Origin of the sequence: Primorskyibacter marinus, from assembly GCF_003313245.1 — a bacterium.
Taxonomy (GTDB): Bacteria; Pseudomonadota; Alphaproteobacteria; order Rhodobacterales; family Rhodobacteraceae; genus Primorskyibacter; species Primorskyibacter marinus.
The window spans coordinates 1-169,278 of the sequence record NZ_QJSD01000006.1 but is presented as its reverse complement, the minus strand read 5'-3'; the positions used below and the strand labels follow the sequence as shown (position 1 = coordinate 169,278).

The following is a 169,278-nucleotide window of genomic DNA, read 5'->3' as shown; positions in this document are numbered from 1 at the left end:
AACCGGTATACCCTTCCGACACAAGCTGCTCATAAAGCCTCACGGCCGTTCGCCGCTCCCGGCGTGGTCGCTTCTGGTCCTGATCGAACAGGTCCTGAAGCCGAAGATCAAACCCGTTGCACAGTTTGTGCCGAACCGGCGGGGCCTGGCGCTGGTAGCTCGGCGGGCTCTCATCCTTCAGATACTTCTTGATCGTATTGCGCGATAATCCCGTCGCCCGAGCAACAGACCGGATACTGCGCCCTTCAACCAGCACCCACAGACGGATCTTCGATACACTTTCCATCAATAACACCTGCTCTTCCTCCGCACTTTCTGTGCGGATGCTAACGAAAACAGGTGGGTCAATTTTACTCGCTCATAACCCACCCAAGTGGGTCAATTTCGCACGCCGATTCACACGCTGCCGTAATGGTGATTTGAGAAAAATGGCCATGGCGGGGCGGAAATAGTGTAAACTCTGCTCACCCCGGCCGCATTGGCGGCATCCCATCAACCAATAGCAAAGCGAGTTTTCTTGACCGATGTGATCAAATCCAAAGCCGCCGTCGCTTGGGCCGTCAATCAACCACTCTCGATCGAAGAGATCGACGTGATGCCGCCGCAGAAAGGCGAAGTGCGCGTGCGTATCGTCGCCTCGGGCGTCTGTCACACGGATGCCTTCACCCTATCGGGCGACGACCCCGAGGGCCTGTTTCCCGTTGTGCTGGGCCATGAAGGCGGCGGCATCGTGGAATCCATCGGCGAAGGTGTGACCAGTGTTGCAGTGGGCGATCATGTGATCCCGCTTTACACGCCCGAATGTGGCGAGTGCAAATTCTGCAAGTCCGGCAAGACCAACCTCTGCCAGAAGATCCGCGAAACGCAAGGAAAGGGCCTGATGCCCGATGGCACCAGCCGGTTTTCCAAGGATGGCAAGCCGATCCTGCACTACATGGGCTGCTCGACCTTTTCGGAATATACCGTGTTGCCCGAAATCTCGCTGGCCAAGGTGAACCCCGAAGCGCCGCTGGAAGAGGTCTGCCTTCTGGGCTGCGGCGTCACCACCGGCATGGGCGCCGTGATGAATACCGCCAAGGTCGAGGAAGGTTCGACCGTTGCGATCTTCGGCATGGGCGGCATTGGCCTGTCCGCCGTGATCGGCGCGACGATGGCCAAGGCCAGCCGGATCATCGTGATCGACATCAACGAGAGCAAGTTCGATCTGGCCCGAAAGCTGGGCGCGACCGATTTCGTCAACCCCAAGGACCATGACAAGCCGATTCAGGACGTGATCGTCGAGCTGACCGATGGCGGCGTCGATTATTCGTTCGAATGTATCGGCAACGTCAATGTCATGCGCTCGGCGTTGGAATGCTGCCACAAGGGCTGGGGTGAATCCGTGGTCATCGGGGTTGCCGGTGCCGGTCAGGAAATCTCCACCCGCCCGTTCCAGCTGGTCACGGGCCGCGTCTGGCGCGGGTCTGCCTTTGGCGGCGTCAAGGGCCGGTCGGAACTGCCGGAATATGTCGAGCGCTACATGAACGGCGAGTTTGCCCTGAATGATTTCATCACCCACACCATGGGTCTGGATGACATCAACGAGGCGTTTGATCTGATGCATGAAGGCAAGAGCATCCGCTCGGTCATCCATTTCGACAAGTGAGCCAAGCTTACCCGACATCAATTTAGGGGCAGCCCCGTGAAATTGGGGCTACCCTTGCTCCCGCAACAAACCATCTGAGATTCCGGCCAAGGGGTGCGGTCATGTGCCTTCAACCCTGGTCCCGTTCCTCAACTACCCCTTAGAGATGCCACTGCACCTTACATGTAGGTGCGCCTCTCTACACTAAGCGGAGTGGAAATCATGAGCCATGCACCCTTTGAAAAGACCCATGCTGGCGCCAGCGCACCCGAAGCGCCAGTGACAAACCGGCCCGTCGGACAGTCCGGTGCAAAACCCCGTGTGGTCATCATCGGAGCCGGCTTTGGCGGGCTGGCCGCTGCCAAGTCGCTGGGAAAAACCGACGCCGAAGTGATTCTGATCGACCGCAGCAACCACCACTTGTTCCAGCCGCTGCTCTACCAGGTCGCGACCGCTGCGCTGTCCCCGGCCGATATCGCCTCGGCGACCCGCGCGATGTTCTCCAGAACCTCCAATGTCTCGGTTGTGATGGACGAGGTGACCGGGATCGACGCCGGGCAGCGCCAAGTCACCGCCCGCAAGAGTGGCGGCATCAGCTATGACTACCTGATTCTCGCCACCGGTGCCGAATACAGCTTTTTCGGAAATAACGCCTGGGCAGAGCATGCGCCGGTGCTGAAATCCATTGATGACGCGCTGAACATTCGTCGGGGGTTGCTGGCTGCATTCGAGAAGGCCGAATGCAGCGAGGATCCCCAGGAGATCCGTCGACTGCTAACTTTCGCGCTGGTTGGCGGCGGCCCGACCGGGATCGAGATGGCCGGCGCGATTGCCGAACTGGCGCGCACCGTCCTCTCGGGCAATTTCCGCCGGATCAATGAAGAGGACGTGCGCATCATTCTGGTAGAGGCGGGCCAAAACCTGCTCAGTGCGTGTCATGACACCCTGTCGCAGGCGGCGCTGAAAGCGCTGCGTGACCACGGTGTCGAGGTCATTTTAGGCAAAGCCGTCGCGCATATAGATGCCAACGGGCTGGCGGTTGGGGATGAAATTATTCCCAGCGCAAACGTGATCTGGTGCGCGGGGACTCAGGCGCGCCCCGCGGGTGAATGGCTCGGTGCCGAAACTGCCCGCAACAAGGCGGTCATCGTTGGTCCGGATTGCACGGTCCCCGACTACCCTGAAATTTTCGCCATCGGTGACGTGGCCAGCTACACGGACAAAGACGGGAACACCTTGCCAGGTCTCGCCCCGGTCGCCAAGCAGCAGGGCCGCTATGTTGCGAAGGTGATCGCGGCGCGGATAAAGGGGCGCGCCGCGCCGTCCGCCTTCCGCTATCAGAACTGGGGCACCATGGCGGTGATTGGCCGCGCCAAAGCGGTCGCCGATTTCGGCTGGCTCCGGCTGAGCGGCTTCCCGGCTTGGCTGGCATGGTCGCTGGTTCACCTGATGTTGCTGGTCGATTTCCGCAGCCGTGGCTCCGTCTATCTGAACTGGACCTGGGCCTGGTTCACGCGTGGGCGTGCCGCCCGCATCCTGACACGGCCAGAAACCCTGACCAGAAACAGCCCGCCCAATCAGGCCGCTACGCTCAACACATAACCGATCATCGCTGTAGGCGTGCGCCTACTGCTGCCCTACAACCCCAAACAGAAAGGCATGACATGTCACTTGAGAAAACAAGCGCAAACAAAAGTTTCGGGGGTTGGACCAAACACTACAGCCACCATTCCGACGTGCTGAACTGCGACATGCGCTTCGCGATCTTCATGCCGCCACAAACTGCGGACGGCCAGAAAGTTCCGGTGGTCTACTTCCTGTCCGGGCTGACCTGTACCGACGAAAACTTCATCCAGAAGGCGGGTGCACAGCGCATGGCCGCCGAACTGGGCATTGCCCTTGTCGCCCCCGACACCAGCCCGCGTGGCGACGATGTGGCCGACGACGAGGCCTATGATCTCGGCAAGGGCGCGGGTTTCTATGTCAACGCGACGCAGGCACCCTGGAACCGGCATTACCAGATGTATGACTATGTGATGAAGGAATTGCCGGAGCTGGTCGAGGCGACCTTCCCGGTGACGGATCAGCGGTCGATCTTCGGGCATTCCATGGGCGGGCACGGCGCGCTGGTGATGGCGCTGCGCCATCCCGAACGGTTCAAATCCGTCTCGGCCTTCAGCCCCATCGGCAACCCTGTCAATTGCCCCTGGGGAGAAAAGGCCTTCACCGCCTATCTGGGCGAGGATCGCAGCACCTGGGAAGCCTATGACGCGAGCATTCTGATGCGCAAAGCAACGGGCGCGGTTCCGGCGCTGGTGGATCAGGGCGATGCCGACAATTTCCTTGAAGAACAATTGAAGCCGGAAACCCTGGAAGCGGCGGCCACGGCCAGCGGCTATCCAATGGCGCTGAACCGGCGCGAAGGCTATGACCACAGCTACTATTTCATCGCCAGCTTCATCGACGACCATCTGCGGTTCCACGCAGAACATTTGGGCGTATAATCTGGCGATGCTCCGCTAACGCAACACCGGGCCACGACCCATCGCAAGTGAAAGGCCGAAAAATGGACCAGACCTTCCTGATCGGCCTTTCGCTTGCATCGGTCGTGTTCCTCAGTTTTGTCCATGTGGTGGCTGACCTGTTGCGCTGGAAGCGCCCTGTGCCGCGCAAATACTGGCTGTCGTTTGCTGATGGAATCTCCATCAGCTACGTGTTCCTTGGGCTTTTGCCCAAGATTATTGCGGGTACTTCCGCCTTGCCCGAAAACCTCGGCCCGACGGTAGAAATTCTCAAACAAAGCCCGTTTCTGCCGCTGCTGATTGGCCTCGTCGTATTCTACGGAATGGAGCGTCTGGTAGAGAAACCGGTCGGTGCGGTGGAGGCGCATGTGCTGGCACAGCCTACCGGGCTCAGGGTGTGGATTCACCTCGCGTCCTACGCATTTTACAAGGCCATCATCGGTTACCTAATCGTCCAGATGAACAATCCGGTTTCGATCGTCATATTCTCGATTTCAATGGCAATTCATTTTCTGGTCGTGGATTTCCGGATGATGGAACTTCACAGGGGCGTCTATCAGCGCATTGGCAGATGGATCTTGACCGCCGCCATTCTTGTCGGCTGGATCGTCGGTGCCACCACTGTGATCTCACCGGTCCTTGTGACGCTGCTGCTGTCGTTCCTCGCTGGGGGAATTGTCCTTGTCGTTCTCGAAGAAGAGTTTTCGCGCGACCATCCCTCGTCCTTCCCGGCCTTTGTGACCGCGGTTGCCCTCTATTTGGCAGTACAGGTTTCGATCTGAGCCATCTCAGGGACGTATTGTCGCGCGCATCTCGGATTCTTGGCGATTTTCGGCGGGACCGGGTGAGGGCTGGAATTCATCTGACCAAAACCGGCCTAAGCGGGTGGTGTCGGGGCAGGCGATTTCCTCGCCGAAACTCTTTGATCTGAAGCATGCGCTATGGAACCAGGAAGGGCGCGGTTCGGCTGGCTTTTGACTTTGCCACATTGGCCGGAGTGCCCTGTGCGACAATTGCGCCACCATCACTGCCGGCACCGGGGCCGATGTCGATGATCCAGTCGCTGTTCCGGGCAACTCGCATGTTGTGTTCCACCAGAATGACGGAATTTCCGGCCTCCACCAGCCCGTTGAGCTGCGCCATCAGCATCGTCACATCTGCGGCATGCAGCCCTGTCGTTGGCTCATCCAGTATATAAAGCGTGTCGCTGCGTGTGGCGCGTTGCAGCTCTGTGGCAAGCTTGATCCGCTGTGCCTCGCCGCCCGAAAGTTCGGTCGCGGGTTGACCAAGACGCAGATAGCCAAGGCCGACCTGTAGCAAGGCATCCAGCGCCCGCAGGATCGCCACGTCATCGGCGAAGAAATCATGTGCCTGCTCGACGGTCAGATCGAGCACGTCGGCGATGTTTTTGTCGCGGTAGGTGATCTCCAGCGTCTTGGCGTTATAGCGCTGCCCCTGACACACCGGGCAAGGCGCGTAGACGCTGGGCAGGAACAGCAATTCCACACTGACAAAACCGGCACCTTCGCAATTCGGGCACCTCCCCTTGGCCACGTTGAACGAAAACCGCCCGACATCGTAACGGCGCGCGCGGGCCTTGGGTGTGGCGGCGAACAACCGGCGCACATGGCCGAACAGGCCGGTATAGGTCGCAAGGTTGGACCGGGGTGTGCGGCCGATCGGCTTTTGATCGACCGTGACAAGGCGGCGAACGCCCGCCATCCCGTCGGCGATCCGCCCGCCGGTGGATGTCTCCAGTTCCTGTTCCAGCAGTTCGGCTTCATCGCTGGGCGTTTCGACGGATTTCTTCTGGCCCAGAGCGTCGCCGACAAGTTCGACCAGCGCCTGGGCCACAAGGCTGGATTTGCCCGAGCCGGACACCCCGGTGACCGTCGCCAGAACGCCCAAGGGAAAGGCGACGTCCAGACCGCGCAGATTGTTGCGGGTAACGCCGTCGAGTTTCAGCCAGCCTTTCGGCTCTCTCGCAGGGCGCACCGGGATTGCATCGGCCAAGAACAGGTAGCGCCCGGTATGCGAGGCTTTCACGTCGCGCAACCCTTCTATCGGACCGTTGTAGACCACCTCGCCGCCATGGGTTCCCGCATCCGGCCCGATATCCACGATCCAGTCGGCATGTCGTATGACACTGTCATCATGTTCAACCACGAAGAGCGAGTTGCCGGCACCCTTGAGCTCATCCAAGGCACCCAGCAGGGCAAGCGTGTCAGACGGGTGCAACCCCGCCGAGGGTTCGTCCAGAACATAGATCACGCCGAACAATTGCGAGCGGATCTGCGTCGCCAGCCGCAGGCGCTGCAACTCGCCCGGCGACAGGGTTGGCGTGCTGCGTTCCAGTGACAGGTAGCCAAGACCAAGGGTCGTGAGGGCTTCGACGCGGGCCAGAATATCACTGGCAATGCGCTGCGCGACGATGGTCTGTTCGGGATGCTGATCGCCCTCTGACGGTGCGGCAATGGCGGTTTGGCGCAGTCGGCCCGCAAGCTCGCTCAGCGTAAGTTGCGACAATGCGCCGATGTCCAGCCCGGCAAAGGTCACCGCAAGAGATTCACGCTTCAGCTTCTTTCCGTCGCAATCCGGGCACTCCGAAATCTGCATGAATTGCGACACGCGCTTCTTGGTGCGGTGGCTTTGCGTCGTGGCAAAGGAATGCAGGACGTAGCGCTCGGCGCTGGAGAACGTCCCCATGTAGCTGGGGGCCATGTCGCGCTGTTGCGCCACACGGGTCTGTGCAGGGGTGAGCCCGGCATAGACCGGTACGGTGGGCGTTTCATTCGTAAACAGGATCCAGTCGCGGGTTTCTTGCGGCAGATCCCGCCACGGGATGTCGATGTCATGGCCCAGCGACACGAGAATATCGCGCAGGTTCTGCCCACCCCAGGCCGGCGGCCAGGCCGCGACGGCGCGTTCGCGGATGGTCTTGCTGTCATCGGGCACGAGCAGCTCTTCCGTCACCTCGAACACCCGCCCGATCCCGTGACAGCGCGGACAGGCACCCTCGGGCGTATTGGGCGAAAATGCATCGGCATAAAGGATGGTTTGGCCGCGCGGATATTTCCCGGCCCGCGAATAGAGCATCCGCAACCCGTTGGAGATCGTCGTGACACTGCCGACCGACGACCGTGCCGAGGGCGCGCCGCGTTGCTGTTGCAGGGCGACGGCTGGCGGCAGACCGTCAATCGCATCCACGTCAGGCTCGCCCACCTGATCAATCAGCCGCCGCGCATAGGGTGAGACGGAATCCAGATAGCGGCGCTGCGATTCCGCAAACAGCGTTCCGAAGGCCAGCGAGGATTTTCCAGACCCCGAGATGCCCGTGAAGACGACAAGCGCGTTGCGTGGCAAATCGACGTCGATGTTCTTCAGATTGTGGACACGCGCGCCCCGTACCTGAATGCAGTGGTCAGGATCGCAGGGGATGGTTTTGGGTTTGTCCATGGCAATTGTTCCGGTCCTGTCTGGCTATGGCCGCAATACGGTCGAGCCGGTCGTCTTGCGGCCTTCCAGATCCTGATGCGCGCGGGCGGCATCCGCCAGTGCATATGTCTGGTTGACCTCGATCTTGACCGCGCCCGAGCCGACAACCTCGAAGAGATCGGCCACGTTTGCCTGCAATGCCTCGTCTGACTCCACATATGTGTTCAGCGACGGTCGGGTCAGATACAGCGATCCCTTTGCCGCCAGAATGCCGGTGTCGAACTTCGTGATCGGCCCGGAGGCAGAGCCGAAATTTATCAACATGCCAAACGGGCTAAGGCTGTCGAGCGATGCGTCAAGCGTCGCCTGACCAACACCATCGTAGACCACCGGCACACCCTTGCCATCGGTCAACTCATGCACCCGCTCCGCCACGTTTTCCTCTGTGTAATTGATCACCTCGTCACAGCCCGTGGATTTGGCCAGCGCGGCTTTTTCCGGCGAACTGGTGGTGCCGATCACACGCACCCCCAGATGTTTCGCCCATTGCACCGCAATCAGCCCAACACCACCGGCAACCGCGTGCCACAGAATGGTTTCGCCTGCCTTGACCTTGTAGGTCTCGCGCAGCAGATAGCGCGCCGTCATGCCCTTGAGCATCATCGCAGCCGCGGTCTCATCCGCGATGGAATCGGGCAGCTTGCTGACCCTGCTGGCAGGCATGTTGCGGGCCTGAGCGTAGGATCCCAGAGGCCCTGCACCATAGGCGACCCTATCACCTTCCTTCAGGTGTGTGACGCCATCGCCAACCGCTTCGACAACACCTGCTGCCTCAAACCCCAAGCCGCTGGGCATAGGCAACTTGTAAAGGCCCGAACGATGATAGGTATCAAGATAGTTGAGCCCGATAGCGGTGTGACGCAACCGCACCTCGCCGGGCCCCAGAGGATCCAGTTCGACGTCTTCATAATGCATGACGTCCGGGCCGCCTGGCTCGTGAATCCTGATCGCTTTCATTTCAGTTTCCCGCCGCATTATTCATTGTACCGGTGTATCGCGGTGAGCGTATCGACTTCGCAAATAAAGCCAAGGTGTCAATCGAAGCGATAGTCCCAGAAAAAAGCGGTATGTGACGAGGCAGAGTCACAGCCTTCCGGCTGCGATGTTCCCAGGCAGTTCTGCCGCCTTGGAGATAACGCTGGCTTGGTGGGGCTGAAGTTCCTGCCCCGGCCACACAGCGACCCGTGACAAAGACGGATCATCGCTTGACGTTTTGACGTCCGCAAACGCCTCCATGATGGCGAGTGCGCACCACGGGACATAAAGCGATGCATAGCCGCCTTCGTGGCTCGCCAGCAAACGCCCCTGACACAACTCTTGTGCCTCGGCTTTGATCAGCGTTGCCATGTCTCGATAGGTCTGGCTGTGACACATCATCCGCCCTAACGGATCCCGCGCATTGGCGTCCAGGCCGCTTGCCACCAGAATGGCTTCGGGACGGAAACGTCGCAGGGCCGGCACGACCACCTGCTGCATCGCCTCGAGATAGGCGCCGTGGCCGCTTCCGGGGGGTAGTGGCACGTTGATGTTGTACCCGCGGCCCGGACCCTCCCCTTGTTCGTCCAGCCCACCGGAATCTGGCGGGTAGTAGCCATCCTGATGCAGTGAGATGGTCAACACACTGGGGTCGTCGTAAAATGCGTCCTGAGTTCCATTGCCGTGATGCACATCCCAATCCACCACCGCAACACGGCTAACCTGCCCCTGGGCCTTGGCATGCAGAATGGCCACCACCAGATTGTTGAAGATACTATAGCCGCGTCCGAAATCTTTTGTCGCGTGGTGGCCGCACGGGCGCACAAGCGCATAGGCATTTTCCACCCGGCCATCCAGAACGGCGTCCAACGCCTCAAGACATGCGCCCGTTGCAAGCTTGGCGATGTCATAGCAGTTGGGTCCGAGATAAGCTCCCTCACCCGCGTCTCCGCCGCCCGCGTCGCTCAGAGCCTTGACCTTCGCCAGATATGCAGGCGTGTGATAGCGCAGTAGCTCTGCGTCCGTCGCCAGCCGAGGCACGATGGGCACCAGGGTGTCGACAAGTCCACTCGCCACAAGAAGTTCTCGAATCTGCTCCTTGCTGTCGCGCGTATCATAGACCGTCAACTGCTGGTACAATGGACTACGCTGGCGATATGTTCCTGCGTTGAACCAGGCGAAGCGCTCATCCCAGACCAATCCCGTTGTCATCGCAAGCCTCCGCTGTCATCTAACGTCCGCCTTTGCTGCTGGTTTGGGGCGCAGCTGAAAATCCGTCCGACAATATGCGATTGTTAGCCGCTGACCTGTTCATCGTTTCAACAAACATTCTAAATGTCATCGTCTTTGCACTCAAGGAAAGTCTGAGAAACCTCAGCATTGCAGCTTGATCTGACCGATTATGACCGACCGTTCGACAAGCCCGCTGATGCCAAAGCAATGGACGTTTGCCCCCGGTTCCGGACTATGGGTTCGTGCATTCGGACACGACCTGTGATGTAGTTTGTGTGGAAGGGCGCATTTTTCAGGGAACGCCTGAGAAACCTGCTACATTCGTTGTGATCTGGTAAACTTGGGCTACCCAACATGGAGCCCTTCCGAGGCCAAAGCAGCCCGCCTTTACCGGCCTTAGCGGTGCGTTAAAGAAGCAGACGCGGCGTGAACTGTTCCTTTCTGAAATGGATGCGGTGGTGCCTTGGTGTTGTCTTTTGGCGCTGATATTGGCGCACGATGCGAAGGTTGAGCCGAAAGGCGGAAGACATGCTGTATGACAGCGAGGCGATGCGCCGTTTTTTCCGTCATCGAACTGGGTGCCAACCGCATTCCCCTTCTCGGTGATGCTCTGCGCCACCTGCCAAGCAACTGATGAAACCATCATCCTCAACTTCCGTCACCTGCTGGAGCGCCATGGGCTGACCGAGGCGATCCTTGCCGCGGTGAACAAGCATCTGGCGGACAAGGGGGTCACTCTGCTGTCACCTGCCGAGATCTTCATCACATCAGGACGCGACGTCCGGAGTGCTCGGAGAGAACGGTTGCACCAAGCCGGCTCAGGTCAGCATTGAACGCAATTCATGATTGAGCGCAGCTTGTGCGGCATAGGGCGTGCTCTCTGCCGCGCCTTGCAAATGCATGTGTGTTGGAAAGCCAGCCAAATAGAGCAATTCAGCAGCTTCAACTGCCAATTTCATCTTCCGGCGGGAGACGCCGGTCAACTCGGCTCTATACGTTCTTCTTCTGCCTCACAAGAATGGCCGATGAATGGCAATTTCGTCCACTCAGCAGGGTTCCGGTCATAGAAAATGCTGCGCTCGCCATAATGGCAGCAATACGAAAACCGCAGCGCAGCATCAGAATGGCCGGTGGACGGCCGCCCTGGGCCGGTCAAGTCGATCAGCGTCGCCATGCAAGCTGAACGCCGCCGCAGCGTCGCATGACCGTTGTGGTGCCCGTCTTGACAGGCTTTGGCATCGCCGACAATGTCTGCAATTGAAGCTACCTGCGTCGACCGGACAGGGTTCTAATCGACAAAACAATGAAGCATGTAATAATTTCTATGAAAACCAGCTTTCCACGCCCGCGAGATAACGAACCTTTCGCTTGGGGTTTGTCTGGTTCCGAGCCGGTCGAAATTTGGGAGAGATTTTCCCCCGCTTACGAGACCCAATTGGAAAGGTTGATGATAACCCTGAGCGAACTTGGTTTCACCCCAACCATTGGTGGTTCTGGTTCCGAAGACGGCGAATATGTCAGGGCTCAATACAACGATAACGACCGTATCGTCTTTTTTCATCACCTTGAAGACCCCGCAGACGCAAGGTTCTTGTCCTCCCTTGATGAAGAGTCATTGCGCAGCTGGATCGTTAAGACCTGGATAGATGGTTAAGACGTGCCTTTATTGTAAGGCAAGTCCACGCAGGGCAACCGGTCCCCTGTATATTGTTCGTCTTGAAAGCAACCGTTCAGCACTCTTTTCACCGAAAGCGGACATGCTTCGATAAAGACGAAGGTCGGCTTTTCCACACACCTACGACCAAGCAGAGAGAATGCTGCGCGATGCACGAATGGCAGGTCTGGTGAAGCTGCAACGCAGCAATCGAGCGAGAGGCCAAAGTCCATTGTGGGACGACCGCGTTGGCGCTCCCCCATCAGGAAGGGCGGGGGCCTTCCGCTCGCTGCGGCGGCCATGAAGGTCCCGAATGCGATGCCTGCGGACCTTCGTAGTCGATCCTACCAATGGCGGCTGGATCGCGCTTTTCCAGCATGTCATGCGCTTTTCTTTTGCTTGGCTTTGCCCGCACAGTCAGGGAAGCGGACACAGCCAAGAAATGCTCCATAGCGGCCGCGCCGTTCGACAAGCCATCTGACCTGCCCCCATTGGTCCCTCACTCATAACGAGAGTTTGCAGGTTTGGTTTTGATAGTTGGGGGTTCCGGATTGGGCAAGCGCGGTGGGCGCGGAGCCCTCAAATTGCTCAAGCGCCAGCCGCGCTTGCTTTGGCGTCTGGTTTCCGAGTGATGAGTGTGGCCTGACGGTGTTGTAGTCGTAGCTCCAGAGGGCCTAAGGAAACGATATCGCCCAAGGATCAGGACGGACGGCTTCCCGCCTCCCTTCAGTGGCGGCAAGAGCAGAAACGGCGTCGTTCGAGGTTTTCTCCCCACTGTCGCGGCGCGTCCAGGCGATCTTGATCGAAGGTTCCAACGAAAGGATCACCCCATCAAGCCGTGGGATCAAATACCTAGTCGCTGACCTGTCGCCCGTCTGTACTCCGGAATGCCATCCGACAAGTCGGGTGTCGGCTTTGTTCAAAGATCACTGATGTTTTGTTCAAGACCGCAATCATTCGGTTCCCCTAGCATTTTGTTACCGGGATTTTGTTGCCTGGAAGGTTCGCCCTCTTGCAGCCAGTTCTCTGGGTAACGGTGGGTCGCGCATGAAACTAGGGAGGAAACACATGACTACGAAAGTTGATGCAATCGTCATCGGGGCCGGGGTATCCGGTCTCTATCAAATTCACCAACTCAAACAGCAGGGTCTGAATGTGCAGGGCCTTGAGGCCGGAACGGATGTTGGCGGAACCTGGTACTGGAACCGATATCCTGGCGCGCGGTTCGACTCTGAATCCTACATATACCAATATCTGTTCGACGAAGATCTCTACAAGGACTGGACATGGAGCGAGCGTTTCCCGGCGCAGCCCGAGATTGAGCGTTGGTTGCATTACATTACCGACCGGCTGGACCTGCGTAAGGACATCAAATTCTCCAGCCGCGTGACAAGGGCCGACTTCAACGAGGAAACCGGCCGTTGGGCGGTGAAAACCGATCGGGGTGACAGCTTTGATGCGCAATATGTGATCGGCTGCACGGGAATGCTTTCAGCGCCGCTGGCGGACCGTTTCCCCGGCCAAGCCAGTTTCAAAGGGACCATCGTACACACTGGCCTCTATCCGAAAGAGGGTATTGAGTTCGAAGGGAAAAAAGTCGGCGTGATCGGCGTTGGCGCGACGGGAATTCAAGTCATCCAGACAATCGCACCACTGGTGGACGAGTTGAAGGTGTTTGTCCGCAAACCGCAATATGTTCTGCCGATGAAAAATCCGAAATACGGTCCCAAAGAGGCAGCGTGGTACAAAGGTCGCTTCGATGAACTGAAAACCACGCTTCCGGACACGTTCACTGGTTTTGAATATGATTTTGGCGTGACATGGGCCGAACTGACGCCCGAAGAGCGCCGCGAGCGGTTGGAAGAAATTCATGCCGACGGATCGCTTAAACTGTGGCTCGCTTCCTTCGTCGAAATGTTCTTTGAGGAAGATGTCAACGAAGAGGTATCGCAGTTTGTTCGGGACAAAATGAGCGAACGACTGAAAGACCCCAAACTGATCGACATTCTAGTGCCGCAAAAGGGCAGTTATGGTTTCGGAACTCATCGTGTTCCGCTGGAAACCAACTACCTCGAAACCTATCTTTTGCCCCATGTCGAGGCGATCAGCGTTCGCGAAAATGCCATTGTCGAGATTGTTCCTGACGGCATCAAGCTCGCCGACGGCTCAGTGTACGAGGTGGACGTTATCATCATGGCGGTTGGCTTTGATGCCGGAACCGGAGGCATGTCGCGGATCAATTTCAACGGGCGCAAGGGGTATAATCTGCGCGATGAGTGGAACAAGGACACCCGCACATCGATGGGATTGCAGAAATACGGTTTCCCGAACCTGTTCATGACAGGCGTTCCACTGGCACCGTCAGCGGCACTGTGCAACATGACCACCTGTTTGCAACAACAGACCGAGTGGATCAGCGACTGCATCAAGCACATGCGCGAGAGCGGGAAATCGGTAATCGAACCGACTGCTGCTTTCGAGGATGCCTGGGTGCAGCACCACGACGACACGGTCAATGCCACGCTGTTCTCCAAAACGAACAGTTGGTACAATGGCGCGAACATCGACGGCAAACCTGGTCGCTTCATGTCCTACACCGGGGGGACTGGAACATACCGCCAGAAGTGCAGGGAAGTTGCTGCAAGCGGTTACGAGGGCTTCGAAATCGCGTGAATTGATGTCAGCTATGAAACTGGGGGCTGCGGCGTTTCACGTCGCGGTCTCTTTTATTGAAAGCTCTTTCGAAACTCGGCAGGTGGTGCCCCATGCGCACGACGGAAAAGCCGCGTCATGTGCGCCTGATCCGAGAATCCGCAATCGGCGGAAATTAACTTGATCGCCAGATCGCTTTTGGACAGCAGATGTCGGGCGCGTTCGAGCCGGCGTGAGATGACATAGGCATATGGCGGGGTGCCGAAAGACGACTTGAAGTGACGCGCGAACAGACAAGGTGTCATACCCAGCGCTTGGGCCATCGACGACAGGTCGAGTGTTTGCGACAGGTTGGTTTCAACAAATTCTGCGATGGTTCGCTTTTGCACGGGCGACAATTCTCCGGTGCTGCATTCGGCGGGGGCCTGTACCATGGCGTATCGGCGCAGCAGATGCACGATGAGGGCGCGGGTTAACGACTCGACATAAAGAGGGCCACCCAAGCCAGCCTCTCGGGCCTCTTGTGCAAGCGCCTTCATGACATTTGCAATAACGGGGTCGGTGGTCCGCAGCACGTCTTCCAGCGCGACATTCGAGACGACACTGTCGAACATTTCGCTGGCAACATCGATCATCAGCGCGCCAGAAATATAGATGTGGGTGACGTCGACAGGCTCATCCCACATCCAATGCGCGCTTTGTGCCCGCGTCAAAAATGAAGCTGCACCGGGGCTGAGCGTTTCCCTCGTCCAGCGCCCGTCAAATCGGCGTCGCATCGGTGTGACGCCCGCACGATATCCGACAAGCATGAAATCTTTCATGGCCGGAACGATCACATCCTGCCCCTCGTAGTGATAAGAGCGTAGCCCGACGTTTTTCCACCCAAGATCATCGCTGGCCAGCAAGGTCTTTCCCGGCACCCATTTCGGCAGGTCTTGCCATGAAATAAAGTCCGTCACCTGGATCCTCCCACACCAAAGCGGGTGCGGAAAACAAGGTGCCGCACCCGTGTTCATCTCGCAACGTGATCGGTAGATCAGGCTGCTTTTGCGGCGTCGAGCGACTGATAGACAGCGGTTTCAAAGTCGAGGTAGCCGACAAAGGATTGCGGATCACCAAAGGGCAGGATTTGCGTTGCCCAGTACCCTCCGACCCCGTTCTGCCGGTCGATCCAGAAGAAACTGTTCGCCAGCCCGGCCCACCCGATCGACCCAGCGGGACGGCCGGTCGGAGCCTGTTCGGAGTTGACCATGAAGGTATAGGCCCAGTCTTTTTTCTGGCCCGGAAAGAATTCTGCGTCGTTGGACAGACTGGGGATAACGCCGGGCAACATCGTTACCTTTTGCGGGGGCACAAGCGCACCTTTCACGGCCCATTCTACCGTTTCCGGTTTCAGGACACGCCCATTCGGACCCGCGCCGTCATTCAGCCACATGCGGATGAACTTCATGTACTCCGGCACCGTGCCGTAAAGCCCATGCCCTCCCATATCCACCTCCGGATTGTCGGGTAGCGCAAAGTCGTTCATTGGCGTCAGGCTGCCATCCTCTCCGCGCGCATGGATCGTTGCAGATCGGGCTTTCATATCATCGGTGCGGGTAAACGCGATGTCGGTCATGCCGAGTTGATCGAACACACGGTCGCGCATGACCTCGCCCAACCGTTTGCCGCGGATACCTTCGACCACCTGACCGACCCAGTCGATGTTGGATCCATATTGCCAGCGCTCACCCGGATCGAAAAGCAGCGGTGTTTCGATGGCCGCGCGGGTGCCCGAAACAACCGAGGGCTGACCGTGTTCTTCGGCCATCCGCTTATAGTTTTCGTCGAAAAAATCATAGCCGAAACCGCCGGTATGCAGCATTAGTTGACGGGTGGTCACATCAGATGTCGGGGCGCGCAGCTTTGGCTGGCCCGCATCGTCAAAGCCGTCAATGACCTGTAGTTTGCCGATAGCAGGTGCGTAGTCTTTTGCAGGCGCATCAAGGTCGAGCAAGCCTTCTTCTACGCATTGCAGTGCTGTGGTTCCGGTAATCGCCTTGGTTGTCGAAAAGATCGCAAAGACAGTGTCTTCGGTCATTGCCTTGCCGTCCAGAACCCGTTCGCCAGTTGCTCCGGAATAGATGTCGCTGTCGCGGTCAGTGACCATTGCAACCACGCCTGGAACACGTGGATTGCTGTTCACAACGCCGGACATTATCGCATCGCAGGTTGTTTTCAGGTCTGTCATGATTTCCTCCCTTATCAATCTGATTGAATAGATTACGGCGGCTGGGAGATACTGTCTGTTCGGTATCGGAAGGGGCTGTCCGGTTTCGGAAGTAAAGCGCAAGAGCAGGACGCTATGAGACAGGCGTTATTTTGGCGAAGGATCTCTCTTCAGGGTTTTGGAGGGCAATTCACCGAACCGCTTGCGATAGCTGTCCGCAAGCGCGCCCATGTTCACATACCCCCATGCGGCGGCAATCTGGGTTACTGTCCTATCCGATGTCGCCGCCTTCAGATCGGCGTGTAGCCCTTCGAGGCGGCGCGCAGACAGAAACTCGCGTGGCTTTATCCCGCGAAAACGGCGAAACCCTTCCGACAATGTCCGTGCAGACACGCCGACACGTCCGGCAACATCGCCAATTTTCGGTGCCTCCCGCGCTTCGGCGGTCATCATCTCTTCGGCCTGGCGCACATAATAGGGCGCTGCGGCGCGCGCATCTTTCTCAAGCCGAATGCCAGCGCCAGCGGCCCATAACTTCAACAGGTCGAGGCAGACCATTTCCTCAAGATGGCGGTCCACGGCTCTGTTTGTCTCAAGAGACAGGTCGTCATCAGCGCCCAAGGTGTAGGATATATAGTGCAATAGGGCCATCCAGCGCGAATTTGACCCACCGAATTTTACCCTTCGCGTCCAAAGCGCATTGTCCGGGACATATCCGAACCATTTTTCGGCGGTTTCCTCCATCACATGATGCGGTATCGTGAGATTGAATTGCATGTGGTCCGGATCGGCTTCCAACCAGTAATCCGTGCGCGAACAATCCACCACAAAGCTCTCGCCTGCGGTGGTTGATGCCGGTTCTTTTCCGCACTGATGGTTGAGCTTGCCGCGCAATGTATTCAGAACAAGGATATTCCCGGAATCGGGGTCGAACTTGTCCAGATGGACGCCTGTGCCATAGGAAAACCGTGATGCCGTGACCCGCCCTGCCTTGGCCGACAACATGGTGGAATCCGGGCGCGATTGCCGCTCTAAGGGACGCACTCGATATGGCATGTATGTGGTACGACAAAATTCCTGAATTTCGTCCCAGTCGGTTGATCGAGTAAGCCCTTCACGTTGGATCGGTTTCCCGTCCAGATCCAGAAGTAGGGCATTCTCAATCATGACCTCCGCCTCCCCCAATCCTTTCCTTGCCGGCAATCATAGGTCACAGCGCCGGCTTTTGGAAATATATTAAATGCGGTGCGGCGCATCCGGTGTCCCGGCGTCGATCATGATCCGCTTGACGATCTGCCAGATATGCACGCGGCTGAGCGGCCAGATCACCGCATTGGCCTGCTTGCGCAACTTCTGGGCTTCGCGGATGCCGCGCGTGGTGTTGAGAGTGTCCGGCTAGTCGGATGGCATCGGAACGCTCCTGTAGCTGATCTTCGAGTTCCCAGAAGTATTCTTGCGCTTTGCTGGCTGCGTATGGTGGGGTCTGTTTCGGCAGGAGGCAGAGCGACAGCTCTCATGAGCGTTTTAGATCTTCCTGACATGACATGGCTACCCCGCCAAGTGCGAGATATGCGCCGGGCGGCCGGGTGTGAGAACTGGAAATAATCGTGGGAACTGGTGGCCTCTGCCATTTTGCCGTTGGCCGAAGTTCAGGCCTTCGGCCAACGGCACTTTCAAAAGCCCGACCCTGTCTTGTGCAGACATCGGCACCCGCTGTGCGGCCATCTCACCGAAAACTGCGCTGCATCAGGCCTATGGCGGGAAGACCGAAACCCAGTCAGCCATACCGGGGCAGAAATATCACCTTATTTGCACCGCCTGTCATCACGCAGCCGCTCGGTTTGTTCATCAAAAAATGCAGCCGTAAACCAAGGTCCCCATGGCACAAAGAACTGTCCGTACTTTCCTCCTTGTCAGGCTTGTCGCTTTTGTCAGCTCCCGTAGACTTGACAGATCTTCGCTGCAACTGCGCCAATATCCGGTTCAACGAACGGCGTTTCTGGACGCTACCGGGTACGCAACGATTGAGGGATCAACCGGCCCGTCGTGCGGCTTCGGGGTCGGATGAGCCGCCTTGGGGAACCAGCGAGCGCACCAGGTCGGTCATCTCCAGTATTCCAACCTGTTTGCCGTTCTTCATCACACGGTAACGGTTGGTCGTATCGCCGCCCGACCTTTCGATCAACGATTCCAGATTATCATCGTGATCGACTTCGCCGCTGATTTCGCCCATCTCTTCGGTCGTTCTGCGCATGACTGAACGAACACGCAAAACGCGGGCGCGGTTGATGTCGCTGACAAAGTCTTCGATGTAGGGGTCGCATGGGTTCAGGAGGATATGTTGCGGCTCCCCCTGCTGGACGATGAACCCGTCTTTGAGGATCACCAGATGGTCGGCCAGCTTCAGGGATTCATCCAGATCGTGAGTGATGAACACCACGGTCTTTTGCAACTCGGCCTGCAATTCGATCAGCAGGTTTTGCATGTCGGTGCGGATCAGCGGGTCAAGTGCCGAGAACGCTTCGTCCATCAGCATGATGTCGGAATTGCTGGTCAATGCGCGGGCGATGCCCACACGCTGCTGCATCCCGCCCGAAAGCTGATGAGGATACTGATCGCCCTGACCCTCAAGCCCCACACGGGCCAGCCATTTGCGCGCTTCGTCCTCGTATCTTTTCTTGCTTTTGCCTTCGATTGAAGGGGCCAGGCCCGTGTTTTCCAGAACTGTGCGATGCGGAAACAGTGCGAATTTCTGGAACACCATCGACATCCGGTGTTGCCGTAGGTCGCGCAACTGCTTGTCGCTGTAGGAAAGAATGTCGTCGCCGTCCACCAGCACTTCGCCGGCGGTCGGGTCGATCAGACGATTCAGGTGCCGGATCAGGGTCGATTTCCCCGACCCCGACAACCCCATGATGACTGTTGTCTTGCCCGCAGGCATATCGACGTTGATGTTGTTCAGGCCCAGAACGTGGTTATGTTCCGCCAGCAAGTCGGTCTTGCCCATGCCGTTTTTCACATGTTCAAGCGCCATTTCCGGGTCATTTCCGAAGATTTTGTAAAGGTTCCGGATTTTGATTTTAATATCGTCTGACATGTCCGCTCCCTTATTTCGGCTGGCTGGAATTGATACGGGCAAGTGCTGCTTTGGTCACCCGGTCAAGAATGATTGCAAGCAGAACAATTCCCAGACCCGAAAGCAGGCCGACGCCCAGTTCCAGACTGCGGATGCCGCGCAGGACAAGCACGCCAAGGCCCGGTGCGGATACCAGCGATGCGATGACAACCATTGCAAGGCTCATCATGATGGTCTGGTTGACCCCGGCCATGATATTGGGCAAGGCCAGCGGAATTTGGACCCCGAACAGTTTTTGACGGCTGGTCATCCCAAAGGCGTCCGCGGCCTCGATTACGTCCTGGTCAACAAGGCGAATACCAAGGTCGGTCAGGCGCACCACGGGCACGATGGCGTAAAGAATGATCGCGATGCCGTATAGCTTTGGCTCCGTCACCGAAAAGAGGAAAATCAGCGGGATCAAATAGACAAAGGGCGGTAGGGTTTGCAGCATGTCGAGGATCGGGATCATGACCCGTTGCGTGCGGTCACTTCGCGACATTGCAATGCCTATCGGCACCCCAAATAACACACAAATGAAGGCACAGACGAAAATGATCGCCAGCGTCTGCATGGTGTAGTCATAATAGTCGATGAATGCGAGAAATCCAAAGCACAGAGCGACAAGCCCCACGAGTTTCAGCGACCGGCCAACCGCATAGGTGATCAGCATCAGCAGCGGGATCATGATCCACCACGGCACGGCCTGCATCACCCACAGCATTTCGTTCAGCGCCCAGCTAAGCGGTTGGGTCAACGGATCGACAACCACCTTGAGGCTGTCCTTGATATTCAGGAACCCGCTTTCCAAACCTGTGGTCAGGTCGCGCGATTGCGGAATCGCGTCGCAGGCGTCATGCAGATTGTCGAGCGACGGGAATGGCGTGTCCCATGCCGAAACCTCGACCGCGTCGCCAGTGGTTTGGCCGAGCAAGTCAGCCATCGACATCGGGCCGCTGCTGCCATTCTCGCCAGCGCCACTGCCATCGCACCAGTCCCGCAGGCCCAGCTTGTCGAATATGAAATCGTAAGTTGCCATCCGTCCCTCGTCCGGGGGCATTTCGCGGCCCCTCATGGTTCAGTTATCCAGCATTTGGAATGCAACGAACCGGCGCGTTATGTACCGGATCGTCGCAATTTGTGATCGTGCCTTATTCGCCCAAAAGCCTGGACAGACGCTGACGGGCATCATCGTTCAGCCAGTCAGCCCACCTGTCCTTGTTGTTTTGCAGAAAATACACGGCCGCCTCTTCGGTCGACGCGTTGTTTTCACCCTGCCAGGCCAGAAGCGCGCTCATCTCATCGGTCGAAAAGCTGATGTTGGAGATCAGTTTGGCCACTTCGGGTTCCCGTTCGGTAAAGCTGGTCGTGGCGACCGTATAGACAAGGCTGGGTGGATAGGCCGTTTTCTGTGGATTGCCGAAATCCGGGTCAAGATTGCTTTCGTGAAGCTCGGCGTTCGCCTCACCGATATCGACCATCGTCATGTCGAAACGGCCCATGATTGCCGTTGGTTCCCAGTAGTAACCGAACCACGGCTCTTTCGCCTCATAGGCGGCGGCAAGCGATGCGGCGAGAGTCTGGCCGGAACCGTGGTCGAAAATCTCTATTCCCGCGTCCTCGACGCCATAGGCCCGCGCGATGTTGTGGTTGATGATATTGCACACCCAGCCGCCATCGGGGCAGTTGTTGAAACGGTTGCCGACCAGTTCGGGGTTATCCAAGATCCCTTGAATCGTTTTCAACTCGGGATGTTCGTCGGCCAGATATGTCGGAATCCACCATGCCTCGATGCCGCCGGGGTCCAGAACCTGTGCCATGTCTTCGATCACGCCTTCGGCCTTCAGCTTATCATAAGCCTCGCCAGCCGAGTTTACCCAAAGTTCGGTAACGATGTCGGGTTCTTCGTTTTCCGCCAGCGAGGTCAGCGCCGGGATGGTATCCGAGGGCACGCGGGTCACGGTACAGCCGTAGCCCTGCTCCATCAAGAAGCTCGAAATTTCGGTGGTGATGATCGCCGAGGCGAATGTCATCTCGGTGATCGATACCTCGCCGCAATCGGCAAGCGCGGCGGCGGGAAAGGCGGCGCTGATAAGGGACGCAATAGCGGTTTTTTTCATGTTAGGTCTCTTTTTCTTGCTTTTATTGCCCTGAGAATCGGGCGGGACTACAATGGTCCCGCCCAATTTCGGATCACTTCAACAGTGCCGAAAGCTTCTCACGCGCGTCGTCATTGATCCACTCTTTCCAGATGTCGGCGTTATTGCTCAGGAAGTAGACGGCCGCCTCTTCGCTGCTGGCGTTGTTCTCGTCCATCCATGCCAGAAGGCCGCTCATCTGGTCGGTCTTGAACTGGACGTTGGACATCATCTCGGAAATCTCAGGGTGAGAGGCCTGAAAGTCCTTGGTCACGACGGTCAGGATCGGAGCGGTCGCAAATTCGGTCACGGCAGCATCCGGGGAATCCGCGTTCGCATTGGCTTTCTGCGCTGCCTCGTTCTCTTCACCCAAGCTGACCTTGGTCATGTCGAACTTGCCCAGCGGCGTGGTTGGACCCCAGTAGTAACCGAACCACGGCTTTTCGCTTTGAACTGCCGCCGCCATCGACGTGGCCAGCGTTTCGCCCGATCCGTGGTTGAACACCTCGATGCCCGAACCTTCCAGATCCATCGCGCGGATCAGGTTGTCGTTGACGATCCGGCAGCCCCAGCCATCAGGACAGTTGTTGAACATGCCGCCGACCAAATCAGGGTTCGCCATGACACCTTCGATGGTTTTCAGTTCGGGGTGCGCCTCGGCCAGATATGTCGGAATCCACCAGCCTTCGACGCCGCCGGGATCAAGAACGGACGTCAATTCGACGATCTTGCCGTCGGCCTTGATCTTCTTATAGGCGTCACCGGCCGAGTTCGGCCAAAGTTCCGGCACGATATCGGGTTCGTTGTTTTCCGACAGCGACGTGACGGCGGGCGTGGTGTCGGACGGTACGACGGTGACATCGCAGCCATAGCCTTGCTCCAGCAGGAAATTGGACACCGCAACCACGACACCGGCCGAGGCCCAGTTCATCTCGGCGATGGTGATTTCACCGCAATCCTCTTGTGCCATGGCCGCTCCGGGGGCGATGACGGCTGCAAGGGCAGCGCTAAGAATATAGCGTTTCATATTGGACACTCCTGTTTGTTTATTCAGTTTGGCAACCGCAAGGACGTCGCAGTTTGCCAGCAAAGCATCGTTATGGATGCCATCATCAGGTCTCCCTCTGCATGACGCAGGGGCCCCAACTCTTGTTGTTTGCCTGATAAGAAGATGGTCTGGTCCAACGCTTTTTGCTTCTACCAGAACCTACTACAACAGCGTAAATTTGCAACCCGACTGCCAATCCGCGCCAGTCGGGATGCTATCCGATGCTAGAACACATGCCCGTCCATGAAGCGGATTGAACACCAGATTCACCAATAGCTTCATCCAAGGCGTCGCTATAATTTGCAGTTACGAGCCGTGCATGTATTCCCATCAACGCCAAGGAAAGAGGTGCTTCCGGAAATCTGAACAGCCAGGATAAGTGGATTTTCCGCACAACAGTGGCATGATGCTGAGAGTGAGGAGAAGACCCTGATCGAGCGGGCACGGGGTGTTTGATGATGGCCTGAAAGCCAGGCCGGAACCGGAGATCGACGCTGCGCCAGCAATCGCTACAGCGTTCCATCCCGTTTCGCCGGAAAGATGTGTCGCAGCGCGCCATGCGGGCCGGATCGCGTTGGTGTCAGGTCCGCATGGCGCGACACCTGCGCCGTCAAGCAGGGGTCACAGCCGCCATACATCGCCCTGTCCGCGATCTTGGCCGAGGTTGCTGCGGGCGCAGACTTGCAACGCCGAGATACAGAAAGGTCAGCACGCACGGCGTCCTCAGCCGATGATAAGCTGCGGAAAGGCGGCGATCAGGAGCAGCACGGTCAACATCACCGCGACATAAGGCAGGGCACCTGCGAAAATCGACTCAAGGCGCACGTTGCGGTCACCGAGCGTTGAATGCACTGTAAAGATCGATATCCCGAATGGCGGCGTAAGCAGACCTACCTCGACGGCGATAACAGTGATGATGCCGAACTGGATCAGGTCGTACCCAAGGCTCTGCGCAATTGGGGCCGCGATGGGCACCACGATCAACAGGATCGAGCTGCTGTCGAGGATCATGCCCAAGAGCAGCACCAACACAACATAGACCAAAAGGAAACCCACCGGGCCAAAGCCGCTGTCGGTGACAAAGGTTCCGATGGCCGACGGAATTCCAGCCACGGCCAGCATCTGGCTGTAGAACCCCGCAGCAACCAGCAGCGCCAGAATGCCTACTGAGATCGTGCCGGTCTCGCTCAAAACGGCCCAGCAGCGCCGCAGGTCGAGGCTGCGGCGCAACACCGCAATTACAAGTGCGGCAAAGGCACCGACGCCGCCGGCCTCGGTAGGGGTGAAAAAGCCGCTATAGAGCCCGCCCAACACGAAGGTGACCAGCACGATGATGGGGGTGATCTTGCGCAGGATCTCTGGCAGCGTCATCTGCGGATAGCTCTCTCGGTCCGGCTGGCCCGGGGCGTCCTGCTTGGCAAAGACCAGCCCCGGCGCGAATTTCGCCGCAAACAGGATCCACAGAACGAAGCCGCCAGCCAGCAGCGCGCCCGGCACGAGGCCGGCAATGAACATCCGCCCGATGGATTGCTCGGCCAGTACGCCATAGATGATCAGCAGCAGGCTCGGCGGGATCAACATGCCCAGCACCGAGCTGCCGGCAACCGTCCCGGCGGAAAAGGATGGGGCATAGCCGTGGCGGGTCATCTCCGGCACCGCGACCTTGGTAAACACCGCCGCCGAGGCGATCGATACACCGGTGACGGCGGCAAAGACGGTATTCGCCGCAACCGTGGCGATGCCCAGCCCGCCCAGCAGACGCCGCAGCCCGGCCTCGGCCACATCGAAGGTGTCCTTGCCGACATTCGAGATGCTGACCAGGTGGCCCATCAGCACGAACAGAGGAATGGTGGCAAAGAGATAGCTGGCCACGCCATTATAGGTGGCGATCGACATCAGCCGCATCGACAGGTCGAAGTTGTCGCGCATGATCCAGACGCCGGCGAAGGCCACGGCCATGAGCGCGATGGCGATCCTCATCCCGAGCAGGACCAAGGCAAAGAGCACGCCTATGAGGATCAGTCCGATAGTGATATTGCTCATGGCAGCGGCCTCCGGGGCATGCGGAATTTTGCGGCGCAGTCCGCGGCCACGACGATGAAGGCAAGGCTTGTGGCGGCCCCGCCGATCACCACCAGCAGGTGAAAGGGCACGGTCGGCAGCGTCCAGACCCCGCGCACTCCGAAGAAGTCCGAACTGACCCAGGCGTCATGGGTGTCGGGCAGGGCGGCGATTGCCACCAGCGCGAAAATCCCCGCCCCGGCCAGCGCGAACAGGGTGTCCAGCAGATGCAGGGCGCGCGGCGACAGCCGCTCGATCCCGCGCAATAGGAAATCCGACCGGATCAGCGTGCCGTTCAGCGCCGCTGGCGGCAGCAGCAGAAAGACAATGGCCCCGACCGAGCGGGCCGAAATTTCGGCCACGCCGATGATCGGCGCGGCCAGAAGGTTGCGGCTGATCACGTCGGCGACGATCAGCATCATGATCCCAAAGATCCACAGGGCACCGACCGCCGCCATGGCGTTCAGGACCAAGGCCAGCCCGCGCCGCAGCGCAGGCAGGCCGGGGGCGGATGATGTGGCGCGTTGCATGGGGTCTCCCTCGTGACGCTCGTTCGGTTGTGGCAGCGGGCTCAGAGCCCGGCGGACCAATCCCGTGCCGGGGTGATGCCGCGGGTCTCGAGTTCGGCAAAATAGGCCTCGAGCACCGTGGCCGCCGGAGCGCCATTGGCATCAAGCCAAGGTTTGGTGACATTCGGCAGCGCGGCCGCCCAGCGTGCGCGCTCGGCGCTGGCCATCTCGGACACCTGTAGCCCGGCGGCTTTCATCTCGGTCATCGCTTCGGTCGCCCGCTTGGTGATATAGTCCCCATGGGCGCGCGAGGTGATCCGCCCGGCCTCTTTCAGGGCCGCCTGTACGGGCGCGGGGGCACGGTCGAAAAAGCGTTTGTTCACGGCGATTCCGCCGAAATACATCGACCCGAAGCCCACCCGCGACAGATGAGGTGCCACCTCATAGACCCGTGTTGGCTGAATGCCGGTGGCAAAGGACAGCGTTCCCTCGGACACACCGGTCTGAATATCGGTGTAATAGGTGGTCAGCGCGCCATCGACCGGCGAACACCCGGTGCCCGCCAGCCAGTTGGCCGAGGTGCCCGGCGCATTCAGGCGGCGGTTGGCGATGTCATCAACCGAGGTGATCGGGAAGGTGGCATAGACGTCGTAGCTGTCGGTCACCAGCGAGGACAGGTGCACCATGTTCTGATCGGTCCAGCCTGCGCGCAGTTCGGGCAGATCTTCGGTCAGCTTGTCGAAAATGTCGATGGTGACATTGTGGTCGGCATTGGCGAAGGGGGTGAAATAGGTCACGTTCTGGAGCGGCATGGCCGAGCCTTCCCAGACCGTGCCCACCATGCCGACATCGACAATGCCGTCGCGCACCGCGGCGCGCGTGTCCTTGAACTTGTAGAGCGTGCCGCCGTAATTCTCGTTCCAGCTCACAGAATAGTCGCCACCTGCATCCGCCAGTAGCTTGTCCAGCGCCGGTTGCAGGGCGTTCTGCATGGCGTAGACCCAGATATTGTTCGTCGGGTGGCTCGATCCGATCTGGATCGAGATGTTTTCAGCCGCGATGCTGCGCGTGTTCAGGAACGGCATGGCAAGCGCCGCCGATGTGGTGGTCAGAAAGGCTCTGCGTGTTGTGGTCATTGGTGTCCTCCTCCCAAGGATGTGTCTTGTTCTGCGCAGTGTCCCGCAGCGCATGCTGCCACCGCCCTGCGCGCGCGGTTCATACTGGTTCGGCGGTTTCCGGTACCGCCAGAATTTCGGACAGGTTGGCGAAAAATGCGTCGGTCAGCTTCTGCGCCGTGGATTTGATCAGCCGACTGCCGAGCGCGGCCAGCTTGCCGCCCACCGCGACATCCGCATCATACCGCAGGCGCACGCCCGTGCCTTCGGGTGTCAGCGTGACCTGTGCCGCCCCCTTGGCAAACCCGGCAATCCCGCCCGAGCCCTTGCCCGACAGCGTACAGGAGTGCCCCGGCACGATGTCGCTGAGCACCACGTCGCCCTTGAATCGGGCCGAGACCGGGCCGACCTTCAACTTCACCACGGCGGCGAATTCGGTATCACTGGTCTGATCGAGGCTTTCGCAGCCCGGAATGGCCGCGGCCAGCACCTCCCGATCGAAGAGCGCGGCCCAGACGGTCATCGGGTCGGCGTCGAGAAACTGCTCTCCTTCGAGCTTCATGGGGCGGTCCTTTCCTGTAGAGCTGCATCAAGCGCATCAAGTATGCGCAGCGGGGTCATCGGGGTCTGGGTGAGACAGGCACCGAAGGGGCGCAGGGCGTCGTTCACCGCGTTCATCGCGGCGGCCCCGGCGGCGGCAGTGCCGGCTTCGCCGACGCCCTTGGCACCCAGGATGGTGTCCTGCGTCGGCGTCTCTATATGGGCGATCTCGATATCCGGCATCTCCACCGCCATCGGGACGAGGTATTCGGCCAGCGAGCCATTGGTCAGCTGCCCGTCCGCGTCATATTGGCATTCCTCGAAAAGGGCAGGGCCGAGCCCCTGCACCACGCCGCCGCGGATCTGTTCGTCGACCAGCAGCGGGTTGATGATGCGGCCGCAATCCTCGACCACCCAGTGCTTCAAGAGCTTCACGAGTCCGGTTTCCGTATCCACCTCGACGAGGCTTCCCTGAATGCCGTTGGTGAAATCGAACGGATACCCCACGGGCGCGAAGTGGTGCGCCACGGTCAGGGAATGGTCGACCCCGTCGGGCAGCGTGTCGGGACGGTAGGTGGCGATCCGGCCGATTTCCTCCAGCGCGATGCGCGGAGCGCCGCTGGCGGCATCGACCACGGCGCCCCCGGCCAACCGCAAGGTTGCCGGGTCGGCCTGCACCAGAGCACCGGCCAGCGTCAGGATGCGGTCACGCAGTTGCCGTCCCGCACGCAGCGCGGTTTCGCCGCCGATACCGGCACCGCGGCAGGCCCAGTTGGCACCGCCGCTTGGCGTGGTCGCGGTATCGCCGGTGGTGACACTCACCCGCTCGGGGGCAACCCCAAGCTGGTCGGCCACGACCTGCGCGATGATCGTTTCAGTGCCCTGGCCCTGTTCGGTCACGGAGATCGCGCAATGGATGTCACCCGAGGGCAGCATCCGCACCACCGCCCCGTCTTGCGCCGAGATCCGCGCCCCGCCGATGCCGTAGAAGGTCGCGCCGGGGTTGGTGATCTCGACGAAAGAGGCGATGCCGAAGCCGCGATAGATGCCGCGGGTGCGCAAGGCGGCCTGCTCGGCGCGCAGGGCGTCGGGGTCCATCATCTCGCGTAGGCGGGCAAGACAAGCCTGATGCGACAGCTTCTCGAACTGGTAGCCGGTTGCCGAGACATGCGGATAAGCGTCGTCGGCGATGAGGTTGCGGGCGCGGATCTCAAACGGATCGCAGCCGGTGGCCTCTGCCGCGCGTTCGACCAGCGCCTCGGTCACGGCACAGGCGATGGGATGGCCCACCGCGCGGTACTGGCTGGTCTGCACCTTGTTCTGAAAGGCGACCGAGAGCTTCCCGCGATAGTCGGGCATCCGGTAGGGCGCGCCCATCAGGCGGATCACCTGATTGCCCTCGGCGGCACTGGTGCGCGGATAGGCCGAAACCGCGCCGATCCGGGTCAGGTCGTCGACCTCCATCGCAAGGATTGTGCCATCCGCCGCCACCGCCATCCGGCCGTGCACGTCATGGTCGCGCGCGTGGATGTCCGAAACAAAGCTTTCCAGCCGGTCCGCCACATAGCGCACCGGCCGCCCGAGGATCAGGCTGGCGGCGACGGTGCCCATCTCTTCGTTGTAGACATGCAGCTTCATCCCGAAGGAGCCGCCCACATCTGGCGCGATGACCCGGACCTTGCCTTCCGGCAGTCCGAAATGTCGGGCGTAGACATCCTGAAACTGATAGGGGGTCTGGGTGCCGTGATGCACTGTCAACGCCCCGCTGGCGGGATCGTAATCCGCCACCACCGCGCGCGGCTCGAGGGTCACCGCAGTATGTCGCCCGAAGGTGAACGCGGCCTCGACCACATGCGCCGCCTCCGTAAAGGCCCGGTCCACATCCGGCGTTTCGAGCAGCGTCTCGTAGCACAGGTTGCTGTCGGTGGCCTCATTGGCCCGCGGGGCACCGGGCTGTAGCACCGGGGCGCCGCCGGTCACCGGCTCCGTGTCCTCGATATCCACCAGCACCTGATCGGCGGCATCCTCGGCCTCGGCTCGGCTGCGCGCGAGGATCATCGCGACCGGATGGCCGGCCCAGAGCACCTCGTTCTCGGCGAGAATGTTCATCGGGGGGCTCTGCATTCCCGCGAAGTGATCCAATGTGCCGACCCAAGGCTGGCAGCGCGGGTTCAGATCCGCAGCGGTAAAGATGCGCAGGACCCCGGGGCAAAGCGACGCCGCCTCGGTATCGATGTCGAGGATCCGGCCCTTGGCCATCGGGCTGCGCACGAAGACCGCGTGCAGCATCCGCGGCAACGCAAGATCACTGACAAAGCGCCCGCGCCCGGCTAGATGGCGGCGGGCATTTTCGCGGCGCTGGGACTGGCCGATATGCAGGGTCATTCCGCCGCCTCCGTATTTGTTGGCGCGGTTTGAGCCGACTCTGTCGCCGCGGTCCGCGCTCGGCCGGTGGCGGCGATGGCATCGACAATCGCCTCGTAGCCGGTGCAGCGGCAGTAATTGCCCGAGAGCGCGTCGCGGATCTCGTCGCGCGAGGGTGCCGCGTTGCGCGCCAGCAGCGCCTGCGCGCTCATCAGCATGCCGCTGGTGCAATAGCCGCATTGCAGCGCGTTGCGGTCGTGGAAATTCTCCTGAAGGTCGGCGACCGCCCCGGTTTCGGTCAGCCCTTCGACGGTCTCGACCGTGCCGCCCTCGGCCTGTACTGCCAGCACGAGGCAGGCATGTACCGGCGCGCCGTCGAGCAGCACCAGACAGGCACCACAGGCACCCATCTCGCAGCCCAGATGGGTGCCTGTGAGGCCCAGATCATCGCGCAGGAAATCCGCAAGACTGCTGCGCGGTGTCACCGCCTCTTGCACCGGAGTGCCGTTGACTTTGGTATTCACGAGGACCTTCATGGCCGGGTCTCCATCTGGTTCAGAACCCGTCCCAGAAGGACGCGCGCAAGCTGCAAGCGACGGTGAGCGGGAAAGCCCGGATCATCCGGCGGATCGAGGTCTTCGGCCAGACTGGCCTGAGCGCGCGCAACGCTCTCGCGCGACAGCGGCGCGCCGATCAGCGCCGCCTGCGCTGCCTTGGCCCGCACCGGGGTGAACCCCACCGAGAAAAACGCGATCGAGGCATCGACAACCATGCCTTCCTCCAAATCGGCTTGGGCCGCGGCACCGACCATGGCGTAATCGCCCCGGCGCCGCGCAATCTCGTCAAAGGCAAAGACACGGCCGGCGGGCGGCAGGGGGACGTGTACCGCGGTCAGGATCTCGCCAGGGGCGAGGGCGGTCTCGTAGAGGTCGAGGAAGAACTCATCGGCGGGGACATGCCTGCTGCCATCGGGGCCGATGATCTCGATCTCAGCGCGCAGGGCCAGCACCGCCGCGGGAAACTCCGACGCCGGATCGGCCAGCGCCAGATTGCCGCCGAGGGTGCCACGGTTGCGGATCGCGGGATGCGCCACATGCGGAGCGGCCAGCGCGAGTAGCGGCGCATGGCGCGCGACAAGCGGGTTGTCCATCACCTCGGCGTGGCGGGTCATCGCGCCGATGCGCAGCGCGTCGTCCTGCACCGCGACACCGTAAAGATCGGCAATTCCAGAGATGTCGATCAGCCGGGACGGTGCCTGAAGGCGCAGCGCCATGGACGGCACCACACTGTGCCCTCCCGACAGGTAGACCGCATCGCCCTCCACTTCCGAATGGAGGTGCCAAGCCTCTTCCGGGCTGCGTGCACGCAGGTATTCGAACGCTGGTAGTTTCACTTCCCCTCCCTCTCCGGTCGAAAGTCCCCTGAACACAAATGACCGATTGGTCACTTATCTAAAGCATCGCGTCGAACGCAGGTCAAGAGAAAATGACCACTTGGTTACTTTTTTGAATTCCGTTATCATTCCATCAAAAAGAGGCCGCATGATGTCAGACCCAAAGACCGATACCGGGCGTCCGCGCCGCAAAAACATGCGCGCCGCAGAGCGCGAAAAACTGATCGTTGAGGAGGCTGTCCGGTTCTTCGCGGAATCGGGTTTTGAGGGCCAGACGCGCGAACTTGCCAAGCGGATGGGAGTCTCGCACGCGGTGATTTACCGCCACTTCGACAGCAAGGACGCGCTGATCGAGCGGGTCTACGATCACGTCTATCTGAAGCGTTGGAACCCGGAGTGGGAGCAACTGATTCTCGACCGCGATCGTCCGCTGCAAGAGCGGCTGACACAGTTCTACGTCGCTTATGCCGAACGGGTCTTCGACTATGACTGGGTCCGGCTATTCGTGTCCTCGGGGCTGAAGTCCTACGGATTAACCGAACGCTATCTCGACATCATCCGGACAAGGATCATCGAGCCCGCAGCACAGGAGCTACGCGAATCTCGTGGCGGGCCCGAAGCCCCGCCCCCATCAGATACCCCTCCTGCGGAAGAGGTCGAGCTCTTCTGGGGCCTGCACGGGGCGGTATTTTACATCGCCATCCGAAAATACGTCTACAACATTCCACTCGAGATCAACGTGGAGGCGACCGTGCGGGCCACCGTGGCGAATTTCTTCGAAGGCGTCCTTCACGGCACTCGTCAAACAAACAGGCAGGAGTTCTGACTTGAGGCAACGCGCGCAGTTGACGCCCTTTGGGCACACCGATCGGTCAACGGGAACTCTCCAAATTTCGCAGAAGGTCAGTGTCTGTGCAACGCAGCGTGAGACCGACTGACCTTCCGCATTCTATGGTTTGAGGTGCCTTTGGATTTGTAGCCGCTTTGCCTGCTAGGGCCTCGTTTCAGCGACTTGCGCCGTACTGAAGCACCGGATCCGTGCATCTGGAACATGTTCTTCGCCAGATCGCGCCCAACGGTGACAATCTTCGGCATGACCGTCCTTCTTTGTGCATCATTGTGCATCATTGCGGACCCGCCTTGCCAGCTTGAGGCCGTCACATCATCACGGCCATTTTGCTTCGGGACGTTGCCAAGACAATTCACGTTGAGCTTGTGTGGCATTTACAACATCTTACGGTGATCGAGCCGCATCACTATCAAGCCACGCCCTGGCCATGCAACGATGGAGCTCTGTTTATGGACCGTATCTTAGTTCCAGAATGTGGATCAAAATGTCTCCTACATTAAAGCAGCTTGAAATTCTAAAGGCGGTCGTAACCACAGGTTCGATCAGCCAAGCTGCACGCTTGGTGGGGCTTTCTCAACCGACTCTGTCACAGCAGATTGCCAAGATGGAAAAATCTCTGGACACTCAATTGTTCGTGCGCGGGCGAAGCTCGGTGTTTCATCTGACGGCGCCGGGGGAGTACTGGTATCAGTTTGCCGTCGATATTCTCGATCGACATGCCTCTGCCGAGATTTTTCATGAAACCCATTTTAAACAAGACCGCATTCAACTGCGTTTCAGTTCGCCCTACGCGCTTCGTCTTTGGTTCTTTAACAAAGTGGCGGAATTGGCGGTTTCGGACCCCAAAATAGGCGGCTTGGAATTTGTCGGCAGCCGAAACTCTTCCGATGTCTTGGACATGTTGTCCATGCATCAGATCAATTGCGGTGTCGTGAACGAAGCCTTTTTGACAGGTAGGAACTCCAATCTTCACGTCACAAGAGTTTTCAGCGATCGCACCGTCTGGCTGGTGCCCGAGGCAATCCCGCACGAGGTGATTCAAACCGTTATAAATACCTGTAAAGCCCCGGAAGAGCCGAATTATGTTGCCTTGAAACGCTATGTTGACTTGGGCACATTGGCCCCGTGGAGAGATCACACTCAGGGATGGTTTCGCAGCCACCTGCCGCTTGCGATGCCATTTTTTCGTTGTCCCGAAAATGTGGGTGCTGCGCGGCTTGTTGCGGAGGGTTTGGCCACGGCTCATGTGCCTTTGTCGTTGACTATACGTCTTCCTCAAGAGTTGCGCAGCCGCGTCCGTATGTATGAAATCGACGGTGCCCGGTTCAACGTTAGCTTTGTTGCCCCCAAACATTACCAATCCATCCCAGCATTTGTCGCGTTTCAAAAACGGCTGTGCGAGGACGTAAGAAGCGAGTTTGAAGGCGAGAGGCAGCTGGCCGACCTTAAGCGTGTCTCGATGACTGATCCTTGTGCAACGGCTGTTGGGCCTGCCATCGTGTCCGCTGCTGAGTAAACAGATGCAATTCCTGCTATTGCGTTTTCTTATGTAAGTTTAGGTTTCGCAGGTCTCCGAGATGTGATTGTTGATGGTGAGAGATTTTCTCAATGGAGGGAATATCGTGGCGATACTATGCCGATAGCGGCGATTTCGGTTGAGAGCCTCGCAAAACAACTTGGTGCCCGAAATGTTCTCAAAGGGATCAACCTCACCATTGAGGAAGGGCAGCGCGCCGCCCTGCTGGGGCCGAACGGTGCCGGCAAGACTACTCTTGTCAATATTTTGTGCGGGCTGACATCGCCAGATTCCGGCAAAGCCATCGTGGCGGGGCATGATGTTGTGCGCCAGACTATGGTGGCACGCGCGCAAATTGGCGTCGTTTTTCAGGATAGCAGTCTGGATACTCGGCTGAGCGTGGCAGAAAATCTGGAATTTCATGGGCTTGTCTATGGAATGACGCGCAAGGCCCGCAGGGCGCAGATCGAAGTGATGCTCAACCTTGTCGAGCTGACAGATTGGCGCAACACAGTCGTGCGCAGCTTGTCAGGCGGAATGAAGCGGCGTCTTGAGATTGCCCGCGCCCTCCTGCATAAGCCACGCATCCTTTTCCTGGATGAACCGACCACCGGGCTGGACACTCAAACACGGGATCGGATTTGGCTTTATTTGGATCGACTAAGCCGTGACACCGGCCTTACGGTACTGGTCACGACCCATTACACCGAAGAGGTCGAACATTTCGATCAGGTGTCCATCATCGATCACGGCCAAATCATCGCGAACGGTGCCCCGTTTGATCTCAAGGCAAAGCATGGCACGACCCGTCTTTTGGTGAAACCGCGCAGCAAAGAGGCAATGGACAAGATCACGGGCGTGTGGCCAAAGGCACAAGCCACCGATAACACCCTGTCTGTTCCCATTTCAAAGAACAGCGAGATTGATCAGTTTCTGAAAGCCTTTGGCCGCGATGTCAGCAGCCTGGAAGTCGAAAGCGCAACATTGGCCAGCGTTTTTTTGTCCTTGACGGGTCGCGAGCTGCGGGATCGTGTTGAGCGGGCAAGCGAGAAAGGGCGCGCATCGTGACCGCCTTGCTTAAATCGAGCGCGCCGCTAGTCGGGCTTGGTCGGGCTGTCGACGGTTGAAGCCATGTATCCTGGTAAATTGTCGGGTGGTATGAAGCAACCGTTGCCCTTGGCCGCCGAGGTGCCGATCATCCTGAGGGATGAGCCTCTTGCCAGCCAGGATGTACAATCGTGTGAATTGATGCAGGAAGAAATAGTACGGCTCACCCCAGCGCGCTGCCCAACTGTCCTGTGTGACAAGCACAGTGTTGATGAGGGGCAGACCCTTGGGGACCGGTTGGTTCTGATGTCTCCGCGCCCCGGCTGGTTTCACGAAGATGCTTTGTTGCCTTTTGCGCCTGATCAATCCATCACACAGCTTCAGGCGCACTCAGAATGTCACACATTGCGCAATCATATATGCGGCCAGCTGCGTGAGATTGTTCTGAACGATTCCAATTCCGACTTCTTCGGGCGCAGTGAGAATGGGGTGTTACAGCATTGATTTGGCTACGCGGAATGTATGGAATTTGGTTGCGCGAAGTTGTGCGTGCGTTGCGTGACCGCGGTCAGATCATCGGGGGGGTGTCGCGCCCCTTGATTTGGTTGTTGGTGCTGGGGATCGGATTGAACCCGTATTTTCGCGGCGAAGTCTATGGTGAGGTGCGGGTCGTTCTGCCGTATACCTATGTACAGTTTCTGTTTCCTGCGGTGATTGTCCTTAACATTATGTACACATCGATTCTGTTCGCGGTGTCTGTCATATGGGACCGGCAATTTGGGTTTTTGCGGGAAATTCTAGTGTCGCCCCTGCCGACCCCTTTGATCCTGTTGGCCAAGATTCTGGGTGGCAGCACAATTGCCACCGTGCATGGGTCGATCGTTTTGATCCTTGCGCGATTTGCGGATATTTCGCTGATGCCGGGGCAGATTGCGTTGGCCCTGCTGGCAATGTTCTGCCTTAGTTTCACTTTGACCGCATTTGGCGTGATCCTTGCCAACAGGGTGCGTAATTTCGAGGGGTTCGGTGTGTTCTCCAACACTCTGATCCTGCCGCTGTATTTCACCTCAAGCTCTGTTTTTCCGCTTGATCCAAGTCTTAGTCGAACACAATCAATCATAGTTTATCCTGAATGGTTGGTTGCGGCGATGCGCATCAATCCGATTACTTATGCGGTGGATTTCCTGCGTGGCATATTGATCGGTTTCAATCAGTTTCCTGCCCACATCGGACCAACACTTATCCTTTTGCTTGGGTTGGTCTTTTTTCAGGTGGCATTATTCGAATTTCGCCGTACCTGATGGCACCGCGTTTTCACAGCCCGTTCCGGTGGCGTCCTGTGGTGATAAACGTTGCGGTGGTGTCGCTATTGATGTTCGGGCTATCCTACGTTCCTGCGGATACATCCTTGTCAGAGATAAAAAGGCGCGGCACGTTGCGCGTGTGTATTCCGCCAAGCCGTCCCCCTTTGGTCACCGGCGATCCAACATATCCCGGATTTGATGTGGGGCTGATGCTGGAGTTGAGCGAAAGCATGGGGATCACATTGAAAACGCGGGTCGTTTCGGCGATGGGGGCCGATTTCAATCCGCGCAACTGGCGGCTGAGCCGAAGCCAGTGCGATGTGATCGCAGGCGGTATCGTGGATTCAGAGGAAACCCGTGGGTTTTTGCAGACGCTTCCCACAGATGTCCAAATGGGCTGGGGCGTTATCCGGCCGAATACCCTTGTGCCAGAGCCGAGAGAGAGCGTTGCTGTTCTGCCTGCTCCAGGGTTGGATCGTTTGGCGCTAAGCCAGATTTTGCGAGCCGAAAAGGCTGATGTCGTGCTGGTCCGTGACGAGGCAGCCTTGATAGCAGCACTTACAACGGGGCGCGTGCGGATCGGTTTGGCCGATAAGGGGATCGCAGATCGGTTGGCCCAAGATCGCACTGACCTGACCTCCGCGTGGTTCAAGGCTGAAGGCGTCGCGCGCCAGTCCTTTGCGCTTGGGTTCTGGAAGGGCGATGTCGAGTTGCGCCGCGCCTTCGCACATGCCCTTTCCGATATGGACGAGGACGGACGACTGGACGACCTCAGATCACAATATGGTCTGCCCGTCGCTGACTGAGTGCCGACTATCCGAAAAACCAATGTATCATATTCACATCACGGCATTGTCACCATGCGGAGCGTGATTCATGATAGGCCAACGACCTTCCGGCAACGGGAAGTCGGCATTTCCAGAACGCTCTCGTTCTGACGTTCTTCTGTCGAGGACATTGGTTGATGATACGGAGGACCAATTGAATACAACACGATCTTGTAAGCTGGTAGTCTGCGCTATGATTGCAGCAATCGTCCCCATAGTGGCCAATGCGGCAGGTTTCACCCAGGAACAGGCGGACAGGGGCAAAGCACTCTATGGGGCGCAATGCTCTCAATGCCACGGCACTGACCTAGAAGGTAAAGAAGCCCCAGCTCTGAGCGCGGAAACCATGCAAAACTTCAGCACGGCAGGAGGGCTGTTTGATATGATCTCGGTGTCAATGCCGCCCCAAGCCCCCGGAGAGCTGCCCGAGGATCAATACCTCGCAATCATGGCCTATATTCTTGCCCATAACGGCGCGCAGCCGGGTGAAGATGCGTTGGTTGTGGACTATGACGTCTTGGATTCCATCGACCTTGTCGCAGTGACATCTGTTGCGGCAACCACCAACGTTTCTGAAGCCACCAATGCGGATTCAACCGTTGCAGTGCCCCAAGCGTACACTTGGGGAAAGCCATTGCCGGGCAGCGATATGTTCGCAGGTTCTGCGGAGGGTGACGCGACGGGGAACGGTGTGCCGCAGGCGTATACTTGGGGCAGTGAACTGCCAAGCGTTGCGCAGTGATAGTTTTCGACATTGCCTGACGCGATGTGAAACAAACCAAACGACTCTGGGAAGGTATTTCATGCAATTCTATCTGAAACCGTCGATCCTTACGCTGAGCGCCGGATTGGCGTTGGCGAGCCCCGTTTTCGCGCAAGAGGATGAGCGCGTTTATTCGGCCGTCACCGACGAAATGATTATGAACCCGCCAGCCGGCGATTGGCTGATGTGGCGCGGCACGATTGATAACCACGGTTACAGCAATCTGGACACGATCAACAAAGATACTGTTGCCGATCTCGAGCTTGCCTGGGCTTGGCCGATGGCCGACGTTGGTTTGCAACAGACCACCGCGCTGGAACACGATGGCATCATGTTCATCAACACCAACAATTCGATCGTTCAGGCGCTAGACGCCAAAAGCGGCGATTTGTTGTGGGAATACCGCCACGCGCTGGCCGAAGTTCCCAAAAGCTGGGGCTACCTGAATTATCAGTCACGTCGACAGAAAAACTCTATCGCGCTGTATGAAGACAAGGTTTACCTGACCACTGTAGACGCCAAGATTGTTGCGCTGGAAGCGACCACTGGCAAAACTGTTTGGGAAACCCAAGCGTTCGATAACTCCAAAGGTTACAGCTACACTGTCGGCCCGCTGGTTGTGAACGGCAAGGTAATCTCGGCGATTTCGGGTTGCTCCATTGCGGGCACGGCGGGTGGTTGTTTCATCGCTGCGCATGACGCGGAAACCGGTGAAGAACTGTGGCGCTTCAACACGCTGGACGATCCGAACAATCCCGCCCAGGGCGAAAGCTGGGGGGATGTGCCGCCAGAAAACCGCTGGGGTGGCACGCCTTGGGCTGTTGGGTCCTATGATCCTGAAACGAATATGACCTTCTGGGGCGTGGGGATGCCGGCACCATATGCCGAACTGGTTCGTGGTTCGGGCGACGGTGACGTGCTTTATACCAACTCGACCTTGGCGCTGGATGCGGATACCGGCGAATTGAAGTGGTACTTCCAACACTTGCCACGCGACAACTGGGATCTCGATAGCCCGTTTGAGCGTGTGCTGGTCGACCAGGAAATCGACGGTAAAAAGCACAAGATGGTTGTGTCCGTTCCTGGTAAAAACGGTATCGCTTTTGCATTGGATCGGGACACAGGAAAATACCTGTGGTCGCTTGAAACCGTTTACCAGAATGTTGTGACCAAGATTGACGACGATGGCAAAGTTCACATCAACGAAGATCTCGTATCCTCAGCAGTGGGTGAGTCCCACCTGGCCTGCGTATCGGTTTCCGGTGGCAAGCTGTGGCAGGCAGGTGCCTACTCGCCGCGTACCGGCAGCTTTTATGTGCCTTTGACCGAAGCATGTAACACCACGACACCCATTCAGACCGAATTTACCGCTGGTAACTCCACTGGTTCATTGAAATTCGGTCCGCGGGTTCTGCCCGAAGGTATCGATCAGGCCGGTCTTGTGGATGCCATTTCGGTTAACCCAGAGCAAGGCAGCCATGCCTGGCAGCACCGTCAGCGGACAATTCCAACATCGTCAGTGATTGCGACGGCGGGCGGTCTGGTGTTCGGTGGCGACGCTGGGCGCTATATCAAAGCGTGGGATGATACCACAGGCGAGGTTCTTTGGAGCCAGCGCCTGAACGCGCCTATCGGCGGTTCGCCTTCCACATTCGAAGTGGACGGAGAACAGTATCTCGTTGTTCCGACAGGATATAGCGCAGCTGCATCAAGCGCGGCGTCGATGTTTCCAGAGGTGCCGCTACCAAGTGGTGCAGGCAACTCGATTTTCGTGTTCAAACTGCCAAAGTCGGACGGCTAATTTATCACCTCGACATGACTTACGACAGAGAAAGGTGCCGTTCTGGCTCCTTTCTCACGTTTGAACCGGAGGACTTAGATGATTTTCCGTTCTCTCTTGGCTTTGGTCTTTGCGTTGAATTGCCTGCCGGCGCGGGGGCAAGATGCGCCGCAGATGTATCTTGATAACACACGCAGGATCCAAGGTGACAAAATCCGGGTGTGCGTGGATGATGCCGCCGTTGGGGCACCATTTGATCGGGCGGTGGCCGAGGAAATCGGCAAGGCACTGTTTCTTGATGTGGTCTTCGATCAATCCCCTGGTGGGTTTCCAATCAATGGTGGTGGGTTTCTTGAAGAACTCCAAATCCGGATGAACAAGAACTGCGACCTGGTTATGGGGATGTCTCTTCAGACTGGAAACCTCTATCCCGACTGGGTCAGCCCGACCCGTGTTTATGCCACGGTGCCCTATGTATTGGCCGTGTTGGACCCCAGATATGAAAGTCTTGCGGATATTCCAAAAGAGCACTTTATCGGAACTTCATTGGGATCGTCCGGCGAATGGGCGTTCATCACCGCGATGGGGCAACGCCCAGAGGGGCAGCGGTGGAAGCGACTTCCTTATGCCGACAAATCGTTGATGCTTAGGCGCCTGCGCGACGGACAACTTTCAGGAATGTTGATGTGGCAGCCAATGTTGCAGCAGCTGTTGACAGAGGAACCCGGCGGCGGGGATGTCAAAGTTATCGCGCTTGATCCAATACAGGTGGCGACAGTGCGTGTCGGTGGGCTGGTTTCATCGCGCGACAGCTTTCTGCGCAATCAGATCGATTCAGCGATTGATGCCTTGATTCAGGACGAAACCATAGCGGCACTTATGGATGAATTCGGCTTTGCTGGCATGCCCGGAGGCTGAAAAATCGTCATCGGGTTAATGATAGCCCCGAAAGAAGGACCTGCTGCCAGACGGGGTCAAACACGGCTATCATGATGGCGATCAACACTAGGGCTGCAGGCCACTCCAAGGTTCGGAACCGGGGCACCCAGGCCTGCTTCATTGCCAGGACGATCTGTGCGCCGGGCAAACCTGGCCAGGGAAGCAGGCACAGGATTGCTGAACCAACAGAAATATCCTGTATTTGATTGAACAGAATATTCAAAAACTGGCCCAAGCTTGGGTTTAATTCTTTGTAGGCGAGTGGGCGCAACAGATCGATCAACGGGATGATGGCAACAAGGCATGCGCTGGCGATCAGCGGTGCCAACGCCTGCCGCACACGCCCCGATATGTTGCGCGTGCCGTGAGATGGCACCAGAACCCAACCAGCGCGAAACAAGATAGCCATTATCAGGCCCCAAGCCGCCAAAGAGCCGCCAGTATGCGATCTTTTGTCACCAATTTGGTTAACGATTCGAAGAACAGAAAGATAGACGCTGGAAAACAGCAGATAAGCCAGACCTCTTGTCACGATTTGCTGTAATGTAAGATCGTTAAGGAAAGACATAAAAGCGTCCGCGTTGATTGCCTGCTGCGTTTACATGCCCGTAATTTGAAACCAGAAGCAAGACACCTGCGAAACGTGTCTGATGTGCCTGAACCGGCATGTCTGATTGACCCATTCGGGTGGGTTATGAGCGCGTAAATTGACCCACCTGCTCTTTATGAAAAGCGTGTCGACGATCCGGCGGTGGGAATTGGTTGAGGGGTGCCGCATGCGGCCTGTTGCGCGGGCGACGGGATTATCGCGAAACACGATCAGGAAGTATCTGAAGGATGACGGCCCGCCGGGCTACCAGCGTCAGGTGCGGCCGGTTCGGAACAAACTGTGCAACGGGTTTGATGTGCGTATGCGTCCGGTCTGGCTGTTCTGACGGTTCACTGCTCGGTTCCTGCAAGCTCGCACAGGATCTGCCATTCTATTGGCGTAACGGGCTGCACGGACAGGCGCGAATTCTTGACCAGCACCATATCTGCCAGCCGTGGATCTTCCTTGATCTCGTCCAGAGTTACGGCGCGCGGCAGTGACTTCACCGCCTTGATGTCCACACATTCCCAGCGGTCATCGTCTGTGGTGCTGTCAGGATGGGCTTCGGCGATAACCTCGACAATGCCGACCAGCGCCCGCTCTTTCTGGCTGTGGTAGAAGAATCCGCGATCTCCTACGGCCATCTCGCGCATGAAGTTGCGCGCCTGATAATTCCGCACGCCGTCCCATTCCTCGCCCGTATCGCCCTTGGCCAGCTGGTCATCCCAGCCCCAGGTCGATGGCTCTGATTTGAACAGCCAGTACCTCATGCGATCACCCGGTTCCATTGGATCAGGTCGACGGACTCAAACAGTTCTGCGGCGGCATAGGGATCGCCGGCGGCCCAGGATTTCGCCGCGTCCATGTCAGGCACGTCCAGAATGACAAGTGAGCCTGTCATCTCGCCTGCATCGTCAAGCAGCGGCCCCGCCTGTGTCACGACGCCTGTCGCTTTGATGTAGTCAAGGTGCTTCTGGCGATTGTCGTTGCGGGTTTGCAGGGCACCGGGTTTGTCGCGGGCGATCAGGGCAACAAGCATGTCCTATTCCTCTTTAAGGGGCCGGGACAGCAGATCGTCCATGGCCTTGTGTAAATTCGTTCCGTCCAGCAGCCGAACCACGGTTTGCGTGATTGGCATGTCTATGCCGTGGGTATTTGCCTGTTCCAGCGTTGCACGCGCCGTCGCAGCCCCTTCGACAGTGACCCCTGTGTCAAAGCTTTCACCACGTCCCAGGGTCAGGCCCAGCCTGAAGTTCCGCGAAAGCTCTGACGTGCAGGTCAGGGCAAGATCGCCCAGTCCGGACAAGCCTGCAAGCGTTTCCGGGCGCGCGCCCATTTGATGTGCCATTCGCTGCATTTCGGCAAAGCCGCGTGTCAGCAAGGCAGCGCGCGCGCTGTCGCCCAGCCCGGCTCCGATTGCGGCACCGCAGGCAATCGCCATGACGTTCTTCAGTGCCCCGCCTAGCTCTGCTCCCAGCGTATCGGAGGTGTAATAGAGCCTGATATTGGGGGTCGACAGTTTGTGTTGCAGCGCCGTTCCCACCGGTTGATCGGCACAGGCGAGGGTCAGGGCCGTGGGCAGCCCTTTGGCAATGTCCTGCGCAAAACTGGGTCCGGTCAGTATGGCCGTCGGGTTTGGCGTCAGCGCAGAGATCAATTGTACCGGGCCAAGGCCTGTGCTCAGTTCAATGCCTTTACAGCAAGCGACGAGGGGCAGGTGGGTCGCAGCGTCCAACCCTTCCAGCACTTGCCGAAGCCGCTGCATTGGCACGGCCAGCAGAAGCACCTCGCAACGCAGTGCTTCTGCGATATCGGCGGTGGGGTGCAGTGTTTCCGGATAGGCGGCATCCGGCAAGTGACGCGCGTTGCGTCGCTGCCTGGCCTGCTCGGCCATGTCATCGGCAGACCGCCCCCACAGCCGCACGGTTGTCCCGCCCGATGCGATAGAGATCGCAAGCGCAGTCCCGAAGGCCCCCGCGCCAAGGATACCGACGGTCATGCCTTGGCCCCTTTGCGGCCACTGCCCACCAGCGGCGCGGCAAGCTTGTCCAGCGGCCAGCGCGGACGGGCGGCCAGCGTCATGTCATCCTCATGGCCCGCAAGTAACAGTTCCAGCCCGGCATAGGCAATCATGGCGGCATTGTCGGTACACAGGCGCAGCGGCGGGGCGGTAAACTGCACGTCGCGCTGGGCACAAAGCGCCTCTAACCCGCCTCGGATCGCCTGATTTGCCGCGACGCCGCCCGCAATGGCAAAGGCCGGAGCTTCTGGTGCTTCGGCCAGATACAGATCCAATGCGCGGCGCGCCTTTTCGGTCATCACGTCACAGATGGCTGCCTGAAACCCGGCACAAATGTCGGCACGATCTGCCTGCCTCAGCCCACCTTCGGCGGCAACAAGCTGATCCCTTTGGCGCAGCAATGCGGTTTTCAGACCCGAAAAAGACATGTCGCAGCCCGGTCGGTCCAGCAGGGGCCGGGGAAACGCAAACCGCTTGGGGTCGCCGTCGCGCGCTGATTTCTCAACCGAGGGCCCACCGGGTTGCGGCAACGCCAGAAGTCGGGCGGTTTTGTCAAACGCCTCGCCCGGCGCGTCGTCAATCGTGCCGCCCAAACGGGAAAAGCTATCCGGCCCGCGCACGATCAGAAACTGGCAATGCCCGCCGGAAACCAAAAGCATCAGATAGGGGTAGGCCAGCCCGTCTGTCAGCCGAGGTGTCAGCGCGTGGCCTGCAAGATGGTTCACGCCGACAAGCGGCCTGCCCAAGCCCGCCGACAGACCCTTGGCCAACATCACGCCCGACAAGACGCCGCCGATCAGCCCCGGTCCCGCGGTCACGGCGATGGCGTCAATCTCTGTCAGGGACACGTCCGCTTCGTTCAGCGCGTCGGTCACGCAGCCGTCCAGCTTGACCGCATGGGCGCGCGCGGCAATTTCCGGCACAACGCCGCCGAAATCACGATGCAGCGCGTCTTGCCCCACAACCACCGATGACAGGATCTGCGCGGGCTTGCCCGCCTCATGCCGCAGAACGGCCGCCGCCGTATCATCGCAGCTGCTTTCGATTCCAAGGATGGTCAGACGGTCTGTCATATGCCTAGCCGTTGCTTGCACGTCAAATGGCAGGTAACACTCTGGTCTGTTTCTCACAATCCCGGTGTTTGCATGTCCCGGTGCCAGCCTGTTCTTTTGATGACAAGACCCGAGCCGGATTCGCGCGCTTTTGCCGGCACTCTTCGGGGGTGCTTCGATCTGGTCATTTCGCCGCTATTCGATGTGCAGGTCGCTGAAAGCCTGCCGCCCATTGCCGCGGATTGCGGGGTGATCTTCACCTCTATCAACGGTGTGAGAGCATGGCAGGCGCTTGGCGGTCAGGTTCATCATCCTTGTTTCGCGGTCGGCGAGGCGACAGGCCGTGCGGCGCGGGCCATTGGCTTTGATCCCATCTGCGCGCAAGGCACGGCGGCAGACATGATCCCCATGATAATACGGGCGGCCCCGACTGTGCCGCTGGTTCATGCGCGAGGCAGACATGCGCGGGGGGGTGTCGCGGACGCGCTTGTTGCCGCCGGGATAGACACGCAAGCGGTGGTTCTTTACGATCAGAAGGCGATGTCTCTGAACAAGGATGCGATCTCGGTGCTATGTGGCAACCGAGCGGTGATCGCGCCGTTGTTTTCGCCAAGGACCGCGGCGCTGTTTCAGGCACAGGCCGTCATTACGACGCCCGTGGCCGTCGTCGCAATGAGCGATGCAGTCGCGGAATCCTTGGAACAGATCGCGGTCCAAAGGGTTGATATTGCGGCGCATCCAAGCGCGGATTCCATGCGCCGCACCGTGCAGAGACTGTTGGACGCAGACAGGTGGGTTGAGGGGAGGGAAGACGCACAGTAAGCTAAACTGTGCAAATCCCTTTTGGGAAACGTGAATCAAAAAGGTGGCAACACGTGGCAGACGATGAAAAATCGGGCGGGTCGGACAAGATCAAGAAATCTTCGGACGTCGACGAAATAAAGTATGCCGCCGTGGTGGAGGATGCCTCCACCGGGTCAGAGCCACCAGTTGATGACGATTTGGCTGAAGGGGCCTCGGCGGTAGAAGCCGTTCCCGGAGACGAGGCCGAAGATGCCGCCGAACTGACGGATGCCGAGGTGGTTGAGGGCGACGATGGCGTTGCTGCCGTGGAAGCCGTGCCTGACGCGGATGAAGACTTCGACGAGGCCGACCTGACCGATAATGACTTTGACCGGTCCGAAGGCGCGTTCGACGAAGACCCTCTGGAAGAGCCGGACGATACCTACGATCCCACACCGTTCGAAGACCCGGAGCCGCCGGAGGCCGAAGGCTTTTCCGCGGCATCGAACGAGTCTGGCCCATCGACGGACAGACCATACGCGGAAGCGTCGGCCGCGGCACCGCAGGTCACGCAGACCGTCGTGAAAAAGGCGGGCTTTCTGCCGCTGCTTTTGGGCGGTGTTGCCGCCGCAATCATCGGTTTCGCCGCCGCGCGGTATGTCGTTCCGGAAGGCTGGCCGTTTCCGGGCGTGCAGACGGGAGAAGATCCGTTTGTCGTTGATACGCTTGCGACGCTGGAAACCCATGGCGCGGCCATAGCAGATTTGGATGCCAGAACGACCGCGGTCGAGGAACGCGTAAGCGGAATTGACGTCGATGCCCTGTCAACACAAGCCAGCGATGCTGCGGCGACGGCCAATGGGGCCAATCAGCGTCTTGAAGGACTGGCCGGCAATGTGGAGGCTTTGGAGGGGCGCCTGACGGCATTGGAAAAACGCCCGGTCGAAGAAAGCGTCTCACCCGAAGCCATCCAGGCCTATGAGCGCGAGCTTGATGCAATGCGCGCCGCCATTCAGACGCAGCGCGAAGAGGTCGAAGCGATGTTGGCGGAGGCCACTGAAATGGAAGAGGCCGCCAGTGAAACCGCGCAGTTGACGCAGGCGCGCGCTGCCTTGGCGCAAATCTCCAGCGCGTTGACAGAGGGTACACCCTTTGCCGATGCCGCCGCGCAGTTGCAACAGGCAACGGGCAGCATTCCCGAAGCACTTTCTTCGGTGGCGGATGAAGGTGTCGCGACCCAAACCGAACTATCCGATCAGTTCCCCGGTGCGTCGCGCGCTGCGCTTTCAGCCGCGCGCGATGCAGGCGCTGCTGATGAGGGCGGTGGTCGGTTTAGCAATTTCTTGCGCGAACAATTGGGTGCGCGGTCGGTCGTGCCGAAGGAAGGCAACGACGCTGACGCGATCCTGTCACGCGCCGAGGCCGCGCAGCGTGACGGTGATCTTGACGCAGCGCTGACTGAAATAGAGTCTTTGCCAGCCCCCGCGCGCGAGGCGTTGTCGGTATGGACTGCGCGGGCGCAGGCGCGTCGTGATGCGGTGGCCGCCCTTGCGGCGGTTTCGCAGCAACTGAACACCCAGTAAGGAACCCGGAATGCTTTGGTCGCTTATCAAGATACTGATCTTCGTCGCCATTGTGGCGGCACTGACCCTCGGGGCGGGTTATCTTCTGGAAACCGACGGGGGTATTCAGATCACCGCCGGAGGCGAGGAATACACGCTTGGTCCGCTGCAATCGGTGATTGGCGCTCTGCTGCTGATCCTCGCCGTCTGGGTGTTTCTCAAACTGTTCTCTCTACTGATCGCCACGCTGCGTTTTCTCAACGGCGATGAAACCGCGATTTCGCGTTATTTTGACCGTAACCGGGAACGTAAAGGGTTTCAGGCGCTCAGCGAAGGCATGATGGCGCTGGCCTCGGGCGAGGGGCGGCTGGCAATGGCCAAGGCGTCCAAGGCGGAGCGTTATCTGCAAAAGCCCGAACTGACCGATCTTATCACGGCGCAGGCCGCCGAAATGAGCGGGGATCGTGTGAAGGCCGAACAGGTCTACAAGAAGCTGATACAGAACGATGCCACGCGCTTTGTCGGCGTGCGCGGGATCATGAAGCAAAAACTGGCGGCAGGCGAAACCGATGTTGCGCTGAAGCTGGCGGAGCGCGCATTCGCCATCAAGCCGCAGCACGAAGAAACCCAAGACGTTCTGTTGCAGCTTCAGGCGCAGAAAGAAGACTGGTCAGGTGCGCGTAAAACACTGAATGCAAAGCTAAAATCCGGCACGATGCCGCGCGATGTCCACAAACGACGTGATGCGGTTCTGGCGCTGTCCGAGGCCAAGGACGTATTGGAAGAAGGCAAGACGATTGATGCCCGCGTGGCCGCGATCGAGGCCAACCGCCTGTCGCCGGATCTTATCCCTGCCGCAGTTTTGGCGGCACAGGGCTATATCGAGCAGGGCAAGCCACGCTATGCGGTGCGAGTGCTCAAGAAAGCTTGGGAAGTGCGCCCACATCCAGAAATTGCCGGGGCGTTTGCTGCCATCGTGCCAAACGAAACACCCCAGGAGCGTCTGAAACGGTTTCAACAACTGGTTAAGCTGCAACCGGACCACCGCGAGACCAAACTGCTGATGGCGGAGTTGCACATCGCCGCCGAGGATTTTCCCGCGGCGCGCCGTGCCTTGGGCGATCTGCACGAAATCGACGCGGATGCGCGGGTGCTGACGATCATGGCGGCGATCGAGCGTGGCGAAGGTGCCAGCGATACCGTGGTCAAAGGCTGGTTGGCCAAGGCCGTCACGGCACCTCGTGGGCCGCAATGGGTTTGTGACAATTGTCATTCCATTCACACCAAATGGGCGCCGGTCTGTTCGAATTGTCAAAGCTTTGACACCCTGTCCTGGGCCGTCCCGAATGAATCGCAGATGGCGGCACCAACCGGCGCTGGCATGCTGCCATTGATCGTCGGTGCCCTGGACGACAAAACCGCGGAGTCGCCCGAAGCAGAGGTGATCGAAGATCCCGCGGAAGCCGAAGAAGCAGAGATTGTCGAACCGGAAAGTACCGCAAGCCAGCCTGGCCCGGAAACCGGCGCACCGCCGTCGGAAGTGCTGGAAGAAGCTCGGCGCTGATGCTTGCTTTTTCGTGCGGGGTGTCGTCGATCTGCCAGTCGAGAAAGCCCGCAAGGCCCCGGGTCAAGCCCGGGGCGCGCCGTAGTAGAGCATCGCGACATGCGTGGCTTCGGCGAAGAACAACCATCGCTCCAGCATCAGTCCGATTGCGGCGGTGATGACGGCGACGAGATACGGAAACAGCATTGGCAGACCAGCCATCATGCCCAGCAAAATCGATACCAGCGGAATAGCAATCAGACAGAGCAGCCCCAGCCATCGCAACCGCAGCGCATGGCGTCGGGCAACGTCATAGCCCATCTCGCGCATGACGTAATTGGGCCGTGTGTGCGGCGGGTCGATTTGGCGAATGCTCTTTGTACCCATCCCCAGCGCTTGCGCGGCGGTGTACGCCCCGTCATCAGAGTCGATATGCCGATAATAGACGAGCTTCAGCACCAGCACGACGCCTAGCGCCAACAGGGTTGCCGCGCCCTGCCAACGGTTTTGGCCGCCGAATATTGATGTCATTAGCCCCATCAGCAACCCGCCCGAAGCGGCACCAAGCGCCAGATAGACGACCGGCACCAGCGTCAGGTTCCATTCCTTGATGGTGCGCAAGGATGCGTAGATCATGCCGGTACACCAAACCGTCGCGACCGCGCCCATTGCGCAAAGCAAGGCCAGAAACGGCTCTGCCCCGGTGGTGATTTTCAGCAGCGACAGAAGGCCCAGTAGGCCGACGGGTAAATAGGTCGCCAGCGCTGTCACACCTTCGCGTGACAGCCACGAGGACCGCCATTGGGACAGCGCGCGCCATGCCCGCTCCGGGTGGCCAAGGTGGAAGGTCGAGGCCAGCAGTCCAAAGGTGATCAGTGCAACTGCCAGCGCGAAGGTGAAGAAGAAAGACCAATGCGTGTGCGGCATATCGCCGGTCATCAAAGCAATCGAGACCCAGAACAGCAGACCGTAGCCCGCGCCCGAGGAGGTGGTGAAAAGGATGACGGAATAGGCGGGATGCATGTGGCGCGTCCCTCAGCGGCTAAGCGCCCGGTCGGCCCAGGCAAAGAGTTTTTCGATGGGCGCACCGGTGGTCTTGGCGGGCGTCGTTGGCACCGCGGGCGCGTGATCGGATCCCTTGCGCGGTGGCAGGTATTTGTTGACCGGCTTGTAGCCGAATTCTTCCAGAAGGTTGAAACCGCCGCGCTCCTCAACCGATTGCGACACGGCGCTGGCCGGATCACCCAGATCACCGAACGCCCGCGCGCCGGTCGGGCAGGCGCGGACACAGGCGGGCTGCCGGTCTTCTTCCGGCAGGGTTTCATTGTAGATCCGGTCAACACACAGCGTGCATTTCTTCATCACGCCGTCATCCTGATCGTATTCGCGCGCGCCGTAGGGACAGGCCCAGGAACACAGTTTGCAGCCGATGCAAGTGTCCGGATTGACCAGCACGATCCCGTCTGAGGCGCGTTTGAAACTGGCCCCGGTCGGGCAGACGGTCACACAGGCCGCATCCTCGCAATGCAGACAGGAGCGCGGGAAATGCACGGTGCCTTTCCAGTGATCGTTGTCGATTTCATAGCTGTGCACACGGTTCAGCCAAGCGCCATCCGGCTCTGCTCCGTAAGGATCGAAATCCGACAAAGGTGCAGAATAGCCGCCGGTGTTCCATTCCTTGCAGGACGTCACGCAAGCGTGGCAGCCCACGCAGATATCCAGATCAATGACGAGGCCAAGCTTTTTGTCGGTCGTCTTCGGCAGGCAGGTCATGTCGTCTGTTTCCTGAATTGAACACCGTAGGCAAGTTTTTCGGACGAGGGCGGCTGGCTGTCATGGCCAAGAGGTTCAAACATTGGCTCCGTTGCGCCGGTGTTTTCGGCCTTTTCGATGGCAACGCGCAGATCGAACCATGCGGCCTGCCCTGTGATCGGGTCGGAATTGGAGTAGCGATAGCCACCGCCGCCTTTCGGCAGAAGTTCCGAAATCAGGTGGTTGAGAAGAAAGCCTTCGGTGTTCTCCGGTGCGTCATCATCCAGCCCCCATGCGCCTTTGCGCTTGCCAATGGCGTTCCAGGTCCAGACGGTGTGCGGGTTGACACCCTCCATCAGACGGATCTGGCATTTCACGCGGCCCAGATGCGAAGACAGCCAGACCCAATCGTCATCTTTCGCGCCGATAGAGGCCCCGACACTGGTGTGGATATACAGCCGGTTTGCAGCCGTGATCTGGCGCAGCCACGCATTCTGTGATCCCCAGGAATGGTACATATGCATGGGGCGTTGGGTGATCGCGTTCAGCGGATAGGCATCCGTGTCGATCAACGTGCCTTCCAGCGGTTCGTACCAGAAAGGCAGCGGATCAAAATAGCGGGTTATGCGGTCGCGCGCCCGCTCTGGTGGTTGGCGGTCGCCATGGCCCATCGCGGCAAGACGGAACTTCTGCAACGGTTCGGAATACAGTTGAAAGATCGTGGGCTCTGCGGACATACGGATTCCCTTGGCAATCCCCCAGTCCAGATAGCCCCGGTTGGCATGTTTGAAATAGGCGTGCTCGGGCGCAAGGTGATGGGCGTGGAACGCACCATTCTCGACGTATTTTTTCAGCTGATCGGGGTTGGGCACGCCGGTGCCGAAATCGGTCCCATCCTTGCCGCGCCAGCCGGCCAAAGGCCCGATACCGGGTTTGCGCTGGTGGTTGACGATGTAATCGGGGTAGCCGCCCGGAAATTTGGCGCTGCCATCCTCATTGGTAAAGGCGGGAAACTTCAGCCGGTGGGCGAGGTCGATCAGCACTTCCTGAAAGCCGCGCACGTCGCGGTCCGGCTTCACCACGGGGTGACGAATCGCATCTGCCACCATATCCGGCTCGGAAATAGGGCGGTCCAGCAGGCTGATGCAATCCCAGCGTTCCAGATAGGTGGTGTCTGGCAGGATCAGATCGGCAAAAGGCACGGTTTCGGAGTAATAGGCATCGGAATAGATGATTCTGGGGATCACATAGGCGCCGTTTTCGTCCTTCGCGGTTAACGCATCCAGCGTTCCCGGCACATTCATTGACGAATTCCACGCCATATTTGCCATATACATGAACAGCACGTCGATCCCGTAGGGGTCTTTCTTGGCGGCGTTGTTGATGACCATGTGCATCAAACCATGCGCTGACATAGGTGCGTCCCAGCTAAACCCTTTGTCCAGACGCGAGGGGTTGCCGTCCTCGTCCAGCAGCAGATGTTCCGGCCCGTGCGGAAAGCCCAGATGCGGCCCGCCAAGCGGCATTTCGGGCTTGATATCGCCCGCAGCCCCATGCGGAAGCAGGTTGGGCGGCGTCTGTTTGGGATAGGGTGGTTTATAGCGGAACCCACCGGGGCAATCGATGCTGCCAAGCAGGATTTGCAGGATATGGATCATCCGGCAGGTCTGAAACCCGTTGGAATGGGCCGAAATCCCCCGCATCGCGTGCATCGAGATGGGCCGCCCGATCATCGTCTCATGCTTGCGCCCGGCCCAATCCGTCCAAGGCTGATCCAGAACGATTTCTTCTTTGAAGGCCACATGCGCCAGTTCGGCGGCGATGCGACGGATCTCCTCAGCGTCCAGACCGGTGGGGGCTGCGACCGTTTCGGGCGCGTAATCGTCTGACAAGTAACGCTCTGCCATCAGCTCGAAAACGGGTCGGGCTGTTCGGCCATCTGGCAGGGTGCGGGTGCCGGTCAGTGCGGGCTGGATGTCGGCGGCCTTGCCGTTGCCATAGGTTTCCGTCGTCTTGTCCCAGACCATCGGATTGCCGTCGGCGTCTCGCGCAAACAGCCCGTCCTGATCCGTGCCCGGCGCGTCGATCACCAGCCAAGGCGCGTTGGTGTAGCGCACGAGGTAGTCCAGGTCGATCTGCTGGGTGCGGAACAGCTCGTGTATCAGCGCGCCGACAAACAGCCCGTCCGTGCCGGGGCGCAGCCCGACCCATTCATCCGCCACGGCGTTATAGCCGGTGCGCACCGGGTTCACCGACACGACCTTGGCACCGCGCGCTTTCAGCTTGCCGATGCCGATCTTGATCGGGTTGCTGGCATGATCCTCGGCCACGCCGAACAGCATGAAATACTTGGTCAGATCCCAGTCGGGATCGCCAAACTCCCAAAACGCGCCGCCAAAGGTATAAAGCCCACCCGCCGCCATATTGACCGAACAGAAACCGCCATGCGCGGCGAAATTGGGTGTGCCATATTGCATTGCCCAGAACCCGGTCAGGGATTGGCTTTGATCGCGCCCGGTGAAGAAGGCCATGCGCTTGGGGTCGGTCTTGCGCACGCTGCCCAACCAATCAGTGGCAATGTCCAGCGCCTCGTCCCAGCTGATTTCTTCAAACTGGCCGGACCCGCGCGGGCCGACCCGCTTCAGTGGCGCGCGCAACCGCGCGGGCGAGTAGTGCTGCATGATGCCCGCGCTGCCCTTGCCACACAGCACACCCTTGTTGACGGGATGATCGCGGTTGCCGTCGATATAGCGCACCTGCGGTGTGCCGTCGGGGCCGGCCCTGAGATATACGTTGATCCCGCAACGACAGGCGCACATGTAACAGGTCGTCTGTTCAATACGGTCACCCACAGGTTCGGAAAGCGGGATCTGGGGTTCGCGGGACATGTATATCTTTCGGCAGGACAGAAGTTGCACGATTCTTCTGCGAGCTTACACAAACTTTGCAAAGCCGAACAATGCTTTGCGATTTCAGTGGTCTGGCGTGGCACCGCCTATGGCAGCCGTCAGTTTGTGCGATGCGGTCAGCACTGCGACACTTAACCGTTCAATCTCTTCCGGCGTGACCCGTGTCGTGGGGCCAGAGACCGAAATGCCGGCGATTGCTTCGTCATGGATGTCGAACACCGGGGCCGCGATGCAGCGCATACCAAGATTGCGTTCCTCGCCGTCAATGGCGTAGCCGCGCGCCCGTGTGGTTGCGAGGTCCGCAATCAAGGCGGAACGCTCTGTCAGTGTATATTCGGTAAATTTCTCAAGCGGGCCGCGGTCCAGAAATCTGTTGATCCGATGATCGTCCATCTGGGACAGCAGGGCTTTGCCGATGCCGGATGCGTGCAGACGCGACAGCGTGCCGGGCGGAAAAAACGCGCGAATGCTTGCGTTCGTCTCTACCTGACTGACAAAAAGCACATTGCCGTTTTGTTCGATACCCAGATTGGCCGTTTCGCCAGTCGCCTCCATCAGTTGGCGCAGAAGGGGTCTGGCCCGATCAACAAGGCTGGTCCGCTTCAAGAAGCGCGCACCGATCAAAAAGGCGCGCGGTCCGATGTGCCAGACCTGATCGGCCTGATCAAACTCTACCAGCCCCCGGACCTCAAGCGTTACCAGAATGCGATAGACCGTCGCCGGAGACTGCTCGAGATCGCTTGCCAGGGCTGACAAGGTCTTGCCTTGTGCTTCGCTCAGAAACTCGAAGACTTCCATGGCCCTGTCCAGCGACTTGATGGTGTTTTGCGCCGTCTTGTCATTCCAATCACGCGGGCGTCCACGGGTCTTTCTGGATGGATGCACGTCATTCTTCTGTAATTTCATAAGATGAGTTCTTTTAAAATGAAAGATAATTTTATGATATGAAAAAAGTAACCATCTGACAAGGAATAATTATTTTAACTATTGTAGAAATGAAATGACTTTTCAAAAAAGTTTCGTCCTGCATGGGGGCGCGATATGTTGAATTCAGCCTCAGAAGGAGACGATCATGAGCTTCCAGAACCCAGTATTCATTCCCGGCCCTACAAACATGCCCGAAGCGGTTCGCCAGGCGTGCTATATGCCGACGATTGACCACCGGTCGCCAACGTTTGGCAAGATCCTGCATCCGTGTCTGGATGGTGTCCGGAAGGTCCTGAAATCCGACAGCGCCAAGATCTACATCTTTCCGTCGACCGGAACCGGCGGTTGGGAAACAGCGCTCAGCAACACGCTTAACAAGGGCGACAAGGTGCTGGCGGCGCGCAATGGTATGTTCAGCCACCGTTGGATCGACATGTGCCAACGCCATGATCTGGATGTGCATGTGGTCGAGACACCATGGGGCGCAGGTCTGCCCGCTGACAAGTACGAAGAGATCCTGAAGGCTGACAAATCGCACGAGATCAAGGTCGTTCTGGCCACGCATAACGAAACCGCCACGGGCGTGAAGTCCGATATTGCCGCCGTGCGCAAGGCACTGGACGCTGCGGGCCACCCTGCAATGCTGTTTGTCGATGGGGTCAGTTCAATCGCCTCCATGGATTTTCGGTTTGACGAATGGGGTGTCGATGTCGCCGTGACAGGCAGCCAAAAAGGCTTCATGCTGCCCGCTGGCCTGGCGATTGTCGGCTTCTCGGAAAAGGCCGTGCAAGCAAACAAATCCGCCACATTGCCGCGCACGTTCTTCGACATCAATGACATGCAGAAGGGGTATGACAATAACGCGTTCCCCTACACCCCGCCTGTCGGGTTGATGAACGGTCTGAAACTGTCGCTCGACATGCTGCTGGATGAAGGCATCGAAAACGTGTTCGCGCGCCATCACCGCATTGCCGAAGGTGTCCGCAAGGCCATCGGTGCGTGGGGGCTGGACCTGTGCGCGGCCTCGCCCGATGTGTATTCCGACACTGTTTCGGCCATCCGCACGCCCGAAGGGTTCAACGCCACGGACATCGTGACTGTCGCTGCAAACGACTACGGGATGGCGTTTGGTGTTGGTCTGGGCGAAGTTGCCGGCAAGGTTTTCCGCATCGGCCACCTGGGCAGCCTGACCGATGCGATGATGCTGTCGGGTCTTGGTGTCGCGGAAATGGTGATGGTTGATCTGGGGCTGGATGTGAAGCTTGGCTCGGGTGTTGCGGCCGCACAGGAATACTACCGCCGCGACCTGAAAAACGGCAGCAAGGCGGCGGCATAATGTCTGGTGAGATGTATATCCCCACCTATCAGGACATGCTTGATGCGCATGAGCGCATCAAGCCCTATATCCGCGAGACCCCGGTGCGGACCTCGGCCTATCTGAACGAGCTGACCGGGGCAGAGTTGTTCTTCAAATGCGAGAACTTTCAGGAACCGGGCGCTTTCAAGGTGCGCGGTGCCAGCAATGCGGTGTTCGGACTGGACGAGGAGCAGGCGAAAAAGGGTGTCGCCACGCATTCGTCGGGCAACCATGCCTCGTGCCTCAGCTACGCCGCGATGAAGCGGGGGATTCCCTGCAATGTCGTCATGCCGCGCACTGCGCCGCAGGCCAAGAAGGATACCGTGCGTCGCTATGGCGGCAACATCACGGAATGCGATCCCTCGACCTCTTCTCGGGAAGAGACGTTTGCCAAGGTGCAGGCGGAAACCGGCGGTGATTTCGTGCATCCCTATAATGACCCACGGGTGATCGCGGGGCAGGGCACCTGTGCGCGTGAGTTCATGGAACAGACCGGCGGTCTGGATATGGTTGTGGCACCGATCGGTGGTGGCGGCATGATTTCGGGCACCTGTCTGACCTTGTCACATCAGGCACCCGAGACGCAGATCATCGCCGCAGAGCCAGAACAGGCGGACGATGCCTATCGCAGCTTCAAGGCCGGGCACATCATCGCCGACGATGCGCCCAAGACCATCGCCGACGGGCTTCTGGTGCCGCTGAAAGACCTGACCTGGCATTTCGTGTCCAACCATGTGACCGATATTCTGACGGCATCCGAACAGGAAATCATCGACGCGATGAAGCTGACATGGAAGCATCTGCGCATCGTCATGGAGGCCAGTTCTTCCGTGCCGTTGGCCACGATCCTCAAGAACAAGGACCGGTTCGCTGGAAAGCGCGTCGGCATCATCATCACAGGCGGCAATGTCGATCTCGACAAGCTGCCGTGGCTTAAATGAACACGCTAAGGGAGCAGAGACAATGAACGCACCTGCCAAATTTGACGATTACGAAGTCGGTTTCGACATCCCCGCCGTCCCCGGTATGGATGAAAAGGATATTCAGACGCCTTGCCTGATCCTCGATCTGGACGCGCTGGAACACAACATCAAGAAGATGGGCGATTACGCCAAGGCACACGGCATGCGCCACCGCGCGCACGGCAAGATGCACAAATCCGTCGATGTGCTGAAGTTGCAGATGGAACTGGGCGGCGCGGTTGGTGTCTGCTGCCAGAAAGTGTCCGAGGCCGAGGTGTTCGCACGCGCCGGCATCAAGGAAATTCTGGTGTCCAACCAAGTGCGCGACCCGAAGAAGATCGACCGCTTGGCGCAATTGCCCAAAATCAGCGGCGGCGAAATCATCGTATGCGTCGATGATGTTGCCAACATCGCGGATCTGTCCGAAGCCGCGCAGAAGCACGGCACCGATCTTGGTGTCTTTATCGAGATCGATTGCGGCGCGGGTCGCTGCGGCGTGACAACAACCGAAGCCGTCGTCGAAATCGGCAAGGCGGTGCGCGATGCCAAGAACCTGACATTCCGCGGCATCCAGGCCTATCAGGGTGCGATGCAGCACATGGACAGCTTCGAGGATCGTCAGAAGAAACTCGACGTGGCCATTGCGCAGGTCAAGGACGCTGTCGAAGGCCTGAAGGCCGAGGGTATCGAGTGTGACCTGATTTCCGGCGGCGGCACTGGTTCTTACTATTTCGAGAGCAATTCGGGCGTCTATAACGAGCTTCAGTGCGGGTCATACGCGTTCATGGACGCGGATTACGGTCGTATTCTGGACAAGGACGGCAAGCGCATCGATGACGGCGAATGGAAGAATGCGTTCTTCATCCTGACAAGCGTGATGAGCCACGCCAAGGATGACAAGGCGATCGTGGATGCTGGGCTCAAGGCGCAGTCGATGGATAGCGGCCTGCCGTTCATCTACGGCCGTGACGATGTGGAATATGTCAAATGTTCGGACGAGCACGGTGTTGTTGCCGACCCCAAGGGCGTGCTCAAGGTCAATGACAAGCTGAAGCTTGTCCCCGGACATTGCGACCCGACCGCCAATGTGCACGACTGGTATGTCGGCGTGCGCAACGGCAAGGTCGAGACCGTCTGGCCCGTTTCCGCACGCGGCAAAGCCTACTGATCGCACCATCTCGGCCACGATTCTTGTGGCCGTATGCCACAAAAAACGTCTGCGTGCGCTGCACATGTCGGTGCGCGTGGACGCATGAACCCAGAAGGATGTGACACGATGCTGATCGTTCCCGAACGCGAAATTGCCAATCTGATGACCCGCTCTGCCGCATTTGATGCTGTAGAAAGTGTCTTTGCTGCCATGGCGTCAAAAAACGCCTATAACTTCCCAGTCATTCGCGAAGCGATTGGTCACGAAGACGCGCTTTATGGCTTCAAGGGCGGGTTCGACAAACAGGGGATGACGCTTGGCCTGAAAGCCGGGGGGTATTGGCCCAACAACCTTGAAAAGCACGGGGTGATCAACCACCAGTCCACAATTTTCCTGTTCGATCCGGACACCGGCATGGTCAAGGCGATGGTGGGTGGCAATCTGCTGACAGCGTTGCGCACGGCGGCGGCGTCGTCGGTATCCATCAAGCACTTGGCCCGCAAGGATGCCAAGGTGATGGGCATGGTCGGTGCCGGTCATCAAGCAACATTCCAATTGCGCGCAGCACTTGAGCAGCGTCCCTTCGAAAAGGTCATCGGCTGGAACTATCATCCTGAAATGCTGCCCAACATCGAAAAGGTCGCGAACGAAGCGGGTGTTCCCTTCGAGGCGGTCGAGCTTGACGGCATGGTCGAGGCCGACGTGGTGATTTCGATCACTTCGACATTCGAGCCGACCGTCATGGCCAAGCACATTTCGCCGGGCACGCATATTGCCTGCATGGGCACCGACACCAAGGGCAAGCAGGAAGTCGAGGTCGCGCTGCTTGGCAAGGCCACCGTCTTTACCGACGAGGTCGCGCAATCCGTCACCATCGGTGAGGCGCAACACGCGATCTATAACCACATGATCCGGCCGGAAAACATCGTTCAGATCGGCGAAGTCATCAACGGCACCCATGAAGGCCGGACATCGGATGACGAGATCACGCTGTTCGACGGCACAGGCGTCGGTTTGCAGGATCTGGCCGTCGCGGCCAGCGTCGTCGAACTGGCCGTGAAGAACGGTGTCGCCATAGAGGTTGATTTTTGATGCAGGTCGGTCGCCTTCGGTCCGGATGTGCTGACGGCGACCAACCGCAACTGCGGATACAGGAGGTAATGGCTTTCGCCAGGTTGAAAAATGCAGCGCCCGGCAACCGGGTGACACTACCAAAAGCCGATAAAAACGTCGCGCAACTCTGGAATGTGCAGAAGCCGCCACGCTGGTTGGCATCGGAAAAGGAGGGTGAGATCTGGCTGAAGCGCCTTTCGATGATCATCTCAAAGGCAAAAGAAAATCCGTTCGGAAAGGGTGACGCCCTTGCAGTGACCAAGGCGCAGGTTTTCAATTATGTCGTGGACAAACAGCACGCCAATCGTGTGAAACCAGCGGAGTAGAACATGCGGATCGTCATTAATGGCTTTGGACGAATAGGGCGCACGATTCTGCGCCAGATTATGACCGACCCCGACCATGCAGATATCGAGGTTGCACTGATCAACGACATAGCGCCGCTTGAGACCTGTGCTTACCTGCTGAAATACGACAGCACGTTCGGGCCGCTTCCCTACACCGTCGAGGAGGAAGAGGGTGCATTGAGGGTCGGGCAGGCCCGCATCGCGTTTTCGACCTCGGCCGATATTGGGGCGTGCGATTTGTCGGATGTCGACGTGGTTCTGGAATGTACGGGCCGCATCACATCGCGGGACATGGCCGACCGTGGCCTGCGGGCGGGTGCCAGGGCGGTGCTGATTTCAGGGCCTTCCGATCATTCGGATGCGACGATTGTCCTGGGTGCCAACGACGAGACGCTTGGACGTTCGAAGATCATCTCGAACTCTTCGTGCACGACAAATGCCATTGCGCCGTTGCTGCGCGCGATTGATGCGAAACTGGGAATTGAACAGGCGCATGTCACGACGATCCATTGCTACACTGCCAGTCAGCCGATGGTCGACACGCCCCGTGCCGGTCTGGCGCGCAGTCGGGCGGGGGCTGAATCCATGGTGCCGACGACGACAAGCGCCGCGAAAGAGCTGACGCAGATCCTGCCCGGTATCGGTGGCCGCACCAGTATTGCCGCCGTGCGGGTCCCGTGTCTGAGCGTATCGGCGATCGACGCGACCATTCAGCTTTCATCCCCGGCAGCCGCGTCGGCGACCGAGACCCTGAAAAAGATCGCCAATGAAAGCCGCATGATCGGAGCGACGGACGATGCGTGCGTGTCCCGTGACCTCCGCGCCCGTCCGGAATCGCTGATACTGGCGCTCCCCGAAACGATGGCCACGGGCGAACATCAACTGCGGCTCTTTGGTTGGTACGATAATGAATGGGGCTTTTCCGCGCGGATGATCGATATGGCACGCAGGCTCGCGTCTCGGTCGGAATAGGCCGGGCTGAGGGCGGCGCAGCCCAAGATAGACAGAGAGACGAAAGACAGGCGGCGCTTGCCTGCACCGAAGTCCGGATGCCACGCGCAAGATGCGTCCGAAACAGCCGTGCAAGGCGTCGCGCGCACAGAAATTGAGATCAATCCCAAGGATTGGTTGTGGCGAATTTGTCGGCGCAGCCGCAGGCTGCCGAGCCATTCCGCAATCGCTCGAAACGAGTTTCTCAGCTGCGGCTGAAAAAGCAGGGTCGATGGCAAGCTGTCGGGTCAGACTGAAAATCACGCCAGAGCGCAGGTCTGGAATTAAGGAGGAGGAACGAACACATGACTGATGCAACCATCAATCCGTCATCGGTTGATGCCGTAAACGAGAAGATTCCACCGGCGAAGCTATTCACCCTTGGGTTACAGCATGTGCTGGTCATGTATGCGGGCGCGATTGCCGTTCCGCTGATCGTGGGCCGCGTGTTGAAGCTGAACCCCGAACAGGTGGCTTTCCTGATCTCTGCCGACCTCTTTGTCTGTGGCGTTGTGACCATCATCCAATCGCTTGGGGCGTCGAAATGGTTCGGTATCAAGCTGCCGGTCATGATGGGCGTTACATTTGCCAGCGTCGGTCCGATGGTGTCCATCGGCATCGCCAATCCGGGCGTTGACGGCGCGCGTATGATCTTTGGTTCGATCATCGGGGCGGGCATCATCGCGATGCTTCTGGCCCCGACGGTCAGCCGCATGTTAAGGTTCTTTCCGCCGGTCGTGACAGGAACAATCATTCTTGTGATCGGCGTTACCCTGATGCGTGTCGGCATCAACTGGATCTTCGGTCTGCCAGTTGGCCCGACAGCACCGCAAGTCGTCGCGACCGAGCATGCTGAATGGCTTGAAGGGCTTCGCACACTCGCGCCCGGCGTCGTCGCCGAGATCCCGAAAGGGCTGACGCTTGCGCCAACCGAGGAGAACGTCAACTACGCGACGCTGCCGAATATGGCCATTTCCGGCATCGTTCTTCTGACGATCATTCTGATCATGAAGTTCTTCACCGGGTTCCTGGCGAATATTTCGGTGCTGTGCGGAATTGTCGTTGGGGCTATTCTGGCCGCGTCGATGGGTTTCATGCATTTCGCCAGCGTCGGCGAAGCCCAGTGGTTTGCGCTGATCACACCGTTGCGTTGGGGTGTTCCGATCTTTGATCCGATCATGATCCTGACCATGACGCTGGTGATGATCGTCGTGATGATCGAATCCACCGGCATGTTCCTTGCGCTCGGTGAAATGTGCAACAAGAAGATCGAACGCCCGTCGCTTTCGGCCGGCCTGCGCACCGATGGTCTGGGCACGGTCATTGGCGGTCTGTTCAACACCTTCCCGTACACCTCGTTCAGCCAGAACGTCGGTCTGGTCGGTGTCACCGGCATCCGCTCTCGCTATGTCTGTGTCATGGGCGGCGCGATCATGATCGTGTTGGGCCTGGTGCCCAAGATGGGTGCCCTGGTCGAGGCGCTTCCGGTGTCCGTTCTTGGCGGTGCTGGTCTGGTGATGTTCGGCATGGTTGCCGCAACCGGTGTGCGTATCCTTGGTGCGGTCGATTTCAAGACGAACCGCTATAACGGCCTGATCGTGGCAATCTCGCTGGGTTTGGGAATGATTCCGCTGATCGCGCCTGAATTCTCCATGCATCTGCCACATGCGATCGAACCGTTGATCGACTCTGGCATCCTGTTGGCAGCATTTTCCGCGGTGTTTTTGAACATCGTCTTCAACGGTGCAAAAGCGATCACCGAAGATGAGTTGCGTCAAACAGCGATGCAGTCGGATGGCGGCCACTAAGCGCTATCAACAGATCATAAGAACCGCGAACGGGGTCTCAATGGCCCCGTTTGCACGTCTGGACCCACAAATAGACCAAGTTTCACATTCATGCGGTCAAGGATCTTGCTCACCGCAAAACAACCCCAATTTGTGGGCAGCACCCGTTTGCATACCCCGTCGGCCCGGCGGCACGCCACGGCGTCGTGGCTTTTTGGGAAATGGGGCGTGTCCGCTCCACCTGCGCTTATGTGAAACAGGAAAGATTGCCCCTCATCACCCGATGTCAGCGTCGGGACGAACCATCCGAGTTCAAAAGCGTCACATCAAACAATGGGCCTACCACACAAGCCTGCGTTGTATTTTTGAGGATTCTCGCGTAAGCTAGATATTATTTAGTGATTTTTGTACATTGATTTAAAAGAAAACCGGATACCGTTATGGTGGAAAATACGATTTCCTCAACCTCGCTCTTTGTCAGCTACTGTCATCGCGATGCCAGACATCGGCCGCGCTTCAATTCCAGTCGCATGGGAGAGTTGCTCGCCGATGTAAGGTATGAGCTTGGTGCCGACGGATCCGACAGCCGCTATCAACTGGTCAAGGACACCGAAGGCGCGCTTCGCACCGGTGACTGGATCGACGACAAGATTGCCGAGGAAATCGCCAAATCCGATATCGGGCTGGTGTTCCTGTCTGAGAATTATTGCCGCTCCAGCAGTTGCGAAAAGGAACTGCGAACCTTCATCAAGCTCGGCAAAAGCCTGATCCTTGTGGAACTGGACGATCATTGGACCACCTCTGACGATCACCCGATGGTCGCACTTCGCAATGAGTTGCGCGGTTTGCTTTCAATCCGATTCTGGGCGGAACAAGCGGGCAAATCCGTGCGCTTTGGCCATCCCTTGCCGCAGACGGCGACAGGTCTGGCGCAAGAAGGGTATCGACAACAGTTGCAACGCTTGGTCGATGACATCAAGACCATGTCAAACAGCATTCCCGACAGGCAGGTTACCGCAGCACCGAACCAGAGTGTGCCAAGTGACGACAGCTTGGTGCAAATCGTGCTGGCCGCGTCCACCAGCGACACCAAAACTGAAACCGACCGGCTGGAGCGGGTCTATCTGGATGCCGGCTTTGGTGTCACCCGTCTGGACCGGGTGTCAGAGGATCTGAATGCCGCGATCATCCGCGACCATCTGAACGCCGCGCATATCTTTGTTCAGGTGATCGGCGCGATCCCCGGCCGCCGCGTTGAGGATTACAAGGGCCTGCCCAGCAGTGTGGCACAGCATGGCATCGCAAAAGAAGTCGGGATCGAAGCCGCCGTCTGGATGCCCCGCGGCTTCGATCTGGCCGAATGCGGCGAGGATTATGCCGAGTTTCTGCGCACCGTGGTAAGCCACAGATCCAGTTTCGAAGATTTCGAGGCCTATAGTGTGAAGCTGGCCCGCAAAAAAGAAGAGGTGATCCAATCCGACCTTCGCCGCGAAGAAATCTTTCAGTCTGTTCCGGGGGAATTCCCTCCGCTTGTGTCGATTGATGCGGCCCGATCCGATGCCGTTCTGCGCGACAAGATCGGCGCGGCCTTGGACAAGCACGTTCTGGTCGATTACGTCGATTACAACGCGAGTATGGAGGCCCTGTCGGAATCCGTGCGCGACAACGACGCCATTGTGCTGGTCTATGGCGACCAGATCGAGGGCCAGAAACGGGCACGCGCGCATTTCCGTTTTTTTCGGCGCTGGCGCAAAGCCGTGTGGAACGAGGAACAACAAAGGTTCGAAATTGCCTTTGGAAATGCCGCACCCGAAGATGCCACCCCCTGTCCCAGCGGTCCGGGCATCCATGTCATCCGGATTTCCTCGGATATTGATGAGGTGTCGATGGGGGCGTTCCTGTCATCGCTTGGCGTGCAAGCCACACCATGAGTGACGCGATGGATCAACCCGTAGAAAGCCTGACACCCTATCCCGGCTTGCGGTCGTTTCTGCGGTCAGAGTTCGATATTTTCTACGGACGCGACGACCATGTGTCCGACATGCTCGACAAGCTGGCCGAGAACCAATTCCTTTGCGTCACTGGCCCGTCCGGATGCGGGAAATCCTCGCTGGCGCGGACAGGCCTGTTCAACGCGCTGGAGGCCGGGTTCCTTGGAGATCGTGGGTCTGACTGGATCTATTGCGATCTGTATCCGGAAACCGATCCGCTGGACCGGCTCGCCTCGGCACTGGCAAAGGCAATCGTCACCGGAGAAAGCGGTCGTGGCACCCCTGATCCCAACGACGAACAGGTGCCGGTTGTCGAAGAACTGCGCAACCTCTTTCTGAACCACATCGAAAGACGGTCCAGTAATCTGAACGAAGCCTTGGACGGGATTACCTTGCTGGAAGGGCGGCCCATCGTCATCCTCGTCGATCAGTTCGAAGAGATCTTTCGCTATGCGCAGGACGACCCGCACGAGGCATCGCGCTTTGTCGATGTGTTGCTCAAGACGACCGCGGCGCGCCGGGACGTCTATGTTGTCATTACCATCCGCACGGACGAATTGGAGAAATGCTCGCGCTATTCCGGCCTGACAAGCGCGATCAACCACAGCCAGTTTCTGACGCCAACGCTGGACAGGTTCCAGATGCAGGAGGCGATCGAAGGCCCGATCTCGCTGTTTGGCGGCACGATAGAGCCAGAGCTGGCCGTCTGGTTGCTGAACGGGCTGGAAGAGCAGTTGGACAAGCTGCCGCTTATGCAGCATGCGCTTCGGTTGCTGTATATTGATGCGCGACGCAAACAACCCGAAGGCCATGTCACCATCGGTCTGTCGGACTTTTTCCGCGCCTTCGATATTGCCGAGACCCCCGGAAAGTCGCGCAGCGGCGGGCATGACGCGTTGCGCATGTCGCTGTCGCACCGGCTGGACAAGATCTACAACGGCCTGTCCAGCCACGATCAGAAGATCACGCGCGGGCTGTTTTGTGCGTTGACGACACTGAACAGCCGGGGCCGGGACATCCGTCGTCCGATCAAGCTGATAGAGGCGGCCGCGACGCTCGATTGCAGTTTTGACGAGTTGGTCGCGGTGATTTCGGCCTTCAAGGACGGCACCGAAAGCTATTTGCGCGTCGCCGGAGAATTTGACGGCATAGACCCCGACGACACCGTGGACGTGACCCATGAATGCGTATTGCGCCTCTGGCAGCCGCTGCGCGACACATGGTTGCCCGAGGAAAGCGCCTCTGCGTCGAATATACGTTTCCTTGCGCGGCTTGCCTATGACAGGGAAACGACTGCGCGTGGCGGCCTGTGGGACCGGCTGATCGGCAGCGGTTTGCTGCGAAAGAATGCGCGTAAACGCCATTCGGAATGGTGGGCGACGAGACGGCCCAACGCCGCTTGGGCGGAACGGCATCTGGCGCATCTGAACTGGGTGGACGACAGCGGAACGCTCAGCCCCAGGGATGTGTTTGAACGCGTGCGCGGGTTCGTCCGGAAATCTGAACGCTATGCGGTCTATGAGAAAGCCACGTTGTTCGGCGTGGTCGCGCTCGCGTTGGTTGTCGGGGCCGCGATTGTCGTTGACCGAGCAGGCGATCGCAGGGCACTGGCACAAGCCGAACTGGACAGCCTGCAAAAATCCGAAGAACTGGCGCAGGCAAAGCTGTTGCTTGCTGAACAAAAGGCGCAGCAGGAAGAAGCGGATGCCCGGGCCACAAGACAGGAAGCCGCACGACAAACCTTGTCGGCGATCCAACCCACGTCCTATGCGCAAGACCCGTTTGACGTTGCATTTCGCGCGGCCTCGGCGCTGGATTATGCCATAGAAGTCAATCTGGACCCCGCATCACTGGATTTTGGACAAAGACAGCTTCGCCAGTCGCTGACCTATATTCATGAACTTCGGCGCTTCGGTCACGGGCCTGGGGCGGTCAATGCGGTCTATGCCGCGTCATTCCTTGACGGTGCTACGCAGATCGTCACGCTGACCGAGGGGTTGGAGTTGTTCGTCTGGGATCGCTACGACAATTCCGAGCCCATTCGTGTCGTTCCACTTGCGCAATCGCTCAGCCGTGGCGATGGTCTACAAGGCAGGTCGATGGCGGTCGCGACAAACGGCACTATCGCTGTCGGTACGCAGCGCGGCGCGGTTCTTCTGGTCGAGAACCTGACAAATGGGCGCGCGCCGCCCACTGTGACAGAGCTTTACGCCGGACCCGCAGAATGGGGCTATTCCACGATCTCAAAACTGGATTTTTCGGCGGATGGAAGGTTCTTGATTGCCGGATCCCTGACCGGCCATATTCACGTCTGGCAACGAATGGCGACGGGGCGCTGGGGGCGTCACAGGATCTTCACCTCGCGCAATCTGGTCGCGCGAGGAGACGGCGAAACACTCGACCTGGCCGATGGGTCGGAATATGCTCCGCGGTCGGCCAGAATTTGGTCGGTTGCCTTTTCACCTGACGGGGTGGTTGCTGCATTTGGCCGTCAGGACGGGACCGTCTGTCTGATGACACCTGACGGGCTGACGACGACCTGTTCAAAGGAAGGCCATTCGCAGGCGGTCAAAGGCCTGAGCTTTTCACCCGACGGAAATATTCTTGCGTCGGGGGGCAATGATGACGCCGTGCGCCTTTGGCGATTGTCGCGGCAGGCCGGTGACACAAGCAGCTTGCCCGCGGTTTCTCTGTCTGATGGCAGGCTCTGGCAGGATTCGGATATTTGGGATCTCAGTTTCAACAACCAAGGCAGCCTTCTTGCGGCGACATCCTGGGACGGCACGACGTTTCTGTACCGCACCGATGAATGGCGACCGTTGACGATTTTGCGCAGCCACCAAAGGGCCCCCCGGACGGTGGAATTCGCGCCGGAAAGCAACGAAGTCCTGACCGCTGCGCTGGACAACACGGCCCGCATCTGGACACCTTTTGCGTCACGCCTGACTGATTACTCGCTTAGCGGGCGGGTCTCGGGCAATTCCGCGCAAGTGCAGTCAGTTGCCATGGGGCCGAAAGGCAAATGGGTGGGGTATACAGACCGGACGACGATCTGGTCCAAGGCGCAAAATGACAAGGCGACACCGATCTACGTTGCTTCGGATGCCGATGCGAGTCCGCAAATGCTGGCCAGTTCTCAGGCAGGCGACGTGATGATGGCCAGCATGTACGCGCCCGCCGTCAGGACGTTCCGGCGAACCGCCACTGGCGAATGGACGGATCTGGAAATTCCATTGACGGGTGACGCGCTGAATTTTCGCAAGCGGGGCAGAAAACTGGCAATGTCCGACGATGGTCGCCGGTTTGCGGTGCATGTAGGCGGATCTGACGGTGAGTGGATTCTGGTTTGCGAAACGGAGTCCGATGTTTGCGGAAGCGCCAAATCCGATCATATCGCTCTCGTGCGCTTTCAGGCCGAGGTGGAAACCAGCCGATCCGAGGGGCACGCGTGCCGAAGACCGGCCTTTCCGACATCGCTCGCACTATCCCCCGATGGCGCACGGCTGGCCGTCGGAGGGAGCGATTGCAATATTCGTCTATACGATCTGGACCCGGATACCGGCGCGGGCACGCTGGCAAAGCTCGCCCAGTACCATGTCGGAAACATCACGGCGCTGGATTTTTCATCCGACGGCAGTTTTGTCGTGGCGGGATCCGCTGATTGGCAAGGCAGCGTCTGGTGGCCCGAAACGGATGCGATACGTCTGCTGCAAGAACACCGTTCCACGCTGACCGGTGCCCGCGCCTTGCCGGCGGGCGAATTCGTAGCCACGATATCCAATGATGAACATCTGATCATCTGGGATACTGCAACTGGCGCGCCGCAGGCTGACTATCAGAGCTTTACCGAAACCTTGAACTCACTCGACGTTCGCGGCACGGATGACGGGATCAAGCTGGCAGTCGGGACGCGTGGCGGCAATGTTGTCGTGCAGCAGTTTTTTGTGGCACCACAGAAATTTCTGGATTTCGCCCGAACGACGCTTGATGCGATTACGGGCGAGGACAAATGACGACACGCGAAGACATGCCCGCCGTTTTTAGGTCAGTTTCGGGATACTCATCGAAAACGTCGTGACCCCGTCCACGCAACTGACATCCAACTGGCCATTATGCGCTTTGGCAATGGATGCGGCGATATGCAGGCCCAACCCAAGGCCCGCGCCCTTTGCGTGGATGCCGCGGTTGAACGGCTTGAACAGCGCGCTCCGAAGTCCGTCGGGGATCGGGTCTCCACGGTTTGCCACCGATATCTGAACGCCCGACTCCACGTCCTTGGCGATAACATGGATCGGATGCTCTTCCGCGCCGTGCTGTACGGCGTTCGCAAGCATATTCGACACGGCCTGACCGATGCGGTGCGCATCCGAACTGATGGTCTCGTCGAAACTCATGGTCAGTTCGACGCGGTGGTTCGGCGACGCCGCCCGCACCTCTTCGACGACATGGCGGATTGCGTCCGCAAGCGGTGCGTTCGGAATGATCTCTGCACGAATGCCACCGCCCAGCCGGGCCTTGGCATGCAGCATCATGTTCTCTGTCAATTCCTGCATCCGGTGGACGGATTGAGTCATCAACGGCAACAAGACCGCAAGTTTTTCGGGTTCCGGGTGCCGAACGAGTTGTCGCAGACCTGCTTTGAGGGCGGCGATCGGATTGCGCAAGTCGTGTCCCAGAACGGCAAGGAATTCTTCCTGTAGCTTGCCCATTTCCTTTTCGTGATCGACCAACTGTTCTTGCGCTTCCAGTCGCTCTTCGGTTTCCAGACTGCGGCCAATGACGTCGGCAAACATCTTCAACATGGCCAACACCCTGGGGTGCCGAAGGTTTCGGGGTTCGGTGTCGATTGCGCAGAGCGTCCCAAAGAAAGTCTCATCGCTGCGAAAGATTGGAATCGAGGCATAGCTTACAATTCCGAACGCTTGCGCAATGGGATGTCCCGCATAAACTTCGTCAGTGTTCACATCCTCGAATACGATCCTTTCCGATGTGTTGCGGACCATTCGGCAAAAGGTAGAGCGTATGTTGATCTCGTCCCCGGCTTGCAGGCCGAAGTTGATTTCGTCCACGGTACGACACGCAACCCAGCGGTCGTCAGTCACGCGTGCAACCGCAGCAAACCGAGTGCCGGTCGCCAGCATGACGGTTTCCAGGATGACGCCAATGGTTTCACTGCTGAGGATTGTTTCGATTTCAGCCTGAAAGTCGTGCTGTCCCTCTAAAAACGCGCGATGGTTTTGAAGTTCGGTAGTCGCCTGTTGATCCATGGCACAGTTTCCCGTCCTTGCGTCGTCCCAGTGTAAAAAGGCGTGATAATGCCGTCCAATAACTTCACGATGCAGCGCACCCATCTGGGCTGGCTGCTAATCATGCGACAGAAAGAATACCAGCGAAAAAACAAAAGGGTACGTCATAAGACACAGGGATCGCAGGGCCATCGACCAGCCCTTGCGGGACGTTACCTCGCGTAGGGTCCGTATTTTGGTGCCTGGTGCCAGTCCCATGCGGTCTTGATGATCGTTTCGATATCCGCCAACTCGGGTGTCCAGCCCAACAGGGTTTTCGCGCGGCTGCTGTCGGCCACCAGCGTCGCGGCGTCGCCTTCACGTCTTGGCTCGATACGATAAGGAATTTTCCGGCCCGTGACGTTTTCAGCCGCCTCCAGCACTTCCATGATCGTGAAACCATTGCCATTGCCGAGATTGAAGTCATGCGCGCCCGGATTTGCATCCATGTAATCCAGCGCCGCCAGATGGGCCGAGGCGATATCGTTGACGTGGATATAGTCGCGTGTGCAGGTGCCGTCGCGCGTGTCGTAATCGTCGCCGTAAATATCCAGCATGTGCCGCTCGCCAAGGGCTGCCAGCAGGATATTGGGCACCAGATGCGTTTCCGGTTCATGTGCTTCACCGATCTCGCCCGATGGGTCGGCACCGGCAGCGTTGAAATACCGAAAGCAGACAGAGCGGATACCGAAGGCGTGACCGTAATCCGCCAGCACCTGTTCCATCATCAGCTTGGTGCGCCCGTATGGGTTCAGCGGGTTCTGGGGGTGGCTTTCGGAAATCAGTGCGGTTTGCGGGTTTCCGAAAGTCGCGGCGGTGGAGGAGAACACGATACGGTCCACGCCAGCTTTGCGCATCGCGTCCAGCAGGTTCAGCGTGCCGACGACGTTGTTGCGGTAGTAGATATCCGGTGCCACCACCGACTCGCCCACGGCGATCAGCGCAGCAAAATGATAAACGGCGTCAAACCTGTGCTCAGCGAACAGCCGCGCCAGTGCGTCGGTGTCCAGAAGATCCCCTTCGACCAGCGGCACTGTCGAAGGTACGGACGCGGCATTGCCCTGCGACAGGTTATCGAAAACGACAACATCATAGCTTCGCTCCATCAGCTGCCGCACCATGTGAGAGCCGATGTACCCCGCGCCGCCGCAGACAAGTATTTTGGATTTCAATTTGATGATCCTCTTAATCGTGCCCGTCCGACTGGTTAGGTAGAGCACGCCACGTCCGTCTATCTGACGCAGCGCCCCGCAGTTAATCGCAAGAAATTAATAGGCATGGGACACGCCGAAACTCAAGCAGAGGCCTTTGTCGGGGCGGATCTGTCGCCTTGTGATAGCACCTCCGGTGTCAGCAACAGAAGGCAGGACCGCCACCTTTCAGTGTCTGCCCGCGCCGCGACCGGAATTGTCTGAAGCAAAGATTTCCGTTAGCCAAGCCAGGTCCGGTAGTCGCTGACCAGCAGGTGTTTGGGGTCCACGTCCTCGTCGATCGTGGCAAAACGGCCGATCGGTTCGCGGAAGATATTGTCCGTCTCGTCGTCATTCACGGTCGAGACTTCGCCGACAAGCACATCGCCGCCGTCCCCCCAGAAGGCGTGCCAGTCTCCGGGCATCAGGGTGACGCTTTCACCCGGCGCAAGAGACAGCTTTTCGCCGGGGGCATAATCGCGCCGGATACCATCGCAGAAGACCGTGCCGCCCTTGTCCTGCGCGAAACCGCCCTGATCGTCAGATCCGAACAGTTCGATGACAAGCGTCGCGCCACCACGGTTGATGATATCCTCGGCCTTGATGACATGCGTGTGCATCGGGCTAAGCTGATCCTGCCGCGAAATCAGCAGTTTTTCAGCATAGCACATCCCGCCGCCACGTTGCAGATCCGCAAGCCGCCCATTGCGCAGCGTGAACAGGAACAGGCCCATCCTGTCGAAATCCCCGGCCCCGTAATCGGTAATATCCCAACCGCAGCGGGCGTCGATCACGTTGCGGGCCGTGTCCTTGCGGGCCTTGAATTCTTCGGGTGTCCAGTAGGCGAAAGGCGGAAGGACAAACCCGTATTGCCCGATCATGTCATCCGCCGCCATCAGGATTTCGTTAATGCGTGAGCGCTTCATATTGCGACCTCATTAGTGTCAGGAACTTCAATCGACCACCGCCGCCATCCAAATGAAAAGCGCAGCATCATTTCTGATACCGTGCCATCGTAAGCCCATCGAAGGAGATCTCGGGCGTCTTGCCCAGCACCACGTCAGCCACGGCACGGCTGGAGCCACAAGCCATGGTCCAGCCCAAGGTGCCGTGCCCCGTGTTCAGGAAAAGGTTGTCATATTGCGTCGGACCCAGAACCGGCGTGCCGTCGGGTGTCATCGGGCGCAGGCCGGTCCAGCCTTCAGCCTTTGAAATGTCGCCACCCTTGGGAAACAGGTCGCCGATCACATGCTTCACCGTGTCCGTGGCATGCGGGCCAAGGCGGTCGGAGTAACCTGCGATTTCAGCGGTGCCCGCCACCCTGATCCGATCCCCCAACCGGGTGATGGCGACCTTGTGGGTTTCGTCCATGATCGTGGATTGCGGCGCAAATGCATCATCGGTGACGGGCAGCGTGACCGAATAGCCCTTGACCGGATAGACGGGCAGCTTGATGCCGATAGGGTTCAGCGCGTTCACCGCATAGCTGCCCATGGCACAGATATAGGCGTCGCCCGTTATGCGCCCGGCGATTTCCGTGTCTATGCCGGCAACCTTGCCATCCTCGATCGCGATGGATTTGATCGGCTGGCCGTATTGAAACTCCACCCCCATCTCGACGCATTTTTCTGTCAATGCGATGGTGAACATGCGGCAATCACCGGTGCGATCAGCGGTCAGGCGCAGGCCGCCCACAAACTTGTTGCGCACCTCTGCCAGCGCCGGTTCGACTTCGATGCAAGCGTCGCGGCCAAGCACCTCGTAGGGGGAATCGTATTCGGCCAGAATATCCTGATCGGCCTTTGATGCCTTCATCTGTTTTGCGGTGCGAAACAACTGCAAGGTGCCTTGCGCGCGACCGTCATATTCAATCCCGGTCTCGGCGATCAGGTCGGGCATGACATCGCGCGAGTAGCTGGACACGCGCACCATGCGCCCCTTGTTGATGCGATAGCTATCCTCGTTGCAGTTCGCGACCATCTGCACGCACCATTTCCACATGGTCGGGCTGATAAGCGGCCAGATGAACAGCGGACGGCGCTTCATGAACATCCATTTGACGGCTTTCATCGGGATGCCGGGTGCGGCCCATGGAGACGTCATGCCATAGCTCAACTGACCCGCATTGGCATAACTGGTTTCCAGTCCCGGTCCCGTTTGGCGGTCGATGACCACCACCTCCGCACCCTGTTTGGCAAGGTAATACGCGGTGGTGACGCCGATGACGCCCGCACCCATAATGACAACTTTCATGGAAAGGCCTTTCATTACGTTCGGTGCAGGATGCGACGTAAAGATGCCGGGTGCAAGGCGGGTCCGGAGCCGCCACGGCATAGGCCGTCAGCCCGTCACATACCTGTCAATCCGTCCCGGTCAGGCAAGGTTCGCGCGCTGCGCAAGGACCGTTGCACGCGCCAAGATTGGGCGCACGGACCAAACGTCATGGTACCGGATATTCGTGCGCTGAACCCTTCAAGGTTGCGTCGCTTACGCCCGGTCTGCTTCTTGCTGGATTGCGGCCAGACATCCCTGGTCGAACGCAACGGACAGGACCTGTTCGATATGCGCCCGCCACTCCGGATCCGCGCCAAGACGTTGGGGGATGAGGTTCGGCAGGGTATGCACCGCGTCGGATATGGCGCTTGCGCTGCGCGGCACATCGCGAAGGGCAGCGCTGATTTCAGCCTCGCGCGGATCGCGCAAATCATGCGTGGTGCCATCGTCCAAGCGGCCAAGACAGAACCGCATCCACATCGCTGTAGCAAATGCAAAAGGACGCAGGTCGCTTCCGGCCTCCAGCCCGGCAATCGCGGGCTGAAAGATGCGCTGTGGCAACTTCTGAGACCCATCCATCGCGATCTGATAGGTTTCATGCGCAATCGCCGGGTTGCGAAACCGCTGCGCCAAGGCTGCGGCATAGTCCGCGACATCAATACCCGGCAAAGGTTGCAACAAATCACCGGCGGCCTTCAGGTGCCTTTTTACAAGCTGGGCCAGCGCCGGGTCCGCCATCACGTCCCGCACATAGCGCCGCCCGGCCAGAAAGCCCGTATAGGCCAGCATCGAGTGGCTGCCGTTCAGCATTGTCAGCTTCATTTTCTCATACGGTGCCACGTCCGATACGAAAAGCGCACCGCCCTCTTCCCATTGCGGTCTGCCGGAGGGGAAATGATCTTCGATCACCCATTGGATGAACGGCTCGGTTTCGACCGTCGCCTGATCCTCGCAGCCGGTTTGACGAAGGGCCTCGGCGCGGGTTTCGTCCGTCGAAGCAGGGGTGATCCGATCCACCATTGAGGACGGGAAGGCGATATTCTGCGCAATCCAATCGCTCAGTTCCGCATCCCCGGACAGCTTTGCAAAGCCGATCACACCATCGCGCAGCAACGCGCCGTTTTCAGGAAGGTTATCACAAGACAGCACTGTGAATGGCACATGCCCCGCCTGTCGGCGCTGCTTGATCGCGGCGGTCAACAATCCCAGAACACCGGCGGGGGCAGCCGGTTGCGCCAGATCCGCCTTGACCGCCGGATGCGCAGCGTCTGGCCCCCGCGCCTGACGGTCGATGCCATAGCCTTTCTCGGTCACGGTAAGTGTCACGACACGAATGGACGGATCGCAAAGCGCATCCAGCGTGGCGGCGGGATTGGCCGCGATGACTTTCTGCACCGCGCCCACGATACGGGCTTTGGTGCCGTTTTCGCCCCGTTCGATCAGGGTATACAGGCCATTTTGAGGGTTCAGTTCCTGCGCAATCGCCGTCGATCGCAGGCTGACGCCGATAATCCGCCAATCACCGCCCTGCCGGGCCAAAGCGTCATCGGTCATCACCGCTTGGTGGGCGCGGTGAAATGCGCCAACCCCAAGATGCACGATGCCCGCGCCATGCTCGCCCGGCGAGTAACCGGGGCCTTCGGCGGGGCCATTGAGCAAGGTGATGTCAGTCAGGCGCGGTGCATTCATTGTGCCAACCCCAGTTCCGGGTGCTTTGGCGCCAGCATACCGGTAAAATCATTTTCAGGGCGTGCGCCAAGTGAGCCACAACAAGGCGTCATCCCGTTTATAGGGAAGATCGCCGGCACCGACAATGTCCTGACTATCGGCTTTGATCGCCAAGGTTCGCAGCAGACTATACAGTGAAGCCAGTAGACGTCGGCATGTCAAACCGAAGGCCGAGGCACGCGACGATTCAACCCCAGCCGTCCAATGACGCGGCAATTCGGGGAATTGCAGATCAACGCCTCGGCCGGATCAGTTGCTGACCAAGTGTGACTTAGTTGCCGATCACGCCCTTCTTCAGAAGGATGTTGCCATATAGCCGTGTCTCGCCGGTCTGCACGATCGCAAAGGCGGATTTGGCGCGGTCATAAAATCGAAAACGTTCCAGCCTGTGCAAAGTCGCGGGAGTATCGGCGGTCTCGGTGATGAGCGTCTGAAACGCCGCGACAACAGGCGGCACGGCGTCGGGATCATCGACGACCTCCATGACATGCGCGGGGTTCGGGACGAAACTGTCCAGCGGCAGCACGGTCAGGACCGCCTCAAGAACCTCGGTGGCGGTCACCCCGTCAAGGCGATGGCAGCGACAGCCCAAAGCCGTCGCCGGAAAGTTCGCATCCGCGATGACGATCTCATCCCCGTGGCCCATGGCACGAAGACTGTGAAGCAGGTCAGGCGACAGGATGGGCGGAACATTACGAAGCATCTATATATCCTCTGGCAGTGGGGCGTCCGGATGGATCAAACCTTGGGCTTTCAGATCGGACCATAAGGCTGCCGGTACGGGCGTTTCGAATATCTTGATGTTCTGGCGCACCTCGTCGGGCGTGGAGGCCCCCGGTATCACAGTTTTAACTGCCTCATGGGCAAGTGGAAATTGAAGGGCGGCAGCAATAAGCGGGGTTTTATGGGCCGCGCAAACGTCGCTCAGCTTGCGGACACGTTGCAGCACCTCCTCGGATGCTGGTGCGTAGTCATATCTTGCGCCTTCAACCGCGCCGGTCGCAAGGATGCCAGAATTGTACGGCCCGCCCAGAATGATCCCCACATCCCGCTTGACGCAAAGTGGCAGAAAGCTGTCAAGCGCCTCTTGCTCAAGCAGTGTGTAACGTCCGGCCAGCAGAAAGCCGTCGAAATCCGCCTCGCCCAGCAGGCGTTCGCAAATCTGCCATGTGTTCACACCGGCACCGATGGCTGCAATCCGGTCCGCGTCGCGCAGCTCGGCCAACGCATGGTATCCGCCCTGATTGAACAGTTCGCGCAGCTTGTCTTCACTCCCTTCAACGCCATGCGTGCCCGCGTCTATGTCGTGCAGGAACAAAATATCAATCTGGTCGGTGCCAAGTCGGCTGACGCTGTCTTCATAGCTGCGCATGACACCGTCATAGGTGTAATCGAAGACGATCCGCTTTTGCGGCACATCGACAAAGGCCTCGGGCGTGACATGTTCGGGTGCACAATCATGCAGAACCCGGCCGACTTTTGTCGAGAGTGTCAGCGCATGTGCATCGAACCGGGACAAAGCTTCTGCAAACCGCATCTCCGACCGGCCCAACCCGTATTGCGGTGCCGTGTCGAAATACCGGATGCCAGCGGCCCAGGCCGCATCAAGCGTGGCTTGGGCTGTCTCATCCGCGATCCTGCGATAAAGGTTTCCCAAGGGCCCACCTCCGAAGCCAAGCTGTGTCAGCTCAAGCGGCGACTTTGTTCGATGGTTGAGGACGTTGGTTCGGGTCAGGTTCATCAGGGATCTTTTCAGTTGCGGTGAAAGAATTCGGGATGCTGGCGCTCAAGTGGTTCAATGCGGCTTATCAGTTGTCCCAGATGACCCGTCATGGCGGATCGTGCCGCTGTCACATCCTGCGCTTTGATCGCTTTGAGGATCGCCATGTGTTCTGTCACGGCTTCGGAGGGGCGACCCTGTTCCGGCAAGATCAACATCCGGGCGCGTTGAAGCTGAAGCGACATCTGACCAGCGGCGAGGGCAACCTTGGGAAATCCGGTAAAGCCGAGGATCAGTTCATGAAAAATCAGATCGGCCTCGAAGAAGCCCTGAAAATCCTCATCCTCGACCAGCAAGGTTTGCAATCGCAGGTTTCTTGAAAGTTGTTTGAGCTGTTCAGCCGTGCGTATTTCGGCAACCCGCGCAACGGCGGCCACTTCGACGGCCTCCCGCAGAAAGCTGTCCTCGCGCAACCCAGCCATCGAAAACTGCGATACGCGGGTCGCGGATTGCGGGATGATGTCGACCAGTCCGTCCGAGGACAGGCGCGCCAACGCTTCTGACACCGGAGATCGGGACACGCCAAGCTGTTCGCACAGGGCACCTTTGCGCAAGACCGCGCCGGGCTTCAGCGTCATGTCCAGAATGCGATTGCGCAGCGCAACATAGACGCGCTGGCCCAAGGCGCCGTCCAATCCGGTGATATCAAGCGTGACCATGGGTGAAGGCATTTCCATATTTCTAAACTGGCATGTTAGTTGACAGGTCGCGCAAGTCAAGTTACGGCTTGGGGGAACCACGCGCCCAGCAATCAGCCAGAGGAACGCATCACATGAGCCAGCGGCCACGCATGCTGACCCTTCACCCGCAGGACAATGTGGCGATTGCATTGGACGATATCGCCGCCGGCCAGACAGGCACCACCGACGGGCCTGCGCTTTTGCAATCGGTCAAGCAGGGGCACAAGGTTGCGGTTGCTGCGATAAATGCCGGCCAAAACGTCCTTCGCTACGGTCAGATCATCGGTCAGGCGACGGCGGATATTGCGCCCGGCGAACATGTTCATGTGCAAAACCTTGGGATGGGGGAACATTCCCGCGATTACGCATATGCCAGCGAGGCGGCCACGCTTGATGCAGTGCCTGATACCCGAACGTTTGACGGCTATCACCGCGCCGACGGACGCGTGGGCACGCGAAACTACCTTGGCATTCTGACATCGGTGAATTGTTCCGGCTCCGTCGCCAAATTCATCGCTGAAGCCGCCGAGAAGTCCGGCCTGCTTGATGCCTATCCGAATATCGACGGCATTGTTCCGATCACACATGGCACCGGCTGCGGCATGTCGGGTGAAAACGAAGGCTATGACACGCTGTTTCGCACCCTTTCAGGCTATGCGCAGCATCCGAATTTTGGCGGCATTCTGCTGATCGGACTTGGATGCGAGGTGATGCAGGTTTCGGCCCTTGTGGGGGGACGACCGATCCGCGCGGACGGCGCGCTGCGCTATATGACCATTCAGCACGAAGGCGGCACCCGCAAGACGATTGAAAAGGGGCTTGCGGAATTGCACGGCATCGCAGAACTGGCTAACACGGCCACCCGTAAACCCGCACCGGTGTCCGAACTTATGGTCGGGATGCAATGCGGCGGCTCGGACGGCTATTCCGGCATCACCGCAAATCCCGCGCTGGGCGTCGCCTCGGACTTGTTGGTGCGCCACGGTGGCACAACAATTCTGTCAGAGACCTCAGAGATTTACGGTGCCGAACACTTGCTGACCCGTCGCGCGGTGTCGGTCGAAGTGGGTGAAAAGCTGATCGACCGCGTGCGGTGGTGGGAAGATTACACCGCCCGAAATCACGGTGAGATGGACAACAACCCAAGCCCCGGCAACAAGCGCGGTGGCCTGACCACAATCCTTGAAAAATCACTTGGGGCCGTCGCCAAAAGCGGCAGCGCGCCTCTGACGGATGTGTATCTGTTTGGCGAGAAGATCGAGAAAAAAGGCTTTGTCTTCATGGACAGCCCCGGTTTCGATCCCTGTTCTGTCACCGGTCAGATTGCCTCTGGTGCGAACCTGATTGTCTTTACGACCGGGCGAGGCTCTGTTTCGGGGTATATGCCGACCCCTTGCATAAAGGTTGCCACGAATTCGGAAATGTATCGTCGCATGGCGGATGACATGGATGTAAACTGCGGCGATATTATCAGTGAAGGCGTCAGCCTGAAGGACAAGGGCCGCGACATTTTTGAGATGTTTATCCGCATCGCTTCGGGCGAGCAGACAAAAAGTGAAGAGCTGGGATTTGGCGGGGTCGAGTTTGTCCCTTGGCAGATCGGGACGGTCATGTGACCATGAGATCGAAATGATGCTCAACAACGCCATTTTCCTGACAGCCAAAACGGACCGGGGCACGGATGCTGCGCTGTATGCTGGTTTAATGCAAATCCACGCAAAGACAGCCCTTTTTGCATCTCGGATGTTGGGGCGTTTGGCTTTGGGCAACTCTCGGACCTCAACCGGCATGTTTGCGTCGCGCGGCAAAAATTGCTGCGCTACCCGGCACCCGTTTCCGGACCAAGGCAAGGCGGTGATCTAGCGCGAACGACTAGCTTGGGAGGGCTGCAAGACGTGAGTTATCTGGTCGAAATGAAGGGCATCGAGAAGCGCTTTCCCGGCGTTCACGCGCTCAAGTCGGTGCAGTTCTCTTTGAAACCGGGAGAAGTTCACGCCCTGATGGGCGAGAACGGCGCGGGCAAATCGACCTTGATGAAAATCATGTCGGGCATTTACGCCCGTGACGGCGGCGAGATGTTTGTCGATGGCAAACCCGTCACTCCCGACAGCCCGCGCGCGGCCCAAGACCTTGGAATCGGCATCATTCATCAAGAGCTGAGCTTGATGAATGACCTCACTGCCGCACAGAACGTCCTGATCGGGCGAGAGCCGCGTCGCAGTTTAGGCAGGCTCGACGAAACGGCGCTGAACAAGAAGACGGCAGAGATCTTCGCCTCGCTTCAACTGGCCATGGATCCGCGCACGCAGGTCAGCACCCAGACCATTGCCCGTCAACAACTGATCGAGATCGCCAAGGCGCTGTCCTATAATCCGCGCGTGCTGATTATGGATGAACCAACAGCCGCGCTGAATGACGCTGAAATCGCTGAATTGTTCAAAGTGATCGAAAGGCTCAAGGCCGATGGGGTGGGCATCGTTTATATCAGCCACCGCATGGACGAGATCAAACGGATCGCCGACCGCGTGACCATCCTGCGCGATGGTGCCTATATCGACACATTGGATGCGGCTGACACACCGCTTTCGACAATCATCCAACTTATGGTTGGCCGTGAAGTGACGCAGAATGCACCGGTTTTCCCCGATACGTCACAAAGCCCTGTCGCGCTTGAAGTGCGCAACCTGTCGCGCGGAAAAGACGTGCGCGATGTCAGCTTTGATGTCCGCAAAGGCGAAATTCTGGGCTTCGCGGGCCTGATGGGCGCGGGGCGCACCGAAGTGGCGCGGATCATCTTTGGGGCCGATCCGCGCGACGCGGGCGAGATCCTGGTGGACGGCCAACCGGTGAATATTCGCACGCCTCACGCGGCCGTCGAGGCGGGCATCGGCTATCTGTCCGAGGATCGCAAACATTTCGGGCTTGCCGTCGACATGACCGTCCGCGCCAATATCGCAATGGCCAATATGGACAAGTTCACCAACCGCGCGGGCGTTCTGGATGAAGCTGCGATGAAACGCATTGCGGTGAAGTATATCGAGCGCCTTGGTATCCGGACGCCCTCGGACATGCAGGACGTGCGGCTGCTTTCGGGCGGCAACCAACAGAAAGTGGTGATTGCCAAATGGCTGTTGCGCGACTGCGACGTGCTGATTTTTGACGAACCGACGCGCGGCATTGATGTGGGCGCAAAGTCCGAAATTTATGCTTTGCTCGAAGATCTTGCGGCCCAAGGCCGTGCGATCATCGTGATCTCGTCGGAATTGCCCGAGGTCATGCGCCTTTCCCACCGCATTGCGGTGATGTGCGAAGGGCGGCTGACCGGCATCTTGCCGGGCGGCGCAGATACCACACAGGAAGATATCATGGAATTGGCCACGCAGCGCGAGAGCGCATTGGTCGGCGCGGAGGAAACACAATGACCAGCACCACAGTCGATGCCCCGAAATCCGCGCTGTCGCGCATCATTGCAACCGGCACGCACCAACGGGTGCTGGCCTTTGCCAGTCTGATCGTGTTGCTGATCGGGTTCTCCATCGCGTCGCCCAACTTCATGCAGATGTCGAACATGATCGCGATCCTGCAAGCGACATCCGTCAACGGCGTGCTGGCTGTCGCGGTCACTTTGGTCATCATCACCGGCGGCATCGACCTGTCGGTTGGCACCATGATGACGTTCTGCGCCGTCATAACCGGTGTGGTGCTGACCTATGCCGGCATGCCGCTTTTGCTGGGTGTCGTCGCGGCCATCGCGACAGGCGCGCTTGCCGGATCTCTTTCAGGGACGTTCGTGGCGAAGATGAAAATCCCGCCGTTTATTGCGACGCTCGGCATGATGCTGATCCTCAAGGGGCTGAGCCTTGTGATTTCAGGCACCCGGCCGATCTATTTCAATGACACGCCGGGGTTCAGCGAAATCTCCCGCGGATCGTTGATTGGCAATCTGATCCCTGCGCTACCAATCCCGAATGGCGTGCTGATCCTGTTCATGGTTGCTGCTTTGACCGCCTATATCCTGAACCGCACCGTTCTGGGCCGGTATTGCTTTGCGCTGGGGTCCAACGAAGAATCCGTCCGCCTGTCGGGCGTCAACACGGATCGCTGGAAGATTGCCATCTACGCTTTGGCGGGTGCCATTGTCGGCATCGCGGGCCTGCTTATTGCGTCTCGACTGAACTCTGCACAACCTGCTTTGGGTCTGGGATACGAGTTGGAGGCGATCGCGGCGGTTGTGATCGGCGGCACATCCCTGTCCGGCGGGCGCGGTTCGATCCTTGGTTCGCTGATCGGGGCGCTGATCATGGCGGTGTTGACCAACGGACTGCGCGTTCTGTCCGTCGCGCAGGAATGGCAAACCGTTGTCACCGGCGCGATCATCATTCTGGCGGTCTATGCCGACATGATGCGCCGCAAGAAGCCCAACTGACATCAGGATCACCAAGAAAGCCGGCCACCAACCCAAAAAAACAGGCCGGAACAACCGACAACCGAGGAGGAAACCACATGTTGTCACGTCGTATACTCGTCGGCGCATTAAGCGCCACTCTCGCCCTGGGGGCGGCCCCATCGGCATTTGCGCAGGACGGGGAAACCTACATCCCGCTGATTTCCAAAGGGTTCCAGCACCAGTTTTGGCAAGCCGTGAAACAGGGTGCCGATCAGGCCGCCGAAGAATTCGGCGTCCGGATCACATTTGAAGGCCCCGATAACGAAACGATGGTCGACCGTCAGATTGATATGCTGGCCGCGGCCCTGGCCAACAATCCTGCCGCCATCGGTTTTGCGGCGCTCGACAGTCAGGCCGCCATTCCATTGCTGAAACAGGCCGCCGATGCGGGCATTCCTGTCATCGCATTCGACAGCGGTGTCGAAAGCGATATTCCGGCCACGACGGCAACGACCGACAACGTCGCCGCGGCGTCGCTTGCCGCTGACAAGATGGCTGAACTTATTGGTGGTGCGGGCAAAGTGGCTGTCGTTGCACATGACCAGACCAGCCGCACCGGCATCGACCGGCGCGATGGGTTCCTGAATCAGATTGCATCGGCCTATCCGGACATCGAAGTTGTCAGCGTGCAATACGGCGCGGGCGATCAGCTTCAATCGACCGAAGTGGCCAAGGCGATTCTGACGGCCAACCCCGATCTGGACGGGATGTTCGGCACCAACGAAGGCTCTGCCATCGGGGTTGTGAATGCCGTGCGCGAGATGGGCAGTGAAGGTATCACAGTGATTGGCTATGATTCCGGCAAAGCCCAGACCGACGCGATCCGCGATGGCCTGATGGCAGGTGCGATCACGCAAAACCCTGTCGGGATTGGATATGAAACCGTGAAAGCCGCGATTGCTGCCATAAATGGCGAGGAACTGCCCGCGATCATCGATACAGGCTTTTACTACTACGACCAGTCGAACATTGACGATGACGAGATTCAGGCCGTCCTGTACGATTGAGGTATCCGCACTGCGGTCCAAGCTTATCTTGGGCCGCAGAACCATCTTCCGATGCAATGTCGCGGCGCATGGATTTGCCGTAATTCCGCAAAGGAGCGGATCGCCGGGACGCAGCGACCACCGCAATCGGGTGCCCACTGTCTGCGTTCCGACATCTGCTGTCCACCGTCTTGTCAGAGACCCGCAAACGGCCCCTACAGCACGATATTCGCAAAGCTTTCGACTTCTACGACGGGACGCGGGCTTGCCCCGACAGCTTCGCTTTCGCTGACACGCCGCGCCAGAGGATCAGCGTCCCGCAACGGGCCAAAGTCGAGGTGGCTCATGGTTTCGAGATCCTTGATACGCACCTGAAAGGTCTTGTAGGCACCGAACTCGAAACCGCCTACGGCCTCCACCCGGCCCTGATCGCTAAGCAATTGCTGGATGACTTCGACCTGACTTAGAATATAGGCCGTCGCATGCAGCCGCAGAATGCCATCGCTGCCATCGTCCTCGGCCAGCATCGTCACCAGTTTGAAGAACTTCAACGGCACCACTGCCCCGGTATCTTTCAGCAAGGGTTCGTCGCCGGACAGGACCGGGCCGGTAAAAACGCAGGCGCGAAACCCGTGGGTGCGCACGCTGGACATGATGTAGTTTTCAAGCCCCAGCCACTGCGCATTGCTGCGGTTGAAGGCCCGGTGCTGCGGGGCGGCGACAGGGTAGTGGAAACTGTCATCGTTCGAGCGTTTCGCCTGCGCGTCATCCGCCCCCCAATTGGTGGCGGCGCGGCGGATCAGGTGGCCCCGGTCGATATCGACATGATCGTAATCCTCCTTGTCAAGCTGAACCTCGGCCGGAATGCGCAGGTCGGCATACCATTTGTCGCTGCCGCGCTTTTGCGGGCGGGTTTGTTCGCTGTCGATGTTCAGCGCCGCAAGGATCGGCGTCTTGAACGTGCCGGAATACAGCACCCCGAAATTCTGATAGCGCAGCTCGTGCGGTCGGCAGGCCGTGGCGTCCGAAGGGGTTGCAAGGCCAAAGCCCTGCGGCACTGTGGGCAGCGACACGGCGGTGACCTGTAGAAAATCCGGGTCATAGCCCTCGCGGCCTTCGAAATGCGCGGCATCATGGCTGCCATCGCGACGTTCTGCCTGGGCAATATCGAAACCGGGCACCGAGTTCGGCGTTGCGCCGTCCAGCAGGGCATTGATCGTACTGATCCGCACCGCCGAATTGCCAACGCCGAATGTGCCTGCATAATGCAGCCCCACCGCCTTGCCGCTGTCCAGAGAGATCACTGGAGACCCGGAATTGCCCCCCAGCGTCGTGCAATCATGGCGCAGGATCGTCATGCCGCCATCCTCGATCAGAAAGCCCGGCGAGAACCGTTTCACATCGTAGAGATTGCGGAAATAATTCGCCATTTGCGTGGGATCGTTGCGCAGGGAATCCTTCGCCGGATAGCCGATGACAGCCACGGTTTCGCCGTGTTGCGCGTCCGTATCCGCGCGGTCGATGGGCGCAGGGCTGAACGCGGCACCATCGGCGGGCAGGGCGATCCGGGCAATCGCCACGTCAGCGGCGGCATCTTCGGCGATATAGGTGAACTTTTCGATGTCAAACAGCCGCGTGGGGTCCGGGTCGGCACCCACCTCTTCCAGGAAATCAATCCGCGCCCCGTATCTGGCGGCACCGGGGGCGAACAGGAACACACCATCGCCCAGAAAGCTGCGGCGGGCGACCAGCTTGGCAACATGCCGGTTGGTGACGATCAGCAGATGGGTGCCGGTCTTGTCGATCACCCAGCCCGTGCCGCCCCAGCTATAGTCGTGATTGATGAATTCGATCCGCCCGACAGAGGCGACAGCCGCCTCGACCTTGCCGATCCGCAGGTCGATATCCGCCGGAAAATCGGTGCTGAGCGAGGTTTTCCCTTCGACCTTACCACCACGCACGATCAGCGGCGGGCGGCCCACGGCGCGAATAATCGCCTCTAGTTGTGACGGTTTGCCACCGACGCTTTCCAGCCTGTCAATTTGCGTATTCATCAACTCTGACGCGCGGTCGGCGGTCAGCCCCAGCTCTTGCAGGATCGCCGGATCGGCATCGATCAGCGCCCGCGATGCGTCGATCATGCCGGCATTTCCCATCGACTCGAGGCGGTGCAGGCTTTGGCGAGTACTATCAGTCATGGCGGTAGTCCTTCTGCTGAAATACGACCGGGGCGGCACTGGCCTTATTGAAAATACGCAAGGCGCGCGTCTTTGTCCGGTAGGGTTGCGATGGCGGGGCGGAAGACGGTCGGGACACGACTACCAATCAGATAGCGCATGCGGTCGGTTATATCGTTCAGGGCCGAAACCTTGGAAAACGGCGTGCTTAACCGGCGCGCCAGCGTGTCTGTGCCTTTGGTGGCGGCACCATCCAGCGGGTCGGCCCAGAAGGACAGCATTCTGTCAGCCCGTGTGGAGCCTGGCCGGTCGGTCAATGATGCGATACGCCATTCCGTGAGCGCACCCCAGTCGCGGCCGGGTGCCCAGCCTTTCGGCGGTGCGCTGTCATATGCCCAATAGCCGGCCGTGGTCTGTTGCCAACGGCTGAGCGCGCGGGCGAGGGTAGGCAGGTCCGGAATCGGGTGGAAGAAGCTGTACCCCTCGGCCCAATCCGCCGTCATCCCAAGCGACCGGATAAGAGCAAGAATATCCAGCGGACGGTCGCCTGCCTGCGAAATGGCATGGTCCAGACCTTCCAGCGCTGGCCCGAATAGATCAGCGGCTTCGCGGATCCCTCCGGCCAGCGTTCGCAGATCATCCAACAAGCGCCCCTTGCCTGCAACCTGCATCTCGGACGCCAGCGCGAAAAGGCGATCGTAATACGGGTTGATCGGCGCAATCGCCAAGGCATAACGACCATCGGCGGCCTTTCTGTCCGATAGGTCAACCGGGGCCATTTTCAGACCAAAGTCGCCGCGGATGCTGTCGGCGTGACGCAGGCGTTCTTGCGACAGATCAATCTTGCCGTCGTGTAAATAGGGGGCCAGCATTCCAAGCGCCTCTTGTTGCCCCTCTATCGTGACGCCTGCGGCGAGCAATGCGAAATCCAGCGCAGCCCCACGCAAGCCGATGCGGGTAGAACTGCGCATGACATTCACGACGCAATCGCGGAAGGCTTCGTTGTGCAGCCATTCCACCAGCTTGCGGAACTTGAATTCCGCAAACATCTCCAGCGTAATCCGCCCTTCAAGCTGTGGGTTGCCCTTGGCAAGGTCTGGCAGGGCCGTTTCGGGCAGCAATTCGAACAGCTCACGCGCTTTGGACCAGTGCCCGGTCAGCCATTGATGACACAGGATCAACACGCCGACTTCGCTGGTGGGCGCATATTCGCCGGGCAGGCCTTCGCGCAGAATATGCGTGGCCTCGCGCCGTTCACCCTGTTCCAACATGGCGCGCAGATCCATCACCGCACGCGGGTCGGGATGTCCGGCAAAGCCGTGACCCTTCACGACGCGCGCCCGCCCGGTGGAGGACCGCGGATCAATTCGCACCAGTTTGGGCTGTGATTCCGCATCGCGTGCAGCCAGACCGGCGGCGTCATAGCCGCGTGTGTCCAACTCATCGGCCACGAGGACCTGTGTGGCGGATCGCTGTCCGCGGGCGTGGCGGATATGGTCCTGCGCCTCAACGGGCAATTCGTTCAGCAATCGGTCCGGAAAGCGATCTGCAAGCCCCGGCTCAATCTCTGGCGGCGCTTCTCCGACACGCATCAACTGCGCCGCGTGATAAAGGTGTTGAACAGGGTCGCGCCGGGCAAAATAGTCGCGTGCCGCGCGGTTTACGGCCGCGGTGTCGTCACCGTTGTCGCGATATATATGTTCCAGAACCTCCTGCCGCAGATCTGCTTTTGGCACCAACCGACCACGTCCGGCGTCCGTTACCAACCAGGACTGCAAGGCGAGTTCTGCAATCAGATCTGGCGCATCGTCGCGAAGATCACCCAGACCCAGTGCTGGGGCCAGAATATTGACCAGCGTCTCGACCGTGAGTTCATGCAGCACCAGCCCTTCATTGGCAATCCGGCGCAGGTGTTCGGGAAGGCGCGCGCGGATCACCCTGTGAACAAATCCGCGATCCAGACCCTTTAGATGCGCCTGTCCCAGTACTTGCGACGCATCCGTTGCACTCGACGCCTTCACCGCAGAGATCAACAGTCGCAACCGAAGAGGGTTGCCCTTCGCTTCGTTGATGATGTCGGACCAGACCTCCTTGGGGATGTTTTCCTGGCGCAACATCTCGCGGATCAACACCGTCTCGACCTTCGTCAGCGGTAACTGCCCGCCATTGCGGGGGTCGCTTTCCGAAAAGATCGGCGCGCGCCCGGCCGAGATCACGGCAATATCGATGCGGCCCGTATCGGCAAAGCGGTCCAACTCTTCCATCAAGGTTTCAACATAGGTCGCGCCTTGCGCCTGTAGAACTTCCAGCGTGTCCAGAAGGACAATCATGCGCCGTTCGGCCTGTTCCACGACGTCGATTATTGCATGCAACAGCTCCCGCGGGATCAGGTCTGCGGTGTCATGGCCCGTGCGCGTGACTCGTTCGGAATGCGCCATTCGAAGGCTGCGAAAATAGGCGGCCTTTTGTGGTAGTGCCTCCCCGATCTGGCGCGAAATCTCGTCATACAGGGTTCCGGCCGCCCCGATCTGAAGCGAGGACCGGTCGAAATCCAGCCGCACGAGGATCAGATCGGGCTGCGCCCCGGCGATCTGGACGATGCGCTCCAGCAGGAAGGATTTGCCGATGCCGGGAATGCCCATGATATGCAGGCTGCGCAGAGGAGGCTTTGATTGCGGTGCGGCGATCCATGCTTCAATCGCGTTCAGTTCTTCTGTGCGGCCGATGAATTCATCGCCCAGAACGGCGTCTGTCTGGCGGCTTCGGCGCACGGCGTTTAACCGACTGCGCAGGCCGACCAAATGCCTGTGGCCCGGTGCCTTGCGTCCGGCGTATTCCAGCGTGATGACGATTTCGGACAGGGCATTTTCATCGCTTGAGGTGGCGATCATGTCTTCCAGCAGATCAGGATCGTAGAGTCCGCTGCCGTTCAGGGCGGCGGCGATCTCGGTCTCGGGTTGTGCGCCGGTGTTTTCATAGCCCTCCAGCGCCCGTTCCCGTGTCGATGCGCGCAGCAACCATTGCACCGGGCTGCCCGGCGATGTGGTCTCTACCGTGCAATGCGCATGCAGCAGCGAGATCAGCCGGGCGCGTTGCACCTTGTCGTCGTAGTCGTCCGGGCTCAACGCCTCTTTCAACAAGGCGCGTGGTTCAAACGGGCCGCGCAACGCGGCGGCGCGCAGAACCTGAACCTTCAATATGTCAAGCGCCTCGCTCATGCCGTGATCCCCAGAAAGGCCTTGATCTGCTGGCGCAGCTGAGTGGTGACGGTGCCCAGATCACTGCCGCTGAATTCTCCGGTCGCGTCCGCCACGAGCCCTTGTAAAGACCTGTCGGTCATCTCATTGAGGCGCGGCGGAAGCAGGTCGGATTCAGGCGAGAGCGACGTTATCATCGCGTTGATCGTAGCCTGAACATCGCTGCGCGTGAATGGCCCAAGCTCTTCCAGAAGCAGACCCGCGCGGCGGGCTGTCTCTGCCTCCATCACATTGCCAAATCGCAAAGGCGCAAGGCGGTAAGTTTCATACCCGGCCAGGATCAGGCGCAGATTGGCCTGGGTCGGAAGGTGGCGCGCGATATGTTCGAATTGCACCTGGGCCTCGGGCGACAATCCGTTGGGCGGATTGTCGAAGAAAAACCACCAGGTTTGACCGTCCTTCATCGCCTGCTCCTGCAAAGTCCGGATCAACGCGCTGGCGCGGCTGTCCTGCTCGGCCACGCCGGTTGCCTCGCCTGACGACGTGCCGCCGGACGCCGTGCTTGCACGCTCCGCACCCAGCGCCAGCACTGCGAGATCGGACAGCAGATCAGTGGTCCGCAGCGTCGGGCTTATCCGGATACAGCGATGCGGTGGATGAGCGTCGGGGCTGCCGTGCTGAATCAGATATGCCTGAAGCATGTCAAAGCTGAACCCAAGCCCGCCGATAGAACTGGTATCTTCGCGCCGGATCCAGACCCCGCGCAGGCGTGACTCTGGATTGTCGACCATCGCAGCCAGCGCTGTTATGAACTGCCTGCGGCCGATGATAAGTGGCCCTTCGATGTTGCGGTCCAGCGACCACAGGGTGCGCAACTTGCTGTTCTGCGAGATCAGCTCGCGGAATTTTGGCTCTTGGCAGAACCGTTCAAATGGCACGAGGCGACGGACATTTTTCCAACGCCCCTGATGAATGCCCAGAAAGTTGAAATTGCGGTCAAATCCGGGCCCGCCGGATGACCCGCCCTCGGTGTCGATATCATGCGGCAGGCGGCTGACCTCTGGCCCATCCCGGCGAATGCTGCCAGACATAAAGCCGGACTCCCGCCCGTCGGGGTAATGAACCAGGGTAAACAGCTCTGGTCCGACGAAATCCGGCGGAGTGCAATCGGTGTCGATGCGCCCATAGGTCTGACCCAGCGGCATGAATACGCGCAGAAGGGCCACATCCATATGGGTGTCCGCAGCGCCGTTCGGAGGCAGGTCTCCGTTTATCTCGCCCTCGAAATAGGGCCATTTCTGCACGCAGCTTGCAGGATAATGGATGCCGTCGGATGCGATGATGCCCAGTCGCGGCGGTGGCGCATTGTCGGGGCGCTGGGCGTAGAAACGGTCCAGCACATGCGAGGCCGTCAGCACAAGGTTTGGTGCCACGAATGCGCCTGACCCTTCTGGCGTGTTATCGAGTGCGATGCGGCAGCGAAACGCCTCTGCCCGCGGGGCGAACGCGCCCAAAGCGTCAAAGTCGAAATCCTTGTGCTGCGGCTCGCCAATCTCGATCCCGGTGAAGCGCGCGATATTTTCCGCAAAGATCCGATTGCGTTTGCGCGGCATCGGGTCGGCACCACGGGCACGCAGATAGCTGATGAAATGCGGCACCTTTCCGAATTTGTGCAGGGTCGCCAGCAGGACATCGGGAAGGTCCTCGCCGTCCTCTTCTTCGACCCCGAGGGCAATCGCATCAAGGCTTAACGGAGCATCCGGGCTGGGAAAGAGGGCAATCAAGGCGCGACGGATGGTTGCCTCGTGCAGCGCCAGGGCCTTGCGCATTTTCCCCACCGTCAGCATTGTCGGTCAACCGGTGCCGATAAGCGCAGCCAGCGCCGGTTTGTTCGTCACCGCCTGTTGCAATCCCGGCGTTGCCAGATCCTGCGGCAAAATGGCTTCGGTGCCGCCACCGCTTTCGGCGATCCGTGCGCGGGCACCACGACGATAGCTGAGCCACAGTATTTCTGGCGCATATTCGGCAAGCGCGGGCGTCACTTCGGTTGCCGCTTCGCTGCTTTGCCCGGCCAGATGTTCGACAAGCACATTCAGCGTGGTCGTGGCATCGCTGTCTGGCGGGGCAGGGCTTTCGGTGCCTGTCGGCAGTGGCGCATCCAACAGGCGCTTTGCGTCGATGATCCCGGCACCCAGATCGTTTGCACCCCGCCATTCGGGCGGCTTGGTCATGCCATGGGTCGCACAATGCACCCACATCGCCTGAACGGTGGTGCCGGCCGCGTTCGCCTTGTCCAGCAAAGCCAGCCTGCCACCATGCCGCGCCACCCAAAGCGCGGCAATTCCGGCGGTCATCGACGTGGCGAGCGTGGTCCCCTGGCTGGACCGGATGCCGGCATCAGGGTCCGACGCCTTGTTCTTTGCCGCCCCCCAGACATGTTCCCCATATGCGGCGAATGTGACCTCTCGGCCACGGCCGGATTTCCTCCATGGCCGATTGTCAGGTTGCAGGGCCGCCACGGCGGTGCAGATCCCCATCGGCGCGTAGGCCGCGGGAAACACCACGGCCGGATAGCAATTTCCCGCCGCACAGACGATGACCGTCCCGGCTTTTGCGGCATTGCGCAAGGCTTGCTCTGTCGAGGCGACGCGGGTCGGCCCGCCAAGCGCCATGACGATCACATCGGCGCGTTCGTTGACCGCATGGGTGATCGCCGCCGCAATCCGGCGTTGGGTGAAGTCGATCACAGAGCGTACCGTCCGGATTGGCAACACCTTGGCGGCAGGCGCGGTTCCGGTGACACCACCTGGCGATGTCGTGTTGCCCTGCATGTCGGCATCACCACGCGACGCGATGACCGAGGCGACCAAGGTGCCATGGCCCGGATTTTTCAGAAAACCACCGGAAAACCGGTCGCGGGCATCACCATCCGACTCGACAAAATTCCACTGGCCCTGTGTTTCGATCACGTCATACAGCTCGTTATGGCCGGTATAGCCGGTGTCGATAGCCGCCACTTTGCTGCCGTTTCCGCGCGTGTGTGCCCACGCCAAAGGTGTGCGAATCCTGGCGTGATGCCAGCCGAAAGGGCGCGAATTATCCCGTGGGGTTTCGCAAAAACCGAACAACCCCTCGGTTCCGACATGCACCGCACCATACAGGCTATCCGGCAAAACGGGGTTGGCTTCGGCTGCCTGCATCTCGGATCGGAGGGCGCGCGCAAAGGAAAAAACCTCGCGCTCCTGCCCATGCGGGTCAATCTCTGGGAAGGTGATAAAGTAAAAACGGTCGCCGTCTGCATCGAACGCGGCTTCCGCCCGTGCGTTTACCTCTGGCAAGGCGTTTGAAAGCCGGGTCTGAACCTCAGCTTGCGACAGGGGTGCGTCATACACCAGCTCGATGTGCAAAGGGTCGCGGTCATTGCTGGCCGGTGTGGCAATCAGGGCGTCATATTCCGATTTAACCATTGTTGAATACTCCTTCGGCAAAAATGCTTTTAGTGGCTATTATAATGGGTTGCCGGCCTGAAGCGCCGTCCGGCAGCGCGAATGCAAGGACGTTGCGCGCTGCCGTCCGACGGTGCAAGCACAGTCTTGGACATGAAAACTGTCATCTTTATTCCTAAAACAATCTGATCCGCACGAAGCCAGCGAAATAGCTGGATCGTATCAATAGTAGCACAGTATTGGATCGCCGTGAATTGTTGTGACTTTGGCCAATTCTGCCAGCCGATGATGCGACATCGTATTGTCAACGAAACGGGTGCGTCTGCGCATCAGAAGTAGCTTTTCACCAGCCCCCCGGCGATCAGTGACCAGCCATTGGCGATCACGAAAAAGGCAAGTTTGAAGGGCAGCGAGACGATGGCCGGGGGCACCATCATCATGCCCATCGACATCAGGACGGCGGCCACTACCAGATCTATGATAAGAAATGGCAGGAAAACCAGAAAACCTATCTGGAATGCGCGGGCGATCTCGGACAGAAGAAAGCTTGGGACAAGGATTGAAAAGGGCGCATTCGTGGGCGTGAAGCGTATGCCGTCAGTTTCGCGCAGTTCCGCCATTGCAGCGAATGTTTGATCATCCATCCTGTTTGCCATGAACGTACGAAACGGTTCAGAGCCACGGCTGACCGCCTCTGACAGTTCGATCTGTTCTGCCAACAAGGGTTCGATGGCCACGGTCCAGGCTTCGGTGAAGACCGGTTCCATCACGAAATAGGTCAGAAAGAGCGCCAGACTGACGATCAGCATGTTTGGTGGCGATTGTTGAAGCCCGACAGCTTGACGCAGGATCGCCAGCACCGTCACGATGAACGGAAAGCAGGTCACCATGATCAGGATGCCGGGAGCCAGTCCCAGCACCGTGACGATTGCGATCAATTGCAGGCTTGTCGCGGTCAGCGATTCACCTCCGCCGAGGTCCAGTGACAATTGCTGCGCGCTTGCAGGCAGCGCAACGATGCACAACAGCGCAGTCAGGACTGGGAGGAGGCTACGCATCATCAGCTGAGACTGGATTGAAGGTCGGCGATCTCGATGATGCGGACGGCAAGGCGGCCTGTTTCATCCCCTTCGACCATCTCCAAAGATCCGACGCCGATCAACTTGTCGCCAACGTAAAGTTCCACCGGGTCGCTTACCAGTTTGTCCAATACCAAGACGGATTGTTCCTCCAGTCCCAGCAAATCGCGCACCAAAGGTCGCGCCTTGCCGACGCTGATTGAGATTTCTATCGGGATGCGGGTCAGCATGCTTTGCTGATCGCCCGGTGTCGGGGTTTGCGTGGTAGAACTGTCAACCATTGACCACCTCCTTGCGGTTATCTTGCATAAAGCCTTGCAGGGCTTCCTGGATGTTATTCAGAACGGCCGTCAAATCGACGCGGCGTTCAATCTGGCCAAAGCGAATATCAGCCTGACCCTCGGCCAACTGGGGATCGTCGGTCAGCTCTACGGGCATTTTGAAGTCTTTATTCAATAGTGGCGCAATTGCTGCACGGTTTCCCGGAGCAACAACGATCTCTACTGATTGAGAGGGTTGCTTCAGAGTCATGTCCTGCAACAATTCAAGAATGTGCAGGCCAAGCGCATCGCGGGCCAGCGTCGGCAACAAGGACTCGATCATATCGTTGAGTAGTGGTGCCATGCCTTCGACCACTTGGGAATAAGCCTCGTGATAGGTGAAGGACAGGTCCTGCAGGTTCTGGGCCAGGTCGCTTGAAATCCGGGATTGGTCTTCGGATTGCGTCTTGATCGCATCGTCCCAACCGGCCTTGTAGCCCTGTTCAAACGAGTCCAGTCGCATCGCCTCGCATTCGTCTTCGTTCATCTGGATTATCGTCCCGGCGCTTCCTGCCCCGATTCCGAAATCCTCCAACAAGTCGGCAAGTGCCTTCATGTTGCGGGTTCCTTCTCATCAAGCCATGTCCGAAGAACTTCGACGGTTTCTTCGCGCCGCTCCGCGATCAATCCGCGCAGACGATCAACCGGATCATCACCGGTTGCATGATTTTCAATGCTCTCGGCGGGGTTTCTTTCGACCAGTTGCATGCTGCCGAAATTGCCGTTCCCATCTTCGATCTCCCCGGTCAAAGCGGTCATTGAGGCATCTTGGGCAGCTGCCGTGTCAGGTGCTGGCAGAGCGTTCGGAACTGGCCGTGCCAGGACCGGACGTACAACGAACAGGCCCAAAATCAGGGCGACAATCGCCAATACCGCCATTTGCACAAGCCGCATCGGCTGCAAATCCCAGTTTATCCACGGTTGTGGCAAGGCTTCGGTCCCGATGACGTTGCGCGGCTCGAACGCCATGGACCGTATCGTGATATTGTCGCCGCGACTTTCCTCATATCCCACCGCAGAGGCGACCAACGCGCGCAATGCTTCAATCTCGGCATCCGGAAGTGGCGCAAAGACCTGATTGCCATTTGCGTCGGTGGAAATCGTGCCGTTGACCAGAACAGCAACGGTCAGCCGTTTGACTGCGCCCGGTACTCGGGTGATTTCGCGCCGGGTTTCGGACACCTCGTAGTTCACCCGTTCGCGTGTTTCAGAATTTCGGCTTTTGGAGGAATCGTTTCCGCCGGCTTCACCGTCAGGCAGGTTCGAAGCGACGGTCACATTGCCGCCACCCTGGTCTTCTTCCTCCGTAGAGACCTCTTCGCTGTCCGTGCTGATGACGACGCGGGATTCTGGATCGAAGTGGCGTTCCGTAATCAACTCACTTTCCGTCACCGTATCGACGCTGACCTCGACAACGGCGTTGCCGTGACCAACGCGGGCCTCCACCAACCGTTGCACCCGGTTGCGAAGCATTTCGCCCTTATCCTCGGCGGTTTTTGACGAATTCAGCTCATCATCTCCGGCCACCAGTTTACCCTGTCCGTCGATCACAGCGACATCGTCGGGCTGAAGGCCGGGCACGGCAGAGGCGATCAGATAACGAAACGCCCGCGCTTGGGCTGCACCCAAGGCGGCACCGCCGCTTGTGATCGACAGAGACGCCGAAGGCTTGAGATCGCGTTGAAACGGATTGGATCCGGCATTGGCGATATGCACGCGGGCGGAACTGACGGCGGGGCTGGCGAGGATTGTCCGTGCCAATTCGCCTTCCTTCGCCCGCCAATAGGCGGCATCGAACATCTGCGATGTCGTGCCGAATCCCGACAGGCTGTCCAACAGTTCATATCCTTGTGTGCCGTTTGCGGGCAGCCCTTCACTGGCCAGGGTCATGCGCAATTCATCGCGCCGACCCGTCTCAACGAAAATGGAACTTCCGCGCACTTCGTAAGGTGCGTTGCGCTGTTCCAGCGCGGCGATCACCTCTCCAGCGGAAACGGGTTCCAAGCCGGCATATAAAAGGTCCATCGAGGGTGTCGTTGCCATGCGAGACAATCCAAGAATGGCTGCAAAAATCGCAAATGTTGCCCCCGCGATGAAGATTTTTCTACGCAGATCCAACGCGTTCCACATGGTTATGAGCTGCTGCACAGTATCCTCCGTTCGTCAGGCGTTCTGCCCGGATAACGGCATGTTTGGCGCAACAGCCTTAACAATCGGTTAGTCCCTGCACGTCTATAAGCGGACAAGACAAACACAGGAGGTCTCTATGACTGATGCGGCGATGCCCGAGGATGAACTTGCGCCGAAAGGTTCGAAAATGCCGCTGATTCTTGGGCTTGTCCTTGCTCTTGCTGGGGGCGGCGGAGGTTTCGTTGCGGCAAAGATGGGACTGATTCCCGGTATTGGTTATCATCCGGTGGCTGAAAAAGTGCCCGACGACATGCATGTGCCTGACAACATTCCCGACGTCGCCTTTCTTGCGATGGAGCCGATGATCATCTCGATCGGTGAAGGAAGTGAACGGTCACATGTCCGGTTCTCTGCCCAGTTGGAGGTGCCCGCCGCCTATCAGTCCGAAGTGGAGTTTCTGCTGCCTCGGATTATCAACGTGCTCAACAGCTATCTGCGCGCGCTTGATCTGAGGGATTTTGAACAGCCCGCAGCACTGCCGAAGTTGCGCGGACAGATGCTGCGCCGCGTTCAGCTTGTTGTTGGTGATGAGCGTGTGAACGACATTCTCGTCATGGAATTTTTGGTCAATTAAGGAGCCCGAGATGGAATATATCGCGGATATCTTGCTTGTGTCCGGTGCTCTGGGCGCCGGGTTTTATTGTTTCATTCTTGCCCGGCGACTGAGCCGGTTCAACGATCTTGAAGGTGGTGTCGGTGGTGCGGTTGCGGTGCTGTCCATGCAGGTTGATGATCTGAAGAAAACGCTTGAAACGGCGCAGGGCGCTGCAACGGCCTCGGAAGGCTCGCTGAAGGATTTGACCTCACGCGCCGACGACGTGGCCCGCAGGTTGGAAATGCTGGTCGCTTCCATGCACGATCTGCCGTCCGGACACGGAAAAACCAATGGTGAGGCTGTTTCGAAAGAACCTTTCTTCGTGCGGCACAATCAGTCCGGGACAGCGAAATGAGTAGGGCCAGCAATACAACGCCGCGGCGTCGCAAAGGTCGCGGCACGCTGTCGATCATCGCGGGCTTGCTGCTCGCCTCGGGCATCATTCGTCTTGGCACGCACGCGACATCGGCATTTGCGTTCCAGTCGGCACCAGAGGTCGCATCGACGCCCATCGAAGAGCCTCAGGTTTGTCCTGATAATACCGAACTTGAAGAGGTGATTTCCGCTCTCAAACGAAGAGAGGAAAAGCTGGACGCCCGGGAAGAAGAGATCGCGCGTCGATCTGAGACGCTTGAAATTCAGCAGGCAGAAGCAGAGGCAAGGATTGTATCTGCGAAAGCTGAAGAAGAGAAATTGCGGCTGACGATGGCGGCGGCGTCCTCGGCGGCGGAAGACGACGTTTCGCAACTCACCAAGGTTTATGCCAACATGAAACCCAAGCAGGCAGCAGGGCTGTTCGAAGAAATGGATCCGGAATTTGCGGCGGGTTTCCTGGGGCGGATGGCACCCGGTGCCGCCGCACAAGTCATGGCGGGAATGACACCAAAAGCCGCATATGCGATTAGCGTTGTCCTTGCTGGGCGCAATATCGGTGCCGGTTCAAAGTAGAAAGCGGTCCGCGTTAAACTGTCTCCGTCTGGTGATCGGTTAATCCAGAGAAACGAGGATTTTCGCGATTTTCGTCGGATCGTATTTGGCCTTTTCGGCGGCGCAAAGTGGCAGCCGATGGCATTGGATGCCGGTTTGGCGCGTAACCTCGTTGCAGTCTGCTTCGGGTACGGAGCGGTCACAGATAACGTGCGATATCAAACGAGTCGGTCGAGTATCTGCACCGGCATCCGCTCGCAGGGGGGTGATGAGGGCCAACACTTGATCGCTAAGTCTGTGACCCAAAGCTTCGGGATCCGCGCCGAGGCTTGGCAGGTAGATTTTCGGAGCGCGCCGTTTGGCGATCGCGTTTCCGACGCCGCCGGGCAGAAGGTTGGTGACAACGCTGGAATAAAGGCTGCCGGGTGGATAGCAGATCACGTCTGCCTGCTCGATCAGGGTGCGATTGCGCTTTGGCAGTTCCACATCACTGGCGGTCAATTCAGACGTTCCGTCACTTAAAAAACAGCGAGCAATCGGGCTGTCGATCGGTGGTGCTTCTTTTCCGCTGATCAGCCGCTGGCTGATAATCTTGCTTCCATCGGACAGTTCGACACCGAGTTGCAGGTTTTCATCCACCACCGCGCGCACGGTGCCGCGCACGTCAACCATCTTGGACATCAAAAAAAGCACAGGTTCCAGCGCACGCCCATTGCTCAGATAGCCGCCCGCAAGGATCAGGTTGCCGATGCTGGCGTTGCGATAATTGAAATCTTCGGGAACCGCTTTGCCGAAACTGTCCAGAAAAGTTTGGATCAACTGGCGCATCGGTTTGGCGATTGCCGAAATCAGCGGATGCTGTCCGGCGATCATCCGCGCGACTTCGGACTTTAGGTCACCTTGCGGCGCGGTTTTTGATAAACGATGGCTGAACAGGGCATAGACATCGGGCTGACCAAGCACGGATTCGTCCGCCAACGCCATCAGCCGACTGCGCAAATCTCCGACGGCGGGCATGTCAAAGGCCTCTCGCAGGATCTGCGAGCTTCCACCGCTGTCAAACGGCGTGATGAGATGCATGGAGTTGAACGTGTAGCGTTTCAGCTGGCGCGATATGCCGTTCAACGCGCTTCCGCCGCTGAAAAACAGGATGCGCGGCCCCAGATGCGGGGCGCTTTGCGCGCGCGCGACCCGCAGGTCGTCTGGCAGGCTTTGGTCGCGCTCAATCCTGATCGTGGTCATGGCGGCGAGTTCCAGACAGGCAAAAGAAGCTACTCCATCATCAAAGGTTTAGAAAGCTGTGCGCTGAGATCTTTCATAGCTATTTGGGCCTTTCTCGTCATCCGCTGGTCGCAACAGATCAGATGGACAGGACTATGGGCGATCTGCATCTACTGGATACCGGTCACCGGGGAGACATCGCTGCGCGCGGCAATTTCGGACAAGATCAACGATACCGCGCCGGAGGGTGCAAATCCGGTGGCAAGATATAAGATCGTGCTGTCATAGAACGCCAGAGATGGTCCTGCTTTTCCGACCAGTTTGCCGCCGAGCTAAGCCTTGGCATTGGTTTCATTTCAGGCGGCGGCGTTCCGGTATTGGTTCCGGGTATCATAGGCCTCGGTCGGCGTCAGCTGCCCGTGTGATGAGTGGGGGCGTTCTTCGTTGTAATAGGTGATCCAGGTGCCGATCCCTTTGCGGGCCTCCGATCCGGTCTCGAAGGCGTTCAGGTAGACGCATTCGTATTTCAGCGAGCGCCAGAGCCGCTCGATCATGCGGTTGTCGAGAGGTCGCTTGTTACGGTGTGGCAGGCAATTTGGCGTTGGCGGTTTCCCCCAGTTGAAGTTTCCACGATTCCGCTGCGGTTCCATCAAGGTTCAGATGCCCTGCCATCAACGCCAACCGGTCGCGATCTACGCCTTTGGCTGTACAGAAGCGGTCTTGCAAATAATAAGGTGGGATCGCCTGATACCATAGTCGGGCCTGCACACTTGCAGGACGTGACGCCAGTCCGGCCAAGGGCACTGCAAAGGTTACACTGTCGCTGCCCGCGCTGGTGCCATCCTCGGGGATCGCATAATCCGGGTCGTCACCCACGGCGGTAAAGCCCGCATCCTGCGCCATATCGGTGCCCGCGCCAAGCGCATGGGAAATCTCCACCCGCTTGGTCTCGGGCAGATAGCCAAAGGGTGGCAGGCGGTTGTCCTTCACCTCGGCACAGATTGACAGAAAGGACGTCGTCAACCGCCCCGCTGGATCGGCATCATGCCCGCAGGTCGCGCCGGGAGCAGGGGTTGAGACAAGTTCCTGATAGATCTGCGCCTGCGATTGCGCTGTGACCTTCTGGTAGTGCGGTTGGTGCAGGCGTTGTTCCGGCGCGATCCGGGTCGCGCAATCGGGGGTCCACCATTCCTCTCCCGCGATCGGCGCGCCAGCCCCATCCACGACCCGCCCCAAACGATCCGTCGCGCCCGAGGCCCACAGCACGCGACCGCGCGTGTCCAACACCTCGAAGCTCAGAAACGCCCGGCGAAATCCAACGCCAGAGGGCAGCTTGTGCCCGGCGAGGTTGGTTACCGTAACTGTCGTTGACAGCGTGTCATTGCTTAGCTGGGGCGTGGTCAATGTCACCTGCGCGGTGTGATCCTCGGCCTGATCCAGCATCGCCTGTTCGGTGGCGATCAATGAATCGACGCCTTTTGCCACCAACATCGGATCTTGGGTGCGAATGCCCAGAAGATCAGGAAACTGTTGTGCCATCTTGATGAAAAACACGTTCAACCCGACCAGCACATGGCGCGCGAACCCTTCGCGTTCCGGCAGGTCGATCTTGTTCGGCGCGCGGGTAAATTCTGCCGCAGGGAAATTGGAAAACTCCTGAATCGAGGCAATCTTGCTGACCGTGGGCGTGCCATCCGCATCGGTGGAGGGCATGTGACAGTCTTGGCAGGACTGTTCCCGATCACCCGGCCCGAACGGCAGATCACCGTCCACTGTCCAGCCTGTGCGGTAGCCGCTGAAAGCCCATTCGGGGTATGTCAGCTGTTCGTAGGTGCGGGTCAGGATCTTGCCTTCCTCCATCACTGGCAGGTGCACCGTGTGGCACGTTCCGCACATCTCGGAACTGCCGATTGTGTCGTTATGCTGTGGGATGACGCCCAAAGCCGCCTTCATCGGGGCGGTTTTCACATCCTTGAACGGGCCAAAAACCTTTTTCGGCTCGGCCACGAAGAATGACCCGGTGAAGGAGCGCGCAAACCCTTCCTCATCGGGGTTGAGCAGATCGCGCCGTTCGGTCACGCAGGCATTGCGTTGCGCAACTTCGTTGACAGCATCGGCTTCGGCACCCAGTTCCATCCGGTGACAGGCCAGGCAAGAGATCCCGTCCCGCGCCAACGCCCCGAAAGACGCCTGCCCGCCAGAAATCGGCGTGGCATTGACCATGCCCCGGCCAAACTCGCCACAGCTGTCGCCCGCGCCCACATTGTCGATGCCAAACTGCCGCTGCCCCATGATCCCGTGGCAGCCCAGGCAGGTATCTTCGACCATCGCGGCACTTTCAGCGTGAAAGCTTTGCGTCTCGCTGGCGAGCTGGGCAAAGAAGATCGGGTCGCGCCCCGCAAGCCCCATTGGGGATGTTGCCCATGTTCCGTATGGCGAGTTGTTTTGCAGCAGTCCCGTATGGTCGCCCGTCGCCGGGATGGCCATGTCGAATTGCAATCCGGTGCTGCCCGCGTCATGGCATCCAAGGCACTGGTCCGAGGTCAGGAACATGCCGTGATCCGAAGGCGCATCGGCCGGTGCCCAGACGGTATCGTAGGTTTGCGAGGGCATTGGTGGCACATCCGCCCGGTCGGGCATGTCCTGCCCGGCCAGATATGCTTTGATAAACGCGGCACTGGCGGAATAGTGAGGTTCCCCCAGCCGCAAACCGTCGGCATCGGGCAGTACGACATTCAGGTGATGAGGTCGTGCAGGCGTGCTGGTGCCAAGCCGGTGTTGGCTGAGAAACGCAAGCGGCGTGCCCGGCTCGCCTCCCATATTGACGGGGGATGCAAAGGTAAAATTGTCCAGCGCCGAGGCATGGCAGTTCATGCAATATTGGCCGAACCCCATATAGGGCAGGCGGTTGGTTGTCGGATCGGCAGGGTAATCCGGCGTCCAGCCCGCCCAGCCATACCAGCCCCAGAACCAGCCATCGCGGCTGGCCTCCGGCGCGCGGACCATCACCGCTGCGCCGGATGTGGGCAACAAATGCGTCAGGTCCGACCCGGCGCAAAGTGCTGCGGGCGCGGGGTACATCTCTTTCACAAGGATCGCACCTGCAGGCATGGGGGTGGCGGGGTCCGTTGGCGCATCGGATGAACGGTTTTCACGGATCCACTGTGCGGCCTCTGGCGAGTACCAGATCACCACCGGCGCGTGGGTGCCGTGATATTCACCGTCACCTGAACCGTCCGTCAATGACACGGTAAACGGGCCGGTGTCGCGCACATCCTTGTCAGGCACCCACCCGGCAGCCGTGTCCCGGTGGCAGAAATTGCCAAGAAACTTGTCGAGCGTGGCCTCGTATTCGGCCAGAGGTACAGATCCCGGCGACTGCATTTTCGGCAGAAGGGCATGGCATGCATCGGTATCGCTGGGCAGTAGGGGGCTGGCTTGCAGCGCAGGACAATCCCCAGCAGCAAAAGCCTGCCCGGCGGCAAACGCAAAGCCAAGTGTTGCGGCAAGGGCTCGACACGACGTTACACTGCGCGGCGGTGTGGTCATCGGGAACCCTCCTTTGATTGGCGATTCATGCTTTCCCTAGGGTAAGCGTAAAATCCAAAGAAGTGGTAGCGAAAGATCGTTAACACACTTTTAACGTGGGACGCACCGCGCAAAGAAGACGCCCGGTGGCCTGTGCCATCCGGGCGTTTATGCGTCGTTCCCTAGCGTTTGGTACGTCGGGGCGGTTCGGTTCCGCCTTTTCTTGTTTGCGGTCCGGGGCCGGATTTGCGCGGACCTGCGGTTGCTTTGCCCGGCGGGGTGAACCGCTTGGAGCTGTCGCGCGCATCACTGGCAGCGCGCGCAGGCTTGCCGCCTGGTTTGCCACCGGCGGGTTTGCCGCCCGAAGGCTTGCCGCCTGGCTTCCCACCAGAGGGTTTCCCGCCAAAAGGCTTGCCGGTGGACGGTTTACCACCACCCGACTTGCCACTACGCGCGTCGGGTTTCCCGCCACGGGCAGGCGCGTGTTTGGATTTTGCGGGCCCGTGCGCTGCCTTGTAATCCGGGCGCGGCGGTGCATCCGGCGCTGCACTGTCTGCGGCTGGCCTGGGGGCTGCCGCGGGCTTGGGTGAAACCGATGCATCGGCATTCGCGGGCGCGGCACTTGCGGATGCCGGGCGCGGCGCGGCATTGGTCCGTGGTTTGCGCTCGCCGCGTGCTGCGTCCGGGCGGTTGCCGCCAGGTGCGCCTTTCTGGGCAGGCCGAGGTCCACGATTCGGTCCGCCTCTTTGCGGGGCAATATCGGGGGCACGGTCCAGTTTCCGCGCGGTGATGCCTTCTTCAAGCAACCCGTCCGGCCCCAGAGCCGAGACAAACCCGGCGGAGCTGGCCTTTGTCAGCTCCACGAAGGTTTCTGAATCCTGCACACGGATGGCACCGATCGCGGATTTATCAATATTCCCGGCCCGGCACAGCAGCGGCAATAGCCAACGTGCTTCGGCACGGTCTTTGTTGCCAACCGACAAGGCAAACCATTGGCTCGGTCCGAATGCCTTGTGTTCACGCGCGGGGGTCTTGGTGTCGGGAGGCAACAGCTCTTCCGGGGCGGATCGCTTGTCACGATAAAGCCGCAGATAGGCGGCGGCGATTGCCTCTGGCGTGTGAAGCGCCAGAAGTTTGGCGGCAAATGCGCCCTGTTCCTCGGTGACGGGTTCACCCCATGCCGGATCGTTCAGCAGGCGTTCTTCGTCGCGCTTCAGAATGTCCTCGGCCGAAGGGGCCGTGACCCATTCCGCATTGATTTTTGCCCATTTAAGCAACCTTTCGGCCTTTTTTGCGGCTTTAGCCGGCACGATCAGTGCGGAAATGCCCTTGCGTCCGGCGCGGCCTGTTCGGCCCGAACGGTGCAGCAGGCTTTCGGTGTTCGTCGGCAGGTCGGCATGAATGACGAGATTGAGGTTGGGCAGGTCGATGCCCCGCGCCGCGACATCCGTGGCAACGCAAATCTGCGCCCGTCCGTCCCGCATCGCTTGCAGCGCATGGGTGCGTTCGCTCTGACTCAGCTCTCCGGACAGGCTGACCACGGCGAAACCGCGATTGGCCAGTCGCGCAGTCAGATGGCTGACGGCGGCGCGGGTGTTGGCGAAGACGATGGCGCTTTCCGCGTCGTGAAACCGGAGCATGTTGAAGATCGCATGCTCGCTGTCCGACTGGGCGACGCGAACCGCTTGATATTCAATATCGGTATGTTGCTTCGCACCGCCAAGCGTGCTGATCCGGCGGGCATCGCGTTGAAACTGTTTTGCCAGCGTGGCGATCATCGGCGGCACCGTGGCCGAGAACATCAGCGTGCGCCGGTCTTTCGGTGCTTCGCCCAGCATGAATTCCAGATCTTCGCGAAAGCCCAAATCCAGCATCTCGTCCGCCTCGTCCAGCACGATTGCGCGCAAGCCGGTCATATCCAGCGACCCGCGCTGGATATGGTCGCGCAGCCGTCCCGGCGTGCCAACAACGATATGCGCGCCGCGATCCAGCGCCCGCCGTTCGTCGCGCATGTCCATGCCACCGACACAAGAGGTGACACGCCCGCCGGTCTTGGCAAACAGCCAGCTGAGTTCGCGCATCACCTGAAACGCCAATTCGCGTGTGGGGGCCACGACCAGTGCCAGCGGGGCTGCCGCAGGGCCGAAACGCTCTGCCTCTTCAAGAATGGTCGGCGCGATGGCAAGGCCAAAGCCCACCGTCTTGCCGGATCCGGTCTGGGCAGAGACCAGAAGGTCAGAACCGGTCAGATCGGGATCGGTGACGGCCTCCTGAACGGGGGTCAGTTTGTCATAGCCACGCTCGGCGAGCGCTTCGGAGAGGGGAGGGATCATGCAGGGTTTCCGTAGGTCTGGGGCGCGTTCTGCCCGATTGCCCGGCCGATGCCGCGCGAGATCAGCGTCCTTAACGACGATTGTGTGGGAAGTACATCGCGAATCCCCCAAGCGCCGTGCGTTTCCGTGTGTCATGGGGATTAGAGCCACAGTTGTCGGATTTGATGCAACTGACACCTACGTTGCAGGGATGCGCGTTTGACGTACTAAAGCGGAGTCCCACGCCGAACACCTTCAGTCGGGCATGCGAGTGTGACGAACAGTGTTTGTGCAGCCTGTTCGTGGGAAATGTGCCACGATCTGCCACCCTTTCCTCAACGCGGCCCTGCTCATCCAACCGACTGGTGAACAAATGAAAAGCGGCGCTTCAGTGATCCGAAGCGCCGCCTCTTCTCAGGTCAGTGGTGTCTTGGCCTTAGGCCAGATCGAAGCGGTCGGCATTCATCACCTTGGTCCACGCGGTGACGAAGTCCTTGACGAATGCCTCTTTGCGGTCGGCGCTGGCATAGACCTCGGACAGGGCGCGTAGTTGCGAATTTGACCCGAATACCAGATCGACACGGGTGCCGGTCCATTTCGGTGCGCCGGTCGCGCGGTCATGGCCCTCGAACAACTGGTCCGAGTCGCCGACTGGCTTCCACTCGGTCCCCATATCCAGCAGGTTCACGAAAAAATCGTTGCTCAGCACCTCGGGACGATCTGTAAGGACGCCTGCCTGATTACCGCCGTGATTGGCGTTCAGCACCCGCAGCCCCCCGATCAGCACCGTCATCTCTGGTGCGGTCAGGGTCAGAAGCTGCGCCCGGTCGACCAGCAGCTTTTCGGTCGGCACCTTGTAATCGACCTGTTTGTAGTTGCGGAAACCATCGACGACGGGTTCCAGCACGTCAAAGCTGTCAGCATCGGTCTGTTCCTGCGATGCATCCGTCCGTCCCGGCGCGAATGGCACTTCGATGTCGTGACCACCGGCCTTGGCGGCCTTTTCGATTCCGACAGACCCACCCAGCACGATCAGATCCGCCAGAGACACGGCCTTGCCGCCGCTTGCAGCGTCGTTGAACGCGGACTGGATGCCCGTATAAACGTCCAGCACCTTCGCAAGCTGCGCGGGCTGGTTCGCGTCCCAGTCCTTTTGCGGGGCAAGCCGGATGCGCGCACCATTGGCACCGCCGCGCTTGTCGGACCCGCGAAAGGTTGAGGCGGACGCCCAGGCCGTAGATACCAATTCAGGGACGGTGAGGCCGGACCCGGCGATTTTCGACTTCAAATCAGCGATATCCGCGTCGTCGATCATGGCGTGGTCGGCCTTGGGAATGGGATCCATCCAGATCGGCTCTTCGCTGGGGACTTCCTTGCCAAGATAGCGCACTTTCGGCCCCATGTCGCGGTGGGTCAGCTTGAACCACGCGCGGGCAAAGGCATCGGCGAACTCATCGGGGTTCTCATGGAAACGGCGCGAGATTTTCGCATATTCCGGGTCCATCCGCATCGCCATGTCGGCGGTGGTCATCATCAGGTTGACCTTCTCGTCAGAGCCGTCGACCTGCGGGGCCATATCCTCGGGACGGATGTCCTTGGGCTGCCACTGTTTGGCACCGGCGGGGCTTTCGGTCAGTTCCCATTCATAGCCGAAAAGCACATCGAAATAGCTGTTGTCCCAGGTTGTCGGGGTCGGTGTCCACGGCCCTTCCAGACCAGAGGTGGTGGTGTGCTTGCCCTTGCCGGACTCGAATGCGTTAAGCCAGCCAAGACCCATCGCTTCGATCAGTCCGGCTTCGGGTTCGACGCCGACCAATGCGGGGTCGCCGGCGCCATGCGTTTTGCCGAACGTGTGGCCACCAGCCGTCAGCGCCACGGTCTCTTCGTCATTCATCGCCATGCGGGCAAAGGTTTCACGAATGTCCTTTGCAGATGCCAAAGGATCGGGGTTGCCGTCCGGGCCTTCGGGGTTGACGTAGATCAGACCCATTTGCACGGCGGCCAGCGGGTTTTCCAATTCGCGTTCGCCGGAATAGCGGCTGCCGGGTTTGTCAGAGGTCGCGAGCCATTCTTCCTCTGTGCCCCAATAGATGTCTTCCTCGGGTTCCCAGATATCGACGCGCCCGCCGCCGAAACCGAAGGTCTTGCCGCCCATCGATTCAATCGCGACGTTGCCCGTCAGGACAAGCAGATCCGCCCAGGAAATGCTGTCGCCGTATTTCTGTTTGATCGGCCAGAGAAGGCGACGCGCCTTGTCCAGATTGCCGTTGTCGGGCCAGGAGTTCAGCGGCGCAAAGCGTTGCGAGCCGGACGAAGATCCGCCGCGCCCGTCACCCGTCCGGTAGGTGCCTGCGCTGTGCCAGGCCATGCGGATGAAGAACGGACCGTAATGCCCGTAATCGGCGGGCCACCAGTCCTGCGAATCTGTCATCAACGCATGCAGATCTTTCTTCAGCGCATCCAGATCCAGCGCCTTGAAGGCCTTTGCGTAGTCAAAGCCCTCGCCCATCGGGCTGGATAGCGGTGTATTCTGATGCAGGATCTTGAGGTTCAGCTGGTTCGGCCACCAGTCGCGGTTTGATCGTACGCCAAAGCTGGTGTTGAGCGCGCCGCCATGCACAACCGGACAGCCGCCGCCCTGCGTCACATCATTTCCGTCCATGATTTTCTCCCTGACTTATGAATTGGCGAAGCTATAGCAAGGTCATTCTATTAATATAAGTTGAAAATTCAGATCACGATGATAGTTTAAGGTTATGAGAAACCTGACGCTGAAACAGTTGCGCTATTTCGAGGCTTTACTACAGCATGCGCATTTCGGCCGTGCCGCCGACGCTTGCGGCATCTCGCAACCTGCCTTGTCTGTACAGATCAAGGACCTGGAAGAAGATCTTGGCACCGTTCTTTTCGAGCGGGGACCGCGCCAGATACGCCCGACCAGTTTTGGAAAAGAGTTCGCGCGCCAAGTGCGCGATATTCTGCGTGCCGTGGATGAATTGGGAGAGCTTGCGCGCGCCTCCCGTGATCGGCTGGTGGGCCGGATGCGGATCGGCGTGATCCCGACAATTGCGCCCTATCTGTTGCCAACCCTGCTTCGGGAGCTTTCGCAGGATTATGCCGATCTTGACATTCATATCCGCGAAACACTGACCTCGCGGCTGGTGCAGGAATTGCTGGAGGGCCGGATTGATACCGCGATTGTTGCCCTGCCAGTGTCAGAGCCGTCTTTGACCGAAATCCCTCTATTCACTGAGAATTTCGTGTTGATCCGGCCACCGCAGGAGGCACCCGAGCCGATACTTGACGCGGAATCATTGCGGGATATGCGGCTCTTGTTGCTGGAAGAGGGGCACTGTTTCCGGGATCAGGCGCTGTCGTTTTGCCGGATGAATGCAGCAATGCCCCGCGACGGTCTGGATGGGAGCTCTCTTGCGACGCTGGTGCAGATGGTCGGTGCCGGAATCGGGGTGACGCTGATCCCGGAGATGGCGGTGCCGGTCGAGACGCGGGCCGCGACGGTTACGGTCAGCCGTTTCAGCACGCCAGAGCCGTCTCGCACGATTGGCATGATCTGGCGAAAGACCAATCCGCTTGCGAACGAGTTGCGCGAGATCGCCGCGGTGGTGCGCCGTTCTGCCGACGGGCTGGCGCAGATGAACGACCGACGGGCCTAGCCGAGAGGCGCCGTGTCAGGCACGGCGCGGGGCGCGCTGTTTTCCAGAGGTTGGATACAATGAAACGGGGCCGTCCCTTGATGTGTCAGCGGCGCAGTGCTGTCAGGATCTGGTTGGACAGGGCTGTGACGGATTGGCTGGTGGCCCGCGCAATGCCGGTCGGCGTCGTTTCGGGCATTGGCGTCGAAATGTCGAACCGCGAGATCCGTTCCCGCACAACTTTGTCAAATGAGGAGACGGCATATTGTCCAGTCAGGTCAAACGTCCCGTCGGCACGCGCGACCATTGCCGTCACACGGACATGCACCGAGATGTCGGGGCTGGCTTCCAGCGGCCAAGGCTCGGCGGCGACGGTGGCATTGCTGGCGCGCCCCATTTGATCGGCAAGCGATAGCGTCACGGCCCGCACGGGGTCGTCCGCCCAGGCCGCGCTTTTGACGGGCATCAGGGCACCATCCGCATCTTCCAGAAGGATATCAGAGCCTTCCGCATATGTTGGCAACGACACCTGCCGAACCTCGATGGTCGACACTGCAAGTCTGGTCTGCCCCGCCACGTCCGGCGGATCAATCAAGTAGCGCGGCTCGGCCCCCGCACATGCGGAGACAAGCAAAACGACGAGGGGGAGCATACGAAACATGGGACTACCTTCCAAACAGCAAGGAATTCGGGTTGCGCTCCAGCGCGCGGGCGAGTTTCGAGACGGCGGCAGCGGCTTGGCGGACCTCGCGCAGGGCGGCGACGGTTTCGCGGTTGAAGCTGGATTCATTGCCATACCCGGCCAGCGTGCCTTCGGCTTGGCGCACCAGACGTGCCAGCCGGTCGGAAAGCGCTGGCAGGGTTTCCACCGCCGTTGCGACGGCTTTGGCTGCATCGCTGGCAGAGGCGAGCGTTGCATTGGCATTCTCGACAATGCCGCCTTCGCGCAGTTGCGAAAGCGCGGCCTGTGCCTCTTGCAGCGCACCGGTCAGGGCCGCGGGCAGGGCGCGCATGTCTTCGCTGTCAACCAACTTGTCCGCCCCATCAAGGAAGGACGCGGCGGAGGTCATCAACTGTTCAACTTCAAGCGAGTTGGCCTTGGCGGTCAGGGCGCGCAAATCGTCGATCAGCGCGGGCACTTCGGACCCGGCTTCTGACAGTTCGGCGCTGAGCCCCGAGAAATCCTCGGCGGCGACCTCGGCAGCATTCAGGGCGGCGACAAGCTGACCCACCGCATCGGCGGTCTGAAGATCCTCTGTCACCTTGGTCAGCCCGGCAATCGTGCTGCGCAATTCGCCCACCGTATCGCGCAGCTCTTGCGGGATGGCTTGCGTGGCCTCGCTGCCGATCAACCCGCGCGCATCCTCGATCAGTGCCAGGATGGCGTCCGGTGCCGTGCGCGTGCCCTCTGCGGCCGCGACAGCCTCGATCGACGCCATAAGCGAGATGGCCTGTTCCATGACCTCTTCGACAGGCAGATCATTGACCCGCTGCAAAAGACCTTCGGCCGTGGCTGTCACGTCTGGCAGGTCGGATTCGATGGACGGCAGCACCGGAAATTCGCCATTGAAAATCCCAAGCGTTGCCTCAGGCGCATCCGGGGCATCGACCAGATCGACGACCAGCGTATTGCTGAAGATGCTTTTCGCCGCCAGTTGAGCCCGCAACCCTTCCTTTACCGCGCCGGCCAGAAAAGCAAGCGTTTCGGCTGGCCGCACGTCCTTTTGCAGGCCCATGGATTGCGGATCTATCGAGATTGTCACGCGAAGCTTGACCGTCTGCCCGCTTGCCGTGTCCTCGATAAACGCGCCGATGGCACTGACCACACCAACCCGCAAACCGCGATATTGCACGGGGGATCCCGCGGACAGGCCACTGACGGATTCGTCAAATTCCACCGTCAGCTTGACCGCATTGTCGATCACGTCGCTGAACACGCTTTCGCGGGCCGATTTTTCGCTTTCAAACAGGTCAAACACCTGATCATCGTCAATGGTGGTCCCGCCGGAAAATACCGTGTCGAAGGAAATGCCGCCGGTGACCAGCGACGCCAGAGAGTCCACAGACAGATCCAGCCCGCCAGCCCCTAATGAAACCGAAAACCCTGAAACGTCCCAGAACCGCGTTGCGCTGTTGATGCGCCGGTCATGCGGGGCCTCGACAAAGCCTTCAACCACCACACCATCGCCGCTGTCCAACAAGCGCGGCGCTTCGATGCTGCCAACCTCTATGCCTCGGTAAAATATGGGTGAGCCGGCCGATAACCGACTGCCGTCAGATGCGCGGATTGTCAGGCGTGTGCCTTTCTTGCCTGGCAACACAAGCGGAGCCTTGTTGGTCCCCTCGAAAGAGGACGCGGCCGCACCAGGTTCAGGCGTGAACGAGGCTTCGATATAGACACCGGACAGAACCGTCGACAGACCCGAGATCCCGCGCGCGGACACCTCCGGGCGGACGACCCAGAATTGCGCATCCACGGGCAGGTTGTCGGCAACGTTCTGGTCAATACGCGCCGCGACGATCACACTTTCCATATCTGCCGAAAACCGCACGTTTTCGACCAGCCCGACCGAAACATCGCGATAACGCACAACGGTTTCATCGGCGGTGACGCCCGCCGCGTTGGTAAAACGGATCTCGATCAAAGTACCTCTGGCGGCCCAGCTTTGCCAGGCGATGAACAGCGTGACCGCCAAAGCGGCAATCGGCACCAGCCAGACAAAGGACAGGTTCCGCCAAAAAGATTTTCTGGGCGGGCTCATATCCATTTCCGCGGGGCGGGGGTGGCTCATGCGGGATTACCTTTGTTGGCGTCCCAGATCAGACGCGGGTCAAAGCTTTGTGCGGACATCATTGTAAATGCAACCGAAAGTGCAAAACTCACCGCAGCAATGCCCGGATTAATGTGCGCGGCGAAATCCAGTTGCACAAGTGCCGCAAGAATGGCGACAACAAAGACGTCGATCATCGACCAGCGTCCGACAAATTCCACTATTTCGTACAGGATATGCCGGCGGTGATCGCTTAGCTTGACCCTGTGCCGGATGCTGAGCGCGAGATAGGCGATGGCAATGAACTTGCCGACGGGAATCACGATGCTGGCGAAAAATACGATCAGCGCAATTCCGATGGAGCCATGGTGGATAAGGTCAATCACGCCCCCTAGGATAGTGCTGTCAGTTGTCTTGCCAAGCGATGAGGTTCGCAGCATCGGATATATGTTTGCAGGCACATAAACGACCAAGCCCGCAAAAAACCAGGCCCAGACCTTTTGCAGGCTGGCCTCGTCGCGGCTTTGCAAGACGCTGCCACACCGGATGCAACGTGCCGCACCCGGCGTTTGCACACGACCGCATTGCGTGCATCCGATCAGGCCCGCAGCGCGCGCGGTCAGGACGGACGGCGCTGTTCGAGTGTTTTCCAAACCGTTACCCTACACATGAAATTGTCTTTCAGCACGGTCACGATGACCAGTGCGACGAACGCCCAGAATGCCGGGCCGATGGACAGATGCGCCAGCCCTGCAACCTTGACCAGCGCCACGGCAACGCCGACGATGAACACCTCTGCCATTGCCCAGGGGCGCAGCGCTTCGGCAATCCGAAACGCTCGCGAAGCGTGGCGTGCGGGTGTCCAGCCAAAGGCCATCGGTGCCAGTACATAGATCAGCGAAACGAAGCGCGTGACCGGCAAGATCACGATCAGTGCAGCCATTGCCAGCGTCAGTGGGGCGGTCATGCCGGTTGAGAATGCCATGACGGTGTCCAATAGCGAGCTGCGCTGTATCCGCCCTGCGGCGTGCAGTTCGAGGAAGGGAAAAAAGATTGCCGCGATCATCAGGATCAGCGCTGCGGCGGCCAGCATCACGATCCGTGTCAGCGCCAACTGGCGTGGCGATTCCAGAACCGTGTGACAGCGGACGCAGCGCGAGGTGGACCCGATGGGAAGATCGGCATCCAGGTGCAAGGCATCGCATTGCGGACAGGCGATCAGTTTTGCCGGATCCGGCAAACTATCAGCAAGCGTCACATCGGGTACGTTTGGCGTCATCCGCCTAACCTAGTGCGCCCATCGCAGAGTGAAAAGCACAACTCGTTTTAGTGAGGCGCGACCGAATAAAGTGCGACGCAATGGTTTTGGCCTGTTTGACGGGCAGCCTGTTCGCGATCTGGCGAGGTCTGGCGAGGCTATGGCGGACCGGACACAATGCGCAGCTTCGGGATCATGCCGGTTATTCTGCTTACGGTGGTGATCGGCGCTATGGTCAAGATATATGACGCGGTGACTGGTACAAAGCTGGTTATCCCCGCGCAAACCGACCTGCAAACATGATGAGTGCCGCGTCCGAGGCGGCCTGGGCCACACCTGCGGACGCGCGCTTGCTTGATCCGGATCGCCGGCTGCTTTGGCAGGGTGCGCTTTTCATCCTCGGCGTCTATTTCTTCCCGGACGGCGTTGTTGGACGGCGGCGCGCGGTACGTTGGCCTGTCAACGTGCGGGCAGCGACAGCTCATCTATGATCAATTCAGAGACTTCTCGCACCAGCCGGTCCGGTTCTTTCAGGCCAAGCCCCATGTAAAGATCGGAACAAAGATCGCGGGGCAGTTCGATATTGCGGACCACAGTGTCAGCCATCTTTGTCTTGGTGATCGACGCCGGTACAAGGGCAACGCCCAGCCCCTCGTTCACCAGCGACATGATCGTATGACTTTGGGACACTGAATAGCGGGTAGCCGGGCTGATCCCGCGCGCCGAAAAGAACCCCTGAACCACGTCGAAAAGGAACCCACCACGTTCCGTCGAGAAGCCGATAAACGGCGCATCATTGAGGTCTTCGGCGCAAAGATCCGGCTTGGTTGCGAAAGGGTGGCCGCGCGGCACGACCAGCACGAAGCCCTCGCTCCATACTTTGTGAATATCCAAGCCTGTCTGCCGCTGGGGCAGACGAAACAAGCCGATTTCGACGCCGCCGGAATGAAGTGCTTCGATAATCTCGAATGTCATCATCTCGCCGGGTATCAGCCGAACGCCGGGCAAATCTCGCTCCACACGCCCAAGTATTCTGGGGATGACCTCGATGCAGGCAGAGGGCACAAAGCCCAACACCAAAGACCCGCTTTCGCCGCGGGCTGACTGCCGCGCAAAAAGAGCGGCGCTTTCGGCCCGTTTCAGAATGTCTACGGCATCTCCCAGAAACCGACGCCCAGCAGCCGTAAGCCTGACCGACCGATTGTTGCGATCCAGAAGCCGTACGCCGACGGCATGTTCCAGCAGGCTGATATGACGAGACAAGGGCGGCTGCGTCATGTTCAGCCGGGCCGCAGCGCGGCGAAAGTTCAGCTCTTTCGCGACGGCAACAAAAGACCGCAGGTGGTTTAGCTCGAAGAGTTTTCCGTCCATTCTCGCGCCCCGGATGCCGATGTGCCGTTGTGTTTCATTTTAGCAGGTGTAAACTATGAATCATCAATTTTCTTAGAAAAAATGTGGCGCTAGATCTGTGAGTGAACAAATTGAACAGCTGGTCATTGTCGCGGATGATCTGACTGGTGCGCTGGACATGGCAGCGCCATTTTGTGCCCCCGGTTCATCGGTCCTAGTCGCCACGCTGGCAGATGCCTTGGCGCGCAATGCCGATGTTACTGCGGTGTCTACCCGGACGCGAGATGTTGATCCTGATGCGGCAAGCCGATGCGTGGCACCGACCCTGAAAGATCTGACGCGCGATGTGGAGTGACTTGGTATGACAGATAAGGTGCCAGCAACGTCTCGGCCCCGTGAAAGCAGCTTTCCGGGTCAACGTAAAAGTCTTTCGGATATGGTCTTTGACCGGATGTACCGCGCGATAAAATCCGGTGCGTATGCGCCGGACGAACGCCTTCCGACAGAACATGATCTGGCCAGCGAATTTGAAGTGTCGCGTCCGATCGTGCGCGAAGCGCTGCGCAAGCTGCGCGATCAACGGCTGATCTATTCGCGTCAGGGGGCGGGTAGTTTCGTTCGGCAGGCGGGTATGCGTGAACCGCTGGGGTTTGGTCAGGTCGAAAACTTTTCGGATCTGCATCGCTGTTACGAATTTCGCCTGACGCTGGAACCCGCCGGAGCGGCCTCTGCGGCGGAACGTCATACGCCAGAAGATCTGGCACTGATCCAAAGCGCGTTGGAGTTGATGCGCGATGCCACAAACCGTAACCGACATCGTGAGGATGCGGATTTTCAGTTCCATCTGGCAATCACGAAAGCATCGGGTAACCGGTATTTCTCGACCGCGATGGAGGCGCTCAAGGATCACATCGCGGTTGGTATGCAGTTCCACGGGCGATCGCTGAAGCAAACGGCTGACGGGCTGGATCATGTTTATGCCGAACATCAGGCGATCTTCGAGGCGATCCAGGATCGCCGGGCCGAGGATGCGCGTCAGTTCATGGCTACCCATCTGATCGGATCAAGAGACCGGTTGTTCGCCGAATGATCAGAAGGCGGCAGCATAAATGTTGCGCAGGTCATCCACGCTCATATCACGGGGGTTGTTGTCCATAAGCCGTCGGATTGCATGCGCCTCTTTGGCCCATCCCGCCGGGCTGTCTTGGGACGCCCCATGCCGCGACAACTGCATTTCGATCCCGAGCGAGGCACAGAAGTCATGTGTCCGCTTTGCCACCTGATCGCTGTCCGGGGTGGCCTCAAGCCCGAGGGCGGACATGACTTCAGCGGTTTTTTGTGGACGGACAGGCGCGCTGAAGGCCAATACATGCGGAAAGATGATCGCGTTTGCCAGGCCGTGCGGCAGGTGCAGCCGTGTGCCCAACGGATAGGCCAGCGCGTGACCTGCCGCCGTATTGACCGGACCCAGACAGATGCCACCGCAATAGCTGGCCAGCATCATGCCGCGGCGCGCCTCTGCGTCATGTCCGTTTTCGACGGCGATACGGGGCGATTTGATGCCAATGCGTTGCAGGTGGGAATACCCTGCGCGGATGGTGTCACGGATCCGCTCGGGGCTGGTCCGCTCGATCGTGGTTTTCAGCGATACATGCGTGGAGGCGTGGATCACCTTCAGCCGCTGCGAGGCGAGCAACATGAGCGCCCCTTTGTTGCCGGTCAGAGACGACAGCATCCCGGTATGGCCATCGTAATGATGACCGGCGGCATTCAGTGCTTACTTGTTGATCGGGCCAGTGACGATGCAGCCAATCCGTCCAGCCTCGGCCGCCCGCACGGCGGCTTCGATGAACCGGAACGCAGCCTTGCCGGCGCGCTTGTCCAGCTTGCCCATCGGGCGTTTCCAGCAGTGCCGGGTAGGGCAGTTCCTGGTTCCGGCCATCCTCGCTGTTGTTGCTGAGGCACGTTCCCGTGCTTTCGGCGACGATCATGCCGCGCGGGAAGGTCTGTCCGTCATCAGTTGAAAACGCGACAACCAACGGCGCAAGCGGGACGCCCCAGATCGGGGTACAGCCGCCGGTCGCTTCGGGACGGTCGTCTTCGCCCAATTCGTCATAAAGTGACACGCGTCTATCAGGGGGCATGTCGGCGTTCACCGGATTGCAACACAGCGCGACGCGCCCGTCGGTCAATCGGATCACGGCGATGGAAGAGTTGTTGTTGGGCACTGAAGTGGCGGTCGGTTCGGACCAAGTTTCGCCTGCCAACCGACTGCGAAAATGCAGATGTCCACCTTGCCTTCCAGACTGCCGCCGAACCAGACGCAGTTCAATTGTCCTTGCGGCGAACGCGCCAGGAAGGCTGCATGATTTTGTACACGGGGCGAGCCCAGCACTGCATGCCTGTCCGTGACACGCCCGGTCATGGTGCGCGCAATATCTGCGGGGTCTTTGCGGAAGGACAGCATGAGAGCTCCGCTTTGGATGGTGCGCTATAATTGCGGCGTAGAATAATCAGTTGTAAAGTTAGAAGGATTATTCTGTTATGGGATTAATATAGAGAGATAGGCTTTATATACTGTAATAAAACAATAAATTAGTAATTCCCGTTCTCGTTTTAATGAGGCTATCGCAGAAGTTGACAAGTAGTGTTGCTTATCGTTTCATTCGGCCGGCAGCAATATGGTGGGCGGCTCGCCCTTCCGTGGAAAGGCCCGGTAATGCGCGACAAGTCTGCCATGACGGCGATTGTTCTCATGTTGTTCGTTGCGTTTATCAGCGCAACGGATGCCGTGATCGTGCGCCTTCTCGCGGGTGAAATCCATCCGTTTGTGATCGGCTTCACGCGGGCAAGTTTCGGCCTTTTAACGATGGTGCCATGGATGATGAAGCGCCCGCATATTCTGAAAACCAAGCGCTACGCCCTTCACGCCTTGCGTGCGGGATTGAAGCTCTTGTCGCTTGTGGCGCTGTTCGCGGCCTTGGCCGAGGCACCGCTTGCTTCGGTGACGGCCATCGGCTTTGCTGCGCCCGTATTCGTGACTGTGGGCGCTTGGTTCCTGTTGGCAGAGCAGCCAAGGCCCCTCCGGATGTTTTCCGCCGCACTTGGTTTTGTTGGCGTCGTGGTGATTCTGAAGCCCGCGATGGTGGGCGGTGCCACGGCAACAGCATTGTGGTTGGCGCTGCTGTCGGCCCTGTTGGTGGCGACCATTCAGTTGATTTTGAAGGTTATGGGTCGCACCGAAGGTGCCGAGACATTGGTTGCATGGAACCTTATCACGATGGTGCCATTGGCCGTGTTGCCGGCGATATACTTCTGGACCACACCGACGCCTTTGCAATGGGGGTTGTTGGCGCTGCAAGGCTCGCTTGGTGCGATCAATCAGGTGGCGGTGACACGGGCCTTCCAGCTTGGGGATGCCTCGCTGGTGGCACCGATGGATTTTCTGCGGCTGCCTCTTGTCGCGGCGCTCGCCTACATGCTGTTTGGAGAGGTTGCCGGTCTGGCCACATGGGTCGGAGCCTCACTCATTTTCGTTTCCATCGCGCTGATGGCGTCAACTGCGCGCAGCCGGATGCCGCTGGAGTGATGTTGTTCGAAGTTAGAATGATACAGGATTAACATCACTGTACGCCAGTTCCTGTTTCACGGAGGCTTTGCGCTGTTGTACAGTTTCAGAGGGTTTATGGGCCAGAGAAGAGCCGAGAACCCAAGAAACGGCCGGGCCAGGCAGCGATGCCCGGTACGAAAAACACGCTGCACGACACGGAGGAGACCTGCATGAACATTCGATCCTATCTCTATGGAAGCGCCATTGCGCTTGCCGTCGCCATTCCGGCATTCGCACAGGATAGCGACGTGACCATCGTCCTCAACGAGGATCTGGAGACGGTTGAACCCTGCATGACATCGCAATCCAATATCGGTCGCGTGATCCAGCAGAACATCTCGGAGACCTTGGTCGAGCTGAACACAAAGGATGGCAGTCTGATGCCACGTCTGGCCGAAAGCTGGGAGGCGGTCGATGAGGATACCTGGCGCTTCGCGCTTCGGCAGGGCGTCAGCTTTTCCGACGGGTCGGCGTTTGACGCCGCCGATGTGGTCAAAAGCTACGAACGCGCCGTATCCGACCAGATCGTCTGCGAAATCGGGGCCAAGTATTTCGGTGGCATGACTCTGGACATGGAAGTGGTGGACGATCACACGCTTGAAATCACGTCGGACCCGGCGCAGCCAATCCTGCCATTGCTGATGTCCACGCTGACAATCGTCCCGTCCGAAACGCCGTTCGAATTCATGCAGCAGCCTGTCGGCACCGGACCCTATGAGATGACCGAGCGCAATGTCGGTCAGAATATCACGCTGGAACGTCGTGACGATTACTGGGGTGAGGTGCCAGCGGTCACGAAGGCCACTTATCTGTTCCGGTCGGATGATGCCGTGCGTGCCGCGATGGTCGCAACCGGCGAGGCCGATATCGTGCCGCTGATCGGTCAGGAGCAGGCCACGAACCCGGCCACTGACTTTGCCTACCCGAACTCGGAAACCACTTATCTGCGTGTAGATCACGGGGTTGCGCCGCTGGATGACATCCGGGTGCGCAAGGCGATGAATATGGCCGTGGATCGCGAGGCGTTTCTGGGCACGCTGCTGCCGCAGGACGCTGAGGCCGCGACCCATATCGTGCCCCCCTCGACTTTGGGTTGGAACAGTGATCTGTCACCTTGGCCCTATGACCCGGAGCAGGCCCGCGCGCTGCTGGAAGAAGCCAAGGCGGACGGTGTTCCGGTGGATGCAGAAATCACCATGATCGCACGGATCGGGAACTTCCCCAACGTGACCGAAGTTGCCGAGGCGCTGACCCAGATGTTCGGGGATGTCGGTCTCAACGTCGACCTTCGGATGTACGAGGTTGCGGAATGGATCGACCTGTACTCCAAGCCATTTGCCGAAGGTCGGGGGCCGTCCATCCTGCTGGCGATGCATGACAACAGCCGCGGCGATCCGGTTTTCTCGATGTTCTTCAAATACGCCTGCGAGGGGCTTCAGTCCGGGTTCTGCTCGCCGGAGCTTGATCAGATTATGGCCGACGCGACCGCCGCCACCGGTGACGACCGCGCCGCTCTCTGGAAAGACGCTTTCGCGATGATCCACAACGATCTCGTGGCGGATGTATTCCTGTTTCACATGGTCGGCTTCAGCCGTGTGGCAGAGCGTCTGGACTTTACCCCGACCATCGCCACCAACTCTGAACTTCAGTTGGCGCAGATCAATTTCAAGTAACGCCTTGAAGCCATCGGAAGGCGTATCCGTGCGCCTTCCGAACCCACCATCACGGAGCCTCGTGTCATGAAGTCGTTTCTGACCAAGCGCGCCTATGCCAGCTTGATATCACTGCTGTTCCTGGTCGTCGCAGTGTTCTTTCTGTCACGGCTGACGGGCGACCCGACGAACTTGTATCTGCCGGTCGATGCCAGCCTGGAAGCGCGCGAGAATTTCCGAGCCCTGCATGGGCTGAACGATCCGCTGATCGTCCAGTTCGGGCGGTATCTGGCAGATCTCGCAATGCTTGATTTCGGCGAGTCGATCCGCCGCTCGCGCCCCGCGCTGGACGTGGTGCTGGAAGCGTTCGAGTGGACGCTGATACTTGCCGCCATCACCATGACTGTCGTGACTATTTCAGCCATTGTGGTCGGCTCTCTGGCTGCTTTTCGGGTCGGCGGGCTGTTTGATCGCACGGCAACGTTCTTTTCCCTGATCGGTGCCAGCGCCCCGGATTTCTGGATCGCCATCGTGGCCATCGTGCTGTTTTCGGTCAATCTGGGATGGTTGCCGACTTCTGGCACCGGCACGGTCTGGCATTGGATCATGCCCATCGGAGTGCTTTTCGTCCGCCCCTTTGGGCTGATCCTGCAAGTTGTGCGCGGGTCGATGATAACCGCGCTCGGGTCGGCTTATGTCAAAACCGCCCGCGCCAAGGGGGTCGCCTCGCGTCCGATCATCTTTGTGCATGCGTTGCGCAACGCGATGCTGCCGGTGATCACCGTGATCGGCGATCAGGCGGCCGCCATTCTGAATGGTGCCGTCGTGGTCGAGACGATCTTCGGCTTTCCCGGCGTCGGCAAACTGATGATCGACAGCATCCTGCAACGTGACTTCGCCGTCGTTCTGGCGGCCATCATGGTGACGGCTCTTGCGATCTTCGTTATGAACCTGCTGATCGACCTGGCCTATTCCGTGCTCGATCCGCGCATCCGGTATTGAGGTGCCGATGAACCCTACCCCTCCACAAAGCGCCGCGGTCAAGGAAAAAAGCAAGTTTGCTGCGTTCTGGTCGATGCTGCTGGCCGACAAGCTTGCGCTGGCCGCTGTGATCTTTCTGCTGATCGTCATCACCTGCGCCTTCATCGGCCCATTCTTTCTGGAATATGACGCAGGACGACAAAACCTGCGTGGTCGTAACGCCCCGCCGTTCGATCTGTCGCGCGGCTGGCAATTTTTCCTTGGCGGCGACCAGTTGGGCCGCCCGCTTCTGGCGCGGATCATCGTGGCTGCGCATAACACCATGATGGTGGCGGGAGGCTCTGTCGTGGCCGCCATGGCGGTCGGGGGCACACTGGGCCTGATTGCGGGCAATTCGCGTGGGCGCGCTGCACAGATCATTCCGCGTTTGGCGGATGTGATCATGTCGTTTCCATCGCTGCTGCTGGCGGTGATCGTATTGTACATGCTGGAGCCATCGGTCGGGAACATCATCATCGTTCTGGCGATCACCCGCATCCCGATCTACCTGCGCACCACGTGCGCTGAAATTCTGGAGGTCCGCGAACGCATGTTCGTGCAGGCGGCCAAGGTGATGGGCGCGTCGGAGATGCGGATAATCTTTCGTCATATGCTGCCGGTGATCTTTCCGACGCTTCTGACAATCGCGACGCTGGATTTTGCCTTCGTCATGCTGGCGGAAAGCGCATTGTCCTTTCTTGGCATCGGCATTCAACCGCCCGAGATTACCTGGGGTCTGATGGTCAGTCAGGGGCGGCCTTATCTGACCACCGCATGGTGGCTGTCCTTTTGGCCGGGTCTGGCGATCGTTTTGACGACACTCAGCCTCAACCTGCTGTCGAACTGGATGCGCACAGCGCTGGACCCGAAGCAACGCTGGCGTCTGGAAATCGGAGACAGGAAGAATGGGTGATCATCTACTCGAAGTGCAGGATCTGTCGGTTACTTTTCACACCATGCGCGGCCCGGTGCATGCGGTACGCAATGTCAGCTGGCATCTGGATCGCGGCGAGGTACTGGCGATTTTAGGGGAAAGCGGGTCCGGAAAATCGGTCTCCGCTTCGGCCATCATGGATCTGATCGACATCCCGCCGGGCGAAATCTCCAGCGGGTGCATCCTGTTCGAAGGGCGCGATTTGTTGACGATGAGCCGTGACGAGCGACGCATGTTCAACGGCAAGCGGATCGCGATGATCTTTCAGGATCCGCTGAGCCACCTCAACCCGGTCTACAGCGTCGGCTGGCAGATCGAGGAAACGATGGTCATCCACGGCACGTCGCGTAGCGAGGCCAGGGCCGAGACGGTCAGGTTGCTGCGCAAGGTCGGCATCCCCGACCCCGAAGGTGCCGCGAAAAAATATCCGCATCAGTTTTCCGGCGGTCAGCGGCAACGGTTGATGATTGCCATGGCGCTTGCCCTGCGGCCTGACGTGCTGATCGCGGATGAGCCGACCACGGCGCTGGATGTCACCGTGCAGGCGCAGATTCTGGCTTTGCTGGAAGAGTTGCAGACGGAAACCGGGATGGGCCTTCTGATCATCACCCACGATCTGGGTGTGGTCGCAGAGATGGCGCATCGCGTTGTGGTGATGAATGGCGGCCAGATCGTCGAATCCGGCAGTGCTGCGCAAGTCTATCACACTCCGCAGCACCCCTATACGCAAAAGCTGATCGCGGCAGCGCCCGGTCAGGGGGACATGTCGCTTGGCGTGGCCGAGCAGGAGCCGCTTTTGCGGCTGACGGATGTGAAAAAGAACTATGGCGAATTCGCGGCCCTGAAGGGCATCAGCTTTGATCTGCTGGCGGGGGAAACCCTCGCCGTTGTGGGTGAAAGCGGATCGGGCAAATCGACGATGGCGAAGGTTCTGTTGCGGCTCGAAGAGGCGTCTGGCGGCAAGGCCGAGTACGAGGGACGAGATCTCTTCGCGCTCAGCCCGGCCGAATTGTTTGAAATGCGCCGCGATATCCAGATGGTGTTTCAGGATCCGACACAAAGCCTGAACCCCGGCATGTCGGTCTACGATCTGATCTCCGAGGCGTGGGTGATCCACCGTGAAATCCTGCCAAAAGACAAATGGAAGGCCCGCGTTGCGGAACTGCTGGAACAGGTCGGGTTGCAGGCCGAACATATGCACCGCTACCCGCATCAGTTTTCGGGCGGGCAGCGTCAGCGAATTGCCATTGCGCGTGCGCTTGCGTTGGAGCCGCGGATCATTGTCTGCGACGAGGCGGTTTCGGCGCTTGACGTGTCGATCCAGGCGCAGGTGATCGAATTGCTTGACAGTTTGCGCCAAGAGCTTGGTCTGAGCTACATATTCATCGCGCATGACCTGCCGGTGGTCCGCGATTTTGCCGACCGGGTGATTGTCATGCAGGGCGGCGAGATCGTCGAACAGGGCAGCGTTCGGCAGATATTCGAGGCACCTAGGATGCGCTACACCCAAGACCTTCTGGCTGCGAGTCTGAACCCCGACCCCGAGGTGCAGGCCGCGCGACGCGTAAAACGACTGGAGATGGCTCAATGAAACCTGACGTGATGGTTCTGTACCCGACGCGCCCAAAAGCCTGGGCGCAACTGGAAGCGGCCTATACGCTGCACCGCTACGACGAGGCTGAAGACAAGGCTGCGTTCCTGGCCGCGCACGGCCCGAAATGCCAGGGTGTCGTCACCAACGGACATGCGAAACTGTCGCGGCAGATGGTTGAGGCTATGCCGCAGCTGAAAGTCGTCGCCTGCTCGTCGGCCGGGTACGAAGATATCGACGTGGACGCGTTGACCGACCATGGTGTGAAGTTGACCAACACCTCTGTCGCTTTGTGCGATGACGTGGCCGACACGGCTATTATGTTGATGTTGGCGGCGCGGCGGGGGCTGATTGATGCACATGCCTATACGGTCGCCGGCGACTGGGGTCGCAAGGGCATGTATCCGCTGCAACACACGTTGAAAGGCGCGCGGTTGGGCATTGTCGGCATGGGCACGATCGGACAGGCGATTGCCGCGCGGTGTTCGGGCATGGGGATGCAGATCGCCTATTACGGTCGCCGCGAAAAGCCAGAGATCGCCTATCCTTATGTTGCAGACCTGACGGCGCTTGCGGCTGAAAGCGACGTGATCGTGTTGGCCGTTGCTGGCGGGGACGCAACGCGCGGGCTGATGGACGAGGCCGCGTTGAATGCGCTTGGCCCTTACGGTGTGCTGGTCAACATCGCACGCGGCAGTGTCGTGGACGAACCTGCAATGATCCGCGCGCTGAAAGACGGCAGGCTGGGGCGGGCCGGTCTGGATGTGTTTCTCAACGAACCGAACCCCGATCCAGAATTGACCGCGCTGCCCAATGTGACGCTCTATCCGCATCACGCGTCGGGGACGGAGGAAACGCGCGATGCCATGGCGCAACTGGTCGTCGATAACCTCGCCGCATTCTATGCTGATCAGCCCTTGCTGACAGCAGTTAACTAACTCTGCCACAGGAACATAATGACCATATTGCACTACTTCCGCTGGGCCTTTGCCGTCACCGTGCTGGGTCTGATGCTGACGCTTTGGCTGGGCTGGACCTATTCCGGCACTATCGCAGGCACGCTTAGCTTCTTTATGATCGGCCTTGTGCTGGCGATCCTCGAGATTTCGCTGTCCTTCGACAATGCCATCGTGAACGCCAACAAGTTGCAGACCATGACGCCGATCTGGCGACAAAGGTTTCTGACATGGGGTATCCTGATCGCCGTGTTCGGCATGCGGATCGTCTTTCCGCTTCTGATCGTGGTGATCGCTGCGCGCATCGGCCCGATAGAGGCCGTGCGCCTGGCGGCACGCGAGCCTGCCGAATATGCCCGCATCATCGGCGATGCGAATCTGTCGATTGCGGCCTTTGGCGGGGCATTTCTGATGATGGTGGCGCTCAGCTACTTTGTGGATGAGGGCAAGGAGGTTGACTGGATCGCCGCGCTGGAACGCAACATGCGCCGCTTCGGGTCTATCCGGGGGATGGAGATTGCCTTTGTTCTGGCGGTGATGCTGGGCTTTGCGACGGCCTTGCCGGATCAGGACGCGGGCAGGTTCCTGTTCGCGTCCAGTGCGGGCCTGCTGACCTTTCTTGCGGTTGATATGCTGGGCCATGTGCTGGACAAATCCGATGCTGCGGGCACCGTGGCGAAGGGTGGTCTTGGCGCGTTTCTCTATCTTGAGGTGCTCGACGCGTCGTTCAGCTTTGACGGCGTCATCGGGGCGTTTGCCTTGACGCAGAACCTGTTCCTGATCGCCATCGGGCTGGGCATCGGCGCGATGTATGTCCGGTCAATGACCATCATGCTCGTAGAGCGACAAACACTGGCAGAGTTCCGCTATCTCGAACATGGCGCTTTCTGGTCCATCCTTGTGCTGTCGATCATCATGTTCCTGCAAACCATCTGGCACGTTTCAGAGATCATTACCGGATCGCTGGGCGCGGGTTTCATCCTGATGGCGTTCATTTCTTCGGTCCTTTATCGCCGATCCGAAGTCGAAAGCTGAAAAATGCAGCTCCCAGAAGTAACCACCGTGGCACTGCCGTCATCCGCCGCTGTCGCCATCGCCGGACAACAGGTCGCCATTTGCGCAGACGCGTCGCTGTGACCGCTTGTGCTGTTTAACATTCCGAAAGAAAGGCTTCTCATGATTGACAATAGCGACCTAAAGGAACGCATCCGCACCGGATTGTTGTCTTTTCCTGTCACTGCGTTCAACAGCGGCGGTGACTTTGCCCCGAAGCCCTTCGCCGCGCATCTGGAATGGCTGTCGAGCTATCCCGTCGCCGGCCTGATCGTCGCGGGTGGCACGGGCGAGATGTTCTCGCTGACCCCTTCCGAGATTGTCGAGGTGGTCAAAACCGCCAAGCAGACCCAACCCGATGCGCCGATCATTGCAGGCTGCGGCTATGGCACCCGCATGGCCTGCGAGCTTGCGCAAAGTATCGAGGCGGCGGGCGGCGACGGTATCCTGCTTTTGCCCCATTACCTTATCGGTGCGCCACAAGAAGGCATCGAGGCGCGCATCCGTGCCGTGTGCAAGTCAACGAAAATGGCGGTGATCGTCTATAATCGTGGGCAGGCGCGGGTCACGGCAGAAACGCTGGAACGGCTTGCGGATGATTGTCCCAATCTGATCGGCTTCAAGGACGGCACCGGAGACATCGATACGGTGCGCCGGGTCACGCTGAAGCTGGGCAACCGTCTATCCTATATCGGCGGGATGCCCACGCACGAGCTGTTCGCGCAAGCCTATCGCGGGGCGGGTATGCCGACCTATTCCTCGGCCGTGTTCAACTTTGTTCCCGAAATCGCGCTGCGTTTCCACAAAGCGTTTTCGGCGGGCGATGATGCGACCTGTGAAAAGCTGCTGGCGGATTTCTACTATCCGTTTGCGGCGATCCGTGATCGCCAATCCGGCTACGCCGTATCGGCGGTCAAGGCAGGGGTGATCCTGCGCGGGTTCGAGGCAGGCCCGGTGCGCAGCCCGCTGACCGATCTGACCGGTGAAGAAATGGAGATGATGAAGGATTTGATCGAAACAAGTTCCTGATCATGTTCGCGATACGCTGTCCGAATATTCTGTGTCTGAATTGCTTGCCTGCAATTCAGGCCAAATCCCGGCAGCCGATCCTGATGCATCCCAGACAGAGCTTTTGTCCAACGCCCGGCGCGGCGGGCGCGCCCCACACAGTTCTGACAGCCCGTTCCGGTGTGCGCACTGAGCAAAATTTGTCCGCATTGTTGGCCATTGGTCCCAAAATATGCGCAGGCCGCACCATCGCCCCTATCAATCTTGTAACGTGAAAGCGATCCGCCATGCCCCATGATCTGACCAAAGCCCTGACCGGTATATCCGGCATTCTGGTCACCCCGATGACAACGGATGGAAAAATTGACCCGGATCGTCAAAAGCCGGTCGTTGAAAAGGCGATTGCGGCTGGCGTGCATGTCCTGACCGCGAATGGCAACACAGGAGAATTCTACAGCCTGTCGCTGGATGAGGCCGAGGAGATGTGCCGCGCCGCTGCCCGGCACATCCAGGGCCGCGTGCCGCTTGTGGCCGGGGTGGGCCGCTCTGTCGTGGACGCGTGCCAGTTGGCGCGCAGCGCGAAAGCGGCGGGCGCGGATGCGCTGATGATCCACCAGCCGCCAGATCCTTTCGCCGCACCGCGCGGATTGGTGGCCTATGTGCACGCCGTGTCAGAGGCGGCGGACCTGCCGATCATGCTTTATCTGCGCAATGACACCATCGGAACGCAGGCAATTGCCGATCTTTGTGCCGTTCCGGGCGTCGTTGGCGTAAAATGGGCCACGCCAAATCCGTTGAAGCTCGCCGATGCAATGGCGGCGAGCGACCCGGATATCATCTGGGTCGGCGGGTTGGCCGAAGTGTGGGCCCCGCCGTTCTACGCCGTGGGCGCGCGCGGTTTCACCTCTGGTTTGATCAACGTCTGGCCAGAACGATCGGTGGCAATTCACGCAGCGCTCGATTCCGGTGATTATGCATTGGCCAACACCCTGATTGCCGAAATGAAACCGTTCGAGGATGTCCGGGCGCAAGAATCGAACGGGACAAATGTGACGGGTGTGAAGGCGGCTCTGCGCGCCATTGGTCACGATTGCGGACCGGCGCGGCCACCGTCAGCCTGGCCCTTGACCGAAGCGCAGCAGGCTCTTCTTGAAGGTTTCATTGCGCGACATGCGATTACGTTCTGACGAAACAAGGCAGGTTTGTATGCCGCAACCGGTACGTCTTGCGGGTATTGTTGGCTTGGACACCGCAACCGCGCCCCGACCAGAGGCAGATCAACGCAGCAGCGTCGACGCGAGCAAGCCAACGACTGACGGCCAGATGACCGGCATTGAACTGCGCAATTGCTGACCGCGGATGAATCCGTTCGACAGCGGCACTTGGCCACAAAGCGGTTCGAGACGCAGTATCGTCGGTCTTGTCCGGGGCCGTCTGTCGAAAAGACTGCTGCTTGTCCTTAACCCGTGTTTTGGGGGTGGCGGACAGTTGGCGGGATTTTCGATGCATCGGCATATTCGATCGGTTGCAATGAAAACAGGCGAGATCCTCATCATCCAGCGACCCAGGGCATTTGGCAAATCGCCTGGGATAAGGGCAGTGGCAAAATCGTTTCGTGCCTTTGGGGGCATCGCTTCAGGGTTACGATAGCGCAAACATTTTGCTAATAAAGGGCGGATTCAAGGGATTATTCTTAACATGAGCATGACCAAAGACGCCCGACCGCTGAGCGCCGCAGAGCTGAAACAATCCGTCGAACATCACTTGATTTACACGCTTGGCAAGGACGCAAGGCATGCATCGGCCTATGATTGGCGGATGGCGCTGTCCTATGCCATCCGCGACCGCATCGTCGGGCCGTGGTTCCATGCAACGCGCAGGACGTATGAGGGCCAGCGCAAGCGGGTCTATTATCTGTCGATGGAATTTCTGATCGGGCGGATGCTGGAAGACGCGATGATCAATCTCGGGCTGCTTGAAACCTGTGAAAGTGCCGCGAAGTCACTGGGTTTCGGCCTGCGCCAGATCATCGAGGATGAACCCGACGCAGCACTGGGCAATGGTGGCCTTGGCCGTCTTGCCGCGTGTTTTCTGGAATCGATGTCTTCGCTGGGATGTCCGGCGCATGGCTATGGCATTCGGTATGAGCACGGCCTGTTCCGGCAGCGCTTTGAGGGCGGGCAGCAGGTAGAGACCCCGGAAGATTGGCTGACCCAGGCGCATCCGTGGGAATTTGCGCGGCCCGAATCCGCCTATGAGATCGGCTTCAAGGGCGAGGCCGTGGATGGCGACTGGCACCCGTCGGAAAGCGTCATCGCGTCGGCATATGATATGCCGGTGATCGGCTGGCAGGGCCGCTGGGCCAATACATTGCGGATGTGGAGCGCCAAGCCCACGACGCTGTTCGATCTGGAGCGTTTCAATTCCGGTGATTACGCCGCTGCGGCTGAACCAGAAGCGTTGGCGCGGACGCTCAGCCGGGTTCTGTATCCCGACGACACCACCTATCAGGGCAAGGAATTGCGCCTGAAACAGGAATTTTTCCTCACTTCGGCCGCGCTTCAGGACATTCTGCGCCGGTTCCTGTCGGAATATGACGATCTGACAAAGCTGCCACAGAAGGTGGCGATCCAGATGAACGACACGCACCCGGCGATCGCGGGTCCGGAACTGATCCGTCTGCTGACCGACAAGCACGGGCTGAATTGGGACGAGGCGCAGGGCATCGCCCGCGCCACCTTGGGCTACACCAACCACACATTGCTGCCCGAAGCGTTGGAACGGTGGTCGACATGGCTGATGGGGAATATCCTGCCGCGCCATATGCAGATCATCGAACGGATTGACGATGACCACCGACGCGCCACAAAGCGCCCGGCCCATGTCGGGATCGTGCGGAACAACGAGGTGCAGATGGGCGAGCTGGCCTTTATCATGTCGCATAAGGTCAACGGCGTCTCGGCCCTGCACAGCGATCTGGTGAAAAAGACGGTCTTTCACGACCTTAACGAACTGCACCCCGGCCGCATCATCAACCAGACCAACGGGGTGACGCCGCGTCGCTGGCTGAAATTGGCAAACCCGTCGCTTGCCGGGCTGATCTGTGACACAATCGGCGATGGCTGGATCGGCGATCTCGATCAACTCAGGTCGCTTGAACCGCATGCCGGGGACAAGGGGTTCCGCAAGGATTTCCGCGCCGCCAAGCGGACCAACAAAGTGGCGCTGTCGAACTGGGTCGGGGAAACCTTGGGGGTGCAGATTGACCCTGACGCCATGTTCGACGTCCAGATCAAGCGCATCCACGAATACAAGCGCCAACATCTCAACATCTTCGAGACCATCGCCCTGTGGCACAATATGCGCGAGAATCCGGATGCGGGCTGGGTGCCGCGTGTGAAGATCTTCGGCGGTAAATCCGCGCCGGGCTATGCCGTGGCAAAAGAGATCATCCACCTGATCAACGATGTGGCGCAGGTCATCAACAACGATCCCGTCACCGGCGATATGCTGAAAGTGATCTATCCGCCCAATTACAACGTCTCGATAGCCGAACGTCTGATCCCGGCGGCGGACCTGTCGGAACAGATCTCGACCGCAGGCAAAGAGGCGTCTGGCACCGGCAACATGAAGTTCACCATGAACGGGGCTTTGACCATCGGTACGCTGGACGGTGCCAATGTCGAAATCCGCGAGCATGTGGGAGCAGAGAACTTCTTTCTCTTCGGCCTGACGGCCGATGAGGTCGTCAAACGCCGCCGCAACGTCCGCCACGCGCGTGATGCGATCGAGGCAAGCCAGAACATGCAGAACGTCCTGCAATTGATTGTCGAAGGCCGGTTCAGCCCGACTGATCCCGACCGCTATCACGGGTTGGTCGACAGGGCGTGGAATCACGATCACTACCTCGTCGCGGCAGATTTTGAGGGCTACTACACCGCCCAACGCGATGCGGATCAACTTTACCTTGATCCCGAGGCCTGGTCGAAAAAGGCGGTGCTAAATGTTGCCCGCTCCGGATTTTTCTCATCTGACCGCACAATTCGTGGTTACATGGCGGAAATCTGGGGCGCAGAATCAGCCCTGGACAGGGAGGAAGGCGCAGCATGAACGATGCTCTACATCCCGACGCGGCCAAGTCCATATCGCAGGGCCGCCACGGGGACCCGTTCTCAATCCTGGGCCCCCACGAACGAGACGGAAAGCCCACGGTCACAGCCTTCGTGCCCGGCGCGGACACTGTCGAGGTGTTGACTGGCAAGGCGACCGTAACGCCCCTGTCGGCGGTCGAGGGTGCAGACGGGTTGTTCACCGGTACGCTGAAACGCAAGGCTGCAAGCTACCGGTTACGGGCGCGCAATGCGGATAATGAATGGGAGTTTGACGATCCCTACCGGTTCAGTCCGGTGATCGGCGAGCAGGACGAATATTTCTTGGGCGAAGGCAGTCATCAGCGGATCTGGCAGGTGCTGGGTGCCCATGTGATGACGCATGAAAAGGTAACGGGCACACATTTCGCGGTCTGGGCACCGAATGCGCAGCGTGTTTCGGTGATCGGCAATTTCAACCTCTGGGACGGACGCCGCAACCCGATGCGTCGACGCGGGGCAACCGGTGTGTGGGAGCTGTTCATCCCCGATCTGGGCGATGGTGAGATTTACAAATACGAGATCATGGCCGCCGACGGTACCGTGTTGCCCGCCAAGGCCGACCCGGTTGGCTTCGGGTCCGAACATCCGCCTGCCACCGGCTCTGTCGTGCGCGACATCCGGGCTGCCAAATGGTCCGACAAGGCGTGGATGAACAAGCGCGCCACGGTGCAGAATGTCGATGCTCCCGTATCGATCTACGAGGTGCATCCAGGCAGTTGGAAACGCGTCGCCGAAGATGGCGGGCGGCCGTTGTCCTATATCGAGATGGCGACGGATCTTGTCGATTACGCCGCCGATATGGGTTTTACGCATATCGAGCTGTTGCCGATCAGCGAACATCCCTTCGATGGCTCCTGGGGCTATCAACCCGTCGGCATGTTTGCCCCGACGATCCGGTATGGCACGCCGGGTGAGTTTCGCACCTTCGTGGACGCGGCGCATAAGAAGGGTATCGGCATTCTGCTGGACTGGGTGCCGGGACATTTCCCAACCGACGTTCACGGGCTTGGCCAGTTCGACGGCACGGCGCTTTATGAACACGCCGATCCGCGCGAGGGGTTCCATCAGGATTGGAACACACTGATCTACAACTACGGTCGGGTCGAGGTTGCCAACTATCTGATTTCCAACGCGCTCTATTGGCTTGAGGAATACCATGTCGATGGGCTGCGCGTCGATGCCGTGGCCTCGATGCTGTATCGCGACTATTCCCGCAAACAGGGGGAGTGGGTGCCAAACAAGGATGGCGGGCGCGAGAATTACGAGGCGATTTCCCTGATTCAGCGCACCAACACCATCGCCTATGGTGAGGTGCCGGGCATCATGACAGCGGCCGAGGAAAGCACTGCCTTTCCCGGCGTATCCCGCCCTGTCGATGCGGGCGGGCTGGGCTTCGGGTTCAAGTGGAACATGGGCTGGATGAACGACAGCCTGCGCTATATTGAACAAGATCCGATCCACCGAAAGCATCACCACAACGAGATCACGTTTTCGCTGCATTACGCCTTTACCGAGAACTTCATCCTGCCGATCAGCCATGACGAGGTGGTGCATGGCAAGGGCAGCATGATCGCCAAGATGCCGGGGCAGGGGGATGAGAAATTCGCCAACCTGCGCGCCTATTACAGCTATATGTGGACGCATCCGGGCAAGAAACTGTTGTTCATGGGCTGCGAGTTTGCGCAGGGGAGTGAGTGGAACCACAACAGCTCTCTCGAATGGCATTTGCTGGACTATCCGCAACATCGCGGCATCCAAAGCCTGATCCGGGACCTCAACAATATCTACCGCCAAACGCCCGCGCTGCATGTCAACGATACGCGGCCCGAAGGGTTCGAATGGCTGGAGGGCGGCGACGCCGAGAATTCGGTGCTGGGCTATATCCGCAAAGGCGGGCCGAAGGACAAACCGGTGGTGGTGCTGTGCAATTTCACCCCGGTGGAACGCACGGGCTACCGTATCGGATTGCCGGGGCCGGGCCGTTGGCGTGAGATCTTCAATTCCGACAGTTCCGTTTATGGCGGGGGTAATCGAGGCAACATGGGGGGTGTCACTGCCGAGGAAAAAGAGTGGATGAACCATCCGCATTCGGCGTCAATCGTGCTGCCGCCGCTGGCGGTGCTGATGTTCCAGGCAGACTAGATCCAGAGCATTTTTCGGGGAGGATACACATGCTACCATCACAATCCGGCCGACTGTCTTCGCAAGCCATGGCCTTTGTCCTGGCCGGGGGGCGCGGAAGCCGCCTGAAAGAACTGACCGACACCCGTGCCAAACCGGCCGTCTATTTTGGCGGCAAGTCCCGGATCATCGACTTCGCCCTCTCGAACGCCTTGAACTCCGGCATCCGCAAAATGGCGATTGCCACGCAGTACAAGGCCCACAGCCTGATCCGGCACATGCAACGCGGATGGAGCTTTTTTCGCGCCGAGCGGAACGAATATCTTGATGTCCTGCCCGCATCGCAACGGGTGGCCGAAAACAAATGGTATCTGGGCACGGTCGATGCCGTAACTCAGAACATCGACATCGTTGACAGCTACGGTGTCAAATATGTGATTATTCTGGCGGGCGATCACATCTACAAGATGGATTACGAGGTGATGCTGCGTCAGCACGTCGAAACCGGTGCCGATGTCACCGTGGGGTGTCTGACAGTGCCCAAGGCCGAAGCGACGGCCTTTGGCGTCATGGGTATCGACAACGACAGGCGCATCACCAGCTTTTTGGAAAAGCCCGAAGATCCGCCAACGATTCCGGGGGACGATGCAAATTCACTAGCGTCGATGGGGATCTACGTCTTCAACTGGGATTTTCTGCGGGATCTCTTGATCCGCGATTCCGAGGACAGCAATTCCAGCCATGACTTCGGCCACGACCTGATCCCCGACATCGTCAAGAACGGCAAGGCGATGGCGCACCTGTTCAGCGACAGTTGCATCACATCGGGCCTGGAGGAAGAGCCTTACTGGCGCGACGTAGGCACGATTGATGCGTTCTGGTCGGCCAATATCGACCTGACGGATTTCACACCAAAGCTGGACATCTACGACAATTCCTGGCCGATCTGGACCTATTCCGAGATTACGCCACCCGCCAAATTCATCCATGACGAGGCGGACAGACGCGGCGTTGCCTTGTCGTCTTTGATTTCGGGCGGATGTATCGTATCGGGGTCCGAGGTGCGCAATTCGCTGCTGTTTACCGGTGTGCGGACGCATTCCTATTCTGCGCTCGAAAAGGTTGTGGCGCTGCCCTATACGCAGGTTCACCGCAACGCGCGGCTGACAAATGTGGTGCTGGATCGGGGCGTGGAAATTCCGGCGGGACTTGTCATTGGCGAGGATCCGGAAGAAGACGCCAAATGGTTCCGCGTCTCCGAAGGGGGCGTCGTTCTGGTCACCAAGTCGATGATGGACCAGCGCGCGGCCAAATTGTGCTGATCGCCTGTTGAAAGAGGTACGAATGGCCTTGAACATCCTGTCGGTCACGTCCGAATGCGTGCCCTTGATCAAGACCGGGGGGCTGGCAGATGTCGCCGGGGCCCTGCCCAAGGCGATGGTGCCGCTGGGCCACCGCATGCGCGTGCTGATGCCCGCCTATCCGGGTCTGGCCGCGCGGCTGAAGGATCCGGTAGAACTTTGGCAGGATGAGGCGTTGTTCGGCGGTCCTGCACGGGTGCTGGGCGGAAAAGTTGACGGGGTAGAGTTTCTTCTGCTTGAGGCGGCCCATCTGTTTGACCGCAAGGGCGGGCCGTATCTGACGCCGGAAGGCCATGACTGGCCGGACAATCCCGAACGGTTTGCGGCACTGTCCTGGGCGGCGGCCCGGATCGCACAGAACGGGGTGTCCGATGGTTGGGTGCCCGACATCCTGCATGCGCATGACTGGCAGGCAGGACTTACGCCTGCCTACTTGCGTTTCATTGGCGACAAGCGCGTCAAGACGATGATGACGATCCACAACATCGCGTTTCAGGGTCTGGCCCCCGCAGACAGGCTGGCCTCTTTGCGGCTGCCCTTCACGGCGTTCAACGCGGACGATCTGGAATATTACGGTCAGATCAGCACGCTCAAGGCCGGATTGGTGCATGCAGATGCGATCACCACCGTCAGCCCGACCTACGCGGCAGAGCTGATGCGGCCAGAGTTCGGCATGGGTCTGGAAGGCCTGATCGCTACGCGCGCGGTTGATCTGCACGGTATCCTGAACGGCATTGATCTGGAGGTCTGGAACCCCGAAGCCTGCGCGCATCCCTATTCGGCCAAGACGTTGACCAAGAAAGCCGTGGCAACTGCCGCCCTGCGCGACCGGTTCGAACTGGCCGAAACAGACGGGCCGCTGGCGATTGTTGTCAGCCGCCTGACCGGGCAGAAAGGGTTGGACCTGCTGCCGGGGCTTTTGCCAGAATTCATTGCGCATGGCGGCACCCTGGCTTTGCTTGGCAGTGGCGATGCGGCGCTGGAAGCGGCGTATACCGGGCTGGCCAAAGAGTATCCGGGCAAGATCGGCGTCCATATCGGCTATGACGAGGATCTGTCGCAGTTGATGTTTGCAGGTGGTGATGCGGTCCTGATCCCCTCGCGGTTCGAGCCTTGCGGACTGACCCAGCTTTACGGCTTGCGGTTTGGAACTTTGCCGGTGGTCGCGGCGACCGGCGGGCTGGCGGATACGGTGATCCACGCCAATGATGCGGCGCTGGACGCAGGCGTTGCCACCGGGTTGGCGTTCCACCCGACCGACGCCACGGCATTCTCGCACAGCATGCGCAGGCTGTGTACGCTCTTCGCAGATCGCAAACTTTGGCAGCAGATGATGCGCAACGCCATGCGGCAACCGGTGGGCTGGGAAAACAGCTCGGCGCGTTATGCGGCGCTTTATCAAGACCTGCTCGGCTGAGCGTCGCAATGGCTCGGGCCACGTCTCACCACATGAAATATCACATATTGACCGAAGGCCGGCCCGATCCGATGGGCGCTACGTTTGACGGCAATGGCGTCAACTTCGCGGTGTTCTCTGCCCATGCCCAAAAGCTGGAATTGTGCATCTTTTCCGAAGATGGCCGCAAAGAGCAGTTCCGCCTGCCATTCCGTCACCGCACCGGCGATGTCTGGCATTTGCATGTCGGCGGGTTGCTGCCCGGCACCAAATACGGACTGCGCGCGCACGGCCCCTACGAGCCGCATGCCGGGCACCGGTTCAACCCCAACAAACTGCTGATGGACCCCTATGCGCGGCGATTTTGGGGCAATCTGCGCTGGTCGGATGCGGTTTTGGGTTATCGCGGCGGCTCTCCCAAGGCGGATCTCAGCTATGACAGCCGCGACAGCGCCTTCGCGATGCCGAAATGCATCGTCACCGGCCCGGTGAGCGACGCGCCCGACGATCGCCCGCATATCCCAAGGGGCGAGGCCGTACACTATGAGGCGCATGTCAAAGGCATGACCGCGATGCACCCGAAGGTGGACCCCGCGCATCGCGGCAAGTTCATCGGGTTGGCGTCGGACCCGATTATCGAGCATTTGCAAAAGCTGGGTGTGACGACGATCCAGATCATGCCGTCGCAGGTTTTCGTCGACGACCGCTTTTTGGTCGAAAAGGGTCTCAAGAACTATTGGGGCTATCAGACGCTTGGATTTTTCGCGCCCTCGCAGCGATACCTTACGCAAGGACGGATCTGGGAATTTCAGGCCATGGTGCGCCGCTTTCACGCGGCGGGCATCGAGGTGTTGATGGATGTGGTCTACAACCACACCGCCGAGGGCAACGAGATGGGGCCGACCCTGTCGTTCCGTGGTCTCGATAACCGCTCCTATTACCGGCTGACCGACGATCTGCGCTATTACGTCAACGACACCGGCACCGGCAACACACTGAACACCGCGCATCCGATGGTGATGCAGATGGTTCTGGATAGCCTGCGCTACTGGGTGCAGGTGATGGGCGTGGACGGCTTTCGCTTTGATCTGGGCACGGTGCTTGGTCGGCTTGGATCGGGACATTTCGACCGCGATGCGCCGCTTTTTCAGGCAATCCGGCAGGATCCGGTGCTGCGCAACACGAAGCTGGTGCAAGAGCCTTGGGATATCGGGCTGGGCGGTTACCAGCTGGGCGCGTTCTCGCATCCGTTTCTGGAGCTCAACGACCGGTTTCGCGACGGGGTGCGGCGCTTTTGGCGCGGTGACCTGTTGCAGACCTCGGAACTGGCCAAACGCGTGCTGGGGTCTGCCGAAGAATTCGATCATTCCGGACGGGCGGCCACCAGCTCTGTCAATTTTGTCACGTCGCATGACGGGTACACGCTGGCGGATCTGGTCAGCTATATCCAGAAGCACAACCACGCCAATGGGGAAGGCAACGCTGACGGACATGACCATAACGTGTCGGACAATTTCGGTGTCGAGGGCCCGACAGGCGACCCCGGTATCAATGCGGCCCGTGCGCTGCGGCGGCGCAATTTCCTGGCGACGATGATGTTTAGTCAGGGCACGCCGATGATCCTTGCCGGCGATGAGATCGGCCATAGCAAAGGTGGCAACAACAATGCCTATGCGCAGGATAACGAAATCAGTTGGTTGAACTGGGCCGAGGGCGACACTGCGATGACAAGGTTCGTGCAGCGCCTGACAGAGCTGCGCCGGATCTATCCGGTTCTGCGTCAGACCCGGTTTCTGCACAGCCGTGAGCGTGACAGCGACCAAAAGCTGGATATCGGCTGGCACCGCGCAGATGGTAAACACCCCGAAGCCGAGGATTGGTCCGACCCCGCATGGCGGACGCTGTGTGCTGAAATCCGCGTCAGTGCGCGGTCGCCTGACGAAAGGCATCACGACACGGCGGTCTACCTGGTTTTCAACGGGGCGGATGCCACCCGCCTGACATTGCCAGAGACCGACGGATTCGGCTGGTGGCATGTGCTCGACACGTCTGCACCGGACATGACCGCGCGCAAGGTCGTCGGACATGAGACCGAGATCGCCGGATCATCGGTTCAGCTATTTGCCCATTCAGCGCCCGCAAATTACGGTGGCACCGAAGCTCATACGAGGACAAAGCCCATGCCGATCAAGACCTGTCAGATCACGCCGTTTCAGGACCAGAAACCTGGCACAAGCGGGCTGCGCAAGAAAACCCGTGCTTTCATGGCACCGGATTATCTGGAAGCGTTCGTGCAGTCGATCTTTGACGGTATCGGTGGCGTCGATGGCAAGGTGTTTGTGCTGGGTGGCGACGGGCGGTTTTTCAACCTTGAGGCCAGCCAGACCATTCTGAAGATGGCGGCGGCAAATGGCGCGGCGCGGGTGATCGTGGGGCAGGATGCGATCCTGTCCACGCCCGCCGCGTCCCATCTGATCCGGCTGAACAAGACCGATGGCGGTATCATCCTGTCGGCCAGCCACAATCCCGGCGGCGAGGATGAGGATTTCGGCGTGAAATTCAACACGCCCAATGGCGGCCCCGCGCCCGAACAGGTGACAGAGGCGATCCATGCGCGCAGTAAGGAATTGACGGAATACCGTATCCTTGATGCTGCGGATGTGGACCTTGGCACATTGGGCGACCAGACCCTCGGCGAGATGACCGTCAGCGTTGTCGATCCGGTCGCCGATTATGCGGACCTGATGGCAACCCTGTTCGATTTCACGGCCATTCGCGCGATGTTCGAAAGTGGCTTCCGCATGCGGTTCGACGCGATGCATGCCGTCACGGGCCCCTACGCCAAAGCCTTGCTGGAAGGTGCGCTGGGCGCGCCCGAAGGCACCGTCGTGAACGGGACGCCGCTGCCGGATTTCGGCGGGCATCATCCGGACCCGAACCCGTTCTGGGCCAAGGCGCTGATGGACGAGATGTTCAGCGCAGACGGTCCGGATTTCGGCGCGGCCTCGGATGGCGATGGCGACCGCAATATGGTCGTGGGCCGCAACATTTATGTCAGCCCGTCAGACAGCCTTGCCGTGCTGGCCGCCAACGCGCATCTGGCACCCGGTTATGCCAAGGGGATTGCGGGGGTCGCCCGGTCGATGCCGACCTCTGCCGCCTCTGATCGGGTCGCGGAAAAGCTGGGCATTGGCAGTTTCGAGACGCCGACCGGCTGGAAATTTTTCGGCAACCTGCTGGACGCGGGCAAGGCCACGATCTGCGGCGAGGAGAGCTTTGGCACCGGGTCCGATCATGTGCGCGAGAAAGACGGGCTTTGGGCCGTGCTGTTATGGCTGAACGTGCTGGCGGCCCGTGGCGAAAGCGTCGCTGACATCCTAAACGCGCATTGGTCGGAATACGGCCGAAACTACTATTCCCGCCATGATTACGAGGCGATCGACAGCGAGCTTGCCAATACGCTGATGGACGATCTGCGCGGCCAGCTTGCGGATCTGCCCGGACGCGAAATACAGGGCATGACCATCGCTGCGGCAGATGACTTTGCCTATACCGATCCCGTAGATGGCTCGGTCTCGACGAAGCAGGGGGTGCGGATCGTGATGGAGGATGGCTCTCGTATCGTGCTGCGTCTGTCAGGTACCGGCACCGAAGGCGCGACGATCCGGCTTTATCTTGAGAAATACGAGCCTGACACGGACAAGCACGGTATCGACCCGCAAAAGGCACTGGCCCCGATGATTGCCGCTGCCGAGGAACTGGCGGGCATCGCCAGCCGAACAGGTCGTGACGCGCCGAATGTCATCACCTGAGATACTCGCCTGCCAATGGTGTCAAGCTTAATCCCCGGACGGCGGGCCATAAGCGTCAGGCAGCGCCGCCTTGCGCGGCCTCTCATGGGGCGGCAAAGCCAGTGCCGCCCGCGGCTTCTGAGATTTCAGACAGCGGTCACGGGGCGCAGCACTACTTCTTCTTCCAACCGTCCAGCCAGCGGCGGAACCTGCCACGGCGTGCGGCCATGCGGTCGCCCGCTGCCTCAAGACTGTCGCCCATATCTTCCAGGACCGGATCAATCCGCGCCCGGCGGAACCGCCGCCATCGCACCCAGATGGCCCAGACAAGGGCGAAGAAGATCACCAGAATGACGATGTTGACCCACGGGATGATCGTCGCATCCGGCCCCTCGACGTCTTTGATGGCGACGGCGTTGGGAAAGATCGACCAATATTCGTTGCGCCAGCCGTAATGCGTGACCGATACCCAGCGCGGGGTGTCGCGTGTCGATTTGGAATCGTTCGCCTCGGTATACAGGTTCGCGGTGTCGAATTTGAAATAGGGCGGCCAGCGCCAGCTGGTATCCTCGTTGCGATAAACCACGGCCTTGCCGTTGGGACGCACGGCCTGAATGAACTGCACGTCGCGATTGACCAGAGATTCCGTCTGGTCATCTGGAACGGACCAGAAAATACGGGTCCAGTCGCCCAGATCCTGCCGTTCTTCGTAGGTGTTCACGATGCGGACAATGTCATGCTGCGGCAGCGTATAGTGAAAGAAGGCCGCGATCAGCAGCCAGAACGTACCCCAGAAAACCCACTTTACATAGACCATGCCCGGCACTCCCTTCAGTGGTTCACGACATAGAGGATCGTACCGATGATGACCACAGGAATGACATAGACCCCAAGTATCAGTTTCCGCCTGAGCGAGCTATCGTAGCTTTTCAGCCCCTGTTCGACAAATCTGTCCTTGTCGCCGGTCATGGCTGCATCGTTCCATTCCTGCTCAAGCTTCTTGCGCCGGATGGATCGGGAATAGAAGGACAGACAGATATAGATCACCGACAGGACGATAAACCCGATCCCGATAAGCCGCACCAACCCCATCATGTTCTACCTCCTGGCAGAGCCTCGAAAAGCAACCCATATCACACCTTCCGTTTCCGCGCGCGCAGGCACGAAGTCATTCCGCTCACCGGTTTGGCTTTGGTCGTTTCGTGAGGCCACAAATGATGAAACCGTCGGCCTCTACCCACCAAGAGGCGCTTGCGAAGGCGGCAATGCGGGTAGAGGTCTGCGCCCGCAGTTCCAGATTTGTCATCAATTGTTCGGCAAAACCTGCAACGGTTGCCACCAGCTGCGCATCGTCATCGGCATGGGTGGCGATGTTCCGATCCATTTCCCATAATGCCCCGTGCAAAATCATCCGAGCATTATCGGTCAGGATTTCTTCAACCTCGCCAAGCTTTGCCGAAACATCGGTTTCGTGTGGGCCAAGCAGGAAAGCGAGCGCATTGGCAAAGACGTGCCCCACGACAAGCGCTTCTGCCTGCAACAGTTCGGTGAAGTCGGACTTGCGAGCAGCGGGCAGGGAACCTTGCAGATTGGCGCGTTTCAGATCGCCCAGATCGGATGTGTCGGAAAACGCGTCTCCGATTGCCAGTGCAATCGCCAATGCGCGGCGCAGGCCGTTCATCACCGTCGCCTGCAAGGGCGAGATGATCGGATCGTCTTTATTCACGGCCTCGATCCGCGACAGCAGGTATACGTCTTCGGCGCGGGTGCCGGAACGCATCGCCAATCCCGATGCGCTTGTGCGGAACCGTCGTCGTGTGCCAAGCATCGCCGCGCGTTCCTGCACCGGGGTTTCCGTCCCTTTGGCAATCCGGGGCGTGTGGTCAATCTTCTGGAGCATCGCTGTTGCGGCAGGGTAGTGCTTGCGGATATCCGCCTCGCGCAGTTCCATCCGGCCAGATGCGAGACTCATGGCGCGCTCCTTTTCTTACCTTTCTTATCCACCGCCGAAGGCGTCAGTCAGTCAGTACCTGACCGCCGGGGTTGATCAAGAAGGTATGTGTGTTGGCAAAACCGGGCGGTCTTTGCGTTCAACTCCTCATCTAGCATGTTGAGTGGTCGTGTGAAGGCGCTGAAATACATAAGTCGATATGAAAGCAGCGCAGCCGTTTGACGCGCAGATGATCGCCACCCAAAATTGGAAAATGCCACGCAGTGAAACGCGCGGCCATATTCGATGTATTCAGGGGTTGCGATCAGGTGCCGTATCCTGGGCCTCATCGTTTTGGATACAGCACCGTGCCTCTGTGATCAGCCAACGATGTTGAAGCCGGGGCCGTAGGGATAGCCGGTAATGTTCTCGTTGCCTTCTTCCTTGATGATCAGGATGTCATGTTCGCGGTAGCCGCCGGCACCGGGTTGGCCCTCAGGGATGGTCAGCATCGGTTCCATGCTGATGACCATGCCGGGTTCGAGCACGGTATCGATGTCTTCGCGCAGTTCCAGCCCCGCTTCGCGCCCGTAGTAATGCGACAGGACGCCGAAAGAGTGGCCATAACCGAAGCTGCGATATTGCAGCAGGTCACGTTCTGCAAAGAAATCGTTGATCGCATGCGTGACCTCGGCGCAGGTGGCACCGGGTTTCAGCAGGCTCATGCCGTATTCATGCGCTGCGACGTTTGCCTCCCATATACGCAGGCTTTCGGCATCCGCTTCGCCCACGAACATGGTCCGTTCCAGCGCCGTGTAGTAGCCAGAGATCATCGGGAAGGTGTTCAGCGACAGGATGTCGCCACGCCCCAGCTTGCGGGCGGTGACGGGGTTGTGCGCGCCATCGGTGTTCAGCCCGGACTGGAACCAGACCCAGGTGTCGCGATATTCGGCATCCGGGAAGGCCCGCGCGATTTCGGCCTCCATCGCGTCGCGTCCGGCCATGGCCACGTCAATCTCGCGGGTGCCTTCGCGTACCGCATCGCGGATCGCATAGCCGCCCACATCCGCCACGCGCGCCCCTTCGCGGATCAGGGCGATTTCAGCGACGGATTTATGCATGCGCTGGCGCATGGTTGCAGGGGCGATGTTCACGGTTTTGGATGGTGCCAGAAATTCGCCAAGCGACGCGAATTGCGCCATGTTGATATGGTCGGCCTCATAGCCGATCACTTGGCCCGGCCCGGTCACGGACAGGATCGCGCGCCAGTAATTGTCGCGCTTCCAGTCGGTATAGGTGATGTTGTCGCCGTGGCAACGGCGCCAGGGCTGGCCTGCATCGATGCCGGCGCTGATTGTCACGCTTTCGGACGCCGTGACGACCAGGCCGTAGGGGCGGCCAAAGCTGCAATACAAAAAGCCCGAATAGTAGGCGATGTTGTGCATCGAGGTGAAGACGCAGGCATCGATGCCGTCGCGCGACATGATTTCGCGCAGACCGGCAAGGCGGGCGTCATATTCGGCAGGCGCAAAGGGCAGTGCTGCCTTGTCGCCATTGTGAAAGCGGGAAAATTCTGGACGTTCCATGGGGTGACCCTCCGACAATATGCTGTCCGAGCGGTCGGACGGGACACCCATCCTTACCGCGTGGGCAGCAAAGAAAGGTCCCGGCGTTCAGGACAGAAAATCAAGGGGGCGCGTGCATATCTCACGCTGGCGACGCCATCGCCATGCCTGCCACCTGATAAGGCCGCGAGGCGGCTTCTGGCAAGCAATTTCTCAATCCCCAAGCAAAGCGCGTATCATCGGGCTTTCGGGGTCTTCCAGCGCGTCGATCACATCGAAATGATGTCGGTCCGGTTCGACAGTCAAATCGGCCTGCCAAGCAGCGGCAAGCGCGGTTGCCTGTTCGACAAAAACCGGGCGTTCATCTGCACCGACCCAGACAGATACGGGCATGTTCGGGGCTGCGGCCAATAACGGGCTTTCCAGTTCTGCCTCGGCGTCGTCCAGCGCGAGTGTCTCGTTCATGCGGGTGTGCCGCAAAGGTCTGAGATCAGCCACCGGAGAGATTGGCATGATCCGGGCAATCCGCCTGGCGACGGTATCGGGCAATACGTCTGCGGCCCCCATCCGGCAAACCTGTTGTCCGCCGGCGGAATGCCCTACCAGTCGGATCGGACCCGAGATTTCACGGGCTGCAAGCGTCACGGCATGGGCGATCTGTCCGGTGATGTCTCTGATATGAACCTGCGGGCACAGATCGTACGAGGGCATCGCCACGGCCCAGCCCTGCGCACACGACCCCGCCGCCAGATGCGACCAACTGAACCGGTCAAAGCGCAGCCAGTAGCCGCCATGAACGAACACCACGAGGCCCTTGGGGGCGGCCTTGGGCAGGAAGATGTCCATTTCTTGCCGTGGTCCGTTCCCATAAGCCACGCCCAGCCGGGCGCGATGTTTTTGGGTCATTTGCTCGCGAAACGCCTCGGCTTTTTCTGCCCAGCGGGGTGGGTAGTCATCTGCCTGCGGGATGTAGGCGGCATTGGCAAAGGCGTCATTAAGATCCATATCGTTCTCCGAAAGGCAGTGCTGGACAAGAAGCCTAGCAGATGATCTGGAACTTCCATAACATTTCGAGAGGAGCGCGACATGCCGGACCAAACCACAAACCTCAAGTCCTTGCTGAAGGATCCCGGCCTGCTGGAAACGCGCGGATATGTCGGCGGGGAATGGATCGAGGGCGACAACGGAACCTTTGACGTTACCAATCCTGCCCGAGGCGATGTGATCGCACAGGTTTCCGACCTCAGCCGCGCGCAGGTGGCCGATGCGATCGCGCAAGCCGAAACCGCGCAGAACGCCTGGGCGCAGTGGACTGGTAAAGAGCGTGCCGCGGTGATGCGCAAATGGTTCGATCTGATGATGAAGCATCAGCACGATCTGGGCACCATCCTGACCGCCGAGCAGGGAAAGCCACTGGCCGAGGCCAAGGGCGAGATTGCCTATGGTGCTGCCTTCATCGAGTTTTTCGGCGAAGAGGCCAAGCGTATTTACGGCGAGATGATCCCTGGTCACCAGCGCGACAAGCGGCTGATGGTGATCAAGCAGCCGATCGGGGTGGCCGCATCGATCACGCCATGGAACTTTCCCAACGCGATGATCACGCGCAAGGCTGGGCCAGCACTGGCCGCGGGATGCGCCTTTGTTGCGCGCCCTGCGAAGGAAACCCCGCTGTCGGCCATCGCCATGGCTGTGCTTGCGGAACGTGCGGGCATCCCGGCCGGGGTATTCTCTGTCGTGACGTCGTCCAGTTCTTCGGAAATCGGCAAGGAATTCTGCGAAAATCCCGGCATCCGCAAGCTGACGTTCACCGGATCGACCGAAGTGGGGCGCATCCTGCTGAAGCAGGCTGCCGATCAGGTCATGAAATGCTCGATGGAGCTGGGCGGCAATGCGCCATTCATCGTGTTTGACGATGCCGATCTGGACGCCGCCGTCGAAGGCGCGATCATGTGCAAGTTCCGCAACAATGGACAGACCTGTGTCTGTGCCAACCGGATCTATGTGCAGGACGGGGTCTATGACGCCTTTGCCGAAAAACTGCGCATGCGGGTCGCCGCGATGAAGGTGGGCGACGGGCTGGAAGAGGGCACCGATCTGGGGCCGCTGATCAATGCAGGTGCGCTCGACAAGGTTCAGGAACATATTGCAGACGCCAAGGCCAAGGGTGCCGAGGTCATCCTGGGCGGTGAGGCAGATGGGATGAAGGGCAACTTCTTTGGCCCGACCATCGTGACGGGGGCAACGCGCGAGATGGCGTTTGCCACCGAAGAGACGTTTGGACCGCTGGCACCCCTTTTCCGGTTTACCGATGAAGACGAGGTGATCGCCATGGCCAATGATACGATCTTCGGGCTGGCGTCGTATTTCTACGCCAAGGATCTAAGCCGGGTCTACAAGGTGGCCGAAGCGCTGGAATATGGCATTGTCGGCGTGAACACGGGCATCATCTCGACCGAGCTGGCACCGTTCGGCGGGGTCAAGCAGTCCGGTTTGGGTCGCGAGGGCAGCCATCACGGTATCGAGGACTACCTTGAGATGAAATATGTCTGCCTGGCGGTCTGATCGGGTTTGATTTGACGGAGGCGCGCATGCTGCGCGCCGCAGGATATCTCGGTTTTACCGGTTTCCAGAAAAACCTCGGGCACCCTGGTCAGGCAGGACCAGGGTGCCGCTGCGCCTGTGACAATACACTCGCAAACCCGGCAGCGGTTTCGATACTTGGACATTGGGCGTTGGAAGCAATCCTGCCGATGCATCCTACCGTTCGTGAAGCGAATGAATGGGCGTGGCGAGCATTGTGCCAAACCGGTGGGCATCGTTGGGCCGGTGCTGCGGTGTTGGCGCATCTGCATGACGGCACGTCGCGGCGGGAGGTTCATTCACCCAAAAGTGCGGGCAGTTCTGCGGTCAGCAAATCATAGACCAAGCGTACGCGGCGGCTGGTTTGCAATTCGCGGTGCGCGACAAGCCAGATCGGAAAACGGATCGGTTCTGCCTCTGGCAAGACGCGGGCAAGGCCGGGGTCGCGATCGCCCAGATGACAGGGGCCGATGCCAATGCCCAGCCCGTGCCGCGCCATTTGCCAATGCACGAGATGGTTTTCGGTTTGTATCGGAAAGTTGCGGCGCGCCAGATCGAAACCTTGCGCATTCAGGCCCTCAATCAGCTGGTCGAGATTCTCCAGCCCGATGAAATCGGCATCTTTAAGGTCTTCGGGGCTTTGCGGATGGCCAAGGCTTTTCAGATAGCCGGGGGTGGCATAAAGCGCCGCGCGATCCTCTGCCACCAGTTTGCCGATCAGGTCAGGCTGCGTCGGGCGGGTGTTGCGAATGGCGATGTCCGCCTCGCGCCGCCTGAGATCCCGGACCGTGTTGCTTGCCACGACCTCAACCTCGACCCCCGGTGCCATGTCGCGCAACCGAGCAAGGATTGGCGGCAACAGATAGGCAGAGTAAATTTCGGACGCTGTGATGGTGATCTGACCCTCTACCGTCAGGGACTGGCCGGTTGCGGCCAGCGACACGCGGCTTGCGGCATTGCCCATGGCCCGGACATGTTCCACAAGGTCAAGCCCGGCAGTTGTCAGTTCCAGCCCGCGCGGCACGCGTTCGAACAGAGTAACGCCCAGTTCTTCCTCAAGCGCAGTCACCTGACGGCCAAGGGTGGGCTGCGCGACGCCAAGCGCACGCGCGGCTGCCGATAAAGAGCCTTCTTCGGCTGTGACAAGAAAAGCGCGCGCGCGATTCCAGTCGAAGTTTACATTCCGCCAATCCATGCAATCATGCATAGCATCCCTGCTTTTCTGGTCAATTTACGCGGTTCTTTCGTACAGCTAGCTACATACCCAAGCGATGATTAACCTTAGGTGAATATTATGAAAGCAATTGTCCAAGATCATTACGGGCCGCCAGAGGTTCTGAAGATGGAAGAGGTGCCACAACCTGTGCCGCGCGCGAACGAGTTGCTGGTCAGGGTGACAGCCAGCAGCGTCACCACGGCCGATTGGCGGATGCGTGCTGCTGAATTTCCGGGAGTCCTGGCGGTGCCGGGCCGCTTGATGTTCGGGCTGTTTCGTCCGCGCAACAAGATCCTTGGCGGCGTTTTCGCTGGAAAGGTGGTCGGAGCCGGGCAAAACGTTGACGGGTTCGCGCCGGGCGACCGGGTTTTCGGGGTGTCCGGCAAGGGCGCGCACGCAGAATATCTGACCATTGCGCAGGATGGGGCGGTCGTCCACACGCCTGACACCGTCACCGATGAAGAGGCCGCAGCCACTCCGTTCGGTGCTTTGTCAGCGTTGGTATTCCTGCGCGATTTTGCCAGGATCACGCCGGGCCAGTCCGTGCTGATTGTCGGTGCTTCGGGCGGTGTGGGCAGTTATGCAGTGCAGATTGCCAAACGGATGGGCGCGCGCGTGACCGGTGTCGCCAGTGCAGCAAACCATCTCTTGCTGCGTAACCTCGGTGCCGATGAAATGATTGATTACCGCGCCGAGGATTTCACCGATGTGGCCAATCGCTACGATGTCGTGTTCGACACTGTAGGCGCGACAGATTTCATGGGTATTCGTGGCGCGTTGAAGCCCAAAGGCCAGTTCATCCCGCTGAACTTTGGCATGGCAGAGATGTGGCAGGCGCTTTGGGCGAGGTTTCACGGAGGACGGCGCATCCGGATCGGCGTTAGCGGCGATCGTCGTGAAGACATGCAACTGCTGGCGGGTTGGCTGTCGGCGGGCGATCTGCGCGCCGTCGTCGATACCGTCTATCCCATGACTGATTTTGCCGAGGCACACAGAGCCGTCGAAACGCGCCATCGCAAAGGCACGGTTGTTCTGCGCATGTCCAGCGCAGAAGCGAAATCTGCCGCGCCCGCCGCATGATGGACAAAACGAAAAGGCCCGACGCGTCACGGGGTGCGTCGGGCCTTCGATAAGCATATGCGTAGACGGGCAGGGCTGGCCCTGTCCGCTTTAGCGCAAGGTCAGTTCACCGATTGGGCGTCCACGACGTCCTTGTCGATCGCCTTGCTCTGACGGGAAATCTCGATCCGTCGCGGTTTCAGCGCTTCGGGGATTTCGCGCTGCAAATCGATATGCAACATACCGTCGGCATGGCTGGCCCCAATGACCCGGACGTGATCGGCAAGCGCAAAACGGCGCTCGAACGCGCGGGTGGCGATGCCTCGGTGCAGGTAGCTGTGCGCAGTCTCATCGTCGGCCTTGCGGGCGGACACGACAAGCGCCTGTTCCTTTACCTCGACCGACAGATCGGCGTCACTAAAGCCGGCAACCGCGATTGAGATGCGGTAGGTGTCATCTGCGGTTTTTTCGATGTTATAGGGTGGGTAGCTGGGCTGGCTGACATCATTGGTCAGAACACGGTCCATAAGGTCGGCAATCTGATCGAATCCGACAGTTGCACGATACAGCGGTGCAAGATCAAAGCTTCGCATGGTCATCCTCCATTGAGCGATACCTATAGCGGCCTTCCAAGTGCGGACAGGCCGTGAGTTATGCCGGAACCTGATCATCAGCGTTCCGACACTGAAAGAATTGGGTGGGGCAATCGGTGATTTCAAGCCCCGGGTCCGCAGATTTTCATAGCGGTCCGGTCGCCTTGCATGCAGGATGTGAGGCACTGACAGTCCGCCACCAGGCACGGCGTGCCGGGGCAGGGAAAACACGTTTCAAGACTAAATCTCGTTGCCCACCAACTGAGAGCAGCAAAGACGCTTGAATTGCGCTGGTCACGCCTGCCCGCTCAGGATGGTCGGCCCGCTGGCAAGGATGCATGCGCTGCCAGAAGGCTGTTTGCGATCAGTCCGGGTGTTTCGGGCCATTCGATCATCGGTGGCAATACTGGGCCACGAAATCTGGCGACTTCGAACGCTTCGGGCAAGTCGACCTCGACATGGCCGGAGCGGAGCGCAAAATGGGCAAGGCAGATACTTTGTGCGCCAAGGCCGCGGGCCGCGTCCGCGAGAAACGGCGGCTCTTCGACATAGCCTGTCGCGACGCTGAGAAAACCGCATCGCGCCATCATTTCCTTAGCGAAGCGTTGTGCGCTGTTGCGGCTGGTTTTGGAAACCGCGCTGCCATGGGCTGCGATCAGCAGATCGGTTTCCGCGACCTCCCAACCCAGCGCCCGAAGCCGATCACGCAAGACAGTCTCGGCAACGTCTTCCAACGCCGGGTCCACGCCGAAGGGCGGCAGCATGGTCAGGCCCAGATCTGCGGATTTTTGGGCCAGCACATTGCGCGTGAAATAGCCTTCGGCCATGAAAAACGGATAAATCATCGGCGTGCCGAGTCGCGCGCATTCCTCTTCGAGCCGTCCTTTGCAGGCAAGCGTCGCGCTGGAAACCTGCCAGCCGGGCAAATGCGCTGCGGCGCGCGCGGCCAGATCCGCCAGCGCGCGTTCCTGTCCGTCCGGATCAGAGGGGCTTCCATGCGCCACGATCAGCGCAGTGGGGCCGGATGAAGCAGAAGAGGGCATCGGTGAAGCTGTTCCTGTTTCAGATCCTGGGCATCCGCAAGGGAATGCTTTGAGAAACAAATATCGCAGCGATCCGGCGGGTAGTCCATAATTCCAATCTGCGCTTGCCGTCCCGCAGTTCCCCGGCGGCAGAATTCGAGCTGCCAAGGTCGCCCCCATGCAGTGTCACGGATTGTCAGGGCCGGTTCACCTGCCTGATGCATTGCGATCATAGGCCGCCACGATGGCCCGCGCCCGCTCTGCGACATCGCTGGCGGAAAATCCGGGTTTGTAGATGCCGGTTCCAAGACCAAAGCCGGTTACACCGACGGCGAACCAATCCGAAAAATTATCCGGGCCCACGCCGCCGACCGCATAGGTTTTTGTGCCCTGCGGCAGAACCGCCGATATTGCCGCCAGCCCCTTGGTGCCGATCAGGAAGGCCGGGAAGAACTTCAGCCCGTCCGCGCCGTGGCGCAACGCGGTGAAACACTCGGTCGGCGTGGCGACCCCCGGATAGGACAGGATGTCCAGCGCCTTGGTCCGGTCAATCACCGCCGGGTTGCAATCGGGGGAGACGATGATCGTGCCGCCTGCCTCGTGAACGGATGTGACCTGCTCTGGCGTCAAGACGGTGCCCGCGCCCACTGTGGCTTGTCCCTCCAGCCCCGTCGCAAGACGTTCGATCGACGTCAGTGGGTCCGGCGAGTTCAAAGGCACTTCGATGCGGTCAATCCCGGCATCGACAAGCGCGCGGCCGATCTCCAGCACCTCGTCTGGCTGTACCCCGCGCAGGATGGCAATGATTTCTCGGCTCATGTTCTGCTCTCCATCTGTGCGCGGGCGGCGCGGATGCCTGCAAGCGACAGGTCGCCGCCGTCCATAAACCGCGCAGAGACGCCTTGTTCTGCCAAGGCCGTGACGTAAAGATCGCTCAGCGCGGGCGCGCCGACAATCACCACCTCACGTCCCAGCCAATAAGGTTTGGTGCCCGCCAGTTCGAGGCCAAGCAGCAGGCCGGACAGGCGCGCCCGCGATACATCCACACCCGTTCCGTTCAACAAGGAGTCTGCGCGCAGGCCGAAAAGCCACGCGCTGAAGTTCTGTGGCGATGACATGGCATCGCTGACCGCAGCGCGAAAGCTCTGTGCGTCCCAGCCGTCGCCCGTCACGGCGAACCGCAGCACAGATTGCCGCGACAACAGCGCAAAGATCTCTCCGGTCATGCAAGTGCGAAAGCTGACAATCTCGCCCGCGCTGATATGCACCCATTTGGTATGCGTACCGGGCAGGCAGAGGATGCCGTCGAAGCCCGGCTCTGCCGCAAGAAATCCGCCGATCTGGGTTTCTTCGCCGCGCATCACATCCGCTGGGGCGGACTGTTTGACGCCGGGCAGGATGGACAGGTCCAGCCGTGGGTCCGCAGCGGTTGCCGATACGGCGTCTGCAAGACCCGGCGGCGGGCAGGGGCATGTGGCATAGGGTGCCTCCACCCAGCCTTGCCGCGCGCCGACCATGCCGCAGGCGATCACCGGCACTGTGCCAGCCTCGGGAAGATATTGACCGACCAGTTCGATCAGCGCCGGTTCAAACCCGGCCGGATCAAGCGATCCCATGCCCTTGTCGCTGGACGCCGTGGCGACCACCTCGTTTCTTTCGTCAAAGATCCAGGCCCGCACGTTGGAGGTGCCCCAATCGACGGCGATCCAGTCTGCCTGCGTCATCGTCTGTATCGTCCTTTGTTCTGCCGTCACGTCGCAAATCGCACGGGGCAGACCGCGCGAACCTATCAAGGCTTCACCACCGGTCAAGAGCGTTGCGGCTGCAAGTGCCGACCGCCCCCCCCGACGTTGAAGAAAAGGTGCCAGCGCCGACTCTACGCCCCGTTTTTGTCTAAAATGCGGTCCGGCAAAGCGGTTTTCTGCGGACGTCCCGTCGGATCACTGCGCCCATTCGCCTTGGCGGAACACCGGCACGGTGGTGCCATCGGGCAAGATGCCGTCAATATCCGTCTCTGCCCCGCCGATCATCCAATCGACATGGATCATGCTGGAATTGCCGCCCTGCGCGGTGATCTGCTCTTCCGAAAGCTCTGCCCCGTTCAGGAAGCATTTGGAATAGCACTGCCCAAGCGCGATGTGGCAGGCGGCGTTTTCGTCAAATAGCGTGTTGTAGAACAGCAGGCCTGATTGCGAAATCGGAGAGCTATGCGGCACCAGCGCCACTTCGCCCAGGCGTCTTGCACCCTCGTCGCTGTCCAGCAGCTTGTGCAGTACGGCCTCTCCTCGGGATGCCTTGGCCTCGACGATCCGGCCCCCTTCAAAGCGGACTTCGATATCCTCGATCAGGCTGCCCTGATGCGCCAGCGGTTTCGTGGCGCGGACATGGCCTTCGGTGCGGGCGGCGTGGGGCGTGGTAAAGACTTCCTCGGTCGGGATATTGGGGTTGCAGATGATCCCGTTGTTGGATTCGGATGCCCCGCCATGCCATTCGTGACCATCGGCCAGACCGACAGTCAGATCTGCACCCGGACTGTTGAAATGCAGCGCATCAAAACGCTGGCTGTTCAGCCATTCGGTACGCGCCCGCAAGGTGGCGTTATGGTCCGCCCATGCCGCCACGGGGTCGTCATTCGTCACGCGCGACGCCGCAAAGATCGCGTCAGCCAGTTTGGCCACCGCCTCATCCTCGGGCAAGTCGGGAAACACACGCCGCGCCCATCCGGCAGAGGGGTAGCTGGCGATCGACCAGTTGATGTCAAAATTGGATATCTTGCTGAGCGCGGGTTTGTAGGCGATGGAATTGGCCTTGCCCGCACGGGATACCTTTTCGGGATCCTCGTCCGCCAGCATCATCGGATCATCGGCAGAGATGGCCATGCGCGCCGCGCCGCTGTCATAGGCGGCCGCCATGCCTTCATACAGCCAGCCGGGGGCGCGATCAAAGCTGTCGTCAGTGGCGTTTTGATAGCGTGCCAGCATAACCTCGGCATCGGACAGGATCGGCGTGACCAGCCCGGCACCCGCGCGATACGCAGCCGCAGCGACCCGGCGCACCAGTGGCAGCGCGTCCACGGGGGCCGTCAGCACAAGGTCCTGCCCCGGTTGCAGGTTCAGCCCGGTGCGGACGGCAACCTCTGCCAGACGGTCGAGCAGTTGCGGATCAATGGGGGACTTGGTCATAGGGATCTCCTTGCGCGGTTGCGCGCAGATTCTGTCAGGGGATGCGGAAGGTCAAGCGGATGACAGGCTCACGCCGCCGCAGGGGTGACGCGCAGGCCTTTCAGCACATCTGCCGCGATTTCGAAGGACCGTATGCGCGCGGCGGGATCGTGGATCATGCCCGTGACCATCAGCTCGTCGGGTTGATGCGCCTCGATGATTGCTGAAAGCTGCCGCGTGACCGTCTCCTTCGAACCGGTGGCGGACACAGACAGCGCGTGACCGACCTGCGCCATGATCGCAGGCGGTATCTCTTGCGTGACATCCGTCACTGGGCGGGGCAGCTTGCCGGGGCGGCCGGTGCGCAGACGGGCAAAGGCCAGCATCTGCGAGGATTTCAGAAAGGCCGCCTCCTCGTCCGTATTGGCGGCGCAGACTCCTGCGGCGACCATGACATGCGGGCGGTCAAGGTGAGCTGAGGGCCGGAACGTGGCACGATAGGTGGCCAGCGCCTCTTCCAACATCGCGGGTGCGAAATGCGAAGCGAACGCGTAGGGCAGGCCCAGATAGGCCGCCAGTTGCGCACCATACAGGCTGGACCCGAGGATCCAGACCGGCACATGCGTGCCTTCGCCGGGGATGGCCTTGACCGGTGCGCCCTCTGCCGGATCGGCGAAATAGCCCAGTAGTTCCTGCACATCCTGCGGAAAGCTGTCCTCTGGTGCCATGTGGCGGCGCAGGGCGCGGGCGGTTGCCATGTCGGTGCCCGGCGCGCGGCCAAGACCAAGGTCGATCCGTCCGGGGTAAAGCGTGGCCAGCGTTCCGAATTGTTCGGCAACGACCAACGGCGCATGGTTGGGCAGCATGATGCCGCCCGCACCCACCCGCATGGTTTTCGTCGCGGCGGCAACATGGCCAATGACAAGCGAGGTCGCGGCGCTGGCGATGCCGGGCATGTTGTGATGTTCCGCCAGCCAATAACGATGATAGCCCGCGCGTTCCGCGGCGCGCGCCAAATCGACGGTATTGGCAAGGGCATCGGCTGCGGCGCCACCTTCGGGAATCGGCGACAGGTCGAGAAGGGAAAATTGCTGCATGAGAACCTCCGGTTGTCGCTTAGGTAGGGGGTGCAGAGGCCCCGGCCAAGACCGGGGCGGGTAATTCTCTGCCACAACGGATGACCTGGGGGTCAGGCTTGGCGTTCAGCGAAACTTTGGCGCGCGTTTGTCCAGAAAGGCGCGAAGCCCTTCGGCGGCGTCAGGCGTGGTCACCGACAGCGCGGCGCAGAGGCTTTCGGCGAAAAGCCCATCGGTCTTGGACATATCGTCGATCCGCGAGATCGCATTGATCATCAGGTAATTGGACATCGGCGCGTTGCGCGCGATCTTGCCCGCCAATTCGCGCGCCAGTTCCATCGCTTCGCCTTCGCCCACGCTGTAATGACACAGGCCAAGCGCCAGACCTTCATCGGCGGAATATTTGCGCCCGGTCAACATCATCTCTGTCATGCGATCCGCCCCGAGTATCCGGCCCACGCGAACGGTGGCACCGCCGCCCACAAAGATGCCGCGACGGCCTTCTGGCAGTTGGAACATGGTCGATGGTTCGGCAATACGCACATGCGTGGCGGCCGCGATCTCAAGCCCGCCGCCGATGACGGCACCGTACATCGCCGAAACGACTGGTAAACGGCCAAACTGGATCTTGTCCATCACACTGTGCCAGTGCCGTGAATGATAAAGCGTGTCTTCGCCACTACGCGCAGTGTGTTCCTCCAGATCGAGACCAGAGCAGAAATGCCCCCCGGTCCCGGTCAGGATCGCCACCTTTGCCTGCTCCGGCGGGTTGGAAAAGAAGGCGTCTATCTCGTTCACCAACTGATCGCACATGGCGTTGCGTTTGCCGGGGCGATCTATCGTCAGCGTTGCGACATTGCCCTCCAGCGCTATTTTCAGCATGTCGTCGGCCAAGCAACCCTCCTGCGTCGTCGGACATCGTTCCCCGGCGGGCCGAGGTTTTTTGGATCATAGCGATTTCTGAATAAACATCAAAGCGCTAGAGGACGTTGGGACAGGCGGCGGTTGGGGTATGCCCCGCTGTGATGGTCATTCAGGTTCGCTCAGCGTCAGCGCAATTGGCTCCAGCCCGTCTATGCCGCCGGTGATGCGGTCGCCCGCAACCACCGGCCCTACGCCCGCCGGTGTTCCTGTCAGAATGACATCCCCAGCACGCAGATGATAATAGGTGGACAGGTGCGCGACGATTTCGTCAACGGACCAGACCATCTCGGCGAGGGTGGCGTCCTGACGCGTCTCGCCGTTCACTTCCAGATGAATGCGCTGCGGACCCAATGCACCCAGATCTTCTGCCTGACTGAGCGCCGCGAAGACCGCGCCGTTTTCCACGTCCTTGCCCAGATCCCAGGGGCGGCGGTGGTCCTTGCCCACCTGTTGCAAATCGCGCCGCGTCATGTCGAGCGCGCAGCCGTAGCCAAAGATTGTGCGGGCAGCCTCGTCGCGGCTTGCTCGGAATGCCGGTGCGCCGATCGCAATTGCCAGTTCCATTTCGTAGTGAAAATCCTTCGTGCCCGGCGGATAGGGCACGGTACTTCCACTGGCCACATAGGCCGAAGGGGTTTTGGTGAAGTACCACGGAGCGTCGCGGTCAACCTCGTTGCCCATTTCGGCCGCGTGGGCGGCATAGTTGCGACCGACACAAAAGATCCGGTGAATCGGAAAACGCGCGGACATCCCGGTTACAGGGATCGCGTTTACCTTTGGGGCGTCAAAAAGATAGCCGGTCATTGTGTCGTGTCCTCGTGTCTGGTGAAAGGCATCGGAAGCGCCGTCAGAGGTTTGCGTCCATGAAATCGCACCTTTCCGCGCAAGGAGCAAGAACAGCGGACATCGGGGCGGCGGTAAGATGGCCCATGCCGCTTTAATGGACGCGTGACTGGAGAACCCGAAATATTCGTCCTGTATGTGCCTGGATAAGTCGCGGCACCGCTAGCAAGGGCTTGCTTCATCGGATCTGCGTGAATGATGTTGCTTTCAGATGAAGTCTTGTCACGAGCGCGGCCTGCTGGTCCGTCGTCGTTCGGGACAACTTATTTACCTTTCGAATGGAAAAGAGGATTTTCGGGGTTGACGGTCCCCATCTCTCTTTCTAGATACGCCGCCTAGTGGGCCGTTAGCTCAGTTGGTAGAGCAACTGACTTTTAATCAGTAGGTCGATGGTTCGAACCCATCACGGCTCACCACTTTAATGCTTATGTGCGTAGTCACGACAGAGGCCCCTTTCCGTCAGGGCGATTTCCCTTTGCGTCAAGTTTGGGTTCCTTTTTGCCGGGTTTCGGGTTCAAGCACCCGTTGACCGGATTGCGGTAACTGCGATGAAAAGAACCCAGTCCCGACGCGGAGCCAGACGTTATGCGTCAAGATAACGGCTTCATTGCCTGCGCCCGCGTGACGGAGGCTGAAATTCAGAAGTCGGATCAGGCTCGGGGCTGGAGGTTTTTGCCAGCACATGGTTAAGCAGGTGCAGCAGTTAAAGCGGAGCCGACCATGCATATAGCAGTTTTGATCGCGCGTCAGGGTGGCTTGGACCCGGCATTGGCAGAAGCGTTGCGCAATGCCTGGGGCGGATGGGATGTCAACTGGCTCGCGCCAGACGAGGCGGCGGAATTTGCGTTGGAACATGTTCCGGGCAACCTTTGGCAGGTCTGGGAAGATCTTCAGCAGCAGGGTGTCGATCTGGTGATTCTACCCGCAGAAGGCCGACGCAAGAAAATGCTGCTTGCTGATATGGACTCGACTATGATCCAGCAGGAATGCATCGACGAACTGGCCGAAGAGGCTGGCGTGGGGAACCATGTCAAGGACATCACCGCACGCGCGATGAACGGCGAACTGGATTTCGAAGGCGCGCTGACCGAACGGGTGGCGCTGCTTGAAGGGCTGGATGTCGCGGTGATCGACAAGGTGTTGGACGCGCGCATCACGCTGATGCCCGGCGGCGCGCAACTGGTCGCGACGATGAAGGCGCAGGGCGGCTATGCGGCGCTGGTCTCTGGCGGATTTACCGCTTTCACCGCGCGGGTCGCATCCCTATTGGGGTTCGACGAAAATCGCGCGAATACGTTGATTGTCGCTGATGGGAAGCTGAGCGGCGACGTTGGGCGGCCCATTCTGGGACGTGAAGCCAAGATCGAGGCGCTGGAACAAATCTCTGCAAGGCTGGGGATTACAGAGGCGGATGTGATCGCGGTGGGTGACGGGGCCAACGATCTCGGCATGTTGGGGCGCGCCGGGATCGGTGTGGCGTTGCATGCCAAGCCAAGCGTGCAGGCGCAGTGTAATCTCCGTATCAATCACGGCGATCTGACAGCGCTTCTTTACCTGCAAGGCTATACAAAGTCGGAATTCGTGTCGTAGATTTCAGGCCGGAAAAAGCGTGTGCGGAGGGCGGATAAAGCCGACCTCCAGCCCGCGCCGGTTCAGCAATGTCGGTGTCATGAAGCTCACGACATCCGGATGGTCCGCATCCAGAACGTCCATCTGAACCAATGTCGCGGCGATGGCGCATTCGGCAGCGCGGGTGGCACCGTCAGCCGCCTTGACGGCGATGCCCATGCCGCGGCCCGGCAGAATGGCGATGAAAACGCCCTCGGCCCCGGTCTTGGCCACCAGCGGCTCTTTCGCGGCCCGCATCAGCAGAGTGCAGGCGCGGCCCTTTCCCGCAACATGTTCCGGCCAGGCCCGCATGGCGGCGGCCAGACGGGCAGCGGCGCGGCTTAGCGGGTCGTTCCGGCTGTGGGCTGTGGCGAAAAACGCCATTGAACGGGCAAGCGCATGCATTGACGTCGCGAAATTCGGTGCCGAGCAGCCGTCAATGCCAAAGCCCGGCGAGGTCATGCCGGTGACCTCTTCAAATGCGTCGCGGCAGGCCGTCTGCACGGGATGATCCGGGTCGACATAGTCAGCGCCTGCACCAAGATGCTGCGACAGCGTCAGAAACCCCGCATGTTTGCCCGAGCAATTGTTATGTACCTGACAAGGTTTCTGGCCGTCGCGAATCATCTCAAAGCGCAGGGCCTTGTCGCGGCTTGGCTCGGTCCCGCAGCGAAGGTCGTCATCGCCAAGACCAAGATCCGCAAGCCAGCGTTTGACCTCTGCCACATGCAGCGGCGCGCCGGAATGCGAGGCGCAGGCCAGCGCCAGCCGCGTTTCGCTTAAACCCTGCGCATCGGCGGCACCGGAAGTCACCAAGGGCAGCGCCTGGATCATCTTGCACGAACTGCGCGGAAAAATCACGGCCTCGGGGTCGCCAATCGCCTGAACCACCTGACCGGAGCCATCGCATACCACGATGTGCCCCAGATGCTGGCTTTCCAGCAAGGGGCCGCGCCAGGCTTCGCAGATTGGTTGAGGTTGGGTCATAAGCGGGCCTTTGCAGTCTGGGCGCGGTCACGGCGAATTTATGCCACCGGGGTCTTTCGTCCGTATCGCGATTCAGGCTAGAATGCTTTTGTCGAGAAGGAAACGGGTGTTTCCCGCAATAATCAAAGGCCGCTGGACGGTTGGGACATCTGAACTTAATTGAGGCTTAGGACAGCTGGAGGCTGGACATATGATTTCACGTTTTGCGCGTTTGGCAGCCGCGGCTTTCATGGCACTGGCCGCGACTGGCGTTGCCGCGCAGCAAGAAAGCACCAATCAGGTCAACGCGATCACCGATTGGAGCGTTTTTGAGGGCAGCGACCCCCGCGAATGCTGGGCTGTCACGACCTACAAGGAAAGCGTCAACACCAAAGGTGGGCGCGTCGTGGCCGTGACGCGAGGCGACATTCTGCTGATGGTATTTTATCGCCCCGGTGCCGAAGTGCAGGGCCAGCTGGCCTTTACCGGCGGGTATCCCTTCGCGGGCGGATCAACCGTCAACGTCAATATTGGCGGCACGGAATTCGAACTGATCACCGATGGCGAATGGGCGTGGCCCGCATCGCCGCAGGATGACGGCAAGATCGTGGCTGCGATGAAGCGCGGTGCCGATGCGGTGCTGACGGCACAATCCTCGCGCGGGACACAGACCAAGGACACGTTCTCTTTGCTGGGGTTCACGGCCGCGATCGAAGATGCGGAAAAGCGCTGCTCCAGCTAACGCTTTTCCGATGCCACTGTGACAATGAAGCAGGCCTTTCCGCATCGGAAGGGCCTTTTCGCACTTGGCCCTTTGGCTTTGCCGCGCGAATCCTATATGTACCCGCATCCACCTTCAAAGGACGTAAACCATGCCTGCCAGCGCGCCGATCACGCAAGACGTTGCCACCATTCCACGCAAGATGCCGGAAGGGCCGGTGAATCTTGTCGGGTTGACGCGGGACGGGCTGCGCGCCGCGCTGATCGAGGCGGGAACGCCCGAGAAACAGGCCAAGATGCGCGCCGGGCAGATCTGGCAATGGCTTTATCATTGGGGCGTGCGCGATTTCGACCGCATGACCAACCTGTCCAAGGACTACCGGGCGATGCTTGCGCGGACCTTCGTGATTTCACTGCCAGAGGTGGTGACACGGCAGGTGTCGAATGACGGCACGCGCAAATATCTGGTGCGGATCGCGGGCGGGCATGAAGTAGAGGTGGTCTATATTCCCGAGACGGATCGCGGAACGCTGTGCATTTCTTCTCAGGTCGGGTGCACGCTGACCTGTTCATTCTGTCACACCGGCACGCAAAAGTTGGTGCGCAACTTGACTGCCGCCGAGATTGTCGGGCAGATCATGCTGGCGCGCGACGATCTGGACGAATGGCCGAAGCCCGGTGTCGGTGCCAACGACGCCGGCCCCCGCCTTTTGTCCAATATCGTTCTGATGGGGATGGGAGAGCCGCTATATAACTTTGAGAACGTCCGCGACGGGATGAAGATTGCGATGGACCCCGAGGGGATCTCGTTGTCGCGCCGCCGCATCACGCTGTCGACCAGCGGAGTCGTCCCTGAGATTGCCAAGACGGCGGAAGAGATCGGATGTTTGCTGGCCGTCAGCTTTCACGCCACTACGGACGAGGTACGCGACAAGCTGGTGCCGATCAACAAGCGCTGGAATATCGAAACGCTTCTGGGCGCGCTTCGCGATTATCCGCGGCTGTCGAACTCTGAACGGATTACGTTTGAGTATGTGATGCTGAAAGGGGTGAATGACAGTGACGAGGACGCGCATCGGCTGATCAAGCTGATCGAGGGCATCCCTGCCAAGATCAACCTGATTCCGTTCAACGAATGGCCCGGCGCGCCATATGAACGATCGTCAAACAACCGCATTCACGCATTCGCGGATATTATCTACAAGGCCGGGTATGCCTCGCCGATCCGGACCCCGCGTGGCGAAGACATCATGGCCGCCTGTGGCCAGTTGAAATCCGCGACAGAGCGGGCGCGCAAGTCCCGCGCGCAGATCGCGCAGGAAACCGGACTGTAACTTCAGTTCAAGCGGCGCGGTTCCGGAAAGCCACAAACCGCGCCAAATGGTCCGGTCAGTTTAGGCCAGAAGGTCGTAGATCTGGCCGGCGATCTGTATGTTGATCTCGGTCTGATCGCCGCCATCAACCAATGCCCAGAGTTTTTGCCCCGTGGGTTTGTATCCGATGAAGGCTTCGGCGACATTGGGATCGTCCGCTCCCGGCGTGGTCGCGAAATTCACAACGTAATCCGAGGCCGAAGACCCGCGGATGCCGCTGAGCAGAACGTCGCCCTGCGCGGCGTTGTAATCCTTCACCCAATCCGTGTTGTGAAGCTTGATTCCGGCATGGAAAAACAGGTCGGCACCAGTGCCACCGTGCAGCCGATCGTGACCAAAGCCGCCATTGATGAAATCATCGCCGCCGCCGCCGATGATCTTGTCTCCCCAGTCCGACCCGCTCAGGACATCATCGCCGTTGCCGCCATGAAGGGTATCTGCGCCGAAGCCGCCAATAATGGTGTCATTGCCATCGTCGCCATGCAACCTGTCATTGCCATATCCGCCGTCGATATGGTCATCGCCGCGGCCCGCAAACACATCGTCACGCCGGTCTCTGGTTGTGTCACCACCCATGATCGTGTCGTTGCCATCCCCGCCTATGATCGTGTCCTCTCCGTCGCCGCCCAGCATGTTGTCGGAAAAGCGCGATCCGTTCAGGCGGTCATTACCGAGGCCACCCAGAAGCGTTGTGGACGGGCCCGTCGACGTCAGGACGTCGTCGCCCTTGTTGCCGTTCAGAGTTTCCGTACCGTCCCGCCCGACGATGGTGTCGTCTCCGGCAAGACCGGCGACATAGGATCTGCCATAGTCGGATTCCAGATAGTTGCTGATCTGCGGGCCAAGCGGCACGTCGATTTCCATGTTGTCAAAGACCAACCCGTCCACCAGATAGATTTCGTCCGCGTTTGGGTCGTCGAGGTCCGAAATGAAGTCGCCGGTCGCCCGGAGGATTTCGGTATTGTCAGGCGCACGCAGGATCACGTTGTCGATCCGAAGACCGCTCAATGCGCTCGAGTCCACGCTTACGTCGTCACCAAACAAGCTAAGCATCGGCACTGCGCTGCCCAGATCGGTTGGGAGCCGTCCGTTGACCGACAGTGTGAAATCGTCGATTCTAACGCTTACGGTATTCCGGCCGAAGCTGGCCGAAATCAGTTCATCTCCGGATTGCGAAAGCGACAGGCTGGTGACCTGATAGGCGGCAAGAACCGCGGTATGTTCGGCGATTTCCGCGTCGGTCAGGTACTCGGAATCCGACAGTGAAATGATCGCAAACATGGTTTCAAGTATGTCTGGCAGGCTGGTCGGCAGCGCCCCTCTGATGTCCAGTCTGATGTCGTCATACCGAACCTGATAGGACGACGGTGTAAGGCTGATGCCCAGAACTTCGGTCCCGTGATCTGTAAAGGTGAGGCCCGTGACTGTCCCACGAGCGGTTCCATTTTCAAAAGCGCGGCTCAGCGCCTCGACCGACGAGGTCGGTGCAAAGCCACGTCCAAGGATATTCATCGCATAGCCATCGTCACTGAACGACAGCCTGTTTGACGACAGCGAGATGTCAGGGTCATCGCTGAATATCGGATCGAACGATGCCAAAGAGGCGTCGAAGGACAGCGACCCCAGCGCATTGAGGTCGAAATCGTCGAAGTAGTCGAGATTGCTGGATGAAACGCTGACCGTTACCGTCATATTAATGCCTCGCTAAAGAATGTGCGTCGCGGTGGAATATGCCCTGACGCGAAACGCGCCACAACTTCAATAATGATTGTGGTTTATTTTTGACAGAAGGTTCAGCTTTCCTGCTTTCCGGGGATCAGCCCGAAATGATCTCGAACTTCGCCACATCGACCATGCCGCGATCGGTGATCTTCAGTGCCGGGATGACGGGTAGGGCAAGAAAGGCCAGTTGCAGGAAGGGTTCTTCCAGCACGACACCAAGCTCTTTGGCCGCTGCGCGCAGGTCCGTCAGCCGGTCGCGGACCTCTTCGAAGGGCGCGAGGCTCATCAAGCCGGCGACGGGCAGGGCCAGTTCTGCCAAGATCTTGCCATCGCAAGCGACGACAAACCCGCCTTCGATCTCTGCCAGACGGTTGGCAGCGACGGCCATGTCGGCATAATCCGCGCCGACGCAGGCAATATTGTGATGATCGTGGCAAACCGTTGAGGCAATTGCCCCTTTCTGAAGCCCGAAACCACGGACAAAGCCGGTGGCGATATTGCCGTTCTTTCCGTGCCGTTCGACCACCGCGATGCGGATCAGGTCGCGGCTGGTGTCCGGGGCTTTGTCGCCATCGGCGATGGCAATGTCCTCGGTCAGATGCTGGGTGATAATCTTGCCTTCGACAATTCCGATCACATCCGTTGCTTCGCGGTTGCCGGTGCTGCGGAAACTTGCCTCTGTCAGCTTTGGCGCAGTGACAGAGGCGCGACCGACGGGTTCGACATGACCGCGTGCGTCAAAAGCGGCTGCGCCGACGCGCACCCCGCCGCAAAACACCATCCGGGCGTCGCACTGCTCCAGACTGTTCAGCGCCACGATATCGGCACGTTTGCCGGGGGCGATCAGCCCGCGATCCTTCAGGCCGAACGCCTCTGCCGCTGAAAGCGAGGCGGCGCGATAGGCCGCAAGCGGCGGCGTGCCAAGCGCGATCAGCGTGCGGATCATGTAATCAAGATGGCCATATTCGGCGATGTCCAGCGGGTTGCGATCATCGGTGCACAGGCACATGTAGGGCGCTGTTCGCTCTGTCAGCACGGGCTGCAAGGCGTGCAGATCCTTGGACACAGACCCTTCGCGGATCAGCACGCGCATGCCTTTTTGCAACTTTTCGCGGGCCTCTTCGGCTGTGGTTGCCTCGTGTTCGGTGCCGATCCCCGCAGCGATATAGGCGTTAAGGTCGCGCCCCGACAGTTGCGGGCAATGCCCGTCCACATGGCCGCCCTCGAACAGGCGCAGTTTGGCCATTGCTTGAGGATCACGGTGAATAACGCCGGGATAGTTCATGAATTCGGCCAGCCCGATGCCCGACGGGTGGCCCATCAGCCCGGCCAGATCCGCGGCCAGGATTTCAGCACCAGCGGTTTCCATATGCGTGGAGGGCACGCAAGACGACAGCTGCACCTTGATATCCATCACCGTATGTTCGCTGGCCTGCTGGAAATAGCGGATGCCGTCAACGCCCACGACATTGGCGATCTCATGCGGATCGCAGATTGCGGTGGTCACGCCGCGCGGGGCGACGCAGCGGTCGAACTCAAAGGGCGTGATGCAGGACGATTCAATATGCAGATGCGTGTCAATAAAGCCCGGCACCAGTATCAGCCCGCTGACGTCAATCACCTCGCGGCCCTCATAGCTGTCGCAGGTGCCGATGATGGTGTCGCCAAGGATGGCCACGTCGCCGTCCAGCAATTCGCCTGTGATGAGGTCCAGAATCCTGCCGCCACGCAATACGATATCTGCGGGTTGGTCACCACGTCCTGCGGCAATGCGGGTTTCCAGATCTGGCATGTGGGTCTCCTGTTGCGTCGCCCCAGCAGAGCGGAAAGTCGCGTAAAGGTCCAGTGGTCGCCTGCAACCAAATTATGCCGTTGTGCGACGCGTATTCAGTTGCAGGGGCCCGATGCATTACGCATCGCATATTGAGTGCGTCGTTCATCACGCGGTGCAAGGGCGTGCTGGCAATTCGGGGTCAATGTTGCCCGCGTCTTCGACAACTTTCGGAAAACGGTGTCGAAAGAAGCCGAAAGCTGGCCCAGGTGCCGGTCTGCCCAGAGCGTTTCGACAAAGGCGGGTGGTGATCTTGCTGAGGCATAGGGTCGGATGCCTGCACACTCACGCAGAAATAGCATGGGCTCAATTGTTGACAGGTGACGAGCCGGGTGCGTAGATTTCGTCTGGGGGAGAAGAAAAGACATGCCTGAAAGCACAGGTTTGACTCGCAGGAGAACTGTAAAATGCACTGCGAGCTTTGTCATTGGACATAGCCATGCAGAGGGTATTGACCGCCGCCGGTTCGGGGCGGGCAACAATTCCGCGCGTCCGTTCTCGACGTTCGGCTCTTTTATGGCGTCGGGTTTTTTTCGGGTGCCCAAGAGGCAGGCTTGCCGGGGTCGAGGGACGCGACAGAACGCGCCACGCCGCAGATCGGCCCAGCACACATCACGAATTTCCGAACGGCCGCGCGCGGTTGGGTGGCGCTTTCAGAAGCAAAATGTTCTGGTGCAAGCGACAAAAACCTCTTTCGCCGGATGCGTGGTTTTTGCTGAAATGCCGGACCACCGACGGGCGGCCGTCGCCGTCATCTCGGCTGATAACAGTGCATGTCTGGCGTTGACCTTTGCAATCCATGCGGTCATCGTTCGGGTAGTTATGCCAAACGACCTCAACATATGCGTCGCGAACCTGGCGTTCGAGGGGACGGTTTTCACTATGTCGAACGACAACATGAACCGTGATGTCGCCGTGATCGCGCGTAATATCGAAGTGCAAAACCGGACCCTGCAAAAGTTCGGTCGATCCGATCAAGAAACTGTAACCAACGTAAAGGAGTATATCTATGTTTAACAAATTGGGACTGGGGGCCGCTGTCATGGTCGCGGGGGTCGCGATGGCACCTGCTGCGATGGCGCAGGATTTCATCACCATCGGGACCGGCGGCGTGACTGGTGTTTATTACCCGACCGGTGGCGCGATCTGCCGCCTTGTAAACAAAGGCCGCAAGGATCATGGCATCCGTTGCTCCGTAGAGTCGACGGGTGGTTCGGTTTACAACGTCAACACGATCCGCGCGGGCGAGCTTGAATTTGGCGTCGCACAGTCGGACATCCAGTATAATGCTTATGAAGGTGTCGAGCAGTTCGACGGCGAAGCGTTTGAAGGTCTGCGCTCGGTTTTCTCGATCCACCCAGAGCCGTTCACAGTTGTGGCGCGCGCCGATGCGGGTATCTCGTCTTTCGAGGACCTCAAGGGCAAGCGCGTGAACATCGGTAACCCCGGTTCCGGCCAGCGCGCCACGATGGAAGTTCTGCTGGAGGCAATGGGTTGGAGCAATGATGACTTCGCCCTGGCGACAGAGCTGAAAGCGGCGGAACAGTCCGCAGCCCTTTGCGACAACCAGATCGATGCCATGGTCTACACGGTCGGTCACCCTTCCGGGTCCATTCAGGAAGCCACCACAGCGTGCGATTCCGTTCTGGTCAACGTGACTGGCGAAACCGTTGACAAACTGGTCGCGGACTACCCGTTCTACCGCGTCGCAACGATCCCCGGTGGTATGTACCGCGGGTCGGATGAAGACGTCACTACCTTCGGTGTTGGTGCCACTTTGGTGTCTTCGGCTGACGTGTCCGAGGATGCGGTCTATGCGCTGACATCTGCGGTCTTCGAAAATTTCGACGACTTCAAGCAGCTGCACCCGGCTTTCGCCAATCTCACCAAGGAAGAGATGGCAAATGACGGTCTTTCCGCGCCGCTGCATCCGGGTGCCGAGAAATACTACAAAGAGGCTGGCCTGATCGAGTGATTGGCTGACCATATCGGGGGGCAAGTGCGCCCCCCGATTTCGTTTTAGAGTATATTTTTCGCCAACAGGAGGCTGACGGATGGCCGATACCAAGAACCGGGCTTTGTCCGAAGAAGAGCTACAGGATCTCGTTACATCGTCAGATTCCGGCGCGCGCAGTCCGCAAGGCAGCGTTGCACTGTTCATGGCTGTCGTGGCGTTGGTCTGGTCTTTGTTTCAGGTCCTTCTGGCATCACCCGTGTCAAACCTTCTGCTTCCGGGCGATATCATCAACAATTCGCGCCAGATCCATCTGGCATTCGCAGTCTTTTTGGCGTTCATGGCCTATCCGGCACTGAAATCCAGCCCAAGGCACTATATTCCGATTCAGGACTGGGCTTTGGGCATTTTTGGCGCATTCCTCGCGCTTTATGGGTATATCTTCTACGAAAAGATCGTCGCATCTGGCGGTTTGGCTGATGACACCGACAAATGGTTCGCGCTGGCCGGCCTGATTATCCTGTTCGAGGGCGCACGTCGCGCGCTTGGCCCCGCGATGGCCATCATTGCAACGATCTTCCTGCTTTACGTCTTCTTCGGCGCCTCCGCTGCCGTCCCGGAAGTCATTCGGTGGAAAGGTGCCTCGCTGCAAAAGGCGATGAGCCACATGTGGATCACCTCTGAAGGTGTGTTCGGGATCGCGCTGGGGGTTTCAACGAAATTCGTCTTTCTTTTCGTGTTGTTCGGCGCGCTTTTGGACAAGGCGGGCGCGGGCAACTACTTTATCAAGATGGCCTTTGGGGCGCTTGGGCACCTTCGGGGCGGCCCTGCCAAAGCGGCTGTCGTCGGCTCTGCCGCAACCGGCCTGATCTCGGGGTCTTCGATTGCCAACGTGGTCACCACCGGAACATTCACCATTCCGCTGATGAAGCGTGTGGGCTTTTCGTCTGAAAAGGCCGGCGCGGTCGAGGTTGCTTCTTCGGTCAACGGTCAGATCATGCCGCCTGTCATGGGGGCGGCGGCCTTCCTGATGGTCGAATATGTCGGCATTTCCTATGTCGAGGTCATCACGCATGCCTTTCTGCCTGCGGTGATTTCCTACATCGCGCTGGTCTATATCGTGCATCTTGAAGCGGTGAAGCTGAACATGCCGACGCTGGGTGATCGCGTTGTCAGCATGGGCAAAACCGTCGGTGGTATGGCGGCGTTCTTCGTGGGTTTCGCGGCGCTGTGTTATGGCACGAAATACCCGGTTGCCCTTGTCACATCCATGATGCCCGAGGGCGCGGCATGGGTCCTGGCAGCACTGACCTTTGCGGCCTACCTGGTGTTGTTGTATCTTGCAGCACAGGTTCCGGATCTGGAGCCTGACGATCCCAATTCCGAAGACGTGACCCTGCCGGTGGTGGGCGAAATCTACAAATCCGGTCTCTACTATCTGCTGCCGATCATCGTGCTGGTCTATTTCCTGATGATTGAACAGAAATCGCCGGGTCTGTCTGCCTTCTGGGCGTCCTTCCTGCTGTTTGGCATCTTGCTGACCCAGCGGCCACTTAAGGCGATGTTTCGCGGCGAAAGCGAAGTGTTCAACGCTTTCAAACTGGGCGTTATGGACCTGATCAGCGGGATGATCGACGGCGCGCGCAACATGATCGGCATCGGTCTGGCAACCGCCACTGCGGGCGTGATCGTTGGCACCGTGACCTTGACCGGCGTCGGGCAGGTCATGGCCGATCTGGTCGAATTCCTGTCTGGCGGAAACCTGATCCTGATGCTGGTGATGGTGGGTATCCTCAGCCTCATCCTTGGGATGGGCCTGCCGACGACCGCCAACTACATCGTCGTCAGTTCGCTGATGGCCGGAGTTGTGGTGGAGCTGGGGGCACAGTCGGGGCTGATCGTTCCGCTTATCGCGGTGCACCTCTTCGTGTTCTACTTCGGCATCATGGCGGATGTGACGCCGCCTGTGGGGCTTGCCAGCTTTGCCGCCGCGGCGGTGTCTGGCGGGGATGCGATCCGCACAGGGTTTATCGCCTTCTTCTACAGCCTGCGGACCGTGGCGCTGCCATTCATGTTCATCTTCAATACCGATCTTCTGCTGATCGACGTGGGATGGGTGCAGGGGATCATCATCTTCATCGTCGCGACCATCGCCATACTTGTTTTCACGGCGGGTACGATGGGCTGGTTCCTCACCAAGTCGCGGATCTGGGAAAGCGTCGCACTGGTGCTGATTGCCTTCGTTCTGTTCCGGCCGGGAATTGTGTTGGACAGGTTCCAGCCGCCCTACGCGGATTTCGACGCGTCGCAGCTTGAACAGGTTCTGGACGAGGCCGAAGTCGGCGATGTCGCCCGGATCCGGGTCTTCGGACCGGACTTCCTGTCCGGAGAAGCGTCGGAGACAACCTTGGTTCTTAATATCGAAAGCGAGGGCACAGGTGCCGAACGTCTGGACGGCAAGGGCATTGTCCTGGTCCAGGATGAGGAGGGGCGCACCGTGATGGAAGAGCCGTTCCCGACATCGCCTTTCTTTGATGTGCTTGGCAGTTTCGATTTCTACGGTGATAATCCTGTGGAAATCACCCGCGTTCGGGTGCCCGCCGACCAATGGCCGAAAGAGCTTATCTTCATTCCGACACTTCTCTTGCTGGGTTTGATTGCCTATTTGCAACATGCGCGTAGTGGTCGCGAAACCGAAGGAGCTATCGCATGAGTAAATCTGTTTTGTGCGCGGTGGACATCAACGAAACCGGACAGGAGGTGCAGGTTCTAGAGCGCGCGGCGCAGCTGGCGGTTCTGGATGGCGCGTCATTGGATGTGGTGACCGTGGTGCCTGATTTCGGCAGCAGCATGGTTGCTGGCTTCTTCGAGGCGCATCATCACGAAAAAGCGGTGAAGCACGTCAGTCAGGAGCTGCACAAGTTCGTTGAAAATATTCTGGGCGCGGAAAATGCAAAAAACGTGCGCCACATCGTGTCGACCGGCAAAGCCTACGAGGAAATCCTCAAAGTCGCCCGAGAGACAACGCCCGAACTGATCGTGCTGGGCGCGCATAAACCGGACCTCAAGGATTACCTTTTGGGACCAAATGCGGCGCGCGTCGTTCGATTTGCAAAATCCTCGGTCTATGTCGTCCGGTAAAGCGCAAATTTCCTGAGAAGGCGGGGGCGTCAGCCTTTTGCCTTCTCGCCCAATGCCCGGAATTGGCTGACTGTCATCGTCGTTGACAGCATCTCCGGATCAGTGACCACCTCGATCACAGATGGCAGGCCCGATGCGCGCGCGCGCGCAAATGCTTCTCCAAAGGCTTCAGTGGTCTCCACGCGCTCGCCATGCCCGCCATAGGCGCGCGCCAGCGCCGCGAAGTCTGGATTGGCCATCTCTGTCCCGGAAACACGACCGGGATAAGTCTTTTCCTGATGCATCCGGATTGTCCCGTACCGCCCGTTATTGACCACAATCGTGATCACTGCAGCGCCGTGCTGCCGTGCTGTCGACATCTCGTTCAATGTCATCTGGAAGCAGCCGTCGCCCGCCAGACATACCACCACCCGGTCCGGGTGGTGCAATTTGGCCGCGATCGCCGCCGGAAAGCCGTATCCCATAGAGCCGGATGTGGGCGCCAGCTGCGCGTCATATTGGCGGAACTGGTAATAGCGGTGGATGAACGCCGCATAGTTGCCGGCACCGTTGGTGATGATCGCATCATCGGGCAGCATGTCGGACATCCAGCGCAGCACTTGTTCCAGTTTCACCGCGCCGGGGGTTTCCTGAGGTTCGCGCCATGCCTCGTAATCCGCGCGGGCAGAGGCGGTCCATTCGGGCCAGCCCTGAGTGCCGGGCAGCTCTGCCAGCACCTCAAGGGCGGCAGGGGCGGTGCAGGTCAACGACGCTTCAACGCCATAAACGGCACCGATCTCATCCGGATCGGGCAGCACATGCAAAAGCGATTTATTCGTGCCGGCTGGGTCGGGCAGGGTATAGCCAGCCGTTTCAATATCACCGAACCGCGTACCAAGCAGCAATAAACAGTCCGAGTCGCGGACCCGCTGTGACAGCTTTGGGTTGGCACCGACGCCCAGATCGCCGACATAACAGGCATGACGATTGTCAAGATGCCCCTGCCTGCGGAAACTGACAGCGACCGGGATATTCTGCGTTTCAGCAAACCGCGCGAGATTCAATGCCGCCGACGCGCTCCAGCCGGGACCGCCTGCGACGACCAAGGGGCGCTCGGCGCGATGCAGCTTGTCCAGCAGCGCCTGTACGTCTTCGCGCGCCGGTCGGGCGATGGCGGCCCCCGTGCCGGAGAAATCCGGCACCTCTGCGCTGGCTGACAGCATATCCTCTGGCAGCGCCAACACGACCGGACCGGGCCTTCCGGAGTTCGCAACACGGAACGCCCGCGCGACGTATTCAGGGATGCGGGCGGTCTCGTCGATTTCCGCGACCCATTTCGCCAGCGATCCGAACATGGCGCGATAATCGACTTCCTGGAACGCCTCGCGGTCACGGTGTCCGCGGGCGATCTGGCCGACAAACAACACCATCGGTGTGCTGTCCTGTCGCGCGACATGTATACCGGCGCTGGCATTCGTAGCCCCCGGCCCGCGCGTTACGAAGGCGACACCGGGTTGACCTGTCAGCTTGCCATGCGCCTCAGCCATCATTGAGGCACCGCCTTCGTGTCGGCACACGACGTTCTGGATGCCACTGTCATGAAGCCCGTCGAGCGCGGCAAGAAAACTTTCGCCCGGCACAGAGAACACCTGGTCGACACCGAGTTTTACAAGCTGATCCGTGAGGATTTGGCCGCCGTGCCGTTTCATCTGTCGCTCCGAATTGGATAAGGTTTGTCAAACTGTGGGACACTGATCCGGCGAGTGCAAGCCGACAAGGGGCTTGCACTGAGCCGCACCACAGCTACGTTCTGACGACAACCTGTTCAGAGGACTTATATGACCGAACTTGCCCTGCTGGGAATATCCGGCTCTTTGCGTGCCGCATCGACCAATACAAAGCTTGTCCATCAGGCCGCGCGCCATTTCGGGACAGCGCAATTCATGCTGGCCGATCTGCATCTGCCGCTTTTCGATCAGGACATCCAGGACGGACCGGGTATTCCATCCGAGGTGCAGCTTTTGGCGGATCAGATCGCCTTTGCGGACGCTGTGGTGATTTCTACTCCAGAGTATAACAAGGCGATATCAGGCGTTCTGAAAAATGCTCTTGATTGGGTCAGCCGTACGGAAGGCAACCCTTGGAGGGACAAGCCAGTGGCTGTCATGTCGTCTGCGGCCGGTCGGGCAGGGGGCGAAAGGTCTCAATGGGTGCTGCGTCTGTGTCTGAACCCATTCCGGCCGCATGTGCTCCCCGGTCCGGAAATGCACCTGGCCGGCCCGACAAGGGAATTCACCGACGATGGTGATTTGCCAAACGAGTTGTATCAAAAGGTCTTAAAGGAATTGATGAAAGAGTTGCGGTCCGAAGCGTTGCGCCGCAAATCTTAGTCGGAAACGAAAAGGGCCGCGTAATAGCGACCCTCTTTGTTGACCCGGATGGTAGAGTTCAGCAGCCAGTGCCGCGCAGGACCACGCCGACTGTGCGCAGCATGACCTTCAGGTCGGTGCGCAGCGACAGGTCATTCAGATAATCCGCGTCAAAGAAGGCGCGGTCAGAAAAGCTCGATTTGTTCCGAGCGGAAATTTGCCAGAACCCGGTGATGCCCGGACGCAATGCGTAATAGGCCGTTCCAGGATAAAGGCGACGCTGGCACAGCATCATTGGTCGCGGACCAACCAAAGACATGTCGCCCTTCAGGACGTTCCAAAGCTGCGGGAGCTCATCCAGGGATGTCTTGCGGATAAAGCGGCCAACCAAAGTGATGCGCGGATCATGGACCAGCTTTTGACTGTGGTCCCATTCGGCGCGCGCTGCGGGGTTCTCGGCCAGAAAAGCGGCCAATTCGCGATCCGCGTTCGGCACCATGCTGCGCAGCTTCCACATCCGGAAAACCTTGCCGTTCCGGCCGATGCGTTTTTGAAAGTAGATCGGGCTTCCGCCATCCAGCATGATCAAGGGCACAAGGATCACCATGATCGCCAGCAGTGGCAGGATGGCTATAATTGCCAGAACGATGTCCAAAACGCGTTTTCCTGAAGTTTCATAAAACGGTCGGCGCGCAGAACGGATCGCGGTTGGCCGATCGATGAACACTTCAGGCTCAGCGTTCGGCAACATATTTCTCATATGCAAGGTCACAAAAAAATCCTCTCAAGGCACACAACTATGGGTAACAAATCATCCGTAGAACCCACCAAAAGCGCCATCATTGCATCGCAACATGCGATACAGTGAACCAACAAGACGCCGTATGTCGGCATGTTGGACGATCTTGGTATCAATGGGTCTTACAAAACTTACCCTCACTCCAAACGACACACACACCAGCCCCCAAGTGCATCCAGACGAACTAAGAAAATTTCTCATTAAATTCGTTCATCTGATGGACTTATGGCGACCACGATTGTTTCCGTCAACAGCCGGGCGATCACACATCTCTGGGTTGAAACTCGCTGCCGACGCGTAAACTGCCGAACGGAATAGTTAGGTGCAGGGCGCACTTTCTTGAAGGGGAAATCCGGTAGGTTTGCGTCACGATTTCGTTTGTTTTCAAGCCGGGTTTCCGAATACCTGGTTGAGTGCGAAATCGCCGGGTTTTCCAAAGGAGGATAAACAGTCTAGGCAGCACACCCATTAATTCTTGTTTAGGAGCATAAGTTTGTGATTCATTTCGTCTAAACAACGGGCGGGAGGATGGAAGTGGCACGATCAGACATGAGCGATCTGGAATGGGAATTCATCAAAGCTGTCTTACCTAACAAAACGCGCGGCAAGAAGCGGGTGGATGACCGCCGCGTGATCAACGGTATTTTCTACGTCCTGCGCACCGGCATCCCTTGGGCCGATCTGCCCAGCGAATATGGCCCACCGACAACGGTCTATAATCGCTTCAACCGGTGGAGCTATGCGGGCCACTGGGACCGGATCATGGACGCCATCGCCGACGCGCATAACGTGGACACAGTGATGGTCGACGGGACCAGCGTGCGCGCGCATCATTCCGCCACGACTCTCAAAAAAAGACCCGCGCCGCTGTTTAGGTCGCTCACGGGGCGGATTAGGAACGAAAATACATGCACTTACCAATCAGGATGGGCTGCCGATCCGATATGAATTGACACCCGGCCAAGCTCATGACGCGCCGCCGTGCAAGGCGCTACTGGACAATTTGCAACCTGGCCAACATGTGCTCGCGGACAAAGCATATGACGCAGACTGGATCAGAGACTTGATCTGGGAACAGGGCGCTATCGACGTGATCCCTCCCAAGGCCAACCGCAAACTACCCGCCGAATTTGATGCTGCAATCTACCGGGAACGCAACAAAATCGAGCGTTTCTTTGGCAGGCTGAAAGCCTCGTTCCGCCGTATCGCAACCCGATACGAGAAGACGTCACGCAATTTCCTGTCGATGATCAAATTGGCATCGGTCAGGCTGTGGATCGAGTTTTATGAGTCGGCTGCCTA

At 59.3% G+C, this 169,278-nt stretch carries 140 protein-coding genes, 1 tRNA gene and 7 pseudogenes; 69 read left to right on the top strand and 79 right to left on the bottom strand.

Features of this window, described 5'->3' with window-relative positions; translation table 11 throughout:
* Positions 1–286, bottom strand: a 286-nt coding sequence (locus DMZ65_RS19870) for a helix-turn-helix domain-containing protein (RefSeq protein WP_332871573.1), incomplete at its 3' end; no start/stop codon positions are given.
* 243 nt (positions 287–529) lie between these two features.
* Between DMZ65_RS19870 and DMZ65_RS10605 the strand changes: the two genes are divergently transcribed.
* The 4 genes from DMZ65_RS10605 to DMZ65_RS10590 all read left to right on the top strand — a co-directional run bounded on the left by DMZ65_RS10605 (position 530) and on the right by DMZ65_RS10590 (position 4,928).
* Positions 530–1,645: an S-(hydroxymethyl)glutathione dehydrogenase/class III alcohol dehydrogenase gene (locus tag DMZ65_RS10605; protein ID WP_198662670.1), complete on the top strand. Its 1,116-nt coding sequence runs from the start codon at positions 530–532 to the stop codon at positions 1,643–1,645.
* Between the two features lie 201 nt (positions 1,646–1,846).
* Positions 1,847–3,226: an NAD(P)/FAD-dependent oxidoreductase gene (locus tag DMZ65_RS10600; RefSeq protein ID WP_116598889.1), complete on the top strand. Its 1,380-nt coding sequence runs from the start codon at positions 1,847–1,849 to the stop codon at positions 3,224–3,226.
* Between the two features lie 62 nt (positions 3,227–3,288).
* On the top strand, positions 3,289–4,128 hold the full coding sequence (gene fghA, locus DMZ65_RS10595; protein ID WP_116598870.1) for an S-formylglutathione hydrolase: 840 nt from the start codon (positions 3,289–3,291) through the stop codon (positions 4,126–4,128).
* Between the two features lie 62 nt (positions 4,129–4,190).
* Positions 4,191–4,928 carry a hypothetical protein gene (locus DMZ65_RS10590; RefSeq protein WP_116598869.1) on the top strand — a complete coding sequence of 246 codons (738 nt, stop codon included), beginning with the start codon at positions 4,191–4,193 and terminating at the stop codon, positions 4,926–4,928.
* Positions 4,929–5,085: 157 nt separating this feature from the next.
* Here DMZ65_RS10590 and DMZ65_RS10585 read toward each other — a convergent pair whose 3' ends face one another.
* From DMZ65_RS10585 to DMZ65_RS10575, 3 genes are all read right to left on the bottom strand, one after another.
* On the bottom strand, positions 5,086–7,602 hold the full coding sequence (locus DMZ65_RS10585) for an excinuclease ABC subunit UvrA (protein WP_116598868.1): 2,517 nt from the start codon (positions 7,600–7,602) through the stop codon (positions 5,086–5,088).
* A gap of 24 nt (positions 7,603–7,626) precedes the next feature.
* Positions 7,627–8,598, bottom strand: a complete 972-nt coding sequence (locus DMZ65_RS10580) for a quinone oxidoreductase family protein (protein WP_116598867.1) — start codon at positions 8,596–8,598, stop codon at positions 7,627–7,629.
* Positions 8,599–8,724: 126 nt separating this feature from the next.
* Complete coding sequence (locus DMZ65_RS10575) at positions 8,725–9,828, bottom strand: class II histone deacetylase (RefSeq protein ID WP_116598866.1); 1,104 nt, start codon at positions 9,826–9,828, stop codon at positions 8,725–8,727.
* 452 nt (positions 9,829–10,280) lie between these two features.
* Between DMZ65_RS10575 and DMZ65_RS20190 the strand changes: the two are divergent.
* Positions 10,281–10,408, top strand: a pseudogene (locus DMZ65_RS20190) (IS5 family transposase); the annotation flags it as partial.
* A 19-nt stretch (positions 10,409–10,427) separates the two neighbouring features.
* Positions 10,428–10,682: a hypothetical protein gene (locus tag DMZ65_RS10570; protein WP_157960601.1), complete on the top strand. Its 255-nt coding sequence runs from the start codon at positions 10,428–10,430 to the stop codon at positions 10,680–10,682.
* Here DMZ65_RS10570 and DMZ65_RS19455 read toward each other — a convergent pair.
* Both DMZ65_RS19455 and DMZ65_RS10565 read right to left on the bottom strand, forming a co-directional pair.
* The gene (locus DMZ65_RS19455) at positions 10,668–10,808 is read right to left on the bottom strand and encodes a hypothetical protein (RefSeq protein WP_157960600.1); all 141 of its coding nucleotides are present in this window, start codon (positions 10,806–10,808) and stop codon (positions 10,668–10,670) included. The genes DMZ65_RS10570 and DMZ65_RS19455 overlap by 15 nt on opposite strands.
* A 20-nt stretch (positions 10,809–10,828) precedes the next feature.
* A complete protein-coding gene (locus tag DMZ65_RS10565) occupies positions 10,829–11,023 on the bottom strand; it encodes a hypothetical protein (protein ID WP_116598864.1) in 195 nt (64 codons plus the stop codon).
* A 150-nt stretch (positions 11,024–11,173) separates the two neighbouring features.
* Here DMZ65_RS10565 and DMZ65_RS10560 point away from each other — a divergent pair, with 150 nt between their 5' ends.
* Positions 11,174–11,503, top strand: a complete 330-nt coding sequence (locus tag DMZ65_RS10560; protein WP_116598863.1) for a hypothetical protein — start codon at positions 11,174–11,176, stop codon at positions 11,501–11,503.
* 380 nt (positions 11,504–11,883) lie between these two features.
* On the opposite strand, the gene DMZ65_RS10555 is transcribed toward DMZ65_RS10560, so the two are convergent.
* Positions 11,884–12,006, bottom strand: coding sequence for a topoisomerase DNA-binding C4 zinc finger domain-containing protein (locus DMZ65_RS10555; RefSeq protein ID WP_232824963.1), 123 nt, complete (start codon positions 12,004–12,006; stop codon positions 11,884–11,886).
* Positions 12,007–12,177: pseudogene (locus DMZ65_RS10550) on the bottom strand (integrase core domain-containing protein); the annotation flags it as partial.
* A 394-nt stretch (positions 12,178–12,571) separates the two neighbouring features.
* Between DMZ65_RS10550 and DMZ65_RS10545 the strand changes: the two are divergent.
* Complete coding sequence (locus DMZ65_RS10545; protein ID WP_116598862.1) at positions 12,572–14,176, top strand: flavin-containing monooxygenase; 1,605 nt, start codon at positions 12,572–12,574, stop codon at positions 14,174–14,176.
* Between the two features lie 53 nt (positions 14,177–14,229).
* On the opposite strand, the gene DMZ65_RS10540 is transcribed toward DMZ65_RS10545, so the two are convergent.
* The 14 genes from DMZ65_RS10540 to DMZ65_RS10475 form a co-directional block, all read right to left on the bottom strand.
* Entirely contained in the window at positions 14,230–15,114 is an 885-nt protein-coding gene (locus DMZ65_RS10540; protein WP_116598861.1) for a helix-turn-helix domain-containing protein, read from the bottom strand.
* 77 nt (positions 15,115–15,191) lie between these two features.
* Positions 15,192–16,385: a methyl acetate hydrolase AcmB gene (gene acmB / locus DMZ65_RS10535; RefSeq protein WP_116598860.1), complete on the bottom strand. Its 1,194-nt coding sequence runs from the start codon at positions 16,383–16,385 to the stop codon at positions 15,192–15,194.
* Positions 16,386–16,511: 126 nt separating this feature from the next.
* Positions 16,512–17,531, bottom strand: a complete 1,020-nt coding sequence (locus DMZ65_RS10530; RefSeq protein WP_116598859.1) for an AraC family transcriptional regulator — start codon at positions 17,529–17,531, stop codon at positions 16,512–16,514.
* A gap of 865 nt (positions 17,532–18,396) precedes the next feature.
* The gene (locus DMZ65_RS10525) at positions 18,397–19,461 is read right to left on the bottom strand and encodes a quaternary amine ABC transporter ATP-binding protein (protein WP_116598858.1); all 1,065 of its coding nucleotides are present in this window, start codon (positions 19,459–19,461) and stop codon (positions 18,397–18,399) included.
* Positions 19,462–19,471: 10 nt separating this feature from the next.
* Positions 19,472–20,518 (bottom strand): ABC transporter permease, encoded by a 1,047-nt coding sequence (locus DMZ65_RS10520; RefSeq protein WP_116598857.1) that lies wholly within the window; start codon positions 20,516–20,518, stop codon positions 19,472–19,474.
* 112 nt (positions 20,519–20,630) lie between these two features.
* Complete coding sequence (locus DMZ65_RS10515; RefSeq protein ID WP_116598856.1) at positions 20,631–21,599, bottom strand: glycine betaine ABC transporter substrate-binding protein; 969 nt, start codon at positions 21,597–21,599, stop codon at positions 20,631–20,633.
* A 73-nt stretch (positions 21,600–21,672) separates the two neighbouring features.
* Positions 21,673–22,644 carry an ABC transporter substrate-binding protein gene (locus tag DMZ65_RS10510; RefSeq protein WP_116598855.1) on the bottom strand — a complete coding sequence of 324 codons (972 nt, stop codon included), beginning with the start codon at positions 22,642–22,644 and terminating at the stop codon, positions 21,673–21,675.
* A 744-nt stretch (positions 22,645–23,388) separates the two neighbouring features.
* A complete protein-coding gene (locus DMZ65_RS10505; protein ID WP_116598854.1) occupies positions 23,389–24,708 on the bottom strand; it encodes a TRAP transporter large permease in 1,320 nt (439 codons plus the stop codon).
* On the bottom strand, positions 24,705–25,256 hold the full coding sequence (locus tag DMZ65_RS10500; RefSeq protein ID WP_116598853.1) for a TRAP transporter small permease: 552 nt from the start codon (positions 25,254–25,256) through the stop codon (positions 24,705–24,707). The genes DMZ65_RS10505 and DMZ65_RS10500 overlap by 4 nt, the downstream gene beginning before the upstream one ends.
* A gap of 41 nt (positions 25,257–25,297) precedes the next feature.
* Positions 25,298–26,371, bottom strand: a complete 1,074-nt coding sequence (locus tag DMZ65_RS10495) for a C4-dicarboxylate TRAP transporter substrate-binding protein (protein ID WP_198662665.1) — start codon at positions 26,369–26,371, stop codon at positions 25,298–25,300.
* Positions 26,372–26,450: 79 nt separating this feature from the next.
* Positions 26,451–26,912 (bottom strand): SRPBCC family protein, encoded by a 462-nt coding sequence (locus DMZ65_RS10490; RefSeq protein ID WP_116598852.1) that lies wholly within the window; start codon positions 26,910–26,912, stop codon positions 26,451–26,453.
* A complete protein-coding gene (locus DMZ65_RS10485) occupies positions 26,909–29,275 on the bottom strand; it encodes a xanthine dehydrogenase family protein molybdopterin-binding subunit (RefSeq protein WP_116598851.1) in 2,367 nt (788 codons plus the stop codon). The genes DMZ65_RS10490 and DMZ65_RS10485 overlap by 4 nt, the downstream gene beginning before the upstream one ends.
* Positions 29,272–29,790, bottom strand: a complete 519-nt coding sequence (locus DMZ65_RS10480; RefSeq protein ID WP_116598850.1) for a (2Fe-2S)-binding protein — start codon at positions 29,788–29,790, stop codon at positions 29,272–29,274. Before DMZ65_RS10480 ends, DMZ65_RS10485 begins: the two co-directional genes overlap by 4 nt.
* The gene (locus DMZ65_RS10475) at positions 29,787–30,647 is read right to left on the bottom strand and encodes an FAD binding domain-containing protein (protein WP_116598849.1); all 861 of its coding nucleotides are present in this window, start codon (positions 30,645–30,647) and stop codon (positions 29,787–29,789) included. Before DMZ65_RS10475 ends, DMZ65_RS10480 begins: the two co-directional genes overlap by 4 nt.
* A gap of 151 nt (positions 30,648–30,798) precedes the next feature.
* On the opposite strand from DMZ65_RS10475, the gene DMZ65_RS10470 reads away from it, so the two are divergent.
* From DMZ65_RS10470 to DMZ65_RS10430, 9 genes are all read left to right on the top strand, one after another.
* Positions 30,799–31,473, top strand: coding sequence for a TetR/AcrR family transcriptional regulator (locus DMZ65_RS10470; RefSeq protein ID WP_198662664.1), 675 nt, complete (start codon positions 30,799–30,801; stop codon positions 31,471–31,473).
* Positions 31,474–31,969: 496 nt separating this feature from the next.
* Positions 31,970–33,013 (top strand): LysR family transcriptional regulator, encoded by a 1,044-nt coding sequence (locus DMZ65_RS10465; protein ID WP_198662663.1) that lies wholly within the window; start codon positions 31,970–31,972, stop codon positions 33,011–33,013.
* A 63-nt stretch (positions 33,014–33,076) separates the two neighbouring features.
* Positions 33,077–34,081 (top strand): ABC transporter ATP-binding protein, encoded by a 1,005-nt coding sequence (locus DMZ65_RS10460; RefSeq protein ID WP_198662662.1) that lies wholly within the window; start codon positions 33,077–33,079, stop codon positions 34,079–34,081.
* 90 nt (positions 34,082–34,171) lie between these two features.
* Positions 34,172–34,564, top strand: coding sequence for a P-loop NTPase family protein (locus tag DMZ65_RS10455; protein WP_116598846.1), 393 nt, complete (start codon positions 34,172–34,174; stop codon positions 34,562–34,564).
* 14 nt (positions 34,565–34,578) lie between these two features.
* Entirely contained in the window at positions 34,579–35,361 is a 783-nt protein-coding gene (locus DMZ65_RS10450) for an ABC transporter permease (RefSeq protein WP_179141455.1), read from the top strand.
* Positions 35,361–36,170 (top strand): substrate-binding periplasmic protein, encoded by an 810-nt coding sequence (locus DMZ65_RS10445; protein WP_116598845.1) that lies wholly within the window; start codon positions 35,361–35,363, stop codon positions 36,168–36,170. Before DMZ65_RS10450 ends, DMZ65_RS10445 begins: the two co-directional genes overlap by 1 nt.
* 214 nt (positions 36,171–36,384) lie before the next feature.
* Positions 36,385–36,933, top strand: a complete 549-nt coding sequence (locus DMZ65_RS10440) for a c-type cytochrome (protein ID WP_157960598.1) — start codon at positions 36,385–36,387, stop codon at positions 36,931–36,933.
* Between the two features lie 205 nt (positions 36,934–37,138).
* Positions 37,139–38,755 carry a pyrroloquinoline quinone-dependent dehydrogenase gene (locus tag DMZ65_RS10435; protein WP_198662661.1) on the top strand — a complete coding sequence of 539 codons (1,617 nt, stop codon included), beginning with the start codon at positions 37,139–37,141 and terminating at the stop codon, positions 38,753–38,755.
* A 78-nt stretch (positions 38,756–38,833) separates the two neighbouring features.
* Entirely contained in the window at positions 38,834–39,652 is an 819-nt protein-coding gene (locus tag DMZ65_RS10430) for a substrate-binding periplasmic protein (RefSeq protein WP_116598842.1), read from the top strand.
* 7 nt (positions 39,653–39,659) lie between these two features.
* Here the strand turns inward: DMZ65_RS10430 and DMZ65_RS10425 are convergent, their stop codons facing one another.
* The 5 genes from DMZ65_RS10425 to tsaD form a co-directional block, all read right to left on the bottom strand.
* Positions 39,660–40,241 (bottom strand): hypothetical protein, encoded by a 582-nt coding sequence (locus DMZ65_RS10425; RefSeq protein ID WP_116598841.1) that lies wholly within the window; start codon positions 40,239–40,241, stop codon positions 39,660–39,662.
* 371 nt (positions 40,242–40,612) lie between these two features.
* The gene (locus tag DMZ65_RS10415; RefSeq protein ID WP_116598886.1) at positions 40,613–41,032 is read right to left on the bottom strand and encodes an EVE domain-containing protein; all 420 of its coding nucleotides are present in this window, start codon (positions 41,030–41,032) and stop codon (positions 40,613–40,615) included.
* The gene (locus DMZ65_RS10410; protein ID WP_116598839.1) at positions 41,029–41,301 is read right to left on the bottom strand and encodes a YciI family protein; all 273 of its coding nucleotides are present in this window, start codon (positions 41,299–41,301) and stop codon (positions 41,029–41,031) included. Before DMZ65_RS10410 ends, DMZ65_RS10415 begins: the two co-directional genes overlap by 4 nt.
* A gap of 3 nt (positions 41,302–41,304) precedes the next feature.
* On the bottom strand, positions 41,305–42,261 hold the full coding sequence (locus DMZ65_RS10405) for an NAD(P)H-dependent glycerol-3-phosphate dehydrogenase (RefSeq protein ID WP_116598838.1): 957 nt from the start codon (positions 42,259–42,261) through the stop codon (positions 41,305–41,307).
* The gene (gene tsaD / locus DMZ65_RS10400; RefSeq protein WP_116598837.1) at positions 42,258–43,355 is read right to left on the bottom strand and encodes a tRNA (adenosine(37)-N6)-threonylcarbamoyltransferase complex transferase subunit TsaD; all 1,098 of its coding nucleotides are present in this window, start codon (positions 43,353–43,355) and stop codon (positions 42,258–42,260) included. Before tsaD ends, DMZ65_RS10405 begins: the two co-directional genes overlap by 4 nt.
* Before the next feature lie 99 nt (positions 43,356–43,454).
* Between tsaD and DMZ65_RS10395 the strand changes: the two genes are divergently transcribed.
* From DMZ65_RS10395 to DMZ65_RS10385, 3 genes are read left to right on the top strand one after another with little or no spacing between them, the layout of a single operon-like run.
* The gene (locus tag DMZ65_RS10395; RefSeq protein WP_157960597.1) at positions 43,455–44,156 is read left to right on the top strand and encodes a uroporphyrinogen-III synthase; all 702 of its coding nucleotides are present in this window, start codon (positions 43,455–43,457) and stop codon (positions 44,154–44,156) included.
* 53 nt (positions 44,157–44,209) lie between these two features.
* Positions 44,210–45,700, top strand: a complete 1,491-nt coding sequence (locus tag DMZ65_RS10390) for a COG4223 family protein (protein WP_116598835.1) — start codon at positions 44,210–44,212, stop codon at positions 45,698–45,700.
* 10 nt (positions 45,701–45,710) lie between these two features.
* A complete protein-coding gene (locus tag DMZ65_RS10385; protein WP_116598834.1) occupies positions 45,711–47,243 on the top strand; it encodes a heme biosynthesis protein HemY in 1,533 nt (510 codons plus the stop codon).
* A gap of 63 nt (positions 47,244–47,306) precedes the next feature.
* Here the strand turns inward: DMZ65_RS10385 and DMZ65_RS10380 are convergent, their stop codons facing one another.
* The 4 genes from DMZ65_RS10380 to bhcR form a co-directional block, all read right to left on the bottom strand.
* Positions 47,307–48,245 (bottom strand): dimethyl sulfoxide reductase anchor subunit family protein, encoded by a 939-nt coding sequence (locus tag DMZ65_RS10380; protein ID WP_116598833.1) that lies wholly within the window; start codon positions 48,243–48,245, stop codon positions 47,307–47,309.
* Between the two features lie 12 nt (positions 48,246–48,257).
* On the bottom strand, positions 48,258–48,995 hold the full coding sequence (locus DMZ65_RS10375) for a 4Fe-4S dicluster domain-containing protein (protein ID WP_116598832.1): 738 nt from the start codon (positions 48,993–48,995) through the stop codon (positions 48,258–48,260).
* Positions 48,992–51,862, bottom strand: coding sequence for a molybdopterin oxidoreductase family protein (locus DMZ65_RS10370; protein ID WP_116598831.1), 2,871 nt, complete (start codon positions 51,860–51,862; stop codon positions 48,992–48,994). Before DMZ65_RS10370 ends, DMZ65_RS10375 begins: the two co-directional genes overlap by 4 nt.
* A gap of 84 nt (positions 51,863–51,946) precedes the next feature.
* Positions 51,947–52,789: an HTH-type transcriptional regulator BhcR gene (bhcR, locus tag DMZ65_RS10365; RefSeq protein WP_116598830.1), complete on the bottom strand. Its 843-nt coding sequence runs from the start codon at positions 52,787–52,789 to the stop codon at positions 51,947–51,949.
* A 166-nt stretch (positions 52,790–52,955) separates the two neighbouring features.
* Between bhcR and bhcA the strand changes: the two genes are divergently transcribed.
* The 9 genes from bhcA to DMZ65_RS10320 all read left to right on the top strand — a co-directional run bounded on the left by bhcA (position 52,956) and on the right by DMZ65_RS10320 (position 66,520).
* Positions 52,956–54,146, top strand: a complete 1,191-nt coding sequence (gene bhcA, locus DMZ65_RS10360; protein ID WP_116598829.1) for an L-aspartate--glyoxylate aminotransferase BhcA — start codon at positions 52,956–52,958, stop codon at positions 54,144–54,146.
* A gap of 11 nt (positions 54,147–54,157) precedes the next feature.
* On the top strand, positions 54,158–55,108 hold the full coding sequence (gene bhcB, locus DMZ65_RS10355) for a beta-hydroxyaspartate dehydratase BhcB (protein ID WP_198662669.1): 951 nt from the start codon (positions 54,158–54,160) through the stop codon (positions 55,106–55,108).
* A gap of 22 nt (positions 55,109–55,130) precedes the next feature.
* Complete coding sequence (gene bhcC, locus DMZ65_RS10350) at positions 55,131–56,297, top strand: 3-hydroxy-D-aspartate aldolase BhcC (RefSeq protein WP_116598827.1); 1,167 nt, start codon at positions 55,131–55,133, stop codon at positions 56,295–56,297.
* 108 nt (positions 56,298–56,405) lie between these two features.
* Entirely contained in the window at positions 56,406–57,371 is a 966-nt protein-coding gene (gene bhcD, locus DMZ65_RS10345; protein WP_116598885.1) for an iminosuccinate reductase BhcD, read from the top strand.
* Between the two features lie 68 nt (positions 57,372–57,439).
* Positions 57,440–57,718, top strand: a complete 279-nt coding sequence (locus DMZ65_RS10340; protein ID WP_157960596.1) for a hypothetical protein — start codon at positions 57,440–57,442, stop codon at positions 57,716–57,718.
* 3 nt (positions 57,719–57,721) lie between these two features.
* On the top strand, positions 57,722–58,711 hold the full coding sequence (locus tag DMZ65_RS10335; protein ID WP_116598825.1) for a type I glyceraldehyde-3-phosphate dehydrogenase: 990 nt from the start codon (positions 57,722–57,724) through the stop codon (positions 58,709–58,711).
* Between the two features lie 323 nt (positions 58,712–59,034).
* Positions 59,035–60,537, top strand: a complete 1,503-nt coding sequence (locus tag DMZ65_RS10330; protein ID WP_116598824.1) for a nucleobase:cation symporter-2 family protein — start codon at positions 59,035–59,037, stop codon at positions 60,535–60,537.
* A 419-nt stretch (positions 60,538–60,956) separates the two neighbouring features.
* On the top strand, positions 60,957–62,447 hold the full coding sequence (locus DMZ65_RS10325; protein ID WP_116598823.1) for a toll/interleukin-1 receptor domain-containing protein: 1,491 nt from the start codon (positions 60,957–60,959) through the stop codon (positions 62,445–62,447).
* Positions 62,444–66,520, top strand: a complete 4,077-nt coding sequence (locus DMZ65_RS10320; RefSeq protein WP_116598822.1) for an nSTAND1 domain-containing NTPase — start codon at positions 62,444–62,446, stop codon at positions 66,518–66,520. The genes DMZ65_RS10325 and DMZ65_RS10320 overlap by 4 nt, the downstream gene beginning before the upstream one ends.
* 27 nt (positions 66,521–66,547) lie before the next feature.
* Here DMZ65_RS10320 and DMZ65_RS10315 read toward each other — a convergent pair whose 3' ends face one another.
* The 8 genes from DMZ65_RS10315 to DMZ65_RS10280 form a co-directional block, all read right to left on the bottom strand.
* Positions 66,548–67,774 carry a GAF domain-containing sensor histidine kinase gene (locus DMZ65_RS10315; protein ID WP_116598821.1) on the bottom strand — a complete coding sequence of 409 codons (1,227 nt, stop codon included), beginning with the start codon at positions 67,772–67,774 and terminating at the stop codon, positions 66,548–66,550.
* 191 nt (positions 67,775–67,965) lie between these two features.
* The gene (gene galE, locus DMZ65_RS10310) at positions 67,966–68,964 is read right to left on the bottom strand and encodes a UDP-glucose 4-epimerase GalE (protein WP_198662660.1); all 999 of its coding nucleotides are present in this window, start codon (positions 68,962–68,964) and stop codon (positions 67,966–67,968) included.
* Between the two features lie 257 nt (positions 68,965–69,221).
* Positions 69,222–69,908: a D-lyxose/D-mannose family sugar isomerase gene (locus tag DMZ65_RS10305; protein WP_116598819.1), complete on the bottom strand. Its 687-nt coding sequence runs from the start codon at positions 69,906–69,908 to the stop codon at positions 69,222–69,224.
* A gap of 67 nt (positions 69,909–69,975) precedes the next feature.
* Positions 69,976–71,235 carry a D-amino acid dehydrogenase gene (locus DMZ65_RS10300; RefSeq protein ID WP_116598884.1) on the bottom strand — a complete coding sequence of 420 codons (1,260 nt, stop codon included), beginning with the start codon at positions 71,233–71,235 and terminating at the stop codon, positions 69,976–69,978.
* Between the two features lie 234 nt (positions 71,236–71,469).
* Positions 71,470–72,945, bottom strand: coding sequence for a mannitol dehydrogenase family protein (locus DMZ65_RS10295; RefSeq protein WP_116598818.1), 1,476 nt, complete (start codon positions 72,943–72,945; stop codon positions 71,470–71,472).
* Between the two features lie 310 nt (positions 72,946–73,255).
* Positions 73,256–73,687 carry an RbsD/FucU family protein gene (locus tag DMZ65_RS10290; protein WP_116598817.1) on the bottom strand — a complete coding sequence of 144 codons (432 nt, stop codon included), beginning with the start codon at positions 73,685–73,687 and terminating at the stop codon, positions 73,256–73,258.
* Positions 73,688–74,725 carry an aldo/keto reductase gene (locus tag DMZ65_RS10285; RefSeq protein WP_116598816.1) on the bottom strand — a complete coding sequence of 346 codons (1,038 nt, stop codon included), beginning with the start codon at positions 74,723–74,725 and terminating at the stop codon, positions 73,688–73,690.
* Positions 74,726–74,736: 11 nt separating this feature from the next.
* Complete coding sequence (locus DMZ65_RS10280) at positions 74,737–75,423, bottom strand: GntR family transcriptional regulator (RefSeq protein ID WP_232824962.1); 687 nt, start codon at positions 75,421–75,423, stop codon at positions 74,737–74,739.
* A gap of 113 nt (positions 75,424–75,536) precedes the next feature.
* On the opposite strand from DMZ65_RS10280, the gene DMZ65_RS10275 reads away from it, so the two are divergent.
* The 5 genes from DMZ65_RS10275 to DMZ65_RS10255 all read left to right on the top strand — a co-directional run bounded on the left by DMZ65_RS10275 (position 75,537) and on the right by DMZ65_RS10255 (position 80,898).
* Entirely contained in the window at positions 75,537–77,060 is a 1,524-nt protein-coding gene (locus tag DMZ65_RS10275; protein ID WP_116598815.1) for a UxaA family hydrolase, read from the top strand.
* 13 nt (positions 77,061–77,073) lie between these two features.
* Entirely contained in the window at positions 77,074–77,307 is a 234-nt protein-coding gene (locus DMZ65_RS10270) for a hypothetical protein (RefSeq protein WP_116598814.1), read from the top strand.
* A gap of 32 nt (positions 77,308–77,339) precedes the next feature.
* Entirely contained in the window at positions 77,340–78,866 is a 1,527-nt protein-coding gene (locus DMZ65_RS10265; protein ID WP_198662659.1) for a sugar ABC transporter ATP-binding protein, read from the top strand.
* Positions 78,863–79,870: an ABC transporter permease gene (locus tag DMZ65_RS10260; RefSeq protein WP_116598812.1), complete on the top strand. Its 1,008-nt coding sequence runs from the start codon at positions 78,863–78,865 to the stop codon at positions 79,868–79,870. The genes DMZ65_RS10265 and DMZ65_RS10260 overlap by 4 nt, the downstream gene beginning before the upstream one ends.
* 77 nt (positions 79,871–79,947) lie before the next feature.
* The gene (locus tag DMZ65_RS10255) at positions 79,948–80,898 is read left to right on the top strand and encodes an ABC transporter substrate-binding protein (protein ID WP_116598811.1); all 951 of its coding nucleotides are present in this window, start codon (positions 79,948–79,950) and stop codon (positions 80,896–80,898) included.
* A gap of 194 nt (positions 80,899–81,092) precedes the next feature.
* On the opposite strand, the gene DMZ65_RS10250 is transcribed toward DMZ65_RS10255, so the two are convergent.
* The 8 genes from DMZ65_RS10250 to fliF all read right to left on the bottom strand — a co-directional run bounded on the left by DMZ65_RS10250 (position 81,093) and on the right by fliF (position 93,244).
* Positions 81,093–83,075 carry a DNA/RNA non-specific endonuclease gene (locus DMZ65_RS10250; protein WP_116598810.1) on the bottom strand — a complete coding sequence of 661 codons (1,983 nt, stop codon included), beginning with the start codon at positions 83,073–83,075 and terminating at the stop codon, positions 81,093–81,095.
* Positions 83,076–83,119: 44 nt separating this feature from the next.
* Positions 83,120–86,272, bottom strand: coding sequence for an ATP-binding protein (locus DMZ65_RS10245; RefSeq protein ID WP_116598809.1), 3,153 nt, complete (start codon positions 86,270–86,272; stop codon positions 83,120–83,122).
* Positions 86,269–88,080, bottom strand: coding sequence for a trypsin-like serine peptidase (locus DMZ65_RS10240; protein ID WP_157960595.1), 1,812 nt, complete (start codon positions 88,078–88,080; stop codon positions 86,269–86,271). The genes DMZ65_RS10245 and DMZ65_RS10240 overlap by 4 nt, the downstream gene beginning before the upstream one ends.
* Before the next feature lie 24 nt (positions 88,081–88,104).
* Positions 88,105–89,718, bottom strand: coding sequence for a S8 family serine peptidase (locus DMZ65_RS10235; RefSeq protein WP_116598807.1), 1,614 nt, complete (start codon positions 89,716–89,718; stop codon positions 88,105–88,107).
* 308 nt (positions 89,719–90,026) lie between these two features.
* Positions 90,027–90,755 (bottom strand): flagellar type III secretion system pore protein FliP, encoded by a 729-nt coding sequence (gene fliP / locus DMZ65_RS10230; protein WP_438942723.1) that lies wholly within the window; start codon positions 90,753–90,755, stop codon positions 90,027–90,029.
* Between the two features lie 2 nt (positions 90,756–90,757).
* Positions 90,758–91,057: a FliM/FliN family flagellar motor switch protein gene (locus DMZ65_RS10225; RefSeq protein ID WP_116598805.1), complete on the bottom strand. Its 300-nt coding sequence runs from the start codon at positions 91,055–91,057 to the stop codon at positions 90,758–90,760.
* A complete protein-coding gene (locus DMZ65_RS10220) occupies positions 91,050–91,652 on the bottom strand; it encodes a FliH/SctL family protein (protein ID WP_116598804.1) in 603 nt (200 codons plus the stop codon). Before DMZ65_RS10220 ends, DMZ65_RS10225 begins: the two co-directional genes overlap by 8 nt.
* Positions 91,649–93,244, bottom strand: a complete 1,596-nt coding sequence (gene fliF, locus DMZ65_RS10215; RefSeq protein ID WP_116598803.1) for a flagellar basal-body MS-ring/collar protein FliF — start codon at positions 93,242–93,244, stop codon at positions 91,649–91,651. Before fliF ends, DMZ65_RS10220 begins: the two co-directional genes overlap by 4 nt.
* Positions 93,245–93,362: 118 nt before the next feature.
* On the opposite strand from fliF, the gene DMZ65_RS10210 reads away from it, so the two are divergent.
* From DMZ65_RS10210 to DMZ65_RS10200, 3 genes are read left to right on the top strand one after another with little or no spacing between them, the layout of a single operon-like run.
* Positions 93,363–93,860: a flagellar basal body-associated FliL family protein gene (locus DMZ65_RS10210; protein ID WP_116598802.1), complete on the top strand. Its 498-nt coding sequence runs from the start codon at positions 93,363–93,365 to the stop codon at positions 93,858–93,860.
* 10 nt (positions 93,861–93,870) lie between these two features.
* The gene (locus DMZ65_RS10205) at positions 93,871–94,236 is read left to right on the top strand and encodes a hypothetical protein (RefSeq protein WP_232824961.1); all 366 of its coding nucleotides are present in this window, start codon (positions 93,871–93,873) and stop codon (positions 94,234–94,236) included.
* Complete coding sequence (locus DMZ65_RS10200; RefSeq protein ID WP_116598801.1) at positions 94,233–94,829, top strand: MotE family protein; 597 nt, start codon at positions 94,233–94,235, stop codon at positions 94,827–94,829. The genes DMZ65_RS10205 and DMZ65_RS10200 overlap by 4 nt, the downstream gene beginning before the upstream one ends.
* 39 nt (positions 94,830–94,868) lie before the next feature.
* On the opposite strand, the gene DMZ65_RS10195 is transcribed toward DMZ65_RS10200, so the two are convergent.
* Entirely contained in the window at positions 94,869–96,050 is a 1,182-nt protein-coding gene (locus DMZ65_RS10195) for a GAK system CofD-like protein (protein WP_116598800.1), read from the bottom strand.
* Between DMZ65_RS10195 and DMZ65_RS10190 the strand changes: the two genes are divergently transcribed.
* Entirely contained in the window at positions 96,021–96,317 is a 297-nt protein-coding gene (locus DMZ65_RS10190) for a hypothetical protein (protein WP_116598799.1), read from the top strand. The two genes, DMZ65_RS10195 and DMZ65_RS10190, sit on opposite strands and share 30 nt — an antisense overlap.
* A gap of 68 nt (positions 96,318–96,385) precedes the next feature.
* On the opposite strand, the pseudogene DMZ65_RS10185 reads toward DMZ65_RS10190, so the two are convergent.
* The 4 genes and pseudogenes from DMZ65_RS10185 to katG form a co-directional block, all read right to left on the bottom strand.
* A pseudogene (locus tag DMZ65_RS10185) lies at positions 96,386–96,601 on the bottom strand (integrase core domain-containing protein); the annotation flags it as partial.
* A 4-nt stretch (positions 96,602–96,605) separates the two neighbouring features.
* Positions 96,606–99,578 carry a hypothetical protein gene (locus DMZ65_RS10180; RefSeq protein ID WP_198662658.1) on the bottom strand — a complete coding sequence of 991 codons (2,973 nt, stop codon included), beginning with the start codon at positions 99,576–99,578 and terminating at the stop codon, positions 96,606–96,608.
* A gap of 161 nt (positions 99,579–99,739) precedes the next feature.
* Positions 99,740–101,890, bottom strand: a complete 2,151-nt coding sequence (locus DMZ65_RS10175; RefSeq protein ID WP_116598797.1) for a DEAD/DEAH box helicase — start codon at positions 101,888–101,890, stop codon at positions 99,740–99,742.
* A 415-nt stretch (positions 101,891–102,305) separates the two neighbouring features.
* On the bottom strand, positions 102,306–104,531 hold the full coding sequence (katG, locus tag DMZ65_RS10170) for a catalase/peroxidase HPI (protein ID WP_116598796.1): 2,226 nt from the start codon (positions 104,529–104,531) through the stop codon (positions 102,306–102,308).
* Between the two features lie 94 nt (positions 104,532–104,625).
* Here katG and DMZ65_RS10165 point away from each other — a divergent pair, with 94 nt between their 5' ends.
* Entirely contained in the window at positions 104,626–105,543 is a 918-nt protein-coding gene (locus tag DMZ65_RS10165) for a hydrogen peroxide-inducible genes activator (protein ID WP_116598795.1), read from the top strand.
* 85 nt (positions 105,544–105,628) lie between these two features.
* Here DMZ65_RS10165 and DMZ65_RS10160 read toward each other — a convergent pair whose 3' ends face one another.
* From DMZ65_RS10160 to DMZ65_RS10145, 4 genes are read right to left on the bottom strand one after another with little or no spacing between them, the layout of a single operon-like run.
* Entirely contained in the window at positions 105,629–106,183 is a 555-nt protein-coding gene (locus DMZ65_RS10160) for a PqiC family protein (RefSeq protein ID WP_116598794.1), read from the bottom strand.
* 4 nt (positions 106,184–106,187) lie between these two features.
* Positions 106,188–108,314, bottom strand: coding sequence for an MlaD family protein (locus DMZ65_RS10155; RefSeq protein WP_116598793.1), 2,127 nt, complete (start codon positions 108,312–108,314; stop codon positions 106,188–106,190).
* On the bottom strand, positions 108,311–108,946 hold the full coding sequence (locus tag DMZ65_RS10150; RefSeq protein WP_116598792.1) for a paraquat-inducible protein A: 636 nt from the start codon (positions 108,944–108,946) through the stop codon (positions 108,311–108,313). The genes DMZ65_RS10155 and DMZ65_RS10150 overlap by 4 nt, the downstream gene beginning before the upstream one ends.
* Positions 108,913–109,572 carry a paraquat-inducible protein A gene (locus tag DMZ65_RS10145; protein ID WP_116598791.1) on the bottom strand — a complete coding sequence of 220 codons (660 nt, stop codon included), beginning with the start codon at positions 109,570–109,572 and terminating at the stop codon, positions 108,913–108,915. Before DMZ65_RS10145 ends, DMZ65_RS10150 begins: the two co-directional genes overlap by 34 nt.
* A gap of 156 nt (positions 109,573–109,728) precedes the next feature.
* Between DMZ65_RS10145 and DMZ65_RS20030 the strand changes: the two genes are divergently transcribed.
* Positions 109,729–109,854 (top strand): hypothetical protein, encoded by a 126-nt coding sequence (locus tag DMZ65_RS20030; RefSeq protein WP_269801551.1) that lies wholly within the window; start codon positions 109,729–109,731, stop codon positions 109,852–109,854.
* A gap of 156 nt (positions 109,855–110,010) precedes the next feature.
* Here DMZ65_RS20030 and DMZ65_RS10140 read toward each other — a convergent pair whose 3' ends face one another.
* Positions 110,011–110,922, bottom strand: coding sequence for a LysR family transcriptional regulator (locus tag DMZ65_RS10140; RefSeq protein WP_116598790.1), 912 nt, complete (start codon positions 110,920–110,922; stop codon positions 110,011–110,013).
* Positions 110,923–111,019: 97 nt separating this feature from the next.
* Between DMZ65_RS10140 and DMZ65_RS10135 the strand changes: the two genes are divergently transcribed.
* Both DMZ65_RS10135 and DMZ65_RS10130 read left to right on the top strand, forming a co-directional pair.
* Positions 111,020–111,256, top strand: a complete 237-nt coding sequence (locus DMZ65_RS10135) for a four-carbon acid sugar kinase family protein (RefSeq protein ID WP_232824960.1) — start codon at positions 111,020–111,022, stop codon at positions 111,254–111,256.
* Positions 111,257–111,262: 6 nt separating this feature from the next.
* Complete coding sequence (locus tag DMZ65_RS10130) at positions 111,263–111,991, top strand: FadR/GntR family transcriptional regulator (RefSeq protein WP_116598789.1); 729 nt, start codon at positions 111,263–111,265, stop codon at positions 111,989–111,991.
* Here the strand turns inward: DMZ65_RS10130 and DMZ65_RS19865 are convergent, their stop codons facing one another.
* From DMZ65_RS19865 to DMZ65_RS19855, 3 genes and pseudogenes are all read right to left on the bottom strand, one after another.
* Positions 111,992–112,447, bottom strand: a complete 456-nt coding sequence (locus tag DMZ65_RS19865; RefSeq protein WP_232824965.1) for a dehydroquinate synthase/iron-containing alcohol dehydrogenase family protein — start codon at positions 112,445–112,447, stop codon at positions 111,992–111,994.
* A gap of 51 nt (positions 112,448–112,498) precedes the next feature.
* A pseudogene (locus DMZ65_RS19860) lies at positions 112,499–112,795 on the bottom strand (4-hydroxythreonine-4-phosphate dehydrogenase PdxA); the annotation flags it as partial.
* A gap of 52 nt (positions 112,796–112,847) precedes the next feature.
* A pseudogene (locus tag DMZ65_RS19855) lies at positions 112,848–113,168 on the bottom strand (exo-alpha-sialidase); the annotation flags it as partial.
* A 452-nt stretch (positions 113,169–113,620) separates the two neighbouring features.
* Here DMZ65_RS19855 and DMZ65_RS10115 point away from each other — a divergent pair.
* The 15 genes and pseudogenes from DMZ65_RS10115 to DMZ65_RS10045 all read left to right on the top strand — a co-directional run bounded on the left by DMZ65_RS10115 (position 113,621) and on the right by DMZ65_RS10045 (position 135,566).
* Positions 113,621–114,490, top strand: a complete 870-nt coding sequence (locus DMZ65_RS10115) for a DMT family transporter (protein WP_116598788.1) — start codon at positions 113,621–113,623, stop codon at positions 114,488–114,490.
* Between the two features lie 191 nt (positions 114,491–114,681).
* Positions 114,682–116,184 (top strand): ABC transporter substrate-binding protein, encoded by a 1,503-nt coding sequence (locus DMZ65_RS10110; RefSeq protein WP_116598881.1) that lies wholly within the window; start codon positions 114,682–114,684, stop codon positions 116,182–116,184.
* 66 nt (positions 116,185–116,250) lie between these two features.
* Positions 116,251–117,165, top strand: coding sequence for an ABC transporter permease (locus tag DMZ65_RS10105; RefSeq protein ID WP_116598787.1), 915 nt, complete (start codon positions 116,251–116,253; stop codon positions 117,163–117,165).
* Positions 117,166–117,172: 7 nt separating this feature from the next.
* Positions 117,173–118,096, top strand: a complete 924-nt coding sequence (locus DMZ65_RS10100) for an ABC transporter permease (protein WP_116598880.1) — start codon at positions 117,173–117,175, stop codon at positions 118,094–118,096.
* A complete protein-coding gene (locus DMZ65_RS10095) occupies positions 118,089–119,708 on the top strand; it encodes an ABC transporter ATP-binding protein (protein WP_116598786.1) in 1,620 nt (539 codons plus the stop codon). Before DMZ65_RS10100 ends, DMZ65_RS10095 begins: the two co-directional genes overlap by 8 nt.
* Positions 119,705–120,646, top strand: coding sequence for a 2-hydroxyacid dehydrogenase (locus tag DMZ65_RS10090; RefSeq protein ID WP_116598785.1), 942 nt, complete (start codon positions 119,705–119,707; stop codon positions 120,644–120,646). Before DMZ65_RS10095 ends, DMZ65_RS10090 begins: the two co-directional genes overlap by 4 nt.
* Before the next feature lie 18 nt (positions 120,647–120,664).
* Complete coding sequence (locus DMZ65_RS10085; RefSeq protein ID WP_116598784.1) at positions 120,665–121,699, top strand: DUF475 domain-containing protein; 1,035 nt, start codon at positions 120,665–120,667, stop codon at positions 121,697–121,699.
* A gap of 144 nt (positions 121,700–121,843) precedes the next feature.
* Positions 121,844–122,746 carry a 5-dehydro-4-deoxyglucarate dehydratase gene (locus tag DMZ65_RS10080; RefSeq protein WP_198662667.1) on the top strand — a complete coding sequence of 301 codons (903 nt, stop codon included), beginning with the start codon at positions 121,844–121,846 and terminating at the stop codon, positions 122,744–122,746.
* 266 nt (positions 122,747–123,012) lie between these two features.
* The gene (locus DMZ65_RS10075; protein WP_116598782.1) at positions 123,013–123,912 is read left to right on the top strand and encodes a dihydrodipicolinate synthase family protein; all 900 of its coding nucleotides are present in this window, start codon (positions 123,013–123,015) and stop codon (positions 123,910–123,912) included.
* 517 nt (positions 123,913–124,429) lie between these two features.
* Complete coding sequence (locus tag DMZ65_RS10070) at positions 124,430–126,835, top strand: glycogen/starch/alpha-glucan phosphorylase (protein ID WP_116598879.1); 2,406 nt, start codon at positions 124,430–124,432, stop codon at positions 126,833–126,835.
* Positions 126,832–129,018, top strand: coding sequence for a 1,4-alpha-glucan branching protein GlgB (gene glgB, locus DMZ65_RS10065; RefSeq protein WP_116598781.1), 2,187 nt, complete (start codon positions 126,832–126,834; stop codon positions 129,016–129,018). The genes DMZ65_RS10070 and glgB overlap by 4 nt, the downstream gene beginning before the upstream one ends.
* A 29-nt stretch (positions 129,019–129,047) precedes the next feature.
* On the top strand, positions 129,048–130,319 hold the full coding sequence (glgC, locus tag DMZ65_RS10060) for a glucose-1-phosphate adenylyltransferase (protein ID WP_116598780.1): 1,272 nt from the start codon (positions 129,048–129,050) through the stop codon (positions 130,317–130,319).
* Between the two features lie 28 nt (positions 130,320–130,347).
* The gene (gene glgA / locus DMZ65_RS10055) at positions 130,348–131,775 is read left to right on the top strand and encodes a glycogen synthase GlgA (RefSeq protein ID WP_198662666.1); all 1,428 of its coding nucleotides are present in this window, start codon (positions 130,348–130,350) and stop codon (positions 131,773–131,775) included.
* A gap of 32 nt (positions 131,776–131,807) precedes the next feature.
* A pseudogene (glgX, locus tag DMZ65_RS10050) lies at positions 131,808–133,868 on the top strand (glycogen debranching protein GlgX); the annotation flags it as partial.
* Positions 133,869–133,934: 66 nt separating this feature from the next.
* The gene (locus DMZ65_RS10045) at positions 133,935–135,566 is read left to right on the top strand and encodes an alpha-D-glucose phosphate-specific phosphoglucomutase (RefSeq protein ID WP_116598878.1); all 1,632 of its coding nucleotides are present in this window, start codon (positions 133,935–133,937) and stop codon (positions 135,564–135,566) included.
* A 151-nt stretch (positions 135,567–135,717) separates the two neighbouring features.
* Here DMZ65_RS10045 and DMZ65_RS10040 read toward each other — a convergent pair whose 3' ends face one another.
* From DMZ65_RS10040 to DMZ65_RS10020, 5 genes are all read right to left on the bottom strand, one after another.
* On the bottom strand, positions 135,718–136,362 hold the full coding sequence (locus tag DMZ65_RS10040; protein WP_116598778.1) for a DUF1523 family protein: 645 nt from the start codon (positions 136,360–136,362) through the stop codon (positions 135,718–135,720).
* Between the two features lie 14 nt (positions 136,363–136,376).
* Positions 136,377–136,640, bottom strand: coding sequence for a hypothetical protein (locus DMZ65_RS10035; protein WP_116598777.1), 264 nt, complete (start codon positions 136,638–136,640; stop codon positions 136,377–136,379).
* An 82-nt stretch (positions 136,641–136,722) separates the two neighbouring features.
* Positions 136,723–137,517 (bottom strand): hypothetical protein, encoded by a 795-nt coding sequence (locus DMZ65_RS10030; RefSeq protein WP_157960594.1) that lies wholly within the window; start codon positions 137,515–137,517, stop codon positions 136,723–136,725.
* Positions 137,518–137,855: 338 nt separating this feature from the next.
* The gene (locus DMZ65_RS10025; protein WP_116598877.1) at positions 137,856–139,061 is read right to left on the bottom strand and encodes an aminopeptidase P family protein; all 1,206 of its coding nucleotides are present in this window, start codon (positions 139,059–139,061) and stop codon (positions 137,856–137,858) included.
* A 192-nt stretch (positions 139,062–139,253) separates the two neighbouring features.
* Positions 139,254–140,045, bottom strand: a complete 792-nt coding sequence (locus tag DMZ65_RS10020; RefSeq protein ID WP_116598775.1) for a hormone-sensitive lipase — start codon at positions 140,043–140,045, stop codon at positions 139,254–139,256.
* An 81-nt stretch (positions 140,046–140,126) separates the two neighbouring features.
* Here DMZ65_RS10020 and DMZ65_RS10015 point away from each other — a divergent pair, with 81 nt between their 5' ends.
* A complete protein-coding gene (locus tag DMZ65_RS10015) occupies positions 140,127–141,602 on the top strand; it encodes an NAD-dependent succinate-semialdehyde dehydrogenase (RefSeq protein ID WP_116598774.1) in 1,476 nt (491 codons plus the stop codon).
* A 313-nt stretch (positions 141,603–141,915) separates the two neighbouring features.
* Here DMZ65_RS10015 and DMZ65_RS10010 read toward each other — a convergent pair whose 3' ends face one another.
* A complete protein-coding gene (locus DMZ65_RS10010; protein WP_198662657.1) occupies positions 141,916–142,815 on the bottom strand; it encodes a LysR family transcriptional regulator in 900 nt (299 codons plus the stop codon).
* Between the two features lie 99 nt (positions 142,816–142,914).
* Between DMZ65_RS10010 and DMZ65_RS10005 the strand changes: the two genes are divergently transcribed.
* Positions 142,915–143,916 (top strand): NAD(P)-dependent alcohol dehydrogenase, encoded by a 1,002-nt coding sequence (locus tag DMZ65_RS10005; RefSeq protein WP_116598772.1) that lies wholly within the window; start codon positions 142,915–142,917, stop codon positions 143,914–143,916.
* 101 nt (positions 143,917–144,017) lie between these two features.
* On the opposite strand, the gene DMZ65_RS10000 is transcribed toward DMZ65_RS10005, so the two are convergent.
* The 8 genes from DMZ65_RS10000 to DMZ65_RS09965 all read right to left on the bottom strand — a co-directional run bounded on the left by DMZ65_RS10000 (position 144,018) and on the right by DMZ65_RS09965 (position 151,475).
* The gene (locus tag DMZ65_RS10000; protein WP_116598876.1) at positions 144,018–144,488 is read right to left on the bottom strand and encodes an Hsp20 family protein; all 471 of its coding nucleotides are present in this window, start codon (positions 144,486–144,488) and stop codon (positions 144,018–144,020) included.
* A gap of 308 nt (positions 144,489–144,796) precedes the next feature.
* Positions 144,797–145,531 (bottom strand): sirohydrochlorin chelatase, encoded by a 735-nt coding sequence (locus DMZ65_RS09995; protein ID WP_116598771.1) that lies wholly within the window; start codon positions 145,529–145,531, stop codon positions 144,797–144,799.
* 186 nt (positions 145,532–145,717) lie between these two features.
* Positions 145,718–146,329 (bottom strand): 2-dehydro-3-deoxy-6-phosphogalactonate aldolase, encoded by a 612-nt coding sequence (locus tag DMZ65_RS09990; RefSeq protein WP_116598770.1) that lies wholly within the window; start codon positions 146,327–146,329, stop codon positions 145,718–145,720.
* A complete protein-coding gene (locus DMZ65_RS09985; protein WP_116598875.1) occupies positions 146,326–147,234 on the bottom strand; it encodes a 2-dehydro-3-deoxygalactonokinase in 909 nt (302 codons plus the stop codon). The genes DMZ65_RS09990 and DMZ65_RS09985 overlap by 4 nt, the downstream gene beginning before the upstream one ends.
* A 216-nt stretch (positions 147,235–147,450) precedes the next feature.
* Positions 147,451–148,692 carry an aminopeptidase gene (locus DMZ65_RS09980; protein ID WP_116598769.1) on the bottom strand — a complete coding sequence of 414 codons (1,242 nt, stop codon included), beginning with the start codon at positions 148,690–148,692 and terminating at the stop codon, positions 147,451–147,453.
* Between the two features lie 68 nt (positions 148,693–148,760).
* Positions 148,761–149,768 (bottom strand): LLM class flavin-dependent oxidoreductase, encoded by a 1,008-nt coding sequence (locus DMZ65_RS09975; protein WP_116598768.1) that lies wholly within the window; start codon positions 149,766–149,768, stop codon positions 148,761–148,763.
* Between the two features lie 105 nt (positions 149,769–149,873).
* Positions 149,874–150,629 (bottom strand): crotonase/enoyl-CoA hydratase family protein, encoded by a 756-nt coding sequence (locus tag DMZ65_RS09970; protein ID WP_116598874.1) that lies wholly within the window; start codon positions 150,627–150,629, stop codon positions 149,874–149,876.
* 147 nt (positions 150,630–150,776) lie between these two features.
* Complete coding sequence (locus DMZ65_RS09965; RefSeq protein ID WP_116598767.1) at positions 150,777–151,475, bottom strand: fumarylacetoacetate hydrolase family protein; 699 nt, start codon at positions 151,473–151,475, stop codon at positions 150,777–150,779.
* 379 nt (positions 151,476–151,854) lie between these two features.
* On the opposite strand from DMZ65_RS09965, the gene DMZ65_RS09960 reads away from it, so the two are divergent.
* Together DMZ65_RS09960 and serB are read left to right on the top strand one after the other, a co-directional pair.
* A tRNA-Lys gene (locus tag DMZ65_RS09960) sits at positions 151,855–151,930 on the top strand.
* A 304-nt stretch (positions 151,931–152,234) separates the two neighbouring features.
* Positions 152,235–153,104: a phosphoserine phosphatase SerB gene (gene serB, locus DMZ65_RS09955; RefSeq protein WP_116598766.1), complete on the top strand. Its 870-nt coding sequence runs from the start codon at positions 152,235–152,237 to the stop codon at positions 153,102–153,104.
* A 3-nt stretch (positions 153,105–153,107) separates the two neighbouring features.
* Here the strand turns inward: serB and DMZ65_RS09950 are convergent, their stop codons facing one another.
* Positions 153,108–154,109 carry an asparaginase gene (locus tag DMZ65_RS09950; protein ID WP_116598765.1) on the bottom strand — a complete coding sequence of 334 codons (1,002 nt, stop codon included), beginning with the start codon at positions 154,107–154,109 and terminating at the stop codon, positions 153,108–153,110.
* Between the two features lie 190 nt (positions 154,110–154,299).
* Here DMZ65_RS09950 and DMZ65_RS09945 point away from each other — a divergent pair, with 190 nt between their 5' ends.
* Together DMZ65_RS09945 and rlmN are read left to right on the top strand one after the other, a co-directional pair.
* Complete coding sequence (locus DMZ65_RS09945) at positions 154,300–154,830, top strand: invasion associated locus B family protein (RefSeq protein WP_438942719.1); 531 nt, start codon at positions 154,300–154,302, stop codon at positions 154,828–154,830.
* A 130-nt stretch (positions 154,831–154,960) separates the two neighbouring features.
* Positions 154,961–156,142: a dual-specificity RNA methyltransferase RlmN gene (gene rlmN, locus DMZ65_RS09940; protein WP_116598764.1), complete on the top strand. Its 1,182-nt coding sequence runs from the start codon at positions 154,961–154,963 to the stop codon at positions 156,140–156,142.
* 60 nt (positions 156,143–156,202) lie between these two features.
* On the opposite strand, the gene DMZ65_RS09935 is transcribed toward rlmN, so the two are convergent.
* Both DMZ65_RS09935 and ade read right to left on the bottom strand, forming a co-directional pair.
* Entirely contained in the window at positions 156,203–157,873 is a 1,671-nt protein-coding gene (locus DMZ65_RS09935; RefSeq protein WP_116598763.1) for a calcium-binding protein, read from the bottom strand.
* 124 nt (positions 157,874–157,997) lie between these two features.
* Positions 157,998–159,695, bottom strand: a complete 1,698-nt coding sequence (gene ade, locus DMZ65_RS09930; RefSeq protein ID WP_116598762.1) for an adenine deaminase — start codon at positions 159,693–159,695, stop codon at positions 157,998–158,000.
* A 405-nt stretch (positions 159,696–160,100) separates the two neighbouring features.
* On the opposite strand from ade, the gene DMZ65_RS19450 reads away from it, so the two are divergent.
* The 4 genes from DMZ65_RS19450 to DMZ65_RS09910 all read left to right on the top strand — a co-directional run bounded on the left by DMZ65_RS19450 (position 160,101) and on the right by DMZ65_RS09910 (position 164,829).
* On the top strand, positions 160,101–160,751 hold the full coding sequence (locus tag DMZ65_RS19450) for a hypothetical protein (protein WP_157960593.1): 651 nt from the start codon (positions 160,101–160,103) through the stop codon (positions 160,749–160,751).
* Positions 160,744–161,709 carry a TAXI family TRAP transporter solute-binding subunit gene (locus tag DMZ65_RS09920; protein WP_198662656.1) on the top strand — a complete coding sequence of 322 codons (966 nt, stop codon included), beginning with the start codon at positions 160,744–160,746 and terminating at the stop codon, positions 161,707–161,709. Before DMZ65_RS19450 ends, DMZ65_RS09920 begins: the two co-directional genes overlap by 8 nt.
* A 79-nt stretch (positions 161,710–161,788) precedes the next feature.
* On the top strand, positions 161,789–164,401 hold the full coding sequence (locus tag DMZ65_RS09915) for a TRAP transporter permease (RefSeq protein ID WP_116598760.1): 2,613 nt from the start codon (positions 161,789–161,791) through the stop codon (positions 164,399–164,401).
* Positions 164,398–164,829, top strand: coding sequence for a universal stress protein (locus tag DMZ65_RS09910; RefSeq protein ID WP_084352869.1), 432 nt, complete (start codon positions 164,398–164,400; stop codon positions 164,827–164,829). The genes DMZ65_RS09915 and DMZ65_RS09910 overlap by 4 nt, the downstream gene beginning before the upstream one ends.
* Before the next feature lie 29 nt (positions 164,830–164,858).
* Here DMZ65_RS09910 and DMZ65_RS09905 read toward each other — a convergent pair whose 3' ends face one another.
* The gene (locus DMZ65_RS09905) at positions 164,859–166,517 is read right to left on the bottom strand and encodes a thiamine pyrophosphate-binding protein (RefSeq protein ID WP_116598759.1); all 1,659 of its coding nucleotides are present in this window, start codon (positions 166,515–166,517) and stop codon (positions 164,859–164,861) included.
* Positions 166,518–166,646: 129 nt separating this feature from the next.
* Here DMZ65_RS09905 and DMZ65_RS09900 point away from each other — a divergent pair, with 129 nt between their 5' ends.
* On the top strand, positions 166,647–167,198 hold the full coding sequence (locus tag DMZ65_RS09900) for an NADPH-dependent FMN reductase (RefSeq protein WP_116598758.1): 552 nt from the start codon (positions 166,647–166,649) through the stop codon (positions 167,196–167,198).
* A gap of 58 nt (positions 167,199–167,256) precedes the next feature.
* Here DMZ65_RS09900 and DMZ65_RS09895 read toward each other — a convergent pair whose 3' ends face one another.
* The gene (locus DMZ65_RS09895; RefSeq protein ID WP_500048335.1) at positions 167,257–167,928 is read right to left on the bottom strand and encodes a sugar transferase; all 672 of its coding nucleotides are present in this window, start codon (positions 167,926–167,928) and stop codon (positions 167,257–167,259) included.
* Positions 167,929–168,504: 576 nt separating this feature from the next.
* On the opposite strand from DMZ65_RS09895, the pseudogene DMZ65_RS09890 reads away from it, so the two are divergent.
* A pseudogene (locus DMZ65_RS09890) lies at positions 168,505–169,278 on the top strand (IS5 family transposase); the annotation flags it as partial.

Coding starts and splice junctions, on each gene's coding strand:
- DMZ65_RS10075 (WP_116598782.1), top strand. CDS start 123,013: ATGCCCCATGATCTGACCAAAGCCCTGACCGGTATATCCGGCATTCTG.
- DMZ65_RS10500 (WP_116598853.1), bottom strand. CDS start 25,256: ATGCAACGCGCCACATCATCCGCCCCCGGCCTGCCTGCGCTGCGGCGC.
- DMZ65_RS10370 (WP_116598831.1), bottom strand. CDS start 51,862: ATGTCCCGCGAACCCCAGATCCCGCTTTCCGAACCTGTGGGTGACCGT.
- bhcD (WP_116598885.1), top strand. CDS start 56,406: ATGCTGATCGTTCCCGAACGCGAAATTGCCAATCTGATGACCCGCTCT.
- DMZ65_RS10025 (WP_116598877.1), bottom strand. CDS start 139,061: ATGGAACGTCCAGAATTTTCCCGCTTTCACAATGGCGACAAGGCAGCA.
- DMZ65_RS10440 (WP_157960598.1), top strand. CDS start 36,385: ATGATTGCAGCAATCGTCCCCATAGTGGCCAATGCGGCAGGTTTCACC.
- DMZ65_RS10160 (WP_116598794.1), bottom strand. CDS start 106,183: ATGTTTCGTATGCTCCCCCTCGTCGTTTTGCTTGTCTCCGCATGTGCG.
- DMZ65_RS10100 (WP_116598880.1), top strand. CDS start 117,173: ATGAACCCTACCCCTCCACAAAGCGCCGCGGTCAAGGAAAAAAGCAAG.
- serB (WP_116598766.1), top strand. CDS start 152,235: ATGCATATAGCAGTTTTGATCGCGCGTCAGGGTGGCTTGGACCCGGCA.
- DMZ65_RS10090 (WP_116598785.1), top strand. CDS start 119,705: ATGAAACCTGACGTGATGGTTCTGTACCCGACGCGCCCAAAAGCCTGG.
- DMZ65_RS10405 (WP_116598838.1), bottom strand. CDS start 42,261: ATGACCGTCGGTATCCTTGGCGCGGGGGCCTTCGGGACTGCGCTTGCG.
- katG (WP_116598796.1), bottom strand. CDS start 104,531: ATGGACGGAAATGATGTGACGCAGGGCGGCGGCTGTCCGGTTGTGCAT.
- DMZ65_RS10145 (WP_116598791.1), bottom strand. CDS start 109,572: ATGACGCCAAACGTACCCGATGTGACGCTTGCTGATAGTTTGCCGGAT.
- DMZ65_RS10315 (WP_116598821.1), bottom strand. CDS start 67,774: ATGGATCAACAGGCGACTACCGAACTTCAAAACCATCGCGCGTTTTTA.
- DMZ65_RS10255 (WP_116598811.1), top strand. CDS start 79,948: ATGTTGTCACGTCGTATACTCGTCGGCGCATTAAGCGCCACTCTCGCC.
- DMZ65_RS09920 (WP_198662656.1), top strand. CDS start 160,744: ATGTTTAACAAATTGGGACTGGGGGCCGCTGTCATGGTCGCGGGGGTC.
- DMZ65_RS10015 (WP_116598774.1), top strand. CDS start 140,127: ATGCCGGACCAAACCACAAACCTCAAGTCCTTGCTGAAGGATCCCGGC.
- DMZ65_RS10495 (WP_198662665.1), bottom strand. CDS start 26,371: ATGACCACAACACGCAGAGCCTTTCTGACCACCACATCGGCGGCGCTT.
- DMZ65_RS09905 (WP_116598759.1), bottom strand. CDS start 166,517: ATGAAACGGCACGGCGGCCAAATCCTCACGGATCAGCTTGTAAAACTC.
- DMZ65_RS10590 (WP_116598869.1), top strand. CDS start 4,191: ATGGACCAGACCTTCCTGATCGGCCTTTCGCTTGCATCGGTCGTGTTC.
- DMZ65_RS09945 (WP_438942719.1), top strand. CDS start 154,300: ATGATTTCACGTTTTGCGCGTTTGGCAGCCGCGGCTTTCATGGCACTG.
- DMZ65_RS10040 (WP_116598778.1), bottom strand. CDS start 136,362: ATGGTCTATGTAAAGTGGGTTTTCTGGGGTACGTTCTGGCTGCTGATC.
- DMZ65_RS10030 (WP_157960594.1), bottom strand. CDS start 137,517: ATGAGTCTCGCATCTGGCCGGATGGAACTGCGCGAGGCGGATATCCGC.
- DMZ65_RS09895 (WP_500048335.1), bottom strand. CDS start 167,928: ATGTTGCCGAACGCTGAGCCTGAAGTGTTCATCGATCGGCCAACCGCG.
- DMZ65_RS10305 (WP_116598819.1), bottom strand. CDS start 69,908: ATGAAGCGCTCACGCATTAACGAAATCCTGATGGCGGCGGATGACATG.
- DMZ65_RS20030 (WP_269801551.1), top strand. CDS start 109,729: ATGCGCAGCTTCGGGATCATGCCGGTTATTCTGCTTACGGTGGTGATC.
- DMZ65_RS09900 (WP_116598758.1), top strand. CDS start 166,647: ATGACCGAACTTGCCCTGCTGGGAATATCCGGCTCTTTGCGTGCCGCA.
- DMZ65_RS10480 (WP_116598850.1), bottom strand. CDS start 29,790: ATGAAGGTCCTCGTGAATACCAAAGTCAACGGCACTCCGGTGCAAGAG.
- DMZ65_RS09910 (WP_084352869.1), top strand. CDS start 164,398: ATGAGTAAATCTGTTTTGTGCGCGGTGGACATCAACGAAACCGGACAG.
- DMZ65_RS10470 (WP_198662664.1), top strand. CDS start 30,799: ATGTCAGACCCAAAGACCGATACCGGGCGTCCGCGCCGCAAAAACATG.
- ade (WP_116598762.1), bottom strand. CDS start 159,695: ATGCCAGATCTGGAAACCCGCATTGCCGCAGGACGTGGTGACCAACCC.
- DMZ65_RS10510 (WP_116598855.1), bottom strand. CDS start 22,644: ATGAAACGCTATATTCTTAGCGCTGCCCTTGCAGCCGTCATCGCCCCC.
- DMZ65_RS10335 (WP_116598825.1), top strand. CDS start 57,722: ATGCGGATCGTCATTAATGGCTTTGGACGAATAGGGCGCACGATTCTG.
- DMZ65_RS10210 (WP_116598802.1), top strand. CDS start 93,363: ATGACTGATGCGGCGATGCCCGAGGATGAACTTGCGCCGAAAGGTTCG.
- DMZ65_RS10250 (WP_116598810.1), bottom strand. CDS start 83,075: ATGACTGATAGTACTCGCCAAAGCCTGCACCGCCTCGAGTCGATGGGA.
- DMZ65_RS10275 (WP_116598815.1), top strand. CDS start 75,537: ATGAGCCAGCGGCCACGCATGCTGACCCTTCACCCGCAGGACAATGTG.
- DMZ65_RS10070 (WP_116598879.1), top strand. CDS start 124,430: ATGACCAAAGACGCCCGACCGCTGAGCGCCGCAGAGCTGAAACAATCC.
- DMZ65_RS09965 (WP_116598767.1), bottom strand. CDS start 151,475: ATGACCGGCTATCTTTTTGACGCCCCAAAGGTAAACGCGATCCCTGTA.
- DMZ65_RS10525 (WP_116598858.1), bottom strand. CDS start 19,461: ATGTCAGACGATATTAAAATCAAAATCCGGAACCTTTACAAAATCTTC.
- DMZ65_RS10430 (WP_116598842.1), top strand. CDS start 38,834: ATGATTTTCCGTTCTCTCTTGGCTTTGGTCTTTGCGTTGAATTGCCTG.
- DMZ65_RS10130 (WP_116598789.1), top strand. CDS start 111,263: ATGACAGATAAGGTGCCAGCAACGTCTCGGCCCCGTGAAAGCAGCTTT.
- DMZ65_RS10115 (WP_116598788.1), top strand. CDS start 113,621: ATGCGCGACAAGTCTGCCATGACGGCGATTGTTCTCATGTTGTTCGTT.
- DMZ65_RS10415 (WP_116598886.1), bottom strand. CDS start 41,032: ATGAGGTACTGGCTGTTCAAATCAGAGCCATCGACCTGGGGCTGGGAT.
- DMZ65_RS10580 (WP_116598867.1), bottom strand. CDS start 8,598: ATGAAAGCGATCAGGATTCACGAGCCAGGCGGCCCGGACGTCATGCAT.
- DMZ65_RS10565 (WP_116598864.1), bottom strand. CDS start 11,023: ATGGCGACGCTGATCGACTTGACCGGCCCAGGGCGGCCGTCCACCGGC.
- DMZ65_RS09990 (WP_116598770.1), bottom strand. CDS start 146,329: ATGAGCCGAGAAATCATTGCCATCCTGCGCGGGGTACAGCCAGACGAG.
- DMZ65_RS10270 (WP_116598814.1), top strand. CDS start 77,074: ATGATGCTCAACAACGCCATTTTCCTGACAGCCAAAACGGACCGGGGC.
- bhcC (WP_116598827.1), top strand. CDS start 55,131: ATGAACGCACCTGCCAAATTTGACGATTACGAAGTCGGTTTCGACATC.
- DMZ65_RS10205 (WP_232824961.1), top strand. CDS start 93,871: ATGGAATATATCGCGGATATCTTGCTTGTGTCCGGTGCTCTGGGCGCC.
- DMZ65_RS10155 (WP_116598793.1), bottom strand. CDS start 108,314: ATGAGCCACCCCCGCCCCGCGGAAATGGATATGAGCCCGCCCAGAAAA.
- DMZ65_RS10465 (WP_198662663.1), top strand. CDS start 31,970: ATGTGGATCAAAATGTCTCCTACATTAAAGCAGCTTGAAATTCTAAAG.
- DMZ65_RS10235 (WP_116598807.1), bottom strand. CDS start 89,718: ATGGTTAAATCGGAATATGACGCCCTGATTGCCACACCGGCCAGCAAT.
- DMZ65_RS10260 (WP_116598812.1), top strand. CDS start 78,863: ATGACCAGCACCACAGTCGATGCCCCGAAATCCGCGCTGTCGCGCATC.
- DMZ65_RS09915 (WP_116598760.1), top strand. CDS start 161,789: ATGGCCGATACCAAGAACCGGGCTTTGTCCGAAGAAGAGCTACAGGAT.
- DMZ65_RS10285 (WP_116598816.1), bottom strand. CDS start 74,725: ATGAACCTGACCCGAACCAACGTCCTCAACCATCGAACAAAGTCGCCG.
- DMZ65_RS10220 (WP_116598804.1), bottom strand. CDS start 91,652: ATGAAGGCACTTGCCGACTTGTTGGAGGATTTCGGAATCGGGGCAGGA.
- DMZ65_RS10295 (WP_116598818.1), bottom strand. CDS start 72,945: ATGAATGCACCGCGCCTGACTGACATCACCTTGCTCAATGGCCCCGCC.
- DMZ65_RS10375 (WP_116598832.1), bottom strand. CDS start 48,995: ATGACCTGCCTGCCGAAGACGACCGACAAAAAGCTTGGCCTCGTCATT.
- DMZ65_RS10410 (WP_116598839.1), bottom strand. CDS start 41,301: ATGCTTGTTGCCCTGATCGCCCGCGACAAACCCGGTGCCCTGCAAACC.
- DMZ65_RS10340 (WP_157960596.1), top strand. CDS start 57,440: ATGGCTTTCGCCAGGTTGAAAAATGCAGCGCCCGGCAACCGGGTGACA.
- glgC (WP_116598780.1), top strand. CDS start 129,048: ATGCTACCATCACAATCCGGCCGACTGTCTTCGCAAGCCATGGCCTTT.
- acmB (WP_116598860.1), bottom strand. CDS start 16,385: ATGACAGACCTGAAAACAACCTGCGATGCGATAATGTCCGGCGTTGTG.
- glgB (WP_116598781.1), top strand. CDS start 126,832: ATGAACGATGCTCTACATCCCGACGCGGCCAAGTCCATATCGCAGGGC.
- DMZ65_RS10600 (WP_116598889.1), top strand. CDS start 1,847: ATGAGCCATGCACCCTTTGAAAAGACCCATGCTGGCGCCAGCGCACCC.
- DMZ65_RS10445 (WP_116598845.1), top strand. CDS start 35,361: ATGGCACCGCGTTTTCACAGCCCGTTCCGGTGGCGTCCTGTGGTGATA.
- DMZ65_RS10515 (WP_116598856.1), bottom strand. CDS start 21,599: ATGAAAAAAACCGCTATTGCGTCCCTTATCAGCGCCGCCTTTCCCGCC.
- DMZ65_RS10385 (WP_116598834.1), top strand. CDS start 45,711: ATGCTTTGGTCGCTTATCAAGATACTGATCTTCGTCGCCATTGTGGCG.
- DMZ65_RS10560 (WP_116598863.1), top strand. CDS start 11,174: ATGAAAACCAGCTTTCCACGCCCGCGAGATAACGAACCTTTCGCTTGG.
- DMZ65_RS10045 (WP_116598878.1), top strand. CDS start 133,935: ATGCCGATCAAGACCTGTCAGATCACGCCGTTTCAGGACCAGAAACCT.
- DMZ65_RS10110 (WP_116598881.1), top strand. CDS start 114,682: ATGAACATTCGATCCTATCTCTATGGAAGCGCCATTGCGCTTGCCGTC.
- DMZ65_RS10290 (WP_116598817.1), bottom strand. CDS start 73,687: ATGCTTCGTAATGTTCCGCCCATCCTGTCGCCTGACCTGCTTCACAGT.
- DMZ65_RS10300 (WP_116598884.1), bottom strand. CDS start 71,235: ATGAAAGTTGTCATTATGGGTGCGGGCGTCATCGGCGTCACCACCGCG.
- DMZ65_RS10320 (WP_116598822.1), top strand. CDS start 62,444: ATGAGTGACGCGATGGATCAACCCGTAGAAAGCCTGACACCCTATCCC.
- DMZ65_RS10425 (WP_116598841.1), bottom strand. CDS start 40,241: ATGTCTTTCCTTAACGATCTTACATTACAGCAAATCGTGACAAGAGGT.
- DMZ65_RS10505 (WP_116598854.1), bottom strand. CDS start 24,708: ATGAGCAATATCACTATCGGACTGATCCTCATAGGCGTGCTCTTTGCC.
- DMZ65_RS10095 (WP_116598786.1), top strand. CDS start 118,089: ATGGGTGATCATCTACTCGAAGTGCAGGATCTGTCGGTTACTTTTCAC.
- DMZ65_RS10490 (WP_116598852.1), bottom strand. CDS start 26,912: ATGAAGCTCGAAGGAGAGCAGTTTCTCGACGCCGACCCGATGACCGTC.
- DMZ65_RS10450 (WP_179141455.1), top strand. CDS start 34,579: ATGTATGGAATTTGGTTGCGCGAAGTTGTGCGTGCGTTGCGTGACCGC.
- DMZ65_RS10395 (WP_157960597.1), top strand. CDS start 43,455: ATGACAAGACCCGAGCCGGATTCGCGCGCTTTTGCCGGCACTCTTCGG.
- DMZ65_RS10200 (WP_116598801.1), top strand. CDS start 94,233: ATGAGTAGGGCCAGCAATACAACGCCGCGGCGTCGCAAAGGTCGCGGC.
- bhcB (WP_198662669.1), top strand. CDS start 54,158: ATGTATATCCCCACCTATCAGGACATGCTTGATGCGCATGAGCGCATC.
- DMZ65_RS19450 (WP_157960593.1), top strand. CDS start 160,101: ATGCCTGAAAGCACAGGTTTGACTCGCAGGAGAACTGTAAAATGCACT.
- fghA (WP_116598870.1), top strand. CDS start 3,289: ATGTCACTTGAGAAAACAAGCGCAAACAAAAGTTTCGGGGGTTGGACC.
- DMZ65_RS09995 (WP_116598771.1), bottom strand. CDS start 145,531: ATGCCCTCTTCTGCTTCATCCGGCCCCACTGCGCTGATCGTGGCGCAT.
- bhcA (WP_116598829.1), top strand. CDS start 52,956: ATGAGCTTCCAGAACCCAGTATTCATTCCCGGCCCTACAAACATGCCC.
- DMZ65_RS10035 (WP_116598777.1), bottom strand. CDS start 136,640: ATGATGGGGTTGGTGCGGCTTATCGGGATCGGGTTTATCGTCCTGTCG.
- DMZ65_RS10520 (WP_116598857.1), bottom strand. CDS start 20,518: ATGGCAACTTACGATTTCATATTCGACAAGCTGGGCCTGCGGGACTGG.
- DMZ65_RS10575 (WP_116598866.1), bottom strand. CDS start 9,828: ATGACAACGGGATTGGTCTGGGATGAGCGCTTCGCCTGGTTCAACGCA.
- DMZ65_RS10585 (WP_116598868.1), bottom strand. CDS start 7,602: ATGGACAAACCCAAAACCATCCCCTGCGATCCTGACCACTGCATTCAG.
- DMZ65_RS09970 (WP_116598874.1), bottom strand. CDS start 150,629: ATGCTGAAAATAGCGCTGGAGGGCAATGTCGCAACGCTGACGATAGAT.
- DMZ65_RS10005 (WP_116598772.1), top strand. CDS start 142,915: ATGAAAGCAATTGTCCAAGATCATTACGGGCCGCCAGAGGTTCTGAAG.
- DMZ65_RS10175 (WP_116598797.1), bottom strand. CDS start 101,890: ATGATCCCTCCCCTCTCCGAAGCGCTCGCCGAGCGTGGCTATGACAAA.
- DMZ65_RS10085 (WP_116598784.1), top strand. CDS start 120,665: ATGACCATATTGCACTACTTCCGCTGGGCCTTTGCCGTCACCGTGCTG.
- DMZ65_RS10485 (WP_116598851.1), bottom strand. CDS start 29,275: ATGACCCTGCATATCGGCCAGTCCCAGCGCCGCGAAAATGCCCGCCGC.
- DMZ65_RS10325 (WP_116598823.1), top strand. CDS start 60,957: ATGGTGGAAAATACGATTTCCTCAACCTCGCTCTTTGTCAGCTACTGT.
- DMZ65_RS09950 (WP_116598765.1), bottom strand. CDS start 154,109: ATGACCCAACCTCAACCAATCTGCGAAGCCTGGCGCGGCCCCTTGCTG.
- DMZ65_RS10240 (WP_157960595.1), bottom strand. CDS start 88,080: ATGCGCAAGGCCCTGGCGCTGCACGAGGCAACCATCCGTCGCGCCTTG.
- DMZ65_RS09980 (WP_116598769.1), bottom strand. CDS start 148,692: ATGACCAAGTCCCCCATTGATCCGCAACTGCTCGACCGTCTGGCAGAG.
- DMZ65_RS10225 (WP_116598805.1), bottom strand. CDS start 91,057: ATGGTTGACAGTTCTACCACGCAAACCCCGACACCGGGCGATCAGCAA.
- bhcR (WP_116598830.1), bottom strand. CDS start 52,789: ATGAAATTACAGAAGAATGACGTGCATCCATCCAGAAAGACCCGTGGA.
- DMZ65_RS10455 (WP_116598846.1), top strand. CDS start 34,172: ATGAAGCAACCGTTGCCCTTGGCCGCCGAGGTGCCGATCATCCTGAGG.
- fliP (WP_438942723.1), bottom strand. CDS start 90,755: ATGCGTAGCCTCCTCCCAGTCCTGACTGCGCTGTTGTGCATCGTTGCG.
- DMZ65_RS09935 (WP_116598763.1), bottom strand. CDS start 157,873: ATGACGGTAACGGTCAGCGTTTCATCCAGCAATCTCGACTACTTCGAC.
- DMZ65_RS10180 (WP_198662658.1), bottom strand. CDS start 99,578: ATGACCACACCGCCGCGCAGTGTAACGTCGTGTCGAGCCCTTGCCGCA.
- DMZ65_RS10435 (WP_198662661.1), top strand. CDS start 37,139: ATGTGGCGCGGCACGATTGATAACCACGGTTACAGCAATCTGGACACG.
- tsaD (WP_116598837.1), bottom strand. CDS start 43,355: ATGACAGACCGTCTGACCATCCTTGGAATCGAAAGCAGCTGCGATGAT.
- DMZ65_RS10195 (WP_116598800.1), bottom strand. CDS start 96,050: ATGACCACGATCAGGATTGAGCGCGACCAAAGCCTGCCAGACGACCTG.
- DMZ65_RS10280 (WP_232824962.1), bottom strand. CDS start 75,423: ATGGTCACGCTTGATATCACCGGATTGGACGGCGCCTTGGGCCAGCGC.
- DMZ65_RS10545 (WP_116598862.1), top strand. CDS start 12,572: ATGACTACGAAAGTTGATGCAATCGTCATCGGGGCCGGGGTATCCGGT.
- rlmN (WP_116598764.1), top strand. CDS start 154,961: ATGCCTGCCAGCGCGCCGATCACGCAAGACGTTGCCACCATTCCACGC.
- DMZ65_RS10330 (WP_116598824.1), top strand. CDS start 59,035: ATGACTGATGCAACCATCAATCCGTCATCGGTTGATGCCGTAAACGAG.
- DMZ65_RS10000 (WP_116598876.1), bottom strand. CDS start 144,488: ATGCGAAGCTTTGATCTTGCACCGCTGTATCGTGCAACTGTCGGATTC.
- DMZ65_RS10165 (WP_116598795.1), top strand. CDS start 104,626: ATGAGAAACCTGACGCTGAAACAGTTGCGCTATTTCGAGGCTTTACTA.
- DMZ65_RS10010 (WP_198662657.1), bottom strand. CDS start 142,815: ATGGATTGGCGGAATGTAAACTTCGACTGGAATCGCGCGCGCGCTTTT.
- DMZ65_RS10380 (WP_116598833.1), bottom strand. CDS start 48,245: ATGCATCCCGCCTATTCCGTCATCCTTTTCACCACCTCCTCGGGCGCG.
- DMZ65_RS10105 (WP_116598787.1), top strand. CDS start 116,251: ATGAAGTCGTTTCTGACCAAGCGCGCCTATGCCAGCTTGATATCACTG.
- DMZ65_RS10020 (WP_116598775.1), bottom strand. CDS start 140,045: ATGGATCTTAATGACGCCTTTGCCAATGCCGCCTACATCCCGCAGGCA.
- DMZ65_RS10245 (WP_116598809.1), bottom strand. CDS start 86,272: ATGAGCGAGGCGCTTGACATATTGAAGGTTCAGGTTCTGCGCGCCGCC.
- DMZ65_RS09985 (WP_116598875.1), bottom strand. CDS start 147,234: ATGACGCAGGCAGACTGGATCGCCGTCGATTGGGGCACCTCCAACGTG.
- DMZ65_RS10530 (WP_116598859.1), bottom strand. CDS start 17,531: ATGATTGAGAATGCCCTACTTCTGGATCTGGACGGGAAACCGATCCAA.
- DMZ65_RS09975 (WP_116598768.1), bottom strand. CDS start 149,768: ATGCAGCAATTTTCCCTTCTCGACCTGTCGCCGATTCCCGAAGGTGGC.
- DMZ65_RS10140 (WP_116598790.1), bottom strand. CDS start 110,922: ATGGACGGAAAACTCTTCGAGCTAAACCACCTGCGGTCTTTTGTTGCC.
- DMZ65_RS19455 (WP_157960600.1), bottom strand. CDS start 10,808: ATGAAATTGGCAGTTGAAGCTGCTGAATTGCTCTATTTGGCTGGCTTT.